We start from the raw sequence: 227,534 nt of genomic DNA, 5'->3' as shown, positions 1-227,534 counted from the left end.
CCGCGCGACGGCCATCACCGAAGGCATGAAGCTCGCCGCGGCCCAGGCGCTGGCCGCCATCGTCGGCGACGACCTCAGCGAGGACCACATCATCCCGTCGCCGTTCGACCCGCGTGTCGGGCCCTCGGTGGCGAGCGCGGTCGCCGAGGCTGCGCGACGCGACGGCGTCGCCCGCCGCTAGTCTCGGCCGTATGTTCGCCGTCTACGCCGAGAAGTTCTCCACCGAAGATCCCCTCTCCGGGCTGGTGATCGGGGAACGTCCCGACCCGGTCGTCCCCGACGGCTGGGCCAGGGTCACCGTCAAGGCGGCCTCGCTCAACCATCACGACCTGTGGTCCCTGCGCGGTGTCGGTCTGCGCGAGGAGGCGCTGCCGATGATCCTCGGCTGCGACGCGGCCGGGTACGACGAGGACGGCAACGAGGTCGTCGTGCACGCGATCATCAACGACCCGCTCTGGTCCGGCGACGAGACCCTCGACCCGAAGCGGTCGATCCTCTCCGAGCGCTACCAGGGAACCTTCGCCGACACCGTGGTCGTCCCGCGGCGCAACCTGATCCCGAAGCCGGCGTCCCTGTCGTTCGCGGAGGCGGCCACGCTGCCGACCGCCTGGCTGACGGCGTACCGGATGCTCTTCACCCAGGGTGACCTCAAGGCGGGCGACACCGTGCTGGTCCAGGGAGCCGGTGGGGGAGTCGCGACTGCGTGCATCACCCTGGCCCGGGCCGCCGGGCTCAAGGTGCTCGCCACCAGCCGGGACGAGGACAAGCGTGCCCGTGCGCTGGAGATCGGTGCCCACGAGGTGTTCGAGTCCAGCGCCCGGCTGCCGGTGAAGGTCGACGCCGTGATGGAGACCGTCGGCCGGGCGACCTGGACGCACTCGATCCGCGCGCTGCGCCCCGGCGGGAAGGTCGTCATCTCCGGCACGACGTCGGGTCCGAACCCGGACGACGCCGAGCTGACCCGGATCTTCTTCCTGCAGCTGAGCGTGATCGGCTCGACCATGGGCTCGTCCTCGGAGCTGGCCAGCCTGATCTCGCTGCTGGACGCCACCGGGATCAAGCCGCTGATCGACCGCGAGCTGCCGATGGAGCAGGCGCGCGAAGGGTTTGCGGCGATCGCCGCGGGTGACGTCTTCGGGAAGATCGTCCTCACCCGATGAGGACCCACCTCGTCACGGGGGCCGGTTCCGGGATCGGGGCCGACCTGGCCGCGCGCCTGGAGGCCCGCGGCGACGAGGTCGTGCGCGTGACCCGCGACGTCGTCGACCTCAGCGACGCCGCGGCTGTGCACGCCTGGGCGGTCGACCTCGCCGCACGCACGCCGCGCCTGGACTCGCTGCACCACGTTGCGGGGACCGTGGAGCTGGCCACGGTGGCGGAACTCGCCCCGGCCGACTGGGAGCGTCAGATCGCGGTGAACCTGACTGCTCCGGCCGTGCTCACGGCGCCGTTGCTGCCCGCGCTTCGCGCGGCCCGGGGGACGGTGGTGCTGGTGAACTCCTCGGCCGGGCTGGTCGCGAACGCGACCTGGTCGGCGTACGCCGCCTCGAAGTTCGGGCTGCGGGCCTTCGCGGACGCCCTGCGGGCCGAGGAGGCCGAGCACGGGGTCCGGGTCACGACGATCTTCCCCAGTCGCACCGCGACGCCGATGCAGGAGAAGGTGCACGAGCAGGAGGGCCGCACCTACGACGCGTCCCGCTGGATCCAGCCGGGGACCGTCACGGACTCGATCTTGCACATCCTGGACCTGCCCGCTGACGCCACGGTGCCGGAGATCACGCTGCGACCGCGCTGAAGAACTGTTTATTCATTCGGGAATGTCGGCGGACTCACTTAGGTTTTCCCTCGAAGCCGGTGTCGTATTCGCGGGATCTCGTTCGTCGTAGGTGTGACAGGACGGACCTGGTACGTAGCCCAGGCCCGGCACATCAGACTTTCCGAAGGATCCCCCATGCAACCCACCCCCACCTCGGCTGCCGCCGGCGGCGAGCGCACGAGCCCGAAGGACATGGCCGTCCTCCGCTGGCTGGTCGCCGCGACGTTCATCGTGATCCTCAACGAGACGATCATGATCAACGCCGTTCCCGATCTCACCCGACACTTCGGCGTCAGCGACCGGGCTGCCGCTTGGCTCACGACGGCCTTCATGCTCACGATGGCCGTGGTCATCCCGATCACCGGCTGGTTCCTGCAGCGTGTCACGACCCGACAGGCGTTCGGCCTGGCGATGGCCGTGTTCTGCACCGGAACGCTGCTCGCTGCGGTCACGCCGCAGTCGATGTTCTGGGTACTGATCGTGGCGCGGGTCATCCAGGCTGCGGGAACCGCGGTGATGATGCCGCTCCTCATGACGACGCTGATGAACGTGGTGCCCGAGAGCGACCGGGGTCGCGTGATGGGCAACGTCACTCTCGCGATGTCGGTGGCCCCGGCCATGGGCCCGGCCGTGTCCGGTCTCATCCTGAACGCTCTGTCGTGGCGCTGGATGTTCCTGCTGGTGCTGCCGGTCGCTGCGCTGATCGGTCTGGCCGGTCTCCGCAAGCTCACCAATGTCGGTGAGCCGACGGCTGGGTCGATCGACGTCATCAGCGTGATCGCGTCCGCCCTCGGGTTCGGCGGCCTGGTCTACGGGCTCAGCCTGATCGGGGACGACAAGGCGCCGATCGCCCCGGGCATCCTGATCGCGATCGGCGTCGCAGTGCTGGCCCTGTTCGTCCTGCGTCAGCTCATCTTGCAGCGCGTCGACCGGCCTCTGCTCGACCTGCGCGCGTTCAACTACCGCACCTTCACCATGTCGCTCGTGCTGATGGCCGTCGCGTTCATGGTGTTCCTGAGCGTGCTGTTCCTGCTGCCGCAGTACCTGCAGAAGGCCCGTCACCTCAGCGAGCTCCAGACCGGCTTCCTGCTGATGCCGGGTGGTCTGGCGATGGGTCTGCTCGGTCCTCGGGTCGGGAAGGTCTTCGACAAGGTCGGCGGCCGGCCGCTCGTCATCCCGGGATCCATCGCGATCTTCGTCTCCGTCGCGCTGTTCACCCAGGTGGACCTCGAGACGCCGTACGCCGTGATCCTCGCGATGCACATCGTGATGATGATCGGGCTGGCGATGGTCTTCACGCCGGTGTTCACCCTCGGCCTGGGTGCTCTCCCGCAGAAGTACTACTCGCACGGCAGCTCCCTGCTCGGAGCCCTCCAGCAGGTCGCCGGCGCGGCCGGCGCGGCGGTGTCGGTCGCGGTGCTGTCCGCGCGGGCCAAGGACCTGTCGGCAGCGGGCGACAGCTTCGAGAGCGCTTTCACGGGCGGTATGGAGCGCGCCTTCATGGTCGGCGCGGCGTTCGCGATCGTCGTCGTGGCGATCGCGTTCGTCCTGCCCGGGCGGCTGCCCGAGCAGGAGAACCCCAGTGCTCCGGTCGCGGGAGCCTCGGACGACGACCTGCTCGGCGAGGCCGAGTCCGCGACGGTGTAATCAGCGCGGGGCGCTGGACTTCCAGTTCAGCGCCCCGACGATCACCATCAGCAGCTGGCTGCGTGCGCGAGCGCGCAGCGCAGGCAGGTCGCGGTCGCCGGCGAGCAGGATCTCCTCGGAGGTGCTGATCATCGAACCGACGATCAGGTTCGCCAGCGACCGGAGGTCCTCGCTCGACCAGTGGTCCATCGGGAGCCGTGCGAGGTCGGTGGCGAGCTCGCGCTCGAAGAGGCCGAACTGCTGACGGATGGCGGTTCGTGCGACGGCTGAGCCGCCGGACTTCTCGCGCGCGATGAAGCCGAAGTGGGCCCGCTCGGCGCGGACGTGGGTGACCAGGACGTCGACCGACCTATCAACGATCTGCCCCAGTGACGGGGTTCCCTGTCGCACGTCCCGGATCATCGCGCGCAGGGACACGAAGGACTCCTCGACCAGCGCGAGGCCGAGCTCGTCGATCGAGGCGAAGTGCCGGTAGAAGGCGGTGGGGACGATCCCGACCTCCTTCGCGACCTGCCGGAGCGAGAGTCCGGCCAGCCCGGTGTCCTCGGTCAGGCGCAGCGCGGCGTCCAGGATGGCGCGCCGGGTGCGCTCCTTCTGGTCGCTGCGGCTCACGGGGGAGGTGTCGGTCACGGGAATCAGGGTACCGAGACCTGCTTTGCCGCGTTTCGGTGTACGGATGTAAACCGTGTTGGGCGTCACGCCATCGGTCACTTGACCCAGGATTGCTGGGGCGGTCATAGTTTCAGTGTACGCACGTTCACTGAAGGGAGGCCACCTGATGACACTGACCACCAAGCTTCTCGGGTCCAAGACCCTCGCCGCGTTGACCGCACCGCACGGTGTGGACCGGTACCTGGAGATGTTCAACCCGATGTGGGCCGCCACCGAGGTTCGAGCCCGCGTCGTCGACATCCGCCGGGAGAACCCGGAAGCCACCGGCTCTGCGCCGGTCGCCACCTTGACCCTGCAGCCGACCAGCACGTGGCGCGGGCACCGCGCCGGCCAGTACGTCCAGGTGGGTGTCGACATCCCGGGCACCGCCCGCCGGTTCACCCGCTGCTTCTCGATCTCCTCGGCGGCCTCGCTGCCGGGCGAGCGGATCACGCTCACCATCCGTGCCAACGACGAGGGCCAGGTGTCGAAGTTCCTGGTCAGCGAGGCCAAGGTCGGCCAGATGCTGCACCTGAGCCAGGCGGACGGCGACTTCACGCTGCACGAGAGCGCTGCCACGCCCACCAACAACCACCTGGTGATGATCTCCGGCGGGTCCGGCATCACCCCGGTGATGGCGCAGATCCGCACGCTGCTGCGCGACGGCTACGACGGCCGCGCCAACCGCAAGATCACCTTTCTGCACTTCGCGCGCAGCGAGGCCGATCAGATCTTCGCCGATGAGCTCGCGCAGATCGCCGAGGCGGACAACCACATCGACGTGCACCTGCGGTACGGCGACCAGACGTTCAGCGAGTTCGAGCTGCGGCGGCTCGTCCCCGACTTCCGCAACACCGACACCTGGGCCTGCGGCCCGGGCGGACTGATTGACCTGGTCCGGGACGCCTACGGCGAGGAGAATCCCCGCCTGCGGGTGGAGTTCTTCAAGCCGCCGACCATCGCCGCCGGCAACGCCGAGGGCGAGGTGTCGTTCACACGTGCCGGCGAGACCGCTGAGAACACCGGCGCCACCCTGCTGGAGCAGGCCGAGGCCCTCGGGCTCAAGCCCGAGTTCGGGTGTCGGATGGGCATCTGCTTCTCGTGCGTGAAGACCAAGACCGACGGCACCGTCCGCAACGTCCTGACCGGCGAGGAGTCCTCGCTGCCCGACGAGGAGGTGCGGATCTGCGTGTCCGCCCCGGTCGGCAGCTGCTCCGTAGACCTCTGATCCACTGACACCAAGGGAGATCACCATGACCATCACCGACATCCCCACCAAGATCGCCAAGCAGGCCAAGAAGCGGTCGACCGTGCGCGCCAGCGACCCGAAGAGCCCCAACCTCACTCCCGAGCAGCTCGAGGAGTTCGGCAACGAGATGGACGCCCTGCGCCAGCGGGTCCTGTCCCAGCTCGGCAAGGAGGACGCGGACTACATCCGCAACGTCGTCAAGCGCCAGCAGCAGTTCGAGATCGCCGGCCGTGCCCTGTTCTACCTTCCGCCGGCCTGGCCGCCTGGCCGTCGCCGCTCTGAGCGTCTCCAAGATCCTGGAGAACATGGAGATCGGCCACAACGTCATGCACGGCCAGTACGACTGGATGGGCGACCCCAAGCTGAACTCGCGGATCTACGACTGGGACAACGTCTGCCCCGGCGAGCAGTGGAAGTACAGCCACAACTACATCCACCACACCTTCACCAACATCCTCGGCAAGGACCGCGACATCGGGTACGGCATCCTGCGGATGGACGAGGACCAGAAGTGGCACCCGTACTACCTGGGCAACCCGGTCTACGCGTTCCTGCTGATGATCTTCTTCGAGTGGGGCGTCGCGATGCACGACCTCGAGGTCGAGAACATCGTCAAGGGCACCCGCAAGATGGAGGAGAACGCCCAGCTGCACCGCGGCATCATGGCGAAGGTGAAGCGCCAGGCGCTCAAGGACTACCTGCTGTTCCCGGCGCTGACGGGTCCGCTGTTCCCGCTGACCTTCGCCGGCAACGCGGCGGCCAACCTGGTCCGCAACGTGTGGGCGTTCAACATCATCTTCTGCGGACACTTCCCGGCGGGCGTCGCGACGTTCACCGAGGAGGAGTGCGAGAACGAGTCGCGGGGCCACTGGTACTACCGCCAGCTGCTCGGCTCGGCCAACATCACCGGTGGCAAGCTGCTGCACCTGATGTCGGGCAACCTCTCGCACCAGATCGAGCACCACTTGTTCCCCGACATCCCGGCCCGCCGCTACCCGGAGCTGGCCGTCGAGGTGAAGCAGATGTGCGAGAAGTACGGCATCGAGTACAACACCGGCACCCTCGGCAAGCAGCTGTTCAGCGTGGCGAAGAAGATCGTCCGGCTCTCGCTGCCGAACGGCAAGCCGAAGACCTCCCCGGACGCGACGGCCTCCACCGCCGACGAGACTGCGGCCGCCTGATGGGCAACCGCTCCATGACGTCCACCTCGCCCGCCCCGCGCTCGGGGCGGGACGAGGTGGACGGTGCCTTCCGTCGGCTGCGCGCGCTCGGCACCTTCGCCGGCGCGACCGACGCCGAGCTCCGTGCCGTCGTCGCGGCCGGCACCCTGGTGACGGTTCCGGCGGGCTGGTCGCTGATCTGGGACCGCACGCCCGCCGACAAGGCCTACGTCGTCCTGGACGGCACCGTCGAGGTCCGTCGGGGAGACGACGTCGTCGCGACCCTGGCGGGCGGTGACGTGATCGGCGAGGTCGCGATCCTGGACCGCAGCCTGCGCACCGCCACCGTGACGGCAACCACCCCGCTCAGCGTGCTGCACTTCGTGCGCGAGCAGGTCGAGCGCCTGTACGCCGAGGTCCCCGCTGTCCGCCGTGCCCTAGACAGTGCCGCGGCCGAGCGGTCCTGAGATCACCGACACGTTGCCCCGCGGCGGACGGCCAACCACACTGGTGCGCATGAAGGACAAGCTCAGCAAGGCCGAGATCCGCAAGGACGCCGTCCAGGACGGCGTCGAGGCCGTGACCCACGCGGTCGGCCAGGGCACCCAGATCGTGATCGGGGCGGTCTCCGACCTCGCCAAGACGGTCGGTGGTCTGGCAACGGACCTGTTCGAGATCCGTGACGCCTCCAAGCGCGCTGCCGAGGACCTCGGCCCGGACGACCGCGCAGGGGACGTCGGGACGGGCGACGACACCGTCGCCTGATCGCCTGAGGTGCCGGCTTGACCTTGCACCCAGGTGCAGGCTTCAGCCTGGGTGCATGACACCTGAAGCCATCCGACGCATCGTCCGCTCCTCCGCCCTCTACGACCTGATCGTGACGGCCGGCTTCGCGCTGCCGTGGACGGCCACCGCTGCCCTGACCTCCATCGTGAACGTGCACCGGGGGCTCGGGCTGCACGGAGACCTGCCCGTGCTCGACGATCCCTACACGCTGCTGTTCGCCAACCTCCTGGGCAGCATCGTCGTGGTCTGGTCGGTCGTTCGGCTACTACGCCCCGAGCCGCTGCTCGGCGCGGCCGACACCGTGGGTCGCCTGCTGTTCTCGACGTGGTTCGCCTGGGCGCTGGCGCACGGCGCCTCGCCGGTCCTCGTCGGGTTCCTCGCGCTCGAGGTCGCGTGGGGCCTGCTGCAGGGCGTTGCCGTCAGCGGGTACGTGACGGCCGCCCTGCGGAGTCGGCGGCGTCGTACGCTCGCACCATGCTGATCTCCGACCTCGCCGGCGCAGCCGGGGTGAAGACGTCGACCGTCCGCTTCTACGAGCGCAAGGGCATCCTGGCGAGTCCGCAGCGAACCACCAGCGGCTACCGGGAGTACGACGACGCCGACGTCGACCGGTTGCGCTTCCTCAAGCGTGGTCAGGAGCTCGGCTTCACGTTGGCCGAGCTCCGTGCGATGACGTCGTTCTCCGGGACGGCCGGGCCGCTGTCGGGGGAGATCAGCGCGCTCGGCACGGCCAAGCTCGCTGAGATCGACGAACGGATCGCCGACCTGGCGCGTGTTCGCGGCGCACTGGCGGGCTTGCTCGAGGCGCAGTGCATCGAGCCCGACGTGCCGTGCCCGATCATCCAGGCCCTGGCCCAGCCGCGCAGCTCGTTGTCGGTCTAGCCGAAGGACATCGTGAAGTCGGCTTGACGGAACGACGCGATCGTCCGCTTGCCGGCCAGCCAGCCCAGGGCACCGTCGGGGTTGAAGTCCCAGCGCGCCCGGCACGGGGCTGCCTTGGACGATCCGACGAGAGCGGCGGTGACCTCCTCGCCCGACTCCCTCTGCTGCCAAGTGCTGCCCTTGAACGGCAGCCGCGGCACGGCGCGGGAGATGTCGGTGAACGACGCGGTCGCGATCGGGACGCCGTCGAGCTCGGTGGTCCACAGGGTCCGGGTGATCGGGCCGTTGGTGGTGCTCGTGACGCTGAAGTCGCAGAGGTCCTTCGGGATCGCCCACAGGTCGCGGCCGCCGTGCATCGAGGGGACCGAGTCGACCCAGATGTCGGTGATGTTCACGGCCTTGTTGACCGGACGGGCCACCAGCAGCTCGCCGTACGTGAGCGGGCTCGGGTCCTCGTACTTGACCAGGGCGACGCCGTACACGCCGGGCTCGCGGTCCGGGTGGTCCCCGGCGCGCACCTTGAACAGCGAGAGCCACAGCTGCCCGGTCATGTTCCAGGGAGCAGCCGGGTAGCTGACGTCGTCGGTCGTGTTGGGGGCGGAGATCCACTGCACGGTCATGGTCGGCAGTCTAGGACAGGTTCTGACAGTGAGTCCTGTCAGACGCGTCACGTAGCAGGCAGGGTCCAGGACCAGACGGTCCCGTCGCGGGACCCGTCGTTGGTCCGTGACTCGTTGGTGCCCGTGACGACGACCAACCGGTCGCCTGCCCACACGGCAGGTCCGGGCCTCTCGGCGGACCCCTTCGGGCGCGGAATCCTGGTCCAGGTCCTGTCGGCATCGTTGTAGATCCAACCCTCGGCCGCGACCAGCCGCGCGCCGGGTGCCTCCACGGTCCAGCCGCCTGAGAGGTACTTCGGGGGGTCCGGCAGGTCCGACCAGGTTCGGGTCGCAACGTCCAGGACGCCGCCGAACGGGACCATCCGGCCGTAGTCGCCCTTGCCTCCGCCGCCGCCGTTGGTCGCGTCCAGGGCCACGTTCACCACCCGGTCGCCGATCACGGACCAGATCCCGCCGCCGAGCTGTCGGCTCTCCGGCACCCGGGTCCAGCGGTTCGTCCGGCGGTCCAGGAGCGCCGCCCGCAGGTACGCCGGCTGGTCGCCGGAGCCCGGGTTCTCGACCAGCTCCGCGGCGGTGAGCAGCAGGCCCTGCGGCGTGGAGATGACGCCCCGGCCGAAGGACGGCCCGAGCGGGTCCGCCGGGAGCTCGGACCAGCGCTCACGCGGCACGTCGTACGCCAGGTCGGGCAGCGTCTCGGTCTCGTCGCTGCCCGAGGCCAGCACCAGCCGGTCACCGTCGCCCTCCAGGTCGTACCAGCTGGAGATCTTTCGGAGGGTCGTCCAGCGGTCCATCGCGACCTCGTAGGAGAGCAGGTCGCTGTTCGCCTTGATGAACAGCGTGCCGGCGACGAACGCTGAGGACGAGTACGACGGCACCTGCACCGGAGCATCGGCGATCTTCCGCCAGCGACCGGTCGCCGGGTCGAGGGCGGCCCCGTCGGTGGCCGACTCGTTGCCGACCTGGCAGTCTGCGTTCGGCGGGCACGTGTCGCCCGTCTCGCCTCCGACCGCCAGGACCTCGGTGCCGGTCCAGGCGACCACCGGGGCGTAGCGCGAGGACAGCGGCAGGTCGGGCAGCCGCTTCCAGTCCGAGGCGACCTCAGGTTCCGGGCCGAGTGCGCTGGTGCTCCGGTCGTTGTCGTCACCGCACCCGGCCACCAGGCTTGTGACGAGCAGCAGCGGCAGGACGGCGATCAGGCGTGCGGGCATGTCCCTAGGACGCCGGGAGCCCCGCACCGGTTCCTACTCGTCGTCCGGGTCGTCGGCGCGGGCCAGCCAGGTCGCGAACCGCTCGATCGGGATCTCGTGGTCCGGGTAGATGTCGACGAAGGTGCGCAGCTGGTCGGCGAGCCAGGCCAGGGTGACGTCCTCGTCACCCCGGCGCTTCTCGAGCTCCTCGATGCCGCGGTCGGTGAAGTACATCTCGGCGGTCCGTCAGGAGAATGCCTGGTCCATGAGGACCTTGTTCTCCTCGACGTGGCGGGAGTGCTGACCCACCGACGGCGAGGACGACTGGGTCCGCGAGATGACCTGGACGTCCTGGTCGAGCTGGCCGAACAGGTTGAGCCGGAAGTGCGGGGCCGGGCCCATGTTGGCGGGCTCGTCCTGCACCCAGCGCACCGAGCGCAGGTTCGGGAACCTGCTGAGCTCGGCCTTGAGCTCTTCGACCGGCTCGGGGTAGAGCTGCTCGATCCGGACCACGGCTGTGGTCGGGTCGTCGCCCTGGCGCTTCCCACGCTCGACCATCAGGTCCCAGGTGATCCGGCCGCTGCACAGCAGCACGGTGGTGACCTTGTCCGGGTCGGCGGTGTTCTCGCCGATGACCGGGGCGAACGATCCGTTGGTGAACGCCTCGGGCTGCGAGGCGGCCTCCTTGCGCTTCAGCATGGACTTCGGGGTGAAGATGATCAGCGGCTTGTGGGCCTCGCCGAGGGCGTGCCGACGCAGCAGGTGGAAGTGGCTCGCCGGGGTGGACGGCTGGGCGACCACGAACGCGTCGTCGGCAGCCATCTGCAGGAACCGCTCGATGCGGGCCGAGGAGTGGTCGGGGCCCTGGCCCTCGTAACCGTGCGGCAGCAGCATCACGACGCCGGACTGCTGGCCCCACTTGGTCTGGCCTGCGGTGATGTACTCGTCGGTGACGATCTGCGCGCCGTTGACGAAGTCACCGAACTGGGCCTCCCAGAGCACCAGGGCGTCCGGACGGGCGACCGAGTAGCCGTACTCGAAGCCGAGCGCGGCGTACTCCGAGAGCAGTGAGTCGTAGACGAAGAACGACGCCTGGTCCTCGGACAGGTTCGACAGCGGGGTCCACTCGGCCGCGTTCTTGCGGTCGATGATCGTGGCGAACCGCTGCACGAAGGTGCCGCGGCGGGAGTCCTGACCGGCCAGGCGGACCGGGCGACCCTCCATGAGCAGCGAGCCGAACGCCAGGATCTCGCCGGTGCCCCAGTCGATGGGGCCCTCGTTGATCGCGGCAGCGCGGCGCTGGAGCTGAGGGAGCACCTTCGGGTGCACGGTGAAGCCCTCGGGCGGGCTGACGTAGGCGTCAGAGATCCGCTTCATCGTCTCCACGGAGATGGCGGTCGTCGCCTCACCGGTCGCGAGCTTGTCGGGGTAGTCCGGGACCGTGGTCCAGGAGTCGGGCTTCGTGTCGGCGTCGCGGACCTCGGTGAAGACGCGCTCGAGCTGCTGCTGGTAGTTCTGCAGCACTTGCTCGGCCTCCTCGACGGTGATGTCGCCACGGCCGATCAGGGACTCGGTGTAGAGCTTGCGAACCGAGCGCTTCTGCTCGATCAGGTCGTACATCAGCGGCTGCGTGTACGACGGGTCGTCACCCTCGTTGTGGCCGCGGCGGCGGTAGCAGACCAGGTCGATGACGACGTCCTTGTTGAACGCCTGGCGGTACTCGAAGGCGAGCCGGGCGACCCGGATGCAGGCCTCCGGGTCGTCGCCGTTCACGTGGAAGATCGGCGCCTGCACCATCCGGGCGACGTCGGTGCAGTACAGCGAGCTGCGCGACGCGGCGGGGGAGGTGGTGAAGCCGACCTGGTTGTTGACGACGACGTGGATCGTGCCGCCGGTGCGGTAGCCGCGCAGCTGCGACAGGTTGAGCGTCTCGGCGACGACTCCCTGCCCGGCGAACGCGGCGTCGCCGTGGATGAGCAGCGGCAGCACCGGGAACTCGATGCCTCGGTTCAGCACGTCCTGCTTGGCGCGGGCGATGCCCTCGAGGATCGGATCGACGGTCTCGAGGTGCGAGGGGTTCGCCGCGATCGAGACGGCGATCTTGGCCCCTGAGCCGGCGGTGAACTCGCCCTCGGCGCCGAGGTGGTACTTCACGTCACCGGAGCCCTGGACCGTGCGCGGGTCGATGTTGCCCTCGAACTCGCGGAAGATCTGGTTGTAGGACTTGCCGACGATGTTGGCCAGCATGTTCAGCCGGCCGCGGTGCGCCATGCCGATCGTGACCTCCTCGAGGTTCGCCTCCGCGGCGGCCTCGCAGATCTCGTCGATCACCGGGACGGTGGTCTCCCCGCCCTCCAGGCTGAACCGCTTCTGGCCGACGAACTTGGTCTGCAGGAAGGTCTCGAAGGCCTCGGCCTGGTTGAGCTTCAGCAGGATCCGCAGCTGCTCCTCGCGGGGCGGCTTCTGGTGCGGCTGCTCGACGCGCTCCTGGATCCAGCGACGCTGGTCGGGGTCCATGATGTGCATGTACTCGATGCCGACCGTGCGGCAGTAGGAGTCGCGCAGGATGCCCAGGACGGTGCGCAGCTTCATGAAGGACCGCGCCCCGCCGAACTCGCCGGTGGCGAACTCCCGGTCCAGGTCCCACAGCGTCAGGCCGTGGCTCTCGACCTCGAGGTCGGGGTGGCTGCGCTGCTTGTACTCCAGCGGGTCGGTGTCGGCCATCAGGTGACCGCGGACCCGGTAGGCGTGGATCAGCTCGAGGACGCGGGCCTGCTTGCTGACGTCCTCGTCGTGGTTGGTGGAGACGTCCTGGGCCCAGCGGATCGGCTCGTAGGGGATCCGCAGCGACCGGAAGATCTCGTCGTAGAAGCCGTCCTCGCCGAGCAGCAGCTGGTGCACCTGGCGGAGGAACTCGCCCGACTGCGCGCCCTGGATGACCCGGTGGTCGTACGTCGAGGTCATCGTCATGATGCGGCTGATCGCGTTGCGGGTGATGGTCTCCTCGGACGCGCCCTGCGCCTCCGGCGGGTAGTCCATCGACCCGACACCGATGATCGCGGCCTGGCCCTGCATGAGGCGGGGGACCGAGTTGTTGGTGCCCAGACCACCGACGTTGGTGAGGCTGACCGTCGTCCCGGAGTAGTCCTCCATCGTCAGCTTGTTGTCCTTGGCCTTGCGCACGATGTCCTCGTACGCCGTCCAGAACTGGGCGAAGTCCATCGTCTCGCAGCCCTTGATCGAGGGGGCGACGAGCTGGCGGGTGCCGTCGGACTTCTGCTGGTCGATGGCCAGGCCGAGGTTGATGTGGGCCGGGGTCACCATGGTCGGCTTGCCGTCGATCTCCGCGAAGGTGTTGTTCATCGCGGGCAGCGTCTTGATCGCCCGGATGATCGCGTAGCCGATCAGGTGGGTGAAGGACACCTTGCCGCCGCGGGCGCGCTTGAGGTGGTTGTTGATGACGATCCGGTTGTCCCAGAGGAGCTTGACCGGGATGTTGCGGACGCTGGTCGCCGTGGGGACAGCGAGCGAGATGTCCATGTTCTTCGCGGTGGCGGCGCCGATGCCGCGAAGGACGGTGTGGGTCGGCTCGTCGGTGGCCGCGGTGGCGGCCGGCTTGGCGGCCTCCTTGGGGACCGGCGGCGTCGTGGGTGCGGCAGCGGGAGCAGGGGAGGCGGCAGCCTTCGCCGGGGCGGCGGGGGCCGGGGCGGCAGCGGGGGTGGCAGCCTTCGCTGGGGCGGCAGCGGGGGCCGGGGCAGCAGCGGCGGGGGCGGGAGCTGCCGCGGGGGCGCCGTTGGCGGCCGGCGTACCGCCCTTGTAGCTGGCGAAGAAGTCCCACCACGCCGGGTCCACCAGGTTCGGGTCCTTCTGGTACTGCTCGTACATCTCGTCGACGAGCCATTCATTGGCTCCGAACGCTGCGAGGGGGTTGCCTTCAGTGGACTCTGGCACGGCCTTGATTCGCCTCTTCCGATGCGGTGCTTGGGGGTGGGCTGGTGGTGGGTCTGGCGCACACAAGGCTAGTCCGACTCGTGCGCCTACGCATGCCAGGAAATGAGAGTTTGGTCTCGGAATATCGAGCGGGCCGGGAGGCAGGTCAGGGAGTGCAGCCGCCGACACCCGCGATGTCCGGGTCGCGGACCTCGCCGCTCCCGGACTTCAGGTCGTACGCCGAGCAGTAGTAGAAGCTCAGTGCGGAGCCCCGGTCGAGGGTGACTGGTGCCCAGACCCCCTTGCCGCGGGGTTCGAGGTAGCTGAACGACGTGCCGAGCAGGGCCGCGGTGTTGTCGACGTGCTTGAGGTACCGGTCCAGCCACAGCTGGGTGTAGGTGCTCGTCAGGTCCTGGCCGTACCGGCTCGCCGGGAGCACGTAGGGGATGTCGGTGTACTCGAGGTGGGTCGAGGCCCGCGGGACGACCAGCATCGAGTCGACTCCGGCAGCTGCCCAGGAGTCGAAGCCGGTGGCCCGCTCGCGCATCGGGTTCGGCAGGCCCAGCGCGGGGATCACGCCCCCGCCGGCGGCGAAGGACGGCGCGACGGTGAACCCGTACTCCGACTGGACCGCGAGCGCCGGGACGACCGGGGTGTTCGCGCCACCCGCGCCGCCGAAGGGGCTCTCGGCCGATCCGGCGAGCTTGTCCAGCGCCACCACCGCCGCGACCCGGGAGTCGGTCGCCTGGACCTGGGAGACCGCGGCGGCGCCGAGCGAGTGCCCGATGATCGCGATCCGCTTCGTCCGGCCAGGGGTGGCCGGGTTCGGGTCGTCGCTGAGGTCGAGCTTCGCGGCGTACGGGTTGGCAGGGGAGGTGAAGAAGTCCAGCGCGTCGGTCGTGCCGGTGGTGAAGTTCGCGATCTGCTGGAACGGGACACCCGGGCAGCCGGACAGGTTGCCGTCGACGGGTGCTGCGAACGGGTTGCAGAACGGGTAGGCGGCGCCGGTGGTGTGCGGCAGCGTCTCGCTGGTGCCCTGGCCCTGGACGTCGTAGGTCAGCACGACGTACCCGCGCTCGGCGAGGTCCTGGGCCAGCCAGACGTACATGCCCTCGGAACCCTGGATCGAACCCGGGGTGATCACGACACCCGGGAACGGGCCGGTCAGCGGCGCCCCGGTGTACGGGTCCTTGGCGCCGGCCTTCGGGGCGTAGACGGTGCCGCGCAGCAACGCGCCGTACCGGTTGAGGAACGAGACCGGCTTGGAGGTGCCGCGGGTGCCGTTCCAGCCGCCGCGCAGCGGGTTGCCGACGTTCCAGCCCGGCACCAGCTGGCCGGCGGAGAGCACCGGGCGCAGCGGGTTGGCGGCCTGGGTCAGCAGCTGGGTCGCGGTGAGGAGGGTGGTCTCCTTGATCAGCGCAGGCAGGTAGTTCGGGTTGCTCAGCTGGCCGTGCGGCCCGGTCTGGCGTCCGTACGCGTCCAGGATGTTCTTCAGGTCGCGTGCCAGGTACTCCGGGCTGTTCGGTGCCGGGCCGTCGGCCCGGGCCGGACCGGTGACGGTGAGGGCGGTGAGGGTGGCCAGCGCGGTGAGCGCGGTGAGGACTCGAGGGGCCAGGGCGCGTCGCATGACCGTCCAACGAGTCACCGTTCCCCGGGGTACGGGGTTCAGGCGTGCTTGAGCGCGTGCGCGACCACGGCGGTCGCGTGACCGTGTCCGAGGCCGTGGTCGTTCTTCAGCCAGCCGACCAGCTCCCCGTGCCTGGTCAGCGGGCTGTTCCTGACCAGGGTCAGCCAGTGGTCGATCGGTTCGCCGTAGGTGCGCTCGATCGAGGGGAAGTAGGAAGCCGGGCCGTGGACCTTCTGCGTCGTCGTCATGCCCGTACGTCGAACAGGTCGGGCCCGGTTCGACATCAGGACTCAGGTTTCGCGGACCGTCATCAGGGCGCGGTGGTCCGACGGGGTCCGGAGCAGGACGACCTCGGTCGCCGGACCCGGCCCGAGCACGTCATCGATCTTGCGCTTGCCGCGGCCGATGGTCCCGGGCTGGTCCTCGCGGCCGTCCCAGGACGAGGTGAGCCCGGCCAGACGGAAACCGTCGAAGTTGCTGTCGCCGGTGGCGTAGACGTCGTGGCCGGCGTGCTGCAGCTCGGCGACGAGGGCCCCGAGCCGCGACACCTCCTGCAGGTGACGGGCGACCAGCGTCGGTTTGCCGGCGTCGTAGCTCTTTCCGCGCTGGGCGCCGGCCACCAGGTGGTAGCTGATCATCGCCGTCGTCCGCTCGGTCGCGCGGTCGCGGAAGATCCCGACGGCGGCGATCCGGGGCGGTTCGGCGTTGAAGGGGTGGTCGACGCGTTCGGACCGGCCCAAGCCGCTGAGGAGAAGCGAGCGTCCCTCAAGCAGGTCGAAGCGGTCGGAACGCGCCCCGACGACGCAGCCGGCGCCAAGGGTGGCGACCCAGTGGTAGCGCGGGGTCCGAGCGGGGAGCCGCAGCACGCCGAAGGACGGCACCAACGTCACGTCCCCCGTACGACGCAGCAGCCCGGCGCGCGAGACGTACCACTCCTGCAGGCCGACGAGGTCCGGCTCGGTGGCCAGCACCGTGGTGAGCGTCTCCTCGGCAGCGGACGCCGCGAGCTTGAAGAGAACGTTCGCGGAGGCGACACGGGTGGGCATGGGCACAAGTCTGCCCGGCGGTCTAACCTGAATCCGACCTGTCAGCCTCCCTCCCAGGAGATTCAGTCATGAACAGAGCTCGGGCTCTTCTCATCACGCTCACGGTCGCCGCGCTGGCGGCCGTCGTACCCGCGGCCTCGGCCGACCCCGGCTCGGGGCCGCCGACGATCACGATCAACAACCCTCAGGACGGTTCCGTTCTGTACGTCGACGGGCACGGCCCGCTCGACTTCAGCTGCGCACCCGGGGCGGCCCCGATCGCGTCCTGCAGCGCGGACCACGAGGAGATCGACTACTCCGAGGGCGAGCACGCGATCACCGTGACCGCCGAGGACACGGCCGGGGTGGTGGCGACCAAGACCGTGCACTACCGCGTGGCGAAGCACCCGCAGACGGTCGCCTTCACCACGGATCCGCCGGAGGGCGCGACCTGGGGGCGGTTCCCGTACTTCGCGGAAGCGACCGCGAGCTCGGGTCTGAAGGCGACGATCTCGGTAGACCCGGCGTCGACCGGATGTGCCGGCGAGGCCGCCGAGGCTGACCCGTTCGTGGCGATCTCGTTCCCGCACCCGGGCACCTGCATCATCCACGCGGACCAGGCCGGCACCGACACGGTCGCCCCGGCGCCCCGGGTCACCCAGACCTTCGAGGTCGGCAAGCTGAAGTCCTACGTCTCCACGACGAAGGCGTCAAAGGGGCTGCTCGGCCTCACCCCCACGACGTTCCGTGCCGAGGTCGACGCGGACACGTTCTTCGGTCCCGGCCAGGTCGTCTCCGGGTACCCCGGTGCGACGGTGACCTTCTCGGTCGGAGGCAAGAAGATGTGCTCGGCCAAGTCCGTGGTCGTCGGCACGGACGGCCCGTTCACGGTGACGGCCGTCGCGACCTGCAAGGCCACCATCGGGTTGGGGCACGCGCTCAGGAACTCGTACGTCGCCTCGTTCGCCGGCGACGACCTGTACCTGCCGAGCAGCGCCACCGGCAAGCTCCAGTAGTCGCCGAGCGGGCTGGGATGTCCCGCCGCCGTGCGCCGAGCGGGCTGGGATGTCCCGCCCGCGTGCGCCGAGCGGGCTCGGATGTCCCGCTGAGGCTGACCCCGTGTACATCTGCGCCCGGTCGGTGTGCCCAGGTGGGACATCTGCGCCCGGTCGGTGTGCCCAGGTGGGACATCTGCGCCCGGTCGGTGTGCCCAGGTGGGACATCTGCGCCCGGTCGGTGTGCCCAGGTGGGACATCTGCGCCCGGTCGGGGAAGGCTTGACGTGTCTGCATACTCGGTATATACATACCCAGTATCCATTGGTCAGGAGGCGCACGAATGTCGGTCAAGATGGGCCTGCTGGCGCTGTTGGCGCAGGGGCCCCAGTACGGCTACCAGCTGCGGGCGGCGTTCGAGGAGAGCACGGCGTCGACGTGGCCGTTGAACGTCGGGCAGGTCTACACGACGCTCACCCGCCTGGAGCGTGACGAGCTCGTCGAGCAGGCCGGCGTCGAGGACACCCGGGTGCTCTACCGCATCACCGATGCAGGTACCGCGGCGGTCGCGGACTGGTTTATGGCTCCGGTCGAGCGCAACGCCTCGGTCCGCGACGAGCTGGCGATCAAGCTCGTCCTCGCCGTCACCGTGCCCGGGGTCGACGTCGGCTCCGTGATCCAGCGCCAGCGCACCGCGACCATGGCCGCGCTCCAGGGCTACGTCCGGGAGAAGCGGGCCACCACCGATCTCGCTGCGGGCCTCGTGCTCGACGGCCTGGTCTTCGCCAGCGAGTCCGAGATCCGCTGGCTCGACCACTGCGAGGACCGGCTGCGCCAGGCAGCCGCTGCACCCCGAACCAACACCACCACCCCGCCCACCGAGGAGTCCGCCCGATGAACGCAGTGCTCACGCTCGAGAAAGTCACCCGGGTCCACGGCGAGGGGGCCGCCCGCGTGGTCGCCCTCGACAACGTCTCGCTCCAGGTCTCCGCCGGCGAGCTCGTCGCCGTCATGGGCCCGTCGGGTTCCGGGAAGTCGACCCTGCTCACGGCGGCCGGCGGACTGGACACCCCGACCAGCGGCACCGTCTCGGTCTCCGGCGTTGCTTTGTCGAGCCTGGACCACACCGGCCGCGCCCGGCTGCGCCGTACGGCGATCGGCTACGTCTTCCAGGACTTCAACCTGATCCCGGCGCTGACCGCCGCTGAGAACGTCTCGCTCCCGCTGGAGCTGGACGGGATGGGCGCCGGTCAGGCCCGGGCCGCAGCGCTGAAGTCGTTGGAGCAGGTCGGCATCGTCGAGGTCGCGGACCGTTTCCCCGACGAGATGTCCGGTGGTCAGCAGCAGCGCGTCGCGATCGCGCGTGCCGTCGTGGGCGATCGGACACTGATTCTCGCCGACGAGCCGACCGGGGCGCTGGACACCGGCACGGGGGAGGACATCCTCAAGCTGCTGCGGCTGCGCTGCGACGAGGGCGCCGCCGGGATCCTGGTGACCCACGAGCCCCGGCACGCTGCCTGGGCCGACCGGGTGGTGTTCCTCCGCGACGGCGCAGTGGTCGACGTGACCGAGACGGACCCGAGCCGATGAGCCCGGTGACCGGCTGGCGGATCCCGCTGCGGATCGCCCGACGGGAAGCGCTGCGGGCCAAGGGTCGTTCGATCCTGATGCTCGTGATGATCGCGCTCCCGGTGATGGGCGTGACCGCGGCGGACATCCTGATCCAGACCCAGGACGTGACCTCGGTGGAGTCGCTGGACCGGCGCTTGGGCACCGAGGCCGCCGCCCTGGTTTCCAACCCGGGGGGCGGCGGGACCCCCTGGGAGCAGGGGCTCGACCCCGAAGCCGGCGGCTACGGCGGCGGCGACAGCTCGCAGGCGAAGCCGGGGACGAAGGAACCTACCCTCGCGTCGGTGCTGGCCACGCTCGGCGGCGAGAGGAGCGGGATAGAGCTGGTCGACGGCTATCCGTCGGTGAAGACCGACAAGGGCGTCACCTCCGCGTCGGCCACGACGATCGACGTGTCAGACCCGCTGGCACGCGGTCTCTTCCGCCTCACCGACGGTCGCTGGCCGAAGGCCCGGGACGAGGTCGTCGTCAATCGAGCGCTCGCAGACCGGGGTCCGGGGCTCGGCGAGGACGTCGAGATCGGCAAGGGCGAGTTCGATGGCGGCGACGTCGACCCGGAGTTCGTGACGCGCAAGGTCGTGGGCATCGCCGAGTCCACCTCCTACCGCGACAACCCCCAGGTGGTCGGCCTGCCCGGGAGCATCCCGGCGTTGGAGGCGGACGACGCCAGCTGGCTGGTCGGCGGGGGGCCGGTCAGCTGGGAGGACGTCAAGAAGCTCAATGCCCTCGGTACGTTGGTCGTGAGCCGTTCTGTCATCGAGAACCCGAGCGCGTCGGCGCTCGCCGCGGACCAGATGTACAACCCGGACGAAGGTCTGAACGAGGAGACCGTCACGCTCGCCGTGCTCGTCGTGGTGATGGCGCTGATCGAGGTCGTCCTGCTGGCTGGTCCTGCCTTCGCCGTCGGGGCGCGACGGCAGGCCCGACCGCTGGCCCTGCTGGCTGCGTGCGGAGGCACGCCCGGTCAGGCGCGCAAGGTCGTCCTGGCGACGGGTCTCGTCATCGGAGCTGCCGGCGCCGTGGTCGGAACCGTGCTCGGTATCGCTGCGGCCGCGGGCTTCGAGCCCTTGTTCCAGCAGCACAACAGCACGCGTTTCGGTCCGTTCCAGGTGCCGTCGCTGCACCTGCTCGGCATCGCCGCCTTCGGGCTGGTCAGCGCACTGCTCGCCGCGGTGGTCCCGGCCTGGATCGCCTCCCGCCAGGACGTCGTGGCGGTTCTCAACGGCCGTCGCGGCGATCAGAAGCCGTCGACCCGGTCGCCGTACGTCGGTGTGGCGCTGCTCGTGCTCGGGATCGTCCTCGCGGCGCTGTCCACCGAGCAGGGGTCCTCGGGAGCCGCGATCGCGATCGGCCTCTCGGCGATCTTCTGCGTGCTCGGCATGGTGTTCGTCGTCCCGGTGGTCGTGATCGGGTTGGCCCGTCTCGGCCAGCGGCTCCCGCTTCCGCTGCGCTTCGCCGTCCGGGATGCCGCTCGTCACCGCACACGCACGACGCCGGCGGTCGCGGCCGTCGCCGCCACCGTGATGGGTGTCGTCGCCCTCGGCATCGGCGTCACCAGCGACGACAAGCGTCAGGACGCGCTCTACGTGCCGCAGCTGCCGGGGCACGCGGCGGCGATCTCCTCGGACGGCTATCCCGGAAAGGCACCCTGGGACGAGTACGCGGCCGTGGTCGAGCGCGAAGCACCGGGGGTCAGCACCGATCCGCTTCTCGGCGTTCCTGTCACCAGTGCCGACGGCAGCGGTCAGGAGCTGGACATCACCGGGTCGGGACCCGACGACTACCTGTACGGCAGCTACAGCAGCCCGTTCCCGACGCAGGTGCTCGTCTACGACGGCACGTTGCCGTCGGTGCTCACGGAGCTCGACGGGTTCGACGACGCGGTCGCGACCCGGATCCTGGACGCCGGCGGGGCGGTCGTCTTCCCCGACGCGCAGCCGAGACTCTCCCAGGTCACGCTCAAGGTGGTGTCCTACGACGGCGTCGAGGACGGTACCGCTGACGCCCCCCAGGACCTCGCCCCACCCGTGACCGTGTCGGCCCGGGCGATGGATCTGCGAGGTCGGGCTCCGGCCACGGCGATCATCTCCGCGGAGGTCGCCGAGAAGCTCGGTATCAAGCCGGCCACGGTCGCGCTGGTCACCACCGGCCCCCAGATCACCAGGGCGCAGGCCAAGGACATCGGTGAGGCCCTCAAGGCCCTCGAGCCCGGAGGGTCCCTGTACGTCGAGCGCGGCTACCAGCAGCCCTCCGACGTCTGGGTCATCCAGCTGGTGCTCGCCGGCCTCGGTGCGCTGCTCATGCTCGGCGGCACCCTGACCGCGACGTTCCTCGCGCTCTCGGATGCGCGGCCGGACCTGGCCACCCTCAGTGCCGTCGGAGCGGCACCGCGCACGCGGCGGTTCGTCGCGGCCAGCTACTCGCTGTCCATCGGTCTGGTCGGTGCGCTGCTCGGGGCCGTGGTCGGGTTCGTCCCGGGGATCGCCGCGACCTATGCGATCGCTGCGGACGGCACGTCGTGCACGTCGCAGTCGTGCGGGGGCACCGCGCAGGCGATCCGCGACCACTACCTGGACGTGCCCTGGCTGCTGGTCCTCGGCGTCGTCGTCGCGCTCCCGCTGCTGACCGCGGCCGTCGTGGGACTCTCTGCCCGGTCGCGGCTGCCGATGGTGTCGCGGTTGGCGTGAGCCTCAGGTCCGATCGGGCGCCCCGACCGGGTCGCGGCGCACGATGCTGCTCAGCGCGCGGCGCAACGGGCGGTCGATGGTCCAGGCGGCACCGAGCTCCTCGTCGGCGCCCGGTGGGTGGAACTTCGACATCCCCGACCACGAGTACAGCGTGATCTCGCCGATCCAGATCTGGTCGCCGTGGTCGAAGAAGTCGACCCGGGCGTGCTCGAGGTCGGCGGCGACCGCTTCTGCTGCCGCAACCATCCGGTCGAGCAGCGCCGGCCGCGGCCAGTCGCCCGGCAGCGGTTCCCGGCTGAACCACCAGCTGATCCGGTTCCAGTCGAGGTCGTGGAAAGCGGCGTTGCGGATCTGCCCGTTCTCGACCGTGACCGTGTTCACCACGTGCGCCTTGCCGCCGAACACGAACACCCGGCGCTCCAGCGGAGGCTCGTCGCCCCCGACACGGCTCTCTACGACCAGGCGCGGGCGCACCCGGGAGTAGCCCCACTCGCCTCCCTTGCGCCCGTGGTCGACCTTCAACCAGCGTCGCGCCGTACGCCGCAGGGCGCTCTCGTCGGGCTCGCCGGTCCCGTCGACGATCACGACCTGACCCGAGGCGTGCGTGCTCTTCAGCACGTACGGCGCCACCAGGTCCTCGAACGGGATCCGCCCCGGGCGTCGACCGACCCACTGCACCGGCACGAGCAGATCGTCGCCGACGCGGGCGCTGACGTGCTGGCGTACGGCGACCTTGTCGAGCAGGGCGGGGTAGCGCGGGTCGTGGTCGAACGCCTTGCGCCACTGGATCTTCTCGGTGTAGCGCCGCGGCCGGAAGATCCGCAGCCGCATCCCGTGCGCAGCGCGGTACTCGCGCCGGAGCCGACGCACCAGCCGTCGCCACGCGAGCAGGCGGGCCGGGAGGGGCCGGATGCGGGAGAGCACGGGGGAGAGCCTGCCAGACGTGCAGCGAGGCCCGCATGCGACGCAGCCTCGTGCTCGCCGGGGGCGGCGAAGTGCGCGCCGGTGAACCCCGGGGGAACGGCGAAGGGCCTGGTCGATGACCAGGCCCTCGTCGCGCGCCTTCGGCAGGAATCGAACCTGCGACACCCGGTACCGGAAACCGGTGCTCTATCCCCTGAGCTACGAAGGCCGGCTCCCCGGAACGAGCCGGGGAACGAGATCGAACTCTACCGGTCGATACTCGGGTGAAGGAAACCGGACGCCGCCGATACGCTGGGGCGGTGAATCCCGCCCAGCTCTCCGCCCTCGTCGTCGACGTCCTCACCGGGCTCGTCGACGCCGGCGACCTCGCCCTGCCCGACGGAGTACCGGCGGAGGTCACCATCGAGCGCCCGCGCGAGAAGAGCCACGGGGACTACGCGACCAACGTCGCGCTGCAGCTGGCGAAGAAGGCCGGGACCAACCCGCGCGCGCTCGGCGAGCTGCTCGCGGCCCGGCTGCGCGAGTCCGACGGCATCAGCGCCGTCGACGTCGCCGGTCCGGGGTTCCTCAACATCTCCGTCGAGGCAGGGGCCCAGGGCCAGGTCGCCGCCGACGTGGTGGCGGCAGGGTCGTCGTACGGGCACCTGGACGTGCTGGCGGGCCAGAAGATCAACATCGAGTTCATCTCGGCCAACCCGACCGGACCGCTGCACCTGGGCCACACCCGGTGGGCGGTGCTCGGCGACGCGATCGCGCGGGTGCTGGCCGCCGCGGGCGCCGAGGTGACCCGGGAGTTCTACATCAACGACCGCGGCGTGCAGATGAACCACTTCGCCGACTCGATCATCGCGGCTGCGCTCGGTGAGCCGACGCCCGAGGACGGCTATCAGGGCGCCTACATCGCCGACATCGCCAAGGAGGTCGAGGCGGCCCACCCGGGGATCTTCGACCTGCCCGCCGACGAGCGGCGGGCGGCCGTCCGAGCAGCCGGGTACGCCGTCCAGCTGAAGTCCCAGCAGGACGTGCTGAGGTCCTTCAACACCCACTTCGACGTCTGGTTCTCCGAGCTCTCCCTGCACGAGGAGGCCGCCGGCTCGGTCCCGGAGACCCTGCAGCGCCTCAAGGACCTCGGGCACGTCTTCGAGGACGGCGGCGCGCTGTGGATGCGGACCACCGACTTCGGCGACGACAAGGACCGGGTGCTGATCAAGTCCGACGGCGAGCTGACGTACTTCGCGTCGGACACCGCGTACTACCTGAACAAGCGGTCCCGCGGTTTCGACCACTGCATCTACCTGCTCGGCGCCGACCACCACGGGTACGTGGGTCGGCTGCGGGCGATGGCGGCGTGCGTCGGTGACGACCCGAGCAAGACGCTGAACGTGATGATCGGCCAGCTGGTCAAGATCCTGCAGGGCGGCGAGGAGCTCCGGCTCTCGAAGCGAGCCGGCAACATCGTCGCGCTCGACGAGCTCGCTGATGCGATCGGCGTCGACGCGCTGCGCTACTCGCTGGCGCGGTACCCGGCCGACTCGCCCCTGGTCCTCGACGTCGAGGAGATCACCAAGACGTCCAACGACAACCCGGTGTACTACGTCCAGTACGGGCACGCCCGGACCTGCCGGATGCTGGCCAACGCCGCCGACCTCGGCATGGTGCTGCCGGCGCCGGACGCCTTCGACCCGGCGCTGCTCGCGCACGACAAGGAGGGCGACCTGCTGCGGGCCTTGGCCGAGTACCCGCGGGTGGTCGCCAGCGCCGCCGATCTGCGCGAACCCCACCGGATCGCCCGGTACCTCGAGGACACGGTGGCCGTCTTCAACCGTTGGTACGACGACCGCGAGCTGCGGATGCTGCCGCAGGGCGACGAGCCGGTCGCCCCGGTCAACGAGGCTCGGATGATGCTCGTCGTCGCCACGCAGACCGTCCTGCGCAACGGGCTCGACCTCCTCGGCGTCAGCGCGCCGGAGCGTATGTGATGCGCGCTCACGAGGCCGGCTGGGCGCACGCCGTCCAGTCCGTCCGCGGTCCTGCCTGGCTGCGCGACCCTGCGGACGTCAACGCGCTGCTGCCGCAGCTGTGGTCGACGACGGCGCTCAAGGTCGACGGGGTCCTGGAGGTCGGGGGAGTCCGGCTGACCGACCTGGTCGCCGAGCACGGCTCGCCGGCGTACGTGCTGGACGAGGCGGACTTCCGCGGTCGAGCGCGGGCCTTCCGCGCCGCGTTCGCGGACTACGACGTCTACTACGCGGGCAAGGCGTTCCTGAGCACCACCATCGCCCGCTGGGTGATCGAGGAAGGGCTCCTCCTCGACATCTGCTCCGGGGGGGAGCTGGCCGTCGCCGAGCGCGCCGGCGTCCCGGCCGAGCGGATCGGCTTCCACGGCAACAACAAGTCCGAGGCGGAGCTGAGCCGGGCCGTCGAGCTCGGGGTCGGCCGGATCATCGTCGACTCGTTCCACGAGATCGAGCGGTTGACCCAGATCACCCGCGACCTCGGTCGCACCGCCAAGGTGCTGATCCGGGTGACCGCAGGCGTCGAGGCGCACACCCACGAGTACATCGCGACCGCGCACGAGGACCAGAAGTTCGGGTTCTCGATCAGCAGCGGCGACGCGCTCGCGGCAGCCGAGGCGATCGCAGGCGTCGAGTCCCTGGAGCTGCTCGGACTGCACAGCCACATCGGCTCGCAGATCTTCGACACCGCCGGCTTCGAGGTCGCCGCGCGCCGGGTGCTCGCCCTGCACGCGCAGATCTCCGAGGAGGTCGGGGTGGTGATGCCGGAGATGGACCTCGGCGGCGGCTTCGGCATCGCGTACACCACCCAGGACGACCCGTCGGACCCCTCGCAGCTGGCGATCGAGCTCACCAAGATCGTCACCGAGGAGGCCAAGGCGCGCGGCGTCGAGGTGCCCCGACTCTCCATCGAGCCCGGTCGCGCGATCGTCGGACCCGCGATGTGCACCGTGTACGCCGTCGGCACCGTCAAGGCGGTCGAGCTCGACGCCGGGGCCGTGCGCACCTACGTCAGCGTCGACGGCGGGATGAGCGACAACATCCGCACCGCCCTGTACGACGCCGACTACTCCGCGACCCTCGCCAGCCGGACCTCCGAGGCCCCGCCGCTGCTGTCCCGCGTGGTCGGCATGCACTGCGAAGCCGGCGACATCGTGGTCAAGGACGAGTTCCTTCCCGGCGACCTGGCGCCCGGTGACCTGATCGCCGTCCCGGGCACCGGCGCCTACTGCCGGTCGATGGCCAGCAACTACAACCACGCCCTGCGGCCCCCGGTGATCTCGGTCAAGGACGGCGCGACCTCGGTCGTGCTGCGCCGCGAGACCGTCGACGACCTGCTGAGACTCGACGTCGGCGCGGCCGACTCGATGGAAGACTGAGCCCGATGAGTACCCAGGAGTCTGACAAGTCGTCCATCCGCGTGGCCCTGCTGGGCTGCGGGGTCGTCGGCACCCAGGTGGCCCGGCTGATCCACGAGCAGGCCGACGACCTGACGGCCCGCGTCGGAGCCCCGGTCGAGCTGGTCGGCATCGCCGTACGACGCCTCGGGCTGGACCGGGACGCGGACCTGCCGGCCGACCTGTTCACCACCGACGCGGAGGCGCTGGTCACCCGGGACGACGTCGACGTCGTCGTCGAGGTCATCGGCGGGATCGAGCCGGCCCGCACGCTGATCCTGGCCGCGCTCGGCGCCGGGGCGTCGGTCGTCAGCGCGAACAAGGCCCTGCTCGCCGAGGACGGCGCGACGCTGTTCGCCGCCGCGGAGCGCGCCGACCGCGACCTCTACTACGAGGCCGCCGTCGCCGGCGCCATCCCGATCCTGCGGCCGCTGCGCGAGTCGCTCGCCGGTGACAAGGTCACCCGGGTGCTCGGCATCGTCAACGGCACCACCAACTTCATCCTGGACAAGATGGACTCCACCGGCGCCGGTTTCACCGAGGCGCTCGAGGAGGCCCAGGCCCTCGGGTACGCCGAAGCCGACCCGACCGCAGACGTGGAGGGCTTCGACGCCGCCGCCAAGGCCGCGATCCTCGCGAGCCTGGCTTTCCACACCCGGGTCACCGCCGGTGACGTGTACCGCGAGGGCATCGCCGAGGTCACGGCCAGCGACGTCGCCTCGGCCCGCGAGATGGGTTCGGTCGTCAAGCTGCTCGCGATCTGCGACCTCTCCGACGGCCCGGCCGGCCCGGCGGTCTCGGTCCGGGTGCACCCCGCGATGATTCCCCGGTCGCACCCGCTCGCCAGCGTGCGCGGCGCCTACAACGCCGTCTTCGTCGAGAGCGAGGCGGCCGGCGAGCTGATGTTCTACGGCCCCGGTGCCGGGGGTTCGCCGACGGCGAGCGCCGTCCTCGGTGACCTCGTCACGGTGGCCCGCAACCGGCTCGCCGACGTCCGCGGCGCCGGGGAGTCGGCGTACGCCGACCTGCCGGTGCTGCCGATGGGCAGCACCGAGACCCGGTACCACGTGCAGATCGACGTCGACGACAAGGCGGGTGTGCTCGCCGCGGTCGCGCAGGCGTTCGCCGAGCACGACGTCTCGATCTCGACGGTCCGTCAGGAGGGTCGGGGCGACGACGCGCAGCTCGTGGTGGTCTCGCACGCGGCCAGCGACGCCGACCTCGCCGCGACCGTGGAAGCGATCCGCCGGATGGCGTTCGTCCGTGACGTGTCCAGCGTGATGCGCGTAGAAGGAGCGAGTGAGTAGTGAGCACCCACCAGTGGCTCGGCGTGATCGAGGAGTACCGGGACCGCCTCGACATCCCCGACGGCACCCCCACGATCACCCTGCGTGAGGGCGGCACCCCGATGGTGCACTCCGACTGGCTCTCCGGCGTGACCGGAGCCGAGGTCTGGCTCAAGGTCGAGGGCAACAACCCGACCGGCTCCTTCAAGGACCGCGGCATGACCGTGGCACTCTCCGTGGCGGTCGGCCAGGGGGCGAAGGCCGTCGTCTGCGCCTCCACCGGCAACACCTCGGCCTCGATGGCCGCGTACGCCGCCAAGGCCGGCGTCAAGGCCCTCGTCCTGGTGCCGCAGGGCAAGATCTCGGCCGGCAAGCTCGCCCAGGCGGTCGTGCACGGCGGCCAGGTGATCATGGTCCGCGGCAACTTCGACGACTGCCTGACCATCTCCCGCAAGCTCGCCGAGAACTACCCGGTCGCGCTGGTGAACTCGGTCAACCCGATGCGCCTCGAGGGCCAGAAGACCGGCTCCTTCGAGATCGTCGACTTCCTGGGCGACGCCCCTGACGTGCACGTTCTCCCGACCGGGAACGCCGGCAACATCTCGGCGTACTGGAAGGGCTACCAGGAGTACGTCGACTCCGGGGACGCCACCCGGACCCCGGTCATGCGCGGCTGGCAGGCGGCCGGGGCCGCGCCGCTGGTCCTCGGCCACCCCGTCGAGGATCCCGAGACGCTCGCCTCGGCGATCCGGATCGGCAACCCCGCCTCGTGGGACCTGGCGATGGCGGCCGCCAACGACTCGGGCGGCGCCTTCCGCAAGGTCACCGACGAGCAGATCCTCGCCGCGCAGCGCGAGCTGGCCAGCCGCGACGGCGTGTTCGTGGAACCGGCCTCGGCGGCCGGTGTCGCGGGCATCCTGCTCGAGCACTCCGAGGGCGCCGACCTGAGCGGCAAGAAGGTCGTCGTCACGGTGACCGGACACGGACTCAAGGACATCGACACCGCGCTGTCGACCTTCACCGACCTGGTCGACACCGTCGTGGACGCCGACGTGGTCTCCGCGGCACGTGCCGCCGGCCTCGAGTAGACCGTGAGCCAGCACGCCCCCGGACTCGTGAGCGGCCCGGTCACCGTCCAGGTCCCCGCGACCAGTGCCAACCTCGGGCCCGGCTTCGACACGCTGGGTCTGGCCCTCGGCCTTCACGACCGGCTCACCGCCGAGGTGGTCCCGGACGGACTGGAGATCGACATCGTGGGGGAGGGCGCCGGTCATCTGCCGCGCACCGAACGCCACCTGGTCGTCCGCTCGATGCGGGCTGCCTTCGAGGTCCTCGGGGCGGCGCCGACCGGTCTGCGGCTGAGGTTCGAGAACAGCATCCCGCAGAGTCGTGGTCTGGGTTCCAGCTCGGCCGCGATCGTCGGCGGGCTCGCCCTCGCCCGTGCGCTGGTGGTCGGCGGTGAGCGCTTCGACGACCACTCGCTGCTCTTCCTGGCCAACAAGATCGAGGGTCATCCCGACAACGTCGCGCCGGCGGTCGTCGGAGGGTTGGTCGTGGCGGGTCAGACCACCGACGAGGTGTGGGCACTGTCCGCCCCGATCGCGGCGTCCATCTCTGCGGTCGCGTTCGTCCCGCCGAACGGGGTCTCGACCGAGGCCGCCCGCGGCCTGCTCCCGGCTGACGTGCCGCACGCGGTGGCTGCGGCGAACACCGGACGCGCCGCCCTGCTGGTCGCCGCCCTGGCCGGCGCGCCCGACCAGCTGCTGCGCGGGACCGAGGACTTCCTGCACCAGGAGTTCCGCGCGTCCGCGATGCCCGAGTCCTACGCCCTGGTGAAGTCGTTGCGCGGTCTCGGCAAGGCCGCCTTCATCTCCGGTGCTGGCCCGACCGTCCTGGTCCTCGGCACGGCCGAGAGCCTGAACGGCCTGCTCGAGCTGACTCCTGAGGGGTGGGCTGGTCACGAGCTCGATGTCGATCCCCGAGGTGTCCGGGTTGTTCAACCCTGACCAGATCGCGGTGCTAAGGTCGGACCGCATCCATCCTGATCGCTGGTCCGACTCTGAGATCACAGCGAGGACGTGAAGCACTTCTCCTGATCAGCCCCTGGTCCTCCGGTGTCCGTCACCGGCGGTCGAGCTCTGATCGGGCAACCACGGCGCCGTCAGGACAGTCCTCGTCGGCCCAGTACCTGGGGAAGGACCCCGCATGACCGAATCCACCGAGACCACTCCCGCAGCCAAGGGCGGCCTGTCCGCGATGTTGCTGCCCGAGCTCAAGAAGGTGGCCGGAGGCCTGGGCATCAAGGCCACCGGGATGAAGAAGGCCGAGCTCGTCGCCGCGATCAAGGCTGCCCAGAGTGGTGGCCAGAGTGGCGGCCAGAACGGCGCCCAGAGCCGCGGCCAGAACGGCTCCGCGAAGCAGGGCGCCAAGCAGGCCGCGCAGCAGGACGCGCCCGAGCGCGCCGCGGAGAAGGCCGCGGAGAAGGCCGAGAGGTCCGAGAAGGCAGACAAGCCCGAGGGCAACGACAAGCCCCAGAAGGACCAGAAGACCGACGGCGGCGAGAAGGTCGACGGTGGCGACGGCAACCGCGGCAACCAGAACAACCGCCAGCAGGGCAACCAGCAGGGCAACCAGAACGCGCAGAACAACCAACAGAACCCGCAGGCCGCAGCAGGCGAGGAGGAGGGCGGAAGCCGCCGCAACCGCCGTCGTCGTGGTCGCGATCGCGCCAACGCCGCCGGTGCGGGCAACCCGCAGCAGGGCGCCGGTGGTCAGGGCGGCGGCAACGAGCGTCGCGGCAACCGCAACGAGCCCGACCTGCAGATCCTCGAGGACGACGTGCTCGCGCCCTGCGCCGGCATCCTGGACGTCCTCGACAGCTACGCGTTCGTCCGGACCAGCGGCTACATGCCCGGCACCGAGGACGTCTACGTCTCGCTCTCCACGGTCCGCAAGTACGGCCTGCGCCGCGGCGACGCCATCGTCGGCCAGGTGCGTCAGCCCCGCGAGGGCGACCGCAAGGAGAAGTTCAACCCGCTGGTCAAGATCGACAGCGTCAACGGCGGCGACCCGGAGGCGGCCAAGACCCGCGTCGAGTTCAGCAAGCTCACCCCGCTCTACCCCTCCGAGCGCCTGCGCATGGAGACCACGGCGACCAACCTGATCGGTCGGGTCATCGACATCGCCGCACCGATCGGCAAGGGCCAGCGCGGCCTCATCGTCTCGCCCGCCAAGGCCGGCAAGACCATGATCCTGCAGTCGATCGCGAACTCGATCACCACGAACAACCCCGAGTGCCACCTCATGGTCGTCCTGGTCGACGAGCGCCCCGAGGAGGTCACCGACTTCCAGCGGTCGGTCAACGGCGAAGTCATCTCCTCGACGTTCGACCGCCCGGCCAGCGACCACACGATGGTCGCCGAGCTGGCGATCGAGCGGGCCAAGCGACTCGTCGAGCTCGGCCACGACGTCGTCGTGCTGCTCGACGGCATCACCCGCCTCGGCCGCGCGTACAACCTCTCCGCCCCGGCGAGCGGCCGGATCCTGTCCGGCGGCGTCGACTCGGCGGCCCTGTACCCGCCCAAGAAGTTCTTCGGTGCCGCCCGCAACATCGAGGACGGCGGCTCGCTGACCATCCTCGCGACGGCGCTCATCGAGAGCGGTTCGAAGATGGACGAGGTGATCTTCGAGGAGTTCAAGGGCACCGGCAACATGGAGCTGCGGCTGCGGCGCGACTTCGCCGACAAGCGGATCTTCCCCGCGATCGACGCCGTCCAGTCCGGCACCCGTCGCGAGGAGCTGCTGATGAGCGAGGAGGAGCTCGCCATCGTGTGGAAGCTGCGTCGGGTGCTGTCGGGGCTCGAGGGTCAGCAGGCTCTCGAGCTGCTCCTGGAGCGCCTGAAGAAGTCGCAGACCAACCTGGAGTTCCTGATGGCGGTGCAGAGGAGCACCCCGTCGGCCAACGGAACTCTGGACGGCTGATCAGGCCCGGAAACGCGGACACCTCAGGCCGGACGCAGTCTGGCCGATTGCCCCAGATGGCGGACCGCATGTAGTTATGCTGACCCGGCACCGTGCGTTGGGGTTCACAGGTGCTGCACAACTTGATGTTCCGAGGGGGACTAAATGGCGCGCATCGTGATCGCTGACGACGACGCTGACATCCGCGAGCTGGTCGTCTTCAAGCTGCGTCACGCCGGCCACGACGTCCTGCCCGTCGCAGACGGTGCCGCTGCTGTCGAGGCGTGCCTCGGCAACAAGCCGGACCTGGTCATCCTCGACGTCATGATGCCCGGGATGAGTGGCCTCGAAGCCGCCCGCGTGCTCCGTGGCGACGACGCCATGACCGGCGTCCCGATCATCATGCTGACCGCGCGTGCCCAGGAGTCCGACATCGAGCAGGGTTTCGAGGCGGGAGCCGACGACTACGTCGTCAAGCCGTTCAGCCCCCGCGAGCTGGCGCAGCGCGTTGCCGCCGTCCTCGGCGAGGACGCTTCCTAGCGGAGGAATGCGGATTCGCTTCCCTGCGTTACAGGTGGCAGAATCTCTGAGGCTCCGGTTCACGTCTGCACCCGCAGGCGACCCGGCGGCCGTTGACCCGGAAGAGGAAACATGAAGAAGGACATCCACCCCGAGTACGTCGTCACCGAGGTGACCTGTACCTGTGGAAACCAGTTCACCACCCGTAGCACCTCGACGAGCGGCACGCTGCGCTCCGAGGTCTGCTCCAACTGCCACCCGTTCTACACCGGCAAGCAGAAGATCCTCGACACCGGTGGCCGCGTCGCCCGGTTCGAGGCGCGCTACGCCAAGAAGGACGCTTCCAAGTAGTTCCGTCGAACGCCGGTCCCTCCAGGTTCGCCTGGGGAGGCCGGCGTTTCTCGTTCCCACGGAGCGCGTTGTCCCACCACCCCGATCCAGGAGCCGCAGATGTTCGAAGCCGTCGAGGCGCTGATCGCCGAGCACGCCGACATCGAGCACGACCTGGCGGACCCCGAGGTGCACGCTGACCAGGCCCGGGCTCGCAAGCTCAACCAGCGGTACGCCGAGCTCTCCGCGATCGTGCGCACCTACCGCGAGTGGCTCCAGCTCGGGGAGGACGCCGACGCCGCCCGCGAGCTGGCTTCCGATGACGAGGCGTTCGCTGCCGAAGCCGTCGACCTGGACGCGCGCCGCGTCGTGACCGGGGAGCGGTTGCGCCACCTGCTCGTGCCGCGCGACGCCTCGGACAGCAAGGACGCCCTGCTCGAGCTGAAGTCGGGCGAGGGTGGTGAGGAGTCGGCACTGTTCGCCGGCGACCTGCTCCGGATGTACACCCGGTACGCCGAGACCCGCGGCTGGAGCACCGAGGTGGTCGACGCCAACGAGTCCGACCTCGGCGGCTACAAGTCCGTCACCGTCGCGGTGAAGGCGAAGGGCACCCCGGCTCCGGGCGAGGCACCGTACGCGCTGCTGAAGTTCGAGGGCGGCGTGCACCGGGTCCAGCGGGTCCCGGTCACCGAGAGCCAGGGTCGGGTGCACACCTCGGCTGCTGGCGTCCTGGTGATGCCGGAGGCCGAGCAGGTCGACGTCACCATCAACGAGAACGACCTGCGCATCGACGTCTACCGGTCCTCGGGGCCCGGAGGGCAGTCGGTCAACACCACCGACTCGGCGGTCCGGATCACGCACGTGCCCACCGGCATCGTGGCGTCGTGCCAGAACGAGAAGTCCCAGCTGCAGAACAAGGAGTCGGCGATGCGGATCCTGCGCGCCCGGCTGCTGGCTGCCGCCGAGGAAGCGGCGAACGCCGAGGCGTCGGACGCGCGCAAGTCCCAGGTGCGCACCGTCGACCGCTCCGAGCGCATCCGGACCTACAACTACCCGGAGAACCGGATCTCCGACCACCGCACCGGCTACAAGGCGTACAACCTGGACCAGGTCCTCGACGGAGCCCTCGAGCCGGTGATCGAGTCCTGCGTCGCTGCCGACATGGCCGCCCGCCTGGAAGCTCTCGGTGACTGAGGTCCGGGTCGCCCTCGCCGCGGCCGCCACCACGCTGGAGGCGGCCGGCGTCGACAGCCCGGTCAACGACGCCGAGTGGTTGCTCGCGCACGTGCTCGGCACCGGCCGGGGCAGCCTGGCGCTCGCGCCGGCACTGACGCCCGACCAGGAGCAGGCGTACGACGCCCTGGTGCAGCGCCGCGCTACCCGCGAACCGCTGCAGCACCTCACCGGCACGGCCGGCTTCCGGTACGTCGAGCTGGCGGTCGGCCCCGGGGTGTTCACGCCCCGCCCGGAGACCGAGCTGCTCGCCGGGTGGGCGATCGAGGCGGCCCGCGCGGTGACCGGCCGCGCGCCGGTGGTCGTCGACCTGTGCACAGGCTCCGGCGCGATAGCGCGCAGCATCGTCGACGAAGTTCCCCAGGCCCAGGTGCACGCCGTCGAGCTCGATCCGTCGGCTCACCGCTGGGCCCAGCAGAACCTGGACGGCACGGGCGTGGACCTGTGCCAGGGCGACATGGCGCAGGCCTTCCCCGAGCTCGACGGCACCGTGGACGTCGTGGTGTGCAACCCGCCGTACATCCCGCTGGAGGCCTGGGAGAGCGTGGCGCCGGAGGCCCGCGACCACGACCCGCACCTGGCGCTGTTCTCCGGCGACGACGGCCTGGTGGCGATGCGCGTGCTCGAGCAGGTCGCCACGCGGCTGCTCCGCAGCGGTGGCGTCGTGGGGGCCGAGCACGCCGACCTGCAGGGGGAGTCCGCGCCCGGCGTCTTCGCCGCGACCGGGCGGTGGGCCGACGTACGGGACCACCGCGATCTGGCAGGTCGTCCGCGCTACCTGACGGCCAGGCTGGCACGATAGGCCCGTGTCCACCCGTTATGACGCCGGCGACGAAGAGATGCTCGAGGCCGGCCTTGCCGCCGCCACGACCGCGATCAGGGCCGGGGAGCTCGTCGTCCTGCCGACCGACACCGTCTACGGGATCGGCGCGGACGCGTTCGACCCGGTCGCCGTGGCGCGTCTCCTGGAAGCCAAGGGCCGGGGTCGGGAGATGCCGCCGCCGGTGCTCGTCGGGTCGCCGGCGACCCTGGACGCACTGGCGACCCAGCTGCCCGAGTGGGCGCGCGTCCTGGTCGAGCACTACTGGCCGGGACCTCTGACCATCGTCGTGCGCCAGCAGTCCTCCCTGCAGTGGGACCTCGGGGAGACCCGCGGGACCGTGGCGGTCCGGATGCCGCACGACCAGGTCGCCCTGGAGCTGCTGGCCCGTACCGGGCCGTTGGCGGTGTCCTCGGCCAACCTGACCGGCAGGCCCGCGGCGACCAACGCCGACGACGCCGCCGAGATGCTCTCCGCGCAGGTCGCGGTGATCCTCGACGGCGGCCCCACCTCGGACGACCGCCCCTCGACGATCGTCGACTGCACCGGGGACCAACCCCGGCTGCTGCGGCTCGGAGCGATCAGCGCCGAGGAGCTGCGCACGGTGCTCGCGGAGGTCGAGGTCGCGCTGGACGACCTGAGCGACGAGCCCGGAACCGGCCAGGGGAGCGCCGGTGCGTGAGTACCTCCTCGTCTTCCTGACGGCGGCGGTGGTCAGCTACCTGTTGTGCGTGGTCGCGCGCGAGCTCGCGATGCGGATGGGCGCGGTCGCGCAGGTCCGCGACCGGGACGTGCACGCGATCCCGATCCCGTACTTCGGGGGAGTCGCGATGCTCGGCGGCCTCGGTGCCGGTCTGCTGATCGCACACCACCTTCCGTTCCTCTCCAAGTCCCAGCCGCAGATCTTCCACGACGCGGGGGTGGTGCTGGTCGGCGGTGCGATCATCTGCGCGGTCGGCGTCCTGGACGACCTGATAGAGCTCGATGCCCTGACCAAGCTCGGCGGACAGATCGTCGCCGCGGGTTACCTGGTCCTCAACGACGTTCAGCTGTACTCGCTGCGGCTCCCGGGGAGCGACCAGCTCACGCTGGACTCCACCCAGGCGATGCTGTTCTCGATCGTGCTGATCGTGGGCACGGTGAACGCGATCAACTTCGTCGACGGCCTGGACGGTCTGGCCAGCGGGATGGTCTGCATCGGCGCCGTGGCGTTCTTCCTGTTCTCCTACCGGCTCGCGGACGCCAACAACGAGACCCTGGCGATCACCGCCGCCCTGCTGTGCGCGTGTCTCGCGGGCGCCTGCGCCGGGTTCCTGCCGCACAACTTCTACCCGGCGCGGATCTTCATGGGGGACTCGGGCTCGATGCTGCTCGGCCTGGTGCTGTCCGGCTCGACGTTGACCCTCACCGGCCAGTTCGCCACTGTCGACCTGAGCACCGACGGCAAGGACACCGGCACCGCGCTGGCGATCCTGCTCCCGATCCTGCTGCCGATCTCGATCCTGGTGGTGCCGTTCCTCGACCTCGTCCTGGCCGTCGTACGCCGGACCCGCCGCGGCCAGATGTTCTACCAGCCGGACAAGGAGCACCTGCACCACCGGCTCCTGGAGTTCGGGCACAGCCAGCGCAAGGCCGTGGTGATCATGTGGCTGTGGACCGGCCTGATCGGGTTCGGAGCCGTGCTGATCAGCCTCTACACCAGTCCGTACGCGCTGCTCGCGATCGCGTTCTGGGCAGCCGTCACGGCCGTCCTCACCTTCGTCGTCCCGCGCCTGCACAGCCCTGCGTCGTAGGCCCGGTACCGCCACCCGAGAGCCTTGGATCGGTCCAATTTTGTTGCCCCGGAGATTGTGCTAACTTTCACAAGCACCACCCGGAACACCGGATCCGCCGCCCTACTGACGACCACGACGAGGCCGCCATGACGACGATCGACGCACCGCAGGAGAGGACTCCGCGAGTCCTGCTGACTGCCGCGCTCTCGGTCGTGGCGAGCACCGCGGTGCTCGCACTCGTCGGGGCTCTGGCCCAGGGAAGGACCGAGAGCACCTCGGCCCTGCTCGGCGGCGGGATCGTGCTGGTCTTCTTCGGTTTCGGCGCGGTGGTCGTCGGGACCGTCGCAGACCTGATGCCGCAGGCGGCGCTGGTCATGGCGCTGCTGACCTACACCTTCCAGGTGGCCCTGGTCGGGCTGATCTTCGCGGGGCTCACGAAGGCCGACGCGTTCGCCGAGCACCTCGCCGCCGGATGGCTGGCGGCCGGGGTCATCGCCGGCACCTTCGCCTGGATGGCTGGTCAGCTGACCGCCACCCTGCGGGCTCCGATCCCAGCGTGGGAGGTGGATGCCGCGTGATCGCCCACGGCTGCTATTGTCCGGGCTGCGATGTCCCAGCCGGATCCTGCGCCAGACTCACCGAACGAAACTGCTCCGTCCACGTACCAGGGAGACCCCTGGCACGCGTACGGCTACATCGTCTCCGGTGTGTTCCTGTACGGCTTCCTGGGATGGCTCGCAGATCGGTGGTTGGGGACCTCGTTCCTGGTTGCCATCGGGATCCTGCTCGGAGCGGGACTCGGGATCTACCTGACAATCAAACGCTTCGACGCCCTGCCCGACTGGCGGGGCAAGAACCGGGCACCAGCACCAGACGTAGACGAGAAGTAGGAGCACCCAGGTGAGCTTTGCAGGGACCATCGTTGCGGCCTCCGGCGGAGGCGACGAGTTCGTCGCTCCGGGTCCCGGAAACTTCGACCTGCCTGCGGTCTTCTCGATCGGCAGCGTCGACGTCACCAAGCCGATGCTGCAGCTGGTGCTCGCGGCCGGTCTGGTCTTCGCGTTCCTGTACTTCGCCGCGCGCAAGCGCGCGATGGTGCCGGGTCGGCTCCAGTTCGCCGGCGAGGAGGCCTACTCGGCAGTCCGCAACGGGATGGGCCGGGACATCATCGGCAGCCACGACTTCAAGCCGTACATTCCGTACCTGATCACCGTCTTCTTCTTCGTGCTGACCAACAACCTGTTCAGCTCGATCCCGTTCATCCAGTTCCCGACCTTCAGCCGCGCGAGCATGGCCTACGCGCTGGCCGGCGTCAGCTGGCTGGTCTACAACTCGATCGGCGTTCGCAAGCACGGGCTGATCGGCTACCTCAAGCTGCAGTGCGTCCCGGCCGGCATCACCGGCCCGATGCTGCTCCTGCTGGTCCCGCTGGAGTTCCTCTCCAACCTGCTGATCCGCCCGGTCACCCTGGCCCTGCGACTCTTCTGCAACATGTTCGCCGGCCACCTGCTGCTGATCCTGTTCTCGACCGGCGGTCTCTACATGCTCGAGCACGGTGCGCCGTTCGTGAAGGGTGCCGGCGTCGTCGCCTGGATCCTGGCGATCGCCATCTCGTTCCTCGAGCTCCTGGTCCAGTTCCTCCAGGCCTACGTCTTCACCCTGCTGAACGCGATGTACATCCAGGGTGCGCTCGCAGACGAGCACTAGTTCCACCGCACGACCCCGTACTGCTCCACCAGATACGTACCACCAAGTGAAGTAACTCTGAAAGGAAAAGCCAATGGATGGCTCCGTGAACATGATCGGTTACGGCCTGGCTGCTATCGGCCCGGGTATCGGTATCGGTCTCATCTTCGCTGCCTACATCAGCGGCGTTGCCCGTCAGCCTGAGGCGCAGAGCCGCCTGCAGTCGATCGCGATCCTGGGCTTCGCCCTCGCCGAGGCGCTCGCCATCATCGGTATCGCCCTCGCATTCGTGCTCTGACACATCTCTACTGACGAAGGATCACGACTATGTCGTACCTGATTCCGCTTGCTGCGGAAGAGCACAGCCCGCTCATGGTCGAGTGGGTCGAGGTTGCGATCGCGCTTGTCGTCTTCGGCATCCTGTTCTTCGCCATCAAGAAGTTCGTAGTCCCGAACTTCGAGGCGACGTTCGAGGAGCGGACCACCGCCATCGAGGGTGGTCTGCAGGCTGCGGAGTCGAAGCAGGCCGAGGCGGACGCCAAGCTCGCCGAGCTGGAGAAGCAGCTCGCCGACGCGCGGCACGAAGCCGCACGCATCCGTGAGGAGGCGCGCGAGCAGGGCGCCCAGATCGTCGCCGAGCTGCGCGAGCAGGCGCAGACCGAGGCTGCTCGGATCGTCGAGCACGGCAAGACGCAGATCGAGGCGGAGCGCCAGCAGGCGGTCACCGCGCTGCGTGCCGAGGTCGGCACCCTGGCGACCACGCTGGCCGGCCGCATCGTCGGAGAGAGCCTGGACGACGACGACCGCTCCTCGCGGGTCGTCGACCGTTTCCTGGCTGAGCTCGAGGGAGCCAACTGATGGTGCTGCGAGGCGCATCGGCCGAGGCCCAGGCGGGACTGCGTGAGAAGCTCGACGCAGCCGCCGGGGCCGACCTCTCGGCTCTCGGCGAGGACCTGATCGGAGCGGCTTCGGTCCTCCGTGCCGAGCCCGGGCTGCGGCGCCTGGTCACCGACCAAGCCGTCGACGCCTCGGCAAAGGGCGGACTGGTCCGCCAGGTCTTCGACGGCAAGATCTCGGCCGGTGGCCTGGACCTCGTCGTCGACGCCGTCGGACGCCGCTGGACCACGACCCGGGACCTGGCGGACACGCTGGAGACCCTCGGCGTCGTGGCGGTCGTGAAGTCCGCCGGTGCCGACTCGGCCCGGCTGGCCGACGAGCTCTTCGCGGTCACCCAGCTGGTCAACGCCGAGTCCGAGCTCCGTGGCGCGCTCAGCGACCCGACCCGCTCGGTCGGCGACAAGGCCGCGCTGCTGGGCAGCCTGCTCGAGGGCAAGACGCTCGCGGCCACGCAGCGGCTGGCCGTCCTCGCCCTGAACGGCAGCCACCGCACGGTGGTCGTCGCGCTGGACGAGTACCAGAAGATCGCCGCAGCGGTGAAGGACGAGAGCGTCGCGAAGGTGCGGGTCGCCCGCGACCTGACGGCCTCGGACCGCGACCGGCTCCAGAAGGCACTGACTGCGCAGTACGGGCGGCCGGTGCACCTGAACGTCAGCGTCGAGCCCGACCTCGTCGGCGGCATGCGTGTCGAGATCGGTGACGACGTCATCGACGGCAGCGTGTCGAGCCGTCTCGACGACGCACGTCGCCGGCTCGCCGGCTGATCACCACCCCCACGACTTAACAACGTTGAAGCACAGAGAGTAGGGACCTGAAATGACGGAGCTTTCGATCCGTCCGGAGGAGATCCGGGACGCGCTGCAGCGCTTCGTGGCTGACTACAAGCCCGAGGCCGCGAGCAAGGAAGAGGTCGGCACCGTTGCCGAGGCCGCGGACGGCATCGCCCGCGTCACCGGCCTGCCCTCCTGCATGGCCAACGAGCTCCTCGAGTTCGAGGACGGCACGCTCGGCCTGGCACTGAACCTCGACACCCGCGAGATCGGTGTCGTCATCCTCGGTGACTTCGACAAGATCGAGGAGGGTCAGACGGTCAAGCGGACCGGCGAGATCCTCTCCGTCCCGGTCGGCGACGGTTACCTGGGCCGGGTCGTGGACCCGCTCGGCAACGCGATCGACGGCCTGGGCGACCTCGCCACCGAAGGCCGTCGTGCCCTCGAGCTCCAGGCCCCCGGCGTCATGGCCCGCAAGTCGGTCCACGAGCCGCTCGCCACCGGCATCAAGGCGATCGACGCGATGACCCCGATCGGCCGCGGCCAGCGCCAGCTGATCATCGGTGACCGCGCCACCGGCAAGACCACGGTCGCGATCGACACGATCATCAACCAGAAGCAGAACTGGGAGTCGGGCGACCCGAGCAAGCAGGTCCGCTGCATCTACGTCGCCATCGGCCAGAAGGGCTCGACCATCGCGTCGGTCCGCGCGGCCCTCGAGGAGGCCGGCGCCCTGGAGTACACCACCATCGTGGCCTCCCCGGCATCGGACTCCGCCGGCTTCAAGTACCTCGCCCCGTACACCGGCTCGGCCATCGGCCAGCACTGGATGTACGACGGCAAGCACGTCCTCATCGTCTTCGACGACCTGACCAAGCAGGCCGAGGCCTACCGCGCCGTGTCGCTGCTGCTGCGCCGCCCGCCGGGCCGCGAGGCGTACCCGGGTGACGTCTTCTACCTGCACTCCCGCCTGCTGGAGCGCTGCGCGAAGCTGTCCGACGAGCTCGGTTCGGGCTCGATGACGGGTCTGCCGATCATCGAGACGAAGGCCAACGACGTCTCGGCGTTCATCCCGACCAACGTCATCTCGATCACCGACGGTCAGATCTTCCTGCAGTCCGACCTGTTCGCGGCCAACCAGCGCCCGGCCATCGACGTCGGTATCTCCGTCTCCCGAGTCGGTGGTGCCGCGATGACCAAGGCGATGAAGGCCGTGACCGGTTCGCTCAAGGTCGACCTGGCGCAGTTCCGCGCCATGGAGGCGTTCGCCATGTTCGCCTCCGACCTCGACGCCGCATCGCGCCAGCAACTGGACCGCGGTGGCCGGCTGATGGCCCTGCTCAAGCAGCCGGCGTACTCGCCGTACCCGCTGCAGGAGATGACCGTCTCCCTGTGGATCGGTACGACGGGCCGCCTGGACAAGGTCCCGGTCGAGGACGTCCTCCGGTTCGAGAAGGAGTTCCTCGACTACCTCCGCCTCTCGCACGCGGGCATCCTGGACACGATCCGGGAGACCCAGAAGTTCGAGGACGACACCGAGAAGTCGCTCGAGGGCGCCTACGAGTCGTTCCTGAACCAGTTCGAGACCAGCGAGGGCAACTCGATCAAGCCCGGCGCGGAGGCCCACGAGGCCCTCGAGGACGGCGACGTCGAGCAGGAGCAGATCGTCAAGCAGAAGCGGGGCTGACCCATGGCCCTCTCTGTGCGCGAGTACCGCGCGCGGATCAAGTCGACCCAGTCGATGAAGAAGATCACGCGTGCGATGGAGCTCATCGCTGCGTCCCGGATCATCAAGGCGCAGCAGCGGGCACAAGCCGCTGCGCCGTACAGCCGCGAGCTCACCCGGGCGGTCTCGGCCGTGGCGACGTTCTCCAACGTCGACCACGCGCTGGTGACCGAGCCGACCGAGTCCGACCACGTCTCGGTGCTGATCGTCACCAGCGACCGCGGCCTGGCCGGTGCCTACTCCTCCGCGGTGATCAAGGAGGGCGAGCGTCTCATCGAGAAGCTCAAGGGCGAGGGCAAGGACGTCACGATCTACACCTCGGGCCGGAAGGCTGCGGCGTACTTCAAGTTCCGCAACCGTCCCGTCAAGCAGAGCTGGGCGGGCTTCTCCGACCAGCCGACGTACGACGACGCCCGCGAGATCGCGTCCACCCTGATCGAGGCCTTCATCGCGGAGCAGGAAGCCGATTCCACCGACGAGGTGCACATCGTCTACACCCGCTTCCGCTCGATGCTCGTCCAGGAGCCGGTCGCCGTGCGGCTGCTCCCGCTCGAGGTCGTCGAGGGCACCGAGGCGCCCGAGCCCGGTGACGTGCTGCCGCTCTACGAGTTCGAGCCGTCGGCGCACGACGTCCTGGACGCGCTGCTGCCGAAGTACGTGACCAGCCGGATCTTCACGGCGCTCCTGCAGGCCGCGGCCTCCGAGCTCGCTGCCCGGCAGAAGGCGATGAAGTCCGCCACGGACAACGCCGAAGAGCTCATCAAGAAGTACACCCGAATCGCCAACCAGGCCCGTCAGGCCGGCATTACCCAGGAAATCAGCGAGATCGTCGGTGGCGTCAACGCCCTCGCCGACGCCAACGCAGGGAGCGAGTGAGAGACATGACTGCCACTATCAACGAGACCGGCATCGGCCGGGTCGCCCGGGTCATCGGCCCGGTCGTCGACATCGAGTTCGCGACCGACGAGATGCCCGACATCTACAACAAGCTCGAGGTCGACATCACCCTGGGCGGCGAGACCACGACGCTGGCCCTCGAGGCGGCGCAGCACATCGGTGACGGCATGGTCCGCGCCATCTCGCTGAAGCCGACCGACGGCGTCGTCCGCGGCGCCCAGGTGCGCGACACCGGCAGCCCGATCACGGTGCCCGTCGGCAACGCGACGCTGGGCAAGGTCTTCAACGCGACCGGCGACGTGCTCAACCTCAAGGAGGGTGAGACCTTCGAGACCGACGAGCGCTGGGGCATCCACCGCAAGGCGCCCGCGTTCGACCAGCTCGAGTCGAAGACGCAGATGTTCGAGACCGGCATCAAGGTCATCGACCTGCTGGCCCCGTACGTCCAGGGTGGCAAGATCGGTCTGTTCGGTGGTGCCGGTGTCGGCAAGACCGTTCTGATCCAGGAGATGATCGCCCGCGTCGCCAAGGACCACGACGGTGTGTCCGTGTTCGCCGGCGTCGGCGAGCGCACCCGTGAGGGCAACGACCTCATCGAGGAGATGCAGGAAGCCGGGGTGTTCGACAAGGTCGCCCTCGTCTTCGGCCAGATGGACGAGCCGCCGGGCACGCGTCTTCGCGTCGCCCTGTCCGCCCTGACGATGGCGGAGTACTTCCGCGACGTGCAGGGCCAGGACGTGCTCCTGTTCATCGACAACATCTTCCGGTTCACCCAGGCCGGCTCCGAGGTCTCCACGCTGCTCGGCCGGATGCCCTCCGCGGTGGGTTACCAGCCGAACCTGGCTGACGAGATGGGAACGCTCCAGGAGCGGATCACCTCGACCCGTGGTCACTCGATCACCTCGCTGCAGGCGATCTACGTCCCCGCGGACGACTACACCGACCCGGCCCCGGCCGCGACCTTCGCGCACCTGGACGCCACCACGGAGCTCTCCCGTGAGATCGCCTCGCTGGGTATCTACCCGGCGGTCGACCCGCTGACCTCGACCTCGCGGATCCTCGACCCGCAGTACATCGGTCAGGCTCACTACGACTGCGCGATCCGCGTCAAGCAGATCCTCCAGCGCAACAAGGAGCTCCAGGACATCATCGCGATCCTCGGTGTCGACGAGCTCTCCGAGGAGGACAAGACGATCGTCCACCGCGCCCGTCGCATCCAGCGGTTCCTGTCGCAGAACACCTACGTCGCCAAGCAGTTCACCGGCATCGAGGGTTCGACCGTCTCCATCGGTGACACCATCGACGCGTTCAACAAGATCGCGGACGGCGAGTACGACCACGTCGCCGAGCAGGCGTTCTTCATGTGCGGCGGTCTCGACGACGTCGAGAAGAAGTGGGCCGAGATCCAGGCGAGCCTCTGATGGCAGCCCTCCAGGTTGAGCTCGTCTCGGCCGACCGCCTCGTGTGGTCGGGCGAGGCGAGCATGATCATCGCCCGGACCTCGGAAGGTGACGTCGGCATCCTGCCCGGTCACGCACCGATGCTCTCGGTGATGGTGGACGGCGTCATCGACGTCACCACCACCGACAACGAGACCTGGGTCGCCGCGGTCGACGCCGGCTTCCTGTCGGTCGCCGACAACCGTGTCTCGGTACTCGCGGAGCACGCCGAGATGGCTCACGACATCAACCTCGAGAAGGCTCGCGCCGACCTCGAGCGGTGCCAGAAGGCCGGCGAGAACGAGGACGACGCGCAAGCCGCCCTCGGGATCGCCTGGGCCGAGGCCCGGATTCGCGCGGTCGAGAAGGTTTCCTGAGTCTCGTACCATCTGACGACCACACGACGCACGCTCAGCACTGGGACGAGGGATAGATGCCGGTATGGCAGTGGCTGCTTGACTCAGCCGGTGTCGTGCTGCTCCTCGTCGTGGCCTACGGCCTCCTGCTGGTCGTGCGTCGTCGTCTGCTCGCCCGCAACGGCGGGACCTTCGAGCTGTCGGTCCGGGTGCGCTCCTCGCAGGCCGGCCGCGGTTGGGTGCTGGGGATCGGCCGCTATCACGACACCGACCTGGAGTGGTTCCGGATCTTCTCGCCGTCCCCGTGGCCGCGTCGCCGCTGGGCGCGCGCGGACCTGACGATCGTCGGGCAGCGCGAGCCTTCGGAGACGGAGTCGTTCGCGCTCTACAGCGGTCACCGCATCATCGAGTGCCGTACGCCGGACGGCGAGGTCGCCCTCGCGATGAGTCCGTCGGCGCTGACCGGGTTCTCCGCCTGGCTCGAGGCCGCGCCCCCGGGGACCGACTGGAACCAGCCGCCGCCGCAGCGCTGACCGCTGGGTCAGCGTTCGCCGCCGGGGACCCACAGCACGTCGCCGTTCTCGCGGTTCGCGTACCGGGCGAGGATGAACAGCAGGTCCGAGAGCCGGTTCAGGTACGTGATCGCGAGCGGGTTCATCGTCTCCGCGTGCTCGGCCCAGGCGGCCCAGGCCTCTCGCTCGGCACGCCGTACGACGGTGCGCGCGACGTGCAGCTGGGCTGCTGCCGGCGTACCCCCGTTGAGGATGAACGACCGCAGGGCGGGCAGGTCCTCGTTGTACTGGTCGCACCAGCCCTCAAGGCGGTCGATGTAGTCCTGCTCGATGCGCAGCGGCGGGTACTCGGGGTCCTCGACGACCGGGGTGCAGAAGTCCGCCCCGACGTCGAACAGGTCGTTCTGGACGTGGGTGAGCACTGCGAGGACGTCCTCGTCGAGACCACCGGTGGCCAGGGCGACGCCGAGGATCGCGTTGCTCTCGTCGACCACCGCGTAGGCCTGCAGCCGGGAATCGGTCTTGGACGTCACGCTCATGTCGCCCAGGCGGGTCTGCCCGGCGTCGCCGGTACGGGTGTAGATGCGCGTGAGGTTGACCATGCCGTCAGCCTAGCGATCCCGTTCATCGAGCTTGCCGAGATGTGGTTCGGCGGTCACTTCACGTGCGGGCGTCTCGGCAGGCTCGACGACCGAGGGGTCTAGGCTCACGTTCGTGGAGAGCTTCCAGATCACCGCGGACGGCCCGCAGGCGCGACCCCTGGAGGGGACCGTGCACGTGGGCGGTGCGAAGAACTCTGCGCTGAAGCTGATGGCCGCCTCGTTGCTGGCCCCCGGCATCAGCACGATCCACAACGTCCCGGACATCCTGGACGTGACCGTGATGGCCGAGCTGCTCCGCCGCCTCGGCTGCACCGTGGACGTCGACCACCCGCTGGACGCCGACCCGACCGCCGAGCTCACCAGCGGGATCGTCCGGATCGCCGTGCCCGAGGAGCTGGCCTGGGAGGCGCCGTACGAGCTGGTCCGCCGGCTGCGCGCCTCGATCGCCGTCCTCGGCCCGCTGGTGGCGCGGTGCCACCGGGCGAGCGTGGCGCTGCCGGGCGGCGACGCGATCGGGTCCCGCGGCGTGGACATGCACATGGCCGGCCTGCGCGAGCTCGGCGCCGAGGTCCGCGTCGAGCACGGGCAGGTCGTCGCCGAGGTGCGCGACGGGCTGAAGGGCGCCGCGCTGTGGCTGGACTTCCCCTCCGTCGGAGCCACCGAGAACCTGCTGATGGCTGCCGTCCTCGCCACGGGGTCGAGCGTCATCGACAACGCCGCGCGCGAGCCCGAGATCGTCGACCTCTGCGAGATGCTCGTCGCGATGGGTGCCCGGATCGAGGGCATCGGATCCTCCACGCTGCGGGTCGAGGGTGTCGACCGTCTGAACCCCGTCGACCACGTGACCGTCTCGGACCGGATCGTCGCCGGCACCTGGGCCTTCGCGCCCGCGATCGCCGGCGGGCGGGTGACCGTCAAGGGCGGGGTGGCAGCCCACTTGGACCTGGTCCTCGACAAGCTCCTCGACGCGGGCGCCGAGATCAGCTCCGAGGCCGACGGCTTCACCGTCAGCGTCGACAAGAGGTTGCGTTCCTTCGACGTGGTCACGCTGCCCTTCCCCGGCTTCCCGACCGATCTGCAGCCGTTCGCGATGGCGCTGGCGTCCGTCAGCGACGGCACCGCGATGATCACCGAGAACGTCTTCGAGTCGCGCTTCATGTTCGCCCAGGAGCTGGCCCGCCTCGGCGCCGACGTGCACACCGACGGCCACCACGCCGTCGTACGGGGGGTGCCGCTGCTGTCCGGTGCGCCGGTGGTGGCGCACGACATCCGAGCCGGTGCCGCGCTCGTCCTGGCCGGCCTGGCGGGCAAGGGCGTCACCACGGTCGCGGAGTCCCACCACATCGACCGGGGCTACCCGAGCTTCGCGGAGGTACTGGCGGGGCTGGGTGCGGACGTGGTCCGGCTGCCCGATTCGGTCGCCTGAGTGTGACGTATCTCCGGGTGAGACAGGCAACAAGGCGTACCCATCAGTAGCAAGAGGGACCTACCCTCCTCCTATGAGCGCTGAACTGTCATCCACGCCTGCCCAGAACCCGGTCAAGGACCGGCCCTGGGTGATGCGGACGTACGCCGGGCACAGCTCGGCGGTGGAGTCCAACAAGCTCTACCGGGGCAACCTCGCGAAGGGCCAGACCGGTCTGTCGGTCGCCTTCGACCTGCCCACGCAGACCGGGTACGACCCGGACTCCCCGCTGGCGCGCGGTGAGGTCGGCAAGGTGGGCGTCCCGATCCAGCACCTCGGCGAGATGCGGAAGCTGTTCGCGGACATCCCGCTGACCGAGATGAACACGTCGATGACCATCAACGCCACCGCGATGTGGCTGCTGGCGATGTACCAGGTCACCGCCGAGGAGCAGAACCCCGGGATGGCGCCGGAGGAGGTTGCCGCGCAGCTCGCCGGTACCACCCAGAACGACATCATCAAGGAGTACCTGAGCCGCGGGACCTACGTGTTCCCGCCGCAGGCATCCCTGCGCCTGATCAGCGACATGATCGCCTACACCGTCCACCAGATCCCGAAGTGGAACCCGATCAACATCTGCAGCTACCACCTGCAGGAGGCCGGCGCGACGCCGACCCAGGAGCTCGCCTACGCGCTCACCACGGCGATCGCGGTCCTGGACGCGGTGAAGAACGCCGGGCAGGTGGACGAGGCCGACTTCGAGAAGGTCGTCGGCCGCATCTCCTTCTTCGTCAACGCCGGTGTCCGGTTCATCGAGGAGACCTGCAAGATGCGGGCCTTCGTCCAGCTCTGGGACGAGATCACCGCCGAGCGGTACGGCGTCAAGGACCCGAAGATGCGCCGTTTCCGGTACGGCGTGCAGGTGAACTCGCTGGGTCTGACCGAGGCGCAGCCCGAGAACAACGTGCAGCGGATCGTGCTGGAGATGCTCGGTGTGACGCTGTCGAAGAACGCCCGCGCCCGTGCCGTCCAGCTTCCTGCGTGGAACGAGGCCCTCGGTCTGCCGCGTCCCTGGGACCAGCAGTGGTCGCTGCGGCTGCAGCAGGTGCTGGCGTTCGAGTCCGATCTGCTGGAGTACGAGGACATCTTCGACGGCTCGCACGTCATCGAGGCCAAGGTCGCCCAGCTCGTCGCGGACGCGAAGGCCGAGATGGACCGGGTCCAGGCGATGGGCGGTGCAGTCGCTGCGGTCGAGGCCGGCTACATGAAGTCCGAGCTCGTCTCCAGCCACGCGACTCGACGCGCGCGGATCGAGAACGGCACCGACATCGTCGTGGGCGTGAACAAGTTCGAGACCACCGCCGAGTCGCCGTTGACCGCGGACCTCGACGGCGCGATCCAGACCGCCGACCCGGCCGCCGAGGCGACCGCCATCGCCTCGCTCAACGCCTGGAAGGCCGAACGTGACCAGGCCGCTGTCGACGAGGCGCTGGCCACGCTGGCCGCGACCGCCAAGACCGACGAGAACCTGATGGCCGCCACCCTGGCCGCTGCCCGCGCGGGCGCGACCACGGGGGAGTGGGCCGGGACGCTGCGCGAGGTGTTCGGCGAGTTCCGCGCTCCCACCGGCGTCGCCGGTGCCGTCGGCGTGGCCGAGGCGGGTGCCGAGCTGACCGCCGTACGGGAGCGGGTCAAGGCGACGGGCGAGGAGCTCAACGGACGGCTGCGCCTGCTCGTCGGCAAGCCCGGCCTGGACGGCCACTCGAACGGTGCCGAGCAGGTCGCCGTCCGTGCGCGTGACGCCGGCTTCGAGGTCATCTACCAGGGCATCCGCCTGACGCCGGAGCAGATCGTCGCGGCCGCGATCGCGGAGGACGTGCACTGCATCGGTCTCTCGATCCTCTCCGGATCGCACATGGAGCTCGTCCCCGACGTCCTGGACCTGATGAAGGAGAAGGGCATCGCCGACATCCCGGTGATCGTCGGCGGGATCATCCCGGACTCCGACGGTCGCAAGCTCGTCGAGCAGGGCGTCGCGATGGTCTTCACGCCGAAGGACTTCAGCCTCACCCAGGCGATGGACGGGATCGTCACCGCGATCCGGAGCGCCAACGGTCTGGCCTGAACGACCGGTCTGGACCACAAAAGGTTCATAGCGGACGTTTCGTACCATCACGCCCTCACACGTGGCTAGCATGGCCAAGGTCGGGCCCCGTCCCGACACGTGGGTGAGGGAGCCTGATGAGCACGGAAACGGGGGGTAGGAGCACGCCGTCCGACATGGGCGGCCTGCTGGAGGCTGCCCCGGACGCGATGGTCGTCATCGACCACACGGGCACGATCGTGCTCGTGAACGCCCAGACCGAGCGCGTCTTCGGCTACGAGCGCGGTGAGCTCCTCGGCCGGCCGGTGGAGATCCTGGTCCCGGTGGACCTGCACGAGGTGCACCGCCGGCACCGCACCGACTACGTCGGAGAGCCGCACGTTCGGTCGATGGGCTCGGGTCTGGACCTGCGTGCCCGCCGCAAGAACGGCTCCGAGTTCCCCGTCGAGATCTCGCTGGCGCCGCTGCAGGCCGGCGACGAGCTGCTGATCTCCGCCGCCGTTCGCGACGTGACGAGCAAGCGTCGTGAGGAGCGTCTCTTCCGCGGGCTGCTCGAGGCTGCGCCGGACGCGATGGTCATCGTCGACCAGACCGGAACGATCGTGCTGGTCAACGCCCAGGTCGAGTCCCGGTTCGGGTACGAGCGCGAGGAGCTGATCGGGCAGTCCGTCGAGATCCTGGTCCCCGAGCGTTTCGCGGGCATGCACGCCGGGTTCCGCCAGGGGTACGTCGCCGGGCCGCGGACGCGTCCGATGGGTCTGGCCGGCGACCTGTACGCGCGGCGCAAGGACGGATCGGAGTTCCCGGTGGAGATCTCGCTCGCTCCGCTCGAGACCGAGGAGGGTCTTCTGGTCTCGGCCGCCGTCCGCGACATCAGCGAGCGCCGCCAGATGCAGGCCGAGTCTGACCGGATCAAGGACGAGTTCTTCGCGACCGTGTCGCACGAGCTGCGCACCCCGCTGACCTCGATGCTCGGGTACTCCGAGCTGATGGCCGACCTCGAACAGCTCAGTCCCCAGGGCAAGCGGTTCCTCCAGGTCATCACCCGCAGCGCCGAACGCGAGCTCCGTCTCGTGGACGACCTGCTCACCCTCGTCGCCATCGAGGAGAGCGGCCTGACGATCCGGACGGCGACGATCGACCTCGAGCCGGTCGTCCGGGACGCCGTCGAGGCCGCCCGCCCTCGCGCCGAGGACGTCGACATCGACCTCAGCCTGGAGATCCCCGGTTTCCCGCTGCAGGTGGAGGGCGACAGGGACCGGATCGGGCAGGCGATCGACAACCTGCTTTCCAACGCGCTGAAGTTCACGCCGTCCGGCGGCTCGGTGCGGGTGCGCCTGCGGGTCCACGGACAGAACGCCGAGATCGAGGTCGCCGACTCGGGCACGGGTATCGGCGACGCAGAGCCCAGCAGGATCTTCGAGCGGCTCTACCGCGCGGGTTCGGCGATCGCCCAGCAGGTCCCCGGCGCAGGCCTCGGACTGACCATCGCACTCGCCATCGTCGAGGCGCACCGCGGCACGATCAGCGTCGTGAAGACCGACAAGCAGGGCACCACGTTCCAGATCAGCATCCCGCTCGCGGTGCCGGTCGAGGCGCCGGTGATCCCGCTGCGGAGGGCCGCGGTCGAGGCTGGCTGATCAGAACAGCCGCTCGGTGGGGTCGTCCAGCCCGCGCAACGCGTCGTAGTCCACGACGGCACAGGTGATGCCGCGATCCTCGGCGAGCACGCGCGCCTGGGGCTTGATCTCCTGGGCGGCGAAGATGCCGCGGACCGCGCCCTTGCCGGTCAGCAGCGGGTCGCGGTTGAGGAGCTCGAGGTAGCGGGTGAGCTGCTCCACACCGTCGATGTCCCCGCGGCGCTTGATCTCCACGGCGACCGAGAGTCCGCCGGCGTCGCGGCACATCAGGTCCACCGGGCCGATCGCGGTCGGGAACTCGCGGCGTACGAGGGTGAGGCCCTCGGACAGCGTCGCGGGGTGGTCGGCGAGGAGCTCCTGGAGGTGCTTCTCCACGCCGTCCTTCTGCAGGCCGGGGTCCACGCCGAGCTCGTGGGAGGTGTCGTGCAGGATCTCCTCGACCAGGATCCGCAGGGTGTCCGGGGTCGCGCCCTTGGCGGCCTTCGCGGTGACGACCCACTCGACCTGGCCGTCCTCGGTGGTGCCCTCGCGGACCGTGCAGGGCGGGCTCATCCAGTTCAGCGGCTTGTAGGAGCCACCGTCGGAGTGCACCAGCACGGAGCCGTCCGACTTGAGCATGAGGACCCGGGTGGCCATCGGGAGGTGCGCGGACAGCCGTCCGGCGTAGTCGACCTGGCAGCGCGCAACGACGAGTCTCACGCAGGAGAACCTAACTGATCCCGTCAGCGGCGCCGGACCCGACGCACGAGATCCTTCGCCACGGCAGTCCCGATCGTGACCGGGTGGTTGGCCAGCGTGGCGAGCCGGCCCTTGAGGGTCAGCGGGTCGTGGGCGATCCCGAGCTGGCGCAGGATCGTGGCGGAGTCGAAGTAGGGGCGCTCGCAGACGATCCCGGTGTCGTCGTCGAACTGGAACACCGCGATGCACTGCACCTCGAACGACCTGCCGGTCGCGGGCAGTCCCCGGAACGGACCGAGGTGGGTGCCGAGCAGCTTGAACTCGACGACGATCGAGTCCTCGGCGTGGTGCAGGGCGATCAGCTCGTTGCGCTGGTCGGGGAACGCGGTGCGGGACTCGGCGAAGTACTCCAGCACCCGCTCGGTCCCGTCGAAGACGTCCCCGGTCGGCACGATCTCGTAGCGAGGGTGCGAGAACGTTCCCATGGTGGTGTCGTAGTCGTGGACGTTCTCCGACTCCATGTGCTCGATGATCACGGCTTCGCGACGGGCGCGCAGATCTGCGTCGACGGGACTCATGAGCCGATTGAACCCGACAGATCTCAGCCTGTGTAGAAGATGACCTTCTTCTGCGCCCGCTCGATCGCACCGGTCATCCCGGAGAACTCGACCTTGAACTGGATCTCCCAGTCGAGCGAGGCGTGCACCGCCTCGCTCGTGGGGTCCACGTCTGCCGGGATCGGCAGCAGGAACGGGAACTCGACCCGCTGGCCCTGGACCAGCATCACGTCCCGGGCGATGGAAATCATCGGTCGCGGGGTGAACGACTCGTTCGGCTGCAGCGGGGGCTGCTTGTCCAGCGGGTGCGAGGTCTGCACCTTGCGGAACCACGCGGCGACCAGGGCGGTCCGGGTGATCGGCTCGCGCGCCGTCAGTCCGATGGTGCCGTGGATCGTCTCGCCGGCCCGGTACGCCGACCGGTCGGTGGTGACGTCGAACAGCACGCTGTTGGTGAAGGACCGCTCGCCCTGGACGAGCTCCATGTCCTCGGGGGCGGGCACCGGGTCGGGAGCGGCGGACAGCACCTGCAGCGGCACCTCCACCTCGACGTCGCGGCCGGAGCGCTCCACCCGCAGGCGCGCCTGCCAGCGGACCACGAACTCCGAGGAGCCCGGCGACCACGACGGCAGTCGCAGGGGGACGGCGTGGGTGCCGCTGCCCAGCACGCCGCCCGCCACGGTGAGCGGCACGTCGAGGACGTGCACCCACTCCTCGCTGTCCTTGGAGTTGCCCGGGTTGGTGTCGGTGACGCCCAGGACGAAGGCGGTCTCGCTCGCACCGGTCATCGCGGACTCGGCCCGACCGGCCCAGACGTAGCGGAAGCCGTTGAGGTAGCCCAGCTCCACCGTGGCCGCGGTGACGCCGTCCAGCGCCTCGGGGATCGTGACGGTCGCGGTGACCGTGTCGGTGGCCCGGTACGGCCCGGCCGGACTGAGGTCGAGGCCGGCCCGGGCCTTGCGGCTGAAGAGTCCCATCAGGACTTCTTCGCCCTCCGGTTCGCCCGGTACGCCGCGTTCGCGGCCTTGCGGGCCTCCTTCTTGGCCTTCTGCTCGGCCTGGAAGGCGGCGTACTCCTCGGGGTTGTTCTTCTTGTGCATCGCGCGCACCGGCCAGAACAGCACGTAGAGGATGCCCTCGAAGATCTTGCCGATCACCCAGAGCGGTCCGTAGAGCACGACGACGAAGAGCCAGGCCGGGTAGGTGAAGAGCAGCCCGAGCTGCAGGAACTGCTTGAGGCCGACGGGGTAACCCTCGGCCATCGAGAACCAGAAGCGCGGGTGCGCCAGCGCCAGGATCTTCCCGGTCCAGGTCGGGTCCGCCTCGACCGCGAGCTGGGCGGCGCTGACGTCGCGGGGACGCTCGTCCGCCGTGCGTCCGCGTTCGGGGCGGGGAGGTTCCGAGACGGTCATTCGTGCTCCTGGGAGGGGAGGGACCCGGCTTCTTCAGGTCCACGAAGCCCTCATTGTGCTCACAGCGGACCAGTAACCTCACGCCATGGCCGTCGGTGATCTGGACCACCTCGACACCTCGCTGCTCGCGCAGGGGGCGTCGATCTTCACCGCGCTGTCCGGGACGGCGAACGTGGTCATGCAGCTCAGCCGGCCGGAGATCGGGTACGGCGTGAAGGACAGCGCGGTGACCGAGGGCAGCCTGTTCGGCAACCCGCGTCGCCGGCAGCGCACAACCGTGGGTCTGCTCGCTGTCGCGCGGTGCTGGGGACGCCCGAGGAGCGGGCGGCGTACCGGAACGCGGTCAACGGCTCCCACGCCCGGGTACCGGGGGCTTTCGACCCCGAGCTGCAGCGTTGGGTCGGCGCCTGCATCTACCGGGGTTTCGAGGAGGCGCGCGAGTACACCTACGGGCCGCTGACGGGCGCCGAGCGCGAGGAGTTCTACCGCCAGGGCGCGATCTTCGGCGGCATGTTGCAGATGCCGCTCGCGCTGTGGCCGGTCGACCGGGACGCCTTCGAGGTCTACTGGCGCGAGGGCCTGGCCGCGGCCGAGATCGATGCGAACGTGGGGGAGTACCTGCACCGGGTGATCCGGCTGGAGTACCTGGGGCGCCGGATCCCGGCGCCGGTGCTGCGGCTGCGCACCTGGCTGGTCACCGGCTACCTGCCCGCCGAGCTGCGGCCGAAGCTCGGGCTGATCTGGACGCCGGCCCAGCAGCGCAGGTTCGTGCGGTTCAACAAGGTCGTCGGAGCCGTCGTACGACGGCTGCCGGCGTCGCGTCGCGCCTGGCCGTTCACCCGTTCGATCGCCCACATCCGGGCCCGCGTCGCTGCGGGGGAGCACGTCTTCGGCAGCTGATGTGACCGGTCTGGCATATCGAAGGGTGGGAGAACCCTTACTCGCGAGTAGGTTGCGTGGCAAGATCGCCGCCATGACTGACACCTCAGCCACCCAGATCCACGACACGCTGGTGCTCCCGTACCTCAACCACGCGGTCCGCATGTTCGAGCAGTCCTACGCCTCGCGTGGTGACATCGACAACGCGATGCGCTTCGGTTGCGGCTACCCGCGCGGCCCGCTGACCACGCTCGACGAGATCGGTCTCGACGTCGTCCGCGACGGCCTCGCGGCCCGGTACGCCGAGACCGGCGACAACCTGCACAAGCCCGCCGACCTGCTGGAGAAGCTCGTCGCCGAGGGTCGGACCGGTAAGGCCGCGGGCCGTGGCTTCTACACCTACGAGGGCGACGCGGTCGTCGCGGACGACGAGACCCCGTCGGCCGACGACCAGCCGCAGCTCAAGCACGAGATCGCCAAGGTCGGCGTCGTCGGCACCGGCACGATGGCTTCGGGCATCGTCCAGGTCTTCGCCCAGGCCGGCTACGACGTCGTGTTCGTCGGTCGCGGCGAGGACAAGATCGCGGGCGTCACCGCCGGCATCACCAAGGGCCTCGACAAGCTGATCGAGCGCGGCAAGTCCGACGAGGAGACCAAGGCCGCCGTTCTGGGTCGCCTGACCGGTGCGACCTCGCGCGAGGCGCTGGCCGACGTCGACATCGTCGTCGAGGCGATCGCCGAGGACCTCGACCTCAAGCTCGAGCTGTTCCGCGACTTCGACCGGATCATCAAGCAGGGCGCGATCCTGGCGACGACCACCTCGTCGCTCCCGATCACCCAGCTGGCCGACGCCACCTCTCGTCCGGAGTCGGTCATCGGCATGCACTTCTTCAACCCGGCCACCGTGATGAAGCTCGTCGAGGTCGTCACCGGCCCGTCGACCTCGGCCGAGGTCAACGAGACCACGCTGGCGCTGTGCGCCAAGGTCGGCAAGGTGGCGGTGTCGTGCGCCGACCGCTCCGGCTTCATCGTGAACTGCCTGCTGTTCCCGTACCTCAACGACGCGGTGCTGCTCTCGGAGACCGGTGTCGAGCTCGACGTCATCAACGACGCGATCAAGGCCGAGGCGGGGTTCCCGATGGGTCCGTTCCAGCTGCTCGACGTCGTCGGCAACGACGTGTCGCTGGCGATCCAGAAGGAGCTGTACGCCGAGTTCAAGGAGCCCGGCTTCGCGCCGGCCGCCACCCTGGAGAAGGTCGTCGCCGACGGTCACCTCGGTCGCAAGACCAAGCGTGGGTTCCACGACTACAGCTGAACCAGACCTCCCCGGCCCCTCCCGGCGCGGGGATGCGCTCACCACGGAGCCGTCGACTTTCGGGTCGGCGGCTCCGTCGCGTCTAGTCGATTCCCAGCCCGCCCTCGCGGGCTGCGACGATCGCCGCTGAGCGGTCGGACGCTCCGATCTTGTTGAGCACGTTGGCGACGTGGTTGCGAACCGTCTTCGGGCTGAGCACCAGCCGCCGCGAGATCGTGGTGTTGTCGAAGCCGCGGGCGACCAGGTCGAGCACCTCGCGCTCGCGGTCGGTGAGCTCGGGGAACGGCACCCGGACGGCGGTCCGCCCGGACGTGACGGTCGCCATCGCGCGGGCGGCCACCTTGGGGCCGAGGATCATCTCGCCGTTGGCGACCGCACGCACCGCGCGCTCGACCTCGTCGGGAGAGGCTCCCTTGAGCAGGTAGCCGCTGGCGCCGGCGCGGATGGAGGCGACCACCGACTCGTCGTCCTCCTGCATCGTGATCACGAGGACCGCGACGTCGGGGTGGGTCCGGGCGACCGCGCGGGTCGCCTCGATGCCGGAGTCCTCGCCGAGGTGCAGGTCCATGAGGACGACGTCGGGCTGCTGCGCTGCGATCAGCTCGTGGGCCGCCGCCGCGTCCTCGGCGTCGCCGACGACCTCGACCCCGTCGAGCGAGGCGAGCAGTGCGCCCATCCCGAGCCGGAACACCGGGTGGTCGTCGACCACGACGACTCGGATCGGGGTGCTTGCCTCAGACACGGTCGACCTCCAGGGGCAGCTCGGCGCGGACCACCGTACCGCCGCCGGGGCGGGCCTCGGTCGTGACCGAGCCGCCGAGCTCCTCGGCACGTTCGCTCATCGAACGGGTGCCGACCCCGGCCACGGCGTCTGCTGCCACGCCGCTGCCGTCGTCCTGAACGGTCACCACCAGCCGGTCGGCCTCGACGCGCGCATCGACGCCGGCGTTCTCGGCGCCGCTGTGGCGGGCGGTGTTGATCAGCGCCTCGCTCGCGATGGCGTACGCCGCCGCAGCGATCGGCGTGGGCAGGCCCGCCGGCAGGTCGGCGCGGGCCTGCACGGTCAGACCGGTGTCGGCGTGGCGGGCAGCCAGCTCCTGAAGAGCCGGCGCGAGCCCGAGCTCGTCGATGACGGGGGGCAGCAGGCTGTGCGACAGGGTTCGGACCTCGTCGACCCGCTGGTCGAGGTCGGCCTGCAGCTGTTCGAGGATCTTCGCGGCAGCGGCATCGTCCCGCCCGAGCAGGTTGCGCGCCCCTTGGAGTCCCAACCGGAGCCCGGCCAGGGAGGGGCCGAGGCCGTCGTGGATCTCCCGGCGGATGACCCGCCGCTCCTCCAGGCGTGCTCGGGTCAGACGGGCCCGGGCGTCCTCGACCTCGGCGGCCTGCTGTCGCACCGCGAGCGCCGCCGCGGCCACCGAGCCGAAGTCGCTGACCAGCTGGGCACCGCGCTCGCCGAGGGACTCCCCGGCAGGTGCGGTCACCTCGACGGTGCCGACCTGTTCGCCCTGGTGCCGCAGCGGGAGGGAGGTCGGCTCGGAGGTCGGTCGGCCCCAGCGCACGTCGACGCCGGGCGCGCGGACGGCCACCGACTCCAGCCGCATCGACCGGCCGAGGTCACGGGCCAGGCCGGCGAAGAGCTCGTCGGTGTCGGCGACCACGCCGAGGCGGCTGCCGAGGGTGCGGACCAGGTGGGCGGGGTCGGTGGCGGCGTCGCCGTACACGAGCTTGTTGACGCGGACGGAGAACCAGAGGCGTGCGGGCTGGACCGCGACGGCGACCGTGCCGGCGGCGACCAGGTGGGCGAAACCCTCGCCCGGGATGATCTTCTCGACGAGCAGGGAGACCAGCAGGTAGAGGATCACCAGAACCAGGGTCAGCAGCCCGGCCAACGTGGTGCGACTGATGGCCAGGTCGAGCCCCCACATTCGGCCGCGCAGGACCGCGACCAGGATCGCAGCGGGGAAGAGGGCCTGGGCGGCCAGGTGCAGGGCCGGCGTCCCGTTGATGACGTGCTCGAAATTCAGGGTGAGCCCGAGCACGTCGACCGTGACGATCTTCTTCACCGCGTCGTACTCGGCGCCCACCGCAAGGACCAGGGGGACGAAGGACAACGCCATGACCAGGGTTCCGAGTGTCAGCCACCCGAGCCCCCGACGTTCCTCCACAGGCCCGGCCACCCAACGTGCCGCGACGACGAGAGCGGTGACGATGCCGTAGACCACGGTCAGCTGAAACATCAGGTGGTCGTCACGCCCGTCCAGGAAGATCCGCTCCCACGTCATGTACAGCGCGATCGCCGAGCCGCCGAGCACGCCGATCCACTCGAGACCGAGACGGTGGTCGCGGATCAGCCAGGGAATGACCAGGAAGAGCGCCAAGGTACCGGGCACCCATGCGGTGTTGCTCAGCTTGAGCACGCCGGCGAGCTCGGGGAGACCGCCGTACTTCAGCTCCAGCACCTTCCACGCGTAGCCCAGCGAGGCCAGTCCGCCGCCGACCGCCGTGACCGCAAGGATCAGCGGAACCGGGTGGACCCGCCGCGAGAGGGTCACCGCTCCTGCGGTTCCGTAGACGACGGCGACCATCGCGTCGACCGCGAAGAACCAGAAATCGGTATCGACCGGTGGCCGGGAGACCGTGACGAAACCGACGGCGAGCAGGGCGATGCCCCAGGCGGCAACCGCGATCGCGGTCGCCACCCGGGGCAGTCCGGGGGAGGGAGGTGTCGAGGCCATCGTGGCCGCAGCGTAGTTCTGGATCACGGTCCTCGCCCCCGGATTCGTCACTGCCGAGTTCAGGACAGCTCGTCGCGGTCGCCGAAGGCGAAGCCGAGCGAGATGACCAGCACCAGCAGCGGGCCGGTGAACCCGGCCATGTACTGCAGCGGGGACATGCCGACCAGCAGGGTCAGGCCACCCAGGACCGCGCTGACCCAGCCGATCCAGCGCGGCGCCGCGGCCTGCTTCAAGGCAGCGACGGCCACGGCCACGCCGGTCAACCCGGCGCCGACCCACAGCCACGGGACGGTGCCGACCCAGTGGCCGAACATTGCCGCGGTCTCGGGGACCAGCTGCGGCTGGTCGCTCGAGGCGTTGACGCCGAAGATGAACTCGGTGTCCAGGGCGGAGCCCATCAGGCCGGCCACCGAGGCCAGCAGCAGGCCGAAGGCCGCGACGTCGGGAAGGATGCTGCCGGCCTGGACCTGGCCGGCCAGGCGACGGCGCAGGCCGGCGGCGAAGACGAGCAGCGTCACGGTGGCGATCATCGTGAGCGTGTGGAACACGAGCAGGTTGGGGGTGGAGTCCTTGAGGGACTCGACGATCTTCTCGGCGTTGCCGGCGGTCTTCTCGTCGTACACGGCCGAGACGCCGAGCGACGCGACGATCGCAGCGACGCCGGCCGCACCGGCGAGGATCCCGGCATGGGCCCAGCGGCGGCTCGGGATGGAGGTGCGGGCGTCAGCCCGGGTGGGGGTGGTGGTCGCCGTGGACATGGCGGGTTTCCTTTCGATCAGGTGGTTGACCTGACCGAGGTTGGTGCGCCCGGCGTCCCGACCGGTAGGGCTGCGCGTCCCGACTACCCGGGCACTTATCCGGCCAGGGGCTCTGCGGGCTTCCACGGCTTGAGCCACTCGGTCTCCGGCCAGCCCTCGCGGCCGGCCACGAGCTCGTACATCGTGGCGCCGTCGACCGCTTCTCGGATGATGTCGGCGTGCCCCGCGTGGCGGGCGAGCTCCTCGATGAGGTGGAACCAGACCCAGCGCACCGACCAGGCGCCGATGTCCTGGGGGAACCACGGCGCGTCCGGCACCGGTACGGCGGCGTCGAGGTCGAGGCTGCCGACTGCGGCGAGGACTCGGGCGCAGGTCTCGTCGAACGCGGCCAGCAGCGGAGCCAGCCCGGCCTCGGCGTCGTACCGGAAGCCGTCGCCGTAGCCTGCCTCCGCGTCCGGGGCGTACGGCGCAGGGCGCCCGGGCGCGGCGGCCGCCATCGCGAGCCAGTGCTCCTGGGTCTCGGTCACGTGCTTGACCAGTCCGCCGAGCGTGAGGGTGCTGACGGTGTTCGCCAGACCCGCCTGCGCGTCGGTCAGGCCGAACAGGACCGTGCGGAAGGCGTCCTGCTGCTGGGCCAGGAAGCCGACCAGGGCCTCGGTCTCGTTCTTCACGGGTGCGACGTTCGCTGCCATCGGATGTCCTTCGTTCGGGGGTGGATAGAACGATCGTCTCGGAGCAATAGGACAGATCCTGTCCGCTAGTTGAGGCACGATGGAGCCATGGCCGACCTCGACCCCACAGCCCGCGCGCTCCAGCTGCTGAACCTGCTGCAGTCCCGTCCCGTGTGGACCGGGCCTGAGCTCGCTGATCGGCTCGGGGTGACCACGCGGAGCGTCCGACGTGACGTCGACCGGCTGCGTGCACTGGGCTATCCGGTGAACGCCGCGCAGGGCTCCGGAGGCGGCTACCAGCTGGGCGCCGGACGCGCGCTGCCGCCGTTGCTGCTGGATGACGAGGAGGCCGTGGCCGTTGCGGTCTCGCTCCGGCTCGCGGCCGGCGGCACGGTCGCCGGAGCCAGCGACGCCGCGCTGCGCGCTCTCACCAAGCTCGACCAGGTGCTGCCTGCGCGGCTGCGTTCGGAGATCACCGCGATCCTGGCCTCCACCGACATGCTGGCCGGGCGCGGTGCTGGCGCTGCGGAGCAGATCGACGGCGAGGCGCTGCTCCAGCTCGCCAAGTGCTGTCGCGACCGCCGCCGGGCGACGTTCGGGTACGTGGCTCGGGAGGGCGCCGCGACCGAACGCCGGGTGGAACCGGTGCGGTTGGTCGCGACCGGGCGGCGCTGGTACCTGATGGCCTGGGACCTCGACCGCGAGGACTGGCGCACCTTCCGCCTCGACCGGATGGACGGGGTCGCCGGCACGACGTGGCAGTTCCCCTTCCGCGAGCACCCCGACCCGGTGACCTACGTCGGTGAGTCGATCTCCTCCCCGCACCGTCACGAGGCGGTGATCGTCGTGCGAGCGCCGTTGGACGCGCTGCGCGAGCGGCTCGGCACGCGCGAGGTGACGCTGACGGCGCTGGACGCCGGCACGACCCGTCTCGAGCTGGTGGGGGACAACCTGCACTGGATGGCGTTCCACCTCAGCTGGCTCGGGTTCGACCTCGAGGTCAGCGAGCCGGCCGAGCTCGTCGAGACGCTGGCGACCCTGGGATCCCGGATGACCCGGGCGGCAGGTGCGGGCACGCCGTACGCTGGCTGAATGATGACAAAGCGGGCGCTCCTCCTCGTCCTCCTGGTGCTGGCGCTCGCCGTCCCGCCTGCGGCCGCCGCCGTGAAGCCGCTGCCGACGGGCACCGATGTCGACTACCAGCTCGGCGGGTCGCGGTCGGTCCCGGGCAGTGTCGGCATCGTCGCGCGCGACCGCACCGAGAAGCCGCTCGCCGGTGCGTACAACGTCTGCTACGTCAACGGCTTCCAGACGCAGCCGAACGAGAAGAAGCTGTGGAAGAAGCACCCGAAGCTGATCCTGCGGAAGAAGGGGAAGCCGGTCGTCGACGAGGCCTGGGGTGAGAAGCTCCTGGACACCCGCACCAAGGCCAAGCGCAAGAAGATCGCGAAGATCGTCGGTCGGTGGATCGCCGGGTGCGCCAGGTCCGGGTTCGACGCGGTCGAGTTCGACAACCTCGACTCGTTCTCACGCAGTCGTGGACTGATCACCGCCAAGGAGAACAAGGCGATGGCACGGCTGCTCGTCGCGCGGGCTCACCGGGCCGGGCTGGCTGCCGGCCAGAAGAACTGGGCGGACTGGAACGGACGCAAGGTGGGCTTCGACTTCGCTGTCTCCGAGGAGTGCGGCCGGTACGAGGAGTGCGGCTCCTACGTGCGCCACTACGGCAACCGGGTGCTGGTGATCGAGTACCGGCGCGTCGACTTCGACGCCACCTGCAAGGCGTGGGGAGCCCGGCTGCCGGTCGTCCTGCGAGACCGTGACCTGACTGCGACGGGACTGCGCGAGTTCTGCTGAGCGATGGGCTGAGAGACTGGGCGCGTGACCTCCGCCCTGCACACCACCCCGTACGGCGAGCACGGCAGCCGCGTCGTCTTCCTGCACGGTCTCTTCGGGCAGGGTCGCAACTGGACCGGCCTGGCGAAGGCTCTCGCCGCCGACCACCGGGTCCTGCTGGTCGACCTGCCTGACCACGGGCGTTCGGCGTGGACCGAGGGCTTCGACATGGTCGAGGTGGCCGACACCGTGGCGGCCGAGCTCCGCCGCGACCCCGAGCCGGTCGCGCTGGTCGGGCACTCGCTCGGCGGCAAGGTCGCGATGCTCGTCGCGCTGCGGCACCCCGACCTCGTCGAGCGGCTCTGCGTGGTCGACATCTCCCCGGTGGCCTACCAGAAGCTCAGCGAGTTCTCGGGCTACATCGACGCGCTCTGCGGGCTGGACCTGGCGTCCTTCACGCAGCGCTCCGACGCCGACGCCGCGCTCGCGCCGTCAGTGCCGAACACGACCGTGCGCTCGTTCCTGCTGCAGAACCTGCGACGCGACGGGGACTCCTGGCGCTGGCAGCCGAACCTCGAGGGGCTCAAGCGATCACTGCCCGGTATCGGCTCGTGGCCGGAGGACCGCCTGGCCGGTACGCCGCCGTACCCGGGGCCGGTCGTCTGGATTGGCGGCGCGAACTCGGCGTACGTCACCGACGACTACGCGCCCGCGATGGACCGCTGGTTCCCGCACAACCGCCGGGTCATCGTGAAGAATGCCGGCCACTGGGTGCACTCCGAGCAACCCGAGGTCTTCGCCGAGATCATCCGGCGCTTCCTCGCCTAGCCGGACCGCCGAGCGGGCACACATGTCCCGCGAGCACACGCCGAGCGGGCGCACATGTCACGCCAGAGCACGCCGAGCGGGCACACATGTCACGCGAGCGCACGCCGAGCGGGCATACATGTCACGCCGGAGCACGCCGAGCGGGCACACATGTCACGGCGGTCATGCTTGGTCTGGGACATGTCAGCCCGGTGGGCGTCCTGGGGTGGGACATGTGAGCCCGGTGGGCGTCCTGGGGTGGGACATGTGAGCCCGGTCGGCGTCAGGCGCGGCGGGCTCGGTACGCCGCGACGGCGTTCCGGTTGCCGCAGGTGGTCGAGCAGAACTTGCGCGACCGGTTGCGGGAGAGGTCCAGGACGACGCCGCCGCAGTCGTCGTCGGCGCAGACCGCGAGGCGTGACATCTCGTCGGCGCGGATCACGTCGACCATCGCCATCGCGGTCTCGACGTTGATCCGGGTCTGGAGCGCCGTGCTGTCGTCGACGGCGTGGATGTGCCAGTCCAGGTCGCCGTGCCGCACCAGCTGCGGGACCGCCCCTGCGGTCGCGAGCATCTCGTTCACCAGGGTGACGGCGTCGTCGCGGTCACTGGTCAGCAGCCGGCGCAGAGGGGAGCGGATCGCCCGGACCTCGTCGAGCTCGGCCTGGTCGCGGCGCAGGGAGCCGGTGTAGCCGTGGCGCGCGTAGAACGTCTCGAGCTCGTCGACGGACGTGAGGGTGTCGGGCTCGAGCTCGGAGTTCGCCAGCTCCACGGCGGCCAGCAGGGACGCCTCGGTGTCATGAGCGAAAATCACTTTGACACATTACCACCAGGTTCTCTAACGTCATCGGTCATGGAGCAGATGACTCATGACAGGCGGTCGATCGGTGGTCTGGGCTTCGCGGTCCTCTCGGCTGCGTCGTTCGGCACCTCGGGCGCACTCGCGGCCGGCCTCATGGACGCCGGCTGGAGCGCCGCGGCTGCGGTCGCCGTCCGGGTCTCGCTGGCCGCCCTCGTGCTGCTCGTCCCGGCGCTGTCCGTGCTCGACGGTCGCTGGTTGCTCCTGCGCGAGGAGTGGCGCACGGTCGTCGCCTACGGGCTCGTCGCGGTCGCGGGCTGCCAGCTCGCGTACTTCAACGCTGTCCGGCACATGGAGGTCGGGCCGGCCCTGCTCATCGAGTACACCGCGCCGGTGGCTGTCCTGCTCTGGGCGTGGGTTCGCCACGGGCAGCGGCCAGGTTGGTTGACCGTGGCCGGCTCGGTGCTCGCTGCTGCCGGCCTGGTCCTCGTCCTCGACCTGGTCGGGGGAGCGGACGTCAGCCCGACCGGAGTGCTCTGGTCGCTCGGAGCGATGGTCGGCGCCGCGGTCTACTTCATCCTCTCCGCCGGGGAGAGCGAGCTGCCCCCGCTGGTCCTCGCGGCCGGAGGCCTGGTCGTCGGCGCGGTGGCGCTGGCCGTCGCCGGGCTGCTCGGCGTGCTCGACTTCTCCGCGACCTCGCGCGACGTCGACTACGCCGGCGCCGTGGTCCCGTTCTGGTTGCCGCTGGTGGTCCTCGGCATCGTGTCGGCGGCTGTCGCCTACGTCGCCGGGATCGCTGCCTCGCGCCGGCTCGGGTCGCGGCTGGCGTCGTTCGTCGCCCTGCTCGAGGTCGTCTTCGCGCTCGTCTTCGCGTGGCTGTTGCTGCGCGAGCTGCCCGGGGCCGTCCAGTTCGCCGGCGCGGCGCTGGTCCTCGCGGGTGTCGTCGTCGTGAAGCTGGGGGAGCGGAGCGTTCCTGTGCTGGTCGAGGGTGACGTGGCAGCGGGAACAGAAACGCCCCAGCTCGTCTGAGCCGGGGCGGTCTGCCTATCGTTCGAGGTCAGTCCTCGGTGTGCTCGTCCCGATCCTGGGCCCGGTCCTGGGCAGGTGCGTCGTCCTCGTCGTTGCCGAAGCCGGACACGACGTCCTTGAGGGCGCCGAGCTGGGCCACGATCGCGTCGCGGCGCTTGGAGACCCGGTCGACCTCCGCCTTGATCGCGGCCAGCGCCCGCTCGGACTCGGCGTGGCCGGTCACCAGCAGGCTCTCCGCCTGCTTCTTGGCGGCGTGGAGGAGCTGCTCGGACTCGCGGCGTGCCTTGGCCATCAGCGCCTCGGCGTCAGCACTGGTCTGGTCGCGGTGGACGTTCGCGGCGTTGATCGCTTCGCGCGATCGGTCCTCGGCGGCGTTCGCCCGGGCCTCGGCCTCGGCGACCATGCGAGCCGTCTCGGCCTTGGCGCTCTCGTGGAACTCCGCGGACTCGCGCGCGAGGCGCTCGCGCTCGACGGCGAGCACCCGGCGTGCCTCGGTGACCTCGCGGTCCGCAGCGGCGCGAGCCTGCTCCGTCTCGCGCTCGGTGGCGGTGCGCAGCGCGCTGGTCTCGGCCTGGGCCGTGAGCCTGAGCTGGTCGGCCTCGCGCTGGGCGGCGGCGAGGTGGTCGTCGGCGTCGGCCTTGAGGCGACGGCGCTCGGCCTCGATCTCGGACATCGTCCGCACCCGCTGGTCGTCGAGCTCACCGAGCTGGACCACGCGGATGTCGTCGGCGTCGCTCTCCGCCTTCGCCAGGATGGCAGCGGCGTCACGCTCGGCCTGGGCCAGGATCGCAGCCGCCTGGTTGTTCGCGGTGGTGAGCACGTCATCGGCCTGCTCCTCGGCCAGGCGTAGCATCTCGCTGGCCCGACCGCCGAGGCCGGCGTACGACGGCGTCTCGTTCTCGGTGAGCCGCTCCTTGAGCTGGGCGTTCTCGGCGTGCAGGGCGCGGAGCTTGTCCTGGGACTCGTTGAGGCTGGCGATCAGCCCCGCCTTCTCGGCCGAGGTGGTGCGCAGGTGCCGGTCGACGGCGTCCTTGTCGTAACCACCCTTGCGGACCAGCGGGAGCGCTGCGGCGGCGGCGTTGCTGGTGGCGGCCTTCGGCGGGACCAGCGGAGCGTTGGCGGAGCGCGGGATGCCCGTCTGCGGCACCGGGACGGGAGCAGCCGCGTGCTGCGGGGCGGCTGCGGGAGCCGGCGGGTCTGCGACCGGGGCCTCGACCCGAGGGATCACGGTCGTGGCCTCGTTGTCCGCAACGCCCTCGGCGTCGCCCTCGAAGATCGTCAAGCTCTCGTCCTCACTCATGTGTTCCCTCACAGTTGGCGGTCCTGCTGTTCCCCGCGACCCATCCTCGCCGATGACTCAACCGAAGACCAAGCGGCTCATCATCCGGATACGCGAACGGGGCCGATCCGCCCTCTGCGGAGGGAGAATCGGCCCCGGTCGGCTGTTCGTGGTTCAGATACCCCGGAACAGGTTGATCTTGTCGAGGTGCTGCGCGCGGAGCTCCTCGTTCTTGACGCCCATGCCCTCCTCGGGCGCGAGGCAGAGCACGCCGACCTTCCCCTGGTGCTTGTTGTGGTGCACGTCGAGGGCGGCCTGGCCGGTGTCCTCGAGCTTGTAGGTGCGCGACAGGGTCGGGTGGATCTTGGCCTGCGCGATGAGGCGGTTGGCCTCCCACGACTCGCGGTAGTTGGCGAAGTGGCTGGAGATGATCTTCTTCAGGTTCATCCACAGGTAGCGGTTGTCGTACTCGTGCATGTAGCCCGTGGTCGAGGCGCAGGTGGTGATGGTGCCGCCCTTGCGGGTGACGTAGACCGACGCACCGAAGGTCTCGCGGCCCGGGTGCTCGAAGACGATGTCGATGTCCTCGCCGCCGGTGAGCTCGCGGATGGCCTTGCCGAAGCGCTGCCACTCCTTCGGGTTCTGCTTGGTGCCGTCCTCGTTCCAGAACTTCGGCGCGAGCTCGGAGCGGTTGATCACCATCTCCGCACCCATGTTGCGCACGATCTGGGCCTTCTCCTCGTTCGAGACCACGCAGATCGGGTTGGCGCCACCGTTGAGGGCGTACTGGGTGGCGAAGCCGCCGAGGCCGCCGGAGGCACCCCAGATCAGCACGTTGTCGCCCTGCTTCATGTTGCCGCCGTTGGCGGAGACCAGCTGCCGGTACGCCGTGCAGTTCACCAGGCCGGGCGAAGCAGCCTCTTCCCAGGTGAGGTGCTCGGGCTTGGGCATGAGCTGGTTCGCCTTGACCATGGCGACGTCGGCGAGACCACCGAAGTTGGTCTCGAAGCCCCAGATGCGCTGGGAGGTGTCGAGCATGGTGTCGTTGTGGCCGTCGGGGGCCTCGAGCTCGACCGAGAGGCAGTGCGCGACGACGCGGTCGCCGGCCTTCCAGCGGGTCACGCCCGCGCCGACGGCGAGCACGACGCCGGACAGGTCCGAGCCGACGATGTGGTACGGCAGGTCGTGACGCTTGGCCAGCTCGGACTCGCGGCCGTAGCGCTCCAGGAACCCGAAGGTGGAGACCGGCTCGAAGATCGAGGTCCAGACGGTGTTGTAGTTGATGGCCGACGCCATCACGGCGACGATCGCCTCGCCCGGGCCGAGCTCGGGCAGCGGCACCTCGTCGAGGTGGAGCGACTTGCGGGGATCCTTGTCCCAGGACTCCTGGCCCTCGAACATGGCGACCTCGTCCTTGTGGACGGTCACGGCCCGGTAGGACTCCGGCAGGGCGAGGTTCGCGAAGTCCTCGGCCGAGGCCTCGGCGTTGATCGCGTCGAGAATGTGCTGCACGTCAGGTGCTCCTGATCTTCTGGGGTGCGTGGGTTGCGCGGCGTATGTTACCGGCGAGTTGGGTCGTGCGGTCCGGTGTGTGCCGGACGTCTCAGAACGGGCTCAGTGACCGTTCGCGGCCGGCTCGACGAGCTCGACCAGGACGCCGCCGGCGTCCTTGGGGTGGATGAAGTTGATCCGGGAGTTCGCGGTTCCCCGCTTCGGGACGTCGTACAGCAGGCGCAGACCGCGCTCGCGCAGGATCGCGGAAACCTTCTCGACGTCGGTGACGCGGTAGGCGAGCTGCTGCAGGCCCGGGCCGGAACGGTCCAGGAACTTCGCGATGGTCGACTCGTCGTTGAGCGGGGCCAGGAGCTGGATCCGCTGCGTCGTGCTGTCCCCGCCGACGGAGTTGATCTGGACCATCGCCTCCTCGACCTTCTGCTCCTCGTTGACCTCGCGGTGGGCGACGGTCATGCCGAACTTGGTCGTGTAGAGCTCGATCGCCGCGTCCAGGTCGGGAACGGCCACGCCGACGTGGTCGATGCAGACGAACAGCTCTTCAGGGAGGTCCAGGGGAGTGGTCATGCCGCCATCTTCGACCAACCCGCAACGGGTCACAACCGAACCGCACCGGGTGTGACGACCCCGACACTGCCGGGTGCGGTGAGACACCTCCCGCGAACCGGTACCGATGGGTAGTGTCGGGCGGTACGCATCTTGACCCCAGACGCAGTTCCGTCCCAGGAGGACCACTCATGTCCGTAAACGTCATCGTCGCCGGCGCCCGTACGCCGATCGGTCGCCTGCAGGGCGGGCTCGCCTCGCTCTCCGCCGCTGAGCTCGGCGCGATCGCCATCAAGGGTGCGCTGGAGAAGTCCGGCGTCGCCGGCGAGCAGGTCGACTACGTGATCATGGGTCAGGTCATCCTGGCCGGTGCGGGTCAGAACCCGGCGCGACTGGCGAGCGTCGGTGCCGGTATCCCGATGAGCGTTCCCACCATCACCATCAACAAGGTCTGCCTCTCGGGCCTCAACTCCATCGCCCAGGCGTCCGCGCTGATCACTGCCGGTGAGGCGGAGATCGTCGTGGCCGGCGGCATGGAGTCGATGACCCAGGCCCCGCACCTGCTGCCCAACTCGCGCGCGGGCTTCAAGTTCGGTGACACCACGCTGGTCGACTCGATGGCCTACGACGCCCTCTTCGACCAGTTCACCAAGCAGGCGATGATCAACCTCACCGACTCCTGCAACGCGGCGAAGGACAAGTTCACCCGCGAGGAGCAGGACGCTTTCGCCGCCCAGTCGCACCAGCGTGCCGCTGCCGCGCAGAAGAACGGCATCTTCGACGACGAGATCGTTCCCGTCACCATCTCCTCGCGTCGCGGCGACGTCGTGATCAGCGAGGACGAGGGTGTCCGCGGCGACACGACCGCCGAGACGCTCGCCGGTCTGCGTCCGGTGAGCAAGGAAGGCACGATCACCGCCGGTTCGGCCTCGCAGATCTCCGACGGTGCGGCCGCTGTCGTCGTGATGAGCAAGGCCAAGGCCGAGGAGCTCGGGCTGGAGTGGCTCGCCGAGATCGGCGCCCACGGCCAGACCGCCGGCCCGGACTCGAGCCTGCAGCTGCAGCCGGCCGCCTCGACGGCCAAGGCGTTGGCCAAGGAAGGCATCACGGCTGCCGACCTCGACCTCGTCGAGTTCAACGAGGCCTTCGCCGCGGTCGGGATCGCCTCGGCCCGCGAGCTCGGTCTGTCCGAGGACATCGTCAACGTCAACGGTGGCGCGATCGCGCTCGGTCACCCGGTCGGCATGTCCGGTACCCGCGTGGTCCTGCACCTCGCGCTCGAGCTCAAGCGTCGCGGCGGCGGCGTCGGTGCTGCCGCGCTCTGTGGTGGCGGTGGTCAGGGCGACGCCCTGATCGTGCGCGTTCCGAAGAACTGACGCTCCGGTCGTCGAGCTGAGTCGAGACGCGTGAGCCGTAGAAGTACGAACGACGTCCCCGGACTGGTCGAGAAGGCCAGGGCCGGGGACGCTCGTTCTGTGGCCCGGTTGATCTCCCTGGTCGAGGACGCCTCGCCCGCCCTGCGCGAGGTGATGGCTGCACTGGCTCCGTACGCAGGCGCAGCGCGATCCGACGGCGGCGGCCACATCATCGGCATCACCGGTTCCCCGGGTGTCGGCAAGTCCACCTCGACCAGCGCCCTGGTCGGTGCCCTGCGCAAGGCCGGCAAGCGCGTCGGCGTCCTGGCGGTCGACCCGTCCTCGCCGTTCTCCGGTGGAGCCCTCCTGGGTGACCGGATCCGGATGCAGGACCACGCGCTCGACCCGGAGGTCTACATCCGCTCGATGGCCTCGCGCGGCCACCTCGGCGGCCTGTCCTGGGCAGCGCCCCAGGCGTTGCGCGTCCTGGACGCCGCAGGGTGCGACGTGATCCTCGTGGAGACCGTCGGCGTCGGCCAGAGCGAGGTCGAGATCGCCTCGATGGCCGACACCACCCTGGTCCTGCTCGCGCCGGGGATGGGTGACGGCATCCAAGCGGCGAAGGCCGGCATCCTGGAGATCGGCGACCTGTACGTGATCAACAAGGCCGACCGCGACGGCGCGAACACGGTCGCCCGCGAGCTCCGCGGGATGCTCGGCCTGGCCCAGCGGCCCGAAGGTGCGTGGGTCCCGGAGATCCTCAAGACCGTCGCGATGACCGGCGAGGGTGTCGACGACGTGGTCGTCGCGATCGACAAGCACCTCGAGCACCTCACCACCTCCGGCGAGCTCGCCGCGCGACGCACCCGTCGGGCGCGCGAGGAGATCGAGGCGATCGCCGTGACCCGGCTCCGCGAGCGCTGGGGCGACGTGCACGCGCACACCGAGCTGGACGCGCTGGCCGAGAAGGTGGTCGCAGGTACGTCGGACCCCTACGCTGCGGCAGATGAGCTGCTCGCGTTCTACACCGACTGACGCCCTCCGATGAAGGTCGTCGTCACCGGCGCCGGCCCTGACTCGATCGGACTCGCTACCGCCGTCGCCCTGCGCGACCTCGGCCACGACGTCCTGGTCTCGACCCGCTCGACCCCGGTCGACGGGTTCGCCTGGCACCCGTTGGACCTGTCGGACCGCAGCTCGGTCGGCGCGTTCGCGGACTGGGTGCGGGGCACCGACGGGGGCCTGGACGTACTCGTCAACAACGCCGGCATCCACCTCGACCTGCGGGCGAAGTGGACCGAGCCACAGCTGGTCGACGGTTACGAGATCCACTGGCGCACCAACTACCTCGGCACCATGCAGCTCACCGACCTGCTGCTCCCGGCGCTGCTCGAGCAGGCGTCGGTGACCGGTGACGCGCGCATCGTGCACGTCGTCTCGCAGCTGCACGCGCGCGGCACCAACGCCTACCTGTTCGACGGCGTGACGCCGTACAGCTCGTGGAAGGCGTACGGCACCACCAAGCTGGCGCTGGTCCACGACGCGGCCCGCCTGAACCGCACGTACGCCGACCGAGGCCTGCGCGCCGTCTCGGCGCACCCGGGCAAGGTGCTCACCAAGATCGCCGACGGCGGCCTGGCGAACAGCCCGGTCCTGGCGAAGCTGCGCTCGTACGCGCGCCCGATCGAGAAGCTGATCCTGCTCACCCCCGAGCAGGGTGCGCAGACCAACGTGCACGTCGTGACCACCGACGACCTGGTCGGAGGTGGCTACTACGAGAAGTCCGCGCCCACGCTGCCCTCCTCCGACGCACAGGACGCCTCGGTGGAGGAGCAGCTGTGGGAGCAGACCGAGGCCTGGCTGCGCTCCTGAGGACACCGGTGCCCGTCGTGGTTGGATGACGCCATGACCTCTGTTGGCAGCGCTGCGGGAAGCATCGCGTCGGGACCGGTCACCCAGATCGCCTGGGTCACTGCGGACATCGACGCCACCGAGAAGTACTTGTCCACCGGCTTTGGTGCCGGGAGCTGGACCCGGATGAACGACATCCACTTCGCGCCCGACGCGGTCACCCTGCGCGGCGAGCCCGCCGATTTCACCATCCACGTCTCGATCGTCTACGTCGGCGACATGCAGCTCGAGGTCATCCAGCCGGTCACGGGCACGTCGATCTACTCCGAGTTCCTGGAGAAGAACGGTCCCGGCCTGCACCACGTCTGCTTCGACGTCGAGGACATGGACGCGGCTCTGGCCGGCGTCGCCGAGCTCGGCCTGAGCGTGCACCAGCAGGGCAGCATGATGGGCGGTGCGATGGACTTCGCGTACGTCGACGGCACCTCGGCAGGCGCGCCGTACATCGAGCTCGCCCGGATCGGTGACGACATGAAGGCGATCTTCGCGAGCATCAAGGAGAACAGCAGCAAGGTGGCCGGCTAAGTCCATGGGCCTCGACTTCGACCCGATCGACGAAGCCGCCCGGCAGTGGGGGCTTCGCTGGGACGGCGTACCGCAGATGCACGCGGTCACCTCGCTGATGCGCGTGCACCAGCTCGTGCTCTCCCGCCTGGACGCGATCCTCAAGCCGCACGACCTGACCTTCGCCCGGTACGAGGCGCTGGTGCTGCTCTCCTTCACCCGTCGGGGCTCGCTGCCGCTGGGCAAGATGGGGGAGCGCCTCCAGGTGCACCCGACGTCGGTCACCCCGATCGTCGACCGCCTCGAGTCCGCCGGCCTGGTACGGCGGGTCCCGCACCCCGAGGACCGGCGCGCGATCCTGGCCGAGATCACCGACGCCGGTCGCGCGCTCGTCGAGGTCGCCACGGCTGACCTGCTCGCTGCCGGCTTCGGTCTCGCGGCGCTGGACGACACGAGCTTGACCGGGATGTCGGAGCTGCTGCGGCCGGTGCGGGAAGCAGCAGGCGACTTCTAGGACGTCTTGGTTGGACCGGCGGTCTGGACGCGCGGTCCATAGCGAGTCGCGCGAGCGCCGCCGTAGCCTCGGCCGGGAGGTCGGCTGTGGGGTCGACCCCCGTTCTCTGGTGGTGCGATGCGTCGAGCAATTCTCGTGGGTGCTCTGTCTCTCCTGCTGGCGGTCTCCGGACTGCTCGCTCCGGCCCAGGCTGCGGCCAGCAAGGTCGAGGTGACACGCATCTCGGGCGTCCCGACCTCTGGCGTGAACCTGGTGCTGACGGTCAAGGTCAGCAACGGGAAGAAGGGTCAGAAGATCTGGCTCGAGCGCAAGGTCGGGTCGCGCTGGAAGGTGGTCTCGAAGAAGAAGCTCGGTGCCTCCCGGCAGGTCAACGTCGCCTCGGCCCTCAAGCTGGGCAGGACCAAGTTCCGGGTGCACGTGTTCGCCAAGGGCTCGAACAAGGCGAAGGTCCGCAAGGTCACGGTCACGCCGCTGCCGCGAGTCAGCCCGGCGCCGTACGTCGACGAGTCGTTCACGATCAGCGGCAAGCTGCCGACGACCGGCAAACGGTCGGTCCAGCTGCAGCGCAGGAACGGCAGCGCCTGGACCACGGTGGCGACGAAGAACTCGACGGGCTCGGGGTCGGTGGCGTTCGCGCGCGCCGGCTTCGTCGGCACGGCGGTCTACCGGCTGCACGCGCCGAAGAAGAAGTCGAAGAAGAAGTTCACCAGTCCGGGCGTGGTCGTGAAGCCGGGCGACCGGACGCGGCTGGTCAGTGCCACGCCCGCGGGGGTGGCCGGGAACGAGCCGAGCGCGAACTCCGCAATGTCGGGCAACGGACGCTACGTGGCGTTCGTGTCCAGTGCGAGCAACCTCGGTCCTGCGGACGCGCACGTCGGGGACGACATCTACCTGCGCGACCTGGTCACCCGGAAGACGGTCCTGGTGAGCCGTGGGCACGCGGGGGCGACGGCGAACGGAGGGAGCGCCGACCCGACGATCTCCGCCGACGGCCGCTTCGTCGCGTTTTCCTCGTTCGCGAGCAACCTCGTCCCGAATGACTTCAACGCGGGGTTCCGCGACATCTTCCGCTGGGACCGGGTGACAGGCGCGATGAGGCTGGTCAGCCACGACAGCAGCGGGACGGGGTCCAACAACGACAGCATTCGCCCATCGATGTCCGCCGACGGAAGGCGGATCGCCTACAGCAGTGCCGCGACCGATCTGACCTCGGAGACCGACGACAACTCCGCTGCTGACATCTTTCTGTGGACCGAGGCGACCGACTCGGCGAGCCGGCTCTCGAAGCCGTCGAACAACGCCACCAACGCCGGAGGCGGCAGCAACCCGCGGATCTCCGCCGATGGGAAGTGGGTCGCGTTCACATCGTCCTCCGACGTCATCGACGGGGCTTCCGGCCAGACGAACAGTGCGTTCCTGCGCAACGTGCAGGCCGCGACGACGCAGCGGGTCAGCACGACGACCTGCACGGGCGGTCAGTCGTTCCCGGTCGGCGTCACCAACGGCGGCACCCTGGTGGCCTTCTACTCGACTTGCGCGGACATCGTCGGTGCGGGCGACGCCAACGGGACCTGGGACATGTTCGTCCGGAAGACGAGCAACGGCGCGTTCGCGCTCGTCAGCCATCAGTGGAACGACAAGACGGAGGCGGGTGACAGCAGTGCCTTCGGGCCGGCGGACCTCGCTCCCGACGGCAGCCACATGGTCTTCGCGTCCCGCTCGGAGAACCTGACCCAGATCGACGGCAATGGCGACCAGGACATCTTCCTCTGGACGGCGGCCACGAACAGCAACGTGCTGGTCAGCCGCCGCAGGGACACCTTCGAAGGGTTGTCGTCGAACGGCGACAACCAGGACGCCACGTTCTCCGACAACGCGCGTCTGGTCGCGTGGACATCCGAGGCGACGAACGTCGCCGCTGGCGACACCAGCAGCGCCGAGGACGTCGTCTACCGCGACCTGCGCTGACGAATCGCCGACCCGGTGAAGGACTGGGCCCTACGCTGCCGACAGCCGGCTTCCCGAAACTAGTCGGGTGTCCTACTATCTTGGCATGGAGGATTCTGTGAGCACCGAGAAGTCCGCACGGCAGCGCTGGCAGGACCGGTACGCCGCGTCCCGGCTGCGCGAGGCCGACTTCACCACGCTCTCCGGCATGGAGGTCGAGGCGGCGTACGGCACCGAGGACTCCGAGTGGCCCGGTGAGTTCCCGTTCACCCGTGGTCTGTACGCGGCGGGGCAGCGCGGACGCACCTGGACCATTCGGCAGTTCGCCGGCTTCGGCAACGCCAAGCAGACCAACGAGCGCTACAAGATGATCCTCGGCCGCGGCGGCGGCGGCCTCTCCGTCGCGTTCGACATGCCGACCCTGATGGGCCGCGACTCCGACGACCCGCGCTCGCTCGGCGAGGTCGGGCATTGCGGCGTGGCCATCGACTCGGCCGCGGACATGGACGTCCTCTTCGACGGGATCAACCTCGGCGACGTCACCACCTCGATGACGATCAGCGGGCCGGCCGTCCCGATCTTCTGCATGATGCTCGTCGCCGCGGAGCGCGCGGGTGTCGACACCGGTAAGCTCAACGGCACGCTGCAGACCGACATCTTCAAGGAGTACATCGCCCAGAAGGAGTGGATCTTCGGCCCCGAGCCGCACCTGCGCCTGATCGGCGACCTGATGGAGTACTGCGCGGAGAACATCCCTGCGTACAAGCCGCTCTCGGTCTCCGGGTACCACATCCGCGAGGCCGGCTCGACGGCCGCGCAGGAGCTCGCGTTCACCCTCGCCGACGGTTTCGGGTACGTCGAGCTCGGTCTGTCCCGCGGCCTCGACGTCGACGTGTTCGGTCCGGGTCTGAGCTTCTTCTTCGACTCCCACCTCGACTTCTTCGAGGAGATCGCCAAGTTCCGCGCGGCCCGTCGGATCTGGGCGACCTGGATGCGCGACGTGTACGGCGCCAAGACCGACAAGGCGCAGTGGATGCGCTTCCACACCCAGACGGCGGGCGTCTCGCTGACCGCGCAGCAGCCGTACAACAACGTGGTCCGCACCGCCGTGGAGGCCCTTGCCGGCGTCCTCGGCGGCACCAACTCGCTGCACACCAACGCCCTCGACGAGACCCTGGCGCTCCCGTCCGAGCAGGCCGCCGAGATCGCCCTGCGCACCCAGCAGGTGATCATGGAGGAGACCGGGGTCATCAATGTCGCCGACCCGCTCGGCGGCTCCTGGTACGTCGAGGCGCTCACCGACAAGATCGAGGCCGAGGCGAACGCGATCTTCACCAAGATCCTGTCGCTCGGCGGCTCGAACCTGACTGCGGCCGACCACGCCGGGCTGGCTGCGGCGACCGCGGCGGGGGAGAACCCGATCACCAAGGGCCTGCTCCGCGGCATCGAGGACGGGTGGTTCTCCTCCGAGATCGCCGAGGCGGCGTTCCAGTACCAGAAGGCACTGGAGAAGGGCGACAAGAAGGTCGTCGGGGTCAACGTGCACCTCGACTCGGTCACCCACGACCTCGAGATCCTCCGGGTCTCCCACGAGGTCGAGGTCGAGCAGGTGCGCGAGCTGGGCGCCCGCAAGGCAGGTCGCGACCAGGCGGTCGTCGACGCGGCCATCGCCGAGATGGTCGCCGTCGGGCGCACCGGGGAGAACATGATCCCGGCGATGCTGCAGGCCTGCCGCGTCGAGGCCTCGCTCAGCGAGATCTGCGATGCGCTGCGCGCTGAGTGGGGCGAGTACCGGGAGCCGGCCCGCTTCTAGCTGTCGGCGGGCGGAGCCGCCTGGCTCCCCACGAACGGCTGCTCCTCGACCGCGGCGACCAGGGGCAGCCGGAAGACGATCGTCGTCCCGGTGCCACGCGCTCCCGGGGCGACGTGGATGCTGCCGCCGTGCCGGTCCACGATCCGCCGGCAGATCGCCAGACCCAGCCCCGTGCCGTGGTAGCCCTCGCCGTGCGCTCGGTGGAAGGTCTCGAAGACGGCTTCGCGCTGCGCCTCGGGGATGCCGATGCCGTTGTCGGCGACGCGCACCTCGAGCCAGTCGCCGACGGTCTGACCGCTCACCTCGACGACGGGGCGGACGCCCGGGGCGACGTACTTGACCGCGTTGCCGATCAGGTTGTCGAGCAGCTGGCGCACCAGACCGGCGTCGGCCCAGACCTGCAGTCCGTCGGCCACCGCGATCACCGGCGCTGCGGGAGAGGAGGTGCGCAGGTCGGCCAGCGAGCGCACCGTCGCGGTGAGGTCCACCGGCCCGGAGCGCAGGGACTGGTCGCGGGCGATCGTGTACGACATCAGGTCGGCGATGAACTCGCGCATGTGCCGGGTCGAGTCCTGGATCCGCTCCACCATCAGCGCCCCCACGGCAGGGGACACCGAGCCGGTCCGGAACTCGTCGGCCAGGGCTTCGGTCCATCCGTCCACGATGGACAGCGGGTTGACCAGGTCGTGGGCCACGACGCCGGCGAACGAGGAGAGCGCGTCGCGGTGCTGACGGTCCACGGTGACGTCACGCAGGTTCACCATCGCGCGGCGCGGTGCGCCCGGCTCGGAGAGCAGCGGCCGGCCACTGACCTCGAGGATCCTTCCCTGCGGCACGGACGGGGTCCGCACGTGCAGGTCGAAGGGCTCGACCACCTCGCCGGCCAGAGCGCGTGCGTTCGCCATCTCGTCCTCGCGCAGGGGCAGTCCGTTGGGGTGGAACAGCCCGTACTCCGAAGCCGGGCGCACCTGCTCGGACGCGCTACCGACGAGCCCGGCCAGGTCGCGGCTCGCGGAGTTGTGCACCAGCACGTGCCCGTCGCTCTCCACGACGACGACGCCCTCCTTGAGCGACTCGAGCACCGCGTTCAACAGCTGGGCACGCTCGTCGGCCGCCCGCCGGGCACGAACCAGCTCGCGGGCGGCGGCGTCACGCTCCGCGCGGCTGAACGCGAGCGCGAGGCCGGTCAGGACGGTCATCAGCACGAAGCCCTGGGCGACCAGGGCGCGGTAGTGCAGATCGTCGATGGCGGCGAACGGGCCCCGGTCGGCGAGCGTGAAGAACATCCCGACCGCGCCCATGGCGACGCCGTGCACGGTCACCGCCAGCGAGGCGAACCGCAGCCCGGCCCAGACCGACGTCACCAGGAGCAGGAACGCGAGCGGCTCGGCGGTCCGGTCGGCGAAGATCAGCAGCGAGAGTGCCACCGAGGCTCCGATCAGCCCGCACACCTCGGCGAGCCGGCCCGGTGACTGCGGGGACAGCGCCTCGCGCACCGCCTCGGCGGCTGCTCGGATGCTGCCGCTGGCGACGAGTGGCTGGCAGGTCAGCATCATCAGCGTCGAGATCACGACCAGCGCCACCGTGTTGCGCCCCCACCAGACGGCGACGGAAACGGGATGGGGAGCACCGAGCGCGACACTGATGGCAGGGATGGCGAACGCCGTGCTGGCCGCACCCGAGATCGCGGCGGCGACGGCGATCCTCGCGAGGTCGACGATCCGGTGCAGCTGGCCTGTGCCGCCGAAGCCCCACAGGTCCGGGATCCAGCGCCGGACCAGGGCCACGAACACGGCGACCTGGAGCAGGTTCGTGAGCAGGAAGAGCGCTGCCGGTACGAGCGGGGCGCCGGTGGTCAGGTTCACCAGCATCATGCAGGCCGAGAGGACGACCAGGTCGACCGGCAGCGTACGGCGCTCGGCGGTGCCGAGCCACATCGCGGCGATGCCGATCGCGGGCCAGATCAGGCTCAGGCCGCGTCCGTCGATGACGGTCGCGCGTCCGATGTACCCGGCGACCAGGAACGAGATGCTCCAGAACGCCAACCGGAACCCCAGGTCACGGGCGCTCCCGTGGCGCCGACGTCGCTCCGTCGGCGTCGTCGCACCCTCGTTGGCCCCCGCCATGTCACTCTCATCGGCTGCCGGGGAGGGGACCTGAGCAAAGTTCGCGATTCAACCACCGGTTTTTCCTCAGGCGGGCCCGCGCCCTGCCGACATGGCCCGTTCGGCACAATAGGGGTATGACTCAGCAGCCGTTCTCCCGTCCCGGTGCTTTCGACCTCGCAGGCCTCGGCGCCTCGGCACCGACCGGCGCGCCGGGTGCACCGGCCGGTTCAGCAGGCGTCAGCGGGGCGTACACGCTCGCGATCGACGAGGCCAACTTCCAGACCGTCCTGGAGAGCTCGATGAGCGCTCCGGTCATCCTGGCGTTCTACGCGGCGTCGCGTTCCCCAGAGAGCGTCCAGCTCGCCGATGACCTCCAAGCGCTCTCCAACGAGTTCGACGGGCGGTTCCTGCTCGGGCGCATCGACGTCGACGCCACCCCGCAGATCGCCCAGGCGATGCAGGTGCCCTCGGTTCCGCTGGTCGTCCTGGTCGCGCAGGGCCGCCCGGTGCCGCTGGTGGACCGGGCCGTCCCGGTCGAGGACCTGCGCACCGCGATCACCCAGGTGCTCCAGCAGCTGACGGCGAGCGGTTTCGCCGGACGGCACCAGCCGCGTTCCGGCGAGGTGGACGCCGAGACCGGCGAGGAGACGCTGGACCCGCGGTACGCACCGGCCCAGGACGCGCTCGAGCGCGGCGACGCCGCCGGTGCGGTCGCGGAGTACCAGAAGCTGCTCGCGTCCAACCCGGCCGACGCCGAGGCCGCCGCCGGCCTGGCGATGGCCCAGCTGCTGCTGCGGACGGAGGGTGCCGACCTGAACGCCGCCCGGGCCGCTGCGGCGCAGAACCCTGATGACGTGGACGCGCAGACGATGGTCGCCGATCTCGACCTGCTCGGCGGGCACGTGGACGACGCGTTCGTCCGCCTGATCAACCTGGTGGCGCGCACCTCCGACGCGGACCGGGACAAGGCGCGCACGCACCTGATCGGTCTCTTCGGTGCGGTCGGCGGGGACGACCCGCGGGTGATCAAGGCGCGTCGCGACCTGGCCTCCGCGCTGTTCTGAGCCTGGCTGTGTTACCGACGCCTCACCGTGACGGGAAGGCCCGTGTGAGGCGTCCGTAGTTCTCACACCGCCCCGGAGGGTGCTGCGAGAAACGGTTTACATCCGAGACACCGATCGCGACCTCGGTCCGAAACATCGCGCTGCGAACCTCAGGTTCCAGGATCCACCTCCGGGTCCGGGATCGTGAGGAGTACCGATGTCCGTCACCGACAAGCCGGCCGCCGCCGCGACCGCCCCTGCGGCGCCGTCGCGGGGCACGTCCTGGATCGACCACTGGGAGCCGGAGGATCCGGAGTTCTGGGAGACGACCGGCAAGCCGATCGCCCAGCGCAACCTGCTCTTCTCGATCTTCGCCGAGCACCTCGGCTTCTCCGTCTGGCTGCTGTGGAGCGTGAGCGCGGCGTTGCTGAGCAAGGCCGGGTTCGTGTTCACCCCGGAGCAGCTGTTCTGGCTGGTGGCGATGCCCAACCTGGTCGGCTCGCTGCTGCGGCTCCCGTACACCTTCGCGGTGCCCAGGTTCGGTGGCCGCAACTGGACGATCGTCTCGGCGCTCCTGCTGGTGATCCCGACCGGGCTCTTCGCCTTCTTCGTGCAGCGGCCCGACACCCCGTTCTGGGTGTTCCTGCTGATCTCGATGACCGCCGGCGTCGGCGGTGGGAACTTCGCCTCCTCGATGGCGAGCATCAACTTCTTCTACCCGACCGCGAAGAAGGGTGCGGCGCTGGGTCTGAACGCGGCGGGCGGCAACGCCGGCGTCGCGGTGATCCAGTTCTTCCTGCCGATCATCGTCGGTGGCGCGGGCGCCTTCGGGTTGGTCAAGGCGAGTCAGAGCGGGCTGGTCCTCGAGCGCGCCGGCTACCTGTACGCCGCGCTCGCCCTGCTGGCGGCGGCGTGCGCCTACAAGTTCATGAACAACCTCTCGGCGGCCTACTCCCGCCCCCGTGAGCAGCTCGCGGTGGTCCGGTACAAGCACACCTGGATCATGGCGTTCCTCTACATCGGCACGTTCGGCTCCTTCATCGGCTACTCCGCGGCGATGCCCCTGCTGATCAAGATCAACTTCTTCCGCTCGCCGATCCCGACCGAGTCGATCGGGATCAACTTCGCCTACTACGCGTTCCTCGGAGCTCTGGTCGGATCGATCGCGCGGCCGTTCGGTGGCTGGCTCGCCGACAAGTACGGCGGCGCCCGGGTCACCTTCGGAGCGTTCGTCGCGATGATCCTCGGCACCATCGCCGTCTACGTCAGCCTCACCCGGCTCGACACCGTCCCGGCGCCCGACCCGGCCAAGATCGCGGCCTGGACCAAGGACCCGTCCAGCTTCCCGGGCTTCCCGCCGGCGGTGGTCGAGGCGGTCGACCACAACTCGGCGATCTTCCCGTTCTTCCTGGTCGCGTTCCTGTTCATCTTCGCGGCGACCGGTATCGGCAACGGGTCGGCGTACCGGATGATCCCGGCCATCTGGAAGACCTACGCGAGGTCGGCCGGTCCCGAGGGCAGCCAGCCCCGGGTCGACGCGGACGCGAAGGCCACCAAGGAGTCCTCGGCGGTGCTCGGCATCGTGGGTGCTGTCGGCGCGCTGGGCGGGTTCCTGATCCCGATCACGTTCAACTCGCCGTGGGTCACCGACCCGGTGGCCGCGACCAAGAGCGCGTTCGTGGTGTTCGCGTGCTTCTACCTGGTCTGCCTCGCCGTCACCTGGGCGTTCTACCTCAAGCCGTCCTCGGAGATGGCCAAGGCGAAGGTCTGAGCGTGACCCGGACCGTGACCGACACGCACTGCCCCTACTGCGCGCTGCAGTGCGCGATGACGCTGACTCCCTCCGCGGAGGGAGTCAGCGTCACCCCGCGAGACTTCGCGACGAACCAGGGCGGGTTGTGCCAGAAGGGCTGGACGAGCGCAGAGGTGCTCACGCTGCCCGACCGGATCACCGAGCCGCTGCTGCGCAACGCCGACGGCGTCCTGGTGCCGGTCACCTGGCAGGCGGCGCTGCGGTACGTCGCGGACCGGATCGACGCGCTGCAGTCCGAGCACGGGCGCGACGCGATCGGGGTCTTCGGTGGGGGTGGACTGACCAACGAGAAGGCCTACCAGCTGGGCAAGTTCACCCGCACGGTGCTGCGCAGCAGGCACATCGACTACAACGGCCGGTTCTGCATGTCCTCGGCCGCGGCGGCCGGCAACCGCGCCTTCGGGATCGACCGGGGCCTGCCGTTCCCGCTGACCGACGTCACGGACGCGGACGCCCTCCTGCTTCTCGGCAGCAACGTGGCCGACACGATGCCCCCGCTGGTCCAGCACCTCCGCGGGGTCCGCGACCGCGGTGGCCTGCTCGTCGTCGACCCGCGCCGCTCGGCGACGGCAGCCCTCACCGGCGACGGTGCCGGCCTGCACCTCGCGGCGCTGCCGGGAACGGACCAGGCACTGCTGCTGGGCCTGCTGCACCTGGTCGTCGCGGAGGGAGTCGCCGACGAGGACTACCTGGCCGCGCGGACCTCCGGCTGGGACGAGGTCCGGCGCTCGGTCGCGCTCTGGTGGCCCGAACGGGTGGCGGCGACGACGGGGGTGCCCGAGGAGACGTTGCGGACCGCCGTACGGATCCTGGCTGCCGCGTCGCCGTCGCGGGGCGGTCGTGGCGCGATGATCATCACCGGCCGGGGTGCGGAGCAGCACACCGACGGCACCGACACGGTCACCGCCGCGATCAACCTCGCGCTCGCGCTCGGCCTGCCCGGGCGTCCCGCCAGCGGGTACGGGTGCCTGACCGGCCAGGGCAACGGGCAGGGCGGTCGCGAGCACGGGCAGAAGGCCGACCAGCTCCCCGGCTACCGCTCGATCGAGGACGGTGCAGCCCGCGAGCACGTGGCAGAGGTCTGGGGAGTCGACCCGGCGACGCTGCCGGGCAAGGGCGTCGCGGCCGTCGAGCTGCTCGGCAAGCTGGGGACCGAGGTGCGCGGCTTGCTCGTGCACGGCTCCAACGTCGTGGTCAGCGCGCCCGACGCGCTCGCCGTACGTCGTCGCCTGGAGTCTCTCGACCTGCTGGTGGTGTGCGACTTCGTGCCGAGCGAAACCGCCCTGCTCGCCGACGTCGTCCTCCCGGTCACCCAGTGGGCCGAGGAGGAGGGCACCATGACGTCGCTGGAGGGCCGTGTGCTGCGCCGGCGCAAGGCGCTCGACGCCCCGGGGTCGGCGCGCAGCGAGCTGCAGATCCTGGCCGACCTGGCCGTGGCCCTGGGGTCGGAGGTCGCGTTCGACACCGAGCCGTCCGTCGTCTTCGACGAGCTCGCCCGCGCGAGTGCCGGTGGGACCGCGGACTACTCGGGTCTCTCGCACGCCGTGCTCGACGCGGAGACCACGGCCCACCACTGGCCGGTGCCGGCCGGGTCGACGGGGACGCCGCGCGTCTTCGGTGAGCGTTTCGGCCACGTCGACGGGCGGGCCCGGATGGTCCCGGTGACTCCGGGGGCGCCCGAGGACGACCTGCGGCCCGAGGCTCCCGTCTACCTGGTGACGGGCCGGGTGCTCGCGCAGTACCAGTCCGGGGCGCAGACCCGCCGCGTCGCCGCGCTCGCTCGCTCCGCGCCTGCCCCGTTCGTCGAGCTGCACCCGAACCTGGCGGCGCGCTACGGGATCGAGGAGGGTGACGAGGTCACGGTCGCCTCGGTCCGCGGGACGGCGACCGCGGCGGCCCGGATCGTGACGTCGATCCGTCCCGACACCGTCTTCATGCCGTTCCACTGGCCCGGGGACGGGATGGCGAACGCCGTGACGAACGACGCGGTCGACCCGATCTCCGGGATGCCGGAGTTCAAGGTGTGTGCCGTCCAGATCGCTCGGGCGATCGATGTCGCGGCAGGTCCGTCGAACGTGGAAGGGGCACTCGTATGACGTCTCGACAGGAGCGGATCGTCGTCGTCGGGGCCGGCATGGTCGGCCACCGGTTCGTCGACGAGCTGGTCCGCGCCGACCGCACCGGCCGGTACGCCGTCGAGCTGGTCGGCGCGGAGGAGTACGAGCCCTACAACCGGATCCTGCTCTCCGACGTCCTGGCGGGGCGGTCCGACCTCAAGGCCCTGAGCCTGCCGCTCCCCGGCACCGATCGGGTGGCGTTCTGGCGTGGCCTCAGCGCGACCGCGATCGACCGCGAGGCCGGCGAGGTGCTGCTCGCCGACGGCAGCCGCCGCACCTTCGACCGCCTGGTGCTGGCCACCGGCGCCCGCGCCTTCGTCCCCCCGATCGCCGGGCTCGAGTCGGACCCGAGGCACGTGCACGTGCTGCGCACGCTCGACGACTGCCGCAACGTCGCCGCCCGTGCGATGAACGCCAAGCACGCCGTGGTCCTCGGCGGCGGCATCCTCGGTCTGGAGACGGCGTGCGGGCTGCGTCGGCGCGGCGTCCCGGTCACCGTCGTCGACCTCGACGGGCACCTGATGGCGACCCAGCTCGACCAGGGCCCGGCGCGGGCGATGGCTGGCCGGTTGCGCGATCTCGGCATCGACGTGCGCACCCGCACCAGCGTCACCGAGGTGATCAGCGCGTACGGCGAGGTGGTAGCCGTACGGCTCACCGACGACACCGTGCTGGCAGCCGACCTGGTGCTGGTGTCCTGCGGGGTGCGCGCGAACACCGACCTCGCCGCGCAGGCCGGCCTGGTGGTCGAGCGCGGGGTGGTGGTCGACGAGAGCCTGACGACCGACGACCCGCGCATCCACGCGATCGGTGACTGCGCGCAGTCGCCGGACGGGATGACCGGTCTGCTGGCACCGGGTTGGGCTCAGGCGGACCGGCTGGTCGGCGAGCTCACCTCCGTGCCGGGCTCGCCGGTACGACGCGAATCCGCTGTCCCACTCGCTTCGCCGACCGTGAAGCTCAAGGCTGCCGGCGTCGACCTGGTCACCATGGGCGTGCGCGCGTCGGCCGCCCTCGACGACGACCGCGTGCTCACGGTCAGCGACCCCGGCGGCCGACGGCACGTCGACCTGGTGCTCCGCGAAGGTGCTCTCGTCGGGGTCACCTGCACCGGTGCGCCGGAGGTCTCCGCGGCCCTGACGCTCGCCTACGACCGACAGACGCCGCTCCCGGTCGACCCGCTTCTCCTGCTGGTGCCGGAGGCCCGTGCTGAGGAACCGACCTCTCCGGTGCTGATGCCCGGCGCCACCACCGTCTGCCGGTGCAGCAACGTCACCAAGAAGGACATCGTCACCGCCTGGGAGGGCGGCGCCCGGACGGCGGACGCGGTCGCTGCCAGCACCCGTGCGAGCACCGGGTGCGGTGGTTGCAAGGACGTCGTCTGCGGGCTCGTCGACTGGCTGAACGCGAGTGACCCGAACACCGAGGAGCAAGGCGTGGCGGAGGCCCCCTCCGTACGCCGTAGCACGCCCGTAACACCACGAAACACGCCCGTTGAATCGACTACCTAAGGTGCCTGACATGTCCAGTACTCACCCCGAACTGGCTACCTCCAACGACCGTGCGCCCGGCTCCAAGCGGCTGAGCGTGATCGGTGGCGGGATGGTCGCGCACCGTCTCGTCGAAGCCCTGCGCGACCGCGACCCGGACGGCACCTGGGCCGTCGACCTGTACTGCGAGGAGATCCACCCGCCGTACGACAGGGTGGCGTTGACGTCGTACTTCTCGGGCAGGAGCCCCGCCGACCTCGTCCTCGGCGAGACCGACCTCGCCGAGGACCCTCTCGTCACGGTGCACCTCGGCACCGGGGTGACCGCCATCGACCCGGTTGCACGCACCCTGCGGACCGACGACGGCGAGAGCGGCTGGGACGCGCTCGTCCTCGCGACGGGATCGTCGGCGTTCGTGCCGCCGGTCACCGGTGCGGACCTGCCGGGCGCCTTCGTCTACCGCACGATCGACGACGTCCAGACGATGGAGGCCTGGGTGCAGGGCCTCCCCGAGGGCAGCAAGGGCGTGGTCGTCGGGGGTGGCCTCCTGGGCCTCGAGGCGGCTGGCGCACTGCACGGTCTCGGTGTGGCCACGACGGTCGTCGAGTTCGCCGACCGGCTGATGCCGCTCCAGGTCGACGAGGGTGGCGGCGCGGCCCTGCGCCGGATCGTCGAGGGGCTGGGTGTCGCGGTGATGACCTCGACCGCGAGCGCGGCGCTGCACGCCGGTGCTGACGGCCGGGTCGCCGCCATGGAGTTCGGGGACGGCAGCCGGGTGGAGGCCGACGTCGTCGTCTTCGCGACCGGCGTCCGCCCGCGCGACGAGCTGGCCCGCGAGGCGGGGCTGGTCATCGGCGAGCGCGGTGGCGTCGTCGTCGACGACTTCTGCGTCTCGGCAAGCTCGACGACCGGGAGGCTCTCCGACGTCTACGCGATCGGGGAGGTCGCCTGCATCCAGGGCCGCACCTGGGGTCTCGTCGGTCCCGGCTACACGATGGCCGAGGTCGTCGTGGACCGGCTGCTCGGCGGGGAAGCCACCTTCCCGGGCGCCGACACCTCCACCAAGCTCAAGCTCCTCGGCGTCGACGTCGCCTCCTTCGGCGACGCGTTCGCCGAGGCCCCCGGCAGCCTCGAGGTCGTCTACGCGGACCCGGTCGCCGGGGTCTACAAGAAGCTCGTGATGTCGGACGACGCCAAGACCCTGCTGGGGGGTGTCCTGGTGGGCGACGCGAGCGCGTACGCGTCACTGCGTCCGATGCTGGGTGCCGAGCTCGGGTCCGACCCGAACGCGTGGCTGCTGCCCCCTGAATTGTTGCAGGGTACGGGTGCTCCGGTCGGCGGCGACCTGCCGGACGCGGCCAACGTCTGCTCGTGCAACAACGTCACCGCGGGCACGATCCGCGACGCGGTCTGCTCGGGTGGCTGCACCGACCTGGGTGCGGTCAAGGCGTGCACGAAAGCCGGCACCAGCTGCGGCTCCTGCCTCCCGCTGGTCAAGAAGCTCGTCACCACCGAGCTGGAGAAGACTGGTGTCACGGTCAGCAACGCGCTCTGCGAGCACTTCGAGTTCAGCCGCGCCCAGCTCTTCGACATCATCTCGGTCACCGGCCTGCGCACGTTCAGCGAGATCATCGGCTCCCACGGCACCGGTCGCGGCTGCGACATCTGCCGGCCGGTGGTCGCCTCGATCCTGTCCTCGCTGGGCACCGGACACGTGATGGACAAGGACCTCGCGCGGCTCCAGGACACCAACGACCACGTGATGGCGAACCTGCAGAAGGACGGCACCTACTCCGTCGTACCGCGGGTGCCCGCCGGCGAGATCACCCCCGCTGGACTAATCACGATCGGTCAGGTGGCGGAGGACTTCGGGCTCTACACGAAGATCACCGGCGGCCAGCGGATCGACCTGTTCGGTGCCCGGATCGAGCAGCTCCCGCAGATCTGGCGGCGCCTCGTGGACGCGGGCTTCGAGTCCGGGCACGCGTACGGCAAGTCGCTGCGGACGGTGAAGTCCTGCGTCGGCTCGACCTGGTGCCGGTACGGCGTCCAGGACAGCGTCGGCCTCGCCGTCGAGCTGGAGCTGCGCTACCGAGGGCTGCGCTCGCCGCACAAGATCAAGCTCGGCGTCTCGGGCTGCGCCCGTGAGTGCGCCGAGGCGCGCGGCAAGGACGTCGGGGTGATCGCGACCGACAACGGCTGGAACGTGTACGTCGGCGGCAACGGTGGCTTCACCCCGCGCCACGCGCAGCTGTTCGCCGAGGACCTCGACACCGAGACCCTGGTCCGCACCATCGACCGGTTCCTCATGTACTACGTGCGCACCGCCGACCGGCTGCAGCGGACGGCCCCGTGGGTCGAGGCCCACGAGGGCGGCATCGAGGCGATCCGGGAGGTCGTCATGGAGGACTCGTTGGGGATCTGCGCCGACCTGGACGCCGCCATGGCTGCGCACGTCGAGAGCTACCGCGACGAGTGGGCCGCGACCCTCGCCGACCCGGACAAGCTGTCCCAGTTCGTGTCCTTCATCAACGCGCCCGAGGCCGGTGACCCGGACCTGACCTACGTCACCGAACGAGGGCAGCGCAGGCCGGCGACCCCGGAGGAACGTGAGTCCGTGGTCATCGCCGGTACGACGCTGGAGGTGCGGTCATGAGCGAGTGGGTCGGTGTCTGCACCAAGGGTCAGCTCATCCCCGAGCGTGGCGTCGCCGTGCTGGTCAAGGACCAGCAGGTCGCATTGTTCCGGGTGACCGGGACCGACGAGGCGGGGGAGGCGGCCGACTTCGTCTACGCCGTCGGGCACCGCGACCCGTTCGCGGACGCCAACGTGATCGCGCGCGGCATCGTCGGTTCGGTCGGTCGCGGCGCGGACCAGCGCGACACCGTGGCGTCGCCGATGTACAAGCACGTCTTCGTCCTCGCCACCGGGGAGTGCCTGACCGATCCGTCGCGCTCGCTCCCGGTCTACCGGACCTGGATCGCCGGCGGCGTGGTCTACGTCCACCCGGTCCCGTTGGCCGTCCCGCTGCCCGTCGCGCACCCCGCCCCGACGGCCGACCTCGTGAGCACCTAAGGAACAGTGACCCCATGACCGAACTCACCCCGGTCCTCGCCGGAACCCGCATCCTCGTCACGGCCCAGCGCCGCTCCGACGAGCTGGCGGCCGCGCTGAGCAGGCGCGGCGCCGAGGTGACGGTGGCACCGGCGCTCGGGGTGGTCCCGCACATCGACGAACCCGAGCTGCTGCGCCGTACCCGGGAGATCCTCGCGACGCCGGTCGACACCCTGGTGGTCACGACCGGCATCGGGTTCCGCGGCTGGATGGACACCGCCGAGGCCGCAGGTCTGTACGACGACCTGGTCGCCAACCTGGAGAACACCCGACTGGTGGCCCGCGGCCCGAAGGCGCGCGGCGCCCTCCAGGCGGTCGGCCTCAAGGCGGACTGGGTCGCGGAGTCGGAGACGTCGGCCGAGATCGTGGAGTTCCTGCTCGCCGAGGGCGTCGACGGCACCCGGATCGCGGTCCAGCACCACGGGGCCGGCGACCCGCACCTCGAGACGATGCTGACCGGCGGGGGAGCGTCCATCGTGCCGTTGGAGGTCTACCGCTGGGGGCCACCTGGCGATCCCGAGGCGGTCAGCGAGACCGCGTTGCAGGTGGCGGCTGCGTCGTACGACGCGGTGATGTTCACCAGCGCGCCGGCAGCGATCGCTTGGATCGCGGAGCTCGAGCGTCAGGGCATCACCCAGGTCGTCCGCGATCTCGTGCTCGCCGACCGGTTGCTGATCGCCGCGGTCGGGCCGGTGACCGCTGATCCGCTGGTCAACGCCGGCCTGCACCCGGTCCACCCCGACCGCTCCCGGATGGGTGCCCTGGTCCGGCTGGTCATCCTGACCCTGGGCGACGAGGCGCACAGCGTCTCGACGCCGTCAGGAGTGCTGCACGTGCGCGCGTCCGCGGCCACGCTGGACCACGCCGTCCTGCCGCTCTCGCCGAACGGTCTGGCGATCCTGCGCGAGCTGGCGGTGCACCCGGGCGAGGTGGTCAGCCGCGACCGGTTGCTCGACGCGCTGCCGGGGGAGTCCGCGGACCCGCACACGGCCGAGGTCGCGGTGGCGCGGCTGCGGGAGGCGCTGGCCCCGCACCCGCTGGTGAAGACCGTGATCAAGCGCGGGTACGTGCTGAAGGTGTCCTAGGGGCGGACCTTCACGCTCACCTGACCCGCCGCGACCAGCGCCTCCACGACCGCCCGTACGGCGGGGGAGGAGTCCTGGCTGCGGCGCCAGATCGCGATGGTCTGCCGCGACGGCACGGGCTCGCGCACCCGGACCGCGCTCGTGCCCTCGGGCAATGGGCCGCGGCCGAGACGCGGGATCAGCGCGATCCCGAGTCCGGCGGCGACCAGGGCGAGGTGCGACTCGAACTCCATCGAGACGTGCTCGATCCGCGGGAGGCCTCCGGTGCCGGCGTACATGCGGGACAGCCACTGCCGGCAGATGGTGCCTTCGGGGGTGGCGATCCACCGTTCCTCGACCAGGTCAGCGGGCGTGACGTGTTTGCGCCCGATCAGGCGGTGGCCTGCGGGCAGGATCACCTCGGCCTCGTCGTGGTGCACCACCCGGCGTTCGAGGTGGTCCGGGATCTGCAGCACCACGTCGCCCCAGCGGTGCACGAGTGCGACGTCGCCCTGGCCGGTGGCCACCCGTTCGACGGCATCCCACGGCTCGAGCTCGGTGAGCTGGATTCGCAGGTCCGGGTGCTTGGTCGTCAGGTCGGCGACGACCGGGCCGATCAGGCCGCGCATGGCGGTGGAGAACCCGAGCAGGTCGAACTCGCCGACCGCCTCCCCGGCGTGCGCGTGCAGGTCGCTCTCCAGTCGTTCGAGCTGTGCGGCGATGACGGCGCCCTCAGCGACGAGGAGTCGTCCGGGGCCGCTGAGCACCACGCCGCGACCGACGCGCTCGAGCAGCTCGACGCCCGTCTGCCGCTCGAGACGCTTGATCTGCTGGGAGATCGCCGAGGGGGTGAAGCCGAGCTCGTCGGCGGCGGCGACCACGGACCCGAACTGGTCGACGGCCTCGAGCGCGCGTAGGGTGCTCAGATCAATCATGAAGTGAGATTACATGAAACCATCGATTTGTATTCGCTGGTGCTTCATCGATCTGGCGCCCAGACTGGAACCCATGAGACCTCGTCACGCCGCCCTCGCCGTCCTGGTCGCGACCATCTGGGGCTTCAACTTCGTGGTGATCGCGTGGGGGATGGACGACGGCATGCCGCCGCTGCTGTTCGTGGCGCTGCGCTTCGCGGCCGTCATCGTTCCTGCCGTCTTCTTCGTCCCGAAGCCGGACGCACCGTGGCACACGATCCTCGGTGTCGGGCTGTTCATGTCGTTGGGTCAGTTCGGGCTCCTGTACTCGTCGATGGATGCGGGCATGCCTCCCGGGCTCGCCGCGCTCGTACTCCAGGCCCAGGTGCTGTTCACCGTGCTGATCGCCGCTGTCTGGATCGGAGAGCGCCCGTCCTCGCGCCAGCTGCTCGGCGTGCTGGTCGGCGCGGCGGGCTTGGTCGTCGTCGGTGTCGGCCGCGGTGGTCACATCCCGGCGTTCGCGTTGCTGCTCTGCTTGGCCGGTGCGCTGAGCTGGGGCTTCGGGAACGTGGTGTCGCGGCGCTCGGGCGTGAAGTCCGGCCTCTCGATGGCGGTCTGGTCATCGCTGGTCGTGCCGGTCCCGCTGGCGCTGGTGAGCCTGGTCGTGGACGGCCCGTCCACGGTCGGTAGTGCGCTGACGGGGCTGAGCGCCCACGCGGTCCTGTCCACGCTCTACACCGCCGGGCTGGCCTCGCTGGTCGGCTACTCGATCTTCAACGGGCTGCTCGCCCAGTACCCGGCGCACTCGGTCGTGCCGTTCGTGCTGATCGCCCCGCCCGTCGCGATGGTCAGCGCCTGGGTGCTGCTGGACCAGGTCCCCAACGCGGCTGAGCTGGTCGGTGGGCTCGTCGTGCTGGTCGGTGTGCTGGTGACGACGAGAGCCTCGGCGGCTCGCTCAGGAGCGACCGCTCTCGGTGTACGGCGCACCGGGGGAGTCGGAGACGTTGATCATCGCGGAGACAACGCGGCGCGCGGTGAAGTCGGCGCAGAGCTCGTGAACCTCCTCGATCGTGCAGAACTTCGCTGACCTGATCTCGCGCTTCTGGCGGACGATCTGCTCGACGATCGTGTCCTCGTGCACGCCGCCGTCGAAGACCAGGCAGACAGCGTCGTCCCAGCCGCCCCAGGCGGGCAACCAGTCGGTGAGCACCAGGCGACCCGGGGGGATGGTGAGCGCGAGCTCCTCCTCGACCTCGCGACCGACGGCGAGCATCGGGGACTCACCGACCTCGACGACGCCGCCGGGCAGGTCCCAGTCCTTCTTGTAGGTGAGCTGGCACAGCAGCACCCGGTCGCCCGAGGCGCGGATGAGCATCTGGCTGATCGCCCGCTTGCGCGGCAGGAACGAGTTCAGAAGGCGTCGGAAGCCGGCCGGGTCGTCGACCGGGGTGTCGTCGGCCAGACGGGCGTAGACGATCCGGTCAGCACCGTCGACGACGCTGCGGGCCACGCCCTCGCGCATCAGGCCGGAGAAGGTCGCGATCCGCTGGGCGTCCTCGTCCTCGGGGTCGACGTGCGTCTCGATGCGGTGGTTGCCCGAGGTGAACCCGTCGACCAGCGCCACGCGCACGGCCTCGACCGACGGTCCGAGGCCCTGGGCCTGGAGCTCGGCACTCCAGCTCAGGCGGACGACCCCGGGGGAGACGGGAGTGAGTTCAGCGGACACGCGGTCAGCCTAGTCGGAGCCTATATTCGCCGGCATGGTGCTGCGAGAGATGTCATGCGAGCTCGGGTCTGACCACCACGGGTTCGCGATCGAGGGGGCGACCCCGTCGTTTCGTTTCGCGAGACCAGCCAGCACGCCCGGGAGATTGTCTCGCCACCGCTGATCGACGTTCTTCCGGAGGAGGAAGCAGGGCTCGCGGCAGCGTGGGCGATCATTCGGGACGTGCGCGGCGAGCCGGGCAGTCGTGAGATCCCAGGCGGGGCCGGCAGGATCGAGTTCGAGCTCGAAGTGCCTGGAACCCCTACGAAGGTGTTCAACGCGTTGCGCTACGTCCACGGTTGGCCGCCGTGCACGGGAGGAATGGGAGATGACTCCGAGTTCGACTACAGCGATGCCACCATTCCCGGCGACCCGACGACGTACGAGGTGGCGGGCTGGGTTCGAACCAGCCTGGTCGCGGCCGACAAGCCTCGTCGCATCGTGAAGCGCTGGAACTGGGTCCTCCCAGGGGACGGCACGATCGACGTGCTGCCGCTGTTGCTCGATCAGGAGGGAGTCGTCACCCTGACGATCACCAAGTCCGGGCAGGTCGACGCCGAGACGCGTTCACGGGTTCACGTCGTGCACGAGGGAGCGCCTGGAGCGTGGGTCGACGATCTGGAGAAACTGTGGCGATGGCACGTCGCCCAAGGGATCGCCAGTTAGGCGATTGTCTCGAAGGTCGGCCGCCGGCACGCACCGGTGGCCGGGCACCTGGGGGGGGTGTCCGGTTCGGGCTAGTCGTCGGGTGGGGTGTCTGGTGGGTCGACGGTTTTGGGCGTGAGGTCTTCGGTGCCGTGGCGGTCGCGGAGGTAGGTCCGGCCCAGTGGTGATCTCCACAGGTAGACGCCTGGTTCGACCATCGTGTAGCTCCAGCGGCCGTGGGTCTTGTAGCGGTGATGTCGTCGGCAGAGCGGTGCGAGGTTTCCGGTGGAGGTGGTCCCGCCCTGGTCGTAGGGCTCGATGTGGTCGAGGTCGCAGCGTCTGGCGGACCGGTTGCAGTGCGGGAAGATGCAGGTCCGGTCGCGCAGGATCACCTGTTCGCGGATCCTGTCGGGGATCGTGTAGGCGGTGGTGCTGTGGGTCTGGTTGAGGTCGATGACCGGCTTGATGACGACCTTGGCGTCGCCGGTGTTGATCCATCGGGTGAGCTGGTCCTTGGTCAGGACCTGGCAGCCGGCGTTCTCCAGGTGGACCAGGGCTTCCTCGGGCCGGAGGTGGACGTAGAGGGTCATGTCGCGAGGGCAAGCGGGCGCGACTGGTTCGCCGTCCGCGGCCAGGACGAGCGCCTGTTGGCCGCGGGCGAGTTCTCCAAGCGCCTGGGCCCGACGGACGTTGAGGCTGTCCTCGGACCCACCAGCCTTGATCGCTTCAGCGCCGATGCTGAGGGCGTTGTCGAGGTCGAGCGCGTCGGCGGTGTCGACGGTGGCTAGGATTGAGGACATCCCCGAACCGGTGCGGTGGTCGTGGATCACCTCGACGTGGCGCCCCTCGGCTGCCTGCTCCGCGATCTCGGCGGCGAGCGCCGGCATGAAGCGCAGCACCGCCTCGTCGATCAGACGCTCGATGGCGGCTGGTCCGATCTTGTGGGCGAACGGGGCGACCTGCGCGTCGACGTAGGTGGCTGCCACAGGGGAGAGCGCGACGGTCTGTTCCGCGATCCGCCGGGCCTTCCACGCCAGCAGGGTGCCGTCCAGGACCCGCGACCAGGTCAACGGCAGTCGGTGCTTGAGCTCGAGAGCCTGGGCCAGCAGGCTGCGGCCCGAGTCGGTGGTGCCGCCGATCGCGGCACCGAACTCAGCAACGCAGAACTCCGCGACGTAGGGGGACCCTTCGCCTCCGAGGAGCACCGGAGCCTCCCGCCAGCCCGCCGCCTCCGCCGCATCACTGACCTCGTGGAGCCGGCACCACTCGACCGCACCGAGCAGCACTTCGACATCAGCCTGGTTGGCCGCCGCCCTGCTCCGCTGCACCGCGACCAGCACCGCACTGGCAGCAAGATCGGTCGTCGAGGTCATGACAGCAACGCTAGGGAGGCGAACCGACAGTTTTGCCCTAGAAACAAGGGATCTGAGAAGAAAGTCAGAGAAATCTAGTGCGGTGCGAGCCAGAGCGTTCCCAGCGGAGGCAGTCGCAGCGTCGCGCTCGCGGGCTGGTCGCCGTACGGCTGGTCAACGGCGGTGACGCTGCCGAGGTTGCCGACGCCGGAGCCGCCGTACGTCTCGGCGTCGGTGTTGAGCACCTCGTCCCAGACTCCGGCGAAGGGGAGCGGCACGCGGTACTGCTCGTGCGGGCGGCCGGAGAAGTTGCAGATGCAGACCAGCGCCTCGCCGCCGGTGCCCCAGCGGACGAACGCGATCACGTTGCTGCTTGCGTCGCCCGCCGCCAGCCAGGTGAACCCGTGGCCGACGGCGTCCTGGGTCCAGAGGGCGGGGGTGCCGGCGTACCGGCGGTTGAGGTCACCCACGAGGTCCAGCACGCCGCGGTGCTCGGCCTGGTCGAGCAGCCACCAGTCCAGCTCGCCGGCCTCGGCCCACTCGTTGTCCTGCGCGAACTCGCTACCCATGAAGAGCAGCTGCTTGCCCGGGTGCGCCCACTGGTAGGCGAGGAAGGACCGTACGCCGGCGAACTGCTTCCAGCGGTCGCCCGGCATCTTGCGCAGCAGGGAGCCCTTGCCGTGCACGACCTCGTCGTGGCTGATCGGGAGCACGTACTGCTCGGAGAACGCGTAGGCCAGGCTGAAGGTCAGCTGGTCGTGGTGGTGCGACCGGTACATCGGGTCCTGGGAGATGTAGGCCAACGAGTCGTGCATCCAGCCCATGTTCCACTTGAAGCCGAAGCCGAGTCCGTCGGCGTCGACGCGCGCGGTGACGCCCGGCCACGAGGTGGACTCCTCGGCGATGACCGTCGCGCCGGGCACCTGGGCGCCGACGGCGACGTTGAGCTCCTGCAGGAACGCGACGGCCTCGAGGTTCTCGCGACCTCCGTGCACGTTGGGGGTCCACTGGCCGTCCGGGCGGGAGTAGTCCAGGTAGAGCATCGAGGCGACCGCGTCCACGCGCAGACCGTCGACGTGGAACTCCTCGAGCCAGTACAGCGCGTTGGCGATCAGAAAGTTGCGGACCTCGAGACGCCCGAAGTCGAAGACGAGCGTGCCCCACTCGGGGTGCTCGCCGCGGGTCGGGTTCGGGTCCTCGTAGAGCGGCGTCCCGTCGAACCGGGCCAGCGCGAACTCGTCCTTCGGGAAGTGCGCCGGGACCCAGTCCAGGATCACGCCGATGCCGGCCTGGTGCAGCCGGTCGATCAACCGACGCAGGCCGTCGGGGTCACCGAAGCGGGACGTCGGGGCGTAGTAAGAGGTCACCTGGTAGCCCCAGGAGCCGCCGTAGGGGTGCTCCATGACGGGCAGCAGCTCGACGTGGGTGAACCCCGTCTCCACCACGTACGCCGTCAGCTGCTCGGCGAGGTCGTCGTAGGACAGGCCCTTGCGCCAGGACCCGAGGTGCACCTCGTAGACCGACATCGGAGCCTGGTCCGGACGGTCAGTGCGCGCCTTCATCCAGGCGTCGTCGGACCAGGTGTGCCGGGAGGAGTAGATGACCGAGTGCGTCTCGGGCGGGACAGCCGTGTGCACGGCCATCGGGTCGGCGCGGTCGGTCCAGACGCCGTCGGCACCGGCGACGACGTACTTGTAGCGGGCCCCTGGCCGGGCGCCGGTGACGTCGAGCTCCCAGATCCCGGAGCCGTCGCGCCGGGCCATCGGCATCGTGGCCCGGTCCCAGCCGTTGAAGTCGCCGACGAGGCGGACCTCGCGGGCGTTCGGCGCCCACACCGCGAACCGGGTGCCGCCGTCGTACGGGTGCGCGCCGAGCGCCTCCCAGAGGCGGTGGTGACGGCCCTCGCCGATCAGGTACAGGTCCAGGTCGCCCAGCTCGGGCGCCTGTGCGGGCGTGCTCTTCGGCGCGGTCATGCTGCGCTCCCGACGATGCCGCTGAGCGCCAGCAGCGGGATGCCGACCCAGCTCGGTCGGTTGCGCGTCTCGTAGACCGCCTCGTAGATCGCCTTGTCCGCGATGTACGCGCGCAGCAGCGCCCCCTCGGCGTCGCTCATCGGCTCGCCGCGCTGCTCGGCGTACCCGGCGAGGAAGGCGGCTGTCGTGTGCGCGGTCCAGGACTCGGCGCGGTGCGTGATCTCGGCAGCCTCCTCCTGGGCTCCGCCGAGGTCGCGGCTGACGGTGGATGCGGCGTAGTCGAAGGACCGGACCATGCCGGCGACGTCGCGCCACGTCGAGTCAGGGAGCCGCCGCTCCTCCAGGCTCTTGGCGGGCTCGCCCTCGAAGTCGACGAACTTCCAGCCGAGCGAGGTGCGCAGGGTCTGGCCGAGGTGGAGGTCCCCGTGGATCCGTTGCACGTCGAGAGCGCCGAGGGCACGGATCGCGTCGAAGCTCGAGGTCAACGCGAAGCGCATCTCCCCGAGCTCGGGAACGACCTGCGCGGCCTCGTCGAGCCGGGTCTGCATCTGGTCCGCGAGGTAGGCGCCGTCAGCGGTGCCGGTGCCGAACGAATCCTGGAGGACGTCGTGGATCTCGGCCAGTCCGGCGCCGAGCCGGTGGGCCTCGGCGGCGAAGTCGCCGCCGGACTCCTCGGGCAGCAGGTCGGTCTCCATGACCAGGTTGCGGACGCTGGCCAGGGCGAGCTCCCAGCCGTCGCTGGCGGTGCGCAAGAACTGCTGCAGCATCGCGAGGTCGATCCGACCGAGGTCGGGCACGTCGGCGACGACGTGCCCGTGGAGGGCGGCGATGTGGGTGCTCTCCGCCGCGGTGAGCACCTCGTGGATCTCGATGTCCGGGTTGGTGCCGGGTTCGAGCCGCCGGAAGACCTTGAGCAGGGCGTCGTCACCGAACGCGAGCGAGGAGTTCGACTGCTCGCCCGACAACGGCGTCGAGTGGGTCTCCCGGTCGAGCTCGTGCTCGGAGGTACGGGTGAACGAGACGTGCTCGTCGAGCTCGTCGCTGGGAGCGCCGGCGAAGGCCTCCAGCCAGACCTGCATGGCGTCGCGGTCGTGGACGGCGTCGTAGTGGTGGCGGTCGTCCCAGATCCCGATGGCGGCGTGCGCCAACCGCTCCTGCGGCTCGTCGTACGACGACAGCGGGATCTGGTAGAGGTCGGTGCCACCATCGGCGTAGGACAGCCGGACCAGGTTCGTGCTGACGCCCGGGGCGAGCACCAGCTCGGTCACCGCGGTGACCTCGAAGGCGCGCCCCTTCCCGCCGAACCAGCGGGCGTCGGCGATGTAGGCGGCGATCTGGTCAGGCGTCATCGGCAACCTCCGGGAGGCGGATCCAGTAGAAGCCGTACCCGCCGAGGGTCAGCAGGTAGGGGAGCTCCCCGACCTGGGGGAATCGGACCCCGCCGAGGAGCTCGACGGGCGTCACGCCCTCCCACCGGCGCAGGTCGAGCTCGACCGGTTGGGGGAAGCGGGACAAGTTGTTCACGCAGAGGACCGTGTCGCGGTGCGACAGACCGTCCTCGTCGACCCAGGCGTGCTCCCGCACGTAGGAGAGCACCGAGGGATTGGTGCCGCCCAGGTCGCTGAAGTCGCCCAGCCCGAAGCTGGGGTGCTGCTTGCGGGTGTGGATCATCTTCCGCGTCCAGTGCAGAAGCGAGGAGGAGTTGTCGAGTTCGGCTTCCACGTTGACCGACTGGTACCCGTAAACGGGATCTTGAACCGCGGGCAGGTGCAGCTTGCCCGGCGTGGCCGAGGAGAACCCGCCGTTGCGGTCCGAGGACCACTGCATCGGGGTGCGTACGCCGTCACGGTCACCGAGCCAGATGTTGTCGCCCATCCCGATCTCGTCCCCGTAGTACAGGACGGGGGACCCGGGCAGGGAGAGCAGGAGAGCCGTGAACAGCTCCATCCGGTTGGTGTCGTTGTCCAGCAGCGGCGCGAGCCGGCGACGGATGCCGATGTTCGCCTTCATCCGCGGGTCCTGGGCGTACTCCGACCACATGTAGTCGCGGTCCTCGTCGGTCACCATCTCGAGGGTGAGCTCGTCGTGGTTGCGCAGGAAGATGCCCCACTGGCAGTTGGCCGGGATGGCGGGCGTCTGCTCCATGATCTCGGAGATCGGGAACCGGGACTCGCGTCGCACCGCCATGAAGATGCGGGGCATCACCGGGAAGTGGAACGCCATGTGGCACTCGTCGCCACCCACCTCTGGGTCCCCGAAGTACTCGACAACGTCGCTCGGCCACTGATTGGCCTCGCACAGCAGCACCGTGCCCGGGTAGTTCTCGTCGACGAAGCGCCGGACCTGCTTGAGCGCCTCGTGCGTCTCGGGCAGGTTCTCGCCGTTGGTCCCGGGACGCTCGAAGAGGTACGGCACGGCGTCGAGGCGGAACCCGTCGAGGCCCATGTCGAGCCAGAACGCCATCGCGTCGAGCATCGCCTGCAGGACCTTCGGGTTGTCGAAGTTCAGGTCGGGCTGGTGGGAGAAGAACCGGTGCCAGAAGTACTGGCCGCGGACCGGGTCCCAGGTCCAGTTCGACGGTTCGGTGTCGACGAAGATGATCCGTGCGTCCTCGTAGAGCTGGTCGGTGTCGGACCAGACGTAGAAGTCGCCGAACTCGCCGTCCGGGTCCGACCGGCTCGCCTGGAACCACGGGTGCGCGTCCGAGGTGTGGTTCATGACGAAGTCGATGATCACGCGGATGCCGCGGGCGTGCGCGGCGTCGAGGAACGCGTGGAAGTCCTCGACGGTGCCGCACTCGGGGAGGATGTTGGTGTAGTCGGCGACGTCGTACCCGCCGTCGCGCAGCGGGGAGGTGAAGAACGGCGGGACCCACAGGCAGTCGACACCGAGCCACTGCAAGTAGTCGAGCTTCTCCGTCAGCCCGCGGAAGTCGCCGACGCCGTCACCGTCGGAGTCCTTGAACGAGCGCACCAGCACCTCGTAGAAGACGGCTGTCTTGAACCACTCCGGCTCGTCGCCGAGAACGGTCGCGCTGGCGGTAGCAGTGGCATGGATGGCGGGTTCGGTCACGCGGTCCTCACGGTCAGGATGTGGGCCACCTCGACGGACGGGTCGAGGCGGACGTAGTTGTCGGTGCCCCACGACCAGGTCTGGCCGGTGAGCTCGTCGTGCACCTCGACGACGGCGTCGTCCGGGACACCCAGGGCGGCGAGGTCGAGGTGCACCATCGTCTCCTGCGGGGAGTGCGGGTCGAGCGTCAGCACCACGATCACGCTGTCGCTCGCGGTCGCCGAGCCGGCCGGGACGGTCCGGCTGAAGACCAAGACGTTCTCGTTGTCGCTGCGGTGCACGGTCAGGCCACGCAGCCGCTGCAGCGCCCGATGGTGACGGCGCAGCTCGTTGAGCCGGGTCAGGTAAGGGGCCAACGACCGCCCCTCGGCCTCGGCGCCCGCCCAGTCGCGCACCTTGATCTCGTACTTCTCCGAGTCCAGGTACTCCTCGCTCCCGGGCCGGACCGCCATCCGCTCGCACAGCTCGAACCCGGCGTACACGCCCCAGCTGGGGGAGCCGGTGGCGGCGAGCGTGGCCCGGATCCGGAACGCGGCCGGCCCGCCGTGCTGCAGGTACTCGTGCAGGATGTCGGGGGTGTTGGGCCAGAAGTTCGGTCGGAAGTAGTGCGCCGACGTGGCGGACACCTCGCGCAGGTAGTCCTCGATCTCGGCCTTGTGGTTGCGCCAGGTGAAGTAGGTGTAGCTCTGGTGGAAGCCGATCTTGGCCAGCGCCTGCATCATCGGTGGCTTCGTGAACGCCTCGGCGAGGAACAGCACGTCCGGGTCGGTCTCGCGCAGCTCTCCGAGCAGGCGCTCCCAGAACGCGAGCGGCTTCGTGTGCGGGTTGTCGACGCGGAAGATCCGGACGCCGTGCTTCATCCAGTGCCGGACGACGCGGAGCACCTCGGCGTAGATGCCCTCGGGGTCGTTGTCGAAGTTGATCGGGTAGATGTCCTGGTACTTCTTCGGCGGGTTCTCGGCGTACGCGATCGATCCGTCGACGCGGGTGGTGAACCACTCCTGGTGCTTCTTGACCCAGGGGTGGTCGGGAGCAGCCTGGAGCGCGAGGTCCAGCGCGACCTCGAGGCCGAGCGAGCCCGCCTTCTTCACGAAGGCGTCGAAGTCCTTGAGCGTCCCGAGGTCGGGGTGGATCTTGTCGTGCCCGCCGGCCTTGGAGCCGATCGCCCAGGGCGAGCCGACGTCGGTCGGCCCGGGCGTCAGGGTGTTGTTGCGGCCCTTGCGGTTGACCTCGCCGATCGGGTGGATCGGGGGCAGGTAGAGCACGTCGAAGCCCATCGCCGCGACCGCCTCGAGGCGGTGGATCGCCGTCTTGAACGTGCCACTGGTGCGGGTCCCGTCGGCTGCCTCGGTGGCCCCCTCTGAGCGCGGGAAGAACTCGTACCAAGCGCTGTTCAGCGCGCGTTCGCGGGACACGAAGAGCGGGTAGGGGCCCTCGGAGGTCAGCAGGTCGCGGAGCGGGTACGCCGTGAACAGCTCGTCGACCGCCGGACTCTCCGCAGCGGCCAGCCGGGCCTCGACGGGACGGCTCGTGTCGGTCAGTGCCCTGAGGGTGTCGGCCGCGACCGTACGGGCGGCCTTCGGCGCCTCGACCTCCCGGGCCCAGCGCTCGAGCAGGGCGGCTCCCTCGGCGAACATCAGCTCGACGTCGACCTCGGCGCGGATCTTGATGCCGGCGTCGTGCAGCCAGGTCGACAACGGGTCGCTCCAGGACTGGATCGTGAAGGACCACGCGCCGACCTGGTCCGCGCTCACCTCCGCGCCCCAGCGGTCGACGTCCCCGGCGACCGGCGTGAGCCGCACCGGTGCCCGCCGCACCCCGGCGGGATCGGTCAGCACGACGTCGGCGCCGAGCAGGTCGTGCCCCTCGCGGAAGACCAGGGCGGTGACGGGGAACGACTCACCGACCACGGACTTGGCGGGATAGCGCCCGTGCTCGACCACGGGCGTCACGTCCAGTACCGGGATCCGTCCCACCATGGCTCAACCCTTGCGGGTCTGCGCGGAGGAATCAAACCCGCTCAGGACGTTTGGATCTGGGGAATTGGGTAGGCGTTCGCGGCGCCCGGCATAGAACCGCTGGTGGGCAGTGGCAGCGGCCGTCCAGCTGTACGTCGCAGCGAGCGCACGCCCTGGTCCCGGATCGTGGGTGCCGCCCAGGACACCGTCGAGCGCCTGCGCGATCGACGGCACGTCCCGGGCGTAGGTGACCGTGGAACCGAAGACCTCGCGCAGGACAGGGAGGTCGCGCGCCACCACCGGAACCCCCGCGGCGAGCGCCTCCATCGCGGCCAGCCCAAACCCCTCCTTGGTGGAGACGAACCCGAGCGCGCTCGCCTCGGCGACGAGAGTCGGCAGGGCGGCGTCGTCGATGCCGCCGAGCACCTCGAGGTCGACGCCGAGCTCGGCGGCCCGGCTTTCGAAGGCGCGTCGGTAGTCGCGGTAGTCGAACAACGTCTCGCCGCCGGCCAGCACCAGGCGGGTCCCGGGGCGTTCCTGCTGGACCAGGGCCATCGCCTCGAGCAGGTCGATGCTGCCCTTGCGCGGCTCGATGCCTCCCAGCGCCAGGACGTAGGTGCCCAGCCGCCGACGCCACGTCTCGCGTCCGGCCACGTCGCGGGCCCCCGCGACGAACCGGTGGGCGTCGACGCCGTTCGGGATGACCGTGGGGGTCAGGCCCCAGCCGGCCTCGACCTCGGCCGCCACGGCAGCAGACACGCAGATCCGATCGGTCGGCTCCACGACCGCTCGCTCGTGGCAGGCCGCGAGCTCCGGGGTGGTGAAGGTGTCGAGGTGGTGGATGGTGCGGATGCACGGCATCGCGGCGTTCGCGCTGATGCAGTCCTGGGCGTGCACGACGTCGTAGACGTCCCGAGCGGCCTCGAAGGCCGTCCGCAGGGCCGCGATCGAGCGGACGATCCGGGTACCGACGTCCTCGTCGGCCACGTCGGGGAACGGCACGGGGTGCACGCTCACAGCCGGCGCGACCGGCCTGAAGAAGGTGGTGTCACCGCCGCGCGCCAAGGTCCAGACGTGCACCTCCTCGCCGAGCGCGGCGAGTGCCTCGGCCAGCGCGAGCGTGTGCACCACGCCGCCGCGCGGCTTGGTCGAGTAGGTGAGCAGCGCGATCCGCACGTCTCAGACCACCGGGTTCGTGCCTCGGTACGCCTCCGGCACCCTTTCGCGCAGGTGGCTGAGCGTGCGCCGCGACCGCGCGACCTCGGCGGCCACGTCGAGGGTGGTCACCGCCATCCCGCCCTTGCCCTGGGTGCGGGCCAGGATGTCACCGCCGGGGCCCACGACCTTGGCCTGCCCGAGGAACCGGAGCCCGCCCATCGAGCCCGTCTGGTTGGAGGAGACCCACACGATCTGGTTCTCGGCCGCGCGGGCCGAGTCGTAGATGTCGAACAACCGGGACTGGCGGTCCGCGGAGAGGCGGTCCGCCCGGTCGGTGACGCTGGCCGGCCAAGCGCTCAGGCAGGCGACCAGCTCGGCGCCGTCCAGCGCCAGGGCGCGAGCGGCCTCCGGGAAGGTCTTGTCGTAGTCGATGAGCATCCCGATCCGGCCGACCGGTGTGTCGAACGCGTCGAAGCGGTCCCCGGGCCAGGTGGCCTCGCGCTCGCCCAGCGGCTGGTGCACCTTGCGGTGGCGGCCGAGGATGCCTGAGCCGTTGAAGCAGACGGCAGTGTTGTACGTGTACGCCTGCCCGCCGGTCACGGCGACCTCGGTGAACCCCAGGCAGACCACCATGTCGCCGGCCCACTGGACTACTTTGGCGAGCTCGGCCGAGTCCTCGGACAGCGGCGGTGGCAGGGCACGCGGATCAGGGTGCGCGAGGTCGCTGAGGTAGCCGCCCAGCGCGGCGTGAGGGAGCACCAGCAGGCCCACCCCGGCGTCCCGCGCGTCGGAGATGATCCGCGTGGTCTTGTTGACGCACCGGTCCAGGTCGCGGCCGAAGTTGGCGGCGACGGCGGCGATGGTCAGGGCGGCCAAGGGCTCAGCTCGCCTCCAGAGCCGGGACCAGGACGTTGCGCCGTCGCCCCAGCGCCGTCGCAGCGACGTGCTCGGCGTCGCGGGCGATGCCCAGGAAGCGTCCCGATCCCCACGTGTGCAGCCACGGCAGGCCGAGGAAGTACAGGCCGCGCGCCGTGGTCACGCCCCGTTCGTGGGTGGGACGCCCGGTGCCGTCGAACACACCGACCCGCACCCAGCGGTAGTCCGGGCGGTACCCGATCGCCCAGACGATGCTGGTGATCCCCTCGGCTACCAGGTCCAGCGACGTCGGGTCCGCCTCGGGCACCCAGACCGGCTCGTACGCCGCTCCCGGCGGCGCGTCGATCCCGGCGCGCTCGATGTAGCGATCGATGTCGCGGCAGATCGAGTTGTACGTCGCGTCGGCCGAGTCCAGCGCCGCCGTCATCGTGGGCTGGAAGGTCAGGTCGGTGCCGCGGCCGGACTCGAGCATCCCGTAGAGCCGCATCCCTTCGGCGGCGAACGCGCGCAGGTCGATGTCGCGACCGCCGTCCCGTCCGGTGACGTAGTGGTTGGTCTTCTCCCGCGCCGCGAGTCCGCCCGGGTAGCTGGCCACGGGAGTCTCGTAGAGCCCCATGTCCGCCAGCCAGGTCATGCAGTCCCGGCCACGGTAGAAGCGGGCGACGCGCGGGGCGTCGCCCAGCGCGAGGTGCACCTGGCGGCCCTCGAGGTGCAGGTCCTCGGCGATCTGCGCGCCGGACTGCCCGGACCCGACGACGAGGACGGCGCCGTTGGGGAGCTGGTCGTTGTTGCGGTACTCACCGGCCTGCAGCTGGGTGATCGACGGGTCCAGCGCGCTCGCCCAGGTCGGAAGGATCGGTACGTGGTAACCGCCGGTCGCGACCACCACCTGGCCGGCGTGCCAGGTTTCGGTGCCTTGCGGGGTGGTGACGGTGAGCCGGTAGCCCCCGTCGGCCGATGGGACCAGTTCGGTGACCGTGTGGTGCTCGCGTACCGGCGGCCCGAAGGTCGCGGCGTAGCCGCCGAGCCAGGCGACCACCTCGTCGCGGGTCATGAACCCGTCCGGGTCCGGACCGTCGTAGGCGTACCCGGGAAGGGCGCAGTGCCAGTTCGGGGTGACCAGGGTGAAGTTGTCCCACCGGCTGTCGGCCCACTCGTGCGCGGTCGTCCCGGCCTCGAGGACGACGTGGTCGACCCCGTCGCGGGTGAGGAACCAGCTCGTGGAGAGGCCTGCCTGGCCGCCACCGACGACCACGACCTCGGTGCTGTGCTCGGGTTGGTCGTTCATGACTGCTCCTGGCGTGGAAGGGGCGGGTGCATCCGCAGCACCCGGACGGGTTGGTCGGGGGAGAAGAACGCGGCCGAGCGCACCACCTGTTCGCTGGTCGCGGCGGCCGAGGTGCAGGCGAACCCGAACTTCTCGCGCACCCGCGCACTGGCCAGGTCGAGGGCAGTCACGGTCCGGCTCACGAAGTCCTCGACCGCGTACGTCGCTCCCTCCTCGAGGTGGTCGTGCACCACCAGGCTCGGGGAGTAGCACTCCTCGACCGACCCGTCGGGCCAGCGCACGGTGAAGGTCATCTCAGGCACGGCTGCTGCTCCTCGCCTGCTGGTCGGCCCGCTCGTACAGGTCCGGCCGGCGGTCGCCGAGGTGGAACATCGCCCGCCTGGCGGTCGCCAACGTCTCGGCCACGTCCACGTGGGCGATCGCCAGGCCGTCGCCGACGCCGGTCGTGTCGAGCACGTCGCCGCCGGGGCCGACGACCTTGGCGTTGCCCACGAACCGCAGCGAGCCGAAGGTGCCGGTCTGGTTCGCCGCCAGCCAGACGACCTGGTTCTCCAGGCCGCGGGCCTGGTCGAAGATGTTGAAGCGGTGCGTCCACCTGTCATCCGCCAGCTGGCCGGCCGTTGCCGTCCGGGACGCCGGCCACGCGGAGATGCAGGCGATCACCTCGGCGCCGTCCAGCGCGAGGGCGCGGGCGGCCTCGGGGAAGGCCTTGTCGTAGCAGATCAGCAGACCCATCCGCCCGACCGGGGAGTCGAAGGCGAGGAGCTCCTCGCCGGCGGCGTAGTAGAGGCTCTCTCCGAGCGGCTGGTGCACCTTGCGGTACGACGCGAGCACGCCGTCGCCGGTCACGGCAGCGGCGGTGTTGTAGCGGTGGGTGCCGTCGGACTCGCAGAACCCCACCACGACGGTGAGGTCACCGGCCATCGCCGCGAGCGCGCGCAGCTCGGGCCCGTCGAGGTCCAGGACCGGCGGCAGGGACTCCGGGGTCTCGTCGTGGGTTCCGTCGCGGCCGCTGCCCAGCACCGAGAGGTAACCCCCCAGACAGGCCTCGGGCAGGGCGAGCAGACCGACGTCCTGCGCCTTGGCCGCCTCGACCAAGGTGGCGGCCTGGGCCAGGTTCTGCTCGACGTCGCGGCCGAAGTTGCCGGCCGCCGCCGCGAATCCGGTGGTCATGCCGCCCCCATCCCGGTCACGGTGGAGGAGACGGCTTCGGTGACGATGCCGTCGGGCCAGCGAAGACCGACGCCGGTGCCCTCGACGAGCTCGCCGCACACGGCCGTCGTCACGAAGTCGGGGAGCGCGTCGACCGACTCGCTCGTCTCGGCGGTGACCACCGCGAAACCGGGGAAGCAGGTCAGCCAGTCCCCAGGCGCTGCCGCACTCGGTGCCGGGACGTCGGCGACGTCCAGGACGGCACCGCAGCCGCTCGCCTCGGCGAGCATGCCGGTCGTGCCGACGAGGCCGGACATGCTCACGTCCTTGGCCGCTGTCGGGTGCAGTGCGGGCACGACCCCGGCCAGCGCGCGCATCTCGGCCGGCGTCCGGGTGCTCGAGGAGTCCCACTGGGAGCCGCCGTAGCCCGGTCGCCAGGCACCCCCGAGGTCGGCGGTGACGCGGAGGCGCTGGCCTGCCTGACCGCCCCCGCCGGGGACGGGGGAGTCTGTGCGACCCAGCGCCGTCACCGACAGGGAGCCGGGGACCCCGAGCTGCGTGTGCCCGCCGAGCACCGGGACGCCCCAGGCCTCGGCCGCGGCAGTCAGTCCGGCGAGCACCCGGCGGGCGAAGCTGGCGTCCCGGGCGCCGACGGCGTCGAGCAGGCCGACCGGGCTTGCGCCCATCGCGAAGAGATCGTTGACGTTGACCAGGACGGCGCACCAGCCGGCCCACTCGGGGTCGCGCTCCACCATGGACGGCAGGATCGCGTCGCACGCGGCGACCAGTCCGCTGTAGCCCTCGGCGGTGGGGACCGGAGCCGCGTCGTCACCGACGAACCCGGGTCCGCCCCCGCCGTACGGCGTCGCGGTGATCGCGGCAAGCAAGCCCCCCAGAGGCGCCTTGGTGGCGTCCGCCAGCCGCTGGACCCGAGCGATCGGGTAGTCCATCAGTGCATGAGGCACCCCTTGGACCAGGTTGGTGCCCCGACGCACCCAGCCCAGGCGGGTGAAGAGGACCTCGTTCTGCTCCTGCACGGTCGCGTCGAAGCGGAGCGCGCCGGCGGTCTCGGCCAGCGCGCAGGCGGCGCGGACCAGCATCGACCCGGTGCCCCGCGCCGCCCCGGGCGCGACGACGAGCCGGCTGCCCCGCCACCACCCGATGTCCCGACCGATCTCGGCGCCACCGGTGGTGGGGTGGATCCGGACGCCCCCGAGAACGGTGCCGTCCGGAGCCCGCACGACCAGCACCCGGGTCCGTGGGTCGCTGTCGACGTCGTCGGCATCACTGCGGTGGAAGAGACCCTGCTCCTGGACGAAGACGCGCCGGCGCAACGCCCGGTACGCCGCCAGGTCCCTGTGGTCGTCGGTCTCGACGATCACCGGGGCTGGCCGGTGGCCGAGCAGGACGACGGCGTCGACGTCGCTGTCCCTCAGTCCTACGGACATCTCAGGCTCCTTCGCACGACAGGCCGGAGCAGGCGCCGCACGCGGCGCAGCCGGCCTTCTGGTCGGACCCGGCCATCCCGGCTGCGCGCAGCAGCCGGGCGACCCGGAAGGTGATGTCGCTGACCACGGCCGGGTCGGGCGCGGTGGCGCCGTCGACGTCGGTGGCCAAGGTGCCCGCCAGCGGGCGGAACGGGACGACGAACGGGTAGACGCCCATCTCGACGAGCTCCTCCACCCCGGAGACCAGCTCGTCGGGGTCCTCGCCGAGCCCGACCAGGATGTACGTCGACACCTGGTTGTGGCCGAAGACCCGGACGGCCTCGCGCCACGCGGCGCGGTACTCGTCCATCGGCACCGAACCCTTGCCGGGCATCCAGGTACGTCGTACCTCGTCGTCGAGCGACTCGACGTGGATGCCGATCGACCGGGCACCCGCGTCGTACAGGTCACCGATCACCGCGAGGTCGCCGGGCGGTTCGCACTGCACCTGGATCGGCAGGTCGGGCAGCACCTCGCGCACCGCACTGACGCAGCGGGCCAGGTGCACCGCGCCGCGGTCCCGGCCGTTCGAGGTCCCGGTGGTCATCACCATCTGGGTGACGCCGTCGAGCTCGGCGGCCGCCTTCGCCACCTCGGCGATCTGCGCCGGTGACTTGACCGCGATCGTCGAGCCCGCGTTCAGGGACTCCTCGATCGCGCAGAACCGGCAGCGCTCCGACTCCTCGTAGCGCACGCAGGTCTGCACCACCGTGGTGGCCAGCACGTGGCTGGAGTGCAGCCGCGCGATCTTCTCGTAGGAGACGCCGTCTGCCGTGGTCAGGTCGTAGAACCGGGGGCGGGCCACCGCCTCGACGCCCATCCCGGTGTCGGCACCGTCGAGCAGGAGCTTCCCACCGCGCACCGAGTACGGGCTGCGCGGGTTGAGGGGGATCGCAGCACCGACACCGTCGAGCAGCACGTGGCCGTCGTCGCTCGGCCCCGCGCCGGAGCGGCGCGAGACCGGGGCGTCGAGCAGACGGATGCCCTGGATGGCGACGTCGACCCGGGTCGAGGTCGCGCGGTCGAGGGGCTGAGCGGTCACGGCACGGCCCTCAGAGGTTGTAGACGGAGTTGATGATGGCGCCCTTGTTGGCGAAGTGGATGACCGCGTCCTGGACGTCCAGGGGGTGCGACGGGATCACACCCGCGATCAGGTCCTCCTCGCGCAGGCCGTGCAGGGCCATGCCGAACCGGCAGCAGAAGACGGTGCCGCCCTCGCTGATGAACGTCTTGATCGAGTCGTTCAGGTTCTGGTTGCCCGGGAAGGCGACGTCGCCGGTCGTGGGGAACCCGCGGGTGTCCATGCACGCCAGTGCGCCGGGTCCGTAGAAGTAGACCGCCGACTCGAAGCCCTTGCGGAGAGCGCGGGTCGCCTGCAGCACAGCGACGAAGGTCACCGAGCTCTCGTGCGGGATGCCGTGGACCAACGTCAGGTAGGACTGCCCCTCGCTGGCCTGGTAGTCCGGGAAGATCTTGGTGGAGCCGTAGAGGTTGCTGCCCTTCTCCAGGCTCGGGTGCGGGACCTCACCGAGCGACTTGGCGATGTTGGCCAGGATCTCGTCGTCGAACACTGCCATGGGAACTCCTTGTTATGGGTGCTGGATGTGGTGGTGCCGTGGTGAGAGCTCGTGGTGCTGCGGTTCAGCCGTAGAGGGACTCGAAGTTGCGCGTGAAGAAGGCGTCCGCCAGCTCGCCGTCACCGGCTGCCGTGCGGAGCCGGTGGTACTCGCCGTCGAAGTCGCCCCAGGGTGCGTCTGTGGCGAACAGGACCCGGTCGTGGCCGACGCCGCGGCGCTCGATCTCCGCGACCAGCCAGGTCGGCGCGAAGCCGATCGTCCAGCTGGTGTCGGTGTAGACCTGCTTGCCGGCCTCGATCCAGTCGAAGAAGCGTCCGCCGATCAGCTTCATGTGGCCGCTCATGCCGCCGCCGAGGTGGACCAGGTGGATCTTTGTGGCGTCGCCGTACCGGTCCACCAGGGTGCCGACCTGGTCGATGTCCGAGGCCGCCCCCGGCGAGGTGTGCACGTGCACGACGAGGCCGAGGTCGGCGGCGGTGGTGAAGATCCGCTCCAGCTCCTCGGCGCAGTCGGGATCGGTGGGGTGGCCGCCGAGCAGGAAGCTGGTCTTGAGTGCGGCGACCCCGGACTCCGAAGCCAGCTCCAGGGCGGCACGGTTGCGCTCGGCGTCGGCGGCCTTCGGGGAGACCCAGAGTCCGCAGCGGATCCGGTCGTCCTTCTGCGCGGCCTCGAGGGCAAGGTCGTTCAGCTCGAAGGCGACCTCGGGGATCGGCACGCCGTAGTTGGGCAGCACCAGCGCCCGTTCGATGCCGTCGGCGTCGAGGTCGTCGATCAGCTCGGCGACGGTGGCCCGGGCCGTCAGGTCCGCTCGGAGGGGCGGCCCGCCGTAGAACGGGAACTCGGGAAGGATCCCGATGTGCCGGTGGCTGTCGAGGATGGGCATGCCTCTAGCGAAGGCTTCGGGCGTTTCCAGTTGGTTTCGGCCAGAACATGCTTCTGCAACATCCGGCCAGAATCGATGTCGGGCCGGTTTCGGTCGGACAGAAGTCCGCCGGAAGTCAGCTCAGCGGGCCGGCCGCCTTGGTGATCTTCTTCGAGCCGCTCGCCGTCTGGTACGACGCGGCGATCTTCTCCGCGCCGTCCGGCTTGGTGCTGTCGAGGTGGTGCCAGTCGGCCTGGACCCGGGAGGCGCTGAAGTCGACGACCATGAAGCCGGCCTTGAGGCCCTCGGAGTACTTCACCCACGGGTTCGCGAGCCGGTCGTTGGTGGTCAGCACCGCATCGAAGAGCGTGCCGACGCCCGGGGCGACCTGGTTGATCTGGGTCGGCAGCGAGGGGCTGGCCAGCCCGGGGGTGATGAACTCGACGGCCGCGGACTTGCGGTCCAGCAGGTACTTGTTCGGCTTCACCGGGATTTCGCTGGCGTAGGACTGGTGCACGTCGCCGGTGAGGATGACGACGTTGTCGACCGTTGCCATGCCGTCGACGATCCGCTGGCGCTCGTCGATGAACCCGTTCCAGTCCTCCACCTGCAGCTGCAGGAGCGGCTGCTCGAAGGTCTTGGAGAGCTGCGGACCGAGCAGGTCGGTCAGCTGGCCGGGGACGTTGGCCAGCAGCGTGGTCGGGTAGAACGGGACCTGGTTGCCGACCACCTTCCAGGTGGCGCTGCTGCCGGCAAGGCCGTCGACGAGCCAGTGCGTCTGCTCCTCGCCGATCATGCCGCGACCCGGGGCGCTCGACGTACCGCCGGCAGAGCCGTAGCCGAAGAAGAGGCTCTTGGGCGGCTGGTCGCGAAACCGGCGCTCGTCGAGCATCCAGAGGTCGACGAGCTTGCCGAAGCGCAGGCGCCGGTTGATCCGGTACCAGTCGTCGGGGTCGGTGTGCCGGACCGGCAGCCACTCCAGCCACGCCCGACGACCGGCGCTCGCGCGGGTGGCCCAGTCGCCCTCGGTGGCCGGGTCGTGGTTCTCGGCGCCGTTCTTCCAGGTGTCGTTGGCGATCTCGTGGTCGTCCCAGACGGCGACCATCGGGTGCCGGGCGTGCAGCAGCTGCAGGTTCGGCTCGAGCTTGTAGTGGCCGTGCCGGATCCGGTAGTCGGTCAGCGTCAGGCACTCGCGCTGCGGCTCCGCTGTCCGGACGACCTTGGGGATGTCGTCGGTCAGCACGCCGCCCGGCGCGTACTCGTAGATGTAGTCGCCGAGGTGCAGGACGGCGTCGAGGTTGTCCTGCTGGGCGAGGTACTTGTAGCCCGTGAAGTAGCCCCAGTTGAAGTTGGCGCACGACGTCACGCCGAACCGGACCGGCACGCTGGCCGACGCCAGGGCGGCGGTCTTCGTCCGGCCGACCGGGGAGGTGACGCCCAGCGCGCGGAAGCGGTACCAGTACGCCGTCGCCGGCGTCAGTCCGGCGGCGTCGACGTGCACCGTGTGGTCGGTGCCTGCGCCCGCGACGGTGGTCCCGCTCGCGACGATCGTCGTGAAGGCCGCAGACGTCGCGACCTCCCACTCGACGGACACGTCGGGGCCGACCCCGGAGCCGGGCTTGGCTGCCGCGGAGGGAGTCACCCGCGTCCACAGAATGATCGCGTTCGGCAGCGGATCGCCCGAGGCGACGCCGTGCACAAACGGACCTTCGGCCGCGACGGCCTCGTTCCACTGGCTCATCGCCAGGACGGCGCTGCCGCCCACTCCGGTGGCGATCAGGGCGCGGCGGGACAGTTCGGGCATGGGGACTCCTGGCGTCGGTGAGGGCCGTCGGGGCTTCAACGAGTGAGTGTGACGGCGGTCACGGGCGCCCGTTGGTTGCCGCTCGTGTCGGTCGTGTCGGTTTCACACCAGCTGGTGTGAAACCGGCAGATCAGCACGTTGCGACGTGCTGGTCTGTCAGGAACGTGCAGTCCGTGGCCGACCTACCCGTGGATCAGCGGTGACATCAGGCGGGCGATCCTGCTCTCGTGGCCGGTGAGGCGCTCCTCGGCGTCCGCGGCGCGCATCGCCTGGAGGCCCGCGTTGATGCCGAGCCAGCGGAGCGGCTCGGGCTCCCACGACGGGCTGCTGTGCTGCACCCACGGCAGCGTGACGAGGTCGGAGTCGGTCCAGGTGATCAGGTCGGCAAGCGTGCGCCCGGCCAGGTTGGTCGTCCCGACACCGTCGCCGACGTACCCGCCCGCCCATGCCTGCCCGGTGCCGCGGTCCAGGCCGACCGATGCCGCCCAGTCGCGAGCGATCCCGAGCGGACCGCCCCAGGCGTGCGTGAACCTGACGCCGCCCAGCTGGGGGAGCAGCTCGGTCAGGGTGGTGAGGAGCTTGCCGAAGACGCGCGGCTCGTTGTCGAAGCCCGGCTGGATCCGTGAGCCGAGGTGGTACGGCGCGCCGCGGCCGCCGAAGGCCAGGCGCCCATCGGCGGTGCGCTGGCCGTAGATGATCACGTGCCGTCCGTCGCTGAAGGTGGGGCGGTCGGCCAGACCGACCTCGGCCCAGGTGGCCTCGTCGAGAGGCTCGGTCGCGACCATCAGGGAGTACACCGGCGCGATCCGACGACGAGTGCCCGGCAGGCGCGCGGTCCACGCCTCCGTCGCCCGGACGACGACGTCGGCCGTCACGGAGCCGACGGCGGTTCGCGCGGCACCGGCCTCGATCGCGGTGACCGGCGTGCGCTCGTGGATCCGTACCCCGCGGGTCCTCGACGGCGCGGGCGAGACCGCGGACCAGGTCGGCCGGCTGCACCGCGGCGCAGTGCGCCGTGAAGGTACCGCCGAGCACGTCGGTCGCCGCCAGGTGCGCGGACGCTTCACCGGCATCGAGCAGTCGCAGGTCGTCCTCGTCCAGGCCGCGCGCGCGTGCTTCGGCCACCTCGGCACGCGCTCGTTCGAGCTGCGGTCGGCTGCGCGCCAGGGTGACGGTCCCACCGCGCTGGAACCCGGCGTCGATGCCCTCGCTGTCGCAGACCCGACCGACCTCGCGGACGGTGTCGCTCATCGCGCGGTGCAGCCGAAGTGCATCCGCCGCGCTCGAGGAGGCGACGAGCTTGGACCACGGCGTCGGGAACAGCGCGCTGCACCAACCACCGTTGCGCCCCGACGCTCCGAATCCGACGTGCTCAGCCTCGAGCACGACGATCCGCAGGGACGGATCAGCGCGGCTGAGGTAGTACGCCGTCCACAGGCCGGTGAACCCGGCACCGACGATCACGACGTCGTACGCCGCGGGGCCCGGCAGCGGGCTCCGCTCCGGCAGCGGTTCGCGGGCGGTGTCCGCCCACAGGCTGGGGCTCTGCTGGGGGCTCAGCGCACGCCCCAGGAGTAGGTCTGCTTGCGGAGCTTGAGGTACACGAAGGTCTCGGTGCTGCGGACACCCTCGATGGCGCGCATCCTGCCGGAGACGACGTCGAGGAGCTTCTCGTCGCTCTCGCAGACCACTTCGGCAAGGATGTCGAACCCGCCGGCGGTGATGACGACGTACTCGATCTCGTCCATGGAGGAGAGCGCGTCGGCGACCGGCTCGATCGGCCCGTCGACGTGCACGCCGATCATCGCCTGGCGGGCGAAGCCGAGCTCGAGGGGATCGGTGACCGCGACGATCTGCATGACGCCGTTCTCGATCAGCCGCTGCACCCGCTGGCGCACGGCCGCCTCGGAAAGTCCTACCGCTTCGCCGATGCGGGCGTAGGCGCGTCGGCCGTCCTGCTGGAGTTGCTCGATGATCGCCTTGGAGACGTCGTCGAGTGGTGCGCTGCGGCGTACGTGCTGAGTCTCGGAGTCACCCATGGGACCCATGGTGTCGCCCCGAGCAGAGCTCAAGCAAGTTCATGGCGCGGTTTTCGTTGCGAAACAAGATCTTCACAACGGAATCTATTGTTCCGGTCAGTGAGTCGTGTCACGATGCGCTGACCGAGAGTGGGAGGTTTCGTGACTGGAGATTCCCGGTTCAGCCGTAGGACGGTCCTGAAAGGCGCTGCTGGCGCTGCGTTCGGGATCGGCAGCGTGGCGGCGCTTCCGCTGTTCGGCACACCCGATCGCAAGCAGAACCCGGCCGACTGCGTCGCCGATGACCTGTCGTCCCGCCAGAAGCAGCTGGTGATCTCGAACTGGCCCGGCTACATGGACGAGGACAGTCCGACCACGCTCGAGGACTTCGAGAAGCGCACCGGGATCAAGGTCCGCTACGACATCGACGTCAACGACAACCTCGAGTTCTTCGCGAAGGTCCGCAACCAACTCGGCAACTGCGAGTCCTCCAAGCGCGACATGTTCATGCTGACCGACTGGATGGCGGCGCGGATGATCCAGGTCGGCTGGATCCAGAAGCTCGACGCCGCCAAGGTGCCCAACCTGCACGCCAACCTGATCGACTCGCTGGCGAAGGTCGGCTGGGACGAGAAGCGCGAGTACTCCGCGCCCTGGCAGAGCGGCATGACCGGCATCGCCTACAACAAGAAGAAGGTCAAGGAGGTCAAGTCGTTCTCCGACCTGCTGACCCGGCCCGACCTGAAGGGCCGCATCTCGCTGCTCAGCGAGATGCGCGACACGATGGGATTCATGCTCCTCATCAACGGGGCCGACCCGGCGGACTTCAGCCAGGCCGAGTGGGAGCGGGGTCTCGAGACCTTGAAGAAGGCCCGGCGCGGCGGACAGATCCGGGCGTTCACCGGCAACGAGTACATCCAGGACCTGGCGGCCGGGAACATCCTCGCGTGCGAGGCGTGGTCCGGCGACGTGGCCGCCGCGGAGAACGAGGACCTCGTCTTCGTCACTCCCGAGGAGGGCCTGATGATCTGGGCCGACAACATGCTGATCCCGAACCTGGCGACACACCAGAGCAACGCCGAGCAGTGGATCAACTACTACTACGAGCCGGAGATCGCCGCCCGGCTCGCGGACTACGTCTACTACATCTGCCCGGTCAAGGGTGCGGAGCAGGAGATGGAGAAGATCGATCCGGACCTGCTGAAGAACAAGACGCTGAAGAACCTGATCTTCCCCGACGAGGAGACGCTCGCGAAGACCAACGGATTCATGGCCCTCGACGAGGCGCTCATCCGTCGCTACGAAGGAGACTTTGCCGATGTCACCAGCAGCTGACCGCGACCTGCGGATCTCCAGCCTCACCAAGGAGTTCGCCAGCTTCACCGCCGTGAAGTCGCTGGACCTGGTCGTCCCGCAGGGCACGTTCTTCGCACTGCTCGGGCCCTCCGGGTGCGGCAAGACGACGACGCTGCGCATGGTGGCGGGACTGGACACCCCGACGTCGGGGTCGATCCACCTCGGCGACCTCGACATCACCTACGAGAAGCCCTACCGGCGTCCGGTGAACACGGTCTTCCAGAACTACGCACTGTTCCCGCACCTGGACATCTACGAGAACGTCGCGTTCGGCCTGCGTCGTCGCAAGTCGAAGGACGTCGCCAAGCAGGTCGACGAGATGCTCGAGCTGGTCGAGCTGACCAGCCAGGCGCGCAAGAAGCCGCCGCAGATGTCCGGAGGGCAGCAGCAGCGCGTGGCGCTGGCCCGAGCGCTGATCAACCGTCCCGAGGTGCTGCTGCTCGACGAGCCGCTCGGCGCGCTCGACCTCAAGCTCCGTCGCTCGATGCAGCTGGAGATCAAGCGGATCCAGACCGAGGTCGGCCTCACCTTCGTGCACGTCACGCACGACCAGGAGGAGGCCATGACGATGGCCGACACGATCGCGGTGATGAACGGCGGCGTCATCGAGCAGATGGGCAGTCCGGCAGAGCTCTACGAGAACCCCGCCACGACGTTCGTCGCGAACTTCCTGGGCCAGTCGAACCTGATCGCCGGGAAGATCATCGGCAAGGACGGCGACGTGGTGAAGGTCGAGATGGAGGGCACTGTGGTCTCCATCCCCGCTGAGCGGGCCCACGCCGACCATGGTGCGGGCTGGGTCGGTATCCGGCCGGAGAAGGTCCTCATCGCGCCGGCAGGTGAGCCGATCGACGCTCCCGGCAACCACATGACCGGCGCCTACGTCACCGACGTCAGCTTCGTCGGCGTCAGCACGCAGTACCAGGTGCGGATGGCCTGGGGACAGGAGCTGATGGCCTTCGAGCAGAACACGGGCGTCCGCGGGATCATCCCGGTCGGGACCCAGGTCGACGTATCGTGGAAGCCCGAGTTCGCCTTCCTCCTCGACGCGAGTCAGGACGTCAACGCCGGCATCGAGGAGGCCTGATGACCCAGGCGATCGGAGACGCCGAGGCGGTGGCAGCGCCGCCGCCTGCGCCGAAGACGAGGTCGAAGAAGACCGGGTACTGGCTGATTCTTCCCGGTGCCCTCTGGCTCGGTCTCTTCTTCGTGATCCCGTTCTACTCGCTGGTGGCCACCAGCCTCTACGACCCGGACGGGTCGGTGCTCGGTGGCTACGAGGTCACCTTCCACTTCGCGAACTTCACCGACGCGCTGAGCGACTTCGGCGGACCGCTGGTCCGCTCGCTCTGGTACGCCGGTGTGGCCACCTTCTTCTGCCTGGTGCTCGGCTACGTGCTGGCGTACGCCATCGCCTTCAAGGCGGGGAAGTGGCGCAACCTGCTGCTGGTCCTGGTGATCGCGCCGTTCTTCACCAGCTTCCTGCTCCGCACCCTGTCGTGGAAGCTGATCCTGGCCGATGACGGGTTCATCGTGAACACGCTGCAGACGCTGCACCTGATGGGCGACGACCAGCGGCTGCTGGCCACGCCGGTGGCGGTGATCGCCGGCCTGACCTACAACTTCCTGCCGTTCATGGTGCTGCCGCTCTACGCCAGCCTCGAGAAGATCGACGGTCGACTGATCGAGGCGGCCGGCGACCTGTACGCCTCACCGTTCAAGGCGTTCTTCAAGGTGACCTGGCCGCTGTCGCTGCCGGGTGTCGTGGCGGGCACCCTGCTGACGTTCATCCCGGCAGCAGGCGACTACATCAACGCCCAGCTTCTCGGTAACCCGAACACCCGGATGGCCGGCAACGTGATCCAGAACCTCTTCACCAGCACCGGCGACTACGCCGCTGCCGGTGCGCTCTCGGTGATCCTGATGCTCATCATCGTGGTGCTGGTGATGGTCTACGTCCGCAAGGCCGGGACGGAGGACCTCGTATGAGCGCCTTCGGGAAGATCCGGCTCTGGATCAGCGACCACCTGATCCTCGCGCTCGGGCTGCTGGTGCTGGTCTACATGTTCGTGCCGATCGCCGTCGTCATCCTGATGAGCTTCAACGACAGCTCGAAGTCGCGGAACCTGTACGCGTTCCAGTCGTTCACCTGGGACAACTGGACGGGAATGTGCAAGCCCGACGGCATGTGCTCCTCGGTCATCAAGAGCGTCGAGATCGGACTGCTCGCGACCCTGGTCGCGGTGGTCCTCGGCACGCTTGCGGCGTTCGCGATGGTGCGCCACGACTTCAAGGGCAAGAAGGCCGCGAACATCATCATCTTCCTGCCGATGGCCTCGCCCGAGATCGTGATGGGCTCCTCGCTGCTCGCGCTGTTCATCTCCACCGGGAACAGCGAGCTGCTCGGCTTCCGGGCGATCTTCATCGCGCACGTGATGTTCTGCCTGTCGTTCGTGATCGTCACCGTCAAGGCCCGGTTGACCGGTCTGGACTCCAACCTCGAGCAGGCCGCGATGGACCTCTACGCCACCGAGGCGCAGACGTTCTGGCGGGTGACGTTCCCGCTGGTGCTGCCCGGCATCCTGGGTGCGGCTCTGCTGAGCTTCTCGCTGTCCTTCGACGACTTCATCATCACCAACCTGAACGCCGGCCAGACGACGACGTTCCCGATGTTCGTCTACGGCGCTGCTCAGCGCGGCGTGCCGATGCAGGTCAACGTGGTCGGCACGATCATGTTCCTCATCGCGATCTTCATCGTCGTCGGCGGCGAGCTCAACAACCGCCGGAAGGCCAAGGCGCTCGCCGGCTGATGGACGCTCCGCAGCACCCGTCCTTGGCCGACGCAGCCCCGACGCCGTACTGGCTGGATGATCCGGCGCGCCCCGCGGAGGCCGCGCCTTTGGAAGGTGCCCCGTCGGTCGATCTCGTCGTGGTCGGGGGCGGTTACCTCGGGCTCTGGACCGCGCTGCTGGCGGCGACCCGCGAGCCCGGGCGCGACGTCCTGGTGATCGAGGCCGAGACCTGCGGGCACGCGGCGAGCGGACGCAACGGCGGGTTCTGCGAGGCGAGCCTGACTCACGGGCTGGGCAACGGGATCTCGCGGTGGCCCGATGAGCTGGCGACGTTGGTGCGGCTCGGGCGGGAGAACCTGGACGCGATCGGCACGACCATCGAGGCCGAGGGCATCGACTGCGACTTCGTCCGTGCCGGCGCGCTCAGCGTCGCCACGCAGCCCGAGCAGGTTGCCGGGCTCGCGGACGAGGTCGAGGAGGCTTCGTCGTACGGCGCGACGCTCACGCTGCTCGATGCTGCGGCCGTGCGGGCGCGGGTGGACTCGCCGACGTACCTCGGCGCCGTGCACGACCCGGATTCGGCGATCCTGGAGCCGGCGCGGCTCGCGTGGGGTCTGCGCGAGGCGTGCCTGCGCAGGGGAGTGCGGATCGTCGAGGGGACCCGTGCTCTCGGCCTGCGGCGGGAACGCTCGGGCCGGGGGAGTGACCGGATCGCTGTCCGGACCCCGCACGGGACCGTGCGCGGTCGCCAGGTCGTTCTCGCGACCAACGCGTTCAAGCCGCTGTTGCGCCGGCTGCGGCTGATGACGGTTCCCGTCTACGACTACGCGCTGATGACCGCACCGCTGTCGACCGAGCAGCGCGCCGCGATCGGCTGGACGGGTCGCGAGGGCATCGGCGACCGCACCAACCAGTTCCACTACTACCGGACCACCCGCGACGGCCGGATCCTCTGGGGCGGGTACGACGCGATCTACCACTACGGCAGCGGCCAGCGGGCGGCGTACGAGCAGCGACCGGAGACGTTCGACGTCCTGGCGGATCACTTCTTCACGACGTTCCCGCAGCTCGAGGGTCTGCCGTTCACGCACCGCTGGGGCGGGGTCATCGACACCTGCACCCGGTTCACCGCGTTCCACGGGACGGCGATGAACGGCTCTGTCGCCTACGCGCTCGGCTTCACGGGGCTGGGCGTCGCCGCCACCCGGTTCGCTGCCGAGGTCGCGCTCGACCAGCTCGCCGACGAGGAGACCGAACGGACCTCGCTGCGGATGGTGCGCGAGAAGCCGTTGCCGTTCCCGCCCGAGCCCGCGCGCTGGATCGGCATCCAGGCGACGCGTTGGTCGCTGGCGAAGGCGGATGCGAACGGCGGCAAGGAGAACCTCTGGCTGCGGACCATGGACCGCCTGGGGCTGGGCTTCGACTCCTAGCTGCTGAGGTCGTCCCACAACCGCGCCACGACCCCGTCGTAGTACGCGGCGTGGTCGTCGACCGACCCGACCAGGTGACCCCAGAGCTCGAACGAGATCGTCCCGAAGATGTTCGTCCACGCCATCAGCGTGCGGCCCACCAGCTCGGCCGGGGCTTCGGAGACGTCGGCCGCGATCTCGAACCGGCTGATCGCTTCCTGGGCGCCCGCCGTCGAGGCGTCGAAGCCAGGGGGAGCGCCAGCAGGGGCGGCAGGGAGCGCACGGCCGGCCTCGACGGACCGCACGATGATCTCGACCAGGCGCCGGATCACCCGGGTGGCCGGCTCGATGGTGTCCTGCGGGGCGGCGTACCCGGTGACGGGGGAGCCGTAGAGCAGGGCGTAGTCGTGCGGGTGCGCCAGTGCCCACTGCCGGACGGCGTTGCAGGTGGCGTGCCAGCGGGCGGCGTGATCGTCCCGGTCGGCCACCGCGTCATCGGCCGCTTCGGCGTACGCCCCGAGCTCGTCGTACGCGGCGATGAGCAGGGCCGTCAGCAGGTGGTCGCGGCTGGGGAAGTAGCGGTAGACGGCTGAGGAGACCATGCCGACGTCGCGGGCGACGGCACGCAGGCTGAGCTCGCCAGGGCCGGCTTCGGCCAGGCGTGCTCGGGCCGCGCTGAGGATCTCGCTGGTGATCTCCTCGCGGGCGCGCTCGCGCGCAGTCCTGGCCTTCGGAACGTCCGTCACGGGCACGATCATGGACCATTCCGAGAGCATGTGCAACAAACGAGAGCAGTGCTCTTGCATTTGACGTTAGACGGTGCCATGCTGACAAACGAGAGCGGTGCTCTCGCCCATCAGCCTCAGGAGGAACCATGTCTGATCGTCACTTCATCGTCGGAGCCGGACCTGTCGGTCGGCACGTCGCCCAGCTGCTCGCAGCACGCGGCTCGGAGGTCGTCGTCGCGACGCGTTCGGGCACCGACACGGGCATCGCGGGGGTCGACCACATCGCGCTGGACGCGTCGGACGCAGACGCGCTGAGCGCGGCCGCCGAGGGCGCGTCGGTGCTCTACAACTGCGCCAACCCCGGCGACTACACGACGTGGGAGCAGGTCTGGCCTCCGCTGGCCGCTGCACTGCTCGTGGCTGCGGAGCGGTCGGGTGCGACGTACGCGATCACCGGCAACCTGTACCCCTACGGTCCGGTCGACGCTCCGATGCACGAGGGCCTGCCCGATGTCGCGACCGACCACAAAGGCATCCTGCGGACGAGCATGTGGGCCGACGCCCTCGCGCTGCACCAGGCGGGTCGGATCCGGACCGTCGAGGTGCGAGGTTCGGACTACGTCGGCACCGGGGTGGGGGAGAACGGTCACATCACCCGTCAGGTCCCCGGCATGCTCGCCGGCAAACGTGCCTGGGTGATCGGCAGCGCCGACCAGCCGCACAGCTTCACCGACGTGCTCGACATGGCACGCACGATGATCGCGGCAGCCGAGGACGAGACCGCCCTGGGGCGGACCTGGCTCGCGCCGACCAACGCTCCGCGCACGCAGCGTGAGGCACTCACCGACGTGATGGCGGCGGTCGGTCGTCCGGCGCCCAAGGTGTCAGCGATCCCGGCGTCGGTGTTCGCGGCTTCCGCGTTGTTCGTGCCGATGATGCGCGAGCTCAAGCAGCTCGACTACCAGTGGACCCGGCCGTACACGATCGACGACTCCGCGGCGCGCGCGCACTTCGGCATCGAGCCGACGCCGTGGGACGAGGTGTGCCGGCGTACGGCTGTGGTCGGCTGAGCTGGTGCAGCCTCGCCACAGCTCGGCAAGCTCGATGACCGGGGTCGGTCAGAGGTGGTTCTCCGCCTCCGTCAGAACCTTGCGCAGGATCTCCTCGATCTCGTCGAAGTGCGCCTGGTCGCAGATCAGCGGGGGAGCGAGCTGGACCACCGGGTCGCCGCGGTCGTCGGCGCGGCAGTACAGGCCGGCCTCGAAGAGCGCCTTGGACAGGAACCCGCGCAGCAGCCGCTCGGACTCGGCGTCGTTGAACGTCTCCTTGGTCGCCTTGTCCTTGACCAGCTCGATCCCGTAGAAGTAACCGTCGCCGCGGACGTCGCCGACCAGCGGCAGGTCGAGCAGCTTCTCCAGGGTGGCCCGGAAGGCACCCTCGTTGTCGAGGACGTGCTGGTTGAGGTTCTCGCGCTCGAAGATGTGGAGGTTGGCCATCGCGACCGCGGTCGAGACCGGATGGCCGCCGAAGGTGTAACCGTGCAGGAAGGTGGCGTCGCCACCTCTGAAGGGCTCGAACAGCCGGTCGCTGGCGATCATCGCGCCGAGCGGGGAGTAGCCCGAGGTCAGGCCCTTCGCGCACGTGATGATGTCGGGCTGGTAGCCGTAGCGGTCGGCGCCGAACATGTGGCCGAGACGACCGAACGCGCAGATGACCTCGTCGGAGACCAGCAGCACGTCGTACTCGTCGCAGATCTCGCGGACCCGCTGGAAGTAGCCCGGCGGGGGAGGGAAGCAGCCTCCGCTGTTCTGCACCGGCTCGAGGAACACCGCCGCCACGGTGTCGGGACCCTCGAACTCGATCGCCTCCGCGATCCTGTCCGCGGCCCAACGTCCGAACGCCTCCTCGTCGTCGGGGTGCCCCTGGAACTGCGCCGGGGCGCGGTAGAAGTTCGTGTTCGGCACCCGGAACGTGCTCGGCACCAGCGGTTCGAAGGGGGCCTTCATCCCCGGCAGGCCCGTGATCGAGAGCGCGCCCTGCGGGGTGCCGTGGTACGCGATCGCGCGGCTGATGACCTTGTGCTTGCCGGGCTTGCCGGTGAGTTTGAAGTAGTTCTTCGCCAGCTTCCAGGCAGTCTCGACGGCCTCGCCGCCGCCGGTGGTGAAGAAGACCTTGTTGAGGTCGCCCGGCGCGTAGCCGGCGACGCGCTCCGCCAGGTCGATCGCTCCCGGGTGCGCGTAGGACCAGATCGGGAAGAACGCCAGCTTCTCGGCCTGCTTCGCCGCAGCCTCCGCGAGCTCGGCGCGGCCGTGACCGGCCTGGACGACGAACAGACCGGAGAGCCCGTCGAGGTACCGGTTGTCGTGGGTGTCGTAGATGTAGGCGCCTTCGCCTCGTGCGATGGTGGGGACCTCGGCGGACTCGTACGACGAGTGCCGGGTGAAGTGCATCCAGAGGTGGTCGCGAGCGGCCTGCTGGCGGCCGGCATCCGTGGCGTCGTTCATGCCAGCAGTGTGCCCACTGGGCCGCGCTCAAAGCAAGTGAATCCGCATTTCAGGGCCGCTCTGAAGGTTGCTTTCGTGTAAACATTTTGATTCTCCGACGGATTTCGTTGTTCCGCCTTGACTGGTCCGGCCGTTCTGGCTTGACTTGGGACAACCGTCGCTGCGAGTACCAGGGAGCCTCATGTCCGACGCACCAGTCTTCACGAACATCATCAACGGCGAGGCCGTCGCCGCCGCGGACGGAGCGACGTACGACGTCATCGATCCGACCACCGGCCAGGTCTACGCCACCGCCCCGATGTCGGGTGCCGAGGACGTCGACCGCGCGTACGGCGCCGCGGCGGAAGCGTTCGCGTCGTGGCGGAACACCACTCCGCAGGACCGGTCGAACGCGCTGCTCAAGATCGCCGATGCCATCGAGGCGCGCACCGACGAGCTCAACGCGGTCGAGAGCAGGGACACCGGCAAGCCGCTGCACCTGACGCTGAGCGAGGAGATGCCGTACGCCTCGGACCACTTCCGGTTCTTCGGCGGTGCGGCGCGGATCCTCGAGGGGAAGTCGGCCGGCGAGTACATGACCGACTACACCTCGTGGATCCGTCGGGAGCCGGTCGGCGTCGTGGGTCAGGTGACGCCGTGGAACTACCCGCTGCTGATGATGATCTGGAAGATCGCGCCGGCGCTGGCGGGCGGCAACACGATCGTGCTCAAGCCGAGCGACACCACCCCGGCCAGCTCGACCCTGCTGGCCGAGCTGTGCCAGGAGTTCCTGCCGCCGGGTGTGCTCAACGTCGTCTGCGGTGACCGCGACACGGGCCGGGCGCTGGTCGAGCACAAAACGCCGGCAATGGTCGCGATCACCGGGTCGGTGCGTGCGGGCATGGAGGTCGCCGCCTCGGCGTCGACGGACCTGAAGCGCGTGCACCTCGAGCTCGGCGGCAAGGCGCCCGTGGTCGTGTTCGACGACGCCGACATCGCCGCGGCCGCCGAGGGCATCGCCGGCGCCGGACTGTTCAATGCCGGCCAGGACTGCACCGCCGCGACCCGGGTGCTCGTCCAGGCCGGCATCCACGACGAGTTCGTCGCGGCGCTCGCCGAGGCTGCGCAGGGCATGCCGACCGGACGCCCCGACAACGAGGACACCTACTACGGCCCGCTGAACTCCCAGGCGCAGCTGGAGAAAGTCTCGGGCATGGTCGACCGGCTTCCCGACCACGGGAACCTGGTCACCGGCGGCACCCGCAACGGCGATGCCGGTTACTTCTACGACCCGACGGTGCTCTCCGGTCTTCGTCAGGACGACGAGCTGATCCAGCAGGAGATCTTCGGGCCGGTGATGACCGTCCAGAAGTTCGCCGACGAGACCGAGGCACTGGCCTGGGCGAACGGTGTCGAGTACGGCCTCTCCTCGAGCGTCTGGACCAAGGACCACGCGCGTGCGCTGCGGATGAGCAAGAACCTCGACTTCGGCGTCGTCTGGATCAACACCCACATCCCGTTCATCTCCGAGATGCCGCACGGCGGGTTCAAGCACTCCGGCTACGGCAAGGACCTGTCGCTGTACGGCCTGGAGGACTACACCCGGATCAAGCACGTCATGAGCTACATCGGTGAGTGATCTCGCCTCGGCTCGATCCACAGAGATGCGCATCCTCCTCGTCGGGGCCGGGGGAGTCGGCGGGGCCTTCACCGCGATCGCCGCGCGCCGCGAATTCTTCGAAGCGGTCGTGATCGCCGACTACGACGAGGCCAAGGCGCAGCGCGCTGCCGACGCGCTGGACGACCGGTTCACGGCAGCGACGATCGACGCGTCGTCGGCCGAGGCGGTGACGGCGCTGTGCCGCGAGAACGGCATCACCCACGTGATGAACGCTGTCGACCCGGTTTTCAACATGCCGATCTTCCACGGTGCGTTCGCGGCCGGTGCGGACTACGTCGACATGGCGATGTCACTCTCGAAGCCGCACCCGGAGAAGCCCTACGAGCAGGTCGGCGTGATGCTCGGCGACGAGCAGTTCGCCGTGGCGGAGGAGTGGGAGGCCGCCGGCCGTCTCGCGCTGGTCGGGATGGGGGTCGAGCCTGGTCTGTCCGACGTCTTCGCCCGGTACGCCGCAGACCACCTGTTCAGCGAGATCGATGAGCTCGGCACCCGGGACGGCGCCAACCTGGTGGTCACCGACGACGCCGGCAACGAGATCTTCGCGCCGTCGTTCTCGATGTGGACCACGATCGAGGAGTGCCTGAACCCTCCCGTCATCTGGGAGAAGGACCGTGGCTGGTTCACCACCGCGCCGTTCTCCGAGCCCGAGGTCTTCAACTTCCCCGAGGGCATCGGGCCGGTCGAGTGCGTGAACGTCGAGCACGAGGAGGTGCTGCTGATGCCGCGCTGGGTCGACGCCAAGCGGGCGACCTTCAAGTACGGCCTCGGCGACGAATTCATCACCATCCTCAAGGTGCTCAACACCCTCGGGCTCGACAGGACCGAGAAGGTCACCGTGAAGGGCGTTGAGGTGTCGCCGCGCGACGTCGTCGCCGCCGTCCTGCCCGACCCGGCGACCGTCGGCCCGCGGATGAAGGGCAAGACCTGCGCCGGGCTGTGGGTCACTGGCAAGGGGAAAGACGGTGCTCCCCGCAGCACCTACCTCTACCACGTCGTCGACAACGAGACGGTGATGGCGGACTACGGCCACCAGTGCGTCGTCTGGCAGACGGCGATCAACCCGGTGGTCGCTCTCGAGCTGATCGCTACCGGCACCTGGAGCGGAGCTGGCGTGCTGGGCCCGGAGGCGTTCGACGCCGTACCGTTCCTGGACCTGCTCACCGCCTACGGCTCGCCCTGGGGAACCAAGGAACTGGAGATCGCATGACCACCACCGCCGGCGGACCGAGCCTGCCGCAGGAACGTCGCCTGGTCACCGAGGTCCCGGGACCGAAGTCGCGCGAGCTGCACGAGCGGCGTACGGCGGCCGTCGCCTCCGGGGTCGGCAGCACCCTGCCGGTGTACGTCGCCGCTGCCGGTGGCGGCGTGATCGTCGACGTCGACGGCAACTCCTTCATCGACCTCGCCTCCGGCATCGCGGTCACCTCGGTCGGCAACTCCGCGCCCGAGGTCGTCGAGCGGGTGACCGAGCAGGTCGCCGCGTTCACGCACACCTGCTTCATGGTCGCCCCGTACGACGGCTACGTGGAGGTCTGCGAGCAGCTGGCCGACCTGACGCCCGGTGACCACGCCAAGAAGGCCGCACTGTTCAACTCCGGCGCCGAGGCCGTCGAGAACGCGGTGAAGATCGCCCGCGTGCACACCGGTCGGGACGCCGTCGTCGTGGTCGACCACGCGTACCACGGGCGTACGAACCTGACGATGGCGATGACGGCCAAGAACATGCCCTACAAGGAGGGCTTCGGCCCGTTCGCGGGCGAGGTCTACCGGGCCCCGGTGTCCTACCCGTTCCGGGACGGTCTGACCGGTGCGGAGGCCGCGGCCCGCACGATCGACGTCATCGACAAGCAGGTCGGCGCGAGCAACGTCGCCGCGATCGTGATCGAGCCGGTCCTCGGGGAGGGCGGCTTCATCGTGCCGGCGCCCGGCTACCTGCCCGCACTTGTCGAGTACGCCAACGCGAACGGCATCGTCTTCGTCGCCGACGAGATCCAGTCCGGCATGTGCCGCACGGGCACCTGGTTCGCCAGCGAGCACGAGGGCTGGCTGCCCGACCTCACCACCGTCGCCAAGGGCGTCGCCGGCGGACTGCCGCTGGCAGCCGTCGTCGGCAGGGCGGAGATCATGGACTCGGTGCACGTCGGCGGCCTCGGCGGCACGTACGGCGGCAACCCGGTCGCCTGCGCCGCCGCGCTGGGGGCGATCCAGACGATGAAGGTCCTCGACCTCAACGCGCGCGCCCTCGGTATCGGCGAGCTGCTCAAGCGCCGGCTCGCGGCGATGGCGGTGACGTTCCCGGCGATCGGTGACGTCCGCGGCCAAGGCGCGATGATCGCGGTCGAGATCGTCGAGCCGGGCACGACGACGCCCGACCCGGTGACGGCAGCGAGGCTCAGCGCCGGCTGCCACCAGGAGGGCGTCCTCACGCTGACCTGCGGGACCTACGGCAACGTGCTGCGGTTCCTGCCTCCTCTCGTGGCCTCCCGCGAGCTGCTGCACGAGGCGATGGACGTCCTCGAGGACGTCGCCGCCGCACTCGTCGCCGCCGGCTGATCGAGCGTAGTCGAGATCATCGTTCGTGGTCTCGACTCACCACTCGCTGCGCTCGTTGCTCGACCACCCGGTCAGGCGGTGGTGACCAGCTTGCGGCTGGTCAGGTCGCCGAGGAACTCGACGATGTCGCCGCGGCAGGTCTCCGGGGTCACGTCGTACTCGGCGCTGACCAGGCCGACGAGGTCCTCGAGCGTGCGGGGCTCGGCCAGGTGCTGCCAGATCGAGGCGGCGACGTCGCGCAGGCCGTAGTACTCGCCCTGCTCCTGACCCATCATCACGAGCTCACCGTCCATCTCGACGGCGTGCAGCTCGGGCCGCCGTACGTAGGTGGTCTCGGGTCCGCTGGTCATGCTCGCTCCTGGGTCGGGGTCTGAGGTGATTCGGTGCCGATGTCGGAAAGGATGGCTTCGGCGGTCGATTCTGCAGTCATGGTTGCAGCAGGTCGTCGGACCCGCGTCACGCGGGCGGTCCTCGCCAGGCTGGCGCACTGCTGGAGGTGCCGGGCGACCGGCTCGGCACCGCTGATCAGCTCGTTGCGGTAGGTGTGCTCGTGCAGCAGGCTGAACGTGACGGCGCCGTGCACGGGAGCCAGTGTCAGCTCGGTCCCGGCGTGCCGCTCGAGGACGTAGATCCAACGCAGCGGCAGCGGCCCGATCGCGTTGCGCTGCAGGGGAAGCTGGAACTTCTCGTGCGCGTCGTTGATCCGCTCGAGCCCGTCCGTGCCGACCCCGAGCCGGGCCAGGGCGTCGTCCCAGAGCTTGATCCGCGGGTAGCCCGGGATCGCGTTCCCCGTGGCGTCCACCGGGACGACGTCGTCGGAGAGCACGTCGAACCCGCGGCGGTCGAACTCTGCGGCGAGCGTCGACTTGCCCGCGCCGGAGTGCCCGACGACGACGGCTGCGGCGTCCCCGATGCGGAACGCGTTGCCGTGCAGCACGAGGTGGTCGCGCTGCATCATCAGCGCGCCCATCACGGTGCCGAGCAGGAACAACCGGATCGCGCGCGGCTCAGCATCCGGCAGGGGATCGATGACGATCTCGACGCCGGCCCGGGTCTCGTAGCGCCCGACGTCGGGGACCTCGACGCCGCAGACGTCGCTCTCGCGCCACAGGCCGTAGGGGAGGGTGCTGGGCGGCGGGACCTTCAAAGATCCGAAGCGGATCACCACGTCGGGGGTCGCCTCGGTCTCCAGCGGAGCCCCGAGGTCGGGCAGCTCGATCTCGCTGCGCAGGAGGAGTCCGTAGCAGGAGTAGGTGGTACCTGAGGTCACGCCGCGATCACCGGAGCCGGTTCGCTCGCGGTGACCACGCGAACGCGCCCACCTCGGTGTACTCGCGACCGTTGCCGCCGGTCACTGCGATCGTCCCTGCATGGACCCAAGCATGGGCGACCAGCGCGTTGCCGTCGCGCCGAACGCCGAAAGAGACCACGTGCGGGATCCGGCGGACGGCGAGGAAGGTGCGGGCGGCGAGCGCCTGGGGGTAGCAGTCCGAGCGCCACGGCGCGTGGGCCGCAGCCGCCTCGACGATCCGGCCGATGTGCGCCGCTCGCCAGGTCTGCTCCTCGTCGAGCTCCGGCACCGTCTGGTGACCGGGGGACGACTGGTTCTCGCCGAGCAGCCGTCGTACGACGGTGAACGGGAGAGCGATGATGAGAATTCGGGCAAAACCGAGAAGGAACCAGGCCGCCGTGAAGCGAACCTGGTCCCTCAGTCCTAGACGGACAAAACCCCGCACCGTGCGAACGAATCCCATGGTGCGAAGTCCTCGTGGCACCCGAGGGTGCCCTTGAGTGGCTGAGCCTTCAGCTACCGAGCGGGGGGAACGGGATGTGGATCCCGAGGCCCAGGTCGATGTCGCTGGTGGCCCGCAGGCTGAGCGACTCCAGCTTGGGAGCGCTGTACGCCTTGTCAGAACCGGTCATCGTGGAGCTCCTGTCGGTTGTTGCCTTCTCAATCAGAACCAACGAGCCGGCACCGAAAAAGGTACGGAGGGTGAGGTTCCGCACGAAAAATATAGTCCAGGAACCAGCTCCGGTCCTGAAATGGCTCCGACGGGTCCGGAACTTCCCAGTTCACCAACCAACAAGCGCACGGGCTTCTAGTGTTGGCGGGTGCCACAGACCCCTCCTGCGCTGCGACGCGTACGCGCGTGGACGCGGGGCGCCCTGCGCCTGGAGGCAGGCCTGTCCTGGACGCCGGAACCTGCGTTCGAGACGCCGATCGAGCTGGTCGAGGCCGTACGAAGACACCGAGTTGCCGAGCTCGTCGGATCCCAGGCCGAAGGCTTGCAGCTGCCGCGCGAGGTGGTCGAGCCGATCAACGCCCTGCGGGCGGTCAGCCGGCGTCAGCTGATGGTCCAGATCCTCGAGATCGACCGGTTGCAGAACCTGTTCCGCGGTGCCGGCCTCGAGACCATGGTGATCAAGGGCCCGGCTCTGGCGGCGCAGACGACCGGCGACCCGGGCGCGCGCGGCGCAGGGGACGTCGACCTCCTTGTCGATCCTGAACAGGTCGAGGCCGCACACCACCTGCTGATCGAGAACGGTTGGGTCCGCCGCGAGTCCTACGAGGTCAACCCGGGGACGTGGGCGTGGGGCCACGTCATGCGCTCGTTCAACGCCTTCACCTACGACGGCCCCTCGAGCTCGGTCGACCTGCACTGGCGCCTCGATCCCACCCTGGACGCGCTGCCGACCTTCGCCGAGGCGTGGGCCCGCCGCGTTGGCGTCGACCTCGGCGGCGTCAGGGTCGACACGCTCTCCCACGCCGACCTGCTCCCGCACACCAGCCTGCATGCGGCGAAGGACTCGTGGCGCTGGATGCGCAGCCTCGTCGACGTGCACCGGCTCGCCGCGGACCCCCGGACCTGGCAGCGCGACCTGCGCGCCGACCCGCTGCGGCGGCTCGAGGTCAGCACTCTCGCGGTCACCCGCTTCGTCGTCGGTCTCCCGCCCAGCGTGCCCGCTGCCGTGCTCGCCGAGCTCGACCGGGTGCCCTCCTCGGTGGTGAACCGTGCCGTCCTGGCCCAGGGCCGCCCGGCGCGGGAAGCCTTCCCGTTCCCCGGGTCTGCCAGCTTCCGGCTGCTGCGCTACATGCTCGAGGCCAGCCCGACCGGTCGCGACCGTCGTCACTCCGCGGTGAGCATCGCCCTGCCGGTGAAGTCCGTTGTCGGCGTCGAGGCCACGTCGGCGTGGACCGGGGTACCGCTGACGCTGTGGCTCCGTGTACGCCGTTTGTGCCGACGCAGCGTGGCGTGGGTGCGGCGCGAGCCCGGGGCAGGCGTGGTCGAGCCCCTGGTGAGGTCGCACCGGTGATCCGTCGTGCGGGGGTCTGCCTGCGGCTGATGGCCGACACGGTGGGCACAGCGAAGGTGCTCGGCCTGCTGGTGCTGCAGTTCGTCGTGGCGCTGCTCGAGGGCGCCGGTCTGGTGCTCCTGGTGCCGGTGATCCAGGCGCTCGGTGGCGACGACCGCTTCAGCGTCCCCGGCCTGACCGTCGAGTTGACGCTGGTGCGCGCGTTCTCGCTGGTGATCGCGGTCGTCGTGCTCCGCGGGATCGGGCAGTGGTGGGCGATGGTGCTCGCCGTCGACATCCGGCTGACGACCGTCGACCGGCTCCGTCTCGGTCTCATCGACGACCTGTACGCGGCCGACTGGACCTACCTGTCGGCCCAGCGCCGCAGCGAGGTGGTCCAGAGCCTGACCACCAACGTCGAGCGTGCGCAGAGCGCGGTGGCGATGGTGCTGCGGCTGTGCGTCGGTGGCTTCGTGCTGGCCGCGACGGCGGCCGTCGGTGTCCTGCTGGCTCCGGTGGTCGGGGGACTCGCCCTGATCGCGGTCGTGGTCGTGCTCGGTCTGGCAGCGCGCTCGACCCGCGGCGCCACGTCGCTGGGCCAGGTCATCACCGAGCGGATCGCCGGCTTCGGTGCCGCGCTGTCGGACTCGTTGGCCTCGGCGCGGGTGATGCGGGCGCACGGTGCCGAACGGGCCTGGTCCGAGCTGGTCGCGGAGGAGGCCGCACGTGTCCGCGAGGTTCGCCGCAGCTTCGTCGCCCGCGCCGCGATGGTCTCCTCGGCACTCGGCGTGGTCGGGGTGCTCGCCGTCCTCGGCCTGATCCTGATCGGCCGCGAGATCGGCTTGTCGCTGTCCGAGCTCGCTGCCCTGCTGGTGGTCTCCACCCGGTTGCTGACCAGCGGGCAGAACCTGCTGATCGCCGCGCAGACCTTCGCGAACGACGTACCGGCGCTGGAGTCGTTGCTGGCGTTCCAGGCCGAGGCCCGACGTCACCCGGAGCGGGTGGCCGACACGGTCCCCGAGGAGCACCGGACCCCGGCGGCCGACCGCGAGGGCCGCCGTCGCGCGGTCGCGCTGATGGAGCTGCGCGGGATCGGGGTGACCTACGACCCTGCGGCCGGTCCCGCCCTGGACGGCATCGACCTGGAGATCCCGTACCGCAGCCTGGTGACGGTGACCGGGCCGAGCGGTGCCGGCAAGAGCACGTTGCTCGATGTGATCCTGGGCCTGCTGCCTGCCCAGCGGGGCGAGCTGCTCGTTGACGGCGTACCGGTGACCGACCTGGCTGGCTGGCGCCGACGGATCGGGTACGTTGCGCAGCAGACCGTCCTGGTGCCGGGCACGGTCTATCAGAACCTGGCCTGGTCGCTGCAGCCGGGCGAGACGCTCACCGAGGAGCGCGCCTGGGAGGCTCTCCGTCTGGCGTGCCTCGACGAGGTCGTGCGCGGACTTGCCGGCGGCCTGCAGGCGCCGCTGCAGGAGCTCGCCGAGCTGTCCGGCGGCGAGCAGCAGCGACTCGCGATCGCGCGGGCACTGGTGCGCACACCCGAGCTGCTGATCCTTGACGAGGCCACCAGTGCGCTGGACCGGACGACCGAGGCAGCGGTGCTCGCCAACCTTCTCAACGGGGACCGCGCCGTGCTGATGGTCACGCACCGGCCGCTGTCGGAGAATCCGGGGCAGGTGCTGCGGCTGGAGAACGGGCGCGGATCGTACGCCTGAGCAAACGCAATTGGAACGATCAAGTGGTCGTCGGCTAACGTCGTTTTCATGCGCGCGATCCGACGATTCACCGTCCGTCCCGTTCTTCCGCCGAGCCTGGCCCCCCTGCTGGAGCTGGCCACCAACCTGCGCTGGTCCTGGCACCCGGCGACGCAGGACCTGTTCGCTGCCGTGGACGGCGGCGCCTGGGAGGAGGCGGGTCACGACCCGGTCAAGCTGCTCGGCGCCATCGCCCCGGGTCGCCTCGAGGAGCTTGCCGGCGATGAGGTCTTCCTCGCCCGCCTGCACCAGACGCGTGCAGACCTGGACGCCTACCTGACCGGCGACCGGTGGTTCCAGCAGCAGGTCGCGCCGCGTGAGGCCGACGGCGGCGTCGCGCCGCGTGCCATCGCGTACTTCTCACCCGAGTTCGGCATCACCTCGGTACTGCCGCAGTACTCCGGCGGTCTCGGCATCCTCGCGGGCGACCACCTCAAGACCGCCAGCGACCTCGGCGTACCGCTGGTCGGCGTCGGCCTGCTCTACCGACACGGTTACTTCCGCCAGTCGCTCTCCCGCGAAGGCTGGCAGCAGGAGACCTACCCGGTCCTCGACCCGGACGGCCTGCCGATCACGCCGCTGCGCGAGGCTGACGGCAGCCACGCCCGGGTGGCGCTCGAGGTCCCCGGCGACCACCCGCTGATCGCCCGGATCTGGGTCGCCCAGGTCGGACGCGTGCCGCTGCTGCTGCTCGACTCCGACGTCGAGGAGAACCCGGAGGCCCTGCGCGAGGTCACCGACCGGCTGTACGGCGGCAGCGTCGAGCACCGGCTGCGCCAGGAGCTGCTCCTGGGCATCGGCGGCGTACGGGCGCTGCGGGCCTGGTCCAGGATCACCGGCGCCGACGCCCCCGAGGTCTTCCACACCAACGAGGGCCACGCCGGGTTCCTCGGTCTCGAACGGATCCGCGAGCTCAGCGTCGCCGAGGACGGCCCGAGGCTGTCCTTCGCCGAGGCCGTCGAGGTCAGCCGAGCCGGCACGGTCTTCACCACGCACACCCCGGTCCCGGCCGGTATCGACCGGTTCCCGCGCGACCTCGTCGAGCAGTACTTCGGACCGACCTCGCCCGTCGCCGGCGTACCGGTCGCCGACGTGCTCGCGCTCGGTGCCGAGGACTACGACGGCGGCGACCCCGGAGTCTTCAACATGGCCGTGATGGGCTTCCGTCTCGCGCAGCGTGCCAACGGCGTCTCGCAGCTGCACGGTGAGGTGAGCCGCGGGATGTTCAGCGGGCTGTGGTCGGCCTTCGACGAGGCCGAGGTGCCGATCACCTCGATCACCAACGGCGTGCACGCGCCGACCTGGGTCGCGCGCGAGGTCTTCGAGCTCGGTGCGCGCGCGGGCGCAGATGTGGACTCCGACGACGACGAGGTCTGGTCGGTCGTCGACCAGATCCCCGCGAACGACCTCTGGGCCACCAAGCGCGTGCTGCGCCAGCGACTGGTCGAGGACGCGCGCGTTCGGGTGCGCAAGGCGTGGCAGCAGCGCGGCGCCGCGGCGTCCGAGCTCGGGTGGACCGACCAGGTGCTCGACCCCGACGTGCTCACGATCGGGTTCGCCCGGCGTGCGGCGTCGTACAAGCGACTCACCCTGATGCTGCACGACCCGGAGCGGCTCAAGCGGCTGCTGCTGCACCCCGAGCGTCCGGTCCAGCTGGTGATCGCCGGCAAGGCCCACCCGGCCGACGACGGCGGCAAGAAGCTGATCCAGGACGTCGTACGGCTCGCTGACGACCCGGCGATCCGGCACCGGATCGTGTTCCTGCCGAACTACGACATCGCGATGGCCCAGCCGCTGTACCCCGGCTGCGACGTCTGGCTGAACAACCCCCTTCGCCCGTACGAGGCCTGCGGCACGTCCGGCATGAAGGCGGCGCTGAACGGCGGGCTCAACCTGTCGATCCTCGACGGCTGGTGGGACGAGTGGTACGACGGCGACAACGGTTGGGCGATCCCGTCGGCCGACAGCGTGAGCGACGTCGACGAGCGCGACCGGCTCGAGGCCGAGTCGTTCTACGACCTGGTCGAGAACGAGGTCGCGCCGCGCTTCTACGACGTGGCTGACGGCGTCCCGATCCGGTGGATCGAGATGGTCCGGCACACCCTGAAGTCGCTCGGGCCGAAGGTGATCTCGACCCGGATGGTGCGCGAGTACACCGAGCGCCTCTACGTCCCGGCCGCGACTGCCGAGCGCGCGATCAACTCCTCCTACGACGGAGCCCGCGACCTCGCCGCGTTCAAGGCGCGCGTCCGTGCGGGCTGGGATCAGGTGCGGATCGACCACCTCGACACCGCCGGCGTCTCGGAGACCCCCGAGGTCGGCGGCGCCCTCGACCTGACGGCGTACGTGAGCCTCGGCGACCTCGCCCCCGGCGACGTGCGCGTCGAGCTCGTGCACGGCCGGGTCAAGGGCGAGGACGCGATCCTCGAACCGGCGGTGCTTCCGCTCGAGCTCGTCGAGACCTACGAGGGCGGCCGCCACCGCTTCGCGACGCGGTTGGTGCTCGACCGCCCGGGGCCGTTCGGGTACACCGTGCGGATCCTGCCGGCGCATCCGGCGCTGGCTAGTGCGGCGGAGCTGGGGCTGGTGGCTTCGGCCTAGCCGGAATTTCGGGTGAACCCGAAATTCCTGCCGAAGCAGGCGATGTTTCGTGTTGGTCGGCCGGTTGTGGGCTTGAACTGCACCGTTCGCCCCGAGGCGCTGCCATCCACAGCAGCGATCGTGGTGAACACGGACCGTCCGGCGCGGACCGCACCATCGCCTCATGCTGGATCTCACGACTTATTCCGTGCCGGGTGTCTTTCTGCGCAGGCACGCATTGGAGCTCGGGTACGACGACAAGTGGCTCGCCAGGTCCGTGCGGAACGGAACGCTCGTGCGCGTGCGACACGGCGCGTACGTCGAAGCATCTCGATGGAACGACGCCGACGAGTCGGATCGGCACGCTCTAGCTTGTCACGGCGTTTGGATGTCCCGCCGTTCCGAGATCGCATTCAGCCATCAATCGGGTGCTGTGCTCCACGGTCTGCGTCTCTGGGGCACAGATCTCTCGAGGGTGCACGTGTCGCGGTTCGGCGTCACCGCCGCGCGCAAGCACCAGGATGTGGCGTACCACGACGTTGACGACCGGCCAACGATCCACCCCGTGGGCGGTCTGTCGGCGCTCTCCGCGGCGAGGTGCGCCATCGGAGCCGCATCGCTGTCGTCGGTGGAGTCAGGGATCGTCGTTGCCGATTCCGCCTACCACCTTGCCGGGTGCACGCCGGAGCAGATGCGGGCGGCCGCAGCAGAGATGCAGGGGTGGCCCGGAACGCGAAGGCTGCAGATCACGCTGCGACTGGCTCAACCCGGGGCGGAGTCCGTCGGTGAGTCTCGGTCGAGATACCTCTTCTGGAGGCACCAGATCCCGCGACCTGAACTGCAGTACGTCGTCGCTGACGGACAGGACATTCTGGGGACAACCGACTTCGCTTGGCCTGAAGACGGCGTGCTGGGGGAGTTCGACGGCAAGGTCAAGTACGGGCGTTACCTTCGTCCGGGTGAGTCGCCAGGTGACGCGGTATTTCGCGAGAAGCGACGAGAAGACGCGATACGCGAGCTAACTGGATTTCGATTTGTTCGACTGACGTGGGCGGATCTTCACGATCCGATGCGTACTGCCGCACGAGTCCATGAGGTGCTTCGCGGGCGCGGCGCGACGCGAGCAACCTGAAACTGTCGCGCCAACCCAATACATCGCGCGTTCGAGGCGGAATCACGGGTTCCCCCGAAAATCCGCCGAGGCTCAGTCCTGCTGCAGAACCACCAGCGACTGCGCCTGCAGCGTGAACGTCCCCCCAGCGCGCACCTCGGTGCCCTGTTCGAGGCTCTCGTCGGTCGACAGGGCGACGTGGCCGGCCTGCACCCACTGGTTCTCCGGCAGCCGGACCTCGCAGTCGACGTCGGAGCCGTTGAGCCAGATCATGAAGCTCGCGTCCACCTGCTGCTCGCCGCGGGGGCCGGGGGAGCGCAGGGGGTTGCCGGAGACGAACATGCCGATCACGCGCAGCTCTCCGTCGTGCCAGTCGTCACCGGTCATCTCGCGGCCGGCCGGGTGGATCCAGGCGAGATCCTTCGGGCCGCCCTTGATCGCGGGACGCCCTTCGAACCAGTGCCGCTGGCGCAGCGCGGGGTGCTCGCGGCGGATCTTCAGGGCGGTCCGGGTCATGTCCCACATCCGCAGCCAGGCGTCGTCGGGGCGCCAGTCGATCCAGGAGATCTCGTTGTCCTGAGCGTAGGCGTTGTTGTTGCCGCCCTGGGTGCGCCCGCGCTCGTCGCCCGCGGTGATCATCGGGACGCCGTTGGCGAAGCAGAGCGTGATCATCAGGTTCGCCGCCACCCGCTGCCGCCGGGCGAGGATCGTCGCGTCCTCGGTCGGGCCCTCGACGCCACCGTTGGAGGACCGGTTGTTGTCGGTGCCGTCCCGGTTCTCCTCGCCGTTCGCCTCGTTGTGCTTGGACTCGTAGGAGACCAGGTCACGCAGGGTGAAGCCGTCGTGAGCGGTGATGAAGTTGACCGACGCGTACGGCGAGCGGCCGTCGTCGGCGTACAGGTCCGAGGAGCCGGCGAGCCGGGTCGCGACGGTGCGGATGCCGTCGGAGGAGCCGCGCCAGAAGTCCCGCATGGTGTCGCGGAACTGGTCGTTCCACTCCACCCACGGCGGCGGGTACTCACCGACCTTGTAGCCGTCTCCCGAGGCGTCCCAGGGCTCGGCGATCAGCTTGGCGTGGCGCAACGCGGGGTCCTGGCCGATGGTGGTCAGCAGGCTGCTGGTCATGTCGACGGAGTAGCCCGACCGGGTGATCGCCGAGAGCAGGTCGAACCGGAAGCCGTCGACGTGCATCTCGTTGACCCAGTACCGCAGCGAGTCGAGGATCAGCCGCAGGGCCGCCGGGTTCTGGGCGTTCACGGTGTTGCCGCAACCGGTGACGTCCCAGTAGGTGTCGTCGAACCGCGCATGCTCGGGGAGATCCGCCAGATCCTCGTCCTCCTCGAGGTCGGGCGCGACCCGGTGGTACATCCCGCGGTCATCCAGGCCGCGGAAGCTGTAGACCGGTCCGAGCGCACCGGCCTCGGCGGTGTGGTTGTAGACCACGTCGAGGATCACCTCGATGCCCGCCTCGTGGAAATTCTTGACCATCTGCTTGAACTCGGTCACCTGCTGGCCGCGGTCGCCGCTGGCGGAGTACGCGTTGTGCGGGGCGAAGAAGCCGATCGAGTTGTAACCCCAGTAGTTCTTCAGACCCAGCTCCGCGAGGTGCGGCTCGGAGAAGAACTGGTGGATCGGCAGCAGCTCGACAGCGGTGACGCCGAGGTCGGTCAGGTAGCGGATCACCTCGGGGCTGCCGAGGCCGGCGTACGTGCCGCGCAGGTCCTCGGGGATCTCGGCGTGCAACGCGGTGAAGCCCTTCACGTGCAGCTCGTAGATCACCGAGTCGCGCCAGCGGCGTCGCTGCGGCGGGTCGCCGCCGGGGCCCCAGTCGAAGCTGTCGGCCACCACGACGCTGCGGGCCGTCGAGCCGGCGGAGTCCAGGGCGCTCGGGCTGCCCGGGTGCTCGAAGTCGTGGGCGAAGATCGCCGGTCCGGGGGTGACGTCGCCGGAGACCGCGCGGCCGTACGGGTCGAGCAGGAGCTTCTGCGGGTTGAACCGGAGCCCTTGCGAAGGCTGCCACGGTCCGGCGGCCCGGTAGCCGTAGCGGGTGCCGGGAGCGACGTCGGGAATCGCGCCGTGCCAGTTGCCCAGCGAGTGCTCGGTCAGCTGGTAGCGCGTCTCGGTGCCCTCGTCGTCGAACAAGCACACCCACATCGCTGTGGCAGCAGGAGAGAACACCGCGAAGTTTGTCGACTCCGCCGACCAGGTGGCGCCCAGCGGCCAGCTCCGCCCCGGCCACACCGGGGCGGTCGTGTCCGAGCCGGTCCAGCTCCAGATGTCCGCTGCCACCCCCCGATCATGTCAGCGCCTCCCGTGGAGCTCCGAATCGCGTTGTCGTAGGTTGTCGGTTCCGCACCAGACGAAGGAGAGCAGGCCATGGGGGAGTTCGTACGGCTCGAGGTGGCTGACGGGGTCGGCACCATCCGCCTGGACCGGCCGAAGATGAACGCCATCAGCGTCCAGGTCCAGCGCGAGCTGGTCGAGGTCGCGGCCGAGGCGACCGAGCGCGCCGACGTGAGGGCCGTCGTGCTGACCGGCGGGGACCGGGTCTTCGCAGCGGGCAACGACGTCAAGGAGATGTCGGACTGGAGCTACACCGACATGGTCGACCGGGCTGCCGGCGTGCAGGACGCCGTGACCTCCATCGCCCGGATCCCGAAGCCCGTCATCGCCGCGATCAACGGCTACGCCCTCGGCGGTGGCTGCGAGCTCGCCCTGGCGGCAGACGTCCGGTACGCCGCGGAGAACGCCGTGCTCGGCCAGCCCGAGGTGCTGCTCGGCATCATCCCCGGCGCCGGCGGTACCCAGCGCTTGTCCCGCCTGGTCGGCCCGAGCCGCGCCAAGGACCTGATGTTCACCGGCCGGATGGTGAAGGCGGAGGAGGCCCTCGCGATCGGGCTGGTCGACCGGGTCGTCCCGGCCGAGGACGTGTACGCCGAGGCGCACGCCTGGGCCGCGCAGTTCGCCGGCGCCGCGTCGTACGCCATCCGGGCGGTCAAGGACGCGGTCGACCGCGGCCTCGAGACCGACCTCGAGACCGGCCTGGCGATCGAGCGCCAGCACTTCGCGGGTGTCTTCGCGACCGAGGACCGGACGATCGGCATGACCTCGTTCGTGGAGAACGGTCCCGGCAAGGCCGAGTTCAAGGGCCGCTGAGCGGGCTCGTCCCAGGTACCGTGTGGACCTGCGCCGCGGAGGGCGGCGCGGGTGCAAGGTGCTGGTGAGGGGAGCAAGCGTGGCCAAGGTGGTCAAGTCCGAGGAGCCGTTGCCGGACCGCGACGAGTCGAGGAAGGCCCAGCGGGACCAGATCCGCGACACGATGTCGAAGATCCTGCGGGTGGTCTTCCTGTTCTTCGCGCTCGTCCTGGCGCTCGGAGCCTTCCTGGTCGCTGCGCACGAGAACGTCAGCCAGGACAACCCGGTGGTCAAGTTCATCCTCGACGCCGCGGACTTCATCGACGGTCCGTTCAGCCGTGACAACGGCATCTTCGCCTTCCACGGCGAGAACGCCGACACCAAGAACGCGGTCGTGAACTGGGGCATCGCCGCCCTGGTCTACCTTGCCCTGGGCCGCTACTTCCAGCGCATCCTGGGCCCCCGGAAGTGACGGGCGATCCGCTGTGACTGACCCCACCTGAGATCCGGTGTGATCGGACCGTTACCTGCTAGTAGTCTCAACCGAACTCAACACTCTGATTCAGGAGGGGCCCGCGGAGGGCCGTAACCAGCATGAACATTGTCGTCTGTGTGAAATTCGTACCGGACTCGACCGCCGACCAGGCCTTCGAGTCGGACAACACCGTGGACCGCGTTGGCGTCCCCGGTCTGCTCTCCGAGCTCGACGAGTACGCCGTCGAGCAGGCGCTGCAGCTGAAGGAGAAGAACGAAGCCCCTGACTCGGTCACCGTGACCGCGCTCAGCGTCGGCCCCGAGGGTGCTGCGGACGCGATCCGCAAGGCCCTGCAGATGGGTGCGGACGCGGGAGTGCACGTCGTCGACGACGCGATCGCCGGCTCCGACTCCCTGGCCACCTCCAAGATCCTGGCCGCCGCGCTGAAGAAGATCGGCGACGTCGACCTGGTGGTCACCGGCATGGCCTCGACCGACGGTGGCATGTCCGTGGTCCCCGCGATGCTGGCCGAGCGCCTCGACCTGCCGCAGGTCACCTTCGCGTCCGTCATCGAGTCGCAGGGCGACCAGTTCCGCATCAAGCGCGACGGTGACATCGCCACCGAGATCATCGGCGCCACCGCGCCGCTGGTCCTCTCGGTGACCGACCAGACCGGCGAGGCCCGCTACCCGTCGTTCAAGGGCATCATGGCCGCGAAGAAGAAGCCGCTGGACGCGTACTCGCTGTCCGACATCGGCGTCGACGCGAGCGAGGTCGGCCTCTCGGCTGCCTGGACCGCGGTCGAGAGCACCGAGGCCCGTCCGCCGCGCACCGCGGGCACCATCGTGACCGACGAGGACGGGTCGGGCGCCAAGGCGCTGACCGAGTTCCTCGCGTCCAAGAAGTTCGTCTGAGCCGGACGAGAAAAGGAACTAGAAGACATGTCTGAAGTACTCGTTCTGGTCGACCACCTCGACGGTGCCGTCCGCAAGCCGACGCTGGAGCTGCTGGCCATCGCCAAGCGCCTGGGTTCGCCGTCCGCCGTGTTCATCGGTGGCGCGGACAAGGCCGCCGGCGTCGCCGAGTCGGTCGCCAAGTACGGCGCCGAGAAGGTCTACGTCGTCGACGACACCGAGATCAAGGGCTACCTGGTCGCCCCCAAGGCCGAGGCCCTCCAGCAGATCGCCGCGTCGGCCAGCCCGGCCGCGATCCTGCTGGTCTCCTCCGCCGAGGGCAAGGAGATCGCCGGTCGTCTGGCGGTCAAGCTGGACTCCGGTGTGATCACCGACGCCGTGGACGTCTCCGCCGAGGGTGTCACCACCCAGTCGGTCTTCGCCGGTAACTTCACCGTGCAGGCGAAGGTCACCCAGGGCACGCCGATCATCACGGTCAAGCCGAACTCCGCCACCCCGGAGGAGGGCGCCGGTGCCGGTGCCGTCGAGAACGTCTCCGTGACGATCTCGGACTCCGCCAAGAAGGCGCAGATCGTCGCCTCGCAGCCGCGTGAGTCCTCCGGTCGTCCGGAGCTCACCGAGGCCGCCATCGTCGTCTCCGGCGGTCGCGGCACCGGCGGTGACTTCTCCGAGGTCGAGGCGCTCGCCGACTCGCTCGGTGCTGCCGTCGGCGCCTCGCGTGCCGCGGTCGACTCCGGCTGGGTGCCCCACACCTTCCAGATCGGCCAGACCGGCAAGACGGTCTCCCCGCAGCTCTACATCGCAGCGGGCATCTCCGGCGCCATCCAGCACCGGGCCGGCATGCAGACGTCCAAGACGATCGTCGCGGTCAACAAGGACGAAGAGGCTCCGATCTTCGAGCTGGTCGACTTCGGTGTGGTCGGGGACCTGAAGCAGGTCCTCCCCGCCGCGACCTCGGACATCACCGCCCGCAAGGGCTGAGTCCGACCTGTTCGGCACCGGGCCGGTCAGGGTCGCCACCGCGTCAGTCGCGGGTGGCGCCCTGGCCGGTTCGGTCGTTCTGAGCCTGCTCTGGCTGCTCCGCCCGGAGTCCTACTGGTTCGTCCTGCTGACGGCGTACACGCCGTACGCGCTCCCGGGTTACCTGGTGGCGCTGGTCGGACTGCTGCTCCTGGTGCGCGGCGCGCAGGCCCCGTACCGGCGACGTATGGGAGGCGCCGCCGGCTTCGCTGCGGCCGGGACGTTGCTGCACCTGGGCCTTCTCCTCCCGGCGTACGTCGGGGAGCACCCCGACGGGCCCTCCGACCTCACCGTGCTGACCCTGAACGCCCGGCACGGGGGAGCGGACGCGGAGAGCCTCGTCCGGCTGGCACGGTCCTCCGAGGCCGACCTCGTCGTCCTGGTCGAGGTCACGCCGAGGCTCGAGAGCCGGCTCCGTGCGGCCGGTCTCGCCCGCGCGCTCCCGTACGTCGGCGGCACGGCGGGTCCGGACGCCTCGGGCACGATGATCTTCTCGGCCTTCCCGCTGACGGACTCGGTCGCCCTGCCTCTCGAGCACGGGGCCCTGCGGCTCTCGGTGGCTGCACCCGAACCGTTCGAGCTGGTGGCCGTGCACCTCGGCCAACCGCTGAAGGACAGCGGACGTCGCTGGCGCGCGGACTGGGGCGTCCTCGACCAGGTGCTGCCCGACCTGGACGGCCCGGTGGTCGTGGCAGGCGACTTCAACAGCACGCTCGATCACCGTTTCGTGCGTCGCCTGCTCGGCGAGGGGTACGCCGACGCCGCCCGCGAGGCGAACTCCGGCTGGCAGCCCACCTACCCGCAGAAGCTGCCCCTGATCGCCATCGACCACGTCCTGTCCCGGGGCGGGTACAGCGCGGTGAGCACCAGCACCGCGTCGGTCTCCGGCACCGACCACCGCGCTCTCGTCGTACGGCTGGCTGTGCGTTGAACGGCCCTGAGGCGACCGGAAGTAGGCTGGGGAGGACATGACGACCTATCTCGACCACGCGGCGACCACGCCGATCCTGCCCGAGGCGGCAGCGGCGATGACCGCGCAGCTCGGCAACGTGGGCAACGCCAACTCGCTGCACGCCTCCGGGAGGTCCGCCAGGCGTGTCGTCGAGGAGTCCCGGGAGACCGTGGCACGGGCGCTGGGTTGCCGTCCCGGTGAGGTCGTCTTCACCTCCGGCGGCACCGAGTCCGACAACCTGGCGCTCAAGGGCCTTTTCTGGTCGCGCCGCGCGTCCGACCCCGGCCGCACCCGCATCCTGGCCACCGCGATCGAGCACCACGCGGTGCTCGACCCGCTGCACTGGCTCGCCGAGGAGGAGGACGCGTCGGTCGAGCTGATCGCCGTGGACCCGATCGGGCGGATCGACCTCGAGGCCTTCCGGGCAGCCGTCGAGAGCGACCCCGCCAGCATCGCGCTGGTCTCGGTGATGTGGGCGAACAACGAGGTCGGCACCGTCCAGCCGGTGGCCGAGGTCGTCGAGATCGCGCACGCCCACGGCATCCCGGTGCACACCGACGCCGTCCAGGCGGTCGGTCAGGTCCCGGTCGACTTCGCCGCCTCCGGCGTCGACGCCATGACCGTCACCGGCCACAAGATCGGAGGCCCGTACGGCGTCGGGGCACTCCTCGTGCGCCGCGAGGTCCAGCTCACCGCGCTGCTGCACGGCGGTGGGCAGGAGCGCGACGTCCGGTCCGGCACGATCGACGCCCCGGCGATCGCCGGCTTCGCCGCCGCCTGCGAGATCGCCGTCAAGGAGCAGGCGCACCTCGCCGCGCGCCTGGTCGCGCTGCGCGACCGTCTGGTCGCCGGCGTCCTGCGCGAGGCGCCCGGCGCGGTCTACAACGGCGACCCCGACAGCGACCTCGGCCACCGCCTTCCCGGCAACGCGCACCTGCGCTTCCCGGGCTGCGAGGGCGACTCGCTGCTGATGCTGCTCGACGCCCGCGGCATCGAGTGCTCGACCGGCTCGGCCTGCAACGCCGGCGTCCCGCAGCCCTCGCACGTGCTGCTGGCGATGGGGTGCAGCGACGAGGAGGCCCGTGGCTCGCTGCGGTTCTCCCTCGGCCACACCTCCACCGAGGAGGACGTGACGGCCCTGCTCGAGGCGATCGGTCCGGTCACCGAACGGGCCCGCGCCGCCGGCCACACGTCCCGCTCGCAGGTGGCGACAGGGTCATGAAGGTTCTCGCCGCGATGTCGGGGGGCGTGGACTCGGCGGTGGCCGCGGCCCGTGCTGTCGAGGCCGGCCACGACGTCACCGGGATCCATCTCGCGCTGTCGCGCAACCCGAAGTCCTACCGGACCGGCGCCCGGGGCTGCTGCACCATCGAGGACTCCAACGACGCCCGCCGAGCCGCAGACGTCATCGGCATCCCGTTCTACGTCTGGGACATGAGCGACCGGTTCCACTCCGACGTCGTGGAGGACTTCCTCGCCGAGTACGCCGGCGGGCGCACCCCGAACCCTTGCCTGCGCTGCAACGAGAAGATCAAGTTCGCGGCCGTCCTGGACCGCGGGCTCGCGCTCGGGTACGACGCGGTCGTCACCGGCCACTACGCGCAGCTGCGCACCGGCGCCGACGGGCTGATCGAGATGCACCGCGCCACCGACATCGGCAAGGACCAGTCCTACGTCCTCGGCGTCCTGACCCAGGACCAGCTCGCGCACTCGTTGTTCCCGCTCGGCGACACGGCCAAGCCGCAGATCCGCGAGGAGGCCGAGCGGCGCGGGCTCCAGGTCGCGGACAAACCCGACAGCCACGACATCTGCTTCATCGCCGACGGCGACACCGGAGGCTGGCTGGGGGAGAAGCTCAAGGAGAAGAGCCCGAACACTCTGCTCGAGGGGGGCGCCATCGTCGACGAGGCCGGCGAGGTGCTCGGCGAGCACGAGGGCTCCTGGCGCTTCACGATCGGGCAGCGCAAGGGCTTGCGCATCGGCACCCCCGCCGCCGACGGCAAGCCCCGCTTCGTGCTCGACATCGAGCCCGTGTCCGGGACCGTGACCGTGGGGCCGCGGGAGTCGCTCGCCGTCACCGGGTTGTCCTGCATCCGTCCGCTGTGGTGCGGGACCGCGCCGACGTCGCCGACCGAGTGCACGGTGCAGCTGCGGGCGCACGGCGAGGAGCACCGCGCCGTCGTGGTCCCCACCGGTTCCGGCTTCGACGTGACGCTGCTCGACCCCGCGTCCGGGATCGCTCCCGGGCAGGCCTGCGTGATCTACGACGGCACGCGTGTCGTGGGCTCGGGGACCATCGCGTCGACCGCGCGCTGACCCCGCTGCCGACCGGCCCGCTGCGTCGGGATCGGCGGCCGGTAGCCGACCATCAACCGGGCCAGCGCTGCGGTCTCGCGCAGCTGCGGCAGCCCGTTCAGGTGCGCCCGGACGACCAGCTCGAACCCGTCGGGGTCGCACGGGGTCACCGTCGGTTTGAACCGCTCCCCGGTGTCGATCACCAGCGCGACCTTGCGCTCGGGCCGGTGCGGGTCCAGGTTCCACCAGTGCTCCAGGTCGGTGGGACCCCACAGGTGCCAGGGCTGCACTGCTGCCCAGCCGCTGAGCGGCAGCACGCTGACGTCCTTGATCTCGCCGTACTGGATGCGCCGGGCACCCCACGGGTAGTAGCGCTGGATGGCCAGTCCGCTCTCGTCGCAAGCGACGCTGCCATCGTCGTAGTGAGCTCGTGCGTAGTCCATCTGCCCTCCCCAGAGCAAACAAGGTGCTGCCTCTTCCGGTGTGGCCCCTCGCGGACATCCTGACCCCGCCAGGCCGCGACGCGCCAGAGGCGAACGTCCTGATTTCCGGCCGACTCCCAGGGCGGGCGCTACGCTCCGAGGCGGGACACAGCAGGCGAACACAGTGGGGTGTGCATGGTTGCCGTCGGCGAGACCTTGGAGGAGCGGCTCCGGTCGATCGGGATGCTGGCTCCCGAGGACGCGGCCGCGCTGCTCGGACAGGTCGCCGCCGAGCTCGCCGAGACGCACGCACGCGGGTCCGTGCACGGGAACGTCAGCCCGTCGACCATCCTCCTCGGACCCGACGGCAGCGCTCGTCTGACGCACGTCGGGTCCGCCGGTGAGATCGAGCCGGACAGCATCCCGTACCTCGCGCCCGAGGCCGTCGACGGCGGCCCGGCCACGAAGGCCGGCGACCTCTGGGCGCTCGGCGCGACCTTGTACGCCGCAGTCGAGGGCGCGCCGCCGTTCCCCGGGGAGACCGTCGACGAGATCTTGCAGGGCATCCGCCGCGACCCGATCCCGCCGTCGTTGCGTGGCCGTGCGGTGTCCTGGGTGATCGCGCTGCTGCTGAGCCGCGAGCCGGTCGGTCGGTTGACCGCCGCGGAGGTCGCGGAGGCGCTGGGAGCCATGACGGTGCGGGCGCCTGACCCCGAGCCCGAGCCGGTCGCCGTGCCGGTCTCTGTGCCGGTCTCTGTGCCGGTCTCCGGGCCGGTCTCCGGGCCGGTCTCCGGGCCGGTTCTCGTGCAGGCTCCCGAGCCCGTCACCGAGGCCGTTCCCGAGCCGGTCGTCCAGCCGGTCGCCACCCCGAGACCGGAACCCGTGGGTGCACGCGAACCAGCCCATGCGGGCGTCGCTGCCGTCGACGCCTCCTCGACCGGATGGTTGCTGCTGCTGGTCGCGTCGGTCGTCGCGATCACGCTGCTGCTGGTGCTCTGAGGCTCAGGCCTTCCTCGGCGGCAGCGGGAAGAACATGCTGGTCCGGGCGGCGTACTCCGGGTAGCCCTCCCGCTGCATCATCGTGCGCTCGAGCAGGCGTGCGCCGGTGGCGAAGACCAGGAAGTACGTCATCGCGACCGGCGACAGGATCGTGAAGACGCCCGGCCAGGAGGATGCGCAGACCAGATAGATGCCCCACCAGACGCAGGCGTCGCCGAAGTAGTTCGGGTGCCGGGTGTAGCGCCACAGCCCGCGGTCCATCACCGGTCCGCGGTCCGGGTCCTTCTTGTACGCCGCCAGCTGGGCGTCGCCGACGGACTCGAAGAGCAGGCCGGTGGCCCACAGGGCGACGCCGACCCAGAGGACCCAGGTGACGTGCGTCAGGGAGAGCGCTGTGACCTGGATCGGGAGCGACACGAACCAGATGGCCAGTCCCTGGGGGAGGAGCACCTTGCGCACCAGGCCGCCCGAGCCCTTGCTCATCAGCTCCTCGTAGCGCGGATCCTCGCCACCGCCGTGCGAACGCCGGCCGATGTGCCAGGCGAGGCGGCCGCCCCAGACGACGACCATCGCGACGAGCAGCCAGGTGCGGAACTTCTGGTCGTCGAAGGGATTCGGGATGTCGGACAGCCGGAGGAGGGGCGATGCTTCGTCACTCAGGACAGCGACGCTGACGGCGTCCGGCTGGACACCTCGACCGACGAGCACCGCGGTGATCGCCACCACGATGAACCCCAGCCCCCAGATCGTGTCGACCACGGACACGCGCCCGGTCACCCGGGTCAGCACGGCCGTCAGCACCATCAGCGCGACGACCACCGCCAGGCAGACGGCCGAGGTGAGCAGGAAGTCACCGAACGGGTAGTCGAAGTGGCCGAAGTGGTCCATCAATCCCTACTCAGAAGTCGCGCACCGGGGGCAGGTCGTGCGGAGCACCGGGGCGCACCGCGAGGATCTGGTCGACCCCCATCCTGCCGTCCCGGAAGGACATCCCGCCACCGACGAGGTACAGCCGCCACACGCGGATGTACTCCTCGGGAACCAGCGCGCGCAGCTCGTCGTACGCCGCGTCGAAGCGCTCGATCCAGGCGTCCACGGTCTTCACGTAGTGCTCGCGCATCGCGTGCACGTCCCGCACCTCGAGGCCGCCGGCCTCGATCAGGTCGACGGTCTCGCCGACCGGGCGCATCGTCATGTCCGGAGCGATGAAGGACTCGATGAACGGACCGCCGCCGGGATGCTTGCCGCCGCCCTTGCCGGCGCGCGTCATCGCCTGGATCAGCACGCGTCCGCCCGGCTTCACCGAGCGCCGCAGCACCTCGACGTACGTCGGGTAGTTGCCCTGGCCGACGTGCTCGCCCATCTCGATGGAGGCGACGGCGTCGTACTCACCCTCGGCGTCCCGGTAGTCGCACAGCTTGATCTCGACCAGGTGCTCCAGGCCGCGCTCGGCAATCCGGGCGTCGATGAACTTCTTCTGCTCCGCGGCGATGGTGATGCCGGTGACCTTCGCGCCGAACTTCTCGGCGGCGTACAGCGACAGCGATCCCCAGCCGCAGCCGACGTCGAGGAAGGTCTTTCCGGGGGCGAGGCCCACCTTGCGGCAGACCAGGTCGAGCTTGGCGTCCTGCGCCTGCTCCAGGGTCATCCCCTCGGACCAGTACCCCGAGGAGTAGGCCATGTTGTCGTCGAGGATCGCGGTGTAGAACTCGTTGGAGAAGTCGTAGTGGTGGCTGATCGCGTCGCGGTCGCGGGACTTGCTGTGCAACCGACCCTTCAGGACGGCCTGCGACTGCGGGGCGGCCGGTCGCTTGCCGAACGCGCCCACCTTGAGCGCTGCCCGGGCCGCACGCCAGACGGTGCTGGGCGACGTGGAGACCCCCGTCAACCCGCGCTCGCCGATCACCGCCCACACGTGTGTCAGCGCGAAGTTCAGGTCGCCCTCGACGTCGATCTCGCCGGTGACGTAGGCCTGGGCCGCACCGAGCTCGCCCGGGGCCCACAGCAGCCGGGTCAGCGCTTGGGGTGAGTTCAGCCGGACGACCGGACCCTCGCCGGCCACGGAGCCGTCCCAGGCGTGCAGCTGCACGGGGAGGTCACCGCCCACGAAGGGGCGCAGGGCCTCGGCCAGCGTCTGCGCCACACCGCCGCCGGCCCGGCCGTCGAGCTTGCCGGGACGAGGGTTCGTGGTCGAGGTGGTCATCAGGCCTCCCGGGTGAAGGTGATCTGCTGGACGTCGATGTACCCGGAGGCGAAGCCCGCGCGCGAGTACTCCAGGTAGAAGTGCCACATCCGCAGGAAGGTCTCGTCGAAACCGGCCTCGATCACCGCGTCGTGCGAGGCGGTGAAGGCCTCGTCCCACTGCCGCAGGGTCTCGGCGTAGTGGCTGCCGAAGGTGGTGCGGTGGTCCAGCCGCAGAGCGGTCCGCGAACGGGTCACCTCGTCGAGCTGCTCGGTCGAGGGCAGGAAGCCGCCGGGGAAGATGTACTTGTGGATCCAGGTCCACGTGCGCCGGGTCGCGAGCATCCGGTCGTGCGGCATCGTGATCGCCTGGATGGCGACCTTGCCGCCGGGCGCGAGCACCTTGTCGATGGTCTCGAAGTAGCTCGGCAGGTACTCGTAGCCGACGGCCTCGATCATCTCGACGGAGACGACGGCGTCGTACTGGCCCTCGACCGAGCGGTAGTCGAGCAGGTCCACCTGAACGGCGTCCGCGCGCAGCCCCTCGGCAGCCACGGCGTCGGCGAAGCGACTCCGCGCCAGCGTCTGCTGCTCGCTCGACAGCGTGACCGAGCGGACGGTCGCTCCGCGACGCGCGGCGCGGATCGCGAGCTCGCCCCAGCCGGTGCCGATCTCCAGGACGCGGCTGCCGGCGGTGACCCCGGCGGCGTCGAGGATGCTCTCGATCTTCCGACCCTGGGCCTCCTCGAGTGCTGATCCCGCAACCGGCGGAGCCATCGTCGTGCGGGTGCCGTCGGTGACCGAGTCGGTGTCGAAGAGCGCGGACGAGTAACTCATCGTCGGGTCCAGGAACAGCGCGAACAGGTCGTTCGACAGGTCGTAGTGGTGCGCGATGTTGCCGCGGGTGTTCGCGGCCGTGTTCCGCTGCGCCTTCGGCGGCCGTGACACGTACGTCGCCCGCAGCTTCTGCATCCAGGCGGGGACCAGGTCGCCGATCTGCTCGCACAGGATGGTCAGCGTGCCGCCGAGGTCCTCAGCGTCCCAGGCGCCGGTCATGTACGACTCGCCGAAACCGATCAGGCCGTCGTTGCCGACCCGGCTGAAGAACTCCTCGGGGCGGTGGATCACCAGGTCTGCCGGGCTGCCGTCGTAGGACACGGAGATGCCGTAGCGCTCCGCCACCTTCACGAAGATCCGTCGGGCGATCGCGGCCGAGATGCGGGCCTTGGGTCCGTTGCGCAGCGGGCTGATGTCGGCCCAGCGGTCGGAGATCGGGGTGTTGAGGGTCGAGGTCATCGAACACCTTCCTGGTGATGACGGGGGCGTGGCTGCACCGGGAGCCGGCGCGCCCAGAGACGAACACCCTGGATTCGGATCCGCAGCGATCCGAGGATTGCCGCCGACGCCGCTTTCCACACCGCGAGGCGGGTGTTGCCGGTCACAACCTCGCCGCGCAGGACGGCATCGAACTTCGCCCCCGCAGCGGTCACCAGGCGCACGGCGATGTGCAATCGGTCGGTCGGCACCGGGACCACGAGCTCGTAGTGGCCGTCGGTCCCGTGGAACGGCGAGACGTACATCTCCTTGCCGACGAGAGCGTGCCCCTCGGCGTCGGGGTGGACCAGGTACGCGTGCCGGTCACCGTAGGTGTTGTGCACCTCGACGACCGTCGCCGCCAGGTTGCCGCTGGCGTCGTGGCACCAGAACACGCTGATCGGGTTGAAGTTGTAGCCCAGTCCGCGGGCGTTGGCCGCCATCAGGATCCGGCCACCCGTCACCACGACACCCTCGGCGGCGAGGAACGCCTCGACGTTCTGCCGGATCGAGAGGTCCGGGTCCCCGAGGTGGTCGCGCGCCTCGAACCGTGCCAGCGGGCCGTGGTCAGGCAGGTCGTCGAGGTCGACCAGCCACAGGTGGGAGGTGTTGGTGAAACGGTTCTTCAACGGCTCGCGGCGGGTGTGCGTGATGGTGCTGCGGTAGATGCGCGGCGCCTCGGTCGCGCCGGGCCTGGTCGAACGCTCCGTCTCGGGCCACGCGAACCCCAACCGCTCCGCCGCGGCGGCACCTGAGCGGGAACCGTCCTCGTGGAAGCCCCAGCCGTGCCACGCACCGGCGAAGACCAACCGGTCGGAGTCGATCTCGTGCAGGCGCCGCTGGGCGGCCACCGAGGTCGGGTTGTAGATCGGGTGCGCGTAGTCGCGCCGGGCGATCACCTTGGTGGGGTCGACCTGGTCGGTGGAGCCGAGCGTGACGAAGTACCGGGTCCCGTCGACCGAGGGCAGGGACATCAGCCGGGTCATGTCGTAGGTGACCGTGACGGCGCCCTGCTCGGGCCGGTCCCACTGGTTCCAGGACGCCCACGCCTTGCGGTGGCGCGGCATCACCGAGTCGTCGGTGTGCAGCTGTGCGAGGTTGGGCGAGTAGGGCATCGCGGTGAGCAGCTCGGTCTGCAGAGCGGTCGGCTCCGCGAGCATGCTCAGCGCCTGGTCGGGGTGAGTGGCCACGACGACGGCGTCGAAGGTGTGCACCGTCCCGTTGCCGTCGGTCACGGCGACCCCGTCGGGCGACTCGAGGATCGAGGTGACCTTGGTGCCCAGGTGGATCGTCCCACCGGCGCGGCCGATCGCTGCGGCGACCTTCTCGACGTACCGGTGGGAGCCACCGGTGACGGTGCGCCACTGCGGCGAGCCGTAGATGCTGAGCATGCCGTGGTGCTGAAGGAAGGCGAACAGGTAGCGGGCCGGGTACTCCAGCGCGATCGCCGGGTCGCAGGACCAGACGCACGCGACCAGGGGCGTCATGAAGTGCCGACGGAAGTACGCCGAGAAACGTCCGGCCTCGAGGAACTCGGCCAGCGTCTGGTCGGCCCCCTCCGGTGCGTCGAGCAGCTTCTTCGCCTGCCGGTGGAACCGGGGGATCTCGGTGAGCATCCTCAGGTACGACGGACGCAGGTAGTTGCGCCACGTCGGGAAGAGGCCCGCCGGCCCGAGCGCCCCGGCCCACTCCAGACCGCGACCGCCGTGCGCCTGGTCCGCGCGCACGGACATCGACATGTCGGAGGGCTGGGTCTCCACCCCGAGCTCGGCGAAGATCCGCAGCAGCGTCGGGTAGGTGCGCTCGTTGTGCACGATGAACCCGGTGTCGATGTTCACCGTGCTGCCGTCGGCTGCCGGCACCTCATGGGTGTCGGCGTGACCGCCGAGCCGGTCGTCCGCCTCGAACAGGGTGACCTCGGCGGTCCTGCTGATCACGTAGGCAGCCGTCAGCCCGGCGACGCCGGTGCCGACGATGCCGACGCGACGGGTCTGCGTCGAGGTCATGCCTGCTCGAAGTCGACGAGCGCGACCGGAGCGGTCGTCGGCTCGCCGGTCGGCGAACCTCCGCGCTGCTCGACGGTGACGCCGACGCCGCTCGCTCCGGACGGGTCACCCTTCAGGACGGTGGTGTCGCCCTTCATCAGGCCCGCGGAGACCATCGTGTCGCCGCGCTGGAACCAGAGCTGGTAGACCCGGTCGTCCGGAGCCGCAGGCATCTTGCGGGTGACGATCACGGCGTGCCGGGCGCTGTCGGAGACCGAGACGGTGACGCTCGCGCCTCCGGGGAGCTGGGCACTGAAGTGCTGGACGTCCTCGGCCTTGAGCACCCGGTCGACCTCGGCGTTGGCGTACTGCGGCGCTTCGACGTCGTTGCGCTGGTCCTGCCAGACGGCGACCCCGCCGCCGAGGACCCCGAGCACCGCCGCAGCGGCGACGAACGACGACCAGCGCCGCGGACGGCGGGCCTGGATCTTCGCCTCGATGCGCGCCACCGTCGGCGGCAGCGGACGGACGGTCTTGATCTCGGTCATCAGCTGGTCGCGCACCGACTTCGGCGGGGCGACTTCGGTCAGATCGGAGAAGAGGGTTGCGGTCGCCTGGAGGCTGGCCACCTCGGCCTGGCACTCGGCGCACTCGGCAAGGTGTGCTTCGAACCGGGCGCGCTCGAGGTCGTCGAGTGCGTCCACGGCGTACGCCCCGGAGAGGGCGTGGATCTCGTGAGCTGTCATTGGCCCACTCCCATCGCGTCGCGCAGCCGGATGAGTCCATCGCGGATGCGAGTTTTTGCAGTGCCGACCGGTAGGTCGAGCATCGTTGCCACCTCGGTGTGGGTGTACCCCCCGAAGTAGGCGAGTTCGATCGCCTCCCGCTGAACGGTGGTCAGCTCCGCGAGTGCTGACCGGACCCGGCGGCTCTCCATCGACGCCTCGGCCGCCTCGGCCGTGCTGTCGTGGGGGACCACCTGGGTGTTCTGGTGGAAGCTGGTGTCCTGCCGGCTGACCGCTTCTGCGGCTCGGACCCGGTCCACCGCTCGGCGGTGGGCCAGGGTCATGAGCCAAGCGAGCGCGCTGCCCTTGGACTCGTCGTACCGTGCTGCGGTCCGCCAGACCTGGAGGAAGACCTCCTGGGTGACTTCCTCGGACTGGGCCGGATCGCGCACCACCCGCAGGACCAGGCCGTGGACCCGGGCCGAGGTGGCGTCGTACAGAGCGGCGAACGCCTGCTCGTCTCCCCGGGCGGACCGGCGGAGGTACTCCGCCAGCAGCTCGGGCAGTGGTGCGGTGACACCCGTTCCCTCCGGCGTGGATTCGCCGGAGGGAACGGGCTGGAGGTGGGACACGATGTGTTCCTGTTCCTGTCGTGAGCTTGTGATCAGTGTAGAGATCAGGCAGCCGGGGTGAGAACGCTGTCGATCACGTAGACCGTGGCGTTCGCGGTGGGGATGTTGCCGCAGAGGACAGCAGCCGGGGTCTCGCCGTTGTCGACGGTGAAGCTGTCGCCCGAGCCCTCGACGGTGATGGTGTCCTTCGCCAGCGTCTCGTGCTCGCCCGCGAGCTCGTCCGGGGACAGCTGGCCGGCAACGACGTGGTGGGTCAGGATCTTGGTGAGCAGGGCCTTGTCGGCGAGGATGCCGTTGAGGTCCTTCTCCGGGATCTTCTTGAACGCGTCGTCGGTCGGGGCGAAGACGGTCAGGGCGTCGGCGCTGTTCAGGGTGTCGACCAGGTCGGCGGCGGTGACCGCGGCGACCAGGGTCTTCAGCAGCGGGTTGGCGCTCGCGGCGGTGGCGACCGGGGCGGTGGCCATGCCGTTGAACGAGCCGGCACCGTCGGCGGGGATCAGCTTGCAGCCCGGGCCGAAGGTGTCCGCGCCGGCGTCGTCCGACATCTTCGAGCTGTTGTCGCTCGCCTTGGCGTCGCTGTCCTTGTCGTCATCGCTGCCACATGCAGCCAGACCGAAGGACAGGGCCAGCGTGACCGCAGCCACGGCGCTCGTGCGACGGAGGAGGGAGGTGGTCATGGGATGAGCCTTTCGTTGTGAGGCCCCCTTGGCCGGGGCCTCGCTCGTGTGAGTTGTTCGGCGCCGCACCGGGACCGGATTGGCGTTGTTGCAAACTTTTTGGGGTCAGGCGACCTGGACGACGATCTGCTGGATGCCGCTCGAGCCGTCGGGGAACGTCGCCTTGCGCACGGCCGTCTGCTCGGTGCCGTTCATGCCGAACGCGCGCACGGCGACCTGGTGGGAACCGGACTTCGCGTCCCACGGCAGATACCACTGCCGCCAGTAGTTGATGCCGACGTCGGGGCCGAGCTCGGCCTCCTGCCACGCACCGCCGTCGATGCGCACCTCGACGCGCTCGATGCCCTCGTTCTGGGCCCAGGCGACGCCGCCGATCGCGACCCTGCCGGGGTCGATCGCGCTGAGACCCTTGGGCGTGTCGATCCTGCTCGAGATCTTGATGGGGCCGTCGGTCGCCCAGTCGCGCTCGGTCCAGTAGGACTTGTCGTCGGCGAAGGTCGTCGCGGTCAGGCGGGTGAGCCACTTGGTGGCGCTCACGTACCCGTAGAGGCCGGGCACGACCATGCGGGCCGGGAAGCCGTGCTCGCGCGGGAGGATCTTGCCGTTCATCCCGAGGGCGATGATCGCCTGGCGGCCGTCCCGCAGCGCCTTCATCGGCGTACCGATCTTGAAGCCGTCGACGTCGGTGCCGATCAGCTGGTCGGACTTCTCGGAGATGCCGGCCTCGTCGAGGATCTTGGACAGCGGGACACCGGTCCAGCGAGCGGCTCCGATGTACTTGCCGCCGACCTCGTTCGAGACGCAGGTCATCGTGATGTCGAACTCCTCGAGCATCATGTCGCGCAGGTCGTCGTAGCTGAACTCGAGCTCCTTGTCGACCATGCCGTCGACCTTCAGGCTCCAGCTGTTCTGGTCGACGATCGGGACCGACAGCTTGGTGTCGACCCGGTAGAACTTGCCGTTCGGCGTCGTCAGCGAGGAGATGCCCGGGTGGGCGACCTCCAGGCCGTCCGGCAGTGCCGGCAGGGTCTTCGCTGCTTGCGGCAGGTCGATGTTCGACAGCGACGAGCGCGACTTGTAGATCCACTGACCGGCTCCGGCGGCCGCTGCACCGCCGAGCAGCAGCCCACCGGAGCCGATCAGGAAGCCTCGACGCGAGCTGCCGGGCTCAGCGTCAGAGGCCGTCGAGGGTCCCTCCAGGGCCCCCAACGCCCGGACCAGCCACCAGAGCGACAGCGGTCCCAGGACTGCGGCCACGAGGGCCGGGACGACATCGAGCAGCTCGACCTGCGGACGGGTCAGGGCCGCTGCGCCGGCGAGGCCGACGAGGAAGACGGTGAGGCCGATGCCGACGGCTGGCCGCTTGCGCGCCAGGATGCCCGCGACCGCGGCCAGGACGAGCGTGCCCGCCAGCACGCTGCCGATGAGGATCACCTTGTCGGCACTGCCGAACTTCTCGATGGCCCACACCTTGACCGGCGTCGGCGTCGAGTCGATCACCTTCGAGCCGACGGCCAGCACGGGGGAGGACTGCGGGTTGAGCAGGCTCGCGACGAGGTGGGCGACGGCCACGGCTGCACTGGCCGCGAGCACGCCCGCCAGCGCGTACGGCGAGTACGTGCGGAGGCGCTGCACGGCTGACGTGAGGGTCGAGCGTGACGGTCGCTTCATGCAGGGGATTCGGAGCCCGGTGCAGGACGGATTGGTCGAGGTGCGATCGGCGCCCAGTAACCTCGGTCCGTGGTCACGCAGAGCATCCTCGCCAGCGGGATCGGGTCGATGCCCGGCGAGGACTTCGCCGAGAGCCTCCGGGTGGTGATCGACTCCCTCCCCGACCTGCCCCACCTGCCCGAGCTGCCCGCCCGCGGGGTCACCGCCGGGATGACCGGGCGCACGCTGGCAGTGGTCGCCGACCTCGGCTTCGACCTGCAGCCCGCCGGCTGGCGGCTGACCGACGCGTCCGGCATCGACCACCGACGGGCGCGGTCGTTGCTGGCCCAGGACCTCGACTCGACCGAGGAGGTCCTGCAGGGGTACGAGGGTGAGCTCAAGCTGCAGCTCGCCGGACCCTGGACCCTGGCCGCGACCGTCGAGCGTCCGCGCGGCGACCTGCTCGTCGCCGACCACGGCGCTCGCCGCGAGGTCGCGCAAGCACTCGCCGAGGGGGTCAGGGTGCACCTGCGCGACGTTGCGCGTCGGGTCCCGGGTGCGCGCCTGGTCGTCCAGGTCGACGAGCCGGCTCTGCCCGCGGTGCTGGCAGGCAGCCTGCCGACGGCGTCCGGGTTCTCCCGGCACCGGGCCGTGCACCCGCCGGAGGCCTCGGCCGCGCTGGCGGAGATCTTCACCTCTGTCAGGGAATCAGGCGCCGCGAGCGTCGCGCACTGCTGCGCGGGAGACATCCCGATCGGGTTGCTGCGGGGAGCCGGTGCCGAGGGAGTCTCGTTGGATCTCGCCGTGCTCACGGCGGCGAACTACGACGAGCTCGGTGCCGCCGTCGAGGACGGGGCCACGGTCCTGCTCGGCGTCGTGCCCGGCACCGACCCGCCCAGCACGCCGTCGAAGAAGCAGGTCGTCGACCGGGTGGTCCGCGCCCTCGACATGCTGGGCTTCGACCCGAACGACCTGCCCGGGCGGCTCGTGCTCACCCCGGGCTGCGGGCTGGCCGGAGCCACTCCTTCTTATGCGCGAGAGGCGCTGGCCCTTGTCCGGGCCAGCGCCTCCGCGCTCAGTACGAAGAGCTGATCAGTGCGCGGCCACCGGGGTCGCGCTGTCGGTCGCCATCTCCTCGTGGCTGACGCTCAGGAAGATCCAGAGGATGGCCGAGGCCGCCCAGATCATGAACGCGCCGACGAGGAAGGCCTGCGTACCGCCACTGGTGAAGGCCGCCTGCCCGACGAGCGACTCGACCGTCTTGTTCGGACCACCGGTAACGCCGCCGCCACCGCCGCTGGCAGCGGCGAGCTTGCCGATGCCGTCGCCGAGGCTGGTCGCCTTCTCGGTGATGTAGTGCGTCGCGATCGTCGCCAGGGTCGCGAGACCCAGAGCGCCGCCGACCTGCTGCATCGTGTTGAGCACACCCGAGCCGATACCCGAGTCCTGCTCGTCGACGTGGTGCACGGCAGCCAGCGTCAGCGGGATGAACGTCAGGCTCATGCCGAACGCCATCAGCGCGATGAACGGGAAGATGCTCGTCCAGTAGTTAATGGTGTCGCCGAGGAACACGTCGCCACCCTTGGCGTTGGCCGCCAGGTTGAGGATGTTGCCCGCTGAGTCGTCGACGGTGAGGCGGTGGAACATCAGCAGCGCGACGCCGGCGAGCGCCGTGCCGGTCCCGGCCAGGAAGCGCGGGTCGATCCTGCTCATCAGCTGCGAGCTGATCATCGCGCCGAACACCATCGCGAACGGGAAGGGCAGGAACGACAGACCGGCCTCGAGCGGGCTGTAGCCCATGACGTCCTGGACGAACTGGCTGAGGAAGAAGAACATCGCGAACATCGCCGCGGGCACGATCATCATCGCGATGAACGCGGTCGCCCGGGTCTTGTTGGTGAGGATCCGCAGCGGCAGCAGCGGGTGTGCCACGCGACGCTCGATCAGCACGAAGGCGACCAGCAGGGCGAGACCTGCAGCGATGAAGCCGATGGTGCCGCCGTCGTCCCAGCCGTACTGCGCCTCGCCGGCGCGGGTGATGCCGTAGACCAGGGAGACCAGACCGAGGGTTCCGGTGACGGCACCCGGAAGGTCGAGCTGGCCGGGGCGCGACTCCGACTCGGCGAGAAGGCGCGGAGCGGCGAACGCGGCCACCAGGCCGATCGGCACGTTGATGAGGAACGTCAGGCGCCAGCCGTCGACGTCCAGCGGGGTGAGGCCGGTGAGCCATCCGCCGAGCAGCAGACCGATCGCGGCGCCGACACCCGACATCGCGGCGTACACCGAGAAGGCCTGGTTGCGCTTGGGGCCGGCGGGGAAGGTGGTGGTGATCAGCGCGAGCGCGGCGGGAGCAGCGAGCGCGGCACCGAGACCCTGGAGACCGCGGGACGCGAGCAGCATCGCCTCGTTCTGGGCGAGACCGCCCAGGCCGCTGGCGACGGCGAACAGCGTCAGGCCCAGGACGAAGATGCGGCGACGGCCGTAGAGGTCACCGAGGCGACCGCCGAGGAGCAGCAGGCCACCGAAGGCGAGTGCGTAGCCGGTGACGATCCACTGCAGGTTCGCCCGGCTGATGTCGAGGTCGCTGCCGATGAAGGGGAGCGCGATGTTGGCGATCGTGCTGTCGAGCACGACCATCAGCTGCGCCATGCAGATGAGGACGAGCGCCCAACCGAGGTGCTTGTGCGTCCCCGGCTCGGCGATCTCGTCCGTCTCTCCCGGGATGACCACCGGGATGGCGGGTTCGGCCGGCCCGGTGGGGTCGGCGATCGTGGTGTCGGTCATGGGGTGTTCCTTGCCTTCTTGTTAGCGGGCGGGTGGGTGGACGCGGCTGTGCGTCCCAGGGGCCCGTCGCACGAGGGGTGCTGAACGGCGGGCAGGATGACGTGGTCGACGACGCGCTCGATGGTGGCGTCGTCCGGGGGGATGCCGAGGATGAACGTGCGGTGCAGGAGGATCCCTGCCAGTGCAGGCCCGATGACCTCGAGGTCGATGTCGGCGGCGACCTCTCCGCGCTGCTGCGCACGCTCGTAGATCGCGTGCGTGACGGCGACCTTCGGAGCGATGAACTTCTCCCGGAACTGCTCGGCGAACTCCGGGTCGGTCGAGAGAGCGGTGATGACCGAGCCCATCACCTGGGTGGCGGACTCGTTGATGCCCTCGTTGCCGCAGAAGGTGGAGAGCAGGTCACCGCGCAGGCTGCCGGTGTCGTGGTCGCCGATGTGCGGGGACTGCTTGGCGCGGATGAGCGCCTCGACCACCAGGCTCGCCTTGGTCTCCCAGCGGCGGTAGAGGGTGGCCTTGCTGGCCCGGGCCTTCTTGGCGACCGCGTCCATGGTCAGCCGGTCGTACCCGGCCTCGATGAGCAGCTCGACGGTCGCGTCGAGGATCTCGTCCTCGCGCTCTCCTTCGACGCGAGGGCGGCTCGCTGCGCGAAGCGACATGGCGGCTCTCCTGCTCGGTGATGGATGAAACGGAACGGTTTCGTTTCATCAACAGAGTAGAGGCGCGGGTCATTCCCGCCAAGCCGATAAATCTGTTCCGCACGTCACACCGCTGCGGGAGTTACGCCCGGACTTCAGGTGGTCTGGTACTGGTCCATTACGAAACCGGACATATCAGGTACTTGTTACCAACCCGTAGCGCACGTCACATCTTTGCTGCTAGAACACGTTTCGGTGCTGACCTCCCACAGCGCCATCTCATCGTGGAACAGGGGTTCTGTAATGCGCGCACGCGTACACACGAGCGACCGACCGAAGGGCCGCGCGCGTCGCGGCCTCACCGGTCTGATCGCCGTCTTCTCTCTCTGCGCAGCAGCGCTGGTCGCCGTCGGCGCCGCGCCTGCCAACGCAGTCCAGGCGTCGGGCGACGACGTCCCGGCGTGGAACAACGGGTGGAGCTGGACCTACCAGACCTCCTTCCGCTACGTCGCCGAAGGCACGGACGTCACCATCAACGAGACCGCGACCTACACGGTGGCGGGTCGTGAGACGTTCCGCGGTCAGGACGCCTACAAGCTGAATCTCTCCGGCACCATCAACAACGGCAGCGGAACCGTCGCAGTCCCCGATGTCGGTAACGCGACGCTCAAGAATTTCTCGGGCAACGTCAGCGGCACCCGGTACGTCCGGGTCGCCGACCTCGCGCTGCTGCAGGAGAACCAGCAGCAGCACCTGAACGCGACCGCGTCCATCGCGATCATCTCCACGGGAATCGTCGCGGACATCAACCTGTCGCTCACCCCGCGCGACCAGACGTGGAAGGTGCACAACTTCCCGCTGAACGTCGGCGACAAGTGGGACACCAACACCAACGTCGACTACGAGGGCGGCTTCTCCTACGACGCCGGCTCGCTGGGCGGCACGGGCAACTCGCCGTTCGGGCCGGACACGATGGTCTTCAGCGCTCCCAACACGGCCGTGACTGCGGAAACGATCACCGTGCCGATCGCGTCGAACCTCAACACCAAGAAGGTCACCGCGGTCAACGCGGACAACACCATGTCCGACCAGTCCTGGTGGAGCGTCACGCACCGGAACCAGGCCAAGGAGATCCTCGTCCTGCCCCTCGACGGCGGCTCGATCACCCTCACCCGCAACCTCCAGTCGGCCTCCCTGCCGGGCGGTGCTCAGTTCTCGGCGACCACGACGCCGTCCCTGACCTGCGCCGGTTCGCCGATCACGGTCTCGGGCAACCTGAGCACCAACCAGGCCGGCGTCCCGGTGACGGTCCGCATCGACAAGTCGCAGAAGAACGGCGGCACCAACCCGGGTGAGTACGTCCAGGCGACGACCACCACCGGGGTCAACGGTGCTTACTCGGTCAACCTGACCGCTCCAAGTGAGAGCGACCTGCAGAACCGCAACAGCGGTCCGAACGGCACCGCACGCGCCAGCTGGGGCATCGAGGTCATCAGCTCGGCGACGACCGCCACCGGTGCCAGCACCGTGGTCGTCACGCCGGTCGACTGCTCGAGCATCAGCTACACCGGAGCGACCTCCGGCCCGAACGCCGGCTCGGCGAACGTGTCGGCCCAGCTCACCAACCTCGCCGGTGGCAGTGCCGCCGGGCGTACGGTCACCTTCGCCCTCAGCGGCGGTGGCTCGGTGAGCGCCGTGACCAACGGCTCGGGCGTCGCTTCGGCGAGCCTGCCGCTGAACGGCCCGGTCCGGGCCGCGACGATCACCGCCTCGGTGCCCGGCTCGAGCAACTTCGCCGCGGCCAGCACCTCGGCGCCGTTCAGCGTCCTGGTCAACCCGACCACGACGACGGTCGCGCCGTCGAACAGCACGGTCACCATCGGTGACCCGATCACCTTCGACGCCACGATCACCCCGGTCGTCGGGTCGAACCCGGGTGGCACGGTGCAGTTCCTGGTCAACGGTGCCGCCCTCGGCGGTCCGGTGGCCGTGTCCGGCAACACCGCGAGCGTCACGGTGAACAACACCGGCGCGATCGGGCTGGGCAACCACACCGTGCAGGCGGTCTACAACGGGTCGGCGCTGTTCGGCACCAGCTCCTCGCCGACCGTCCCGTTCCGCATCCGCGTCCCGCTGCTCGGCTCGACGGCCTCGCTGTCGGTCACCCCGAACAGCACCGTCTACGGCCAGGGCGTGACCCTGTCGTCGCACATCACGACGACCTCCGGCTCGGGCAACCCGACCGGCACGGTCACCTTCAAGGAGGGCGGCACCGTCTACGGGTCCGCCCCGGTGAACGGCTCGGGTGACGCCTCGATCGTCGTGACCGACATCCCGGTCGGCGCGCACAGCATCACGGCGTCGTACTCCGGTGACGACGAGTACAACAGCGCGAACTCCTCGCCGGGCTCGCTCAACGTCGCCAAGGCGGACGTCACGGTCACCGCGACCACGTCGGACAGCTCGACGGTCACCGGTGAGGCTGTCGACTTCGGCGTCAGCGTCGCGGCAGTGGCCCCGGGTGCGGGTCTCCCGGACGGCACCGTGCAGCTGGTCGTCGACGGCAACAACGTCGGTGCGCCGGTGGCGCTCGTCGGTGGGGTCGCGAACTTCGACCCGGTGACGTCGCTGAAGGCGGGCAACCACACGGTCGCCGTCGCGTACAGCGGCAGCTCCAACTACAAGACCGGCAACGACACCCTGTCGCAGTCGGTCACGAAGGCGGACACCGCCACCGTGGTGACCATCTCGCCGTCCCCGTCCTCGGAGGACCAGAACGTGAACATCACCGCGAACGTCGGCGCTGTCGCGCCGGGTGGCGGTGCTGCGACCGGCCTGGTCAGCTTCACCGCGGACGGCGACCCGATCGGCTCGGCCCCGCTGAACCCGTCCTCGGGTGGTGCCGCCGCCACGCTGCAGATCTCGACGCTGGCCCCCGGGACCCACACGATCGTGGCGACCTACGACGGTGACGACGACTACAACGGCAGCGTCTCGCCCGGCAAGAACCACACCGTGATCGAGGGCGCCGCGATCGTGGCCACCAAGACCACCGTGGTCTCCTCGCAGAACCCGTCGGTGTACGGCGAGTTCGTGTCCTTCACCGCCACGGTGGTCGACGACGACGAGGTCAACGACGGCCCCGACGGCGCCGGCGACGTCCCCGAGGGTGCGGTCCAGTTCTCGATCGACGGCACCGACGTCGGTATCCCGGTCGAGGTCGGTCCCGACGGCACCGCCACCAGCCCGCTGGTCGCGTCGCCGGAGCCGGGTGACCACACGGTCATCGCCGCGTTCATCGGCAGCCCGGGTTGGGGCAACGGCGGTGACTTCCTCGCCCAGTCTGTCGAGGACGCCAGCGTCGGTCTCACGGTGACCTCGTCCAACGCCTCGAGCAACTACGGCCAGGCCGTGACGTTCAAGGCCAAGGCGACCACCCCGGTCGACGGCATCGGCAACCCTGACGGTCACGTCCAGTTCCGCGTGGACGGTGTCGCCGTCGGCGGAGCTGTCGCGCTGGACGGCGACGGCGAGGCGACCAGCAACGCGGTGTCGAACCTGACGCCGGGCACCCACACGGTCACGGCCGACTACTCCGGCAGCGCGCACTTCGCTCCGGCTCTGGCCTCGACCACGCAGAACGTGGGCAAGGTGGGCACGACGACCGCACTGGTCGCCGCCCCGAGCACGGTCAACTTCGGCCAGACGGTTGCCCTGATGGCGACCGTCACGCCGGCCGCGACCGCCCTCGGCGCCCCGACCGGCACGGTGACCTTCAAGGACGGCAGCACCGTCCTGGGGACGTCTGCGGTGGGTGCGAACGGCACCAACGGCAAGGCTGTGCTCTCGGTGAGCAACCTGCAGGGTGGAACGCACTCGATCACCGCGACCTACTCCGGTTCGGCGGGCTTCTCCGGAAGCGTCTCGTCGGCCCAGACGGTCACGGTGAACAAGCTGAACACCACCATCACCGCGCGAGGCGCCCTGGTGAACCTGGTTCCGCTCCAGGTCCCGCTGGGTCACCTGCAGGCCACCCTGACCTCGGCCAACGGCCCGGTCGTCGGTGCGCCGGTGAAGTTCACGATCGGTACGGCCACGGTGTGCACCTCGTACACCGATGCCAACGGACTGGCGACCTGCAACGCGCTGCCGCAGCTGCTCACGCTGACGCTGCTCGGCTTCAAGGCGTCCTACGCCGGGGACGGGAACTACAACCCGTCCACGGTGCAGGGCACCATCCTCAAGTAATCCTCCAACCCCTCACTCCCAGCTCTCCCGGGGGCGCGAGCCCCCGGGAGACGGAATGCCAGGGTCGCCCTGGAGAAGGAAAGGCCAATCGTGCGTAACCCAATGCGCAAGCTGACGGCGGCCGTAGCCGCCCTCGGGGTGGGTCTCGGACTCACCCTCGTAGCAGCATCGTCGGTGCAAGCAGCAACCAGCACCCCGACCAACAACCAGGTCGTTCGCGGCAACTTCGCGATCACGACGTCCGCACTCGGCGACGGTTCGCTCTGCATCAACGGCAACGCGTCCCGGACGACGCACCGCTTGATCAACGCGGCCAACGTCACCGTGTTCTCGAGCGCCCAGTCCAACGCGGTCAACGGCTTCACCACCACGCTGACCAGCCAGAACTACCCTAACGGCGCGTACACGGTCCGTTCCGAGGAGCAGCGCCGTTCCGGCACGATCATCTGCTCCACGTCCAACACGACGATCAACACCCCGATCGTCATCGACAACATCACCGACATCGTCTTCAACTCGCCTCCGAGCAGTGGTGCGCAGAACACCAGCGTCCCCGTGTCAGCGACCTTGACCGACCCGAACGCGGCCAACCCGGCGGTCGCCGGCGCCACGGTCACCTTCGCGCTCGGCGGTGGTACCTCGGTCAACGCGACCACGAACGCCTCTGGTGTCGCGACCGCGAACCTGCCGCTCAACGGTGCCCCGCGGACGACGACCATCTCGGCGTCCTTCGCCGCGACGTCGTTCCTGAAGGGCAGCTCGACCTCGCGTCAGTTCGACGTCACGAAGAACTCGACCTCGACGACGCTGGCCCAGCCGGCGACGGTCGTGCATGGTCAGTCGACCAGCTTCAGCGCCACGGTGGCGAGCACCAACGGTCTGGCCACTGCGCCGACCGGGACCGTCCAGTTCACCGTCGACGGGAACAACTTTGGTGCCCCGGTGGCGCTGTCGGGCGGCACCGCCAACTCGGTCTCGACCTCGAGCCTGAGCACCGGCAACCACACCATCGGTGCGGTCTACAGCGGCAGTAGCGACCACCTCGGCAGCTCGGCCGCTACCAAGACCCAGGTCGTGAACAAGGCCGAGACCACCACCACGATCACCGACACGCCGTCGGGCTCGACCGTGAGTGGTCAGGCCGTGACCTTCAAGGCCCACGTGGACATCGTGTCCCCGGGCGTCGGCACCCTGGCCGGCGGCGTGCAGTTCTACGTCGACAACGACCCGTTCGGTACCGCGGTGCCGCTGGGCGCCGGCGACAACGCGCAGGTGACGATCAGCAACCTGACCGTCGCGAACCACGACGTGTACGCGGTCTACAACGGCAACGCCGACTTCGCAGCGAGCAGCTCGGCCACACTGACACACGGCGTCGGCAAGGCCGACACCACCCTGGACCTGACGTCGTCGGCGAACCCGGCGTTCTCGGGCCAGCCGATCACCTACACCGCGGTCGTCGCTCCGGTGGCTCCGGGCGCAGGTAACCCGACTGGTGCGGTGCAGTTCGCGATCGACGGGGTGAACCTCGGTTCGCCCGTCAACCTGGTCGGTGGGCAGGCCGTTTCGCCGGTCGCCAACCTGCAGGTCACGAGCGACTTCTCGCCGCACGTGATCACGGCCAACTACGTGGGTGACGACAACTTCTCCGGTCAGACGGACTCGCTGAACCAGGCGATCAACCCCGCCCTGACGACGACCTCGCTCTCGGCCAGCCCGAGCCCGTCGGTCTTCGGGCAGGCGGTCACGCTGCACGCGGAGGTCACCCCGAACGCTCCGGCCACGGGCAACCCGGAAGGTTTCATCGCCTTCTACGTGGACGGCGCCGCCGCTCCGGCTGCCTTCGTCGCGACCTCGGGTGGTGAAGCGGACTTCACGACCAGCAGCCTGGCCGTGGGCGCGCACACCTTCAAGGCCGTGTACTCCTCGACGGACCTGAACTTCTTCACCAGCGCGTCCGCCGTGGTCAACCACGACGTCAACAAGGCTGCGACGAAGACCGTCGTGACCAGCTCCGCGCAGCCGGCCGTGTTCGGTCAGCCGATCACCTTCACCGCCAACGTCTCGGTGCTCGCGCCGGGTGCGGGTGCTCCGTCCGGAACGATCGTGTTCAAGGACGGCGCGACCACGATCGGGTCCGAGCCGGTCAGCGCATCGACCGGTGAGCAGGCCTCGATCACCGTGTCGAACCTGAGCGTCGGCTCGCACGCGATCACGGCGACCTACAGCGGTGACGACTCCTTCAACGGAAGCGTCGGGAACACCGCGCAGACGGTCACCCGGGCTCAGACGACGACGTCGATCACGTCCTCGCAGAACCCGGCTGCCAACGGTGAGGGCGTCCAGTTCACCGCCACGGTGAGCCCGGTCGCGCCGGGTGCCGGCGTCCCGACGGGTACGGTCCGGTTCTTTGTGAACGGTGCCAACCTCGGTGGGTCCTACCCGCTGGTGGACGGTGTCGTGACGAGCCCGAACTTCGCGTCGCTGACGCCGGGCACGTACACGATCACCACCAACTACCAGGGTGACGCCAACTTCGTCGGCAGCTCCGGCGTGCTGGCGCAGGGCACCGGTCAGAACATCACCAAGGGCAACACGTCCCTGACGGTGGTCTCCGGCCCGAGCCCGTCGGCATACGGCGACACGGTGACCGTCACCACGACGGTCAAGTCCGTGGCGCCGGCCACCGGCAAGCCGACCGGCGTCGTGCAGATCTGGGAGGGTGACGAGCTCGTCGGAGCGACCAGCCTCGTGCAGCAGTCCGCTGCGAACACCTCCGTGGCGACGTTCACGACGGCTGGCCTGAGCGCGGGTACCCACGCGCTGACGGCCAAGTACGTCGGCAACTTCAACTTCAACGGCCAGACCGGGTCCACCACCCAGGTCGTTGGACAGATCCCGACCGTCACCGGTATCACGTCGGCCAACAACCCGGCCGTCTACGGCGACGTCGTGAACCTCACGGCGACCGTCAACACCTCGGCCGGCACTCCGACCGGCACGGTCACCTTCAAGGAGGGTTCGACCGTCCTGGGCACGGCTCCGGTGGGCGACGGTGGACAGGCCGTCCTCGCTGTCGCCGACCTGCACGCGGGTTCCCACGCGATCAAGGCCACCTACAGCGGTGACGTGTCGCACGGGGCCAGCACCTCGGCGGCGCTGAACCAGGTGATCACCAAGGCACCGACCAAGGTCCTGGCCGGTGACGTCAACCGTCCGGGTGACGTCCCGCTGCGGCAGGGCTGGATCCGGGCCAAGCTGGTCGACCGGTACGGCAACCCGCTGGCGGGTCGGAGCATCAGCTTCGACGCTCCTCCGGGTGCGGCACGGCCGGGGCGTCACCTCTGTGACGCACTGACCAACGCCCAGGGCATCGCCGAGTGCGACACCCAGGTGATCAGCATCGACCTCGGTCTCGACCTCGGGAACGAGTCGCTGCTGGACATCCACGGGACGTACAACGTGACCTACGCAGGGGACGCCGACACCATCGGCGACACCGACCAGGGTTACCAGTACTGATCGGCTAGTCAGACACACCACGGCCTCCCGGCTCACCCGGGAGGCCGTGGTGCTTTTCGGTCCAATGCCGGCCTCGGAGATGAGAGAGTGAGCAGGTGCAATTCCTCCTCTCGGGCCGGCGCACGCGCGCGCTCCTCCTTCCCGTCGTCGTCCTTGCTGCAGTCCTCGTGGGCACGCCTGCGGGAACGGCGTCAGCAGCTCCGACCGCGCCGGTCGACGTGCTCGACAAGGTCACCGGCGTCACCGCGGTCGCGGGGCCGCACCGGGTGACGCTGACCTGGACCGGTGTGCTCGGCGCCGCCGGGTACTTCGTCGAGACGCAGCGCGGCACGTCCACCTCGGTCAAGTACCTCGCGATCAGCGACGGCACCGTGACGACGGCGACGGTCTCAGGACTGGTCGCCGGCCAGAAGTACGTGTTCCGCGTCGCTGCCGTCGCTGCATCCGTCGTGGGAGAGGCGTCGACCCGGGTCGAGCGGACGCCGCTGGCTGACAAGATGGCGGCGCCGAAGCTCAAGGTGGTGAAGGTCGGCAAGCGCTACCACGTCAGCTGGGCCCCCGTCACCAACGCCGACTACTACGAGGTCCAGTACAAGGCCCCGGGCAAGAAGTGGCAGACCGTGCAGGTCTCCTCGACGAAGGCGTGGAAGAGTTTCACCGCCGCGAAGGGCAAGAAGTACAAGGTCCGGGTGCGCCCGTACGACGACCTGGTCGCCGGTCCGTTCTCCGCCGTGCACGCCTACAAGCGCCGCTGACCCGGCCCCTGTCTCGGTCCCGGTCGCCGAGCATGCCGGGACGTCGTGCGGCAGGCGCCGAGCTCACCTTGTCGGGGTCGGCCCCGTCGTAGCAGTCGGGTCTGCGGTCGGGGTTCCCGTCGGGTCCGCGCTCGGCCCGGTGGTCGGCTCCGTGGTCGGTTCTGCCGTCGGCCCGTCGGTGGGGTCCTCCGACGGCTCGTCGGACGGGCCCGTGGTGGACGACTCGGTCGGCGTCTGGCTCGGCGCGGGCGTGGGCCTGTCGACCTCCCGGGACGGCGCAGGGGAGTCCGAGGAGCCGTGGTCGCCGACCGTGGCACCGATCGTGGTGCCGGTGGAGTCGGATCCGCCGAGCACGCTCGACAGCGGCTTGCCCAGGATCGTCTCGACCCCGGTCAGGGTGCCCAGGGTGATGCCGAGAACGGCGGCCGCAGCCAGCGCCGTACGACGCCATGCCGGCCTCGCGGAGGTGAGCCGCTCCGGTTCCGGAGCGATGGCGAGCAGCTCCCGGGTGTCGGCCTGGTCGACAGCAGCGAGCACATCGGTCTCCTCGATCTCCGCGAGCTCAGCGGCCGCGGCGGGGTCCTGGGCCACCGCGGCGCCGTACTCCGCGCCGCTGGCGCGGACCAACCGGGCGGTGCTCAGCCGGACCGCCTCGGCGCTGCGTCGCAGCGACGCCGTGTACATCGCACTTCCCACGGTCGCGATCACGCTCGCCACGGCAGCACCGATGATCGTGCCGGCGACGCCCAACCAGGACGCTGCGAACGCAGCCGAGGAGGCGGCCAGGGCGCTGGCGGCGATCTGGGTCACGGAGACCCCGGAACTGGTGGAGGGACGGTCCTTCGGTGCAGACATGCGGCGCTTTCTTCAGGGAATGCTTCTCCCTGGTGGAACGCACCGGAGCCTCAGGCGGTTTCGTCTCCGCGACGTGATGCCGCGCACGTCGCGTTCTCCAGGACCGCCAGCGACTCGGTCAGCGCGATCCTGTTCCAGTCCCCGGCGCCGGAGAGCATGTAGTGCCCGCGGCCCGGGAGCGCCAGGTAGTTCACCGAAGCAGCCACCGAGGCTGCCCGCTCGGTGAAGATCCGCGAGGCCTTCGGGCTGGTGATCCGGTCCCGGCTGCCGTGGACGGTCACGAGGTGCTTCCCGGTCAGCGCGGTGATCGGTTCGTCCGCGGGGAACCACGGCGCGAGGCCGACCACACCGACGACTCCGGGTTCGTCCGCCACAGCCACCGACGTCCGTGCGCCCATCGAGTGCCCGAGCAGGAGCACCGGGAGGTCGGGGTGCTCGGTGTGCAGGTCGCGCAGCGCCAGGCGGGCGTCACGGACCGGGCTCGGGACCCCGCCCGGCTCCGCGTTCCACCCCTTCACCACGAACCGCAGCAGGCCGACGGCGTACCCGGCGTCGTTGAGCGGTTCGGTGAGCGACCGGAACATCGCCCGCGTACGCCGCAGCGCGAGGCTGCGGTGGTCGACGGGACGCTGGCTGTACTCGGCGCCCCCGTGCAGCATCAGGACGATGCCACGGGCGTCCTTGGGAACGTCGCTCAGGGTCAGGCGGTCGTGCATGCAGCCATCCTCGCAAGTCGGCGGTGAGGGTTGTCCTCGAGCGGTGATTCGGAGCACCGGCGGACACGGATTGGGCGGTGCCGGAATGTCGGAGGGACACGGCAAGATGGAGTCCGTGAACGAGTCAGAACTCCGCACCGAGCACGCCGAGCTCGCCGAGCAGGTCGACGAGGCCAGGTTCCGCTACTACGTGCTCGACGACCCGACGCTGGACGATGCCGACTTCGACCGGCGGATGCGGCGTCTGGAGGAGATCGAGGAGCTCGTCCCGGACCTGCGCACGCCGGACTCGCCGACCCAGAAGGTCGGGGGCGCGGTCTCGACGCAGTTCATCGCGGTGGACCACCTGGTGCGGATGGAGAGCCTCGACAACGCGTTCTCCTACGACGAGCTGGAGGCCTGGGAGGCCCGCCTGACCCGCGACGGCATCGAGGGCGCCGAGTACCTCTGCGAGCTCAAGGTCGACGGGCTGGCGATCAACCTGCTGTACGAGAACGGCAGGCTCGTGCGCGCCCTGACCCGGGGTGACGGTCGCACCGGCGAGGACGTCACGCCCAACGTGAAGACGATCGCCCCGATCCCGCACACGCTGACCGCCACGGAGAAGTTCCCGGTGCCCGCGCTGGTCGAGGTCCGCGGCGAGGTGTTCCTCTCCGCGGAGGCATTCGAGCGGCTCAACGCGAGCCTCGCCGAGGCCGGCAAGCCGCTCTTCGCCAACCCGCGCAACTCCGCGGCCGGCTCGCTGCGCCAGAAGGATCCCCGGGTCACCGCGACCCGTGACCTCGGCATGGTCTGCCACGGCATCGGCGCCCGCGAGGGCTTCGAGCCGCAGGCCCAGTCGCACGCCTACGAGGCGTTGGCGGCGTGGGGCCTGCCGGTCTCCGACCAGGTCCGGGTCGTCGGTTCGCTGGCCGAGGTGAAGGCCTTCATCGAGAACGCCGGTGAGCACCGGCACACCATCGTTCCCTACGAGATCGACGGAGTGGTGGTGAAGGTCGACGACGTCGCCCTGCAACGTCGCCTCGGGTCGACCTCGCGCGCCCCTCGCTGGGCGATCGCGTTCAAGTACCCGCCCGAGGAGGTCAACACCAAGCTGATCTCGATCGAGGTGAACACCGGCCGCACCGGCCGGGTCACCCCGTACGGCGTGATGGAGCCGGTCAAGGTGGCCGGGTCCACCGTCGAGAACGCGACCTTGCACAACGGCTACGAGGTCAAGCGCAAGGACGTCCGCCCCGGGGACACGGTGATCCTGCGCAAAGCCGGCGACGTCATCCCGGAGATCCTGGGGCCGGTGCTCGCCCTGCGGCCCGAAGGTCTCCCGGAGTGGGTCATGCCCACCGAGTGTCCGTCGTGCGGCACCACGCTGGTCGAGCAGAAGGAGGGCGACAAGGACCGCCGTTGCCCCAACCACGAGAAGTGTCCTGCCCAGGTGACCGAGCGGGTCTTCCACGTCGCCGGACGCGGTGCCTTCGACATCGAGGGACTCGGCTACGAGGCCGCCGTCGCGCTGCTCGAGTCCGGGGTGATCACCAACGAGGGTGACGTGTTCGACCTCGACGCCGAGCGACTGGTCCAGGTACCCGTCTTCACCCGCGCCGCGAAGAAGGACGAGCAGGGCCCGCAGCTCTCGGCGAACGGCGCCAAGCTGGTCGGCAACTTGGCGAAGGCCAAGGAGCAGCCGCTGTGGCGGGTGCTGGTCGCGCTCTCGATCCGGCACGTCGGACCGTCGGCCGCCCGAGCGTTGGCCACCGAGTTCGGTTCGCTCCCGGCCATCCAGGAGGCGAGCGAGAGCGCGCTCGCCGCTGCCGAGGGGGTCGGCCCGACGATCGCCGAGGCGGTCCGGCAGTGGTTCGACGGGGACGAGTCGGGCTGGCACCGCGAGATCGTCGAGAAGTGGGCAGCGGCCGGCGTGCGGATGGAGGACGAGAAGGCCGAGCTGGGGGAGCAGACCCTCGCCGGGCTGACCCTGGTCGTCACCGGCTCCCTGGTCGACTTCAGCCGGGACTCCTCCAAGGAGGCGATCCTGGCCCGCGGGGGCAAGGCCTCAGGCTCGGTGTCCAAGAAGACCGACTACGTCGTGGTCGGGGAGAACGCCGGCTCCAAGGCCGACAAGGCCGAGGAGCTCGGGGTGCCGGTGCTCGACGAGGACGGCTTCAAGAAGCTGCTCGAGGGCGGGCCGTCGGCGCTCTGAGGCCGGTTAGCTCTCGTACGGCTTGCCGCCGACCTTGATCGCTCCCTCGCCGATGCGCAGCTCGATCCCAGTACAGATGCCGTGGGCAGAAGATCCGGTTTGCACGGGTCTAGCGACTTTCTCCGCCGAGGATCTGCTCGCGCAGGATGTCCGCGTGGCCGGCATGCCGGGCCAGCTCCTCGATCATGTGCAGGTAGATCCAACGCAGCGACAGCGGGCCTCGCCTGTTGTGCCGGGCCAGGTCGTCCAAGGAGAAGCCGGCGGCGATCTCGCGGGCCTCGGCGCAAACCTGCTCGTACTCGGTGATCGTCGACTCCACCGTGTCCTCGTCGGTGAAGGAGAAGGTCGGGTCGACCTGCTCCGGCATCCCGAGCTCGGCGCGGGTTCTGCCCGCCAGCGCAACGTGGAACCACACCCGTTCGGCGAAGGCAGCGTGCTTGAGGAGCCCCAGCGGCGTGGTCAGCGAGGGCACCAGGCGACGCCGGGCCTGCTCCTCGGTGAGCCCGCGGACCGCCTCGACCAGCTCGGCGCGCGTGCTGTCGAGGAACTCCTCGAGCTGGACCCGCTCCTCGGCGATCAGGCTCGGCTCCCCGGAAGTCTCCATGGCGTGAGCGTAGTCACCCCTCGGGACGGTGTCGGCGGAGTTCTCCGGACCTCTAACCTCGGCGCATGAGCGCGAAGAGCACCACGATCGATCCGACCAAGCCCGTCCTGGTCACCGGCGGCAGCGGGTACGTCGCGAGCTGGGTCGTCCGGTACCTGCTGGAGGACGGCTACACCGTCCGGGCGACCGTGCGCGACCCGAAGAAGCCGAAGGGACTCGAGCACCTGCACGCGCTGTCCGAGGCGCACCCCGGCAGGCTCACCCTGCACCGGGCGGAGCTGCTGGAACCCGGCAGCTACACCGGGGCGATGACCGGCTGCGAGCTCGTCATCCACACCGCCTCGCCGTTCCTGCTCGGCAAGGTCCGCGACCCGGAGAAGCAGCTGATCCGTCCCGCCGTCGACGGCACCCGGAACGTGCTCGACAGCGTCAACGAGCTCGACACGGTCAAGCGGGTGGTGCTCACCAGCAGCGTCGTCGCGATCTACGGCGACAGCGCCGACATGCGCGGCAAGGACCAGTTCACCGAGGACGACTGGAACACCACCAGCACGGCCACCCACCAGGAGTACTCCTACTCCAAGACCGTCGCCGAGCGCGACGCCTGGGAGTACGCCGGTGCGCAGGACCGCTGGGACCTGGTGACCATCCACCCCGGTCTGGTGCTCGGCCCCGCGCTCACCAAGGTCAGCAAGTCGGGCTCGATGGCCACCATGAACCACTTCACCGACTTCTCGCTCGCCACGGGTGCACCGGCGCTGCAGCTCGGCGTGGTCGACGTCCGCGACGTCGCCCGGGCGCACATCGCCGCCGGGTTCACCCCGTCCGCGCACGGCCGCTACATCACCAACTCCGAGACGATGAGCATGCTCGGCATCGGGCAGGTGCTGCGGGAGAACTTCGGCTACCGGCCGTCCTTCCCGCTGTTCGAGGCACCGAAGGCACTGATCCGGCTGGCCGCGCCCGTCGCGGGACTGACCCGCAAGTACGTCGACCTCAACGTCGGCTACCCGCTGCGCTTCGACAACTCCCGCACGGTCGCCGAGCTGGGGATCGACTTCCGGCCGGCCGCGGACTCGGTGGTCGAGCACTTCCAGCAGATGATCGACGACGGGCTGGTCAGGGGCTGAGCCCAGTTCCGGTCATCGAGCCTGCCGAGATGCGGTGAGGGGCCTGCGGTCGGTTCCGGTCATCGAGCCTGCCGAGATGCGGTGATAGGGCTGCATCCCCGGCCACTAGGATTGTCGGCATGCCTGAAATCCCTGGATCGAGCCGAGTCGAGATCACCCGTGACGAGGTCCGGCACCTGGCCGATCTCGCCCGGATCGACCTCGACGACGCCGAGCTCGACCACATCGCCCCCCAGCTCTCCGTGATCCTGGAGAGCATCGCCTCGATCGCCGAGGTCGCTGCTGCGGACATCCCGCCGACCTCGCACGCGATCCCGCTGACCAACGTGTTCCGTGACGACGTGATCGTCCCGAGCCTGACCGCCGAGCAGGCGCTGTCGGGCGCCCCGGCGAGTGAGCAGCAGCGCTTCTCCGTCCCGCGGATCCTGGGGGACGAGCAGTGAGCCTCTTGACGAGGAGCGCGGCCGAGCTGGCCGACGCCCTCGCCGCGGGCGAGACCACCAGTGTCGAGCTGACCCAGCTGTGCCTGGACCGGATCGCCGCGGTCGACACGACCGTCCACGCCTTCCTGCACGTCGACGCCGAGGGCGCACTCGCGCAAGCGGCTGCCTCTGACGCCCGTCGCGCCGCCGGCGAGCTCGCCTCACCGCTGGACGGCGTCCCGATCGCGGTCAAGGACGTGCTGGCCACCGAGGGCCTGCCGACCACCTGCGGCTCCAAGATCCTCGAGGGCTGGATCCCGCCGTACGACGCGACCGTGGTCGCGAAGCTCAAGGAAGCCGGTCTTCCCATCCTGGGCAAGACCAACATGGACGAGTTCGCGATGGGTTCCTCCACCGAGCACTCGGCGTACGGTCCGACCCGGAACCCGTGGGACACCGACCGGATCCCCGGCGGTTCCGGCGGTGGTTCGGCGGCCGCCGTGGCCGCCTTCGAGGCGCCCCTGGCGATCGGCACCGACACGGGCGGCTCGATCCGCCAGCCCGGCGCCGTCACCGGCACGGTCGGGTTGAAGCCGACGTACGGCGGCATCTCCCGCTACGGCCTCGTCGCGATGGCGAACTCGCTCGACCAGGTAGGCCCGGTCACCCGGACCGTCTTGGACTCCGCCCTGCTTCACGAGGTGATCGGCGGGCACGACCCGAAGGACTCGACAAGCATCGACCAGCCCCTCGCGGCGTTCGCCGAGGCCGCCCGCACGGGTGCCGCCGGTGACCTGGCCGGCGTCCGCGTCGGGGTCATCACCGAGCTGGGCGGCGAGGGTTACCAGCCCGGCGTCCAGCAGCGCTTCGACGAGGCGGTCGCGCTGCTCGTCGGCGCCGGCGCCGAGGTCGTCGAGGTGTCCTGCCCGAGCTTCGTGCACGCGCTCGCGGCGTACTACCTGATCATGCCGAGCGAGGCCTCCTCGAACCTGGCCCGTTTCGACGCGATGCGCTACGGACTCCGGGTGGTCCCCGAGGGCGACCCGAGTGCGGAGGACGTGATGCGCGCCTCCCGGGACGCCGGCTTCGGTGACGAGGTGAAGCGCCGCATCATCCTGGGCACCTACGCGCTGTCCAGCGGCTACTACGACGCCTACTACGGCCAGGCGCAGAAGGTGCGCACGCTGATCAGCCGCGACTTCGACTCCGCTTTCGAGAAGGCCGACGTGCTGGTCAGCCCGACGGCGCCGACGACAGCCTTCAAGATCGGCGAGAAGCTGGACGACCCGTTGGCGATGTACCTCAACGACATCGCCACGATCCCGGCGAACCTGGCCGGCGTCCCCGGCCTGTCGCTGCCCGCCGGGCTGGCACCCGAGGACGGCCTCCCGGTGGGGTTCCAGATCCTGGCCCCCGCGCTGGCCGACGACCGGCTGTACCGGGTCGGCGCCGCGCTCGAAGCACTGTTGGAGAAGAGCTGGGGCGGACCGCTCCTCGCGCAGGCACCCGAGGTGGCCCGATGACCGAGCTGATGTCCTACGACGACGCGATCGCAGCGTTCGATCCCGCGATGGGCCTGGAGGTCCACGTCGAGCTGAGCACCCGCACCAAGATGTTCTGCGGTTGCTCGGTCGAATTCGGTGCCGAGCCGAACACCCAGACCTGCCCGACCTGTCTCGGCCTGCCGGGCTCGCTCCCGGTCATCAACGGCAAGGCCGTCGAGTCGGCGATCCGCATCGGTCTCGCGCTGAACTGCGAGATCGCCGAGTGGTGCCGGATGGCCCGGAAGAACTACTTCTACCCGGACATGCCGAAGAACTTCCAGACCTCCCAGTACGACGAGCCGATCGCCTTCGACGGCTACCTCGACGTCGAGGTCGACGGAGCCGACGGGCCCGAGGTCTTCCGGGTCGAGATCGAGCGCGCGCACATGGAGGAGGACACCGGCAAGTCGCTGCACGTCGGCGGTGCCACGGGTCGCATCCACGGTGCCGACTACTCGCTGGTCGACTACAACCGTGCGGGAATCCCGCTCATCGAGATCGTTACCCGCCCGATCCTGGGCGCCGGCGCAAAGGCGCCCGCGGTGGCTCGCGCGTACGTCGCGACGCTGCGCGACCTGCTGCTCGGCCTGGACGTCTCCGACGTCCGGATGGAGCAGGGGTCGATGCGCTGCGACGTGAACCTCTCGCTGTCCCCGAAGGGGTCGGGCACGCTCGGCACCCGGACCGAGACCAAGAACGTGAACTCGTTGCGTTCGGTCGAGCGTGCGGCCCGCTTCGAGGTCTCCCGCCAGGCGGCCCTGCTGAGCGCGGGGGAGTCGATCCTCCAGGAGACCCGGCACTTCCACGAAGACACCGGGGAGACCACCTCGGGCCGCGAGAAGTCCGACGCCGACGATTACCGCTACTTCCCGGAACCGGACCTGGTCCCGGTCGCCCCGAGCCGGGAGTGGGTGGCCGAGCTCAAGGCGGCCCTGCCCGAGCCGCTGCGCGACAAGCGCGCCCGGTTGCAGGCCGAGTGGGGCTACACCGACCTGGAGATGCGCGACGTTGTCGCGGCAGAGGCGGTCGGCCTGATCGAGGAGACCGTCGCCGCCGGTGCGTCCCCGCAGGCAGCCCGCAAGTGGTGGGTCGCCGAGCTGACCCGACGGGCCAACGAGGACGGCGTCGAGCTGGCCGCGCTGCCCATCACGCCCGCGCAGGTGGCGGCGATCCAGGCGCTCGTCGACGCCGGCACGATCAACGACAAGCTGGCCCGGCAGGTCTTCGACGGCGTCCTCGCCGGCGAGGGGGAGCCGGACGCGGTCGTCGCTGCCCGCGGCCTGGCCGTGGTCTCCGACGACGGCGCCCTGGGCGAGGCCGTCGACCGTGCGATCGCCGCCAACCCGGACGTCGCGGACAAGATCCGCGACGGCAAGCACGCCGCTGCCGGTGCGCTGATCGGTGCGGTGATGAAGGACATGGGCGGGCAGGCCGACGCCGGGCGCGTTCGCGAGCTGATCCTCGAGAAGCTGGGTTAGGCCCTGGGTTAGGCTCAGGCGTCCTCTGCTGAGGACACCTCACAATTCCATCTCACGTCCGTGGTGGGGAAAGCCGGTCCGAGTCCGGCACTGACCCGCAGCCGTAGGTCGCGCACGCAGGTGCGCGACGAGTCGGAACGCCCGCCACGCGACGTCCTCGCACCAACGCTGTCGTGGAAAGCAGCGGGCGGCTGACTGCCTCCCGTTCATGCAGCGGGAAGGAAACCATGTCTCTCGTCTCCCGACGTCTGGGCGCGCTCGTCGCGGCCTCGGCGCTCACCGCCACCGGGCTCACCCTGGCGGCGCCCCCGGCCCAGGCGGCTGCGGACCCGCGTCCGCTGGACCAGGCCATCTCCTACCTGAAGAACCAGCTCGTCGACGACATCATGCTCAACCCGGCCTTCGGCGGGATCGAGGACTACGGCCTCTCCGCCGACGTCGCGCTGTCGCTCAAGGCCCTCGGCAAGGAGCCCGAGACGGTCAAGGCGATCGGGAAGGCCGTGCGCGAGCACTACTACAGCTGGGTCACCGACTACGACTCCGGGTTCGGCAACCCCTCCTCGCCGACCGAGCTCACCGGCTCGATGGCCAAGGCGCTCGTCCTCTCCCAGGTCGCCGGGTCGGACCCGAGCGTCTACCGGGACAAGGTGCAGGCCGACATCGAGGACAACCTGTACCAGGGCGCACCCCTGACGGGACGCATCCGCAACATCAACGACTTCGTGTACCCGCCGCCGGACTTCAACCCCGTCCCGGGAGACAACGCCAACGTCTTCGGGCAGTCCTTCGCTGCCCGGGCACTGGTCCTCGCGGACTCCGACGACAAGGCGGCCGTGCTGGACTTCCTGCTCGACCAGCAGTGCGCCGACGGCGGCTTCCGGGAGAAGTTCGACGCCTCCGACGACCCCAACCAGGAGTGCGGCGCCGGCGACACCGCGACGTACGGCGACCGGATCGGTGCCACGGCCACGGCGGTGATCAACCTGCAGGCGATCGCGAGCGAGCCGGGCGTCAACGTGACGGCTGCGCTGGCGAGCGCCCGCGCGTGGCTCGTGACCCAGCAGAACGCGAACGGTTCCTGGGGCACCGGCACCGGCAACGCCAACAACACCGGCCTCGCCGCGCAGGCGCTCGGCGAGACGGCTGACACCGCCGAGGCGGCCCAGTGGCTGCGCGACTTCCAGGCCAACGACACCGACGCGTGCACCGGGTTGAAGAAGTTCGTCGGTGCCGTCGCGCTCGACGAGGACACGCTGACCGACGGCCGCAACGAGGGCGTCCCGCTCACCGCCGTGGGCACCTGGCAGCGTTCGACGAGCCAGGTCCTCTACGGCCTCTCGCTGGTGCAGGCAGGTCCGGCGGTCACGCTGAACCTCACCGGCCCGAACGGCTACCAGCGCGGTGGCTCGCCGGCCACCTACCAGGTCTCCGGTGCGGCCGCCGGTGCCAAGCTCTGCACGACCGTGGCGAACAACTTCAAGGCCGGTGTCGCCAACGCGTCGGGCTCTGCCTCCATCGCGCTGCCGCTGCCGAGCAGCACGGCGAACCGCACGGTCACGGTGGTCGACAAGGACGGCAACACCGACACCGTCGTCACCAAGGTGCTCGGTCCCGCGAGGTTCACCCTCCTCAAGAAGAAGAGCAAGGTGACGAGCGGCAAGTCGGTCACGGTCATCGTCTACGGCCTCGCGCCGGGCGAGAAGGTGACCGTCTCGGTCAAGGGCGACAAGGTCTCGGGCGTCGCCACGGCTCAGGGTCGGTTCGCCGCCAAGCTGAAGCCGAGCAAGAAGGTCGGCAAGAAGACCATCAGGGCCGTCGGCCAGTTCCCCGACCGCACCGGCTCGACGACCGTCAAGGTGGTCAAGAAGTAACCGGCAGCTAGGAAGTACCAGGGTCGACCAGCAGGATCTGGTCGTCGCCCTCCTGTGGGTCACCGCGTCCGTCCCGGTTGGACGTGGTGACCCACAGGCGTCCGTCGGGGGCGGCGACCGCCGTACGCATCCGGCCGTACGTGCCGACGAAGAAGCCCTTCGGGTTCACGGCCTTCGCGCCGTCCACCGTCACCCGCCACAACCGTTCGCCCTTGAGCGAGGCCATCCAGAGGTGGCCGTCGAGGAACGCGAGGCCTGAGGGCGACGCGTCGTCGGTGCGCCACTGCTGCTGCGGGTTGCGGTAGCGGCTGTTGCTGCCCTTGCCCTCGACGCGGGGCCAGCCGTAGTTCTCGCCCGCCGTGATCAGGTTCAGCTCGTCCCAGGTGTCCTGGCCGAACTCCGAGGCCCAGAGGCGTCCGGCGTCGTCGAAGGCGAGCCCCTGGACGTTGCGGTGTCCCAGGGTCCAGATCGGCGAGGACGGGTCGGGGTTTCCCGGAGCGGCCTTGCCCTCGGTGGTGATCCGCAGGATCTTGCCGCCCAACGAGTCCGGGTCCTGGGCGAGCGTGGGTTCGCCCCTCTCGCCGGTCGAGACGTAGAGGAAACCGTCCGGTCCGAAGGCGAGGCGGCCGCCGTCGTGGATGTAGCCGTTCGGGATCCCGGTCAGGATCGCCTTCGTCGACCCGAGCCGGCCGTCCTCGAAGCGTGCTCGCAGCACGCGGTTGTCGCGGTCGGTGGTCGTGTAGAGAAAGACGGTCCGGTCCTCCTCGAAATCCGGGGAGACCGCCAGCCCGAGGAGCCCGGCCTCGCCCTCGGCCCGGGTCTCGTCGACGGTGCCGACCTCGGTGACCGACTCACCGCTGACCTGCAGCACCCTGCCGTTGTCCCGCTCGGTCACCAGGGCGGACCCGTCCGGGAGGAAGCCGATGCCCCAAGGAGCCTCGAGGCCTGTCGCCACGGTGCCGAGGACCTTCGGCGCGCGGACGGGGGCGAGCGTCGTCCCCGACTCGGTCGCGGTCGGGGTCGGGTCGGTCGCGTACGACCCGGGCGCAGGAGTGGGGGAGTCCTCGTCGGGATCGGCGCCGCAGGCGACGAGTGCCAGCAGCAGGGGAGTGAGAGCAAGGCTGGTGCGGAGTCTGGGCGCCATTCCTCGAAAGTACCTGCCGCCGAAACCACCCGCGGGGCGTCGAACGGCTCAGAAGAGCGTCCCGCGGTCGGGGACCCGGTCGAGCAGGCTCAGCAACAGCTCGTGCACCTCGTCGGGTTTCTCCATCGCGACGAAGTGCGACGCGTTGAGCTCGGTGTACTCCGCGCCGTCGATCCGCTCGGCCGCCGTGCGCATGTCCTCGGAGGAGGCGAGGACGTCCCAGCGTCCGGCGACGAACGACGTCGGCACGTCGATGTTCCGCAGCGAGATCCGCAGGTGCTTCGAGGTCTGGACGGCGAGGTGCATGTACCACTCGACCGGGGTCTGGAACATCTCCCGGACGGTCTCGGCGGTGAGTTCGGGGTCGGCCACCGGGAGCATGAACCCGGTGTGGCTGAGGAAGGTGACGACCTTCGGGCCGACCGGAGCGCGGCGGAAGAACTGGCTCGTCAGCGGACCGGTGAGCCGCATCAGGCGGGCGGCGTTGACGGTGAGCGCCGCTCGCGCCCAGCGCGGTACGCCGAGCGGCGCGAGCATGGAGGAGAAGGTGCCCCCCGGCACGCCGGCGACGGCGAACAGGCCGTCGACCCGGTCGGGATGCAGGGTGGCGAGCTCGAAGGCGGTGTTCACGCCCATCGACCAGCCCATGACCGTGCAGGACTTCACGCCGGACGCGTCGAGCACCGAGGCCGCGTCCTCGACGAACGCGTCGATGCCGACGTGGTCGCGGTCCGAGGGACGCTCGGAACCGCCCGTGCCGCGGTGGTTCCAGGAGATCACCCGGACCCCGCACTGCGGGTCGAGCAGAGCCGGCCACGCGTACGGATTGGTTCCCAGCCCGTTGCACAGCAGGACCGTCGGTCCGGCGACGTCGTTCGTCCAGGCCACCAGCTCGGTTCCGTCCTTGGCGGTGACCTTGTAGTAGCGCAGCGCGAGCCCCTCGTCCGGTTCGGGGACGAGGTGCAGGGGCGCGACTGAGGCGGACATGTGCTGAGTTTCCCCCAGGCCCTCTGCGTAAGGGGGCTTTCGTGCTCGATCTCACGCGGTGCGGGAGCGGTCACGCGGACTGCGGGAACTCAGGTCAGGTGGGTTTCAGCTGACGTGCCGCGCGGGCGCGGCGGTCGTCGTGGTGGTGCTCTGGTCGGCGATCTTGGTGGCGGTCTGGACACGTCGGGCCAGGTGGGCCGCGACGAACTCCTCGACCTCGACACGTTCGATCCGGCGGGCGGTCAGGACCGTGCACGCGGCCATCGCGTTGCGGCGCGCCTGCTCCTGGCTGCTGGTCGACCAACGTGCGACGAGGCCCAGCGGCGACGTGGCGAAGATGCTGCTCATCCGGATTCCTCCCTCTTCGGTGGTGGTGCTCGAGAAACTCCCTCTCGAGCCACCCACGATGGCAGTCGTGGGCGACAGGACGGTTCCGGGTGTGTGACGAGTGTGTGAACTACGTCTCACAGATGTCTTGAGGCGCAGCTCTGCGGGGGTCATGCTCGGACCATGACGACCACGATCCTGATGGTGGGTACGCGCAAGGGGCTCTGGATCGGCACCGCCGCCGATCGGCGTACCGGCTGGACCTGGACCGGTCCGCACTTCGACATGATGGAGGTGTACTCCTGCATGGTCGACCCCCGCGGCGGTCGGACCCGGCTCTACGCCGGCGCATCGTCCCCCTGGACAGGACCCCAGATCCAGGTCTCCGACGACCTCGGCGCGACGTGGCAGCCCACCGGGGGAGCGCACTTCCCCGAGGACGTCGACGCCTCGGTGGAGCGGATCTGGCAGCTCGTGCCCGGCACCCGCGACGGAGTCGTGTACGCCGGCACCGAGCCCGGGGCGGTGTTCCGCTCGGACGACGACGGAGCCACCTTCCAGCTCGAGCGCGGCCTGTGGGACCACCCCGAACGCACCGAGTGGGGGGAGGGGTTCGGGGGTCAGGCGTTCCACACGATCCTGCCGCACCCGCACGACCCGGAGTCGGTGACGGTCGCCATCTCCACCGGCGGCTGCTACCAGACCGCGGACGGCGGGGCCTCCTGGCACGCCCGCAACGCCGGCATCCGTGCCGAGTTCCTGCCCGAGGGCCAGCAGTACCCGGACTTCGGGCAGTGCGTGCACAAGATCGCCCGGCACCCGTCCGCCCCGGAGCGCCTGTTCCTGCAGAACCACGGGGGTGTCTACCGCTCCGAGGACCACGCGCTCAGCTGGCAGTCGATCGGGGACACCCTGCCCTCGGACTTCGGTTTCCCGGTGGTCGTCCACCCGCACGAGCCGGCCACGGTCTTCGTCTTCCCGCTGGGCGCCGGTGACGGTCGGTACCCGCCGGAGGCCCGTGCCCGCGTCTGGCGGTCCCGCGACGCCGGTGACAGCTGGGAACCCCTGGACAGCGGACTGCCGCACGACTTCTACGTCGGCGTGATGAGGGACGCCATGACCGCCGACACCCACGAGGTGCCCGGGCTCTACCTCGGCGCTCGCAACGGGGCGGTCTGGGGTTCGGCAGACGCCGGGGACACGTGGCAGCAGCTGGTCGCGAACCTCCCGGACGTGATGGTGGTCCGCGCAGCGACGGTCTGAGCCGGCGCCGGCGGGTGCCGAGGGGCGAAACCCCTGTGCAGTGCCCTGGGGCTGTCGTAGAGAATGGAGACATGACAGATCTGTCCTCCGGGACCCACGACATGAAGCCCCGCTCCCGCGATGTCACCGACGGCCTCGAGAAGGCCGCCGCGCGAGGGATGCTCCGGGCCGTAGGCATGGGGGACGACGACTGGGTCAAGCCGCAGATCGGCGTCGCGTCGAGCTGGAACGAGATCACCCCCTGCAACCTGTCGCTGGACCGGCTGGCCAAGGCCGTGAAGAACGGCGTGCACGCCGCCGGCGGCTACCCGCTCGAGTTCGGCACGATCTCCGTCTCCGACGGCATCTCGATGGGCCACGAGGGGATGCACTTCTCGTTGGTCTCGCGCGAGGTCATCGCGGACTCGGTCGAGACCGTGATGATGGCCGAGCGGCTGGACGGCTCGGTGCTGCTGGCCGGCTGCGACAAGTCGCTGCCCGGCATGCTGATGGCCGCCGCCCGCCTCGACCTGGCCAGCGTGTTCCTGTACGCCGGCTCGACGATGCCCGGCAGCGTGGACGGCCACGACGTCACGATCATCGACGCCTTCGAGGCCGTCGGCGCGTGCCTGGCCGGCAAGATCACCCGCGAGGAGGTCGACCGGATCGAGAAGGCGATCTGTCCGGGCGAAGGTGCCTGCGGCGGCATGTACACCGCCAACACGATGGCGTCGGTCGCCGAGGCCCTGGGCATGTCGCTGCCGGGGAGCGCGGCGCCGCCGGCGGTGGACCGTCGACGCGACGGCTTCGCGCACCGTTCCGGCGAGGCCGTGGTCAACATGCTGGCGAACGGCATCACCGCCCGCCAGATCATGACCAGGGAGGCGTTCGAGAACGCGATCGCCGTCGTGATGGCACTCGGTGGTTCCACGAACGCCGTCCTGCACCTGCTGGCCATCGCCCGCGAGGCCGAGGTCGACCTGACCATCGACGACTTCAACAAGATCGGCGACAAGGTCCCCCACCTCGGGGACCTCAAGCCGTTCGGCAAGTACGTGATGAACGACGTCGACAAGATCGGTGGCATCCCGGTCGTGATGAAGGCTCTGCTCGACGCCGGCCTGATGCACGGGGACACCTTGACGGTGACCGGCAAGACGATGCGGGAGAACCTCGAGGCGCTGAACCCGAAGCCGCTGGACGGCGACGTGCTGCGCCAGATCAACGAGCCGATCCACGCGACCGGCGGCATCACCATCCTCAAGGGCTCCCTGGCTCCCGAGGGCGCGGTCGTCAAGAGCGCCGGCTTCGACGACACCACCTTCACCGGCACCGCTCGGGTCTTCGACGGCGAGCGGGCCGCTCTGGACGCGCTAACCGAGGGCAAGATCGTCGCGAACGACGTCGTGGTCATCCGTTACGAGGGCCCCAAGGGCGGACCTGGCATGCGCGAGATGCTGGCGATCACCGGAGCCATCAAGGGTGCCGGTCTGGGCAAGGACGTCCTGCTCATCACCGACGGCCGCTTCTCGGGCGGTACGACCGGTCTCTGCGTCGGCCACATCGCGCCGGAGGCCGTGGACGGCGGGCCGATCGCGTTCATCCGGGACGGCGACCCGATCACCCTCGACGTGGCCAACAAGACCCTCGAGGTCACCACGGCCGACGGATCCGACTCCTGGGAGGCGCGGAAGGTGGGCTGGGAGCCGAATCCGCCGAAGTACACCCGCGGGGTGCTCGGCAAGTACGCGAAGGTCGTCCAGTCGGCGGCCCACGGCGCCGTCTGCGGCTGACAGAGGGCGGGAGGCCCGACCAGTTGTCGGTCGCGCGAGGCACAGTGGTGGCATGGAACAACGCCTCAGCTTCGTGACCCTGGCCGTCGCCGACCTGGAGAAGACCTACGCGTTCTACGTCGACGGCCTGGGCTGGACGCCCGAGCTGCACGTGCCGGACGAGGTCCTGATGATCAGGGCCGGCGACGCCCTGGTGCTCTCGTTCTGGGCCGAGTCCGGCTTCGAGGGCGAGGTCGGTCCGATCCGGCGGGGGAGCGGTCTCGCCCCGATCACACTCGCGCACAACGTCCGCACCGAGGCCGAGGTCGACGAGATCCTCGCCCTGGCCGCCTCGATCGGGGCGGACCCCGTCGGCGTGGGCGAGAAGCGCGACTGGGGCGGCTACACCGGCTACTTCGCCGACCCCGACGGCTTCCGCTGGGAGATCGCCTACAACCCGGACCCACGGCTGGAGAGCATCGTCCTGCCCGACTAGCGGTGATCTGTCGTGGGCGGCCCCTACCTTCGCGACATGAACTTCCTGCCGACGGTCGATGCTCGTCCAACCTCGCAAATGGAAGACGTGCGGCCTGCGGCGCTCCACCCGTCGCTTTGGGCAGCGTCGCGACCGACCTCCGCGACCCTGGACAACCTCCTCCTTCCCGCAGGAACCACCGTTCACGGTAAAGCGGGCCAGCTCCTGGCATGGGAGTCAGCGCCGGCATCGCCGACCGAGATCGGGGCGTTGTGGCTCAGGTGCGCGAAGAGCTTTCCGGCGACTGGCCTCTGGCCCGTTTGTGACTACCCGTGGCCGATCGAGCCGGAGCGGCGTTGGCAGCACACGCGCGGGAACGACGGGTCCTTGGTCTGGCGAGACCCGTACGCCCTTCCGGTCGACGTCTACGGCGCAGCCGAATTGCCGGACAGGGATGGACAATTCGACGACCGGGGCGAACCGGAATCCTACCGGCGTTTGATGGAGGACTTCGGGATCACCGAGACCGAGATGATTCCGGCCGCAGCTGCAGCGTTGCCGGACGACCCGCTTGCTCGGTTGGTGGCACCGGTCGGTCATGAGCGCCTCACCCTTGTCGCGTGTCGCCGGCCTGCGGATGCCAGTCTCGTTCTCGACTTCGGGGTGGCGAACGACGATGCGACCCCGGGAATCTTTGCCGGAGTCGTTCGCTCGTGGGAGGAACGCTTCGGCGTCGTCCCCGTGATGCTCGACCCCTCTTGGACCGCGTTCCAGGCCGTTGCTCCGCCGACAGAGGACGTCCAGGTTGAGCGATTGAGCGCTGAGATCTTTGCGTTCGCCACAGACACCGCTCTTCAAGGCGGGTTCCACATCCAGAACATGGCCCACGAGGCCAGTGCCAAAGACATGGCCCGAAGTCGAGAATGGCTCATCTGGTGGGATTGACGAGCGCATCTTCCTGCCGGAGGGGTCGAAATCCTCGCCCGAGTGTGTGTCGGGAGGTCGACCTAGTTTCGGTGCATGCTCAACCTTGAACACGAACAGCTCACCATGCCCGACGGCATCGAGGTCGACGTCGGAATCGCCCCACTGCTGCGCTCCCTTTGGGAGCTCGGCCTCCGCACGAGCTACTCGTGCCAGGGCACCTCGCCTCCGGAGCCCGGTGGGGACGGGCGCGAGAGCTACATCTCGTTTCCCGACGCAGCCGACGGATCGAGGTTCTTCGCCGAGACCTTGGAGGCCCTCTCGGTTCCCGGACGTGTCGCGCAGATCAAGGTCTCGGTCCAGTTCGGGTCGAAGCCGCCGCGACCGGGCCGCGAATACCTCAAGTCCGGCTCGCCGGTGGTTCTGGAACTCAGTCTGAATCCGTCCGTAAGCGAGCGAAGATTGCGCGGCTGTGTCAGGTTCGACCCCGACCTCATGCCTGAGATCGAGGCAGCGTTCGGCAGAGAGGCATAGTGTCCGATTGCATGAAGCTGCCCGAGTGTTTGTTGCCCGGGGCGGAGGAACGAGCGGTGCAGGTTCTCCGCGCCTACTACCGACCGCACCAGGGTGCCCGAGGCTATACAGGGGCTTTGTTCGACGGATTTGATCCAAACGCCAGCAGGACGGCCAATGCCAACTGTTTCACCTCAGACGATCTGATCGCGGTCACCTTTCTTTCGGTCGATGTCCCGCCGCTCGCTGCGCACGAAATCCTGGTCAATCAGCGGGCCAGGTTCAGCGCACTACTTGACCATCTCAAGCCCGACCTCGACTTCGCCGACGTCCCAGATGTTTCTGAAGATGCGTTCTGGCCTGCGTGGGACCTGTGGCGGGCATTGATTGACGTACATGGTCTCGGTCCGACTACTGTCTCGAAGCTCATGGCGCGGAAGCGTCCGAGGCTGATCCCGATCTTCGACAGTGTCATCAAGCAGTATGTACTTGGGGGTCGAAGCGATCACTGGGATGCGATGCATGGGGCCCTCAACAGCCATCATGCAAATGGAGAGACCCTGGCGGAGTACCTCCGGCGACTGCACGCCATGGCTGGAATGGCGCCTGACGTCACTTCGCTGAGGGTGTTCGACGTACTCGCGTGGATGGAAGGCACTGGAAACACCGCTCGAAGGCGATCGCGGGCAGCGGCATTTAGGCGCCATCGCCCCGGCGTTTCCGCACTTGCTCAGACCTGACACCTCCCGCTGACCGGGCGTCGTGCACCGCGAGGAGAACCAATCGCCGGCGAAGGTCGTCCTTCTGCAGGTGCTCGCCGAGCTCGCCGAGCTGGCGGTCGGCTGATCCGTGCGCCCGATTCGCCGTCCTTGGGGCGCTGGTGTCGAATGGGGGCGTGGACAAGCCCGGGGAACGTACGCCGCTGATCGAGCGGACCGTGCCCGAGGACTGGATCCAGATCTACCTGGCCGTGCTGGCCCTGGTGGCCCTGCTCCTGGTCGCCGGCGGCGTCGGTGCCGAGGACCGTGCCGACGCGCGCGCAGCGGATCGTGCGTCGACCGGCACTCCGCAGCGCCCCGGTGACGCGCCCGACCCGAAGCCCGCCGCGCCCACCGAGACGGTGCCCCCGCCCGGGCCCAGCGGCCTGCCCCGCGGTGCGAGGACGATCTTCGAGCCGAACCGCGTGCTGGTCGCGTACTACGGCACGGCCGGCACCGCGTCCCTCGGCGTCCTCGGGGAGTCCTCACCGGAGAAGGTCATGCCGCGGCTGGCAAAGGCTGCGAAGGAGTTCGCCGTCGGGGGCCGCACGGTGCAGCCGGTCTTCGAGCTGATCGTCACCGTCGCCCACGCCGGCCCGACCGACGAGGGCGACTACAGCACCGAGATCGACAGGGACGACGTCCGTCGCTACATCGACGCAGCGCACCGGCACGGCGTTCTGCTGCTGCTCGACCTGCAGCCCGGCAAGGCCGACTTCCTGAAGATCGCCAAGCGCTGGCAGTGGGCGCTGGAGGACCCGTGGGTCGGGCTGGCGCTCGACCCGGAGTGGCGGATGAGCCAGGGCGGCGTGCCGGGTCAGCGGGTCGGCTCGGTGGGTTCCGACGAGGTCAACCGGGTCTCCGCGTGGCTGGCAAACCTGACCTCCTCGAAGGCCCTCCCGGAGAAGATCTTCCTGCTGCACCAGTTCCGCGCCGACATGGTCCGCGGCATCGAACGGGTCCAGCCCCGCGCGGGCCTGGCGATGGTGCAGCACGTCGACGGGTACGGCACCCCGCGGGAGAAGCTCGCGACATACCGGGCGCTGGTGCGGCCGCGGCAGTTCCACCTCGGCTTCAAGCTGTTCTACGACGAGGACGTGCCGCGGATGACGCCCGCCCGGGTGCTGCAGATCAACCCGAAGGTGTCCTTCGTCAGCTTCCAGTAACTTGGCCGCATGCTGAACGAGTTCGGCCAGCCGATCGGGCACCCCGTCGACTGGACACCACGCCCGCCGGTCGAACCGATCACCCTCGTCGGCGAGCACTGCCGACTCGAACCGTGGTCCGGCGCCCACCTCGAGGACCTCTACGACGCCGCCGTACGCCGGTCGCCGGCCAGTCTCTGGACCTACCTCGCCACGCCGCCGCTCGACGAACCCGCCGGCCTGGGCGCCTGGCTCGACGGGCTGGCCGCCGACCCCGGGGCCGTGCCGCTGACCATCTGCCGGCCCGACGGGCGCGCGGTCGGCACGGCGTCGTACCTGCGGCTGGACCACGCGAACGGGTCGGTCGAGGTCGGCGCGATCGCCCTGGCCGCCGAGCTCCAGCGGACCCGCGCCGCCACCGAGGCGATGTACCTGATGATGCGGCACGCCTTCGACGACCTCGGCTACCGCCGTTACGAGTGGAAGTGCGACTCCTGCAACGGTCCTTCCCGCGCCGCGGCTCAGCGACTGGGCTTCACCTACGAGGGCACCCACCGCAACGCGGTGGTCTACAAGGCGCGCAACCGGGACACCGACTGGTTCTCGATCACGGGGGAGGAGTGGCCCGCCGTCCGGGACCGCCTCGAGACCTGGCTGGCGCCGGAGAACTTCGACGAGGACGGCCGCCAGCGGGCACCGCTCCGCCGACCGTGACCCGACCACCAGTCGGGACGGACATCCCATATGCTGGGACCCGTGGCAATACCGGTTGAGACCGGCACGGTCCGAGAGGCACTATGTACCCATGCGTTTTGAGATTCTTGTACGCACGCGACGCGTGAGCTGAGGCCCCGGCCTTCCGCACACGCGTCCGCCCCTCGTTGCCATGATGGCCGAGGGGTTTTTTGTTGGACACGAGCACCACCCAGACACAGAGGATCTAGATGAGTGAGCAGGGCGGCACCGGGACTCAGGTCACCGGCGCACAGAGCCTGATCAAGTCGCTGGAGAGCGCAGGCGTCGAGAACATCTTCGGTATCCCCGGAGGTGCCATCCTTCCGGCGTACGACCCGCTCTACGACTCCTCGATCCGGCACATCCTGGTACGCCACGAGCAGGGCGCCGGGCACGCTGCTCAGGGCTACGCCGTCGCGAGCGGCAAGGTCGGTGTCTGCATGGCCACCAGCGGCCCGGGTGCGACGAACCTGGTCACCCCGATCGCCGACGCCTACATGGACTCGGTCCCGATGGTCGCCGTCACCGGACAGGTGCCGGCCGCCTCGATCGGTACCGACGCGTTCCAGGAAGCCGACATCCGCGGCATCACGATGCCGATCACCAAGCACAGCTTCCTGGTCACCGACCCGGCGGAGATCCCGCGCACCGTCGCCGAGGCGTTCTACCTGGCCTCGACCGGTCGTCCCGGCCCGGTGCTGGTCGACGTCGCCAAGTCGGCGCTCCAGTCGATGACCACCTTCGACTGGCCGACCGAGCTGAACCTGCCGGGCTACCGACCGGTCACGCGTCCGCACGCCAAGCAGATCAGGGAAGCCACCAAGCTGATCCTGGAATCCCGCAAGCCGGTCCTGTACGTCGGCGGTGGCGTCATCCGTGCTCGCGCCCACCAGGAGCTGCGCGTCCTGGCCGAGATGACCGGCATCCCGGTCGTCACCACCCTGATGGCTCGCGGCGCGTTCCCCGACAGCCACCCGCAGCACCTCGGCATGCCGGGCATGCACGGCACGGTCGCCGCGGTCGCCGGCCTGCAGAAGAGCGACCTGATCATCAGCCTCGGGGCGCGCTTCGACGACCGGGTGACCGGCAACCTCGACTCGTTCGCGCCGGGCGCCAAGGTCATCCACGCGGACATCGACCCGGCTGAGATCGGCAAGAACCGCGCGGTCGACGTCCCGATCGTGGGGGACTGCCGTGAGGTGATCGCCGACCTGATCGTCGCGCTGCAGACCGAGCAGGATGCCGGCAACACCGGTGACTTCGAGGGCTGGGTCAAGTTCGTCGCCGGGATCAAGGAGACCTACCCGCTCGGCTACGACACCCCGGCGGACGGTCTCGCGCCGCAGTACGTGCTCGAGCGCCTGGGCCAGATCAGCGGCCCGGAGTCGATCTACGCGGCAGGGGTCGGGCAGCACCAGATGTGGGCGACCCACTACCTCGGCTTCGAGAACCCGAACACCTGGCTCAACTCCGGTGGCGCGGGCACGATGGGCTTCGCGGTCCCGGCTGCCATGGGCGCCAAGGTCGGGAGCCCGGACTCGGTGGTCTGGGCGATCGACGGGGACGGCTGCTTCCAGATGACCAACCAGGAGCTCGCGACCTGCACGCTCGAGGGCATCCCGATCAAGGTCGCGATCATCAACAACGAGTCGCTCGGCATGGTGCGGCAGTGGCAGACCCTGTTCTACGAGGGTCGCTACTCCAACACCGACCTGCACACCGGTCCGGCGCGACGGATCCCGGACTTCGTCAAGCTCGCCGACGCGTACGGCGCCGTCGGCCTCTCGTGCGACTCCGCTTCGGACGTCGACGCGACGATCAAGAAGGCGATGGAGATCAACGACGTCCCGGTCGTCGTCGACTTCCGGGTCCACCGGGACGCGATGGTGTGGCCGATGGTCGCCGCCGGCACGTCCAACGACGACATCAAGTACGCGCGCGACCTGGCGCCGCAGTTCGAGGAGGACGACCTCTGATGAGTGAGCGAAGCGAGCGAATGATCAAGCACAGCGTTCCGGATCGGGCATCGACGCCCGCAGCGAAGCGAGGACGGCGATGACCGTCCACACCCTGTCGGTTCTCGTCGAGAACAAGCCCGGCGTTCTCGCTCGTGTCTCGGGCCTGTTCAGCCGCCGCGGCTTCAACATCGACTCCCTGGCCGTCGGCCCGACCGAGCACCCGGAGATCTCCCGGATGACGATCGTGGTCAACGTCGACGAGTCCCCGCTGGAGCAGGTGACCAAGCAGCTGAACAAGCTCATCGAGGTCATCAAGATCGTCGAGCTCGACGACCGCGAGGCTATCGAGCGCGAGCTGCTCCTCGTCAAGGTCAAGGCCGACGTGGAGACCCGTTCGCAGGTCCTCGACGTGGTCCAGCTCTTCAAGGCCCGCGTGGTCGACGTCGCCACCGACGCGATCACCCTCGAGGTGACCGGCAACTCCGACAAGCTGGCGGACTTCCTCCGCGTGCTGGAGCCGTTCGGCATCCGTGAGCTCGTCCAGTCCGGTCTGGTGGCCATCGGGCGCGGCGGTCGGTCGATCAGCGAGCGCACCCTCAAGCCGGTCCCGGTGCCGGTCGCCCAGGCCCTGGCCTGACATCATCACCGGGTCTCAATCACCCGGTCCCACAAGCTCAACCACCGATAGTTACGAAGGAGAGCCCACCGTGGCTGCAGAAATGTTCTACGACGACGACGCCGACCTGTCCCTGATCCAGGGCAAGCAGGTCGCGGTGATCGGCTACGGCAGCCAGGGCCACGCGCACGCGCTGAACCTGCGCGACTCCGGCGTCGACGTGCGCATCGGCCTCAAGGCGGGCTCCAAGAGCATCGCGAAGGCCGAGGAGGAGGGCCTGCGCGTCCTCACCGTCGCCGAGGCGGTCGCCGAGGCGGACGTCATCGTCATCCTCGCCCCCGACCAGCACCAGCGGAAGATCTACGCCGAGGACATCGCGCCCCACATCACCGCGGGCGACACCCTGGTCTTCGGCCACGGGTTCAACATCCGCTTCGGCTACATCCAGGCGCCCGAGGGCGTCGACGTGATCATGGTCGCGCCGAAGGCGCCGGGTCACACGGTGCGCCGCGAGTACGTCGCCGGCCGCGGCATCCCGGACATCATCGCCGTGGAGCAGGACGCCTCCGGCACCGCCTGGGACCTGGCCAAGTCCTACGCCAAGGCCATCGGCGGCACCCGCGCCGGCGTCATCAAGACCTCGTTCACCGAGGAGACGGAGACCGACCTCTTCGGCGAGCAGTCCGTCCTCTGCGGCGGTGTCTCGCAGCTGGTCATGTACGGCTTCGAGACCCTGACCGAGGCCGGCTACCAGCCCGAGGTCGCCTACTTCGAGTGTCTGCACGAGCTCAAGCTCATCGTCGACCTGATGTGGGAGGGCGGCATCGCCAAGCAGCGCTGGTCCGTCTCCGACACCGCGGAGTACGGCGACTACGTCTCCGGCCCGCGCGTGATCGACCCGTCGGTCAAGGAGAACATGAAGGCCGTCCTCGCCGACATCCAGTCGGGCGCCTTCGCCAAGCGCTTCATCGACGACCAGGACGCCGGTGCACCGGAGTTCCTGGCCCTGCGCGAGAAGGGTGCGGCGCACCCGATCGAGGAGACCGGGCGCCAGCTGCGGGGACTCTTCTCCTGGAAGCAGCAGGACGCCGACTACACCGAGGGCTCGGCCGCTCGCTGATCCCTCTCGTGCGCTCTCGTGCACACCGTCGTACGCGCTACCGACGCCCCCGGCCCGTGGCCGGGGGCGTCCGGCGTTTGACGCGCCTCAGCCCGGGGCACCCCTTCTGCATGGATCTTTTGGACCTGTACGCGAGTGCCAGCGAATGGACTCTCGGCAAGGCGACCGGCGCCGCGGTGCGCCTCGATGCGCTCACCCCGTGCGAGGGCTGGGACGTCGGAACGCTGATGAACCACATGCTCCAGACCCAGCAGTACTTCGTCGGGTCGGCCCTGGGTCAGAAGGTCGCACCCCCTGCAGGCGAGCCGCCGCAGCTGCTCAGCGACGACCCGATCGACGACTTCCTCCGCGCCCGCGAGGAGATGCTGCGCGTCTTCGGCACCCCCGGAGTGATCGAGAGGACGGGACCCGCTCTCGGGATCGCGTTCGCCGACCAGCTCCTGCACGGCTGGGACCTCGCCAAGTCGATGGGCCAGTCCGGCGCGATGCCAGGTGACCTGGCCGAGACGGCGTACGGACTGGTGCACGGGAGCTTCACCGACGAGCAGCGCCAGGGCGTGTTCGCGCCCGAGATCGCCGTGCCCGCCGGTGCCTCTCCGCAGGACAAGCTGCTCGCGTACGCCGGTCGGGACCCGGCACTGAACCTGCTCGCCTGATTTCTGAGGGCGCCTTCAATCTCGGGGGAAACTCTTCCCGCGAACTAGAACACGTTCTAGGCTCGGCGCATGGACCTCGCAGGAATCGAAGAAATCCGCCAGCTCAAGTACCGCTACTTCCGCACCCTCGACCTCAAGCGGTGGGACGAGTTCGGTGACTGCCTCACCGAGGACGTCACCGCGCGCTACGGGACCCAGGCGATGGACAAGCCGTTGCACTACGACAACCGTGCCGACGTCGTCGAGTTCATGTCCGGCAACCTCGGCGAGGGGATCGTGACGATCCACATCGCGAACCACCCGGAGATCGAGGTCGACGGCGACAGTGCCACCGGCTCCTGGGCCTTCGAGGACACCGTGATCGTCCCCGACTTCAAGATCATCATCCGGGGCGGCGGCTACTACATCGACGAGTACCGCAAGGACGCCGACGGCAAGTGGCGCATCGCCGCGACCAAGTACGAGCGCATCTACGAGTCGATGACCTCGCTCGAGGACACCCCGAGCTTCAAGCTGATCGCGAACCGCTGGGACCCGAGCCTCAAGCACTGAGGTTTTTCGGGGTACGACGAAAAACCTGCCGCCCAACCTGAAACTTCGGGTTGGGCGGCAGGATTTTCCGGTGACCCCGAAAAACCGGCGTCCGGCTACTTCACCTCGGACCGGACGACGATCCGCAGACCCACGGCCAGCGGGATCACCAGCCAGAAGAGGCCGGTCACGCCGAGGTGGGCCCACTCCGAGACGCTCAGAGGTCCGTTGAACAAGGCTCCCTGGGCGTAGTTGAAGTCGACCCAGGGCCAGGCGTCCTCGAACCACGACTGGGTGTTCGACAGCAGCAGGAACAAGCCGGGCAGCACGAACGAGATCACGAAGTAGCCGACGATCGCAGCGGGCGAGTTGCGCAGCAGCACCCCGAGCATGAAGCCGATCAGCATGCCCAGCGCGTTGGCCAGCACGATCATGGTGAAGTCCAGGAACGTCAGGTCCCAGACGGTGTCGACGCCCGCGATCGCCGAACCGACCAGGTTGCCGACCGCCCCGATCGCCAGCGCCAGCACCATCGAGGCGACCGCGATCGTCAGGGTGGCGAGCAGCTTGGCGAGGATGACCCGGCCGCGGTGCGGTACCAGGGTGAAGGTCGTCAGCCCGCTGCGCTGGCTCCACTCGCTGGTGACCGAGAGGACGGCGATCATCGGCAGGATGACGGCCATCGGGAAGCCGATCGCCCCGGAGAACGCCTCCTGGGTCAGCTCGTCGTTCGGGGCGAACAGCAGCGTGGCGCCGGTGGCGAGGAGGGCGGCGATGCCGATGCTCGCCATCAGCCAGAAGCCGGACCGGGTGTTGAACATCTTCGAGAGCTCGACGCCGACGATGCGGGTCATCGGGATCGGCCCCGGCTCGGGGCGGGTCGTGGGGACGGCGTTGGTGCGCTCCAGGGTCGAGGTGCTCATGCTGCGCTCTTCTCGTGGGTGGGGGTGGCTTCCCGCTGGGTCTCAGCGGTGAGCTCGAGGAACATCTCTTCCAGGCCGGCGCCGTCGGCCGACTTCAGCTCGGTCAGGGCGATCCCGGCGTGCAGGGCGACCTGGCCGACCCGGGTTGCGTCAGCGTCGGTGCGGATTGCGCCGTCGCCGGAGATCGTGCAGGTCAGGCCTGCGTTGGTGAGGGCCAGCGCGAGCGCCTTCTCCTCCGCGGCCCGTACGACGGTGCCCGCCGCCGCGAGCAGCTCCTCCTTGGTGCCCTGGGCGACGATCCGACCGTTGCCGATCACCACCAGGTCGTCGGCGACGACCTCGATCTCGTGGAGCAGGTGCGAGGAGAGCAGCACGGTGCCGCCCTGGTCGGCGTAGTCCCGCAGCAGGTCGCGCATCCAGCGGATGCCCGCCGGGTCGAGCCCGTTGGCCGGCTCGTCGAGGATCAGCACCTCGGGGGCGCCGATCAGGGCCGTGGCGATCCCGAGCCGCTGGCGCATGCCGAGCGAGTAGTTCCGGACCCGGCGCTCGGCCTCCCCGTCGGACAGGCTGACCTTGTGCAGCATCTCCTCGACGCGTGCCTTGGGGAGGCCCATCGTGCGCTGCGCGATGCCGAGGATCTCCCGGCCGGTGCGTCCGGCGTGCTGGGCCGAGGCGTCGAGGAGGACACCGACGGTCAGGCCCGGGTTGGGCAGGTCGGCGAACGGTCGTCCGTGGACGGTGGCAGATCCGGAGGTGGGCTGGGTGAGCCCGACCATCATCCGCATCGTGGTCGACTTCCCGGCGCCGTTCGGGCCCAGGAAGCCGGTGACCCGGCCGGCCCGAGCGGTGAAGGTGACGTCATCGACGGCGGTGAATCCGGCGTACTTCTTCGTGAGTGCTTCGACGGTGATCATGTCCCGAACTCTCGTCCGGGGACGGCAGCCGGCACATCGGGGACAACGCTGGACCTGACCCCGAGAGATCCCCTAGGGGCCTCAGGGTCGGAGACGGGTAGCGGGCAGGGGCTAGACCGTGAGGCGGTCCAGCGTCGCCTGCAGCTGCTTGATCGTCTTGCTCGCCAGGAACGGCAGGTACGCCGCCACGACGGGCACGGCCAGGGCCGAGGCGCCCTTGAGCTCGAACGTCGCGTGGTACCCGACCCGGGTCCCCGGGCCCTCGGGAGCGAAGGTCAGCCGGTCGTCGCCGACGAAGGAGTCGTTGACGCCCTGGAAGTGCAGGCGCTGCGAGGGTTCGTGGGTCAACGTCGTGTAGGTGAGCACCGCCTCGCGGCCCAGGAACTCCGAGGTGTTCCGGTACGTCGCTCCGACCCCGACGTCCCCGCTGAGCAGGGCGCAGCTCACTGTGCCCGGGTCCCACGTCTCGGCGTTGCGGAAGTCGGCCAGGTAGGCGAAGACCACCCCGGGAGGGTTGACGGTCGTGAAGGAACGGCGCACGTTGAGCTTCATGCAGTGACGTTACCCAGCAGGAACAACCGCACGCGCGCCCGCGTTGACCCGGCATGCGTATCGAGATCTGGAGCGACGTCGTCTGTCCGTGGTGCTACATCGGCAAGCGCCGCCTCGAGCAGGCGCTCGCGACGTTCCCGCACCGCGACGAGGTCGAGGTCCTCTGGCGCTCCTTCCAGCTCGACCCCTCGGCTCCCGAGGTCCCCGTCGAGACGGTCGCGGAGTCGCTGGGTCGCAAGTACGGCGGCGGTACGGAAGCCGGCAGGGCGATGATCGACCGCGTGGAGGCCGTGGCGGCCGAGGAGGGGCTGCTGTTCCGACACCACGCCTCGCTGCGGGTCAACACCGTCGACGCGCACCGCGTGCTGCACCTGGCTCTGGAGACCGGAGGGCCGGACCTCCAGGGACGGCTCAAGGAGGCGCTGCTCTCGGCGTACTTCGTGGAGACCGAGAACGTTGCCGATCACGCCACGCTCACCCGGATCGCGACGGGTGTCGGGCTGGATTCTGACCGGGTGGAGGAGGTTCTGGCCGGCCGCGAGTACGCCGAGGCGGTCCAGGCCGACATCGACCACGCCGTGGCGTTCGGTGCCGGGGGAGTGCCCTTCTACGTGGTCGACCGCAAGTACGGCGTCTCCGGTGCTCAGCCTGCGGAGACGTTCACCCAGGTGCTCGAGAAGGCCTGGGCCGACCTGCATCCGCAGCTCGACCTGGTCGGCGGACCCGAGGGAGACGCCTGCGGCCCGGACGGTTGCGCGATCTGACGGTACCGGGGCGTTTTGCATGACCATGCATGATCATGCATACTTCTGCTGTGTCCAAGGTACTCACCAGTCTGCCCATCGGCGAGCGCGTCGGCATCGCCTTCTCCGGGGGCCTCGACACCTCCGTCGCGGTTGCGTGGATGCGCGACAAGGGTGCGATCCCGTGCACCTACACCGCTGACATCGGCCAGGCGGACGAGCCCGACATCGGTTCGGTCCCGGGCCGCGCGAAGCAGTACGGCGCCGAGATCGCCCGCGCGGTCGACATCAAGCCGCAGCTGGTCGAGGAGGGCCTGGCCGCGTTGGCGTGCGGGGCGTTCCACATCCGGTCCGGGGCCAAGGCCTACTTCAACACCACCCCGCTGGGTCGTGCCGTCACGGGCACCGTGCTGGTGCGCGCGATGCACGCCGACGACGTCAACATCTGGGGTGACGGGTCGACGTACAAGGGCAACGACATCGAGCGGTTCTACCGCTACGGGTTGATGGCGAACCCCGAGCTGCGGATCTACAAGCCGTGGCTGGACGCGGACTTCGTGACCGAGCTCGGGGGCCGGCACGAGATGAGCGAGTGGCTGCTCGCGCACGGCCTGCCCTACCGCGACTCGATCGAGAAGGCGTACTCCACCGACGCCAACATCTGGGGCGCCACCCACGAGGCCAAGACGCTGGAGCACCTCGATGTCTCCCTGGAGACCGTCGAACCGATCATGGGCGTGAAGTTCTGGGACCCGAGCGTCCCGATCGAGACCGAGGACGTCGCGATCACCTTCCGGGCCGGTCGGCCGGTGGCGATCAACGGTCGCGAGTTCAGCGATCCCGTCGCCCTGGTCCTCGAGGCGAACGCCATCGGTGGCCGTCACGGTCTCGGCATGTCCGACCAGATCGAGAACAGGATCATCGAGGCCAAGTCGCGCGGCATCTACGAGGCGCCCGGCATGGCGCTGCTGTTCGCGGCGTACGAGCGGCTGCTCAACGCGATCCACAACGAGGACACCCTGGCCAACTACCACCTCGAGGGTCGCAAGCTCGGACGGCTCCTCTACGAGGGTCGCTGGCTCGACCCGCAGGCGCTGATGCTGCGGGAGTCGATCCAGCGCTGGATCGCCTCGCTGGTGACCGGCACCGTGACGCTCCGGCTGCGTCGAGGTGACGACTACACGATCGTGAAGACCGAGGGACCGAACTTCTCCTACCACCCGGAGAAGCTGTCGATGGAGCGCGTCGAGAATGCCGCCTTCGGTCCGGTCGACCGGATCGGCCAGCTGACGATGCGCAACCTCGACATCGCCGACAGCCGGGCCAAGCTCGAGCTGTACGCCGGCCAGCCGCTGGACCAGGGCACTGTCCTGGTCGAGAACGGCACGCTCTTCGGCGAGCTCCCGGCCGGGGGCTTCGACCAGATCGCCGTCGCGGCCGACGTGGACCCCGAGGCCGAGGCCGTGCTCGACGACGTCGCCATGGAGTCGGGCACCGACTGAGCCGGCGCCACAGGCACCCGCCCGCCGAGGGCAGCTACCACGGTCAACCCTGGGCGGTGACGGGCTTCCCGTCCCAGATCAGCTCCCACTCGTTGTGGTCGGACCGGACCTTCACCGTGCGGCTGTACGGCGCGGAGCCCTCGTCGTCCTGCCACGTCCCGCGCAGGACCACGGTGGCGTGCTGACCGTTGCGGTGCACCGCGGTGGCGTGCAGTCCGCGGATCACCGCCCCGGGGATCGTCCCGACCAGGGCGTCGCACTCGGTCTGCACGGTCTTCGGGTCACCGATCACGGCGGTCTCCGCGTGCACGCAGGCCTTGGCCGAGCCGTTCTCGGAGTGCACCAGGATGTCGGTACCGCGGATCGCGGCCGCGGTGGCGTTGCCGTCGAGGTGGGAGATCCACAGCGAGCGGATCCCGAAAGCGACCCCGCCCAGGACGAGGACGACGGCGAGGATGACGCCGACCCCGAGCAGGGGGCGACCGTGCGCGACGACCTCGGTGGTGCCGACCGAGAGCCCGCGCGGGGCATCGGCGACCGGGGTGTCGCAGGCGAGGCAGTACGTGCCGGTCGGCGGCAGGACGCCGCCGCAGCTGGCGCACAGATGTTCTTCCACCTGCTCACCATGGCAGCGCAGAACCCCCGTGCGCGCCCCCGGACGGCGAATCTCAGGCCCTTGTCAGGGTGTTCTTCGCACCCGTTCAACTCCCGCGTCGATCTGTCCGTTTCGTCTCCCGGACCAGCCCTCGGGGGCGGGCCTGGTCGGGTAGAGTTCTCGATGGCACAGCGTCGTGCGCGGCGGCCGTCCCCATCTCGGACGGGCCGCCCTCACCTGCCGACAATCTCAAGCCAAGGAATCCAACGTGGGCAAGCCCGTCGTACTCATCGCTGAAGAACTCAGCCCCGCCACCGTCGAGGCACTCGGCCCCGACTTCGAGATCCGCAACTGCAACGGTGCCGACCGCGCCGAGCTGCTTGCCGCGATCGTCGACGTCGACGCCATCCTGGTCCGTTCCGCGACCCAGGTCGACGCGGAGGCGCTGGCCGCCGCGACCCGGCTCAAGATCGTCGCCCGTGCCGGTGTCGGTCTCGACAACGTCGACGTCAAGGCCTCCACGCAGGCCGGCGTCATGGTCGTCAACGCGCCGACGTCCAACATCGTCTCCGCGGCCGAGCTCGCCGTCGCGCTGATGCTCGCCGCCGCCCGCCACGTCTCGCCGGCCCACGCCGCGCTGCGCAACGGTGAGTGGAAGCGCTCCAAGTACACCGGCATCGAGCTCTACGAGAAGACCGTCGGCATCGTCGGTCTCGGTCGGATCGGCGTCCTGGTCGCCCAGCGCCTCTCGGCGTTCGGCATGAACGTGATCGCCTACGACCCGTACGTCCAGGCCGGCCGGGCCGCGCAGATGGGCGTGCGGATGGTCTCCCTCGACGAGCTCCTCGCCGAGGCCGACTTCATGAGCGTGCACCTGCCGAAGACGCCCGAGACCGTCGGTCTGATCGGCGCCGACCAGCTGAAGGCCGCGAAGTCCAGCCTGGTGCTGGTCAACGCCGCCCGCGGCGGCATCGTCGACGAGGCCGCCCTGTACGACGCGCTGAAGACCGGGGAGATCGCTGCCGCCGGTCTCGACGTGTTCGCCAAGGAGCCGTGCACCGATTCGCCGCTCTTCGAGCTCGAGAACGTCGTCGCCACGCCGCACCTCGGTGCGTCGACCGACGAGGCCCAGGAGAAGGCCGGAATCGCGGTCGCCAAGTCGGTGCGCCTCGCGCTCGGCGGCGAGCTGGTCCCGGACGCGGTCAACGTCCAGGGCGGCGTGATCGCCGAGGACGTCCGCCCCGGCATCCCGCTGACCGAGAAGCTCGGCCGGATCTTCACCTCGCTGGCCGGTGAGGTCGCGCAGTCCCTCGACGTCGAGGTCCGGGGCGAGATCACCGAGTACGACGTCAAGGTGCTCGAGCTCGCGGCGCTCAAGGGCGTCTTCGCGGACATCGTCGAGGAGCAGGTCTCCTACGTCAACGCGCCGCTGCTGGCCGCCGAGAGGGGAGTGGCCGTCCGGCTGGTCACCGACGCGGAGAGCCCCGACCACCGCAACCTGATCACCATCCGGGGCACGCTCGCGGACGGCACCCAGTTCTCGGTGTCGGGCACCCTGGTCGGGATCAACCAGCGCGAGCGCCTCGTCGAGGTCAACGGTTTCCTGGTCGACCTCGAGCCGACCGACCACCTCGCGTTCTTCCGCTACTCCGACCGTCCCGGCATGGTCGGCACCGTCGGCCAGATCCTCGGCGAGGCCGGCGTGAACATCGCCGGTATGCAGGTCGCCCGGGACGCCAAGGGCGGTCAGGCGCTGGTCGCCCTCTCGGTCGACTCCGCGGTGCCTGCCGAGGTCCTCGAGCAGATCCGCGCGTCGATCGACGCCGAGACCGTGCGGGGTGTCGACCTCACCAGCTGATCAGCTCTGAGGTAGACCAGTACGCCATTCGGGGCAATGTGCCTTCCTGATCCCCGGTCCGGAAGATACATTGCCCCGAAGCGCATGCGGGGATGCCCGAGTTGCGCTAAATTGTCTTCAATCATCTGATTGCACCGGCTGCACCCCGGTTTGATCGGATTCCGGTCTAGTGTGGGGGAAGTACCGTGACCGCTCGCTCGCGCGCGCAAATTCTGATCGTCCTGCTGATGGCTGCCCTAGTCGCAGCTGCCCTGACGAGCGTGTCCTCCTTCGAGGCTGCGAACGCCTCGACCTCCTCCGAGGGGGCCTCGACCGCCGTCGCGCCCCGGGCCGTCAAGGCCGCCGTCGAGCCCAGGCTCAGCGCGAAGGAGCTGGCCAAGGAGGCTGCCGGACGCAAGGCCGGTCGCAAGGCCGGGGCGGCCGCCGGCGCAAAGGCCGGACGGGCTGCGGCAGCCAAGCGCGGCAAGAAGGCTGCTGCTGCCGGCGAGGCGGCCGGCCGCAAGGCCGGAGCTGCTGCCGGGGCGAAGGCGGGCAAGAAGGCCGGTCGGACCGGGGGAGCGCCGGCGGGAAGGAAAGCCGGCAAGAAGGCAGGCGCCAAGGCCGGCCGGCTCGCGGGAGCCCGCGCCGCTGCCGTGGTGGCACCCGCGTGCGGCTCGACGACCTACCGCAAGGACGACGGGTCCCTGTGGAGGTGCACGATGGGCGAGGAGTTCGACGGAACCTCCCTGAACCCGCTGCTGTGGCGTGCCATGACCAGTGACAAGTTCGCCTACGGCGTTCGCCCGGACTGCTTCGTGAACTCGCCGAACAACATCTCGGTCGCCCACGGCATGCTCACGCTGACCTCGCGCAAGGAGTCGAAGTCGTTCGTCTGCAACCAGAGCGGGCGCAAGGTCACCACCAACCTCACCGCCGGCATGGTCAGCACCTACGACAAGTGGACCCAGGCGTACGGCCGCTTCGAGTTCCGTGCCCGACTGCCGTGGACGAGCCAGGACGGCGTCCAGACCTCGATGTGGCTCTGGCCCGAGGGCGCCAGCGGCGCTTCCTGGCCCGCGTCGGGCGAGATCGACGTCGCCGAGTGGTACAGCCACTTCGACGACCGCGTGATCCCGTACCTGCACCAGGGGAACTTCCTCATCCCCAAGGACCAGACGACCAACAACTACTGCCTGGTCAACCGGGTCCAGGACTGGCACACCTACCTGCTGGAGTGGACCCCTGCCTACCTGCGGATCAGCTACGACGGCAAGCAGTGCCTGCTGAAGAAGGGCGGCGGCGCGCCGTTCAACAAGGCGTACATGATCTCGATGTTCCAGGGATACGGCCTGCAGAAGAACAAGCCGACCTCCGCCACCCCGGCCGTCTCGCGCGCTCAGTTCGCGTGGGTCCGGGTCTGGTCCTGAACGGCCTGCGTACCCGCTGAAACGCTGACCAAACGGGACATCGGGCCACAAGTCCTGATTCACAGGGACGAATGTCTATGCAGAGTGACCGGTTTGCGCTACTTTTCTCCTGCTCGGGGATCTAGAACAGGTTGCACCCGGTTCGCCTCGGCACCGCCAGTGGGAGGCAGACATGGGTACACGCATCCGTATTCAGGCTCGGTTCACGGCGGCCGCCGCGGCGGGGGTCCTCGGGACCGGGCTGCTGACCGCAGCCGTCACCTCGCCCGCTGAGTCCGCCGTCACGGCGACCACCGGGCCTTCCTGCGGCACCGTCGTGATCACGAAGGCCGACGGCTCTCCGTGGACCTGCACCTTCGCCGACGAGTTCACCGGCACCAAGCTCGACACCACCAAGTGGGTTCCCCAGCTGACCGCCACCAGCGGCTTCGACCAGGGTGGCGTCTGCTACACCGACAGCAGCACCAACCTCGCGGTCACCCAGGGGGCGCTCAAGCTCACCCTCAAGCGAGCTTCCTGGGCGACGACCTGCAAGTCGACCCGCGGCAACTTCAGCACGAAGTACTCCTCGGGCATGGTCAGCACCTACACCAAGTTCACCCAGGCCTATGGACGGTTCGAGATCCGGGCCAAGTTCGGCACCACCAAGCAGCCCGGGCACCAGTCCGCCTTCTGGCTCTACCCCGAGGTCCCGGGCAACATCTGGCCCTACAGCGGCGAGATCGACATCGCCGAGTGGTACAGCAAGTACCCCGACCGGGTGATCCCGTTCCTGCACTACGGCGGCACGTACTACGACCCCTACGCGACCAACAACAACTGCAAGGTCGCGAACGTGGGCAGCGCCTGGCACACCTACGCCCTCGAGTGGACCCCGCAGACGATCAAGTTCATCTACGACGACCAGGTCTGCCTGACCAACTCGACCGCGTCCGGCAAGGACCCGTTCAACAAGAACTACATGGTCGCGCTGACCCAGCTGCTCGGCACCGGGGTGAACGCTCCGAACGTCTTCACGCCGAGCACGGGCTCGATGACCGTGGACTACGTCCGCGTCTGGGCCTGAGGGCGGCGGGCCGGCCGCTCAAGCCACGAGCGTCGGCTCGCTGCGACGCAGGCCGGACTCCTCGCTGAGCGTGGCCGTCCAGGCTTCGGCGACGCGGGCGATCGCGTCGGTCAGGACGTGTGCTGGCTGGGTGTAGGGGATCCGCAGGAAGCGGTCCAGGCCGCCGTCCGGGGCAAAGCTCGGACCCGGTGCGAGCAGCACGTCGCGCGCTGCGGCGTGCGGAACCAGGTCGGATGACCGCTCGGCCGGGAGCTCGCACCACAGGTTCAGCCCACCGGAGGGCTTGCGCACCGCCCACCCGGGCAGGTGCCGGGCGAGCGCGTCGAGGGCGGCGTCCCGGCTGGTGCGCAGCTGCTCGCGACGGTGCTCGATCAGGTCGGCACGGTTGCGGATGAGCTCGGTCGCGACCAGCTGCTCGAGCAGGGGAGTACCCAGGTCGAGGCTCAGGCGGGCTCGGAAGAGGTCCTCCATCCGGGCCTGGGGTGCGCGCACCCAGCCGATCCGGACGCCGCCCCAGAACGGCTTGCTCAGCGAACCGACGGTGATGGCGTCGCGGTGGTGCGCAGCGAACGGTGCCGGCATGGCCTGCCCGTCGAGCGCCAGCTCGACCATCGACTCGTCGATGATCGGGACCGTCCCGGCACTGGTCAGAGCGGCGCCGACACGCTGTCGGCTCTCGTCGGAGAGCAGGTGCCCGGTCGGGTTGTGGAAGTCGGGGATCAGGTAGGCGACGCCCGGCCGCACCTGCGCGATGCTCGCGAGCAGGTCGGAGGCGTCTGCCGTCTCGCGCCCGACGGGGCTGCACAGCAGCCGGCCGCCTGAGTGTCGGAGCGTCGCGATCGCGTTCGGGTAGGTCGGGCTCTCGACCAAGGTGCGGGTGCCGCGCCTGAGCAGAGCCCGTGCGGCCACCGCGACGCCGGCCTGCGCACCCGGGACGATGAGGATCTGCTCGGGCACGGTGGCCAGACCACGCTCGGTGTACCGGTCGGCGACGGCCTGCCGCAGGACGCCGAGACCGGAGGGGTAGTAGCCGGTGCTGGCCAGGTAGCCGGGCAGCTCCGACATCGCCTTCTCGTACGCCGCCACAATCCCGCGCCCGGGGATCGGCGCGGCGCACGTGAGGTCGATCTTGCCCTCGGGCAGGTCCCCGGGCGGCAGCAGGTGGTCGCTGCGCAGGCCACGCGAGGCCGGGAGCGCGGCGAGGCTGCCGGAGCCCTGGCGGGAGACCAGGAAGCCGTGGTCGCGGAGCTCGGCGTACGCGCGGGTCACGGTGGTGCGGCTGACGCCGAGGGCGTCGGTCAGCTCCCGCTCGCTGGGGAGCCGTACGCCGACGGGGACACGACCATCGGTGATGAGCACGCGGATGCCTTCGGCAAGCCCGCGGTACGCCGGCTCGCGGTCGAAGTCTCCGACGAGGGCGGCGACGCGTGTGGCGGGGATCACTCGATTGGTCGTGTCCATGCAGACCACTTTAACTGGATTGGCTATTTAAGACCAGACCAATCTGAGCCACCCTAGTTTCATGAGCGCATTCAACAACTCCCGCATGGGTACCCCTCCTCTCGGTCGCAGTCCCCGTCGTCGTCTGGGCAACCGGTTCGGCCTCGACACGCTGCTGACCCGTGTCCGCACCCGCTGACGCACACCTCGCACCTGCGCGCGAGCTGGCCCGCCTGGGCCCGGTCGCGCAGCTCCGTGCCGGGCGCCTGACCCGACGGCTGTTCCAGCTGGCTCTCGGGCTGGTCCTGTACGGCCTCACGCTCGCGATGATCATCCGGGCCGGGGTCGGCAACGCAGCGTGGGACGTCCTGCACCAGGGCATGGCCAAGCACCTGCCGATCTCGATCGGTGAGGCCGTGATCGTGATGAGCGTCGTCGTGCTCGTCCTCTGGATCCCGATCAAGGAGCTCCCGGGGCTCGGCACGATCGCCAACACGTTCCTCGTCGGGCTCTCGGCCGACTTCTTCCTCTCGGTCTTCGAGCGTCCGGACAACCTCGGGCTCCGGGTCGCGATGATGGTCGGCGGCGTCGTGCTCAACGGTGCCGCGACTGCTCTCTACATCGGGTCGCAGTTCGGACCCGGTCCGCGCGACGGCCTGATGACCGGCCTGCACCGGCGTACGGGCGTCTCGATCCGGCTCGTACGCACCTGCCTGGAGCTCAGCGTCGTCGGTATCGGCTTCGTGCTCGGCGGTGTGGTCGGGCTCGGCACGGTCGTCTACACGCTGGCCATCGGCCCGCTGGTGCAGCTGATGCTGCCCTACGCGATCGTGGAGCTCCCGCCCCCGCAAGGCCTAGTTCTTCGTCGCGATGAGCGCCGAGGCGTCGGGCGCCACCATCACCTCGACCGCGGTGAACCGCGGGTCGGTCAGCCACGCCTCGCGCAGCGCGTCGACCCGGCCCATCGTGATCGGCGGCCACATCTCGCACGGCGTGAAGTCGTCCATCACGACGATGCCGCCCGGCTCGACCAGGTCGGCCACGGCGTCGACGCCGGCGTCCTCGGGGGAGGACGGGTCGAGGAAGAGCAGCGAGTACGGGCCCTTGTTCAGCAGCGTCGACCAGTCCGCGGAGAGCACCTCGACCTGGGGGTCGTCCTCGAAGATCTCCTGAGCGGCGACCGCGAGCTTCTGGTCGAGCTCGGCCGTCAGGATCATGGCGCCGTCGCGCGCGCCCGAGCGCAACCAGGCGGTGCCCACGCCGCAGCCGGTGCCGAACTCGGCCATGGTGCCGTGGCGGGTCGCGGCGAGCGCTGCCAGCAGGCGGCCGGTCTCGTTGCGGCAGAACGACACGTACCCCGCCCGCCGGGAGACGTCGAACGCTCGCGCCACGATCGGCGGTACATCGGGGGGAGCACTCATGCCGAGGAGTCTTCCAAACAGAACGCCCCGGTCCGGATATCGGTCGGGATTCTCGGATCGTGGGACAAGTTGAGAAAAGGGGCTGCGCCCGCGGTTAACGCGTCGTAACCTGAAAGCGCTATGCGGACGTTCCTCGTATCCATTCGCCGCCGTGGCGGGGCCTAACTCGTAGGCCACCTCGCCGCGGAGTTCGGCGTACCCCCGCCCTGTCGGGCCTACGAGATCAACCACTCCGCGAGCAAGGAACGAACGATGTACGAGATGTATCCCGAATGGGGCCCGGCCAAGCACGACCCGGAGAGCCCGGCCAACCAGCGCGCTCAGCGCTTGGCACTGCAGACCGCTCTTGACCTGCGAGACAACGGCGGGCCGCGCCCCGACGACAACTAGCATCGCCCGCATGTCTTCCCTCAAGCTTGCTGTCATCCCCGGCGACGGGATCGGGACCGAGGTCACTGCCGAAGCGCTCAAGGTGCTGGAAGCAGTGACCCCGTCGGACGTGAAGTTCGAGCCGACCCGGTACGACCTGGGTGCCGAGCGCTACCTCGCCACCGGTGAGGTGCTCCCGGACACCGTGCTCGAGGAGATCCGTGCGCACGACGTGATCCTCCTCGGTGCCGTCGGCGGCAAGCCGAACGACCCGAACCTGCCCCCGGGCATCCTGGAGCGCGGCCTGCTGCTGCGGCTGCGCTTCGAGCTCGACCACTACGTGAACCTGCGCCCGTCGCGCATCTTCCCGGGCTCGGTCTCCCCGCTGGCCCACCCGGGCGAGGTCGACTTCGTGGTCGTCCGTGAGGGCACCGAGGGTCCCTACACCGGCAACGGCGGTGCACTCCGCGTCGGTACGCCGCAGGAGGTCGCTACCGAGGTCTCGGTGAACACGGCCTTCGGCGTCGAGCGGGTCGTCCGCGACGCCTTCGCCCGTGCGCAGCGTCGTCCGCGCAAGAAGCTCACCCTGGTCCACAAGACCAACGTGCTGGTCAACGCCGGCTCGGTCTGGTGGCGCCTGTTCCAGTCGGTCGCCGCGGAGTACCCCGAGGTGACCACCGACTACATGCACATCGACGCCGCGATGATCTACATGACCACCGACCCGGCGCGCTTCGACGTGATCGTCACCGACAACCTGTTCGGCGACATCATCACCGACCTGGCCGCCGCGGTGACCGGGGGCATCGGCGTCGCCGCGAGCGGAAACATCAACCCGGACCGCACGGCTCCGTCGATGTTCGAGCCCGTGCACGGTTCGGCGCCCGACATCGCCGGCCAGCAGAAGGCGGACCCGACCGCGGCGATCCTCTCGGTCTCGCTGATGTTCGACCACCTCGGGATGACGGACGTGGCCACGAAGATCGAGGATGCGGTGATCGCGGACCTCGACGCCCGCGAGCCCGGCGTCGCCCTGAGCACCTCGGAGATCGGCGACCGCGTCGCTGCCCGAGTAGCCGGCTGAGCTGCGCTCCTGGTCGAGGCGCAGCTCGGGGTTAACGACCGCTCACCCCTGTTCTGCAATCCGACACAGAGAGATAACGTGACGTCATGACTCTGGACATCTCGATCGTCCCCTCGGCCCAGCCGCGCTCCGCCGCGGAGGTTGCCGAGATCCTGGCCGACCCAGGCTTCGGCACGCACTTCACCGACCACATGTTCACCGTCGAGTGGACCCCCGAGAAGGGCTGGCACGACGCGCGCATCACGGCGTACGGGCCGCTGACGCTGGATCCCGCCACGGCGGTGCTGCACTACGCCCAGGAGACCTTCGAGGGCATGAAGGCCTACCGGCACGCCGACGACTCGATCTGGACGTTCCGTCCGGATGCGAATGCCGACCGGATGAAGCGGTCCTCGCACCGCCTCGCCCTGCCCGTGCTCGAACCGGAGGACTTCGTCCAGGCCGTCGACGCGCTCGTCGAGGTCGACCAGCGCTGGGTGCCGGAGTCGGGCTCGGAGAAGAGTCTCTACATCCGCCCGTTCATGATCGCCACGGAGGCGTTCCTCGGTGTCCGCCCGTCCCAGCACGTCACCTTCATGGTGATCGCCTCGCCGGCGGGCGCGTACTTCAAGGGCGGCGTGAAGCCGCTGACCCTCTGGCTGACCGAGGAGTACACCCGGGCCGGCCGCGGTGGGATGGGTGCCGCCAAGACCGGTGGCAACTACGCCAGCTCGCTCGTCGCCCAGCAGGAGGCCATCGGCCAGGGCTGCGACCAGGTCGTCTTCCTCGACGGCGCCGAGGGCAAGTACGTCGAGGAGCTCGGCGGGATGAACATGTACTTCGTGTTCGCCGACGGCCACATCGTCACCCCGGAGACCGGCACCATCCTGGAGGGCATCACCCGCTCGGCGATCATCGAGCTCGCCCGGAAGTCCGGCCGCACCGTGGAGGAGCGTAAGTTCTCCATCGACGAGTGGCGCGACGGCGTGGCGTCGGGTGAGATCGTCGAGGTCTTCGCCTGCGGCACCGCGGCCGTCGTGACGCCCGTCGGTACGTTGAAGTGGGCGGGCGGCGAGGTCCGGGGTTCGGCGGAGCCCGGAGACTTCACCAACGAGATCCGCGCCGCGCTCGTCGACATCCAGTACGGCCGCACGCCGGACGTCTTCGGCTGGATGCACCAGGTCACCAAAGCCGAGTAGGCCTCACCGGTTCCACAGCGCGGCGACGGCTCCGGCCGCTGCGAGGCCTTGGCGGAGCCCTGCCTCGGCGGACGGCCTCCGGCGGGTCGGGTCGAGCGAGTTGGAGCCCATCTCCTCGGTCGCGTCCTTGTCCGGGACCACCGAGACGTGGGCGTCGAAGCCTGCGCGCTCGAGTTGCTTGTCGAGGTGGTGCTCCTTGGACACCGCGTCCGGCATCGGGGCGATGACCACCGCGACGTCACCGCCACCGGCGAGGTCGGCGTTCACCGGGGACCGGGCGCCGCCGTCGACGTACGTGGTGCCGTTGATCGTCACCGGAGGCCACACGAGCGGCACGGCGCAGCTGGCGGAGACGGCGTCGAGGACGGAGACCCCCGAGGTGCGGTCGAAGATCTCGAGGCGGCCGTTGTCGATGTCGATCGCGGTGATCCGAAGGTCGCCCGCGGGCCACTCCGGGTCACCGACGCGGGTGCGGATCACCTCACGGCGCTCGGCGGCGGTGACGGTCTTCGTCTCCCGCGAGGCCTTGCCGATCTTCTTGAACTTGGTCGCCTCGTCGGTGCGGCGCGACATCATCACGACCAGCTTGATCATCGTGCGCGTTCCGATCTTGGCGGCGATCTCGCCGCTGGCGTCCGCGAGCTGCTCCTCGAAGGCCTCCGCGATCGTGCCCAGGCGCAGCCGGGTGCCGACGACCGAGCCCGCCGAGGTGCCGAAGACGACGTCGGCGTCGCCGAGGTCGACGCCCGCCCGCCGCAGCCCTTCCACGACCCCGAGCTCCCAGGCGACACCGGTCACGCCGCCGCCGCCGAGCACCAGCGCCCGCGTCACTCGGTTCTCCGGTACAGCGTCATGGGACTCCTCTTCGGACATCGACAGTGCCGTGTGGCAGACTCCTCATGTGCACTCCGCCACCATCATTATCGTCTAGCGCGACGGAAGCCCGCGAAGATCGGGCCCCCGCCGCGCCAACCTCTCGTCCAGCGGGAGGTTTTTTGTTTGTCCCGACCGACCCACCGAAGGACCAGCCTGATGACCACCTCGGACGCGTTCCACGTCTACGACACGACCCTGCGCGACGGAGCGCAGCAGGAGGGGCTGAACCTCTCGGTCGCGGACAAGCTGGCCATCGCGCGGCACATCGACGGCCTCGGGGTCGGCTTCATCGAGGGTGGCTGGCCGGGCGCGAACCCGAAGGACACCGAGTTCTTCGCCAAGGCACGTGAGGAGCTGAAGCTGCAGAATGCGCAGCTCGCAGCGTTCGGCGCCACCCGGCGTGCGGGGGTGAAGGCCGCGGACGACCCGCTGGTCGCAGCCCTGCGCGACTCGGGCGCCTCGGTCGTGACGCTGGTCGCGAAGTCGCACGACCGGCACGTCGAGCTCGCGCTGCGGACCACGCTGGAGGAGAACCTCGCGATGGTCCGCGACACCGTCTCGCACCTGACCGCCGAGGGGCAGCGGGTGTTCCTGGACGCCGAGCACTTCTTCAACGGTTACCGCGACAACCGGGACTACGCGCTCGAGGTGCTGCGGACCGCCTTCGAGGCCGGCGCCGAGGTGGCTGCACTCTGCGACACCAACGGCGGCATGCTGCCGAACTGGGTCAGCGACGTGGTGCACGACGTGGTCTCCAGCACCGGAGGTCGGATCGGCATCCACGCCCACAACGACACCGGCTGCGCCGTCGCGAACAGCCTGGCCGCCGTGGACGCCGGCGCCACCCACGTCCAGGGCTGCATCAACGGGTACGGCGAGCGCACCGGCAACGCCGACCTGATCAACGTCGTCGCCAACCTGGAGCTGAAGCTCGACAAGCAGGTGCTTCCGGCCGGCCTGCTGCGCGACGCCACCCGGATCGCGCACGCGGTCGCGGAGGTCACCAACGTGCCGCCGTCCTCGCGCCAGCCGTACGTCGGCGTCTCCGCCTTCGCGCACAAGGCCGGCCTGCACGCGAGCGCCATCAAGGTCGACCCGAACCTCTACCAGCACATGGACCCCGAGGGCGTCGGCAACGACATGAGGCTGCTGGTCTCCGACATGGCGGGTCGCGCGTCGATCGAGCTCAAGGGCCGCGAGCTGGGCTTCGAGCTGACCGCGGAGCAGGTCGTCGCGACCACGGCCCGGGTCAAGGACCTGGAGCTGCAGGGGTACACCTTCGACGCGGCGGACGCCTCCTTCGAGCTGCTCCTGGTGGGAGAGGTCGAGGGCGCCCGACCGACGTACTTCGAGGTCGAGTCCTGGCGGGTGATCACCGACTCCAGCCCGGAGGACGAGGCGTCCTCGGAGGCCACGGTGAAGCTGCGCGCCGGCGGTGAGCGCCTCGTCGTGACGGGGGAGGGCAACGGACCGGTCAACGCGCTGGACCACGCGCTGCGCCAGGCGATCGAGCAGCTCTACCCCGAGGTCGTGAAGTTCGAGCTGATCGACTACAAGGTCCGGATCGTCGACCAGGGCCACGGCACGGACGCGATCACCCGGGTCCTCATCGAGACCACCGACGGGGAGTCGTCGTGGGTCACGGTCGGGGTCGGCCACAACGTGATCGAGGCGTCCTGGGAGGCGCTGATCGACGGGCTGACCTTCGGCCTGCGCCGGCACGGGGCCTAGGTTTCGACAGGCTCAACCAACGGGGCGGATGATGCGCAGCGCCAGGTCCTCCCACCCGGCGACGATCCGCTCGACCTCCATGTGCTCGATGTTCACCTGCTGACGCAGGATCGGAACCTCGAGCGGTGCGAGCAGGGCGGTCGCGAGCAGGGCGATGTCCCCGCCGACGCCGATCTGCCCGAGCAGGTACCGCACGTGCGTCGCGGTGAACGAGTACGCCGCGTAGCTGCGTCCGGTGTCGGCGCCGGAAGCGGCCAGCAGCAGGTCGGCGTTCGCGAGGTTGGAGACGAGTCGTGCGCGTCCGAAGGCGAGCAGCCTCTCGCGCGGCGCTGCGTCGGGACCCAGGGGCGGGGGACCGCTGATCACGGAGGCCTGGAACGCGGCCTCGGACTCGTCGAGCAGTCGGGCCATCAGCCCGGCGCGGTTGCCGAACCGGCGGAAGACCGTGCCCTTGCCGACGCCGGCCGCCTCGGCGACGGCATCCATCGTCACCGACTCGACGCCGCACTGGTCGATCAGCTTTTGGGCGGCGCACATCAGCGCATCGCGGTTCCGGGCGGCGTCGCTGCGCTCGCGCGGCTGCTGACCCAGGATCGGCAGCAGCTCGGGCTCGGACATGCCCCCAACCTAGACGGAGGGTCAACCGGGGACGGGGAGGCGGAAAAAATTTCTGAGATCCGGGAATGAAAGCGGACCAGGGTCCGGTTATGCCTCGTGAAGCAGGTCCCCCTTCTACTCAGGAGCCAGAAATCCCATGACCCAGATCGCCGTTCTCGTCGGTAGCCTCCGCGCCGACAGCGTCAACCGCCAGGTAGCCGAGTCCCTGAAGACGCTGGCTCCCGCCGGCGTCGAGATCGACATCGTCGACGGCCTCGGCGACGTCCCGTTCTACAACGAGGACATCGACGTCGGGTCCGCCCCGGCCGCCGCGTCCGCCCTGCGTGACCGCGTGAGCTCCGCCGACCGCGTCCTGGTCGTGACTCCCGAGTACAACGCCACGATGCCGGCCGTCCTGAACAACGCCATCGACTGGCTCTCCCGCCCATACGGCGCCGGCGCCATCGCGGGCAAGCCGTTCGGCGTGGTCGGCGTCACGCCGACCCCGTACGGCGGCAAGTGGGCCCACGAGCACGCTGCGCTGTCGGCCAAGATCGCCGGTGCGCTCGTGGTCGAGGACGTCACCGTCTCGCAGACCTCGATCGACGTCGACGTCCTCAACGACCCCGAGGTGCAGGGCAAGCTGCGCGGTGCGCTGGAGACCCTGGTCTCCTACGTCCCGGAGACCTCTGCCGCGTAGCAGGGTGGTTGAGGCGCAGGCGCACTGGCGCCTGCCTCGAAACCTGGTGACGGACTAGCGTCACTCTCATGACCCAGCTCCACGACCTGACCGCTCTCCAGCAGGGCGCCGCGCTCCGGTTCGGCGAGATCTCGTCGGACGAGCTGGTCGAGCACTACCTCGAACGCGCCGAGCGACTGAACCCGTCGCTCGGCGCGTTCGTCACGTTCAGCGCCGACCAGGCGCGCGAGCGTGCGGCGACGGTCGTCGGGGACGGGCCGCTGGCCGGCGTACCGACGGCGATCAAGGACCTGAACGCCACTGCCGGCGTGCGGACGATGTTCGGCTCACGCCTCCTCGGTGACTACGTGCCCGACGAGAGCGACGAGGTGGTGCGGCGGATCGAGGCCGGGGGACTGGTCAGCCTCGGCAAGACGAACACCCCGGAGTTCGGATCGCCCTGCTACACCGAGTCCGCGGTCGCACCGCCGGCGGTGACGCCGTGGGACACCACCCGGATGGCGGGCGGTTCCAGCGGCGGCGCTGCCTCGGCAGTATCCGGCGGACTGGTCCCGCTGGCCCAGGGCTCCGACGGCGGAGGTTCGATCCGGATCCCGGCGAGCTGCTGCGGCATCGTCGGGCTCAAACCGACCCGCGGCCGGATCTCCGGCGCCCCGATGTACGGCGAGATCACCGGCCTGGCCACGGTCGGCCCGCTGGCGCGCACCGTGCGCGACGCGGCCGCGTTCCTCGACGTGATGGCCGGGCGCGCCGTCGGTGACCCGTTCTGGGCGCCCGAGGAGGCGACGCCGTTCCTGGCCGCGTGCGACCGGACCCCGGGCCGGCTGCGCGTCGCGCGGTTCTCCGTGCCGGTGATCGCCGAGACGTCCGTCGACCCCGAGGTGCTCGCGGCGTACGAGGACGCGAGTCGGTTGCTGGAGTCGCTGGGCCACGAGGTCGTCGACATCGATGTCCCGATGCCGCGCGAGGCGGTCGCCACGTTCGAGACCTGCTGGGCCGTGCTCACCGGGCTCTCGACCGCCGGGCTCGATGACTCCGCCCGCGCGCTGCTGCAGCCGTTGACGCGATGGTTGGGCGAGCGCGGCGAGGCGGTCTCCGGTCCACAGTTCGGGCTAGCCCTGGGCGAGCTCCGCCGGATCGCCGCACGGACGTTGGAGGCCTTGGAACCGTACGACGTCGTGCTCACGCCCACCCTCGCGTCGCTCCCGCTTCCCGTCGGTGCGCTGCGTGACGATGAGGACCCGGCGGCCGACTTCGAGGCGCAGAAGCGGTTCACGCCGTGGACCTCGATGTGGAACGTCACCGGCAGCACGGCCGTCTCGCTGCCGCTCGGGCAGTCCGCCTCGGGTCTGCCGATCGGGGTGATGCTCGCCGCTGCACCCGGCGCGGAAGCGCTGCTACTGTCGCTTGCCACCCAGGTCGAGGAAGCGTCACCGTGGCTGGACCGGGTGCCGCCGTGCTGGTGAGTCCTGTCGTGTGCCCCAGGACGCGCTCGAGCGCGTCGTCACGCACACGACCGAGCGGTACGGTGCTGCCATGGCTGAACCCAGTGCTGACCCCAGTACCGGCCCGCGGGTGAACAAGCACGGCATCGTCATCCCGATCATCCTGCTCGTGCTGCAAGTGGGGAGCGTGCTCGTCTTCGGTGCCTTCGGCCTGTTCATCGCCTTCATCAGCGACTCCTGCGGAGCGTCGAGCACGTGCGACACCGACCGGATCGCCTTGGGCATGATGACCCCGCTCGGCGTCGCGGTGCTGTTCTTCCTGATCTCGCTGGTGCACTCGATCAAGCGGATGCGCGCGGACGAGTCGGCCTGGTGGGTGCCGATCGTGTGGACGACCTTGTCAGCCTCGGGCATCGTGATCGGCTTCATCGTGGCCGCCAGCGGTGTGGCCGCCAACGGCTCGCTGGTGTGACGATGGCCGGCCGACCGCGGGGATAGCGCCGCCGCTGACTCCTCACGTCCTCCGGCTGAAGATGACCTTGCCGTGCTTGTCGGTCTTCATCTGGAACCTGGCGTCGTGCGCGACCCGGTGGTGGGGACCGCAGATCATGATCGCGTCGTCGACGGTCGTGCGACCACCTCGTGACCAGGCTGTGAGGTGGTGGACGTGGCACTGGTCGGGCGTCTTGTCGCAGTCCTTGACCACACACCCCTTGTCGCGCAGGGCGATCGCCACCCGTTGCGGACCGGTGTGGAACCGCGACTGCCGGCCCACGTCGAGGGGCTGGGACCTCCCGCCGAGCACCGCAGGGATGATCCCGGCCTCGCAGGCCAGGCGGCGGGCCTCGGAGGCGGAGATCCGGTCTCCGGTGTCGAGGGTGGCCGCCTGTTCGACCCCGAGGAGGCTTGCCATCGTCATGGTGACTGCGATCGTGGCAGCGAGGCCGCCGGCCCTCGGTGTGTCCTCAGCGGACCGCGTTTCGATGTACTCGACGAAGGCCTGGCCGAGCCGCAGCGGGCGGGCCGTGGTCAGGTCGACGGTCCCGGTCGTCGCGGCCTGGTGCCCGGGGGCGGCGAGGGCGTTGAGGTGCTTGGCGAGCATCTTCCCGGCGAGCACCGGGATCTTGAACCGACCGACCAGGGAACCTGCGCCGTCGGGGCTCATCGAGAACGACGCGTTCGCGTTGGCGAGTGCTTCTTCCCTCTCCAGGATCTTTCGTTCGTGCGCCTCCGCGACCTCCGGCGCGACGTACTCGAGGATCCGCCGGCCCAGGAACCGGAGGTCGCGGGCGTCGTGGTGCTCGGCGAACGCGACGAGGTGTGCCTCGGCCTGACGGCGTACGGCGGGCTCGACCAGCTCGACGGGGAGCGCGTCGACGGCCTTGATGATGACGCGTGCCTGGTCCCGGGCGACCGCCCCGGCGGCGAAGGCCGAACGTACGGTCGTGTGCTCGTCGGCGTCCAACCGTGCTGCCAGCGAGATCGCGCCTGCAGCGGCCGGCTTGGTGGTGCGGGTGACGTTGGCGAACCATGCACCGGTGTTCGCCGCCCCGACAGCGTCCCCGACCTGGTGCCGGTCCGCCTCCCGGAGCACGGCCAGCCCGAGAGCCTCCAGGCGGTTGGTGACCGCACCGATCCGAGGCACCAGGTCAGCGAGCTGCGACGAGGTCAACGTCCACACCGGCGACCCGTCGAACGCCGCAAACGCCGACTCCAACGCACCGACCAGCGCTTCGGCGGGGTGCGCCGGGTGCGGTTCGTGGAGTCCTTCAGCCATGCAGTCAATCTAGAACTGAGCACCGACAAAAAGTTTCGGAACCGGAGTCACGCCGTCGAGGCTCGGAGCAGCCGCGCACACTCCTCGACCAGCCGCGTCCGGATCGGCGCACCTCGCTCGCTGAACCCGCGCTGAGCGGCGACGTACTCCGACTTCCCTTCAGGCGTCTCGATCGCAACCGGCGTCCAAGGTTCGCCCGTGGGATCGAGAGTCACGCCGGTGAAGTCGTACGGCGCCGCCCTCATGTCGAGGATGCGGATGTCCCACGCCAGCGCGAACGCATCGGCGACGAGCTCCGAAGGGATCAGCGGGCTGAGCCGGAATGCGTGCTTGTACAGGTCCATGCCGGCGTGCAGGCAGCCCGGCTGCTCGAACGCCGGCCGGTCGTCGCGCCCCGGTTGAAGGGTGTTCAGCGGACGCGCCGGGGGAGTGAAGAACCGGTAGGCGTCGAAGTGGGAGCAGCCGATCCGGTGGCCCTCGACGACCTCGTCGGTGCCGGAGCCCCCCAGGCGCAGCGGCCACGCGTGCCGCAGCTCGCTGCCCTCGGCGGGGTCGGACTGGGCGCTGCGGTAGGCCATCGCCCACTCGTGCAGCCCGAAGCAGCCGAGCGTCGGCGGGCGGGACGCGGTCGCGCTGAGGAGGGTGTGCAGCCCGCGAACCAGGGGTAGCTGTGCGGCCAGGTAGTCGGGGGAGACGGTGCTGCCGGCGTACCCCTTGAGGCCGTCGTACTCCGGGGCGTCCGCCAGGGTGACGCCGTACCCGGGATGCCAGCGAAGCAGTCCGGCCGGGCGCTGGGAGTAGTAGGTGAAGAGGAAGTCGTGGACCGGGTGCGCCTCACCGCGGTGGCGTCGCGCGAGGTGCGGCTGGACCCAGACGTCGACGCGGGCCGCGTGCGCCTCGGCTCGTGCGCGCCACTCGGCCGGGTCCAGGATCACCGGTCGAGGTTACGAGGTTCCGACCGGCTCGACCAACGTCGCGGACCCGGGAAGGCCCGAGACAGGCACCGGCGTCGATCCTCGGGCTCACCCGCTCGGCCTCGTCTCGCAGCCTCGACGGGCGCTCGGTAGGCTCGCACCCGTGCGCATCGCGAGGTTCACCACCGGAGAAGACCCCCTGTTCGGCGTCGTGACGGGGGAGGTCGACGAGAACGGCATCCCCGATGACGACTGCGTCATCGTCGGGCTGCACGGCGACCCGCTGCACGTCGGGCTGCACCTGTCCAACAAGGAGTACCCGCTCAGCGAGGTCCGTCTGCTCTCGCCGGTGATCCCCCGCAGCAAGGTGATCGGCATCGGCCGCAACTACGCGGCGCACGCGGCGGAGATGGGCGGCGACGTCCCTGACGAGCCGCTGATGTTCATCAAGCCGAACACCAGCGTGATCGGTCCGAACGACCCGGTCTTCTACCCGCACCAGAGCAGCGAGGTGCACTACGAGGGCGAGCTCGCTGTCGTGATCAGCCGTCCGTGCCGCGACATCCCCGCCGAGAGGTTCGCAGACGTGGTCCAGGGCTACACGGTCGGCAACGACGTCACCGCCCGCGACCTGCAGCGCAAGGACGGGCAGTTCACCCGGGCCAAGGGCTTCGACTCCTTCTGCCCGCTCGGCCCGTGGATCGAGACCGAGATCGACCCGACCGACCTCGCCGTCAAGACCTACGTCAACGGTGACCTCAAGCAGGACGGTCGCACCTCGGACATGATCTTCAAGGTCCCCGAGCTGATCGCTTACGTCTCCTCGGTGATGACGCTCCTGCCCGGCGACGTCATCCTCACCGGCACCCCCGAGGGGGTCGGCCCCGTCCAGGTCGATGACGAGATCGAGATCTTCGTCGAGGGCATCGGCAACCTGACCAACAAGGTGAAGCAGCGTGACTGAGGTTTCGACAAGCTCAACCAACGGTGTGAGAGTCCGGATGGCCCCGAGCCCGACCGGCTCCCCGCACGTCGGCCTGGCACGCACCGCACTGTTCAACTGGGCGTTCGCCCGGCATCACGGCGGGACCTTCGTGTTCCGCGTCGAGGACACCGACAAGGAGCGGAGCACCGAGGAGTCGCTGACCGCGATCATCGAGGTGTTCCGCTGGCTCGGCCTGGACTGGGACGAGGGCCCCGAGGTCGGCGGCGACTTCGGTCCGTACAAGCAGTCCGAGCGGACCGACCTGTACGTCGACGCGCTGAACCGCCTGCGCGAGGGCGGCTACACCTACGACTGCTACTGCACCAACGACGAGGTCGAGGCGCGCCACGAGGCCGTCAAGGACCTGGCCAAGGCCGCGATCACCACCGCGAAGGCGGCCGCCGCCGCGGACCCGGAGAACCCCGACCTCAAGGCCGCGGTCGACGCCGCCGTCGGTGTCCTGAAGTCCCAGGTGCTGGGGTACGACGGGCACTGCCGGGAGCTGACCGACGAGCAGCTCGCTGCGTTCGCCGGCCGACCGGCCGTGGTTCGCTTCCGGATGCCGGAGGGAAGGATCAGCTGGGACGACCTGGTGCGCAAGGAGGTCTCCTTCGACACCAAGCACGTCCCGGACTACGCCCTCGCGCGACCCAACGGCGACCCGCTCTACACGCTGGTGAACCCGGTGGACGACGCCCTGATGGAGATCACCCACGTGCTGCGCGGCGAGGACCTGCTGTCCTCGACCCCGCGCCAGCTCGCCCTGTACGACGCGCTGGCCGCGGTCGGCATCGGCAACGGCACGACGCCGCAGTTCGGCCATCTCCCGTACGTCATGGGCGAGGGCAACAAGAAGCTCTCCAAGCGCGACCCGGGCGCCAGCCTGCTGGGCTACCGCGAGGACGGCTTCCTGCCCGAGGGCCTGCTCAACTACCTGGCCCTGCTCGGCTGGTCGGTGGCCGCAGACCGTGACGTGTTCGGGGTCGAGGAGATGATCGAGAAGTTCGACATCGCCGACGTGAACGCGAACCCTGCCCGGTTCGACCTGAAGAAGGCCGAGGCGATCAACGCCGCGCACCTGCGCCTCCTCCCGCTCGAGGAGATCACCCACCGCGTGCTGCCGTTCCTGCACGCGGCCGGTGTCATCAGCGACCCCATCACCGAGTCGGAGACCAGGCTTCTCGAGCAGGCGATGCCGCTGGTCGCCGAGCGGATCAACAAGCTCACCGAGGCGCCGGACATGCTCGGCTTCCTGTTCGCGAGCGAGGTCACCTACGACCAGGCCGACGTCGCCGCGCTGCTCGACGACGCCGGTCGCGAGGTCGTCTCCGCGTCCCGTGACGCTCTCGCCGCGCTCAGCACGTGGAGCACCGAGGCGATCGAGGCGGCTCTGCGCGCCAAGCTGGTCGAGGAGCTCGGCATCAAGCCGAAGAACGCGTTCGGACCGGTCCGGGTCGCGATCACCGGTCGCCGGATCTCGCCGCCGCTGTTCGAGTCGCTCGAGCTGCTCGGGCGCGAGGAGTCGCTGCGACGCCTCGACACCGTCCCGGCCTGACCGTGGAGGAGCCACGCAGCTACCCGCTGGTGCTGCGCACTGCGGCGTACCGGTGGTTGCAACCGGCGACCGGCATCGTCCTCGCGGTGCTGACCTTCGCGCTGTTCGCCCCGCTCATCGGCCAGGCGGTGCTCGCGGTCGCGATCGCCGTCGACCACGACGGGGCGTTCGCGCCGGCGTTCAACGAGGCGCTCGACCTCGACCCGGTCACCTGGCAGGGACTGCTCTACCTGAACCTGTTGCTGGCCTTCCTGGTGCCGGCGACCTGGGCGATCGTCCGACTGGTGCACGGCGTCTCCGGCAAGTTCCTGATGTCGGTGAAACCGGGGATCCGCTGGCGTTTCTTCTGGGCCTGCGCCGGTCTGGCCCTGGTCGCCGTCGCCCTCCAGCTCACCCTCGGCGCGATCCTAGGCGGTGACCAGAACAGCCTCTCCGGCTCGGCGAACAAGGCCACCGGGACGCTCCTGGCGATGGGCCTGGTCGTCCTGCTGACGACGCCGTTCCAGGCGATGGGGGAGGAGTTCCTCTTCCGGGGCTACCTGATGCAGGCGTTCGGTGCGCTGACGCGCCGACCCTGGGTCGCCGTCCTGCTCACCTCGTTGCTGTTCGCCCTGGCTCACGGGGTCCAGAACGCGCCGCTGTTCCTCGACCGGCTCTCCTTCGGCCTGATGGCCGGGTACGTCGTCGTCCGGACCGGAGGCCTCGAGGCCGGCATCGCGCTGCACGTCTGGAACAACCTGTTCGCGTTCGGTCTGGCGCTCGGGCTCGGCGACATCACCGAGACGCTCAACGTCGAGGAGACGTCCTGGGCGAACCTGCCGCTGAGCCTGGTGCAGAACGGGTCCTACCTGCTGCTCGTCGTGTGGTTGGCCCACAGGATGCGGATCACACCCGTCACGGACCGACCCGTTTTGCTGCCCGCGCAAGCGTCCGTGTAAAGTTCCCCTTCGGTCCGGTTGCCCCGGCAGTCGGCCCGAAATAGTGGGATATGGTGTAATTGGCAGCACGACTGGTTCTGGTCCAGTTAGTCAAGGTTCGAGTCCTTGTATCCCAGCGAGTGACGAGGTCTCGTCGATTTGGTGCCAGGTGCGCCGAGCCGATAAAGTCTCGCCTGCTCAGGCTCCCGTCGTCTAGTGGCCTAGGACGCCCGCCTCTCACGTGGGTAACGAGGGTTCGAATCCCTTCGGGAGTACAGAAGCCAGAAACCCGAGTCTCAGGACTCGGGTTTCTGTCGTTCCAGGGCTCTGCAGGCCCGCTGCCTCAGATGGACTCGCGGTAGCCCTCGAGGCGCTTGGCGATGCGCTCGCGGTCGGCCTGCTCGAGGGGCAGCAGGAGCTCGGTGACGACGTCGGTCAGCTCGGCGATCCGGCGGTGCAGCTCGCGGTTCTCCTGGACCTCCTGCTCGAGGACCTCGACGCGCTGGCTGACCGATTCGAGGTGGCCGCGCCCGAGGATGCGCTTGACGAACGAGCGGAGGCCACCTCGGGCCGGCGGCGGGGGAGTCTGGGTCATGTCTGCTTCCTTGTCTTGCGGGCGCGGCGGGTTCGGGCTGGCTTCGATCTCAGCCGTGGTCCGGTGCCGGATCTGCATCCGGGTGATCAGCGGGTCGGGCTCGCCGAACATGTCGGTACCCGGCCCCTGTTCCTCCTCGACGACCACGAGACCGCGGGCCTCGAGTTCCTCCTTGAACCACTGGACCCCGAACCGGCGGACCAGGTGGTGCTGCTCCTCGGGCAGGGACGGGTCGTGCGCGGCGAACTCGACGAACAGCGAGGTGCCCCGGCGCAGGGACACGTCGGCCAGGCGGACGAAGTAGTCCCGGGCGTTCTCGTCCAGGCAGCCGATCAGGTGCCGCGCGTAGAGGTGGTACGGCACCTCCTCGTTGGCGAACTCGGCGCCGGCGACCAGCACGGTGCGCAGCTCGTTGAGGATCAGCTTGCGGACGTCCGCCGAGCCGGTCTCCTTGGTCAGGCGACGCTTGGCGATCCGGACCGCGATCCGGGAGAAGTCGAACGCGCGGACGGGGTGGCCCTGCTGGTTGAACCAGATCGCGTCGCTGCCCGTGCCGCACCCGATGTCGGCGATCGGGGAGCCCGGCTCGATGCGCTCGTTGACCCAGGCTGCGAACGGGGAGCCGCCCTCCGGGATCCGCTCGGTCGCCGGGCTGCGGTACAGCTCGGTCCAGAGGCCCATCTCGGTGCGGAAACCGCGGAACCAGCCGTTCAGGCGCCGTACGCCGGGGGCGGGGTCGGCGTACCGGAAGGACGGGTCGGGGGTACGCCAATTCGGGCCGTAGAGGAAGGCCATCATCGCCTCCGGATCCCGCGGGACCGGGAACTCGTAGCCCTCCAGGTCGATCGTGCCCAGCGGCAGGATCGACTCCCGGGCGAGCTGCCCGCTGCGGTTGCCGAACTGGTAGAAGACGCCGTTGATGTGGAAGGCGCCGAAGACGTCGATGTGGCAGTCACGCCCGTCGCTGAGCGGGAGCAGCAGCTTGATGTCGCCGCCGGACATCCGCAGCAGGTTCCAGCCGCGGGCCTTCATCGCGCGCTCCACGCGGTAGGACTCACGGATGATGTCGACCGGGACCGTGTAGGCGCTGATGTAGCAGAGGTCGGTGTCGGAGTCGTGGCCGATCATCTTGCCGTCGCGCACGGCGCCGAGCAGGGCGCCGTAGTTCAGGTAGGCCTCGACCCCGCCGTACTCCTTGAGGTCCGCGAGCGCCCGCTGGGTGCCGGTCAGGATCTCGTCCTTGATGCCGCCGGAGGACTCGTCGAAGATCCGCTGCAGGTGGCCGACCTTGTCGACCGAGACCGGGTTGCCGCGCTTGTCGGTGACCGCGACGCGGGTGTCGTCGTCGGAGAAGCGAACCTCTTCGTCGAAGTAGGTCTCGTCCTCCGGGGAGCGCAGCACCACCTGGGTGCTGCCCTTGAGGAAGGGGTGCAGGACCGGAGGCCACGGGGTGTGGATACCGGTCAGGCTGCGGGTGCCGTCACGGGAGGGGACGAAGGACCAGACGTACTGCCCGTCGAACTCGACGATGACCGGGCCGGAGACAGAGGTGCTGACTGCGACGCCGCTGAGATCGACGGTCAATACCGTGACACCGCGCGCCGGAGCTGGGTGCTCGAGGTGTGCATCGTGTACGGGAAGTAGCAGACCTCGACGCCGTGCGGCTCGAAGTCGGCTTCCAGCTTGATGCCCTTGGGGGTGCCACGCCAGTCGTCGCCCTTGAAGATCAGGTTGAACCCGAGCTCCTTCCAGGCGTCGAGCTTGCTGGTGGTGGTCTCGATGTGGACGCGGTCGACGATCCGGAGAGCCGCGACGATCTCGGCGCGCTCGTTCTCGGGGACGAACGGGTCGACGCCCTTGGTGGCCCGGCACACCTCGTCGCTGACGACGCCGGCGATCAGCACGTCGCAGTGCTCGCGCGCGAACCTCAGCGCGTTGAGGTGTCCGACATGGAACAAGTCGAACGCGCCGGGGGCGTAACCGATCGTCTGGCTCATGTGCTGGGACTCCACAGGGTCGGATTGTGTACTTGATCAGTCTACAGAAGTCACCGGGGCGACGCGATTTCGCACGCGGGCACGCGGCTCCGCAGTGCCCGCGGGCCACCGGGCACGGTGATGGCTGATTTCCGCTAGAAGTCGTCGGTGACGGCGGGCAGACTTCGGGTCATGTCCTCGACCGGAATGCACACCGACAGCGAAGCCTGCTACCGCGCGGTGAAGAGCAAGGACCGGCGTTTCGACGGGATCTTCTACACCGCGGTGCGCACCACCGGGATCTACTGCCGCCCGAGCTGCCCGGCGATCACGCCCCGGCTCGCGAACGTCACCTTCCACCCGAGCGCGGCGGCGGCTCAGCTCGCCGGCTACCGGGCGTGCAAGCGCTGCCTGCCCGACGCCACGCCGGGCTCGCCGGAGTGGAACGTGGCCGCGGACGTGGCGGGTCGTGCGATGCGGCTGATCGCGGACGGAACGGTCGAGCGGGAAGGCGTGGACGGGCTGGCCGGTCGACTCGGCTACTCCACCCGTCAGCTCAACCGGGTGGTCACCGGCGCGTACGGAGCCGGACCGCTGGCGCTGGCCCGCGCCCGCCGCTCCCAGACCGCGCGGGTGCTGATCGAGACCACGGCGCTCTCGTTCGCCGACGTGGCCTTCGCGTCGGGCTTCGCGAGCATCCGCCAGTTCAACGACACCATCCGCGAGGTGTACGCCGCGACCCCGACCGAGCTGCGCGGACGCCGCGGGAGCACCAGCACGTCCGGGACGCTGTCGACGCGCATCGGTGTGCGAGAGCCGTTCCACGGTGCCGGCCTGCACGCCTTCCTCGCCCTGCGTGCGGTCCCGGGCATCGAGGCGGTCGGCCCCGGGTGGTACGAACGCTCGCTGGCCCTCCCGCACGGCCCCGGCGTCGTCCGCGTCGAGCTCCTGGATCGGCCAGCGGGACAGGTTCCCTGCCAGCTGACCCTGGCTGACGCACGGGATCTCGCGCCCGCGCTCGAGCGCACCCGGCGCCTGCTCGACGCCGACGCCGACCCGGTCGCGGTGGACGACCAGCTCGCGGCCGACACGCTGCTGGCCCCCGTCGTACGCCGCCGCCCGGGGTTGCGGGTGCCGGGTCACGTCGACGGCGCCGAGGTCGCCGTACGAGCGGTCCTCGGTCAACAGGTCAGTGTCGTCGGTGCGCGCACCCTGGCGTCCCGGCTGGTCGCCTCCCACGGTCACGAGCTCGACCTCGACGGTGGCCACCAGGTCACGCACCTGTTCCCCTCGGCCGACGTGCTCGCCGAGCTCGACCCGACCGAGGTCGCGATGCCGCGAGCCCGAGGACGTGCGCTGGCCTCGGTCTGCACGGCTCTGGCCTCGGGCGACATCACCCTCGACCGCAGTGCCGACCGTGCCGAGACCCGCGCAGCCCTGCTCGGGCTCGCCGGCGTCGGGCCGTGGACGGCGGACTACATCGCCCTGCGGGCGCTCGGTGACCCCGACGTCTTCCTCCCCACCGACCTCGGTGTCCGGCACGCGGCGGCGCACCTCGGGATCGACGACGTCGCCGCGCGCAGCGAGGACTGGCGACCGTGGCGGTCCTACGCACTCGTCCACCTGTGGTCGGTCCTGTCCGACCAGCGAACGAAGGAGTCATAAGGTGACCACCAGCACCGCACACGAAAAGGCAGTGACGACCATGTGGACCGTGATGACCTCCCCGATCGGGGACCTGCGCGTCATCGCGGACAAGGCCGCCGTCGTGGCGATCGAGTTCAGCCCGTTCCGCGGGTTCGCGGACGGCCGCCCGATCGGTGAGCGCACCGACGACGACCCGCTGCTGCGGCGAGCGGTCGAGCAGCTCGAGGCGTACTTCGCGCGTGAGCTGCGGGTCTTCGACCTGCCGCTGGCGCCACGGGGGAGCGAGTTCCAGACGAAGGTCTGGGAGCAGCTCGTCGCGATCCCGTACGGCGAGACCGCCTCGTACGGCGAGATCGCCCACCGGCTCGGCCACACCAACGCCGCGTCCCGTGCGGTCGGTCTGGCCAACGGCAAGAATCCGATCCCGATCGTGATCCCGTGCCACCGGGTGATCGGGGCGAACGGTTCGCTGACCGGGTACGCCGGTGGCCTGGAGCGGAAGCAGATCCTCCTCGACGTCGAGCAGGACTCTCTGTTCTAGGAGCTGACCCCTACGAGCTGACCTCTCGGCTCGCGTTCTCCTGCGCGATCCGCCGGATCGTCAGCAGCACCGGCTCCACCAGCACCGTCCCGATCACCGCACGCTCGGCCGTCTCCTCGCGGGTGTCGGCCAGGACCGAGGCGACCTCGGCGGGCGCGATCGACGCCATCGCGGCGGCGTACCCGTCGAGGTCCTCGGGGGTGAGCGGGAAGTCCAGCCCGACCAGGGTGTCCAGGGCGCGCGCGAGAACGGTGCGCTGCGGACTGTCCGGTGCGAGCTCCCAGCCGTGCCGCTCGAGCAGGTCGGCGACGACGCGGAGGGCGGCATCGCTGGCGGGCTCCTCGGGAGTTCCGCCGAGACGGGTGTGCGCGCTGCCGACCGCGTCGTGCACCGAGCCCGCGTCGTCGATCCCGGCGAGGACCTCCCGCACGGTCTCCAGACTCATCTGGCCGACGTCGGTGAGGGCGCGGATCAGGCGCAGTCGGCGTACGTGGGCCTCGTCGTAGACCGCGCGCGTCGCACCGGTCGCCTCGCCCGCGGGGAGGAGACCCTGGCGCAGGTAGTACTTGATGGTCGCCACCGGGAGCTCCGAGCGCGCCGCCAGCTCCGCCATCCACATGGAATGCATCTTGACATTAGATAGTTCGACTGTCCAATATTGGTGAGTCGAACTATCCAAACGGAGGCACCATGTCTGACGAGTCCCGGATCCTGGCCGGCACGCTGTTCCTGTCCCTGGTGACCGTCGAGACCGGCGGCCTCTACCTGGTCAAGCTCTGGAAGGACGCCAGCGGCGCGACCCCGTTCCAGATCGGGTTCGCCCGTGCCGGGCACGCGCACGCGGGGGTGCTGCTGGTCCTCGGGCTGCTGTGTCAGCTGTACGTCGACGCCGCCGACCTGAGCGGCGGCTGGGAGTGGGTGGCGCGGGTCGGTGTCCCCGCGGCAGCACTGCTCATGCCCGCAGGCTTCTTCGCGGCATCGGCCGGCCCTGGGCGGACCGGTCCGAACCGCTTCATCGCGCTGGTTTACGCCGGGGGAGCGGTGATGGCGCTCGGCCTGGGCACCCTCGGCGTCGGTCTGCTGCTCGCCTGAGGCGTCAGGTCAACGACTCCGCGCGGAACTTCGCGAGCAGCTCGTTCAGCTTCTCCTCGTCACGCTGGGTCGCGGGGACCAGCAGCTCGGCGAGGATGTCGGTCAGCTCGGCCAGTCGACGGTTCAGCTGGCGGTTCTCCATGACGGCGTCCTCGAGGTCGAGGATGCGCTTGGGGAGGTAGACCGTCTCGGCGAAGTAGCGGCGTACCCCGCGCTTCTTCTTGTTCGTCGTCATGACGTTCCTTTCTGGGAAGTGTGGTTCCAGTGCGCCACGATGCGTGCGATCCGCGGGTCGGGTTCGTCCAGGTAGCCGGTGCCTGCCTCGACGACGAGCTCGTCGATGATCCCGCCGCGCGACTCGATCTCGGCGACCACCAGATCGGTCGGCAACCGGGAGATCAGCTCGCTCGGCTCGGGCTTCGGCCCGCTGTCGGCGCTGAACTCGACGAGCAGCTTGCCGCCGCGGCGCAGCGACATCGAGGCCATCAGCCAGAGCAGGTCGCGTGCTTCGGCGTTCAGGCAGCCGATGACGTGGCGGACGTACAGGTTGACCGGGTCGGGGTTCCGGGCCAGCTCGGCACCGGTGATGAGCACCGAGCGGCGGTCGTTCAGCGACAGCGTGCGGACCGAGTCGGGGTCGCCGCCGCCGCGGGTGACACGGCGTCGGGTCGACTGGAGCGCCTTGCCGGAGTAGTCGAAGGACAGGGTCTGGTGGCCGCGGCGCAGGAACAAGGAGGTGTCGCGACCCTTGCCCCGCGCCGATGTCGGCGATCGGGGACCCCGGCGGCACCTTGGTGAGCGTCCAGTGCGCGAAGCTCGACGCCTTCTTGGGGAAGGTGCCCTTGCGGTCCCGGGTGAACTCGTTCCACTCGATGACGTCGTCGCGCACGCCGCGCATCCAGCCCTGGATGCGGCGCAGGCCTCCCGGCGGATCGACGTTCTGGAAGGCCGGGTCCGGGACCCGCCAGGACGGGCCGTACAGGAAGGCCAGCACGGCTTCCGGGTCGGCGGGCGCCGGGACCTCGACGCCCTCGAGCGTGATGGTCCCGGCCGGGGTCAGTGCCTCCCGCGGCAGGACTCCGCTGCGTCCGCCGAGCTGGTAGAAGGTGTCGCCGACGTGGAACGCGCCGAAGATGTCGATGTGCACCCGACGGCCGTCGGCCAACGGGTACAGCAGCTTGAGGTCGGCGTTCGACATGCGCACGACCCGCCAGCCGCGGCGGCGCATCGAGCGTTCCATCGCGTACGACTCGGCGATGATCTGGGCCGGGTGCGTGTACGGGCTCAGGTAGGCGAGGTCGGAGTCGGTGTCGTGACCGATCATCTTGCCGTCGCGCACCGCGCCGAGCAGGCAGCCGTAGGAGAGGTGTGCGTCGTACCCGTCGGCGCGCAGGTCGGCGAGAGCCTGCCGGGTGCCCTCGACGATCTGTCGGCGGATGTCGTCGCCGGTCTCGGAGAAGACCCGGGCCAGGTGGCCGGCGCCGTCGATGGCGAGCCGGTGCCCGTGGTCGTCGACGAGCTCGAGCGGGGCGGCCTCCCCACCGAACGACACGGTGCTCTCGAAGCGCTTGCCGTTCTCGTCGCTGGACAGGGCGACCGACGTGGTGCCCACCAGACGCGGTCGCAAGGCCTCAGGCCACGGGACCTTCCAGCCGCCGGCGCGGAAGGTGCCGTCGCGCGGGGTGGTGAAGGACCAGACGTAGGCATCGTCGAAGAGGACCCGCAGGGTCCCGCGTTCGCTCCGCGGGACGAGAACGTGGTCGTCGGTCACGCTGAAGGACAAGGTCGAGGATCCGTTTCCGCACTGGACGAGGCGTCGTTGCGACGCTGACCCCGCAACTTAACACCGCAGCGGCGCCCGGACCGCTCCCGCAGGGCCTACTCGGCAGCGGCGCGGCGCAGGGACTCCGAGAGCCGGTCGGCCGCGGCCAGGACGGCCGGGGCGTGCATCCGACCGGGTTGGCGGGAGAGACGCTCCAGGGGGCCGGACACGGAGACGGCCGCGATGATCTTGCCGCTGGGGGAGCGCACCGGTGCGGAGACCGACGCGACACCCTGCTCGCGCTCGCCGATCGACTGTGCCCAACCTCGTCGACGGATACCTGCCAACGCGGTCGCCGAGTAGGCGGCGTTCTGCAGGCCGCGGTGGATCCGCTCCGGGTCCTCCCAGGCGAGCAGGATCTGGGCGGCCGACCCGGCACGCATCGTCAGCTGCGAACCGACCGGGATGGTGTCGCGCAGTCCGCTGGGACGCTCGGCGGCGGCTACGCAGACGCGGTACTCGCCCTGGCGGCGCCACAGCTGGGCGGACTCCCCGGTGATGTCGCGCAGGCGGGCGAGGACGGGTCCGGCGGCGGCGAGCAGGCGGTCCTCGCCGGCGGCCGCGGACAGCTCGGCCAGGCGCGGTCCGAGGACGAAGCGCCCCTGCATGTCCCGGGCCACCAGACGGTGGTGCTCCAGCGCAACGGCCAGTCGGTGCGCGGTCGGTCGCGCGAGGCCCGTGCCGGCGACGAGGCCCGCCAAGGTAGCCGGTCCCGACTCGAGAGCGGCGAGCACGAGCGCGGCTTTGTCGAGAACACCGACTCCGCTAGAGTTGTCCATATAGCAATACTGCCGTCTCAATCGCTGAGATGCAACTGCTACGCTCAACATCGTTCACCGACCGGTGTGGCTCTGGTCGGCAGCACTCATCAAGGAGGAGCCGTGGGCAAGACCCTGGCAGAGAAGGTCTGGGACGAGCACGTCGTCCGTTCGGCGGAGGGTGAACCCGATCTCCTCTACATCGACCTGCACCTCATCCACGAGGTGACCTCGCCGCAGGCGTTCGACGGACTGCGCCTCGCCGGCCGTCAGGTACGCCGCCCCGACCTCACCCTCGCGACCGAGGACCACAACGTCCCCACGATCGACTGGGACAAGCCGATCGCGGACCCCGTCTCCAAGACCCAGGTCGACACCCTGCGCAAGAACGCCGCCGAGTTCGGCGTGCGGTTGCACCCGCTCGGCGACGTCGACCAGGGCATCGTGCACGTCGTCGGTCCGCAGCTGGGTCTGACCCAGCCGGGTATGACGATCGTCTGCGGCGACAGCCACACCAGCACCCACGGCGCGTTCGGCGCGATCGCGTTCGGGATCGGTACCTCCGAGGTCGAGCACGTGCTCGCGACCCAGACGCTGATGCAGGCCAAGCCCAAGACGATGGCCGTGACGGTCAACGGCTCCCTGCCCGCAGGCGTCACCGCCAAGGACCTGGTGCTCACCCTGATCACGCACACCGGTACCGGAGGCGGCCAGGGCTACATCGTCGAGTACCGCGGTCAGGCCATCGAGGAGCTCTCCATGGAGGGCCGGATGACGGTCTGCAACATGAGCATCGAGTGGGGCGCCAAGGCGGGCATGATCGCTCCCGACCAGACCACCTTCGACTACATCGAGGGCAAGCCCGAAGCGCCGACCGGTGCGGACTGGGACGCTGCCGTCGCGCACTGGAAGACGCTGGTCACCGACGCGGACGCCGAGTTCGACAAGGAGATCGTCCTCGACGCGAGCACGATGACCCCGTTCGTCACCTGGGGCACCAACCCGGGCCAGGGTGCGCCGCTGGGCGCCAACGTCCCGTCGCCGGACGACTTCGAGCACGAGCAGGACCGGATCGCCGCCGAGAAGGCGCTGGAGTACATGGGCCTCGAGGCCGGGACGCCGCTGCGCGACGTCAAGGTCGACACCGTGTTCGTCGGCTCCTGCACCAACGGTCGCATCGAGGACCTCCGCCTCGCCGCCGAGATCATCAAGGGCCACAAGGTCGCCGACGGCACCCGCCTCCTGGTGGTGCCGGGTTCGGTGCGGGTGCGCATCCAGGCGATGGAGGAGGGGCTCGACAAGGTCTTCACCGAGGCCGGTGCCGAGTGGCGCGGCGCGGGCTGCTCGATGTGCCTCGGCATGAACCCCGACCAGCTGGCTCCGCAGGAGCGCAGCGCGTCGACGTCCAACCGGAACTTCGAGGGGCGCCAGGGCAAGGGCGGTCGGACGCACCTCGTCTCGATCCCGGTCGCCGCGGCGACCGCGATCCGCGGCACGCTCTCGTCACCCGCCGACCTCGAGACCGCAGGAGTCTGACGATGGAGAAGTTCACCACGCACACCGGCGTCGCGGTTCCCCTGAAGCGCAGCAACGTCGACACCGACCAGATCATCCCGGCCGTCTACCTCAAGCGGGTCACCCGCAGCGGATTCGAGGACGGGCTCTTCTCGGCCTGGCGCTCGGACCCGGAGTTCGTCCTCAACAAGCCCGAGTACGAAGGTGCGTCGGTGCTCGTCGCCGGCCCGGACTTCGGCACCGGCAGCTCGCGCGAGCACGCCGTCTGGGCGTTGCAGAACTACGGTTTCAAGGTGGTCATCTCGGCGCGCTTCGCCGACATCTTCCGCGGCAACTCCGGCAAGGCCGGACTGCTCGCAGCGCAGGTCGACGAGAAGGTCGTGCAGCGGATCTGGGACTACCTCGACGATCACCCGGGTGCGGCCGTCACCGTCGACCTGGAGTCGCGCACGGTCAAGGCCGGCGAGGGTCCGGACGCGATCGTCGACTCGTTCGACATCGACGACTACACGCGTTGGCGTCTCCTCGAGGGACTCGACGACATCGGCATCACGCTCGGCAACG

207 protein-coding genes, 3 tRNA genes, 4 pseudogenes and 1 riboswitch (2 of these 215 only partly in view) are annotated in these 227,534 nt (G+C 69.7%); of the genes and pseudogenes, 129 read left to right on the top strand and 85 right to left on the bottom strand.

Annotated elements, in window-relative coordinates; all coding sequences use genetic code 11:
• From ABIE44_RS03550 to ABIE44_RS03535, 4 genes are all read left to right on the top strand, one after another.
• Window positions 1-181 carry the end of an NAD(P)-dependent malic enzyme gene (locus ABIE44_RS03550; RefSeq protein ID WP_354437816.1) on the top strand. The gene continues 1,010 nt to the left of window position 1, outside the view, so only the last 181 of its 1,191 coding nucleotides appear in the window; the start codon falls outside the window, past its left edge; the stop codon is at window positions 179-181.
• Between the two features lie 10 nt (window positions 182-191).
• The gene (locus ABIE44_RS03545; RefSeq protein ID WP_209722048.1) at window positions 192-1,160 is read left to right on the top strand and encodes a zinc-binding dehydrogenase; all 969 of its coding nucleotides are present in this window, start codon (window positions 192-194) and stop codon (window positions 1,158-1,160) included.
• Window positions 1,157-1,795: an SDR family oxidoreductase gene (locus ABIE44_RS03540; protein WP_209722050.1), complete on the top strand. Its 639-nt coding sequence runs from the start codon at window positions 1,157-1,159 to the stop codon at window positions 1,793-1,795. Before ABIE44_RS03545 ends, ABIE44_RS03540 begins: the two co-directional genes overlap by 4 nt.
• A 156-nt stretch (window positions 1,796-1,951) precedes the next feature.
• Window positions 1,952-3,463: a DHA2 family efflux MFS transporter permease subunit gene (locus ABIE44_RS03535; RefSeq protein ID WP_354437815.1), complete on the top strand. Its 1,512-nt coding sequence runs from the start codon at window positions 1,952-1,954 to the stop codon at window positions 3,461-3,463.
• On the opposite strand, the gene ABIE44_RS03530 is transcribed toward ABIE44_RS03535, so the two are convergent.
• Window positions 3,464-4,093, bottom strand: coding sequence for a TetR family transcriptional regulator (locus ABIE44_RS03530; RefSeq protein ID WP_354437814.1), 630 nt, complete (start codon window positions 4,091-4,093; stop codon window positions 3,464-3,466).
• Window positions 4,094-4,241: 148 nt separating this feature from the next.
• On the opposite strand from ABIE44_RS03530, the gene ABIE44_RS03525 reads away from it, so the two are divergent.
• From ABIE44_RS03525 to ABIE44_RS03500, 6 genes are all read left to right on the top strand, one after another.
• Complete coding sequence (locus ABIE44_RS03525; protein ID WP_209722056.1) at window positions 4,242-5,342, top strand: ferredoxin reductase; 1,101 nt, start codon at window positions 4,242-4,244, stop codon at window positions 5,340-5,342.
• Between the two features lie 251 nt (window positions 5,343-5,593).
• Complete coding sequence (locus tag ABIE44_RS03520; RefSeq protein ID WP_354437813.1) at window positions 5,594-6,544, top strand: fatty acid desaturase family protein; 951 nt, start codon at window positions 5,594-5,596, stop codon at window positions 6,542-6,544.
• Window positions 6,544-6,990 carry a cyclic nucleotide-binding domain-containing protein gene (locus ABIE44_RS03515; protein WP_354437812.1) on the top strand — a complete coding sequence of 149 codons (447 nt, stop codon included), beginning with the start codon at window positions 6,544-6,546 and terminating at the stop codon, window positions 6,988-6,990. The genes ABIE44_RS03520 and ABIE44_RS03515 overlap by 1 nt, the downstream gene beginning before the upstream one ends.
• A gap of 49 nt (window positions 6,991-7,039) precedes the next feature.
• Window positions 7,040-7,288 carry a hypothetical protein gene (locus ABIE44_RS03510; protein WP_209722061.1) on the top strand — a complete coding sequence of 83 codons (249 nt, stop codon included), beginning with the start codon at window positions 7,040-7,042 and terminating at the stop codon, window positions 7,286-7,288.
• A 55-nt stretch (window positions 7,289-7,343) separates the two neighbouring features.
• Window positions 7,344-7,790 (top strand): hypothetical protein, encoded by a 447-nt coding sequence (locus tag ABIE44_RS03505; RefSeq protein ID WP_209722063.1) that lies wholly within the window; start codon window positions 7,344-7,346, stop codon window positions 7,788-7,790.
• A complete protein-coding gene (locus tag ABIE44_RS03500; RefSeq protein ID WP_209722066.1) occupies window positions 7,784-8,191 on the top strand; it encodes a heavy metal-responsive transcriptional regulator in 408 nt (135 codons plus the stop codon). Before ABIE44_RS03505 ends, ABIE44_RS03500 begins: the two co-directional genes overlap by 7 nt.
• Here the strand turns inward: ABIE44_RS03500 and ABIE44_RS03495 are convergent.
• The 7 genes from ABIE44_RS03495 to ABIE44_RS03465 form a co-directional block, all read right to left on the bottom strand.
• Window positions 8,188-8,811 carry an acetoacetate decarboxylase family protein gene (locus ABIE44_RS03495; RefSeq protein ID WP_209722069.1) on the bottom strand — a complete coding sequence of 208 codons (624 nt, stop codon included), beginning with the start codon at window positions 8,809-8,811 and terminating at the stop codon, window positions 8,188-8,190. The two genes, ABIE44_RS03500 and ABIE44_RS03495, sit on opposite strands and share 4 nt — an antisense overlap.
• A gap of 47 nt (window positions 8,812-8,858) precedes the next feature.
• Entirely contained in the window at window positions 8,859-10,019 is a 1,161-nt protein-coding gene (locus tag ABIE44_RS03490; protein ID WP_209722072.1) for a Kelch repeat-containing protein, read from the bottom strand.
• Between the two features lie 33 nt (window positions 10,020-10,052).
• Complete coding sequence (locus tag ABIE44_RS03485) at window positions 10,053-10,232, bottom strand: DUF6104 family protein (protein ID WP_209722076.1); 180 nt, start codon at window positions 10,230-10,232, stop codon at window positions 10,053-10,055.
• A 12-nt stretch (window positions 10,233-10,244) separates the two neighbouring features.
• On the bottom strand, window positions 10,245-13,958 hold the full coding sequence (locus ABIE44_RS03480; RefSeq protein WP_502912752.1) for a multifunctional oxoglutarate decarboxylase/oxoglutarate dehydrogenase thiamine pyrophosphate-binding subunit/dihydrolipoyllysine-residue succinyltransferase subunit: 3,714 nt from the start codon (window positions 13,956-13,958) through the stop codon (window positions 10,245-10,247).
• Window positions 13,959-14,094: 136 nt separating this feature from the next.
• On the bottom strand, window positions 14,095-15,555 hold the full coding sequence (locus ABIE44_RS03475; RefSeq protein WP_209722082.1) for an alpha/beta hydrolase family protein: 1,461 nt from the start codon (window positions 15,553-15,555) through the stop codon (window positions 14,095-14,097).
• Between the two features lie 38 nt (window positions 15,556-15,593).
• Window positions 15,594-15,803, bottom strand: coding sequence for a DUF4287 domain-containing protein (locus ABIE44_RS03470; RefSeq protein ID WP_209722085.1), 210 nt, complete (start codon window positions 15,801-15,803; stop codon window positions 15,594-15,596).
• 42 nt (window positions 15,804-15,845) lie between these two features.
• Complete coding sequence (locus ABIE44_RS03465) at window positions 15,846-16,601, bottom strand: exonuclease/endonuclease/phosphatase family protein (protein ID WP_209722087.1); 756 nt, start codon at window positions 16,599-16,601, stop codon at window positions 15,846-15,848.
• A 68-nt stretch (window positions 16,602-16,669) separates the two neighbouring features.
• Between ABIE44_RS03465 and ABIE44_RS03460 the strand changes: the two genes are divergently transcribed.
• The 4 genes from ABIE44_RS03460 (at window position 16,670) to ABIE44_RS03445 (ending at window position 21,890) form a co-directional block, all read left to right on the top strand.
• Entirely contained in the window at window positions 16,670-17,596 is a 927-nt protein-coding gene (locus ABIE44_RS03460) for a hypothetical protein (RefSeq protein ID WP_209722090.1), read from the top strand.
• Between the two features lie 321 nt (window positions 17,597-17,917).
• Window positions 17,918-18,472 (top strand): PadR family transcriptional regulator, encoded by a 555-nt coding sequence (locus ABIE44_RS03455; RefSeq protein ID WP_209722093.1) that lies wholly within the window; start codon window positions 17,918-17,920, stop codon window positions 18,470-18,472.
• Entirely contained in the window at window positions 18,469-19,164 is a 696-nt protein-coding gene (locus ABIE44_RS03450; protein ID WP_209722096.1) for an ABC transporter ATP-binding protein, read from the top strand. Before ABIE44_RS03455 ends, ABIE44_RS03450 begins: the two co-directional genes overlap by 4 nt.
• Window positions 19,161-21,890 (top strand): ABC transporter permease, encoded by a 2,730-nt coding sequence (locus ABIE44_RS03445; RefSeq protein ID WP_209722098.1) that lies wholly within the window; start codon window positions 19,161-19,163, stop codon window positions 21,888-21,890. The genes ABIE44_RS03450 and ABIE44_RS03445 overlap by 4 nt, the downstream gene beginning before the upstream one ends.
• Window positions 21,891-21,893: 3 nt before the next feature.
• On the opposite strand, the gene ABIE44_RS03440 is transcribed toward ABIE44_RS03445, so the two are convergent.
• Together ABIE44_RS03440 and ABIE44_RS03435 are read right to left on the bottom strand one after the other, a co-directional pair.
• A complete protein-coding gene (locus ABIE44_RS03440; protein WP_209722100.1) occupies window positions 21,894-22,814 on the bottom strand; it encodes an ATP-grasp fold amidoligase family protein in 921 nt (306 codons plus the stop codon).
• Between the two features lie 135 nt (window positions 22,815-22,949).
• Window positions 22,950-23,022: transfer RNA gene (locus ABIE44_RS03435), tRNA-Arg, on the bottom strand.
• Window positions 23,023-23,113: 91 nt separating this feature from the next.
• Here ABIE44_RS03435 and argS point away from each other — a divergent pair.
• The 22 genes from argS (at window position 23,114) to ABIE44_RS03320 (ending at window position 44,453) form a co-directional block, all read left to right on the top strand.
• Window positions 23,114-24,793 (top strand): arginine--tRNA ligase, encoded by a 1,680-nt coding sequence (gene argS, locus ABIE44_RS03430; protein WP_209722102.1) that lies wholly within the window; start codon window positions 23,114-23,116, stop codon window positions 24,791-24,793.
• Window positions 24,790-26,208, top strand: coding sequence for a diaminopimelate decarboxylase (lysA, locus tag ABIE44_RS03425; protein WP_502912700.1), 1,419 nt, complete (start codon window positions 24,790-24,792; stop codon window positions 26,206-26,208). The genes argS and lysA overlap by 4 nt, the downstream gene beginning before the upstream one ends.
• A 5-nt stretch (window positions 26,209-26,213) precedes the next feature.
• Window positions 26,214-27,533: a homoserine dehydrogenase gene (locus ABIE44_RS03420; RefSeq protein WP_209722106.1), complete on the top strand. Its 1,320-nt coding sequence runs from the start codon at window positions 26,214-26,216 to the stop codon at window positions 27,531-27,533.
• Window positions 27,533-28,600, top strand: a complete 1,068-nt coding sequence (gene thrC / locus ABIE44_RS03415) for a threonine synthase (RefSeq protein WP_209722108.1) — start codon at window positions 27,533-27,535, stop codon at window positions 28,598-28,600. The genes ABIE44_RS03420 and thrC overlap by 1 nt, the downstream gene beginning before the upstream one ends.
• Window positions 28,601-28,603: 3 nt before the next feature.
• Window positions 28,604-29,518: a homoserine kinase gene (gene thrB / locus ABIE44_RS03410; protein WP_354437811.1), complete on the top strand. Its 915-nt coding sequence runs from the start codon at window positions 28,604-28,606 to the stop codon at window positions 29,516-29,518.
• Window positions 29,519-29,717: 199 nt separating this feature from the next.
• Window positions 29,718-31,493, top strand: coding sequence for a transcription termination factor Rho (gene rho, locus ABIE44_RS03405; protein ID WP_209722148.1), 1,776 nt, complete (start codon window positions 29,718-29,720; stop codon window positions 31,491-31,493).
• Window positions 31,494-31,637: 144 nt separating this feature from the next.
• On the top strand, window positions 31,638-32,012 hold the full coding sequence (locus ABIE44_RS03400) for a response regulator transcription factor (RefSeq protein ID WP_209722151.1): 375 nt from the start codon (window positions 31,638-31,640) through the stop codon (window positions 32,010-32,012).
• A 111-nt stretch (window positions 32,013-32,123) separates the two neighbouring features.
• Window positions 32,124-32,342 carry a 50S ribosomal protein L31 gene (gene rpmE, locus ABIE44_RS03395; protein WP_209722156.1) on the top strand — a complete coding sequence of 73 codons (219 nt, stop codon included), beginning with the start codon at window positions 32,124-32,126 and terminating at the stop codon, window positions 32,340-32,342.
• Window positions 32,343-32,441: 99 nt separating this feature from the next.
• Window positions 32,442-33,515, top strand: coding sequence for a peptide chain release factor 1 (gene prfA / locus ABIE44_RS03390; RefSeq protein ID WP_209722159.1), 1,074 nt, complete (start codon window positions 32,442-32,444; stop codon window positions 33,513-33,515).
• The gene (gene prmC / locus ABIE44_RS03385; RefSeq protein WP_209722161.1) at window positions 33,508-34,356 is read left to right on the top strand and encodes a peptide chain release factor N(5)-glutamine methyltransferase; all 849 of its coding nucleotides are present in this window, start codon (window positions 33,508-33,510) and stop codon (window positions 34,354-34,356) included. The genes prfA and prmC overlap by 8 nt, the downstream gene beginning before the upstream one ends.
• Window positions 34,357-34,360: 4 nt before the next feature.
• Window positions 34,361-35,056: an L-threonylcarbamoyladenylate synthase gene (locus tag ABIE44_RS03380; RefSeq protein WP_354437810.1), complete on the top strand. Its 696-nt coding sequence runs from the start codon at window positions 34,361-34,363 to the stop codon at window positions 35,054-35,056.
• Window positions 35,049-36,167, top strand: a complete 1,119-nt coding sequence (locus ABIE44_RS03375; protein ID WP_209722164.1) for a glycosyltransferase family 4 protein — start codon at window positions 35,049-35,051, stop codon at window positions 36,165-36,167. Before ABIE44_RS03380 ends, ABIE44_RS03375 begins: the two co-directional genes overlap by 8 nt.
• A gap of 128 nt (window positions 36,168-36,295) precedes the next feature.
• On the top strand, window positions 36,296-36,727 hold the full coding sequence (locus ABIE44_RS03370) for a hypothetical protein (RefSeq protein ID WP_209722167.1): 432 nt from the start codon (window positions 36,296-36,298) through the stop codon (window positions 36,725-36,727).
• A gap of 322 nt (window positions 36,728-37,049) precedes the next feature.
• Complete coding sequence (atpB, locus tag ABIE44_RS03360; protein WP_209722173.1) at window positions 37,050-37,856, top strand: F0F1 ATP synthase subunit A; 807 nt, start codon at window positions 37,050-37,052, stop codon at window positions 37,854-37,856.
• A 73-nt stretch (window positions 37,857-37,929) separates the two neighbouring features.
• Window positions 37,930-38,133: an ATP synthase F0 subunit C gene (atpE, locus tag ABIE44_RS03355; RefSeq protein WP_209722176.1), complete on the top strand. Its 204-nt coding sequence runs from the start codon at window positions 37,930-37,932 to the stop codon at window positions 38,131-38,133.
• 29 nt (window positions 38,134-38,162) lie between these two features.
• Window positions 38,163-38,693, top strand: a complete 531-nt coding sequence (locus ABIE44_RS03350; RefSeq protein WP_209722179.1) for a F0F1 ATP synthase subunit B — start codon at window positions 38,163-38,165, stop codon at window positions 38,691-38,693.
• Window positions 38,693-39,496, top strand: coding sequence for a F0F1 ATP synthase subunit delta (locus ABIE44_RS03345; RefSeq protein ID WP_209722183.1), 804 nt, complete (start codon window positions 38,693-38,695; stop codon window positions 39,494-39,496). Before ABIE44_RS03350 ends, ABIE44_RS03345 begins: the two co-directional genes overlap by 1 nt.
• A 52-nt stretch (window positions 39,497-39,548) precedes the next feature.
• Window positions 39,549-41,189 carry a F0F1 ATP synthase subunit alpha gene (gene atpA / locus ABIE44_RS03340; protein ID WP_209722186.1) on the top strand — a complete coding sequence of 547 codons (1,641 nt, stop codon included), beginning with the start codon at window positions 39,549-39,551 and terminating at the stop codon, window positions 41,187-41,189.
• 3 nt (window positions 41,190-41,192) lie between these two features.
• Complete coding sequence (locus ABIE44_RS03335; protein ID WP_209722189.1) at window positions 41,193-42,104, top strand: F0F1 ATP synthase subunit gamma; 912 nt, start codon at window positions 41,193-41,195, stop codon at window positions 42,102-42,104.
• A gap of 5 nt (window positions 42,105-42,109) precedes the next feature.
• A complete protein-coding gene (atpD, locus tag ABIE44_RS03330) occupies window positions 42,110-43,546 on the top strand; it encodes a F0F1 ATP synthase subunit beta (RefSeq protein ID WP_209722191.1) in 1,437 nt (478 codons plus the stop codon).
• Window positions 43,546-43,941 carry a F0F1 ATP synthase subunit epsilon gene (locus tag ABIE44_RS03325; RefSeq protein WP_209722193.1) on the top strand — a complete coding sequence of 132 codons (396 nt, stop codon included), beginning with the start codon at window positions 43,546-43,548 and terminating at the stop codon, window positions 43,939-43,941. Before atpD ends, ABIE44_RS03325 begins: the two co-directional genes overlap by 1 nt.
• 56 nt (window positions 43,942-43,997) lie before the next feature.
• Window positions 43,998-44,453, top strand: coding sequence for a DUF2550 domain-containing protein (locus ABIE44_RS03320; protein WP_209722195.1), 456 nt, complete (start codon window positions 43,998-44,000; stop codon window positions 44,451-44,453).
• Between the two features lie 8 nt (window positions 44,454-44,461).
• On the opposite strand, the gene ABIE44_RS03315 is transcribed toward ABIE44_RS03320, so the two are convergent.
• The gene (locus tag ABIE44_RS03315; protein WP_209722197.1) at window positions 44,462-45,034 is read right to left on the bottom strand and encodes a cob(I)yrinic acid a,c-diamide adenosyltransferase; all 573 of its coding nucleotides are present in this window, start codon (window positions 45,032-45,034) and stop codon (window positions 44,462-44,464) included.
• Between the two features lie 112 nt (window positions 45,035-45,146).
• On the opposite strand from ABIE44_RS03315, the gene murA reads away from it, so the two are divergent.
• The 3 genes from murA to ABIE44_RS03300 all read left to right on the top strand — a co-directional run bounded on the left by murA (window position 45,147) and on the right by ABIE44_RS03300 (window position 50,183).
• A complete protein-coding gene (gene murA / locus ABIE44_RS03310) occupies window positions 45,147-46,460 on the top strand; it encodes a UDP-N-acetylglucosamine 1-carboxyvinyltransferase (protein WP_354437809.1) in 1,314 nt (437 codons plus the stop codon).
• A gap of 73 nt (window positions 46,461-46,533) precedes the next feature.
• Entirely contained in the window at window positions 46,534-48,564 is a 2,031-nt protein-coding gene (locus ABIE44_RS03305; protein WP_209722200.1) for an ethylmalonyl-CoA mutase, read from the top strand.
• Between the two features lie 116 nt (window positions 48,565-48,680).
• Window positions 48,681-50,183, top strand: coding sequence for a PAS domain S-box protein (locus tag ABIE44_RS03300; RefSeq protein ID WP_209722203.1), 1,503 nt, complete (start codon window positions 48,681-48,683; stop codon window positions 50,181-50,183).
• On the opposite strand, the gene nucS is transcribed toward ABIE44_RS03300, so the two are convergent.
• The 5 genes from nucS to ABIE44_RS03275 form a co-directional block, all read right to left on the bottom strand.
• Complete coding sequence (gene nucS / locus ABIE44_RS03295; protein WP_209722206.1) at window positions 50,184-50,882, bottom strand: endonuclease NucS; 699 nt, start codon at window positions 50,880-50,882, stop codon at window positions 50,184-50,186.
• Between the two features lie 23 nt (window positions 50,883-50,905).
• The gene (locus tag ABIE44_RS03290; RefSeq protein WP_209722209.1) at window positions 50,906-51,439 is read right to left on the bottom strand and encodes an ester cyclase; all 534 of its coding nucleotides are present in this window, start codon (window positions 51,437-51,439) and stop codon (window positions 50,906-50,908) included.
• A gap of 23 nt (window positions 51,440-51,462) precedes the next feature.
• A complete protein-coding gene (locus ABIE44_RS03285; protein ID WP_209722212.1) occupies window positions 51,463-52,395 on the bottom strand; it encodes a hypothetical protein in 933 nt (310 codons plus the stop codon).
• Window positions 52,395-52,829 (bottom strand): hypothetical protein, encoded by a 435-nt coding sequence (locus tag ABIE44_RS03280; protein ID WP_209722215.1) that lies wholly within the window; start codon window positions 52,827-52,829, stop codon window positions 52,395-52,397. The genes ABIE44_RS03285 and ABIE44_RS03280 overlap by 1 nt, the downstream gene beginning before the upstream one ends.
• A 78-nt stretch (window positions 52,830-52,907) precedes the next feature.
• Window positions 52,908-53,081: a hypothetical protein gene (locus ABIE44_RS03275; protein ID WP_354437808.1), complete on the bottom strand. Its 174-nt coding sequence runs from the start codon at window positions 53,079-53,081 to the stop codon at window positions 52,908-52,910.
• Between the two features lie 48 nt (window positions 53,082-53,129).
• Between ABIE44_RS03275 and ABIE44_RS03270 the strand changes: the two genes are divergently transcribed.
• Together ABIE44_RS03270 and ABIE44_RS03265 are read left to right on the top strand one after the other, a co-directional pair.
• Window positions 53,130-53,729: an oxygenase MpaB family protein gene (locus tag ABIE44_RS03270; RefSeq protein ID WP_354437807.1), complete on the top strand. Its 600-nt coding sequence runs from the start codon at window positions 53,130-53,132 to the stop codon at window positions 53,727-53,729.
• 73 nt (window positions 53,730-53,802) lie between these two features.
• Window positions 53,803-55,023, top strand: a complete 1,221-nt coding sequence (locus ABIE44_RS03265; protein WP_209722220.1) for a 3-hydroxyacyl-CoA dehydrogenase family protein — start codon at window positions 53,803-53,805, stop codon at window positions 55,021-55,023.
• Window positions 55,024-55,105: 82 nt separating this feature from the next.
• Here the strand turns inward: ABIE44_RS03265 and ABIE44_RS03260 are convergent, their stop codons facing one another.
• The 4 genes from ABIE44_RS03260 to ABIE44_RS03245 form a co-directional block, all read right to left on the bottom strand.
• Window positions 55,106-55,765 carry a response regulator transcription factor gene (locus ABIE44_RS03260; protein WP_354437806.1) on the bottom strand — a complete coding sequence of 220 codons (660 nt, stop codon included), beginning with the start codon at window positions 55,763-55,765 and terminating at the stop codon, window positions 55,106-55,108.
• Window positions 55,758-57,785: a sensor histidine kinase gene (locus ABIE44_RS03255; RefSeq protein ID WP_209722222.1), complete on the bottom strand. Its 2,028-nt coding sequence runs from the start codon at window positions 57,783-57,785 to the stop codon at window positions 55,758-55,760. Before ABIE44_RS03255 ends, ABIE44_RS03260 begins: the two co-directional genes overlap by 8 nt.
• Window positions 57,786-57,817: 32 nt before the next feature.
• A complete protein-coding gene (locus ABIE44_RS03250) occupies window positions 57,818-58,516 on the bottom strand; it encodes a hypothetical protein (protein WP_209722225.1) in 699 nt (232 codons plus the stop codon).
• Window positions 58,517-58,611: 95 nt separating this feature from the next.
• Window positions 58,612-59,208: a DinB family protein gene (locus ABIE44_RS03245; protein WP_209722228.1), complete on the bottom strand. Its 597-nt coding sequence runs from the start codon at window positions 59,206-59,208 to the stop codon at window positions 58,612-58,614.
• An 87-nt stretch (window positions 59,209-59,295) separates the two neighbouring features.
• Here ABIE44_RS03245 and ABIE44_RS03240 point away from each other — a divergent pair, with 87 nt between their 5' ends.
• From ABIE44_RS03240 to ABIE44_RS03230, 3 genes are read left to right on the top strand one after another with little or no spacing between them, the layout of a single operon-like run.
• Entirely contained in the window at window positions 59,296-60,279 is a 984-nt protein-coding gene (locus ABIE44_RS03240) for a helix-turn-helix transcriptional regulator (protein WP_209722232.1), read from the top strand.
• Entirely contained in the window at window positions 60,280-61,044 is a 765-nt protein-coding gene (locus ABIE44_RS03235; protein WP_209722234.1) for an endo alpha-1,4 polygalactosaminidase, read from the top strand.
• 24 nt (window positions 61,045-61,068) lie between these two features.
• Window positions 61,069-61,851 (top strand): alpha/beta fold hydrolase, encoded by a 783-nt coding sequence (locus ABIE44_RS03230; protein ID WP_209722237.1) that lies wholly within the window; start codon window positions 61,069-61,071, stop codon window positions 61,849-61,851.
• Window positions 61,852-62,113: 262 nt separating this feature from the next.
• Here the strand turns inward: ABIE44_RS03230 and ABIE44_RS03225 are convergent, their stop codons facing one another.
• On the bottom strand, window positions 62,114-62,644 hold the full coding sequence (locus ABIE44_RS03225) for a CGNR zinc finger domain-containing protein (protein ID WP_209722240.1): 531 nt from the start codon (window positions 62,642-62,644) through the stop codon (window positions 62,114-62,116).
• A 39-nt stretch (window positions 62,645-62,683) separates the two neighbouring features.
• Here ABIE44_RS03225 and ABIE44_RS03220 point away from each other — a divergent pair, with 39 nt between their 5' ends.
• Window positions 62,684-63,658: an EamA family transporter gene (locus ABIE44_RS03220; protein ID WP_354437805.1), complete on the top strand. Its 975-nt coding sequence runs from the start codon at window positions 62,684-62,686 to the stop codon at window positions 63,656-63,658.
• Window positions 63,659-63,686: 28 nt separating this feature from the next.
• On the opposite strand, the gene ABIE44_RS03215 is transcribed toward ABIE44_RS03220, so the two are convergent.
• The 3 genes from ABIE44_RS03215 to mce all read right to left on the bottom strand — a co-directional run bounded on the left by ABIE44_RS03215 (window position 63,687) and on the right by mce (window position 67,016).
• Window positions 63,687-64,940 (bottom strand): hypothetical protein, encoded by a 1,254-nt coding sequence (locus ABIE44_RS03215; protein WP_209722243.1) that lies wholly within the window; start codon window positions 64,938-64,940, stop codon window positions 63,687-63,689.
• Between the two features lie 171 nt (window positions 64,941-65,111).
• The gene (ccrA, locus tag ABIE44_RS03210; protein ID WP_209722247.1) at window positions 65,112-66,449 is read right to left on the bottom strand and encodes a crotonyl-CoA carboxylase/reductase; all 1,338 of its coding nucleotides are present in this window, start codon (window positions 66,447-66,449) and stop codon (window positions 65,112-65,114) included.
• Between the two features lie 102 nt (window positions 66,450-66,551).
• On the bottom strand, window positions 66,552-67,016 hold the full coding sequence (gene mce / locus ABIE44_RS03205) for a methylmalonyl-CoA epimerase (protein WP_209722251.1): 465 nt from the start codon (window positions 67,014-67,016) through the stop codon (window positions 66,552-66,554).
• A gap of 170 nt (window positions 67,017-67,186) precedes the next feature.
• Here mce and ABIE44_RS03200 point away from each other — a divergent pair, with 170 nt between their 5' ends.
• From ABIE44_RS03200 to icmA, 7 genes are all read left to right on the top strand, one after another.
• On the top strand, window positions 67,187-68,371 hold the full coding sequence (locus tag ABIE44_RS03200) for an acetyl-CoA C-acetyltransferase (protein ID WP_209722254.1): 1,185 nt from the start codon (window positions 67,187-67,189) through the stop codon (window positions 68,369-68,371).
• 30 nt (window positions 68,372-68,401) lie between these two features.
• Complete coding sequence (meaB, locus tag ABIE44_RS03195; RefSeq protein ID WP_209722257.1) at window positions 68,402-69,385, top strand: methylmalonyl Co-A mutase-associated GTPase MeaB; 984 nt, start codon at window positions 68,402-68,404, stop codon at window positions 69,383-69,385.
• A gap of 9 nt (window positions 69,386-69,394) precedes the next feature.
• Window positions 69,395-70,222 carry an SDR family NAD(P)-dependent oxidoreductase gene (locus ABIE44_RS03190; RefSeq protein ID WP_209722260.1) on the top strand — a complete coding sequence of 276 codons (828 nt, stop codon included), beginning with the start codon at window positions 69,395-69,397 and terminating at the stop codon, window positions 70,220-70,222.
• A 33-nt stretch (window positions 70,223-70,255) separates the two neighbouring features.
• A complete protein-coding gene (locus tag ABIE44_RS03185; RefSeq protein WP_209722263.1) occupies window positions 70,256-70,786 on the top strand; it encodes a VOC family protein in 531 nt (176 codons plus the stop codon).
• 4 nt (window positions 70,787-70,790) lie between these two features.
• Entirely contained in the window at window positions 70,791-71,279 is a 489-nt protein-coding gene (locus ABIE44_RS03180) for a MarR family transcriptional regulator (RefSeq protein ID WP_209722265.1), read from the top strand.
• Between the two features lie 135 nt (window positions 71,280-71,414).
• Window positions 71,415-73,247 (top strand): TolB family protein, encoded by a 1,833-nt coding sequence (locus ABIE44_RS03175; protein ID WP_209722267.1) that lies wholly within the window; start codon window positions 71,415-71,417, stop codon window positions 73,245-73,247.
• A gap of 85 nt (window positions 73,248-73,332) precedes the next feature.
• Window positions 73,333-75,039: a coenzyme B12-dependent isobutyryl-CoA mutase large subunit gene (gene icmA / locus ABIE44_RS03170; protein WP_209722269.1), complete on the top strand. Its 1,707-nt coding sequence runs from the start codon at window positions 73,333-73,335 to the stop codon at window positions 75,037-75,039.
• On the opposite strand, the gene ABIE44_RS03165 is transcribed toward icmA, so the two are convergent.
• Window positions 75,036-77,165: a sensor histidine kinase gene (locus ABIE44_RS03165; RefSeq protein ID WP_209722270.1), complete on the bottom strand. Its 2,130-nt coding sequence runs from the start codon at window positions 77,163-77,165 to the stop codon at window positions 75,036-75,038. The two genes, icmA and ABIE44_RS03165, sit on opposite strands and share 4 nt — an antisense overlap.
• Before the next feature lie 116 nt (window positions 77,166-77,281).
• Here ABIE44_RS03165 and ABIE44_RS03160 point away from each other — a divergent pair, with 116 nt between their 5' ends.
• From ABIE44_RS03160 to ABIE44_RS03130, 7 genes are all read left to right on the top strand, one after another.
• Entirely contained in the window at window positions 77,282-78,211 is a 930-nt protein-coding gene (locus ABIE44_RS03160) for a co-chaperone YbbN (RefSeq protein WP_209722272.1), read from the top strand.
• 196 nt (window positions 78,212-78,407) lie between these two features.
• Window positions 78,408-79,961, top strand: a complete 1,554-nt coding sequence (locus tag ABIE44_RS03155; RefSeq protein WP_209722274.1) for an MFS transporter — start codon at window positions 78,408-78,410, stop codon at window positions 79,959-79,961.
• Between the two features lie 2 nt (window positions 79,962-79,963).
• Complete coding sequence (locus tag ABIE44_RS03150) at window positions 79,964-82,099, top strand: molybdopterin oxidoreductase family protein (RefSeq protein WP_354437803.1); 2,136 nt, start codon at window positions 79,964-79,966, stop codon at window positions 82,097-82,099.
• The gene (locus ABIE44_RS03145; RefSeq protein WP_209722277.1) at window positions 82,096-83,631 is read left to right on the top strand and encodes an FAD-dependent oxidoreductase; all 1,536 of its coding nucleotides are present in this window, start codon (window positions 82,096-82,098) and stop codon (window positions 83,629-83,631) included. Before ABIE44_RS03150 ends, ABIE44_RS03145 begins: the two co-directional genes overlap by 4 nt.
• A 10-nt stretch (window positions 83,632-83,641) precedes the next feature.
• Window positions 83,642-86,266 (top strand): nitrite reductase large subunit NirB, encoded by a 2,625-nt coding sequence (nirB, locus tag ABIE44_RS03140; protein ID WP_209722280.1) that lies wholly within the window; start codon window positions 83,642-83,644, stop codon window positions 86,264-86,266.
• Window positions 86,263-86,685, top strand: a complete 423-nt coding sequence (locus tag ABIE44_RS03135; RefSeq protein WP_209722283.1) for a nitrite reductase (NAD(P)H) small subunit — start codon at window positions 86,263-86,265, stop codon at window positions 86,683-86,685. Before nirB ends, ABIE44_RS03135 begins: the two co-directional genes overlap by 4 nt.
• A gap of 14 nt (window positions 86,686-86,699) precedes the next feature.
• Window positions 86,700-87,809 (top strand): uroporphyrinogen-III synthase, encoded by a 1,110-nt coding sequence (locus tag ABIE44_RS03130; protein ID WP_209722286.1) that lies wholly within the window; start codon window positions 86,700-86,702, stop codon window positions 87,807-87,809.
• Here ABIE44_RS03130 and ABIE44_RS03125 read toward each other — a convergent pair.
• Window positions 87,806-88,723 carry a LysR family transcriptional regulator gene (locus tag ABIE44_RS03125; protein ID WP_209722289.1) on the bottom strand — a complete coding sequence of 306 codons (918 nt, stop codon included), beginning with the start codon at window positions 88,721-88,723 and terminating at the stop codon, window positions 87,806-87,808. The genes ABIE44_RS03130 and ABIE44_RS03125 overlap by 4 nt on opposite strands.
• Before the next feature lie 13 nt (window positions 88,724-88,736).
• Between ABIE44_RS03125 and ABIE44_RS03120 the strand changes: the two are divergent.
• A pseudogene (locus ABIE44_RS03120) lies at window positions 88,737-89,627 on the top strand (EamA family transporter); the annotation flags it as partial.
• A gap of 30 nt (window positions 89,628-89,657) precedes the next feature.
• On the opposite strand, the gene ABIE44_RS03115 reads toward ABIE44_RS03120, so the two are convergent.
• Window positions 89,658-90,428 carry an NUDIX hydrolase gene (locus tag ABIE44_RS03115; protein WP_209722292.1) on the bottom strand — a complete coding sequence of 257 codons (771 nt, stop codon included), beginning with the start codon at window positions 90,426-90,428 and terminating at the stop codon, window positions 89,658-89,660.
• 222 nt (window positions 90,429-90,650) lie between these two features.
• Between ABIE44_RS03115 and ABIE44_RS03110 the strand changes: the two genes are divergently transcribed.
• Entirely contained in the window at window positions 90,651-91,133 is a 483-nt protein-coding gene (locus tag ABIE44_RS03110; RefSeq protein WP_209722295.1) for an SRPBCC family protein, read from the top strand.
• 71 nt (window positions 91,134-91,204) lie between these two features.
• On the opposite strand, the gene ABIE44_RS03105 is transcribed toward ABIE44_RS03110, so the two are convergent.
• From ABIE44_RS03105 to ABIE44_RS03020, 18 genes and pseudogenes are all read right to left on the bottom strand, one after another.
• Complete coding sequence (locus ABIE44_RS03105) at window positions 91,205-92,485, bottom strand: HNH endonuclease signature motif containing protein (protein ID WP_209722298.1); 1,281 nt, start codon at window positions 92,483-92,485, stop codon at window positions 91,205-91,207.
• A 74-nt stretch (window positions 92,486-92,559) separates the two neighbouring features.
• On the bottom strand, window positions 92,560-94,437 hold the full coding sequence (gene glgB / locus ABIE44_RS03100) for a 1,4-alpha-glucan branching protein GlgB (RefSeq protein WP_209722301.1): 1,878 nt from the start codon (window positions 94,435-94,437) through the stop codon (window positions 92,560-92,562).
• Window positions 94,434-95,786, bottom strand: coding sequence for a maltokinase N-terminal cap-like domain-containing protein (locus ABIE44_RS03095; RefSeq protein ID WP_209722305.1), 1,353 nt, complete (start codon window positions 95,784-95,786; stop codon window positions 94,434-94,436). The genes glgB and ABIE44_RS03095 overlap by 4 nt, the downstream gene beginning before the upstream one ends.
• Entirely contained in the window at window positions 95,776-97,509 is a 1,734-nt protein-coding gene (gene treS / locus ABIE44_RS03090) for a maltose alpha-D-glucosyltransferase (RefSeq protein ID WP_502912696.1), read from the bottom strand. Before treS ends, ABIE44_RS03095 begins: the two co-directional genes overlap by 11 nt.
• Window positions 97,506-99,488 (bottom strand): alpha-1,4-glucan--maltose-1-phosphate maltosyltransferase, encoded by a 1,983-nt coding sequence (locus tag ABIE44_RS03085; RefSeq protein ID WP_209722308.1) that lies wholly within the window; start codon window positions 99,486-99,488, stop codon window positions 97,506-97,508. The genes treS and ABIE44_RS03085 overlap by 4 nt, the downstream gene beginning before the upstream one ends.
• 3 nt (window positions 99,489-99,491) lie before the next feature.
• Window positions 99,492-100,643 carry an MSMEG_0565 family glycosyltransferase gene (locus tag ABIE44_RS03080; RefSeq protein ID WP_209722310.1) on the bottom strand — a complete coding sequence of 384 codons (1,152 nt, stop codon included), beginning with the start codon at window positions 100,641-100,643 and terminating at the stop codon, window positions 99,492-99,494.
• A gap of 3 nt (window positions 100,644-100,646) precedes the next feature.
• On the bottom strand, window positions 100,647-101,501 hold the full coding sequence (locus tag ABIE44_RS03075; RefSeq protein WP_209722313.1) for a carbon-nitrogen hydrolase family protein: 855 nt from the start codon (window positions 101,499-101,501) through the stop codon (window positions 100,647-100,649).
• 4 nt (window positions 101,502-101,505) lie between these two features.
• Entirely contained in the window at window positions 101,506-102,789 is a 1,284-nt protein-coding gene (locus tag ABIE44_RS03070; protein WP_209722315.1) for an MSMEG_0569 family flavin-dependent oxidoreductase, read from the bottom strand.
• Complete coding sequence (locus ABIE44_RS03065; RefSeq protein WP_354438358.1) at window positions 102,786-103,082, bottom strand: MSMEG_0570 family nitrogen starvation response protein; 297 nt, start codon at window positions 103,080-103,082, stop codon at window positions 102,786-102,788. The genes ABIE44_RS03070 and ABIE44_RS03065 overlap by 4 nt, the downstream gene beginning before the upstream one ends.
• A 1-nt stretch (window position 103,083) precedes the next feature.
• On the bottom strand, window positions 103,084-103,962 hold the full coding sequence (locus ABIE44_RS03060) for a carbon-nitrogen hydrolase family protein (protein WP_209722321.1): 879 nt from the start codon (window positions 103,960-103,962) through the stop codon (window positions 103,084-103,086).
• Window positions 103,959-105,389, bottom strand: coding sequence for an MSMEG_0567/sll0787 family protein (locus ABIE44_RS03055; RefSeq protein WP_209722323.1), 1,431 nt, complete (start codon window positions 105,387-105,389; stop codon window positions 103,959-103,961). The genes ABIE44_RS03060 and ABIE44_RS03055 overlap by 4 nt, the downstream gene beginning before the upstream one ends.
• Before the next feature lies 1 nt (window position 105,390).
• On the bottom strand, window positions 105,391-106,470 hold the full coding sequence (locus tag ABIE44_RS03050) for an MSMEG_0568 family radical SAM protein (protein ID WP_209722328.1): 1,080 nt from the start codon (window positions 106,468-106,470) through the stop codon (window positions 105,391-105,393).
• Between the two features lie 10 nt (window positions 106,471-106,480).
• Complete coding sequence (locus ABIE44_RS03045; RefSeq protein ID WP_209722330.1) at window positions 106,481-107,005, bottom strand: MSMEG_0572/Sll0783 family nitrogen starvation response protein; 525 nt, start codon at window positions 107,003-107,005, stop codon at window positions 106,481-106,483.
• A 64-nt stretch (window positions 107,006-107,069) separates the two neighbouring features.
• Window positions 107,070-107,888, bottom strand: a complete 819-nt coding sequence (locus tag ABIE44_RS03040) for an amidohydrolase family protein (RefSeq protein ID WP_209722334.1) — start codon at window positions 107,886-107,888, stop codon at window positions 107,070-107,072.
• Between the two features lie 115 nt (window positions 107,889-108,003).
• Window positions 108,004-109,671, bottom strand: coding sequence for an alkaline phosphatase D family protein (locus ABIE44_RS03035; RefSeq protein ID WP_209722337.1), 1,668 nt, complete (start codon window positions 109,669-109,671; stop codon window positions 108,004-108,006).
• Between the two features lie 182 nt (window positions 109,672-109,853).
• Window positions 109,854-110,744: an NAD(P)/FAD-dependent oxidoreductase gene (locus ABIE44_RS03030; protein ID WP_354438357.1), complete on the bottom strand. Its 891-nt coding sequence runs from the start codon at window positions 110,742-110,744 to the stop codon at window positions 109,854-109,856.
• A pseudogene (locus ABIE44_RS03025) lies at window positions 110,689-111,135 on the bottom strand (NAD(P)/FAD-dependent oxidoreductase); the annotation flags it as partial. The pseudogene ABIE44_RS03025 and the gene ABIE44_RS03030, both read right to left, overlap by 56 nt.
• Before the next feature lie 92 nt (window positions 111,136-111,227).
• A complete protein-coding gene (locus ABIE44_RS03020) occupies window positions 111,228-111,710 on the bottom strand; it encodes an Lrp/AsnC family transcriptional regulator (protein WP_209722340.1) in 483 nt (160 codons plus the stop codon).
• Between the two features lie 216 nt (window positions 111,711-111,926).
• On the opposite strand from ABIE44_RS03020, the gene ABIE44_RS03015 reads away from it, so the two are divergent.
• From ABIE44_RS03015 to ABIE44_RS02995, 5 genes are read left to right on the top strand one after another with little or no spacing between them, the layout of a single operon-like run.
• On the top strand, window positions 111,927-113,024 hold the full coding sequence (locus ABIE44_RS03015) for a polyamine ABC transporter substrate-binding protein (protein WP_354437800.1): 1,098 nt from the start codon (window positions 111,927-111,929) through the stop codon (window positions 113,022-113,024).
• Window positions 113,008-114,132 carry an ABC transporter ATP-binding protein gene (locus tag ABIE44_RS03010; protein WP_209722345.1) on the top strand — a complete coding sequence of 375 codons (1,125 nt, stop codon included), beginning with the start codon at window positions 113,008-113,010 and terminating at the stop codon, window positions 114,130-114,132. Before ABIE44_RS03015 ends, ABIE44_RS03010 begins: the two co-directional genes overlap by 17 nt.
• A complete protein-coding gene (locus ABIE44_RS03005; RefSeq protein ID WP_209722348.1) occupies window positions 114,132-115,034 on the top strand; it encodes an ABC transporter permease in 903 nt (300 codons plus the stop codon). The genes ABIE44_RS03010 and ABIE44_RS03005 overlap by 1 nt, the downstream gene beginning before the upstream one ends.
• Window positions 115,031-115,855, top strand: a complete 825-nt coding sequence (locus ABIE44_RS03000) for an ABC transporter permease (protein WP_209722351.1) — start codon at window positions 115,031-115,033, stop codon at window positions 115,853-115,855. The genes ABIE44_RS03005 and ABIE44_RS03000 overlap by 4 nt, the downstream gene beginning before the upstream one ends.
• Window positions 115,855-117,267, top strand: coding sequence for an NAD(P)/FAD-dependent oxidoreductase (locus tag ABIE44_RS02995; RefSeq protein WP_209722353.1), 1,413 nt, complete (start codon window positions 115,855-115,857; stop codon window positions 117,265-117,267). The genes ABIE44_RS03000 and ABIE44_RS02995 overlap by 1 nt, the downstream gene beginning before the upstream one ends.
• Here ABIE44_RS02995 and ABIE44_RS02990 read toward each other — a convergent pair.
• Complete coding sequence (locus ABIE44_RS02990) at window positions 117,264-117,992, bottom strand: TetR/AcrR family transcriptional regulator (RefSeq protein WP_354437799.1); 729 nt, start codon at window positions 117,990-117,992, stop codon at window positions 117,264-117,266. The two genes, ABIE44_RS02995 and ABIE44_RS02990, sit on opposite strands and share 4 nt — an antisense overlap.
• A gap of 128 nt (window positions 117,993-118,120) precedes the next feature.
• On the opposite strand from ABIE44_RS02990, the gene ABIE44_RS02985 reads away from it, so the two are divergent.
• On the top strand, window positions 118,121-119,044 hold the full coding sequence (locus ABIE44_RS02985) for an NAD-dependent epimerase/dehydratase family protein (protein ID WP_209722359.1): 924 nt from the start codon (window positions 118,121-118,123) through the stop codon (window positions 119,042-119,044).
• A gap of 48 nt (window positions 119,045-119,092) precedes the next feature.
• Here ABIE44_RS02985 and ABIE44_RS02980 read toward each other — a convergent pair whose 3' ends face one another.
• Entirely contained in the window at window positions 119,093-120,478 is a 1,386-nt protein-coding gene (locus tag ABIE44_RS02980; protein ID WP_209722362.1) for an aspartate aminotransferase family protein, read from the bottom strand.
• Between the two features lie 181 nt (window positions 120,479-120,659).
• Here ABIE44_RS02980 and ABIE44_RS02975 point away from each other — a divergent pair, with 181 nt between their 5' ends.
• Genes ABIE44_RS02975 through gabT form a run of 3 tightly spaced genes read left to right on the top strand, consistent with a single transcriptional unit; the run spans window position 120,660 to window position 124,691 of the window.
• Complete coding sequence (locus tag ABIE44_RS02975; RefSeq protein WP_209722365.1) at window positions 120,660-122,096, top strand: gamma-aminobutyraldehyde dehydrogenase; 1,437 nt, start codon at window positions 120,660-120,662, stop codon at window positions 122,094-122,096.
• A 25-nt stretch (window positions 122,097-122,121) separates the two neighbouring features.
• Window positions 122,122-123,345: a saccharopine dehydrogenase family protein gene (locus ABIE44_RS02970; protein WP_209722368.1), complete on the top strand. Its 1,224-nt coding sequence runs from the start codon at window positions 122,122-122,124 to the stop codon at window positions 123,343-123,345.
• The gene (gene gabT / locus ABIE44_RS02965; RefSeq protein WP_209722370.1) at window positions 123,342-124,691 is read left to right on the top strand and encodes a 4-aminobutyrate--2-oxoglutarate transaminase; all 1,350 of its coding nucleotides are present in this window, start codon (window positions 123,342-123,344) and stop codon (window positions 124,689-124,691) included. Before ABIE44_RS02970 ends, gabT begins: the two co-directional genes overlap by 4 nt.
• A gap of 71 nt (window positions 124,692-124,762) precedes the next feature.
• Here the strand turns inward: gabT and ABIE44_RS02960 are convergent, their stop codons facing one another.
• From ABIE44_RS02960 to ABIE44_RS02950, 3 genes are read right to left on the bottom strand one after another with little or no spacing between them, the layout of a single operon-like run.
• A complete protein-coding gene (locus ABIE44_RS02960) occupies window positions 124,763-125,041 on the bottom strand; it encodes a PqqD family protein (RefSeq protein ID WP_209722373.1) in 279 nt (92 codons plus the stop codon).
• A complete protein-coding gene (locus tag ABIE44_RS02955) occupies window positions 125,038-125,961 on the bottom strand; it encodes a phosphoenolpyruvate carboxykinase (ATP) (RefSeq protein WP_209722376.1) in 924 nt (307 codons plus the stop codon). The genes ABIE44_RS02960 and ABIE44_RS02955 overlap by 4 nt, the downstream gene beginning before the upstream one ends.
• A gap of 7 nt (window positions 125,962-125,968) precedes the next feature.
• Window positions 125,969-126,445 carry a lasso peptide biosynthesis B2 protein gene (locus tag ABIE44_RS02950; RefSeq protein WP_209722379.1) on the bottom strand — a complete coding sequence of 159 codons (477 nt, stop codon included), beginning with the start codon at window positions 126,443-126,445 and terminating at the stop codon, window positions 125,969-125,971.
• Between the two features lie 358 nt (window positions 126,446-126,803).
• On the opposite strand from ABIE44_RS02950, the gene ABIE44_RS02945 reads away from it, so the two are divergent.
• The 4 genes from ABIE44_RS02945 (at window position 126,804) to ABIE44_RS02930 (ending at window position 133,457) form a co-directional block, all read left to right on the top strand.
• Window positions 126,804-128,006, top strand: a complete 1,203-nt coding sequence (locus tag ABIE44_RS02945) for a nucleotidyltransferase family protein (protein WP_209722382.1) — start codon at window positions 126,804-126,806, stop codon at window positions 128,004-128,006.
• A complete protein-coding gene (locus tag ABIE44_RS02940) occupies window positions 128,003-129,706 on the top strand; it encodes an ATP-binding cassette domain-containing protein (protein ID WP_209722384.1) in 1,704 nt (567 codons plus the stop codon). The genes ABIE44_RS02945 and ABIE44_RS02940 overlap by 4 nt, the downstream gene beginning before the upstream one ends.
• 48 nt (window positions 129,707-129,754) lie before the next feature.
• Window positions 129,755-132,346: an alpha-glucan family phosphorylase gene (glgP, locus tag ABIE44_RS02935; protein ID WP_209722387.1), complete on the top strand. Its 2,592-nt coding sequence runs from the start codon at window positions 129,755-129,757 to the stop codon at window positions 132,344-132,346.
• A 163-nt stretch (window positions 132,347-132,509) separates the two neighbouring features.
• Complete coding sequence (locus tag ABIE44_RS02930) at window positions 132,510-133,457, top strand: hypothetical protein (protein ID WP_209722390.1); 948 nt, start codon at window positions 132,510-132,512, stop codon at window positions 133,455-133,457.
• A 72-nt stretch (window positions 133,458-133,529) separates the two neighbouring features.
• Here the strand turns inward: ABIE44_RS02930 and glgX are convergent, their stop codons facing one another.
• The gene (glgX, locus tag ABIE44_RS02925) at window positions 133,530-135,725 is read right to left on the bottom strand and encodes a glycogen debranching protein GlgX (protein WP_354437797.1); all 2,196 of its coding nucleotides are present in this window, start codon (window positions 135,723-135,725) and stop codon (window positions 133,530-133,532) included.
• A gap of 87 nt (window positions 135,726-135,812) precedes the next feature.
• Between glgX and ABIE44_RS02920 the strand changes: the two genes are divergently transcribed.
• The 7 genes from ABIE44_RS02920 to mnmA all read left to right on the top strand — a co-directional run bounded on the left by ABIE44_RS02920 (window position 135,813) and on the right by mnmA (window position 142,248).
• Window positions 135,813-136,592 carry an enoyl-CoA hydratase/isomerase family protein gene (locus tag ABIE44_RS02920; RefSeq protein ID WP_209722395.1) on the top strand — a complete coding sequence of 260 codons (780 nt, stop codon included), beginning with the start codon at window positions 135,813-135,815 and terminating at the stop codon, window positions 136,590-136,592.
• Between the two features lie 79 nt (window positions 136,593-136,671).
• Entirely contained in the window at window positions 136,672-137,043 is a 372-nt protein-coding gene (locus ABIE44_RS02915; protein ID WP_354437796.1) for a hypothetical protein, read from the top strand.
• Between the two features lie 140 nt (window positions 137,044-137,183).
• Window positions 137,184-137,960, top strand: a complete 777-nt coding sequence (locus ABIE44_RS02910) for an electron transfer flavoprotein subunit beta/FixA family protein (RefSeq protein WP_502912693.1) — start codon at window positions 137,184-137,186, stop codon at window positions 137,958-137,960.
• Window positions 137,961-137,987: 27 nt separating this feature from the next.
• Complete coding sequence (locus ABIE44_RS02905; RefSeq protein ID WP_209722401.1) at window positions 137,988-138,941, top strand: electron transfer flavoprotein subunit alpha/FixB family protein; 954 nt, start codon at window positions 137,988-137,990, stop codon at window positions 138,939-138,941.
• A gap of 166 nt (window positions 138,942-139,107) precedes the next feature.
• The gene (locus tag ABIE44_RS02900) at window positions 139,108-139,911 is read left to right on the top strand and encodes an endonuclease/exonuclease/phosphatase family protein (protein WP_209722404.1); all 804 of its coding nucleotides are present in this window, start codon (window positions 139,108-139,110) and stop codon (window positions 139,909-139,911) included.
• A gap of 37 nt (window positions 139,912-139,948) precedes the next feature.
• A complete protein-coding gene (locus ABIE44_RS02895) occupies window positions 139,949-141,154 on the top strand; it encodes a cysteine desulfurase family protein (protein WP_209722407.1) in 1,206 nt (401 codons plus the stop codon).
• On the top strand, window positions 141,151-142,248 hold the full coding sequence (mnmA, locus tag ABIE44_RS02890; RefSeq protein WP_209722410.1) for a tRNA 2-thiouridine(34) synthase MnmA: 1,098 nt from the start codon (window positions 141,151-141,153) through the stop codon (window positions 142,246-142,248). Before ABIE44_RS02895 ends, mnmA begins: the two co-directional genes overlap by 4 nt.
• Here mnmA and ABIE44_RS02885 read toward each other — a convergent pair.
• Window positions 142,194-142,670, bottom strand: a complete 477-nt coding sequence (locus ABIE44_RS02885) for a hypothetical protein (RefSeq protein ID WP_209722413.1) — start codon at window positions 142,668-142,670, stop codon at window positions 142,194-142,196. The genes mnmA and ABIE44_RS02885 overlap by 55 nt on opposite strands.
• A gap of 174 nt (window positions 142,671-142,844) precedes the next feature.
• On the opposite strand from ABIE44_RS02885, the gene ABIE44_RS02880 reads away from it, so the two are divergent.
• A complete protein-coding gene (locus ABIE44_RS02880; protein WP_209722416.1) occupies window positions 142,845-143,648 on the top strand; it encodes a protein kinase domain-containing protein in 804 nt (267 codons plus the stop codon).
• 3 nt (window positions 143,649-143,651) lie between these two features.
• Here ABIE44_RS02880 and ABIE44_RS02875 read toward each other — a convergent pair whose 3' ends face one another.
• The 8 genes from ABIE44_RS02875 to ABIE44_RS02840 all read right to left on the bottom strand — a co-directional run bounded on the left by ABIE44_RS02875 (window position 143,652) and on the right by ABIE44_RS02840 (window position 152,833).
• Window positions 143,652-144,536: a DUF1295 domain-containing protein gene (locus ABIE44_RS02875; RefSeq protein ID WP_209722418.1), complete on the bottom strand. Its 885-nt coding sequence runs from the start codon at window positions 144,534-144,536 to the stop codon at window positions 143,652-143,654.
• A gap of 10 nt (window positions 144,537-144,546) precedes the next feature.
• Window positions 144,547-145,851 (bottom strand): class I SAM-dependent methyltransferase, encoded by a 1,305-nt coding sequence (locus ABIE44_RS02870; RefSeq protein WP_209722421.1) that lies wholly within the window; start codon window positions 145,849-145,851, stop codon window positions 144,547-144,549.
• Complete coding sequence (locus ABIE44_RS02865; protein ID WP_209722423.1) at window positions 145,851-147,125, bottom strand: class I SAM-dependent methyltransferase; 1,275 nt, start codon at window positions 147,123-147,125, stop codon at window positions 145,851-145,853. The genes ABIE44_RS02870 and ABIE44_RS02865 overlap by 1 nt, the downstream gene beginning before the upstream one ends.
• Entirely contained in the window at window positions 147,122-149,149 is a 2,028-nt protein-coding gene (locus ABIE44_RS02860) for an FAD-dependent oxidoreductase (protein ID WP_209722426.1), read from the bottom strand. The genes ABIE44_RS02865 and ABIE44_RS02860 overlap by 4 nt, the downstream gene beginning before the upstream one ends.
• A complete protein-coding gene (locus ABIE44_RS02855; protein WP_209722429.1) occupies window positions 149,146-149,874 on the bottom strand; it encodes an anti-sigma factor in 729 nt (242 codons plus the stop codon). The genes ABIE44_RS02860 and ABIE44_RS02855 overlap by 4 nt, the downstream gene beginning before the upstream one ends.
• A complete protein-coding gene (gene sigK, locus ABIE44_RS02850) occupies window positions 149,871-150,485 on the bottom strand; it encodes an ECF RNA polymerase sigma factor SigK (protein ID WP_209722432.1) in 615 nt (204 codons plus the stop codon). Before sigK ends, ABIE44_RS02855 begins: the two co-directional genes overlap by 4 nt.
• Window positions 150,486-150,529: 44 nt before the next feature.
• The gene (locus tag ABIE44_RS02845) at window positions 150,530-151,162 is read right to left on the bottom strand and encodes a fasciclin domain-containing protein (protein WP_209722435.1); all 633 of its coding nucleotides are present in this window, start codon (window positions 151,160-151,162) and stop codon (window positions 150,530-150,532) included.
• Between the two features lie 105 nt (window positions 151,163-151,267).
• Window positions 151,268-152,833 carry a molybdopterin-dependent oxidoreductase gene (locus ABIE44_RS02840; protein ID WP_209722438.1) on the bottom strand — a complete coding sequence of 522 codons (1,566 nt, stop codon included), beginning with the start codon at window positions 152,831-152,833 and terminating at the stop codon, window positions 151,268-151,270.
• 69 nt (window positions 152,834-152,902) lie between these two features.
• Here ABIE44_RS02840 and ABIE44_RS02835 point away from each other — a divergent pair, with 69 nt between their 5' ends.
• The gene (locus tag ABIE44_RS02835; RefSeq protein WP_354437795.1) at window positions 152,903-153,904 is read left to right on the top strand and encodes a uroporphyrinogen decarboxylase/cobalamine-independent methonine synthase family protein; all 1,002 of its coding nucleotides are present in this window, start codon (window positions 152,903-152,905) and stop codon (window positions 153,902-153,904) included.
• Here ABIE44_RS02835 and ABIE44_RS02830 read toward each other — a convergent pair whose 3' ends face one another.
• Both ABIE44_RS02830 and ABIE44_RS02825 read right to left on the bottom strand, forming a co-directional pair.
• Window positions 153,905-155,596 carry an MFS transporter gene (locus ABIE44_RS02830; RefSeq protein ID WP_209722441.1) on the bottom strand — a complete coding sequence of 564 codons (1,692 nt, stop codon included), beginning with the start codon at window positions 155,594-155,596 and terminating at the stop codon, window positions 153,905-153,907.
• Entirely contained in the window at window positions 155,593-156,255 is a 663-nt protein-coding gene (locus tag ABIE44_RS02825) for a TetR/AcrR family transcriptional regulator (protein ID WP_209722444.1), read from the bottom strand. Before ABIE44_RS02825 ends, ABIE44_RS02830 begins: the two co-directional genes overlap by 4 nt.
• A gap of 282 nt (window positions 156,256-156,537) precedes the next feature.
• Here ABIE44_RS02825 and ABIE44_RS02820 point away from each other — a divergent pair, with 282 nt between their 5' ends.
• The 3 genes from ABIE44_RS02820 to ABIE44_RS02810 all read left to right on the top strand — a co-directional run bounded on the left by ABIE44_RS02820 (window position 156,538) and on the right by ABIE44_RS02810 (window position 164,759).
• Window positions 156,538-160,482: a beta strand repeat-containing protein gene (locus tag ABIE44_RS02820; RefSeq protein ID WP_209722447.1), complete on the top strand. Its 3,945-nt coding sequence runs from the start codon at window positions 156,538-156,540 to the stop codon at window positions 160,480-160,482.
• A gap of 90 nt (window positions 160,483-160,572) precedes the next feature.
• A complete protein-coding gene (locus tag ABIE44_RS02815) occupies window positions 160,573-164,004 on the top strand; it encodes a beta strand repeat-containing protein (RefSeq protein ID WP_209722450.1) in 3,432 nt (1,143 codons plus the stop codon).
• Between the two features lie 95 nt (window positions 164,005-164,099).
• A complete protein-coding gene (locus ABIE44_RS02810) occupies window positions 164,100-164,759 on the top strand; it encodes a fibronectin type III domain-containing protein (protein ID WP_209722453.1) in 660 nt (219 codons plus the stop codon).
• A 63-nt stretch (window positions 164,760-164,822) separates the two neighbouring features.
• Here the strand turns inward: ABIE44_RS02810 and ABIE44_RS02805 are convergent, their stop codons facing one another.
• A complete protein-coding gene (locus ABIE44_RS02805; RefSeq protein ID WP_209722456.1) occupies window positions 164,823-165,614 on the bottom strand; it encodes a hypothetical protein in 792 nt (263 codons plus the stop codon).
• A gap of 50 nt (window positions 165,615-165,664) precedes the next feature.
• Window positions 165,665-166,330: an alpha/beta hydrolase gene (locus ABIE44_RS02800; protein WP_209722459.1), complete on the bottom strand. Its 666-nt coding sequence runs from the start codon at window positions 166,328-166,330 to the stop codon at window positions 165,665-165,667.
• An 85-nt stretch (window positions 166,331-166,415) separates the two neighbouring features.
• Here ABIE44_RS02800 and ligA point away from each other — a divergent pair, with 85 nt between their 5' ends.
• The gene (ligA, locus tag ABIE44_RS02795) at window positions 166,416-168,524 is read left to right on the top strand and encodes an NAD-dependent DNA ligase LigA (RefSeq protein WP_209722463.1); all 2,109 of its coding nucleotides are present in this window, start codon (window positions 166,416-166,418) and stop codon (window positions 168,522-168,524) included.
• Between the two features lie 109 nt (window positions 168,525-168,633).
• Here the strand turns inward: ligA and ABIE44_RS02790 are convergent, their stop codons facing one another.
• Entirely contained in the window at window positions 168,634-169,128 is a 495-nt protein-coding gene (locus ABIE44_RS02790; protein WP_209722467.1) for a DinB family protein, read from the bottom strand.
• A 65-nt stretch (window positions 169,129-169,193) separates the two neighbouring features.
• Between ABIE44_RS02790 and ABIE44_RS02785 the strand changes: the two genes are divergently transcribed.
• From ABIE44_RS02785 to ABIE44_RS02765, 5 genes are all read left to right on the top strand, one after another.
• Window positions 169,194-170,258, top strand: a complete 1,065-nt coding sequence (locus tag ABIE44_RS02785) for an NAD-dependent epimerase/dehydratase family protein (RefSeq protein WP_209722470.1) — start codon at window positions 169,194-169,196, stop codon at window positions 170,256-170,258.
• Between the two features lie 119 nt (window positions 170,259-170,377).
• The gene (gene gatC / locus ABIE44_RS02780) at window positions 170,378-170,701 is read left to right on the top strand and encodes an Asp-tRNA(Asn)/Glu-tRNA(Gln) amidotransferase subunit GatC (RefSeq protein WP_209722473.1); all 324 of its coding nucleotides are present in this window, start codon (window positions 170,378-170,380) and stop codon (window positions 170,699-170,701) included.
• Window positions 170,698-172,203, top strand: a complete 1,506-nt coding sequence (gene gatA, locus ABIE44_RS02775) for an Asp-tRNA(Asn)/Glu-tRNA(Gln) amidotransferase subunit GatA (protein ID WP_209722476.1) — start codon at window positions 170,698-170,700, stop codon at window positions 172,201-172,203. The genes gatC and gatA overlap by 4 nt, the downstream gene beginning before the upstream one ends.
• Window positions 172,200-173,702 (top strand): Asp-tRNA(Asn)/Glu-tRNA(Gln) amidotransferase subunit GatB, encoded by a 1,503-nt coding sequence (gene gatB / locus ABIE44_RS02770; protein WP_209722479.1) that lies wholly within the window; start codon window positions 172,200-172,202, stop codon window positions 173,700-173,702. Before gatA ends, gatB begins: the two co-directional genes overlap by 4 nt.
• 44 nt (window positions 173,703-173,746) lie before the next feature.
• Window positions 173,747-173,865: riboswitch (cobalamin riboswitch) on the top strand.
• Between the two features lie 64 nt (window positions 173,866-173,929).
• Entirely contained in the window at window positions 173,930-175,573 is a 1,644-nt protein-coding gene (locus ABIE44_RS02765) for a prenyltransferase/squalene oxidase repeat-containing protein (protein ID WP_209722482.1), read from the top strand.
• A gap of 7 nt (window positions 175,574-175,580) precedes the next feature.
• Here ABIE44_RS02765 and ABIE44_RS02760 read toward each other — a convergent pair whose 3' ends face one another.
• The 3 genes from ABIE44_RS02760 to ABIE44_RS02750 form a co-directional block, all read right to left on the bottom strand.
• Window positions 175,581-176,717 (bottom strand): PQQ-dependent sugar dehydrogenase, encoded by a 1,137-nt coding sequence (locus ABIE44_RS02760; RefSeq protein WP_209722485.1) that lies wholly within the window; start codon window positions 176,715-176,717, stop codon window positions 175,581-175,583.
• Between the two features lie 48 nt (window positions 176,718-176,765).
• Complete coding sequence (locus ABIE44_RS02755; RefSeq protein ID WP_209722488.1) at window positions 176,766-177,704, bottom strand: alpha/beta fold hydrolase; 939 nt, start codon at window positions 177,702-177,704, stop codon at window positions 176,766-176,768.
• 105 nt (window positions 177,705-177,809) lie between these two features.
• Window positions 177,810-178,052 carry a hypothetical protein gene (locus ABIE44_RS02750; protein WP_209722491.1) on the bottom strand — a complete coding sequence of 81 codons (243 nt, stop codon included), beginning with the start codon at window positions 178,050-178,052 and terminating at the stop codon, window positions 177,810-177,812.
• 162 nt (window positions 178,053-178,214) lie between these two features.
• On the opposite strand from ABIE44_RS02750, the gene ABIE44_RS02745 reads away from it, so the two are divergent.
• From ABIE44_RS02745 to ABIE44_RS02685, 13 genes are all read left to right on the top strand, one after another.
• The gene (locus tag ABIE44_RS02745) at window positions 178,215-179,294 is read left to right on the top strand and encodes a WD40/YVTN/BNR-like repeat-containing protein (RefSeq protein WP_209722494.1); all 1,080 of its coding nucleotides are present in this window, start codon (window positions 178,215-178,217) and stop codon (window positions 179,292-179,294) included.
• Between the two features lie 71 nt (window positions 179,295-179,365).
• Window positions 179,366-181,066, top strand: coding sequence for a dihydroxy-acid dehydratase (gene ilvD, locus ABIE44_RS02740; protein WP_209722497.1), 1,701 nt, complete (start codon window positions 179,366-179,368; stop codon window positions 181,064-181,066).
• Between the two features lie 52 nt (window positions 181,067-181,118).
• Window positions 181,119-181,541: a VOC family protein gene (locus ABIE44_RS02735; protein WP_209722500.1), complete on the top strand. Its 423-nt coding sequence runs from the start codon at window positions 181,119-181,121 to the stop codon at window positions 181,539-181,541.
• Window positions 181,542-181,577: 36 nt separating this feature from the next.
• A complete protein-coding gene (locus tag ABIE44_RS02730; RefSeq protein ID WP_209722504.1) occupies window positions 181,578-182,465 on the top strand; it encodes a DUF4253 domain-containing protein in 888 nt (295 codons plus the stop codon).
• Between the two features lie 75 nt (window positions 182,466-182,540).
• Window positions 182,541-182,978: a hypothetical protein gene (locus tag ABIE44_RS02725; RefSeq protein WP_209722507.1), complete on the top strand. Its 438-nt coding sequence runs from the start codon at window positions 182,541-182,543 to the stop codon at window positions 182,976-182,978.
• Window positions 182,979-182,989: 11 nt separating this feature from the next.
• A complete protein-coding gene (locus ABIE44_RS02720) occupies window positions 182,990-183,697 on the top strand; it encodes a DUF6308 family protein (protein WP_354437792.1) in 708 nt (235 codons plus the stop codon).
• A 155-nt stretch (window positions 183,698-183,852) separates the two neighbouring features.
• The gene (locus ABIE44_RS02715; RefSeq protein WP_209722511.1) at window positions 183,853-184,881 is read left to right on the top strand and encodes a hypothetical protein; all 1,029 of its coding nucleotides are present in this window, start codon (window positions 183,853-183,855) and stop codon (window positions 184,879-184,881) included.
• Between the two features lie 9 nt (window positions 184,882-184,890).
• A complete protein-coding gene (locus ABIE44_RS02710) occupies window positions 184,891-185,574 on the top strand; it encodes a GNAT family N-acetyltransferase (RefSeq protein WP_209722513.1) in 684 nt (227 codons plus the stop codon).
• Between the two features lie 230 nt (window positions 185,575-185,804).
• On the top strand, window positions 185,805-187,571 hold the full coding sequence (locus ABIE44_RS02705; protein ID WP_209722515.1) for an acetolactate synthase large subunit: 1,767 nt from the start codon (window positions 185,805-185,807) through the stop codon (window positions 187,569-187,571).
• A 79-nt stretch (window positions 187,572-187,650) separates the two neighbouring features.
• Window positions 187,651-188,190, top strand: a complete 540-nt coding sequence (gene ilvN / locus ABIE44_RS02700) for an acetolactate synthase small subunit (RefSeq protein ID WP_209722517.1) — start codon at window positions 187,651-187,653, stop codon at window positions 188,188-188,190.
• Between the two features lie 82 nt (window positions 188,191-188,272).
• The gene (gene ilvC / locus ABIE44_RS02695) at window positions 188,273-189,289 is read left to right on the top strand and encodes a ketol-acid reductoisomerase (RefSeq protein ID WP_209723730.1); all 1,017 of its coding nucleotides are present in this window, start codon (window positions 188,273-188,275) and stop codon (window positions 189,287-189,289) included.
• Window positions 189,290-189,399: 110 nt separating this feature from the next.
• Complete coding sequence (locus ABIE44_RS02690; protein WP_209722520.1) at window positions 189,400-189,945, top strand: TIGR03086 family metal-binding protein; 546 nt, start codon at window positions 189,400-189,402, stop codon at window positions 189,943-189,945.
• A gap of 69 nt (window positions 189,946-190,014) precedes the next feature.
• On the top strand, window positions 190,015-190,497 hold the full coding sequence (locus ABIE44_RS02685) for a nuclear transport factor 2 family protein (RefSeq protein ID WP_209722523.1): 483 nt from the start codon (window positions 190,015-190,017) through the stop codon (window positions 190,495-190,497).
• A gap of 95 nt (window positions 190,498-190,592) precedes the next feature.
• On the opposite strand, the gene ABIE44_RS02680 is transcribed toward ABIE44_RS02685, so the two are convergent.
• The 3 genes from ABIE44_RS02680 to ABIE44_RS02670 form a co-directional block, all read right to left on the bottom strand.
• Window positions 190,593-191,399: an ABC transporter permease gene (locus ABIE44_RS02680; protein ID WP_209722526.1), complete on the bottom strand. Its 807-nt coding sequence runs from the start codon at window positions 191,397-191,399 to the stop codon at window positions 190,593-190,595.
• Window positions 191,396-192,313, bottom strand: coding sequence for an ABC transporter ATP-binding protein (locus ABIE44_RS02675; RefSeq protein WP_209722529.1), 918 nt, complete (start codon window positions 192,311-192,313; stop codon window positions 191,396-191,398). The genes ABIE44_RS02680 and ABIE44_RS02675 overlap by 4 nt, the downstream gene beginning before the upstream one ends.
• A 111-nt stretch (window positions 192,314-192,424) precedes the next feature.
• Window positions 192,425-192,865, bottom strand: a complete 441-nt coding sequence (locus ABIE44_RS02670) for an SRPBCC family protein (RefSeq protein WP_209722532.1) — start codon at window positions 192,863-192,865, stop codon at window positions 192,425-192,427.
• Window positions 192,866-192,918: 53 nt separating this feature from the next.
• Between ABIE44_RS02670 and ABIE44_RS02665 the strand changes: the two genes are divergently transcribed.
• Window positions 192,919-193,629 (top strand): DsbA family oxidoreductase, encoded by a 711-nt coding sequence (locus ABIE44_RS02665; protein WP_209722535.1) that lies wholly within the window; start codon window positions 192,919-192,921, stop codon window positions 193,627-193,629.
• Window positions 193,630-193,679: 50 nt separating this feature from the next.
• On the top strand, window positions 193,680-195,110 hold the full coding sequence (gene argG, locus ABIE44_RS02660; protein WP_209722538.1) for an argininosuccinate synthase: 1,431 nt from the start codon (window positions 193,680-193,682) through the stop codon (window positions 195,108-195,110).
• 43 nt (window positions 195,111-195,153) lie between these two features.
• Here the strand turns inward: argG and ABIE44_RS02655 are convergent, their stop codons facing one another.
• Entirely contained in the window at window positions 195,154-195,726 is a 573-nt protein-coding gene (locus ABIE44_RS02655) for a hypothetical protein (protein WP_209722542.1), read from the bottom strand.
• Window positions 195,727-195,973: 247 nt separating this feature from the next.
• On the opposite strand from ABIE44_RS02655, the gene serA reads away from it, so the two are divergent.
• The 3 genes from serA to ABIE44_RS02640 all read left to right on the top strand — a co-directional run bounded on the left by serA (window position 195,974) and on the right by ABIE44_RS02640 (window position 200,035).
• Complete coding sequence (gene serA / locus ABIE44_RS02650) at window positions 195,974-197,563, top strand: phosphoglycerate dehydrogenase (protein ID WP_209722545.1); 1,590 nt, start codon at window positions 195,974-195,976, stop codon at window positions 197,561-197,563.
• 227 nt (window positions 197,564-197,790) lie between these two features.
• Complete coding sequence (locus tag ABIE44_RS02645; RefSeq protein ID WP_209722548.1) at window positions 197,791-198,969, top strand: glycoside hydrolase family 16 protein; 1,179 nt, start codon at window positions 197,791-197,793, stop codon at window positions 198,967-198,969.
• Window positions 198,970-199,141: 172 nt separating this feature from the next.
• Entirely contained in the window at window positions 199,142-200,035 is an 894-nt protein-coding gene (locus ABIE44_RS02640) for a glycoside hydrolase family 16 protein (protein WP_209722551.1), read from the top strand.
• 18 nt (window positions 200,036-200,053) lie between these two features.
• On the opposite strand, the gene yczR is transcribed toward ABIE44_RS02640, so the two are convergent.
• A complete protein-coding gene (gene yczR, locus ABIE44_RS02635) occupies window positions 200,054-201,496 on the bottom strand; it encodes a MocR-like transcription factor YczR (RefSeq protein ID WP_209722554.1) in 1,443 nt (480 codons plus the stop codon).
• A gap of 161 nt (window positions 201,497-201,657) precedes the next feature.
• Here yczR and yczE point away from each other — a divergent pair.
• Window positions 201,658-202,284: pseudogene (yczE, locus tag ABIE44_RS19600) on the top strand (membrane protein YczE); the annotation flags it as partial.
• A gap of 45 nt (window positions 202,285-202,329) precedes the next feature.
• Here yczE and ABIE44_RS02630 read toward each other — a convergent pair.
• Window positions 202,330-202,896 (bottom strand): O-methyltransferase, encoded by a 567-nt coding sequence (locus tag ABIE44_RS02630; protein ID WP_209722558.1) that lies wholly within the window; start codon window positions 202,894-202,896, stop codon window positions 202,330-202,332.
• A 252-nt stretch (window positions 202,897-203,148) separates the two neighbouring features.
• Between ABIE44_RS02630 and ABIE44_RS02625 the strand changes: the two genes are divergently transcribed.
• The 3 genes from ABIE44_RS02625 to ABIE44_RS02615 all read left to right on the top strand — a co-directional run bounded on the left by ABIE44_RS02625 (window position 203,149) and on the right by ABIE44_RS02615 (window position 205,527).
• Window positions 203,149-203,286, top strand: coding sequence for a hypothetical protein (locus ABIE44_RS02625; RefSeq protein WP_209722561.1), 138 nt, complete (start codon window positions 203,149-203,151; stop codon window positions 203,284-203,286).
• 10 nt (window positions 203,287-203,296) lie between these two features.
• The gene (locus tag ABIE44_RS02620; RefSeq protein WP_209722564.1) at window positions 203,297-204,349 is read left to right on the top strand and encodes a 3-isopropylmalate dehydrogenase; all 1,053 of its coding nucleotides are present in this window, start codon (window positions 203,297-203,299) and stop codon (window positions 204,347-204,349) included.
• An 86-nt stretch (window positions 204,350-204,435) separates the two neighbouring features.
• On the top strand, window positions 204,436-205,527 hold the full coding sequence (locus tag ABIE44_RS02615; RefSeq protein ID WP_209722567.1) for a branched-chain amino acid aminotransferase: 1,092 nt from the start codon (window positions 204,436-204,438) through the stop codon (window positions 205,525-205,527).
• A 3-nt stretch (window positions 205,528-205,530) separates the two neighbouring features.
• Here ABIE44_RS02615 and ABIE44_RS02610 read toward each other — a convergent pair whose 3' ends face one another.
• A complete protein-coding gene (locus ABIE44_RS02610; RefSeq protein ID WP_209722571.1) occupies window positions 205,531-206,358 on the bottom strand; it encodes a patatin-like phospholipase family protein in 828 nt (275 codons plus the stop codon).
• A gap of 201 nt (window positions 206,359-206,559) precedes the next feature.
• Between ABIE44_RS02610 and cimA the strand changes: the two genes are divergently transcribed.
• On the top strand, window positions 206,560-208,134 hold the full coding sequence (gene cimA / locus ABIE44_RS02605) for a citramalate synthase (protein ID WP_209722574.1): 1,575 nt from the start codon (window positions 206,560-206,562) through the stop codon (window positions 208,132-208,134).
• A 12-nt stretch (window positions 208,135-208,146) separates the two neighbouring features.
• Here the strand turns inward: cimA and ABIE44_RS02600 are convergent, their stop codons facing one another.
• Window positions 208,147-208,752, bottom strand: coding sequence for a TetR/AcrR family transcriptional regulator (locus tag ABIE44_RS02600; protein WP_209722577.1), 606 nt, complete (start codon window positions 208,750-208,752; stop codon window positions 208,147-208,149).
• Between the two features lie 136 nt (window positions 208,753-208,888).
• Here ABIE44_RS02600 and ABIE44_RS02595 point away from each other — a divergent pair, with 136 nt between their 5' ends.
• The 3 genes from ABIE44_RS02595 (at window position 208,889) to ABIE44_RS02585 (ending at window position 211,348) form a co-directional block, all read left to right on the top strand.
• Entirely contained in the window at window positions 208,889-209,431 is a 543-nt protein-coding gene (locus ABIE44_RS02595) for an NADPH-dependent FMN reductase (RefSeq protein ID WP_209722579.1), read from the top strand.
• A gap of 68 nt (window positions 209,432-209,499) precedes the next feature.
• Window positions 209,500-210,897 (top strand): amidase, encoded by a 1,398-nt coding sequence (locus tag ABIE44_RS02590; RefSeq protein ID WP_209722582.1) that lies wholly within the window; start codon window positions 209,500-209,502, stop codon window positions 210,895-210,897.
• A 70-nt stretch (window positions 210,898-210,967) separates the two neighbouring features.
• A complete protein-coding gene (locus ABIE44_RS02585; protein WP_209722585.1) occupies window positions 210,968-211,348 on the top strand; it encodes a hypothetical protein in 381 nt (126 codons plus the stop codon).
• Window positions 211,349-211,390: 42 nt separating this feature from the next.
• On the opposite strand, the gene ABIE44_RS02580 is transcribed toward ABIE44_RS02585, so the two are convergent.
• Window positions 211,391-212,653 (bottom strand): HNH endonuclease signature motif containing protein, encoded by a 1,263-nt coding sequence (locus tag ABIE44_RS02580; protein WP_209722588.1) that lies wholly within the window; start codon window positions 212,651-212,653, stop codon window positions 211,391-211,393.
• A gap of 47 nt (window positions 212,654-212,700) precedes the next feature.
• Window positions 212,701-213,588 carry a 3-methyladenine DNA glycosylase gene (locus ABIE44_RS02575; RefSeq protein ID WP_209722591.1) on the bottom strand — a complete coding sequence of 296 codons (888 nt, stop codon included), beginning with the start codon at window positions 213,586-213,588 and terminating at the stop codon, window positions 212,701-212,703.
• Between the two features lie 142 nt (window positions 213,589-213,730).
• Here ABIE44_RS02575 and ABIE44_RS02570 point away from each other — a divergent pair, with 142 nt between their 5' ends.
• The 5 genes from ABIE44_RS02570 (at window position 213,731) to ABIE44_RS02550 (ending at window position 217,299) form a co-directional block, all read left to right on the top strand.
• Window positions 213,731-214,531: a fumarylacetoacetate hydrolase family protein gene (locus ABIE44_RS02570; RefSeq protein WP_209722594.1), complete on the top strand. Its 801-nt coding sequence runs from the start codon at window positions 213,731-213,733 to the stop codon at window positions 214,529-214,531.
• A 37-nt stretch (window positions 214,532-214,568) separates the two neighbouring features.
• Complete coding sequence (locus ABIE44_RS02565) at window positions 214,569-216,107, top strand: glutamate--tRNA ligase (protein WP_209722597.1); 1,539 nt, start codon at window positions 214,569-214,571, stop codon at window positions 216,105-216,107.
• A gap of 2 nt (window positions 216,108-216,109) precedes the next feature.
• The gene (locus ABIE44_RS02560) at window positions 216,110-217,045 is read left to right on the top strand and encodes a CPBP family intramembrane glutamic endopeptidase (RefSeq protein WP_209722600.1); all 936 of its coding nucleotides are present in this window, start codon (window positions 216,110-216,112) and stop codon (window positions 217,043-217,045) included.
• Between the two features lie 44 nt (window positions 217,046-217,089).
• Window positions 217,090-217,161 (top strand) — tRNA-Gln (locus ABIE44_RS02555).
• A 65-nt stretch (window positions 217,162-217,226) separates the two neighbouring features.
• Window positions 217,227-217,299, top strand: a tRNA-Glu gene (locus ABIE44_RS02550).
• A 68-nt stretch (window positions 217,300-217,367) separates the two neighbouring features.
• Here ABIE44_RS02550 and ABIE44_RS02545 read toward each other — a convergent pair.
• Entirely contained in the window at window positions 217,368-219,203 is a 1,836-nt protein-coding gene (locus ABIE44_RS02545) for a DUF6752 domain-containing protein (protein ID WP_354437791.1), read from the bottom strand.
• The gene (locus ABIE44_RS02540; RefSeq protein WP_209722603.1) at window positions 219,200-219,616 is read right to left on the bottom strand and encodes an FAD synthase family protein; all 417 of its coding nucleotides are present in this window, start codon (window positions 219,614-219,616) and stop codon (window positions 219,200-219,202) included. The genes ABIE44_RS02545 and ABIE44_RS02540 overlap by 4 nt, the downstream gene beginning before the upstream one ends.
• A 171-nt stretch (window positions 219,617-219,787) precedes the next feature.
• Between ABIE44_RS02540 and ABIE44_RS02535 the strand changes: the two genes are divergently transcribed.
• Both ABIE44_RS02535 and ABIE44_RS02530 read left to right on the top strand, forming a co-directional pair.
• Window positions 219,788-221,260, top strand: a complete 1,473-nt coding sequence (locus ABIE44_RS02535) for a DNA-3-methyladenine glycosylase 2 family protein (RefSeq protein WP_354437790.1) — start codon at window positions 219,788-219,790, stop codon at window positions 221,258-221,260.
• A 1-nt stretch (window position 221,261) separates the two neighbouring features.
• Entirely contained in the window at window positions 221,262-221,783 is a 522-nt protein-coding gene (locus ABIE44_RS02530; protein ID WP_354437789.1) for a methylated-DNA--[protein]-cysteine S-methyltransferase, read from the top strand.
• A gap of 10 nt (window positions 221,784-221,793) precedes the next feature.
• Here ABIE44_RS02530 and ABIE44_RS02525 read toward each other — a convergent pair whose 3' ends face one another.
• Window positions 221,794-222,411 carry a MerR family transcriptional regulator gene (locus tag ABIE44_RS02525; protein ID WP_354437788.1) on the bottom strand — a complete coding sequence of 206 codons (618 nt, stop codon included), beginning with the start codon at window positions 222,409-222,411 and terminating at the stop codon, window positions 221,794-221,796.
• 62 nt (window positions 222,412-222,473) lie between these two features.
• Here ABIE44_RS02525 and ABIE44_RS02520 point away from each other — a divergent pair, with 62 nt between their 5' ends.
• A complete protein-coding gene (locus tag ABIE44_RS02520) occupies window positions 222,474-222,875 on the top strand; it encodes a hypothetical protein (RefSeq protein WP_209722606.1) in 402 nt (133 codons plus the stop codon).
• Between the two features lie 4 nt (window positions 222,876-222,879).
• On the opposite strand, the gene ABIE44_RS02515 is transcribed toward ABIE44_RS02520, so the two are convergent.
• Window positions 222,880-223,110, bottom strand: coding sequence for a DUF6752 domain-containing protein (locus ABIE44_RS02515; protein ID WP_209722609.1), 231 nt, complete (start codon window positions 223,108-223,110; stop codon window positions 222,880-222,882).
• Complete coding sequence (locus ABIE44_RS02510; RefSeq protein ID WP_354437787.1) at window positions 223,107-223,607, bottom strand: hypothetical protein; 501 nt, start codon at window positions 223,605-223,607, stop codon at window positions 223,107-223,109. Before ABIE44_RS02510 ends, ABIE44_RS02515 begins: the two co-directional genes overlap by 4 nt.
• Window positions 223,608-223,636: 29 nt before the next feature.
• Between ABIE44_RS02510 and ABIE44_RS02505 the strand changes: the two genes are divergently transcribed.
• The gene (locus tag ABIE44_RS02505; protein ID WP_354437786.1) at window positions 223,637-223,978 is read left to right on the top strand and encodes a hypothetical protein; all 342 of its coding nucleotides are present in this window, start codon (window positions 223,637-223,639) and stop codon (window positions 223,976-223,978) included.
• Here the strand turns inward: ABIE44_RS02505 and ABIE44_RS19595 are convergent.
• Both ABIE44_RS19595 and ABIE44_RS02495 read right to left on the bottom strand, forming a co-directional pair.
• Window positions 223,939-224,199 (bottom strand): annotated as a pseudogene (locus ABIE44_RS19595) (class I SAM-dependent methyltransferase); the annotation flags it as partial. The gene ABIE44_RS02505 and the pseudogene ABIE44_RS19595 overlap by 40 nt on opposite strands.
• 554 nt (window positions 224,200-224,753) lie before the next feature.
• Window positions 224,754-225,476, bottom strand: a complete 723-nt coding sequence (locus ABIE44_RS02495; protein WP_123226270.1) for an IclR family transcriptional regulator — start codon at window positions 225,474-225,476, stop codon at window positions 224,754-224,756.
• A 102-nt stretch (window positions 225,477-225,578) separates the two neighbouring features.
• Between ABIE44_RS02495 and leuC the strand changes: the two genes are divergently transcribed.
• Window positions 225,579-226,991, top strand: a complete 1,413-nt coding sequence (leuC, locus tag ABIE44_RS02490) for a 3-isopropylmalate dehydratase large subunit (RefSeq protein WP_209722616.1) — start codon at window positions 225,579-225,581, stop codon at window positions 226,989-226,991.
• Between the two features lie 2 nt (window positions 226,992-226,993).
• Window positions 226,994-227,534 carry the 5' portion of a 3-isopropylmalate dehydratase small subunit gene (gene leuD / locus ABIE44_RS02485; protein WP_209722619.1) on the top strand. Its footprint extends 62 nt past the window's final position, so only the first 541 of its 603 coding nucleotides appear in the window; the start codon lies at window positions 226,994-226,996; the stop codon falls past the right edge of the window.

It is taken from the genome of Marmoricola sp. OAE513 (genome assembly GCF_040546585.1).
Taxonomy (GTDB): domain Bacteria; phylum Actinomycetota; class Actinomycetes; order Propionibacteriales; family Nocardioidaceae; genus Marmoricola.
Note: the sequence above shows the minus strand (reverse complement) of the source record. Positions and strands in the feature narration are given on the sequence as shown.

Excerpts from the sequence above, each read along its gene's own strand:
- ABIE44_RS03545 (WP_209722048.1), top strand. The coding sequence starts at position 192 with ATGTTCGCCGTCTACGCCGAGAAGTTCTCCACCGAAGATCCCCTCTCC.
- ABIE44_RS03540 (WP_209722050.1), top strand. The coding sequence starts at position 1,157 with ATGAGGACCCACCTCGTCACGGGGGCCGGTTCCGGGATCGGGGCCGAC.
- ABIE44_RS03535 (WP_354437815.1), top strand. The coding sequence starts at position 1,952 with ATGCAACCCACCCCCACCTCGGCTGCCGCCGGCGGCGAGCGCACGAGC.
- ABIE44_RS03525 (WP_209722056.1), top strand. The coding sequence starts at position 4,242 with ATGACACTGACCACCAAGCTTCTCGGGTCCAAGACCCTCGCCGCGTTG.
- ABIE44_RS03515 (WP_354437812.1), top strand. The coding sequence starts at position 6,544 with ATGGGCAACCGCTCCATGACGTCCACCTCGCCCGCCCCGCGCTCGGGG.
- ABIE44_RS03510 (WP_209722061.1), top strand. The coding sequence starts at position 7,040 with ATGAAGGACAAGCTCAGCAAGGCCGAGATCCGCAAGGACGCCGTCCAG.
- ABIE44_RS03505 (WP_209722063.1), top strand. The coding sequence starts at position 7,344 with ATGACACCTGAAGCCATCCGACGCATCGTCCGCTCCTCCGCCCTCTAC.
- ABIE44_RS03500 (WP_209722066.1), top strand. The coding sequence starts at position 7,784 with ATGCTGATCTCCGACCTCGCCGGCGCAGCCGGGGTGAAGACGTCGACC.
- ABIE44_RS03495 (WP_209722069.1), bottom strand. The coding sequence starts at position 8,811 with ATGACCGTGCAGTGGATCTCCGCCCCCAACACGACCGACGACGTCAGC.
- ABIE44_RS03490 (WP_209722072.1), bottom strand. The coding sequence starts at position 10,019 with ATGCCCGCACGCCTGATCGCCGTCCTGCCGCTGCTGCTCGTCACAAGC.
- ABIE44_RS03485 (WP_209722076.1), bottom strand. The coding sequence starts at position 10,232 with ATGTACTTCACCGACCGCGGCATCGAGGAGCTCGAGAAGCGCCGGGGT.
- ABIE44_RS03475 (WP_209722082.1), bottom strand. The coding sequence starts at position 15,555 with ATGCGACGCGCCCTGGCCCCTCGAGTCCTCACCGCGCTCACCGCGCTG.
- ABIE44_RS03470 (WP_209722085.1), bottom strand. The coding sequence starts at position 15,803 with ATGACGACGACGCAGAAGGTCCACGGCCCGGCTTCCTACTTCCCCTCG.
- ABIE44_RS03465 (WP_209722087.1), bottom strand. The coding sequence starts at position 16,601 with ATGCCCACCCGTGTCGCCTCCGCGAACGTTCTCTTCAAGCTCGCGGCG.
- ABIE44_RS03460 (WP_209722090.1), top strand. The coding sequence starts at position 16,670 with ATGAACAGAGCTCGGGCTCTTCTCATCACGCTCACGGTCGCCGCGCTG.
- ABIE44_RS03455 (WP_209722093.1), top strand. The coding sequence starts at position 17,918 with ATGTCGGTCAAGATGGGCCTGCTGGCGCTGTTGGCGCAGGGGCCCCAG.
- ABIE44_RS03450 (WP_209722096.1), top strand. The coding sequence starts at position 18,469 with ATGAACGCAGTGCTCACGCTCGAGAAAGTCACCCGGGTCCACGGCGAG.
- ABIE44_RS03445 (WP_209722098.1), top strand. The coding sequence starts at position 19,161 with ATGAGCCCGGTGACCGGCTGGCGGATCCCGCTGCGGATCGCCCGACGG.
- ABIE44_RS03420 (WP_209722106.1), top strand. The coding sequence starts at position 26,214 with ATGAGTACCCAGGAGTCTGACAAGTCGTCCATCCGCGTGGCCCTGCTG.
- rho (WP_209722148.1), top strand. The coding sequence starts at position 29,718 with ATGACCGAATCCACCGAGACCACTCCCGCAGCCAAGGGCGGCCTGTCC.
- ABIE44_RS03400 (WP_209722151.1), top strand. The coding sequence starts at position 31,638 with ATGGCGCGCATCGTGATCGCTGACGACGACGCTGACATCCGCGAGCTG.
- rpmE (WP_209722156.1), top strand. The coding sequence starts at position 32,124 with ATGAAGAAGGACATCCACCCCGAGTACGTCGTCACCGAGGTGACCTGT.
- prfA (WP_209722159.1), top strand. The coding sequence starts at position 32,442 with ATGTTCGAAGCCGTCGAGGCGCTGATCGCCGAGCACGCCGACATCGAG.
- ABIE44_RS03370 (WP_209722167.1), top strand. The coding sequence starts at position 36,296 with ATGACGACGATCGACGCACCGCAGGAGAGGACTCCGCGAGTCCTGCTG.
- atpE (WP_209722176.1), top strand. The coding sequence starts at position 37,930 with ATGGATGGCTCCGTGAACATGATCGGTTACGGCCTGGCTGCTATCGGC.
- ABIE44_RS03350 (WP_209722179.1), top strand. The coding sequence starts at position 38,163 with ATGTCGTACCTGATTCCGCTTGCTGCGGAAGAGCACAGCCCGCTCATG.
- ABIE44_RS03345 (WP_209722183.1), top strand. The coding sequence starts at position 38,693 with ATGGTGCTGCGAGGCGCATCGGCCGAGGCCCAGGCGGGACTGCGTGAG.
- atpA (WP_209722186.1), top strand. The coding sequence starts at position 39,549 with ATGACGGAGCTTTCGATCCGTCCGGAGGAGATCCGGGACGCGCTGCAG.
- ABIE44_RS03335 (WP_209722189.1), top strand. The coding sequence starts at position 41,193 with ATGGCCCTCTCTGTGCGCGAGTACCGCGCGCGGATCAAGTCGACCCAG.
- atpD (WP_209722191.1), top strand. The coding sequence starts at position 42,110 with ATGACTGCCACTATCAACGAGACCGGCATCGGCCGGGTCGCCCGGGTC.
- ABIE44_RS03325 (WP_209722193.1), top strand. The coding sequence starts at position 43,546 with ATGGCAGCCCTCCAGGTTGAGCTCGTCTCGGCCGACCGCCTCGTGTGG.
- ABIE44_RS03320 (WP_209722195.1), top strand. The coding sequence starts at position 43,998 with ATGCCGGTATGGCAGTGGCTGCTTGACTCAGCCGGTGTCGTGCTGCTC.
- ABIE44_RS03315 (WP_209722197.1), bottom strand. The coding sequence starts at position 45,034 with ATGGTCAACCTCACGCGCATCTACACCCGTACCGGCGACGCCGGGCAG.
- ABIE44_RS03305 (WP_209722200.1), top strand. The coding sequence starts at position 46,534 with ATGAGCGCTGAACTGTCATCCACGCCTGCCCAGAACCCGGTCAAGGAC.
- ABIE44_RS03300 (WP_209722203.1), top strand. The coding sequence starts at position 48,681 with ATGAGCACGGAAACGGGGGGTAGGAGCACGCCGTCCGACATGGGCGGC.
- ABIE44_RS03290 (WP_209722209.1), bottom strand. The coding sequence starts at position 51,439 with ATGAGTCCCGTCGACGCAGATCTGCGCGCCCGTCGCGAAGCCGTGATC.
- ABIE44_RS03285 (WP_209722212.1), bottom strand. The coding sequence starts at position 52,395 with ATGGGACTCTTCAGCCGCAAGGCCCGGGCCGGCCTCGACCTCAGTCCG.
- ABIE44_RS03280 (WP_209722215.1), bottom strand. The coding sequence starts at position 52,829 with ATGACCGTCTCGGAACCTCCCCGCCCCGAACGCGGACGCACGGCGGAC.
- ABIE44_RS03265 (WP_209722220.1), top strand. The coding sequence starts at position 53,803 with ATGACTGACACCTCAGCCACCCAGATCCACGACACGCTGGTGCTCCCG.
- ABIE44_RS03250 (WP_209722225.1), bottom strand. The coding sequence starts at position 58,516 with ATGTCCACGGCGACCACCACCCCCACCCGGGCTGACGCCCGCACCTCC.
- ABIE44_RS03245 (WP_209722228.1), bottom strand. The coding sequence starts at position 59,208 with ATGGCAGCGAACGTCGCACCCGTGAAGAACGAGACCGAGGCCCTGGTC.
- ABIE44_RS03240 (WP_209722232.1), top strand. The coding sequence starts at position 59,296 with ATGGCCGACCTCGACCCCACAGCCCGCGCGCTCCAGCTGCTGAACCTG.
- ABIE44_RS03235 (WP_209722234.1), top strand. The coding sequence starts at position 60,280 with ATGATGACAAAGCGGGCGCTCCTCCTCGTCCTCCTGGTGCTGGCGCTC.
- ABIE44_RS03220 (WP_354437805.1), top strand. The coding sequence starts at position 62,684 with ATGGAGCAGATGACTCATGACAGGCGGTCGATCGGTGGTCTGGGCTTC.
- mce (WP_209722251.1), bottom strand. The coding sequence starts at position 67,016 with ATGACCACTCCCCTGGACCTCCCTGAAGAGCTGTTCGTCTGCATCGAC.
- ABIE44_RS03200 (WP_209722254.1), top strand. The coding sequence starts at position 67,187 with ATGTCCGTAAACGTCATCGTCGCCGGCGCCCGTACGCCGATCGGTCGC.
- ABIE44_RS03190 (WP_209722260.1), top strand. The coding sequence starts at position 69,395 with ATGAAGGTCGTCGTCACCGGCGCCGGCCCTGACTCGATCGGACTCGCT.
- ABIE44_RS03185 (WP_209722263.1), top strand. The coding sequence starts at position 70,256 with ATGACCTCTGTTGGCAGCGCTGCGGGAAGCATCGCGTCGGGACCGGTC.
- ABIE44_RS03180 (WP_209722265.1), top strand. The coding sequence starts at position 70,791 with ATGGGCCTCGACTTCGACCCGATCGACGAAGCCGCCCGGCAGTGGGGG.
- icmA (WP_209722269.1), top strand. The coding sequence starts at position 73,333 with ATGGAGGATTCTGTGAGCACCGAGAAGTCCGCACGGCAGCGCTGGCAG.
- ABIE44_RS03165 (WP_209722270.1), bottom strand. The coding sequence starts at position 77,165 with ATGGCGGGGGCCAACGAGGGTGCGACGACGCCGACGGAGCGACGTCGG.
- ABIE44_RS03160 (WP_209722272.1), top strand. The coding sequence starts at position 77,282 with ATGACTCAGCAGCCGTTCTCCCGTCCCGGTGCTTTCGACCTCGCAGGC.
- ABIE44_RS03155 (WP_209722274.1), top strand. The coding sequence starts at position 78,408 with ATGTCCGTCACCGACAAGCCGGCCGCCGCCGCGACCGCCCCTGCGGCG.
- ABIE44_RS03145 (WP_209722277.1), top strand. The coding sequence starts at position 82,096 with ATGACGTCTCGACAGGAGCGGATCGTCGTCGTCGGGGCCGGCATGGTC.
- nirB (WP_209722280.1), top strand. The coding sequence starts at position 83,642 with ATGTCCAGTACTCACCCCGAACTGGCTACCTCCAACGACCGTGCGCCC.
- ABIE44_RS03135 (WP_209722283.1), top strand. The coding sequence starts at position 86,263 with ATGAGCGAGTGGGTCGGTGTCTGCACCAAGGGTCAGCTCATCCCCGAG.
- ABIE44_RS03130 (WP_209722286.1), top strand. The coding sequence starts at position 86,700 with ATGACCGAACTCACCCCGGTCCTCGCCGGAACCCGCATCCTCGTCACG.
- ABIE44_RS03125 (WP_209722289.1), bottom strand. The coding sequence starts at position 88,723 with ATGATTGATCTGAGCACCCTACGCGCGCTCGAGGCCGTCGACCAGTTC.
- ABIE44_RS03105 (WP_209722298.1), bottom strand. The coding sequence starts at position 92,485 with ATGACCTCGACGACCGATCTTGCTGCCAGTGCGGTGCTGGTCGCGGTG.
- glgB (WP_209722301.1), bottom strand. The coding sequence starts at position 94,437 with ATGACCGCGCCGAAGAGCACGCCCGCACAGGCGCCCGAGCTGGGCGAC.
- ABIE44_RS03095 (WP_209722305.1), bottom strand. The coding sequence starts at position 95,786 with ATGACGCCTGACCAGATCGCCGCCTACATCGCCGACGCCCGCTGGTTC.
- ABIE44_RS03085 (WP_209722308.1), bottom strand. The coding sequence starts at position 99,488 with ATGGTGGGACGGATCCCGGTACTGGACGTGACGCCCGTGGTCGAGCAC.
- ABIE44_RS03070 (WP_209722315.1), bottom strand. The coding sequence starts at position 102,789 with ATGAACGACCAACCCGAGCACAGCACCGAGGTCGTGGTCGTCGGTGGC.
- ABIE44_RS03065 (WP_354438358.1), bottom strand. The coding sequence starts at position 103,082 with ATGACCTTCACCGTGCGCTGGCCCGACGGGTCGGTCGAGGAGTGCTAC.
- ABIE44_RS03060 (WP_209722321.1), bottom strand. The coding sequence starts at position 103,962 with ATGACCACCGGATTCGCGGCGGCGGCCGGCAACTTCGGCCGCGACGTC.
- ABIE44_RS03055 (WP_209722323.1), bottom strand. The coding sequence starts at position 105,389 with ATGTCCGTAGGACTGAGGGACAGCGACGTCGACGCCGTCGTCCTGCTC.
- ABIE44_RS03045 (WP_209722330.1), bottom strand. The coding sequence starts at position 107,005 with ATGGCAGTGTTCGACGACGAGATCCTGGCCAACATCGCCAAGTCGCTC.
- ABIE44_RS03040 (WP_209722334.1), bottom strand. The coding sequence starts at position 107,888 with ATGCCCATCCTCGACAGCCACCGGCACATCGGGATCCTTCCCGAGTTC.
- ABIE44_RS03035 (WP_209722337.1), bottom strand. The coding sequence starts at position 109,671 with ATGCCCGAACTGTCCCGCCGCGCCCTGATCGCCACCGGAGTGGGCGGC.
- ABIE44_RS03030 (WP_354438357.1), bottom strand. The coding sequence starts at position 110,744 with ATGCCGGTGAAGCGTCCGCGCACCTGGCGGCGACCGACGTGCTCGGCG.
- ABIE44_RS03020 (WP_209722340.1), bottom strand. The coding sequence starts at position 111,710 with ATGGGTGACTCCGAGACTCAGCACGTACGCCGCAGCGCACCACTCGAC.
- ABIE44_RS03010 (WP_209722345.1), top strand. The coding sequence starts at position 113,008 with ATGTCACCAGCAGCTGACCGCGACCTGCGGATCTCCAGCCTCACCAAG.
- ABIE44_RS03005 (WP_209722348.1), top strand. The coding sequence starts at position 114,132 with ATGACCCAGGCGATCGGAGACGCCGAGGCGGTGGCAGCGCCGCCGCCT.
- ABIE44_RS03000 (WP_209722351.1), top strand. The coding sequence starts at position 115,031 with ATGAGCGCCTTCGGGAAGATCCGGCTCTGGATCAGCGACCACCTGATC.
- ABIE44_RS02995 (WP_209722353.1), top strand. The coding sequence starts at position 115,855 with ATGGACGCTCCGCAGCACCCGTCCTTGGCCGACGCAGCCCCGACGCCG.
- ABIE44_RS02985 (WP_209722359.1), top strand. The coding sequence starts at position 118,121 with ATGTCTGATCGTCACTTCATCGTCGGAGCCGGACCTGTCGGTCGGCAC.
- ABIE44_RS02980 (WP_209722362.1), bottom strand. The coding sequence starts at position 120,478 with ATGAACGACGCCACGGATGCCGGCCGCCAGCAGGCCGCTCGCGACCAC.
- ABIE44_RS02975 (WP_209722365.1), top strand. The coding sequence starts at position 120,660 with ATGTCCGACGCACCAGTCTTCACGAACATCATCAACGGCGAGGCCGTC.
- ABIE44_RS02970 (WP_209722368.1), top strand. The coding sequence starts at position 122,122 with ATGCGCATCCTCCTCGTCGGGGCCGGGGGAGTCGGCGGGGCCTTCACC.
- gabT (WP_209722370.1), top strand. The coding sequence starts at position 123,342 with ATGACCACCACCGCCGGCGGACCGAGCCTGCCGCAGGAACGTCGCCTG.
- ABIE44_RS02960 (WP_209722373.1), bottom strand. The coding sequence starts at position 125,041 with ATGACCAGCGGACCCGAGACCACCTACGTACGGCGGCCCGAGCTGCAC.
- ABIE44_RS02950 (WP_209722379.1), bottom strand. The coding sequence starts at position 126,445 with ATGGGATTCGTTCGCACGGTGCGGGGTTTTGTCCGTCTAGGACTGAGG.
- glgP (WP_209722387.1), top strand. The coding sequence starts at position 129,755 with ATGCGCGCGATCCGACGATTCACCGTCCGTCCCGTTCTTCCGCCGAGC.
- ABIE44_RS02930 (WP_209722390.1), top strand. The coding sequence starts at position 132,510 with ATGCTGGATCTCACGACTTATTCCGTGCCGGGTGTCTTTCTGCGCAGG.
- ABIE44_RS02920 (WP_209722395.1), top strand. The coding sequence starts at position 135,813 with ATGGGGGAGTTCGTACGGCTCGAGGTGGCTGACGGGGTCGGCACCATC.
- ABIE44_RS02905 (WP_209722401.1), top strand. The coding sequence starts at position 137,988 with ATGTCTGAAGTACTCGTTCTGGTCGACCACCTCGACGGTGCCGTCCGC.
- ABIE44_RS02895 (WP_209722407.1), top strand. The coding sequence starts at position 139,949 with ATGACGACCTATCTCGACCACGCGGCGACCACGCCGATCCTGCCCGAG.
- mnmA (WP_209722410.1), top strand. The coding sequence starts at position 141,151 with ATGAAGGTTCTCGCCGCGATGTCGGGGGGCGTGGACTCGGCGGTGGCC.
- ABIE44_RS02885 (WP_209722413.1), bottom strand. The coding sequence starts at position 142,670 with ATGGACTACGCACGAGCTCACTACGACGATGGCAGCGTCGCTTGCGAC.
- ABIE44_RS02880 (WP_209722416.1), top strand. The coding sequence starts at position 142,845 with ATGGTTGCCGTCGGCGAGACCTTGGAGGAGCGGCTCCGGTCGATCGGG.
- ABIE44_RS02875 (WP_209722418.1), bottom strand. The coding sequence starts at position 144,536 with ATGGACCACTTCGGCCACTTCGACTACCCGTTCGGTGACTTCCTGCTC.
- ABIE44_RS02870 (WP_209722421.1), bottom strand. The coding sequence starts at position 145,851 with ATGACCACCTCGACCACGAACCCTCGTCCCGGCAAGCTCGACGGCCGG.
- ABIE44_RS02865 (WP_209722423.1), bottom strand. The coding sequence starts at position 147,125 with ATGACCTCGACCCTCAACACCCCGATCTCCGACCGCTGGGCCGACATC.
- ABIE44_RS02860 (WP_209722426.1), bottom strand. The coding sequence starts at position 149,149 with ATGACCTCGACGCAGACCCGTCGCGTCGGCATCGTCGGCACCGGCGTC.
- ABIE44_RS02855 (WP_209722429.1), bottom strand. The coding sequence starts at position 149,874 with ATGACAGCTCACGAGATCCACGCCCTCTCCGGGGCGTACGCCGTGGAC.
- ABIE44_RS02845 (WP_209722435.1), bottom strand. The coding sequence starts at position 151,162 with ATGACCACCTCCCTCCTCCGTCGCACGAGCGCCGTGGCTGCGGTCACG.
- ABIE44_RS02840 (WP_209722438.1), bottom strand. The coding sequence starts at position 152,833 with ATGAAGCGACCGTCACGCTCGACCCTCACGTCAGCCGTGCAGCGCCTC.
- ABIE44_RS02830 (WP_209722441.1), bottom strand. The coding sequence starts at position 155,596 with ATGACCGACACCACGATCGCCGACCCCACCGGGCCGGCCGAACCCGCC.
- ABIE44_RS02825 (WP_209722444.1), bottom strand. The coding sequence starts at position 156,255 with ATGTCGCTTCGCGCAGCGAGCCGCCCTCGCGTCGAAGGAGAGCGCGAG.
- ABIE44_RS02820 (WP_209722447.1), top strand. The coding sequence starts at position 156,538 with ATGCGCGCACGCGTACACACGAGCGACCGACCGAAGGGCCGCGCGCGT.
- ABIE44_RS02805 (WP_209722456.1), bottom strand. The coding sequence starts at position 165,614 with ATGTCTGCACCGAAGGACCGTCCCTCCACCAGTTCCGGGGTCTCCGTG.
- ABIE44_RS02800 (WP_209722459.1), bottom strand. The coding sequence starts at position 166,330 with ATGCACGACCGCCTGACCCTGAGCGACGTTCCCAAGGACGCCCGTGGC.
- ligA (WP_209722463.1), top strand. The coding sequence starts at position 166,416 with ATGTCGGAGGGACACGGCAAGATGGAGTCCGTGAACGAGTCAGAACTC.
- ABIE44_RS02790 (WP_209722467.1), bottom strand. The coding sequence starts at position 169,128 with ATGGAGACTTCCGGGGAGCCGAGCCTGATCGCCGAGGAGCGGGTCCAG.
- ABIE44_RS02785 (WP_209722470.1), top strand. The coding sequence starts at position 169,194 with ATGAGCGCGAAGAGCACCACGATCGATCCGACCAAGCCCGTCCTGGTC.
- gatC (WP_209722473.1), top strand. The coding sequence starts at position 170,378 with ATGCCTGAAATCCCTGGATCGAGCCGAGTCGAGATCACCCGTGACGAG.
- gatB (WP_209722479.1), top strand. The coding sequence starts at position 172,200 with ATGACCGAGCTGATGTCCTACGACGACGCGATCGCAGCGTTCGATCCC.
- ABIE44_RS02765 (WP_209722482.1), top strand. The coding sequence starts at position 173,930 with ATGTCTCTCGTCTCCCGACGTCTGGGCGCGCTCGTCGCGGCCTCGGCG.
- ABIE44_RS02760 (WP_209722485.1), bottom strand. The coding sequence starts at position 176,717 with ATGGCGCCCAGACTCCGCACCAGCCTTGCTCTCACTCCCCTGCTGCTG.
- ABIE44_RS02755 (WP_209722488.1), bottom strand. The coding sequence starts at position 177,704 with ATGTCCGCCTCAGTCGCGCCCCTGCACCTCGTCCCCGAACCGGACGAG.
- ABIE44_RS02750 (WP_209722491.1), bottom strand. The coding sequence starts at position 178,052 with ATGAGCAGCATCTTCGCCACGTCGCCGCTGGGCCTCGTCGCACGTTGG.
- ABIE44_RS02745 (WP_209722494.1), top strand. The coding sequence starts at position 178,215 with ATGACGACCACGATCCTGATGGTGGGTACGCGCAAGGGGCTCTGGATC.
- ilvD (WP_209722497.1), top strand. The coding sequence starts at position 179,366 with ATGACAGATCTGTCCTCCGGGACCCACGACATGAAGCCCCGCTCCCGC.
- ABIE44_RS02735 (WP_209722500.1), top strand. The coding sequence starts at position 181,119 with ATGGAACAACGCCTCAGCTTCGTGACCCTGGCCGTCGCCGACCTGGAG.
- ABIE44_RS02730 (WP_209722504.1), top strand. The coding sequence starts at position 181,578 with ATGAACTTCCTGCCGACGGTCGATGCTCGTCCAACCTCGCAAATGGAA.
- ABIE44_RS02725 (WP_209722507.1), top strand. The coding sequence starts at position 182,541 with ATGCTCAACCTTGAACACGAACAGCTCACCATGCCCGACGGCATCGAG.
- ABIE44_RS02720 (WP_354437792.1), top strand. The coding sequence starts at position 182,990 with ATGAAGCTGCCCGAGTGTTTGTTGCCCGGGGCGGAGGAACGAGCGGTG.
- ABIE44_RS02710 (WP_209722513.1), top strand. The coding sequence starts at position 184,891 with ATGCTGAACGAGTTCGGCCAGCCGATCGGGCACCCCGTCGACTGGACA.
- ABIE44_RS02705 (WP_209722515.1), top strand. The coding sequence starts at position 185,805 with ATGAGTGAGCAGGGCGGCACCGGGACTCAGGTCACCGGCGCACAGAGC.
- ilvN (WP_209722517.1), top strand. The coding sequence starts at position 187,651 with ATGACCGTCCACACCCTGTCGGTTCTCGTCGAGAACAAGCCCGGCGTT.
- ilvC (WP_209723730.1), top strand. The coding sequence starts at position 188,273 with ATGTTCTACGACGACGACGCCGACCTGTCCCTGATCCAGGGCAAGCAG.
- ABIE44_RS02690 (WP_209722520.1), top strand. The coding sequence starts at position 189,400 with ATGGATCTTTTGGACCTGTACGCGAGTGCCAGCGAATGGACTCTCGGC.
- ABIE44_RS02685 (WP_209722523.1), top strand. The coding sequence starts at position 190,015 with ATGGACCTCGCAGGAATCGAAGAAATCCGCCAGCTCAAGTACCGCTAC.
- ABIE44_RS02680 (WP_209722526.1), bottom strand. The coding sequence starts at position 191,399 with ATGAGCACCTCGACCCTGGAGCGCACCAACGCCGTCCCCACGACCCGC.
- ABIE44_RS02675 (WP_209722529.1), bottom strand. The coding sequence starts at position 192,313 with ATGATCACCGTCGAAGCACTCACGAAGAAGTACGCCGGATTCACCGCC.
- ABIE44_RS02670 (WP_209722532.1), bottom strand. The coding sequence starts at position 192,865 with ATGAAGCTCAACGTGCGCCGTTCCTTCACGACCGTCAACCCTCCCGGG.
- ABIE44_RS02665 (WP_209722535.1), top strand. The coding sequence starts at position 192,919 with ATGCGTATCGAGATCTGGAGCGACGTCGTCTGTCCGTGGTGCTACATC.
- ABIE44_RS02645 (WP_209722548.1), top strand. The coding sequence starts at position 197,791 with ATGGCTGCCCTAGTCGCAGCTGCCCTGACGAGCGTGTCCTCCTTCGAG.
- ABIE44_RS02640 (WP_209722551.1), top strand. The coding sequence starts at position 199,142 with ATGGGTACACGCATCCGTATTCAGGCTCGGTTCACGGCGGCCGCCGCG.
- yczR (WP_209722554.1), bottom strand. The coding sequence starts at position 201,496 with ATGGACACGACCAATCGAGTGATCCCCGCCACACGCGTCGCCGCCCTC.
- ABIE44_RS02630 (WP_209722558.1), bottom strand. The coding sequence starts at position 202,896 with ATGAGTGCTCCCCCCGATGTACCGCCGATCGTGGCGCGAGCGTTCGAC.
- ABIE44_RS02625 (WP_209722561.1), top strand. The coding sequence starts at position 203,149 with ATGTACGAGATGTATCCCGAATGGGGCCCGGCCAAGCACGACCCGGAG.
- ABIE44_RS02620 (WP_209722564.1), top strand. The coding sequence starts at position 203,297 with ATGTCTTCCCTCAAGCTTGCTGTCATCCCCGGCGACGGGATCGGGACC.
- ABIE44_RS02615 (WP_209722567.1), top strand. The coding sequence starts at position 204,436 with ATGACTCTGGACATCTCGATCGTCCCCTCGGCCCAGCCGCGCTCCGCC.
- cimA (WP_209722574.1), top strand. The coding sequence starts at position 206,560 with ATGACCACCTCGGACGCGTTCCACGTCTACGACACGACCCTGCGCGAC.
- ABIE44_RS02600 (WP_209722577.1), bottom strand. The coding sequence starts at position 208,752 with ATGTCCGAGCCCGAGCTGCTGCCGATCCTGGGTCAGCAGCCGCGCGAG.
- ABIE44_RS02595 (WP_209722579.1), top strand. The coding sequence starts at position 208,889 with ATGACCCAGATCGCCGTTCTCGTCGGTAGCCTCCGCGCCGACAGCGTC.
- ABIE44_RS02590 (WP_209722582.1), top strand. The coding sequence starts at position 209,500 with ATGACCCAGCTCCACGACCTGACCGCTCTCCAGCAGGGCGCCGCGCTC.
- ABIE44_RS02585 (WP_209722585.1), top strand. The coding sequence starts at position 210,968 with ATGGCTGAACCCAGTGCTGACCCCAGTACCGGCCCGCGGGTGAACAAG.
- ABIE44_RS02580 (WP_209722588.1), bottom strand. The coding sequence starts at position 212,653 with ATGGCTGAAGGACTCCACGAACCGCACCCGGCGCACCCCGCCGAAGCG.
- ABIE44_RS02565 (WP_209722597.1), top strand. The coding sequence starts at position 214,569 with ATGGCCCCGAGCCCGACCGGCTCCCCGCACGTCGGCCTGGCACGCACC.
- ABIE44_RS02540 (WP_209722603.1), bottom strand. The coding sequence starts at position 219,616 with ATGAGCCAGACGATCGGTTACGCCCCCGGCGCGTTCGACTTGTTCCAT.
- ABIE44_RS02535 (WP_354437790.1), top strand. The coding sequence starts at position 219,788 with ATGTCCTCGACCGGAATGCACACCGACAGCGAAGCCTGCTACCGCGCG.
- ABIE44_RS02525 (WP_354437788.1), bottom strand. The coding sequence starts at position 222,411 with ATGCATTCCATGTGGATGGCGGAGCTGGCGGCGCGCTCGGAGCTCCCG.
- ABIE44_RS02520 (WP_209722606.1), top strand. The coding sequence starts at position 222,474 with ATGTCTGACGAGTCCCGGATCCTGGCCGGCACGCTGTTCCTGTCCCTG.
- ABIE44_RS02515 (WP_209722609.1), bottom strand. The coding sequence starts at position 223,110 with ATGACGACGAACAAGAAGAAGCGCGGGGTACGCCGCTACTTCGCCGAG.
- ABIE44_RS02505 (WP_354437786.1), top strand. The coding sequence starts at position 223,637 with ATGTCGGCGATCGGGGACCCCGGCGGCACCTTGGTGAGCGTCCAGTGC.
- ABIE44_RS02495 (WP_123226270.1), bottom strand. The coding sequence starts at position 225,476 with ATGGACAACTCTAGCGGAGTCGGTGTTCTCGACAAAGCCGCGCTCGTG.